Source organism: Streptomyces sp. NPDC096339, assembly GCF_044762985.1.
In the GTDB taxonomy this organism is placed as follows: domain Bacteria; phylum Actinomycetota; class Actinomycetes; order Streptomycetales; family Streptomycetaceae; genus Streptomyces.
Genome location: NZ_JBIWFI010000003.1, coordinates 166,822 through 355,753, shown reverse-complemented (window position 1 = coordinate 355,753; position 188,932 = coordinate 166,822). Strand labels below are relative to the sequence as shown.

The window sequence follows — 188,932 nt, the reverse complement described above, 5'->3', positions numbered from 1 at the left end:
ATCCACCGAAGTGGACGGGGTATCAACTTCTGGCGTTGATTTTTGGCACGCTGTTGAGTTCTCAAGGAACGGACGCTTCCTTTGTACTCACCCTCAGCAACACTGGCTGGGGGCTTTCCTCCGGGCTTTCGTTCTGTTGTCTTGCGTTCCAGACTCTATCAGAGTCTTTCTCGCTCGCTTTCCAGGTTCTTCGCTTTCGCGTTTTCCCTTTCCGGCGTTTCCGACTCTATCAGCGATTTTCCGTCTCCCTGACCATTCACCGTTTGCCGAAAATGGCGCACGGGAATCAGTGCAGAGATCAAGATCAGTACTGAAGAGGAGGAGTCCCGTCCATCGGACGTTCGCGAGAAGTTCACACGAAGCGTCCTGGCGGGAGCACCGACAGTACAGGGCTCGTGGTGGCCAAGCAAATCGGTTCAGGCGTATGGTCTAGTCCACCGGTCTAGTCCACTAGTCTCCAGGCCCAAGGACCAGTCCGGTTCGGGACCAACATCGGGCGAATCCGAACATCCCCTGACATATCCTTCTGAAGAGTACGCCGTTCGCAACAGGTAGTGACGGCGACACGAAGAAGCCCCACCCCTGGGAGGCCCCCATGACCAGCGTGACGTCCCCACTTGCCGGGCGCGCCATCGGACTCGCGGCAGTGCCGGATCCGGTGTTCTCCGGCGCCATGGTGGGACCGGGCACCGCTATTGATCCTGTGCGCGAGCCCTCGGAGGCGGTGTCCCCCGTCGATGGTGTGGTCGTCTCCCTGCACCCGCACGCGTACGTGGTCGTCGACGGCGATGGTCACGGCGTGCTCACGCACCTCGGGATCGACACCGTTCAGCTCAATGGCGAGGGCTTCGAGCTCCTCGTGAACAAGGGCGACACCGTGACCCGTGGTCAGGCCGTCATCCGTTGGAACCCGCAGGCCGTCGAGGCCGCCGGCAAGTCGCCGATCTGCCCGGTCGTGGCGCTGGAAGCTTCCGTCGAGTCCCTTGCCGACGTGGTCGAGGACGGGGACCTGAAGGCCGGAGACGCGCTCTTCAGCTGGAAGTGACCTGTCCGCCCGCACGGGCGAGTCGGACATCCACCGCGGCGGCTCGGCCCGCCGCTCAATCGGAGACGGGTGAAATGGAGACAACGCTGCGAGGCGTCGGCGTGAGCCACGGTGTGGCGATCGGCGAGGTACGGCACATGGGTACGGCGGTCCTGGAACCGCCGGCCCGGCAGATCACGGCGGATGAGGCGGGGCGTGAACAGGGGCGCGCCCGCCAGGCAGTGAGCGCCGTGGCGGCCGACCTGATCGCGCGTGGCCAGCTGGCCGGTGGCGAGGCCCAGCACGTGCTCGAGGCACAGGCGATGATCGCCGAGGACCCCGAGCTGATGGCGGACGTCGACCGGCGGATCGCCGTCGGCAGCACCGCCGAGCGCGGTGTGTACGACGCGTTCGCCGCCTACCGCGATCTGCTCGCGGGGGCCGGCGAGTACATGGCCGGCAGGGTGGCCGACCTGGACGACGTGCGCAACCGCATCGTGGCGCGGCTGCTCGGTGTGCCGATGCCGGGTGTTCCGGACAGTGACGAGCCCTACGTGCTCATCGCGCGGGACCTCGCCCCCGCGGACACGGCTCTGCTGGACCCCGCGCTGGTGCTCGGCTTCGTGACCGAGGAGGGCGGGCCGACCAGCCACAGCGCGATCCTCGCCCGGGCGCTGGGCGTGCCGGCGATCGTGGCGCTGCCGGGTGCCGGTGAGATCGCCGAGGGCACGGTCATCGCCGTGGACGGCAGCACCGGTGATCTGTTCGTCGAGCCGAGTGACGAGAAGCGGGCCGAGCTGGAGGCCGCGGCGGCGGAGCGCAAGGCCGCGCTGGCCGCCTCTTCCGGTCCCGGTGCGACTTCCGACGGGCACAAGGTGCCGCTGCTGGCGAATGTCGGCGGTCCGGCGGACGTGCCGGCGGCCGTGGAGGCCGGGGCCGAGGGTGTGGGCCTGTTCCGCACCGAGTTCCTCTTCCTGGACGACAGCAAGAAGGCGCCGTCCGAGGAGAAGCAGGTCGAGTCCTACCGGAAGGTGCTCGAGGCGTTCCCCGAGGGGCGTGTCGTCGTGCGCGTGCTGGACGCGGGCGCGGACAAGCCGCTGGACTTCCTGACTCCGGCGGACGAGCCGAACCCGGCGCTCGGCGTGCGCGGTCTGCGCTCGCTCCTCGACCACCCGGACGTGCTGCGCACGCAGCTCACCGCGCTGGCCAAGGCTGCCGAGGGGCTGCCCGTCTACCTCGAGGTCATGGCCCCGATGGTGGCCGACCGCACCGACGCGAAGGCTTTCGCGGACGCTTGTCGCGAAGCCGGTCTGAAGGCCAAGTTCGGCGCGATGGTGGAGATCCCCTCCGCCGCGCTGCGGGCGCGTTCGATCCTTCAGGAGGTCGAGTTCCTCTCGTTGGGTACGAACGACCTCGCGCAGTACGCCTTCGCCGCGGACCGTCAGGTGGGTGCGGTGTCGCGGCTGCAGGACCCGTGGCAGCCGGCGCTGCTCGACCTGATCGCGATGTCGGCCGAGGCCGCCAAGGCGGAGGGCAAGAGCTGCGGTGTGTGCGGCGAGGCCGCTTCGGACCCGTTGCTGGCCTGTGTGCTGACCGGTCTGGGTGTCACCTCTCTTTCGATGGGTGCCGCTTCCATTCCCTACGTGCGGGCGACGCTCGCCAAGTACACGCTCGCCCAGTGCGAGCGGGCCGCGGCCGCCGCTCGTGCCGCGGACAGCGCCGAAGAGGCCCGTGTGGCCGCGCAGGCGGTTCTCTCCGGCGAGTAGGCCGAGTGGGCGGACGAGTGGGAGTCGAGGGGCCTTCGCCGGTGGCGAGGGCCCCTCGGCGTTTTTCGTTGTCGGTCGGGGCTAGTGGTGGGGGTCCGGGTCGTCGACCTCGTAGCCCGGGCAGTACTCGACGCCCGGTTCGGGAGCGACGGGGTCACCGGTGTCCGCGTCCGTGCAGTACGCGTTGAAGACGGCCGCCGCCGAGAGGGCGACGAGGCGGCCGCGGTCCAGCCGCCATCCGTGGACCCGGTCCCGGTGTCCCTCGGCGGAGCTGCGCAGGACCAGTCCCCCGGGGCCGCCGAGGGCGAGCCCGGCCGCCAGGACCGTCACGAAGTCGAGGCCTTCGCGGCCTTCGATGCGGGGTGTGGACTCCAGGTCGTCGGCGGATTGCGCGTGGAGCACGGCGACGAGCTGTTCCGCCTCGGTCGGGACGCTGCAGACGAAGTGGTGGCTGCCGGGCCCGGCGCCGGCCACGAGGCGTTTGACCGCGTCCGCGGCGCGGTCGAAGGAGGCGTGGCCGATGTCCTCTCCGCAGTCCGCACAGGTGCCGACTTCGGCGAGGAGCGTGGTGGCGTACTCCCAGGTGGCCTGCCGGACGGCTTCGTCTACGAGGAGCGGGACGAGTTCGTCGATGGGCTGCCCGGTGTAGGGCAGTCCGCTGCCGTGTCCGGCGAGCTCCGCGGTGAAGCGGGTGCGCGTCTCGGCGGTGTCCGGGTCGAGGTCGTTGTCCTCGCAGTAGTCGGCGTACTCCTCCGGATCGAAGAGGGCGACCGTGGTGTGGATGCCCTGGGCCGCGAGGGAGCGGAGCAGGGTCTCGACGTGGCGGAGGTAGTCCGCGTAGTCGTCTCGGTGGTCGAAGGTGAAGCTGCGGTAGCCGCTCATGGCCGCGAAGTCCCCGGAGTCGGCCAGGAGGCCGACGGTGCTGGGGGCTTCGCGGCGCAGTGCGCGGCGGTGGTGGGTGTCGTTCTTGCGTGGCATGGCCGGCTCCCCTGAGTGCTGCGATCAATTGCTCACTCAGAGTAATCACGGCCACTGACAGTGGCCGTGATCGTGGGTCCGGGCTCACCCGCGGGTGCGGGCCAGCTCCTCGTAGAAGTGGAGGAGGTCGAGGTTGTCGACGGATCCCGGGTTGACCGCCTTGGCCAGGGGCGCGCCTTGGAGCAGCCGCTTGACCGGGACCTCGATGCGCTTGCCGGTGAGGGTGTGCGGGATGCCCGGGACCTCGATGATCTCGTCGGGGACGTGGCGCGGGGAGAGCTCCTCGCGGATGGTCTGCTTGATCCGGGCGCGCAGGTCGTCATCGAGCGCGGCGCCCGGGGCGAGGTGGACGAAGAGCGGCATCCAGTAGCCGCCGTTCGGCTCCTCCAGGCCGATGACCAGGGACTCCTTGATCTCGGGGAGGCGTTCGACGGCCTCGTAGATGTCGGCGGAGCCCATCCGGACGCCCTGCCGGTTGAGGGTGGAGTCGGAGCGGCCGTGGATGATCACGGAGCCGTGGTCGGTGATGGTGATCCAGTCCCCGTGGCGCCAGACTCCGGGGAACATGTCGAAGTAGCTGTCGCGGTAGCGGCTGCCGTCGGGGTCGTTCCAGAACCGGATCGGCATGGACGGCATGGGGTTGGTGACGATGAGCTCGCCGACCTCGCCGAGGACGGGCTTGCCGGACGGGTCCCAGGCCTGGAGGTCCGTGCCGAGGCAGGCCGCCTGGAGCTCCCCGATGTGGACGGGGAGGGTGGGGACGGCTCCGGCGAAGCAGCTGCATACGTCGGTGCCGCCGCTGACGGAGGCGATCCAGAGGTCTTCGGCCACCTCGTCGTGGAGCCAGCGGAAGCCGTCGGGCGGGAGCGGGGAGCCGGTGGTGGCCACGCACTTCACGGCGGAGAGGTCGAAGTCCCGGCCCGGGTGGACCCCCGCCTTGCGGCAGGCCATGACGTAGGCGGCGGAAGTGCCGTACAGGGTGGCCCCGGTGCGCTCGGCGATCCGCCACTGGGCGCCGGTGTCGGGGTAGCCGGGGCTGCCGTCGTACAGGACGACCGTCGTACCGGTGAGCAGGCCGGAGACGAGGAAGTTCCACATCATCCAGCCGGTCGAGGTGTACCAGAAGAACCGGTCCTCGGGGCCGAGGTCGCAGTGCAGGCCGAGCTGCTTGAGGTGTTCGAGGAGGATGCCGCCCTGGGACTGGACGATCGCCTTCGGGAGGCCGGTCGTGCCGGAGGAGTACAGGACCCAGAGCGGGTGGTCGAACGGGACCGCTTCGAAGACCGGGGCCCCCTCCTCTGATGACGCCGTGGCGGAGGTCAGGTCCGACCAGGCGACGGCGCCCTCGGGTGCCGGGGTGCCGAGGAGCGGGATGTGGACGACGGCGCGCAGGGAGGGCAGGTCCGCGCGGAGCTCGGCGACGGTCTCGCGGCGGTCGTGCTCCTTGCCGCCGTAGCGGTAGCCGTCGACGGTGAACAGGACGACCGGCTCGACCTGCTGGAAGCGGTCGAGGACGCTGCGCGCGCCGAAGTCGGGGGCGCAGGAGGTCCAGACCCCGCCGACGGCGGCGGTGGCGAGCAGGGCCACGGTCGCCTCGGGGATGTTGGGGAGGTAGCCGCTGACCCGGTCGCCGGGGCGGACGCCGAGGGCGCGCAGTTCGGCGGCGAGGGAGCCGACCTGGCGGCGGAGCTCGGCCCAGGTGACGGAGACGGGCTCGTGGGTCTCGTCCACGTAGAGCAGCGCGGCGTCGTCGGCGCGGGCCGGGTCCTCGCCGGCCCGCAGGGCGTGCTCGGCGTAGTTGAGGGTGGCGCCGGTGAACCAGCGTGCGCCGGGCATGGAGCGGTCCGCGAGGACGGATTCGTACGGGGTGGTGAAGCGGACGTCGAACCACTCGGCGACGGCCTGCCAGAAGGTCTCGAGTTCGTCGACGGACCAGCGGTGCAGGGCCGGGTAGCCGCCGTCGGCGGGGGCTCCGTGGCGCTCGGCGGCCCAGGCCTGGAAGGCGGTGATCCGAGCCGCGGCGATCCGGTCGGGGCCCGGGGCCCAGAGGGGTTCCGGCTGCGTGGCTGAAGTCATGGGTCGGCTCCCGGTCAAGTCTGCGGCTCGCGCGTGGTGTGCGTTGCGTACGGTGCCTGCGCGCGGGGGTGGGTGCGCGTCGGCCCACAGGGACGATGCCACGTGATCGAGTTCCGCACCAGGGCCGCCGGCTGCGGCGCGGCCCGGGAGACACCCCCCTGGGCCGGGTGAACGGCAGTTGAACGCAGCCCCCTGGGCCGGGGGCCGATGGCAGGGTGATCGGCATGAACGGTCGTGATCTGGTGCGTGTGGTGCAGGACATCGGTTCGGAGCGCGGGAGGCGCGCCTGGCTCGCGGCCTGGCGGCGCCGGCGCGCGGACGCGGTGGGCCTGCCGCCCCGGGGCGCGGAGCGGGCGCGGGTACCCGGGTTGCTGTCGGATACGGAGCCGCTCCCCGGCGGTGGCGTGCTGCGGTTCGCGCGCTCGGAGCTGGTCGTGCGGGTCATGGTGGGCGGGGCGGTGTTCTGGAGCTGGGACGGTGCCGGCCCGACCCCCTCGTACGCGGTGGTGGGCAGCGGGCCTGAGCCCGATCCGAGGGCGGCGCTGGAGCCGGACACCGGGGGTGGCTGGCGGGTGGTGTCGGAGCGGGTGACGGTGGCCGTGTCGCGGCACGGGGCGGTGGAGGTGCGCACTCCGGGCGGGACGGTCCTGCGCCGGGAGTCGCCGCCCCGGTGGTGGGAGCCGGTGGACCCCCGGATGGGCGGGGCCAGGTGGGTGCAGCGCAGCGAGGTGCCGGCGGACGCGCGCTTCTTCGGGCTGGGCGGGCGGGCGACGGGGCCGCGGCTGCGCGACGGGACGTACCGGCTGTGGAACACGGACCCGAAGGGCGGCTTCGGCCCGGGGGTGGACCCGCTGTACCTGACGATGCCGGTGCAGATGGTGGTCGCGGACGCGGGCACGCACCTGGTGTTCCACGACAACTCCTGGGACGGGCGGGTGCTGTTGCGCGAGGGCGAGGAGGGTGCGGGGTCGGGGGTGGACCGCCCCGGGTCGAGCGAGCTGCGCATGGAGGGCGGGCCGCTCAGGTGCTGGGTGCTGGTGGGCCCGCCCGCCCGGGTCGCGCAGGGCTGGGCGGGGCTGACGGGTTCCGCCGCGGTGCCGCCGGAGTGGGCGCTGGGCTACCAGCACGCGCGGTGGGGGTTCGGGAGCACGGCGGAAGTGCGGCGGGTGGTTTCCGGGTACGCCTCGCGCGGGCTGCCGCTGTCGGCCGTGCACCTGGACATCGACCACTACGACGGGCACCGGGTGTTCACGGTGGACGAGGAGCGGTTCCCGGACCTGCCCGGGCTCGCCCAGGAGCTGCGCGAGCAGGGGGTGCGGCTCGTCTCGATCGTGGATCCGGCGGTGAAGGCGGGCGACGCGGTGCACTCCGCCGGGCTGTCGGTGGGGGCCGGGGGTGCGTTCGTACGGGACGCACGGGGCCAGGAGGTGCGCGGTGAGGTGTGGCCGGGTGAGTGCGCGTACCCGGACTTCACGGATCCGGCGGTGCGGGAGTGGTGGGGCGGGATGTACGCGGAGAGGCTCGCGCGGGGTTTCGCCGGGTTCTGGCACGACATGAACGAGCCGGTGTCCTTCGCGCCGTTCGGGGACACCACGCTGCCGAGGTCGGCGAGGCACTCGATGGACGGTGCGGGCGGCGACCACCGGGAGGGGCACAACGTGTACGCCCTCGCGATGGCGCGGGCGGGCTGGGAGGGGCTGCTGCGACTGCGACCGGCGGAGCGGCCGTTCCTCTTCTCCCGGTCGGGGTGGGCCGGCATGCAGCGGTACGGGGGCACGTGGTCCGGTGACGTGGAGAGCAGCTGGGACGGGCTGCGGGCCTCGCTGGCGCTGGTGTTGGGGCTGGGGCTGTGCGGGGTGCCGTACTCGGGGCCGGACGTCGGCGGCTTCGGGGGTTTCCCGTCCCCCGAGTTGTACGTGCGGTGGCTGCAACTGGGGGCGTACCTGCCGCTGTTCCGGACCCACTCGGCGATCTGGGCGGGGCGGCGGGAGCCGTGGGAGTTCGGGCCGGAGGTGGAGGAGCAGGCGCGGGTGCTGTTGGCGGAACGGGACCGGCTGCGGCCGTACTTCGTGACGCTGGCGCACCTCGCGCGGCGGACGGGGGCTCCGTACGTGCGGCCGCTGTGGTGGGGGAACCCGGAGGACCGGCGGCTGCGGAACTGCGAGGACGCGTTCCTGCTGGGCGACGCGCTGCTGGTGGCGCCGGTGCTGGAGTGCGGGGCGGACCGGCGGGCGGTCCGGTTGCCGCGGGGGCGCTGGTACGACACGGCGACGGGGGCGGCGCACGAGGGTCCGGGGCAGGTGCTGCTGGACGCGCCGCGGGGGCGGATCCCGGTGCTGGCGCGGGCGGGTGCGGTGGTTCCGGTGCGCGGCGCCTCCGGCGAGGGTGTGGAGCTGGAGGTGTGGGCTCCGGCGCGGGGGCGTACGGGTGGCGGGGTGGTGATCCGGGATCCGGGGCCGGGGTTCGAGCCGGGTGAGGTCGAGCGGTACACCGTGCGGTGGGTCGGCGACGCGGTGGTGGTGGAGGACGAGGCGGGAAGCCCGGTCGAGGGGGTCGCCGTAAGGGGCCTGTGATGCCGTGACGTCTCCGACCCACCCGGTGACGCAACCATTGGTTGCACATCCGCCGGGAGGCCGCTAGCCTCATACGCAACCAAAGGTTGCGAAAGTGGGAGACGGGCATGGAGTACGGGAGCATCGAGCGCGAACTGCACATCGACGCCTCGCCGGAGGTGGTGTTCGAGGTGCTCAGCAGCCCGGAGCACATCCGGGACTGGTGGAGCGCGGAGACCGCGTTCGAGCCCTCCGCCGGTGCCACGGGCTCCCTCACCTGGACGGACCAGGACACCGGCCGACGCCAGTCCGCGCCGTTCACGGTGATCGAGGCCGACCCGCCGCGGACGTTCTCCTTCCGCTGGACGTACGACGGGGCGGAGCCGGCGGGACCCGGCAATTCGCTGCTGGTGACCTTCGAGCTCATCCCCGCGGGTGAGGGAACCACGGTCCGCTTCAGCGAGACCGGCTACCGCGAGCGGGGCTGGGAGGCCGCCGTGCTCGAGGCCCACTACAACGACCACCGGCAGGGCTGGGACTTCTACCTGCCGCGCCTGGTCGCGGCCGCCGACCGGCTGGCGGCCGCGCGATGAGCAGCGCGATCGACGACGACCTCTGGTCCGCGATAGGGGACCCGACCCGGCGCCGGATGATCGACCTCCTGCTGGCCGAGGGCCAGGGGACGGCGACGACCCTCAGTGCGCACCTGCCGGTGACCAGGCAGGCCGTGACCAAACACCTGACCGTGCTCGACCGCGTCGGACTCGTCCGGTCCGCGCCGTCGGGACGGGAGAAGCGCTATCACGTGGACGAGGCACAGCTTGCCCGTGCCGTGGCACAGCTGAACTCCGTCGGCGAGATGTGGGACGCCCGCCTGAGGCGCGTCAAGAGCCTCGCCGAGGCGATCCAACGAGCCAGGAACACGAAGGAATGAGGAGATCGAGATGGTGGACATCCTGCACCGGGTGGGAATCACCGCGCCCCCGGAGAAGGTCTACGCGGCGCTCACGACGGTCGAGGGCCTGGCCGCCTGGTGGACGACCGACACGAGCGGGAACGGCGACGGCGTCCTGAAGTTCCGGTTCGGCCCCGTCGGCGGCTTCGACATGAAGGTTCTCGACCTGCAGCCGGACGCGCGGGTGCTGTGGGAGGTCGTCGACGGTCCGGCCGAGTGGGTCGGGACGACGGTGAGCTTCGAACTGACCCAGGACGGCGAGTGGACGATCGTCATGTTCGCGCACGCGGGCTGGCGCGAACCGGTCGCGTTCATGAACCACTGCAGCACCAAGTGGGCGACGTTCCTGATGAGCCTGAAGTCTCTGGTGGAGACGGGGACCGGAGCACCTCATCCGCACGACGTCCAGATCAGCGACTGGCACTGACGCCACCTGCGGGACCCCGGACACCGCGGGCCGGGCCGGCCTGGACCGGCCCGGCCCGCGGTTGCGCACTCAGGCGTACTTCCCGGCGAACCAGGACGCCACCGCCCGGGTGTGGAGGGGGAAGGCGAGTTCCGTCGGGGTGTGCAGGACGTGCCAGCCCGTGGTTTCGTCCGTCGGCTTCGATTCGGGCAGGGCGGCGGCCGGGCGGGGCGGGAGGAGGCCGAAGAGGAGGAGGTGGCCCGCCGGGGAGCTCATGGCGTCGGCCAGGGTGACCTCGGCTGCGGGGAGCGTGATCCCGGTCTCCTCCCGGAGTTCGCGCACGACCCCTTCGCGCCAGTCCTCGCCGAAGTCGATGAAGCCGCCGGGGAGGGCGATGCCGCCGAGGGCCGGTTCGATGGTGCGGGTGATGACCACCAGGCCGGTGCCGTCCGCGTCCTCGACGGGGAGCAGGGCGATGGCCACCGGGAGCGGGTTGCGGTAGGCGACGGCCCCGCAGGCGTCGCAGGTGCGGGGCCACGTACGGGTGGAGTACGTCGCTCCGCAGGTGGAGCAGTGCGAGTCCCTCAGCTGTGCCGGCATGCGCCGATGGTATGCCAAGGGGCATGCGGATGACGGCTGTTGCGGGTGTGCTGGCGGTGCTGGCCGGTGGGGGCGCTCCCCCGGGGTTCGTGGCGCTGCGCGAGGTGGATCCGACCGTCCGCCAGGACATGCGGTACGCGGGGGCCCACAATTTCACGGGCGCGGTGGTGGACGGGTACGAGGAGCCGGCCTGCCTGCTGGCCCGGCCCGCCGCCGAGGCCCTGCGGCGGGCGCAGCGCGGGCTGCTGCGGCGCGGGTACTCGCTGCGGGTGTACGACTGCTACCGGCCCCAGCGGGCGGTGGACCGGTTCGTGCGGTGGGCACGGGAGGCGGACGGCCCCGGTGACCGGGAGCGGAAGGCGGAGTTCTATCCGCGGGTGGAGCGTGACCGGCTGATTCCCGAGGGGTACATCGCCGCGAAGTCCGGGCACAGCCGCGGGAGTACGGTCGACGTGACCCTGCAGGGGATCGCTTCGGGCCGGGAGTTGGACATGGGGAGCGCGTTCGACTTCTTCGATCCGCTGTCGCACACCGATGCCCCGGGGATCACGGACGCCGCCCGCGCGAACCGGCAGCTGTTGAAGCGGGTGCTGGCCGAGGAGGGGTTCGTGAACCTGCCCGAGGAGTGGTGGCACTTCACGTACAAGCCCGAGGCGTACCCCGACACGTATTTCGACTTCCCCGTCGCTGTCGCCTCGGTCCGGCCGTGAGTACCGTGCCCGCATGACTTTCAGCTCGTACGAGGAATTCTGGCCGTACTACGTGGCCATGCACTCCCGTGCCGCCACCCGCTGGGTCCACCTCACCGGCACGCTCACGGGGCTGACCCTGACCGCGTACGGGGTGGCGCGCCGGCGCAAGCGGTACCTGGCCGCGCTCCCGCTCGTGGGGTACGGGACGGCCTGGCCCGCGCACTTCCTGATCGAGAAGAACAATCCGGCCACCTTCGGACATCCCCTGTGGTCGCTGCGCGGGGACGCGCAGATGATCCGGATGATGCTGGCGGGGCGGGACGCGGAGCTGGGCGAGATCGCGCGGAAGTGGCTCGCCCAGAACCGGTGACCTGTTCGGCCCCGCCGTGACAGACTTCTGACGATGCGTCAGTTCTTCTGCATGGGAGGGGTCTTGGCACGCACACGCACACCCGTGGTGACCGGGTGGTTCACCGAGGACGCGGCCGGCGGCGGTTTCCGGCTGCTCGGCACCCGCTGCTCGGCCTGCACGGCGGTGTTCTTCCCGCGCGAGGACGCGTACTGCCGCAATCCCCGCTGCCCCGGCGGCGGGGAGCTCGCCGAGGTGCCGCTGTCCGCCCGCGGCAGGGTCTGGTCCTACACGGACGGGCGGTACCGGCCGCCCGCCCCGTACGTGTCCGATCCGGACGCGCCCTGGGAGCCGTACACGCTCGTCGCCGTGGAACTGGAGGCCGAGGGGATGGTCGTGCTGGGCCAGGCCGCGCCGGGGGTCGGCGTCGCAGATCTGGCGGTCGGGATGGAGGTCGAGGTGGTGGGCGGCGTGCTGAACGAGGACGCGGACACCGGCACCACGTGGACGACCTGGAGGTTCAAGCCGGTGGGAGGGGCCGCATGAGCGTCGCCGATGTCGCCGTCCTCGGGGCCGGCATGCACCCCTGGGGCAAGTGGGGCCGCAGTTTCGTCGAGTACGGACGGGCCGCCGCGCGGGCGGCGCTGGACGACGCCGGGCTGGACTGGACGGACGTGGGGTCGATCGTCGGCGCCGACACCATGCGCTCCGGATACCCGGGCTACGTGGCCGGAGCGACCTTCGCCCAGGCGCTGGGCTGGCAGGGCGCGCGCGTGACCAGCGTGTACGCGGCCTGCGCGTCCGGGGCGCAGGCGATCGGGGCGGCCCGGTCGCAGATCCTGGCCGGGCTGGCCGACGTGGTCCTCGTGGTGGGCGCGGACGCGGCGCCCAAGGGGTTCTTCGCCCCGGCCGGGGGCGATCGGCCGGACGATCCGGACTGGCTGCGCTTCCGGGTGCTGGGCGCCACGAACCCGGCGTACTTCGCACTGTACGCACGTCGCCGGATGGCCGTCTTCGGGGACACCGCGGAGGACTTCGCGCAGGTCAAGGTGAAGAACGCGGCGGCCGGCGTGCTGAACCCGAACGCCCGCTACCGGCGCGCCGTCACCGCCGAGGAGGTCGCGGCATCGGCGATCGTCGCCGATCCGCTGCGGCTGCTCGACATCTGCGCCACCTCCGACGGGGGCGCGGCGCTGGTGCTGAGCAGCATGGACTTCGCCCGCGCGCGCGGTGTGGCCGATCCGGTGCGGATCCGGGCCGTGTCGACGGTGACGCCCACGTATCCGCGGACGGTGCTGGACCTGCCGGACATCGCCACCGACTCGGTGGTGGCGGTGGAGCCGGCGGCCGGTTCCTTCCGCTCGTCGATCGCGCGCGCCGCGTACGAGGAGGCGGGGCTCGGGCCGGACGACCTCTCGCTCGCGGAGGTGTACGACCTCTCCACCGCCCTCGAACTGGAGTGGTACGAGGACATCGGGCTGTGCGGGCAGGGCGAGGGCGCGAAGCTCGTACGGGAGGGGGCGACGGCGCTCGGCGGGCGGATCCCCGTGAACACGAGCGGCGGGCTGGCCTCCTTCGGCGAGGCGGTGCCGGCGCAGGCCATCGCGCAGGTGTGCGAGCTGACGTGGCAGCTGCGCGGGACGGCGGGTGAACGGCAGGTTCCGGGTGCGCGGGCCGGAATCACGGCGAACCAGGGCCTGTTCGGGCACGGGTCGGCGGTGATCGCCGTACGTTGACGCCGGGGCGCCTGCCCGCTGGGCCGGGCGGGGTACGCCGGAACGCCTGGCGGCGGGCCGGGCGGGGGTACGCCGGGGCGGCCTGCCGCTGGGCCGGGCGGCCGGCCCCGTTCGGAGGCCCGTGCCGGCGGCTCGCCCCGGCCCCTGCGGGCACGGGTCGCGCTCGGATCCGGCCTTGCCTTGGGATCGCCCGGTCTCCGGCGGAGACGAAGCGTTGGGGGTCGGCCGCCGTGCTCGTGCCGAGCGGGGCCGAAAGGCATGTGCGGGGTGCGCTCCGAAACGGCGACCGAGGTGGTGCGCCGAGGTCCGGCCGGGCGGTGTCGAGGGCTCGACGGGCGGCGCGGAGGGGATGGCCTGGATCGGGGTTGCGCGAATGCTTGACGGTGGACTGTGGCGGGTTCACACTCGCTCCACAGTCCCGCGCGACGACCGGGACCGCGAACCCCCCGTGAGAGCTGCGGCCCGTACCCCAGTCGGCGGGGGTACGGGCCGCCTCCACGTCAGGCCCCGGCTTCCGCCGTGAGGCTCAGGCGCCGGGCGCGGGCCAGGGTCATCGCGTGCTCCACGACTCCGACCAGTACGTCCTTCACGGACTCGCGGTCGCGCGCGTCGCACAGCAGCACCGGCACCTCGGGGTCGAGGTCGAGTGCCTGCCGTACGGTGACCACGGGGTGCCGGTCCGCGCCGTCGAAGCAGTTGACCGCGACGACGAACGGGATCTCGCGCCGTTCGAAGTAGTCGATCGCGGCGAAGCAGTCGGCGAGCCGGCGGGTGTCCGCGAGGACGATCGCGCCGAGCGAGCCCTGGGCGAGCTCGTCCCAGAGGAACCAGAAACGGTCCTGGCCGGGAGTGCCGAACAGGTACAGGACGAGGTCCTCGCGGAGCGTGATGCGCCCGAAGTCCATCGCCACGGTCGTGGTGTTCTTGCCCTCCACTCCCCCTGTGTCGTCGACACCGACGCCCGGCTCGGAGAGCCGTTCCTCGGTCCGCAGGGGTCTGATCTCGCTTACCGCACTGACCAGGGTGGTCTTGCCCACCCCGAAACCGCCCGCGACCAGGATCTTCAGGGTCAGCGGCTCGACCGGTGACACGGCATGCATGGCACCGGTGCGGCTAGAGCGCCCGAAGGCCATCGATCACCTCACGCAAAATGGATTCATCGGGCAGTTCGGCCGGGGGTACCGGCCTGGTCACGTGGACCAGTTCGTCGGCGACCAGGTCGCCGATGAGGACGCGTACGACACCGACCGCGAGGTCGACGTCGGCCGCGAGTTCGGCGACCGACTGCGGCCGGTCACGGCACATTCCGAGGATGTGCGCGTGTTCCGGCGACAGGGTCAGGTCCCAGACCGGATCGTCGGCCGCCGGTTCGGCGACGACGAGCGCGATCAGGTCCAGTCGGTGCTGGCCGGCGTGGCTGGTCCGGCCGCGGGTCATCGCGTACGGGCGCACGACCGGGCCCGCGTCGTCGTCGAACCAGTGGTCGTGCTCGGGGGTGGGTGCATCGGTCCAGTCGACCGTGGGGTCGCCGTTGCCGTTGCCGAGCGTGCTGTCGTCGGGATGGTGCCGGCTGTCGTGGCCTGGTTCGCTCATGCGGTCCGACTCACCCTCCGGCGGGCAGCCCGGTGCGCGGGGCGGTCGCCAGGTGGTCGCCGACTCGCTTGACCATGAGCGTCATCTCGTAGGCGACCTGCCCGACGTCGGAGTCGGCGTCGGCGAGGACCGCGAGACAGCTGCCGTCGCCGGCGGCCATCACGAAGAGGAAGGCCTCGTCGAGCTCGACCACCGTCTGGCGGACCTTGCCCGAGTCGAAGTGGCGGCCGACGCCCTTGGCGAGGCTGTGGAAGCCGGAGGCCACGGCCGCCAGGTGCTCGCTGTCCTCGCGGGTCAGGTCGTTGGAGCTGCCGGTGGGCAGGCCGTCGCCGGAGAGGACCACGGCCTTGCGGATGGAGCCGACTCGGTCGACGAGCTCGTCGAGAAGCCAGTTGAGCGGGCCGGAGCCGCGGCCCCTGGTGTCGTTGCCGGTCTGCGGTGCGGTCATCGACCGTCCCCTTCGTTCTCGTTCGCGGGACCTGTGGCGGCGGGGGTGCCGGCCTCGGTCTCGGACTGCTGCTGTGCGTGCTGGTTGCGGCCCGCCGTCCAGCCTCGCTGGAGTGCGGACATGCGCGTACGTACGTCGTCCGCGTCGCGGTGGTCAACCGGTTCGGCGGCGGTGTCGGCGGACTTGCGTGCCTGGGTGTTCTTGAGCTGCGGTGCCAGGCTGGCCTGGCGGACGCGGCGGGGCAGACCCCCGGTGACGAGGGTGTCGTCGGTGGCGGGTGCGGCTCCCTGTGCGGGCTGGGCGGTCCCGGACACGGCGCGGGGCTCCACCCGGCGGCCGTGCTCGGCGACCAGGGTCGGGGCCGGGCGGCGGCGCGGCAGCGGCACGGCGCCCGGGGAGCGGCGGCCGTCGGGGCGCGGGCCGGCTTCGGCACGCTGGGTCTCCAGCCGGACCGGACCGGTGGGGGCGAGCGGCTCGCGGTCGCGGCCGGCGCCCTGGCGGGTTCCGTTCCGCTCGGCGTGCGGCCGGTCGGCGGGGCGCAGGCCCAGGAGGGCGCTGCGGGGGGTGCCGCCCGGCGGGGTCTCGTCGTCGAGGGTGGCCATCGCGGGGCGACCGCCGACTCCGGTGAGGCCGGCTATGCCGGTGGCGATGGTCTCGTCCAGGACTCCGTCGAGGGCGTCGGCCCCGTTGAGGTCGAGGGGAGCCTCCAGCTCGACCGGTCCGCGCAGTTCGGCGGTGGCCAGTTGGCGGCCGCCGGTCTTCCCGCGGTCGACCGCGGCGGGGCCGGGGCGCTCGGAGGCGGCCTTGCGCGAACCGTCCAGGCGCACGCCGGTGCCGTTGGTCTCGGGGGCCTCGGTCAGCAGGGCCGACGGGAGGAAGACCACGGCGGTGGTGCCTCCGTACGGGCTGGGCTGGAGGACGACCTTGACGCTGTGGCGCTGCGCGAGGCGGCTGACGACGAAGAGGCCGAGGCGGTCGGTGTCGGAGAGCTCGAACTCGGGGGTCTCGGCGAGCCGGAGGTTCGCGTCGAGCAGGGCCTCCGGGGTCATGCCGAGGCCGCGGTCGTGGATCTCCAGGGTGAAGCCGTTGGCCACGCGTTCGCCGAGTACCTGGACCGCGGTGTGCGGCGGCGAGAACACGGTGGCGTTCTCCAGGAGTTCGGCGATGAGGTGGGTGACGTCGGCGACGGCCGGGCCGACGATGCCCAGGCGGCTGAGGCGACGGACCTCGATGCGCTCGTAGTCCTCGACCTCGGCGACGGCGGCCCGTACGACGTCCATCAGCTGGACGGGCTTGCGCCACTGGCGGGAGGGCGCGGCGCCGGAGAGGATCACCAGGCCTTCGGCGTGGCGGCGCATGCGGGTGGTCATGTGGTCGAGGCGGAAGAGGTCGGCGAGCTCCTCGGAGTCCTCGGTGCGGCGCTCCATGGTGTCGAGGAGCGTCAGCTGACGGTGCAGCAGCACCTGGTTGCGGCGCGCCAGGTTGACGAATACCTCGGAGACCCCGCGACGCAGCTCCGCTTGCTTGACGGCGGCCTCGACGGCGGCGCGCTGGAGGCTGTTGAGGGCCTGACCGACCTGGCCGACCTCGTCCTTCTCGTACTCCAGGTGGGGCGACTCGGTCTCCACGTCCACGTGCTCGCCGGCGGCGAGGCGGCGCATGACGCTCGGCAGCCGGACGCCGGAGGCCTCGTGGGCCTCCTTGCGCAGGCGGGACAGGTCGCGGATGAGGTCGCGGCCGATGCGGACGGAGAGGATCAGCGACACGATCAGCGCGATGAAGCCGAGTACACCGGCGACGGCCGCCTGGATCATGACGTCCATGGCGACGGGCTTGATGCGCTGCTGGTAGCGCTCACCGGCCTCGGTGTCCATGGCCGCGAGGTCGGCGAGGGCCTTGACCGCGAACTCGTCCCACTGGGCGGGGGTGGCGCTGCGCGGGTTCTTGCCGACGCCGGAGGTGATGAAGCGCTCCTCGGCGTCGCGCAGGGCCTTGGTGTCGGAGCCCGACCAGAACCGCTCGAACCGCTCCCGGTCTTCGGCGGGCAGCGTCACGAGGTTGAACTCGTAGAGCAGCTTGCGGTTCGCGGCGAGGTCGGAGACCTGGCGGATGCTGGTGGCTTCGACGTTGCGGGCGATGAGGGCGGAGGCCATGACGGCGTCCTCGCGGGAGAGCAGCTCGCGGGCGCGGCTGATGCCGACGAGCGCGCGGCCCTCCTTGTCGACCTCCACGTTGTCGAGACCGTGAAGGTTCATCAGGAAGTCGTAGCAGGGGTCGATGAGCCGGTTGTAGAGCTCGAGTGCCTGCGTGGGGTCCACCGAATTCTGGTCCACGGAACGGCGCATGGAGCCGATGCTGTGGAAGGCCTCGACGATGCTGTGCAGCTGCCGGGCGCTCTGCGGACTCAACTCGTCCATGACCTTGGGGTCACGGGCGCTGGCGCTGATGCGCTCGACGGCCGCGTCGGTGACGGTGCGGCTCGTGGTGAGCTCGGCTATCGCCCCGGCGGCCCGGGGGTCACCGAGCAGCACGAGGGTCTGTCGGCGTTCCTTCTGGATGACTCGGGCGACGTCCTCGACGGGGTAGCCGACCTTGTCGATGACGTAGGCCACGTCAAGGAGTTGGACGGCTTCACGGCCGGTGATGACCGTGGCGAAGCCCCAGAGGGCAGTCAGGGAGACGAGCGGTACCAGCAGCAACGCCACGATCTTCCGGCGGATGGATTTCCCGCGAAAGCGCATGGCCTCCCCAGCCTCCCCAGCTCAACCCCGTTGGTCGGGGTCGGTGTTCCGTCATTTAAACGGCGTGAGCCTACTACTGACGAAGCGGTGCTTCGAAGGCGTGTCCGGACGTTTTCGGCCGGACGCCTGGACGAAGATCACGAGTTGTCCGATACTTCCGGTCAAGTGCGGCCCGATTTGTGGCAGATGACACCTGGTGGGGCCTCGGTTCCCGCGACATGATGGATGGCTGGAATTATTCGTTCCGCGATCTTCGGGGCGGGTGGATGCGTCCGGGATTCGGGAATCTCCGGACCGCGCCGGACGTCTGTCTGGGTAGGTGGGGTACGTGGGGTGGGTAGGCATGGCGGTGTGGACGACGGACGACGCCTGCCGCGGGGTGGGGAGTGAGCGGACCGTGAACGGATACGAGGGCGACGGCGCGGGGGCGGGCGGGACCGGGGCCGGGGCCGATGTGGTGCGGCGCGGGTTGTGGGTGGAAGAGCCCGCCCGGCGGCGCCGGATGCCCGACCCGGTGCGGGCGTCTGCGGTGCGGGCGGTGCTGATCGTGGCGGTGACGCTGACCCTGGCCACGATCGCCTTCTACCTCACGCTGGCCGGCTCCTGGCCGGCCCTCCCCATGGCGCTCTGCGCGGTCGCCGGGACGATCGTGGCCACGTGGGGCGTGCTGGACGTATGGATCACCCGGCAGGCGTGGATACAGCGCCACGGGGTCCTCTCGGTACCGAGCAGCACGGTCCGCACCCGGCGGGGCGGCGGCGCGGCCGAGCCGGGTGGGCGGGGCCGAATACCCCGCGAGGGCGGGCCGCTGGCGTCGCCCGCCCGGCGGTAGGGCCTCCTCCTGGCCGGGGTCGCCGCCGCGGGCTCGGGCGTGCTCCGCCGCTGCGCGGGCCGATTGGCGGGCGCCGGGGCGGGTGCGGGTGCGCCGGACGGGTGCGGGTGCGGTGGGTGCGGGTGCGGTGGGTGCGGGTGCGGTGGGTGCGGGTGCGGCGGGTGCGGGTGCCGCTGCGCGGGCCTTCTCCCCGCCCCGCCCTTCCTCCGTTCCCCGGGGCTCCGCCCCGGACCCCGCTCCTCAAACGCCGGAGGGGCTGGATTTCCGCCCGCCTGGCCGCCGGACGGAGTCCGGCGCGTCAGGAAGGCGTGCGGCGGAACATCCGGGTGGCCGTGATCTCGCCGTGGATGGGCTCCGACTCCGGGGACTGCTGGGGCAGGCCCGGGCGGAGGTGTTCCTCCACGCTGATGTACTTCAGGCCCGCCCGCAGGTCCGCGTCGTTGCGCAGCCGGATCACCAGCGGGAACTCCGCCAGGGCCGTGGTGTCGAACAGGCCCGTGGTGTAGAGGAGCTGGACGCCGAGGGCGTCGGAGACCGCCCGCTGGAGCTCCAGCAGGTACGTGGCGTTGGCGCGGCCGATCGGGTTGTCGAGGAACAGCGTGCCCGCGTGGCGGTGCTTGTCACGGCCACGGTCGTTGCTGCGCAGCGCCGCCATGGTGCAGTAGAGCGCGATCGCCGCGGTGAGCAGCTGCCCGCCGGAGAAGACGTCGCCCATCTGGCCGACGGGGACGCGTTCGGCCCGCAGGACCGCGTCCGGCTTGAGGATCTCCACGGAGATGCCCTTGGGTTCCAGGGCCGCCTGGACACCCCGCAGCAGCAGGGACATCCCGTCACGGCGGCCTTCGCCGAAGGAGGCGGTGCTGTTCTTCTTCAGCGCCGAGCGGGTCGCCTCGTCGATCACCTCGCCGAGCCGCTCGGTGAGCGTGGCCTGGTCGGGCTCCTCGAAGCGGATCCGCAGGAACTCCTGGCCTGACCATTCCCCGAGGCCCTCGGGAAGCTGGGACAGGCGCTGGGCGGAGCGGAGGGTGGCCAGGGCGGATTCGACGAGCCCGCGCAGGCGGTCGACGATGCTGTCGCGGTTGCGTTCCAGCTGCGCCAGCTCGTCCGTCAGGACGCGGAGCCGGGGCGCGAACGCCGCGGCCCAGGCCGCCGCGTGCTCGGGCAGCGCGGAGGCGGGCAGTTCGCGGATCTGCTGGCGCGCGGGAGTGCGTACCTGCTCGTAGCGGGTGGCGTTGGCGTGCCGGACCAGGATGTCGCTCGCCTCGCGCACCGCGGCCTCGGCGGCCGAGAGGTCGGCCGCGCAGCCTCGCAGGGAGCGGCGGGCTTCGGCGGCCGACTGGCGGGCCTCCTCCAGGGTGCCGGGGTGCGGGGCGGGTTCCTGCTCGTCCTCCTGGTGGGCGTGGTCGCGCAGCAGGTCCCGCAGGAGGGCGGCGGTCTCGTCGAAGCCTCCGGCGCCGTCCTCGGCGGTGCGGTGGGCGCGCAGCAGGTCCGCGTGGGCGGCCCGGGCGGCCTCCACGGCCGCGCTGTGGGCGGCGTGCTGAGCGGTGGCGGTACGCAGCAGGGCCTGCGCCTGTTCGACGTCCTCGGGGACGAGTTCGTCCGGGAGGTCGGTGTGCGCCTCGCCGTCGGCCGGGGCGTGCCGTTCGGCCTCGCCGCGCAGTCGACCCAGCTGCTCGCTGGCGGCGGACGCCCGGGACTCCAGCATCTGTACGAGGGCCTCGGCGCGGGCCGCCGCTGCCTGCCGGGAGGGGCCGTCGGCGCCGTCGGTGCCTTCGAGGAGCTGGGCGGCGCGGGTGCGGACCTTGTTGGTGAGGCGGTCGAGCTCGGCGAGGGCGGCGCTCTCGTCGCTCTCGGCGCGGGCCTGTTCGGCGCGCAGGTCGGCGCCGACGCCCACCTTCTCGTAGAGCTGCGAGGCGGCGCGGTAGGCCTCGCGGAGGTCGGGGAGGGGGGCCTTGCGACTGCCGTCGTCCTCGGGGAGGGGGTCGGGGGCGCCTGCGATCTCGGCGCGTTCCGCGCGCAGGGCGCGGGCGGTGCGGCGGGCGTCGTCGGCGGCGCGCTGGGCGGCGCGGCGGTCCTCGTCAGCGGCGCGGGCGCGGTCCAGGCAGACCTCGGCGCGGGCTTCGGACTCGGCGGATTCGTCGGCGAGTTCACGGAGCCGGGCCTGCCAGCCGGCGCGCTCGCGCAGGCGGAACGCGAGGCCCGCGAGGGCGTCGGCGGCGCGGCGGGCGCGCTGGGCGGTGTCCTGGCGCTCGTCGCGGACGCGGGCGGCGTCGGCGGCGGCCTCGTCGGCCTCGGCGCGTACGGTACGGGCCTCCGCGAGCTCGGCGTCGGCCTCCTCCGCGAACGCCCGGGCGGCCTCGGCCTGCTGCGCCAGCTCGGCGAGCCGGCCGGGCGGGCAGCCGCCCCGCCAGGATGCGAGGCGGGCGGCGAGCTCGCGGTCCCCGCCGAGGCGGGCGGCCAGGTCGCGGATCTCGGTGTCGCGGGCGGTGGCGCGGGTGCGCAGCGCCTGGCGCTCCTCGTCGGCGGCGTGTTCGTCGTGCATGGCCGGGTTCGGCGGTACGAGGAAGACAGCCGCGTCGGAGTCCCCGGCGGGGGGCACGGGGGCCAGCAGTGCGGCGGCGGTGCCGACCGCGACGGTGGAGCGGGGCAGCAGGGCGGCGGCGGAGAGGACCTCGCGGGCGCGGCTGTGGGTGTCGGGGTCGGTGATGACGACGCCGTCGACGAGTTCGGGACGGGCCGCGAGGACGGCGGCGTGGTCGGCCGGGTCCACGGACTGGGCGAGGTAGCGCCAGCCGGGGAGCGCGGGGATGCCGTGCTCGCCGAGGTACTCGACGGTGGCGAGGACGTCGGGGCCGGGCGGCAGCAGGCCTCCGTCGCCGAGGGCGCCGAGGATGCGGGCGTCGTCGGCGGCCGCGGTGCGCAGCTCGAACAGGTGGCGTTCGGCCGAGGCGACTCCGTCGGTCAGCAGGCGGTGGAGGTCGGCCGCGTTCCGGTCGAGGTCTTCGGCCGACAGCCGTCCGGCGGTGGCGGGGTCGGGCTGGGCCGCGTCCGCGGCGGTGCCGTTCGGGCCTGCGGCGCCGGGCGAGCCCGGCGCGGCGGCCTGCGGGCCGGTGGAGTCGTGGGCGGCCTCGCCGGGAGCGTCCGGTACCGACGGGAGGCCCAGGAGGGCCGCCAGGCGGGGGGATTCGGCGAGGGAGGCCGCGGTGCGCTGCTCGGCGGTGTGGGCGGCCTCGGCCGCGTCGGCGGCGTCCGCCGCGCGGGCGGCGGTGAGTTCGGCACGGGATTCCGCGGCGGCGGCCTCCCGGGCGGCTTCGCCGGCGGCGCGGGCGGCCTCGCGGGACTCGTCCCAGGCGGCCACGGCGGTCTTCTCGGCGTCGGCCGCGGCGAGGGCGGCGCGGGCCGGGTCGGCGTCGGGGGCGGAGTCGTCGAGCCAGCCGGCGCGGACGGCCTCGGCGGTCTCCTGCTCGACCTCGCGGAGCCGCGAGCGGAGGTGCTCGGCCTCGCTGCGGGCGCGCTGCGCGGCGGTGGCGGCGGCGGTGGCGTCGCGGTGGGCGGCCTCGCCTACGGCCTGGAGCTCGGCGGAACGCTCCTCTTCCTCGTTCGCGGCCTGCTCGCCCTGTTCGGCGGCGGTGTGCAGGGCCCGTACCAGCTCGGCGGCGGCGGTCGCGCGGGCGGCCAGCGCGGGGGCCGCGTCCCGCTCGGCCTCCAGGATCGCGGCGGCGACCCGGGCGGAGCGGTCGGCGGCGGCACGGTGGCGCAGCACGCTCTCGGCGGCCTGCCACGCGGAGTGCAGCGTACGGGCTTCGAGGAGTTCGCGGCGCTGGGCGGTGGCGGCCTTGTCGGCGACGGTGAGGGCCAGCGAGGCGTGCCGGTAGGCGAGTTCGGCGGAGACCGCGGCGCTGCGGGCGCGGGCGGACTCGGCGGCGGTGACCTCGTGGGCGGCGCCGGTGACCCGCTGGGCGAGTTCGGCGGCCCGGCCGCGTTCCTCGGCGGCGCGGGCGGAGAGCCGCCGCGCGAGGGTGCGCGTACGGCGTTCGGCACCGGCGTGGACGTCGCGCAGCCGGGTGCGGGTCTCGGCGGCCTCGACGATGCGGGTGAGGAGGTCCACCGAGCCCGCGGTGAAGTCCCGTTCCGCCATCAGTTCGGCGCGGCGGCCCAGCTTGTTGCCGAAGCCGTGGACGAGGTCGGCGAGGCCGTCGGTGTCACGGGTGTCGGTGACGGCCCGCAGCAGCAGGTCGGTGAAGTCGGAGTCCTTCTTGACCGCGAAGAGGCCGGCGGCCTCGCCCTCGTCGGCGTTCATCTCGCGCTGGTAGCGGAAGAGTTCGGGGTCGAGGCCGAGCTCGGTGAGGTGCTCGTTCCAGCGGTCGTGGATCTCCTCCCAGGAGACCTCCAGGTGCGGGTACGCCTTGCCGGCCTCGGTGAGGGCGTCGCGGAAGCCCTTCATGGTGCGGCGCCGCCCCTGGGCGCCGGAGGCGCCTTCGACGGGCGGGCGTACGGCGGTGGCCTCGGCGACGGGCAGGTTGTCGAGGCTGAGGCCGGGGCCGGGGCGGAAGGAGTACCAGGCCTCGGCGAACTTGCGGGGGTCGTTGGAGACCTGGCGGCCGCGCCATTCGCTGACCTTGCCGACGACCACGCATTCGCCGGTCTGGGTGTGCTGCCACTCCAGGGCGACGTGGCCGCAGTCGTCGGCGAGGAGGAACTTGCGCAGTACGCCGGAGCTGGCGCCGCCGAGGGTGTTGCGGTGGCCGGGGAGCATCACCGAGAAGATCAGCTTGAGCAGGACCGACTTGCCGCCGCCGTTCTCCAAAAACAGCACGCCGGCGGGCGCGGGGCGGCGCGGCGGGCCGGTGGGCTCGTCCTCGAAGAACTCCGCCTGCATCGGCGCCGGGTGGGGCACCGGCTCGCCGACTCCGCGCAGGTCGAGCACGGTGTCGGCGTAGCGTGCGCCGGCGGGCCCGATGGAGTAGAGGCGGATCCGGGACAGCTCGTACATGGCGGCGGACTCTCGTTGTTTCTTGGTGGGTCTCAGTACGTAAGGGGCGGGTGGCTCAGGCGTGGAACGGCAGGCCGGCGTCGGCCGCCAGGTCCAGGTCGTCGCCCTCGGGCGGCGGCAGGAGGGTGGCGGAGCCGTCGCCGACGGGGACCACGCCGAGTTCCAGGAGCTCGGCCATGGCCGCGCTGCCCGCCATGTCGCGGACCTGGAGCTGGTAGCGGGGGGTGGTGCGGTAGGTGCCGCCGGCCTCGTCGCCGGTGCGCTGGAGGAAGCCGGAGTCGGTGAGGAAGGCCGCGGCCTTGCCGACGATGCCGGTGGTGGAGCCGGCGAGGCGGCGGGCGTCCTTGGTGGCGCCGGTCGCGCTGCGGCGGGCGTAGACGCGCCAGGCGGCCTCCAGGCCGGGGGCGTCGGAGGCCGGGTCGGTGTTCTCGCCGAGTTCCTCGGCGCGCTCCTCGAGGCGTCGGCAGGTCTGCCGGACGAAGGAGTCTACCCCGTTGACGGTGATGCGGCCGATGTAGGCGTCGTCGGCGAGGTCCTCGGGGCGCGGGAAGGCGAGGGCTGCGACGGCGAGGTGGGCTAGGCCGTGCAGGAAGCGGTCGGCGGAGTCGGCGGCGGTGCGGCGGGCGTAGTCGCCCATGCGGACGGCGAAGACGGAGTCCTCGCCCGCGGCGACCGCCATGCCGGCGCGGGTGGACACCTCCAGGACGACGAGGCCCAGGCCGGTGGCGACGGCGTCGGCGAGGCGGCCGAAGGCGGTGTCCTCGCGGTAGCGGCGCAGCAGTTCGGCGTATTCGGCGTCGCGGGCGGGCAGCAGCTTGGGCTGCAGCCCGAAGGCGACGAGGCGGGCCGCGTCGGCGGCGTCGGCCGGGGTGACGGCCCCCGCCGGGGCGGGCGTGGGCGCGACGGGAGCCGACGGCGCGTCGGGCTCGCTCCACGCGGTGTGACGCTCGCTCCACGCGGTGGGCTCGGCGTGGTGGTCGCTCACTGGTACGTCTCCTCGGCGGTACGGGTGGTGCGGGTGGTGATGGTGGTGCGGGTCATGGCGGGTGCGGCGGGCCGCCGTTCGGGCTCCGGGCCGGTGAACGGTGCCGTACGGGTCCGCGCGTGCGGGCCGACGGGGCGCGCGGCGGCAGGCGGATCCTGTCCCCCACCCCGCCCCTTCCAGAGAGCGGGGGCGAGCCCCCGCGCCCCCGGCCGGGCCGGCCCCTGTGCGGCGGCAGCCGCAAGGGCCTGGCGGTACGGTGCGTGCGCGGCACGCGGGCGGCCGGGCAGCTCGGCTCGGAGCGCGAGGGGGGCTCGGGGCGCAAGCCCGGGCACGGCCCCCGGCGCGGCCCCGGGTTCAAGGCCGAGCAGGGCTGCGGCCGGGTCGCCAACAGTGGCGGCCAGGGCGCCCCCGGCGGCCGTGGGGTGCGGGGCGTTCGTTTCCGGTGCCCGCCGGGAGGCCGGGGTCACGCCGCCTCCGTGCGGTCGGCGGCCATGCCGGCGGCGTCCAGCAGGGCCGTGCCCACGATGAGGTCGGCGCCGCCGAATTCCGGGTCGTCGAGCTGGGTGCCGTCGTCGACGGCGAAGAGCAGCCGCTCCTCGCCCTGGCGGTAGGCCGTGCCGACGGCCGGGCTCGCCGCGTGGACGGCCAGCAGCGCCACCAGGTACGGCAGGTCCGGGTCGCTGCGGCGGGCCTCCGCCAGCAGGCCGGACAGCCGGCGCGGCGCGTCGTGCGGGAGGTCCAGGAGCCGCGTCGCCGCGGCGAGCTGCTCCTCGCTGAAGCGGCTGTCGTCCGGGGTGGCGATCAGGTCGGGCTCGGGCATCTCCACGCCCAGGTGCTCCCGCTCGACCGGCGGGGTCAGCAGGATCTCGACGAGGTCGGCGACCCGTACCGACACGGGGGTGCGCAGGCCGGCCCCCGAGGCGAAGAAGGCGTCGGTGACCCGGCGTGCCCCGGCCACCGGCAGCGGCAGGATCGGGGCGACGAGCTGCCCGTACAGGTCGATGCCGGAGCGCGGGGCGGGCGCGGCGAAGGCCTGGCGGTCCTGCTCGGCGCGGAAGAGCGGGCCGGCGTCCAGCAGCCGGGACTGGAGTTGGGTGTGGCGGCGGATGCAGTCCTTGACGATGTCGACGAGTTCGGCGGCGCGCCGCTTGTTGTCGGGTTCCTCCGCCTCGTCGCGCGCCTTGCGGATGTTGGTCAGGATCGCGTTCTCGTGGCGGTAGCGGTCGGCGACGTGGTCGAGGGCCTCCTCGATCATGTCGGGCACGGACTGGAGCCAGTCCACCGCCCGGACGTTGCGCCGCGTGGCGTCCAGGGTGCGGCGCAGGGTCTCGGCGTACTGCACGGTGCGGTAGCGGGCCTGCTCGGCGGCGAGTTGGGCGTCGGCGAGCCGGCCCCGGCTGATCAGCACCTCCAGCTTCACCTCGGCGGCGATCTGCGCGCTGGTGACATCGGTGTCGAGGGCGCCGACGAGTACGTTGACCGCCTCGTCGGTCGTGCGCAGGTAGACCGCGCCGCCGTGGCCGGGGACTTCTTCGATCAGCTTGAAGTCGTAGTCGCGGCGCACGTAGACGCCGTCCGCGCCGAAGGTTCCGTAGATCGCGCGGAAGCCCCGGTCGACGCTGCCGACGTTGATCAGGTTCTCCAGCACCCAGCGGGCCACCCGCTCGTGCTCGGCCGCCGGGCGGGCCGGGGCCTGGGCGGCGACGCGCGGCAGCAGGCGGGCCACTATCTGCTCGTGGTCGGCGCCCGTGTCGAAGTCCATGTTCAGCGTGACCAGGTCGATCGCGGAGAGCGCCACCTCGGCCATGGCGTAGACCCCGTACTCGCCGGCCAGATTGGCCTTGCGCACGTCGAGGTCGTGGAGGGGGGCGGTGCAGGCGAGGGCGCGCAGCCGCCGGGCCAGGCCCTCGTCGGCGGCCGGGCCCGGCGCCGGGGACGGAAGGGTCTTCGCCGGGGCTGGGAGAGTCACGGACAAAGACTAGGCGCTGACCCTGACAACATCCCAAACGCGGGGGTTCGGCCGGATCGTTCTGATCGTTCTGCCCGTTCGGATCGTCCGGGTCCGCCCGCCGCGCGGCCTGCTCTACCCTCGGCGCATGGCTTCCATGATCGCATCCGCTGCCGTGATCGACCTCAACGCCGATCTCGGCGAGGGTTTCGGGCGCTGGACGCTCACCGACGACGAGGCCCTGCTGTCCGTCGTGACGAGCGCCAACGTCGCCTGCGGCTTCCACGCCGGGGACCCGTCCATCATGCGCCGGGTCTGCGAGCTGGCCGCGGCCCGGGGCGTACGGATCGGCGCCCAGGTCTCCTACCGCGACCTGGCGGGCTTCGGCAGGCGCTCCATGGACGTGCCGCCCGGCGAGCTCGCCGACGAGGTGGCCTACCAGATCGGGGCGCTGGAGGTGTTCGCCCGGGCGGCCGGTTCCCGGGTGTCGTACGTGAAACCGCACGGTGCGCTCTACAACCGCACCGTGCACGACGCCGACCAGGCGGCCGCCGTGGTCGCCGGGGTCCGGCTCGTGGCCGGGGCCGGGGCCACCGGAGGTCTGCCCGTGCTGGGGCTGCCCGGGTCGCTGCTGCTGGACGCCGCGGCGGAGGCCGGGCTGGCGCCCGTGGCCGAGGCCTTCGCCGACCGCGCGTACACGCCCGCCGGGACGCTGGTGCCGCGCGGCGAGCCGGGAGCGGTGCTCCACGATCCGGACGCGGTGGTGGAGCGGGCCGTGCGGATGGCGGCCGAGGGGTCGGTGCGTGCCGCCGACGGCTCCTCGGTGCCCGTGGCCGCGCGCTCGCTGTGCCTGCACGGGGACACCCCGGGGGCCTCCGGGCTGGCCCGCCGGGTCCGGGAGGCGCTCGGCGCGGCCGGGGTGCGGGTGGAGGCCTTCGCGTGAGGAGCCTGGTGGTGGGCGCCGGGGCCCTGCTGATCGAGCTGGATTCGGCGGCGGAGGTCGCCGCGCTCCACGCCGAGTTGCTGCGCCGCAGGGACGCGGGCGAGCTGGGCCCCGTACGGGATCTGGTGCCCGCGGCGCGGACCGTGCTGCTGGACGGCGTACGGGATCCGGCCGCGCTCGGCGCCCGGATCGCGCGGTGGGAGGTGCCGCCGCTCGCGCCCTCGCAGGGCCCGCTGGTCACCGTGGAGGTGCGGTACGACGGGCCGGACCTGGCGGAGGTGGCGCGGCTGTGGGGGGTCGCGCCCGGGGAGGTGTCGGGCATCGTCGGCGCCGCCGAGTTCCGGGTGGCCTTCTGCGGCTTCGCCCCGGGCTTCGGCTATCTGACGGGTCTGCCGGAACGGTTCCACCTGCCCCGCAGGGACACGCCCCGACCGTCCGTCCCCGCGGGCTCGCTGGCGCTGGCCGGCGAGTACGCGGGGGTGTACCCGCGCTCCTCCCCCGGCGGCTGGCAGCTGATCGGCTCCACGGAGGCGGTGCTCTGGGACCCGGAGCGGGAGCCGGCGGCCCTCTTCGCGCCGGGGGTACGGGTGCGGTTCGCGGAGGCGGCCGGATGAGCGGGCTGCTGGTGATCCGGCCGGGTGCGCTGACCACGGTCCAGGACCGGGGCCGCCCCGGGTACGCGCACTTGGGCGTACCCCGCTCCGGGGCGCTGGACACGGCGGCGCACGCGCTGGCCAACCGGCTGCTCGGCAACCCGCCGGACGCGGCCGCGCTGGAGACCACCCTGGACGGGGTCGCCCTGCGGGCCCTCGCCGCGACGACGGTGGCGGTCACGGGCGCTCCGTGTTCCGTACGGGTCTCCGGGCGCCCGGTGGCCTGGGGGGCGCCGGTGCGGCTGTCGGCGGGGGCGGAGCTGGAGGTGGGCCGGGCGGAGTCCGGGCTGCGCAGCTACGTCGCGGTGCGGGGCGGGCTGGCCGTCGCGCCGGTCCTGGGCAGTCGCTCGACGGACCTGCTGTCGGGTCTGGGCCCGCCCGTGCTGACGGCGGGGACCGTGCTGCCGGTGGGCTCGGCGGGCCCGTTCCCGGCGGCCGGCGCGGACGCCTGCGGGCTGCCCGGGGCCCCTGCTGAGCTCCTGCTCCCGCTCCGGCTGGGGCCCCGGGCCGACTGGTTCACCGACGCCTCGGTCGCCGGGCTGTGGCGGGCGGTGTTCCGGGTGTCGGCGATGTCCAACCGGATCGGGCTGCGCACGGAGGCCGGTTCCCCCCTGGTCCGGGCGCGGGCCGGCGAGCTGCCGAGCGAGGGGATGGTTCTGGGGGCGGTGCAGGTCCCGCCGAACGGTCTGCCGGTGGTGTTCCTGGCCGACCATCCGGTGACGGGCGGCTACCCGGTGGTGGGCGTGGTCCCGCCGGGCCCGGCCCTGGACGCGGCGGCGCAGGCCCGGCCGGGGGTCGCGGTGCGGTTCGTCCGGAGCCGATGAAGCGTTCCGGGCGCCGGGTGCCAAGTACGGGTGAACGGGGCCGCGGGGGCCCCGCACACAGGGGAGGAACCTGGTGCGCAAGCCACCGCGCTCGGTGCGGTGGCGGGGATGGTGGCGCTGCCGGTGCTCGGCGAAGACGGCGGCACGTCGCCCGCCTACGCCGTGTCCCGCAACGACGACGGCACGATCTCGGTGCACGTCTTCCACCCGTACGGAGTGGACGGAACGGTCCGCGAGCTGTGGGAGCTGGGGATCACGGTGGCGGTCGGGCCGCGCAGGCCGTCTGAGCAGTGTCCTTCGACCGTCGCGTGCCCGCAGGGACTCACGCCCGGGGAGGGCGGCCGCGAGTTCGCCGGAGCCAGGGACTCCAGCGCGCAGAGGATGATCACTCCGGAAACGGTGCCGCCCGGCCACACGCTGGCGCTGAGCACGCCGATGGACGCCTCGGACACGCACCCGATCGGCCTCGCCGCCGTCGAATCCTCGAAGCTGCCGTCCTGCGTCCCGGTCTACGCGGATCCCGCCAAGGCGCCCCGGCGGACCAGGAGCCCCGAGGAAGAGGCGGTGCTCGAGGACGAGCTGCGGGGGTCGGAGGAGGGCCGCTCGGGCGGGACCGGGCAGCCGAGCCCCTCGCCGAGCGCTCCGCGCAAGCCGTAGCCCGGTACACGACAGCGCGCCCCCGGTCCGTCTCGGACCGGGGGCGCGCTGTGCTCACGGGCGGCACGGGGGCGGTGGCCCTACACGGCGGATTCCGGAGCGATCCGGTCCCGCACGGCGGACTGGACGTCCTCCTCCTCCGCCGGGTCCGCCGCCAGGCGCCGCAGGCGGGGCGCGACGCGCACGTCGGCGGTCGCGGCGTAACGGGCGGCCACCTCGCGGGTGGTCTCCTCGCAGTCCCACAGGCATTCGACGGCGAAGCCCGCCGCGAAGGTGGGGTCCGTGCTGGCCAGGGCCTGGGCGGCGCGGCCGCGCAGGTGCGAGGAGGCGGTCTCGCGGTAGATGTGGCGCAGCACGGGGGCCGCGCAGCCGATCGCGAGCCGGCCGGCGCCGTCCACCAGGGCGAAGAGCCTCTGGGTGTCGGGGCCCGAGCCCCGGACGGTGGAGCGGAGCGCCCCCAGGACGAGTCCGGCGTCCTCGGCTTCGCCCCGGGCGGCCAGGACGGCCGCTGCGGCTGCTCCGAGGGCGTCGGGGCGGTGGACCCAGCGCCGGGCCCGTTCGACGGCCTCGGGGCCGCACATGCGCTCGTAGGCGGCCACGGCCGGCTCGTCCGCGGCGGCTTCGATGAGGTCCAGTACGGCCGGGTTCTCCGGCTCGGCGAGGACCAGGTGGTGCAGGGCGGTGGCGCGGGCGGCCTCGCCTTGGTGGCCGGCGGCGGCCGCGAAGACGGCGGGCCGGTCCTCGGGCTGGGCCACGGCGGCCAGGCAGCGGGCCGCGGGCACGTGCAGCGGTGTGCCGCGGCGCAGGCCGTCGGCGGCCCATTCGAAGACCGCCTGGACGCCCCAGCCCGGCCGGGGGCCTCTCGGGGTCATCTGGCGCTGCCAGCGGTCGAAGGAGCCCTGCTGACGGGCGGCGCGCAAGCGGGCCCCGTACGACGGCGACGCCTCCCACAGGCACCACGGCCTGGGCTCGTAGGCGTCGCGGACGGCGGCGGCCAGCCGCGCCTCACCCTCCGCCGTGGCGGGGAAGCGGGCGAGGACGGAAGCCCCGAGGGAGCGCAGTCCCTCGTCGTCGTCGCGCAGGGCGAGCTCGTCGAGGGCCCAGGCCCAGTTCGCCCCGGAGGCGGCGTAGCGGCGCAGCAGCATGAGCGCGTCGTCACGGCCGTACGAGGCAAGGTGCCCCAGCACGGACAGGGCGAGGCCGGTCCTGTGGTCCTCGTCGTCGACGAGGTCGTCGGCGCTGAAGAGGTGGCTCTCGATCTCGGCGAGGGGGCCGTCGAGATCCAGGTAGAGCCTGGCGTAGTACAGCGAGCGGTTCTCGACCTGCCAGTCCTGTCGCGGATCGCGGAGCACGCACTGGTTGAGGGCCGCGAGGGCCTCGCCCCTGGGAGCCGCGAGTGCGTGCAGCGTGCCGTCGCCGCGGCCGCGCTGGAGGAGCCCGAGCAGGGTACCGCTCGGCGCTATGACTGGTTCGAACATGGGAATGGCCTCAAATCAAGCTGGGGACGCAACCGGGAATCGTGATTCACAGAGCCGCGTAACAGCATGTGAGGGCGTTCGCCGTCTTGTTCCGCTCGATGTAGACCATTGCCTTCTCACTCTCGTCGGTACTTCGTGACCATGGCGGCCGGACCCGGCCGGGACACCCTTCGCGTCATGCCGTCCTGCCCGTCCCCCGTGCTCGCGAATCGAATCCGACGCCATGATGACCCAGCCGGTTTGTGCGCCGCGACCACATTTACGGCTGCCGTGATCAACCTGTGAGATCCACACCGGCCACGGCCCGGCAAAAAGCGGACTACTTCGCTCCGAAGAGTTCCAGCAGGTCGGCCTTGGCGAACATGCGCGCCGTGTCCACGGCGGAGGGGGTTCCGGCGTTCGGGTCGGCCCCGCCGGCGAGCAGCGCGCGGATGACCGCCTCCTGGCCCTTGAAGACGGCGCCGGCGAGCGGGGTCTGGCCGCGGTCGTTGGCCCGGTCGGCCTCGGCGCCGCGGGCCAGCAGGGCCGCGACGGTCTCGGCGTGGCCGTGGTAGGCGGCGAGCATGACGAGGGTGTCGCCGCGGTCGTTGGTGAGGTTCGCCGGGACGCCGGCTTCGAGGTAGGCGGTGAGCTGCGCGGTCTCACCCTGACGGGCGAGATCGAAGATCTTGGTGGCCAGTTCGATGACGTCCTCGTCGGGGGCGTCGGGGGAGGTGCCTTCGGTGTGCTCGCTCATCGTGCGTACCGCCTTTCACTCGCTGCTGGCATGAAGCTTCCCCAGGCCGTGCGGGCAGGGGGGCGCACGGCACTGCGTCCGTACGGGTGAATCGTCAGAGTAGCGCCCGGACCTGCACATGTACGGCCCGGGCCGAGGCAATGATCACCCTCGACCCCCTTCGTCCCGGACGCGCCAGCCGGGATGAGCCGGTCAAGTGAAAAACCGGCAGATTCACCCGTATGCACCTTTTGTCGCATTGATACTTCCTGTGAGCCTGGGAGAACTGATGGTGACTGTCCCCACCCACCAGGAGAACCTCTCATGGTCTTGTCCATCTCGGGCGTCGTCCTGCTAGGCATCATCGCCTTCCTGTTCTTCAAGAAGGACGGGATGAAGCTGACGCACGCGTTCGTCTGCTCCCTCTTCGGCTTCTTCCTCGCCGGTTCCGCCATCGCTCCGAGCATCACGGCGTCCACGGCGAGCCTCGCCAGCCTGCTCGGCGGGATCAAGCTCTAGCCCGGCCACTGCACCGCGACACCAGCAACACCCGAAACACACGTCACACCCACAACTCCAGGAGACGCCCGTGGCCCGGCGCCCACTTCCCCGCATCCTCAGCAGCGGCACCGCGTCGCTGGCCCGGGGCCGCGACTTCGCTCGCACGGCCGCCGACAGCGCCACGGACGTCCTCCATCCGCTCCTCACCATCGGACGCGGCCTGCGCATCCTGGCCTCGGCCGGGCGGCGCAAATGGTCCGAGACCCCCAAGGACAAGCGTGGTCCCGCGCTGTTCCTGGGAGCCGCCTGCGTCCTCGTGGTCGCGCTCGTCCCCTACGGCCCGCTCCTCGCCCTGATCACCCTCATGGCGGCGGCGGCCTGGCAGGGACGCGACCGCAATCCGGTGAAGACCGGGCCCAGCGAGGCCGAGACCGAACGGCTCGGCTCCCTCTACGAAGCCCTCGTGCCGTACTTCTCCATCCCGGAGGACCCGAGTCCGCTCTTCGCCCACGGCGGGGAGTGGGACAAGGCCTTCAGCGGCTACGAGTTCGACGAGGCGGGCCGCGTCACCCGGCTCCACATCCGCTACCCGGCCTACTTCACCGATGGCGAGGCCACCTCGCGGGCCCGGATCGAGGCACTGCTGCACGCCAAGTCCGGGCGCGGACGGGAGTATCTCTTCGACTGGGACGAGGAGGGCAACCAGCTCGACCTGCGTGTGCTGGCGGCGCTGCCGACGGGTATCGCCGCCCAGCCCTTCGTGACCTCCCCCGGGGAGACCGTGCTCGGCTTCACCGACTCCGGCAGCGTGCAGCGCACCCTGCCCGTCCTGGAGGGGGACGAGCCGAAGGACGTACCGCCGGTGATCTGGCGGACCGGCCCCCGCTCCACCGAGCCCCACCTGCTGGCCGTCGGCCAGCCCGGCAGCGGCACCACCACCCTGCTGCGCTCGATCGCCCTGCAGGCCCTGCGGCACGGCGGCGACGTACTGATCATCGACGGCGGAGGCAGCGGCGAGTACGCCTGCCTCTCCGGCCGCGACGGCGTCCTGGCCGTGGAGTCCGGGCCCGCCGGGGCGCTGGCCACCCTGGAATGGGCCGCCCAGGAGACCGAACGGCGACTGGTGGCCACCCACCGGGCCCGGGAGGCGGGCCGCCCCGCGCCCGAGGACACCCGGCGCCCCCTGTGGATCCTGCTGGACCAGCCGAGCGTGCCGGCGCACCTCGCGGCCGCCGAAGGACTCCCCGATCCGCTGGCCCGGCTCCAGGTGCCGCTGCGGCACGGCCGGGCCGCGCACGTCACGGTGGCGGTGGCCGAGCAGTTCGACCACCTGGAACTGCTGAACGACGCCGTCTGGCAGCACACGCGGGCCCGGATCGTGCTCGGGCCCGCCGCGATCCAGCAGATCGCCGATGTGCTGGGCCTCCCGCCGCACACCACGCCGACGGTTCTGGTGCCGCCGGGCCGCGGGTACGCCCGGCTCGGGACGGGTCCCGTGCACCGCTTGCAGGTGCCCGCCACCCCGGACCCGTACGACGACGCCGTGCACCCGGCGTACCGGCAGGCGGTGCTGGAACTGCTGCCGGAGCGGCTCTCGCCCGGCGATGAGGGTGGCGTGACCGTGACCCTGACGAAGTCGCCCCCGGCCCAGACGGCGGCGCTCCCCGAGGTACCGGCCGAGGCTCCTTAGACATCCCGCCCGGCGTTCGAGGCCCGGGCCCCTCCCGCCTCGCCGGCGTTGGAAGCGCGCGGGTCCCTCCAGCCTCGCCGGCGTTTGAGGCGCGGCTTTCAGCCCGTCCGGCGTTTGAGGACCGGGGTCTGGGGCGGAGCCCCGGGACGGGTCCGGGCGGAGCCCGGGGAACGGTGGAAGGGCGGGTGGGGGACCGCTCCGCGCAGCGGCACCCCGCCCCGGGCCGCGCCTACGGGCCGTCGGGCCCGGGCGCGCGGCGGGGCACCTCCTCGGGCGTCGAACGTGACGGGGCAGCGGACATGCGCGGCGTGGTTGCGTTCGACGCCCTGCGGGGGCGCCCCGCCGCACACCCGACCCCGACGGCGCGGGGGTGCGGAGCCGGGGGGACACCCCGCCGGGCGCCCCGCCGCACGCCCGACCCCGACGGCGCGGGGGTGCGGAGGCGAGCCCGGCCCCGGGGGCTATGCCACGAAGGTGCGTGGGGGTTCCGCGCTGCCGGCCGCCCCCGTGCCGACCAGGCGGGCCGCCGCGGCCAGGCGGGCGGCGGCCTCCTCGGCCACCGGGCCGCCCACCGTGAAGGGCAGCCGGACGTAGCCCTCGAAGGCCCCGTCCACTCCGAAGCGGGGGCCCGAGGGGACCCGTACGCCCACCCGTTCGCCGACTTCGGCGAGGCGCGATCCGGAGAGGCCTCCCGCGCGGGCCCACAGGGTCAGGCCGCCGAGGGGTACTTCGAACTCCCAGTCCGGCAGCTCCCGTCGGACCGCCGCCACCAGGGCGTCACGGTTCTCGCGGGCCTGCTCGCGGCGGATGTCCACGGCCTCCTGCCAGCCACCGCTCCGCATCAGCCAGTTCACCGCGAGCTGCTCCAGCACGGGAGTGCCCAGGTCGGCGTAGGCGCGGGCGGCCACCAGGCTGCGGATGACGTCGGGGGCCGCGCGGACCCAGCCGATCCGCATGCCCGCCCAGAACGCCTTGCTGGCCGAGCCCACGGTGATCACGGTGGAGCCGGCCGGGTCGAAGGAGCAGACCGGGCGGGGCATCGTGAGGTCGGGGTCGAATTTGAGCTCGACCATGGTCTCGTCCGCGACGAGGACCGTGCCGGCCGCCCGGGCGGCCTCCACCATGGCCCGGCGCTGCTCCTCGGAGGCCAGGGCCCCGGTCGGGTTGTGGAAGTCGGCGACGACGTACGCGAGGCGGGGGGCCGAATCGCGCAGCACCTGGCGCCAGACGTCCATGTCCCAGCCGGCCAGCCCCTCGGCCATGGCCACGGGCACCAGGCGGGCCCCGGCTGCGCGCATCAGCTGGAGGATGTTCGCGTAGGACGGGGACTCGACGGCGATCCGCTCCCCGCGCCCGGCGAAGAGGCTGCAGATGGCGTCGATGGCGCCCATCGCGCCGGTGGTGACCATGATCTGCTCGGGCATGGTGGGGATGCCCTGCTCGGTGTAGCGGTCGGCGAGCATGCGGCGGAGCGCGGGCAGGCCGGCCGGGTAGTCGCCGTGGGTGTGCGCGTACGGCGGGAGCTCCTCCAGGGCGCCCTGGACGGCCTTGGTCAGCCACGGCTCGGGGGCCGGGAGGGCGGCGCAGCCGAGGTCGATCATGGAGCCGAGGGATTCGGGCGGCAGCGGCTCCAGCCCGCGGGCGGGCAGCGGGTTCCCGGCGGGGACGGAGGTCCAGCTTCCGGCACCCCGGCGGGACTCCAGGAACCCCTCCCCGCGCAGGGCCTCGTACGCGGCGGCGACGGTGGTGCGGCTGAGGGCGAGGGAGCCCGCCAGCTCCCGCTCGGCGGGCAGCCGGGCGGCGACCGGAACGCGGCCCTCCAGGACGAGCAGCCGGATCCCGTCGGCGAGGGTGCGGTACGCGGGCAGTTTGCGGGCGCCCGGTACGGCGGGCCGCTCCTGCTGCGAGGTGATGAGACGGGCGAGCTGTGCGGCGCCGACCGCCGAGGTCCATTCGGCCATGCGTCCGGTCCACCTTCGTCGGATTGGCCCCGGCCAGCTCCGTCGGGGCCGGGATTGGATTGGGAACTGCGGACCCAGCCTGCCACGTGCCGGTCCACCCGCACCAGGCGAGGTCCTCCCGGGAGCCGCGCTTCGGCCGCGCGACGGCTTCCGGTCACCGCGGGGCTGCCCACGCGGGGGATACTGCGCGCGTGACGCACGTACGCCTTCGCCATCCGTATCTGGACCACCCGGCTCCGATCCCCTTCGCCCACCGGGGAGGTGCCGCGGACGGGCTGGAGAACACCGCCGCCGCCTTCCGCCGGGCCGCCGACGCGGGCTACCGGTACTTCGAGACCGATGTGCACGCCACCGCCGACGGGAAACTCGTCGCCTTCCACGACTCCACGCTGGACCGGGTCACCGACGGGACGGGCCGGATCGCCGAGCTGCCCTGGAAGCGGATCAGCGAGGCCCGGGTGGGCGGCACCGAGCCCCTCGCCCTCTTCGAGGAGCTCCTCGAGGAGTTCCCGGACGCCCGCTGGAACATCGACGTCAAGGCCGAGTCGGCCCTGCACCCGCTGGTCAACCTGATCGCGCGCAAGGGCGTCTGGGACCGGGTGTGCGTGGGCTCCTTCTCCGAGAGCCGGGTGGCCCGGGCCCAGAAGATCGCCGGCCCCCGGCTGGCGACCTCCTACGGCGTGCGCGGGGTGCTCGGCCTGCGGCTGCGCTCGTTCGCGATCCCGGCGGCACTGCGGGTGGGGGCGGTGGCGGCGCAGGTTCCGGAGACCCAGGCGGGCATCCGCGTGGTCGACCGGAGGTTCGTACGCACCGCGCACGAACGGGGACTCCAGGTGCACGTGTGGACCGTGAACGAACCGGAACGCATGGAGGCTCTCCTGGACCTGGGAGTCGATGGCATCATGACCGACCGGATCGACATCTTGCGCACGGTGCTGGACGGGCGCGGGGCCTGGGCCTGACACGGCCGGGGTGCCCGCGCGGGCTCCGGCGGACCGTGCGGTACGGGGACCAGCGAGGGGGCACCGAATGAGTGCGCAGACCGAGGACGAGGCGGAATCCGGGGCCGAGGACGGCAGATCGGGCGCCACCGCGACGACCGACACGGCCGCTGCGGCCGCGCGCAAGCGCGAGCAGCGCGGCTGGTACTTCTACGACTTCGCCGTGTCGGTGTACTCGGCGAGCGTGCTCACGGTGTTCCTCGGGCCCTACCTGACCTCGATCGCCAGGGCCGCCGCCGACGCCGAGGGCTTCGTCCACCCGCTGGGCGTCCCGGTGCGGGCCGGCTCGTTCTTCGCGTACGCGGTCTCGGCCTCGGTGATCCTGGCCGTGCTGCTCATGCCGATGGTGGGCGCGATCGCCGACCGGAGCGGGCGCAAGAAGCCGATGCTGGCGGTGGCGGCCTACACGGGCGCCGCGGCGACGACCGGGATGTTCTTCCTGGGCGGTGAGCGCTATCTGCTCGGCGGTCTGCTGCTGGTCGTGGCGAACGCCGCGCTGTCCATCTCGATGGTGCTGTACAACGCCTACCTGCCGCAGATCTCCACTCCGGACGAGCGCGACACCGTCTCCTCGCGCGGCTGGGCCTTCGGCTACACCGCGGGCTCCCTGATGCTCGTGGTGAACCTGGCGCTCTACATGGGCCACGACTCCTTCGGCCTCACCGAGGGCATGGCGGTACGGATCTGCCTGGCCTCCGCGGGATTGTGGTGGGGGGCCTTCGCGCTGATCCCGCTGCGCAGGCTGCGGGACCGCAAGGTGGTCCGGGAGCCCGGCGAGGGCCCTGCGGTCAGCGGCTGGAAGCAGCTCGTCGCCACCCTGAAGGACATGCGGCGCTATCCGCTGACGCTGTCGTTCCTGCTCGCGTACCTGATCTACAACGACGGCGTGCAGACGGTGATCTCCCAGGCCTCCATCTACGGCTCGGAGGAGCTGAAGCTGGACCAGTCCACCCTGATCGCGGCGGTGCTGCTGGTGCAGGTCCTCGCGGTGGCCGGTGCGCTGGCGATGGGCCGGCTGGCGGTGACGTACGGCGCGAAGCGGACGATCCTGGGTTCGCTGGCCGCGTGGGCGTTGACGCTGGCGGTCGGCTACTTCCTTCCGGCACGGACCCCGGTGTGGTTCTTCGCACTCGCCGCGATGATCGGGCTGGTGCTCGGCGGCAGCCAGGCGCTGTCGCGCTCGCTCTTCTCGCACCTGGTGCCGGCGGGCAAGGAGGCCGAGTACTTCTCGGCGTACGAGATGAGCGACCGCGGGCTGAGCTGGGTCGGACCCCTCGTCTTCGGCCTGACGTACCAGGTCACGGGCAGCTACCGGGACGCGATCATCTCGTTGGTGGCCTTCTTCGCACTGGGTTTCGTGCTGCTCGCGAGGGTGCCGGTGCGGCGCGCGGTGGAGGCGGCAGGCAATCCTGTACCCGAGCGGATCTGAGAGGGTTCCGCGAGCGCGCCCGACCCGTATCCACGAACGAATTCCGAACGAATTTAGACGTTGAAGCAAAGGGCCGGTAGTGTACGCCTTTGGCCTGCCAGGCGGACCGTTACTGCGCGCTCAAGAAGCGTGGACGTTGGGTGACATCTGCTGCCAGATGTGACAAAACGGGCATTGGTGGGTACAACAAGGGGCGGCACGACGGGCGACGCATGACCCGGATCGGGAATCAATACCGCCGACCGGACGTTGACCGGATGACGACGACAGCGACACCTGTCCTGTGGGCGACAAGCCCGGGAGGCACGATTCATGAGTGAGCGAGCTCTCCGCGGTACGCGCCTCGTGGTTACCAGCTACGAGACGGACCGCGGCATCGATCTGGCCCCGCGCCAGGCGGTGGAGTACGCATGCCAGAACGGACATCGATTTGAGATGCCGTTCTCGGTTGAGGCAGAAATTCCGCCGGAGTGGGAGTGCAAGGCGTGCGGCGCCATGGCACTCCTGGTGGACGGGGACGGGCCCGAAGAGAAGAAGGGCAAGCCTGCGCGAACGCACTGGGACATGCTCATGGAGCGGCGCACCCGCGAGGAGCTGGAGGAAGTGCTGGCCGAGAGGCTTGCGGTCCTTCGATCCGGCGCCATGAACATTGCCGTGCATCCGCGGGACAGCCGTAAGTCCGCGTAGTCTGCGGGCGCTGTAACAAGGAAAACGCCGAGGGGCCCGCCACACATCGTGTGGCGGGCCCCTCGGCGTTCCTCCGGCCGCTACGGGGCGATCGGCGGGCGGTAGGTGGTGTCCGGACCCTGGTCCCGGGCGCCGGGCCGGTCCTCCCGGATGACCTCGCCTTGGACGATCTTGCCGTCGGGGTAGTGGATGCGGGCCTGCTGGAAGGCGTCGCCGAAGCTGCCGGCCGGGGCCGAGGTCATCTTCCGCTCCAGGGAACGGGCGGCCCTGCGGCCGACCCAGGACCGGACGGGCGGCAGCAGGAGGAGCAGGCCGGCCGCGTCGGAGATCAGGCCGGGCATCATCAGGAGCAGCCCCGCCGCCATGGTGAGGGCATTGCCCTGGCCCGGCTGCTGGGGCGTGGGCTGCTGCCCCTGCTGGGCCTGCTGGAAGGTTCCGGCCAGGTTCTTGAAGGCCCGCCGCCCGGCCCGCTTGATGACCACCGCACCGAGCACCATCCCGGCCGCGAGGAGCACGGCGACGGCCAGCGCGCCGCCAGCCTGCGCGACCAGGCTGAGCAGCCAGATCTCCAGGATCAGCCAGGCGGCCACCGCCAGGGGGAGGAACGTACGGGCGGGTGAGCGCCGCCGGGGGGACGTCGAAGTGCCCGTCCGCAGGGATCCAGTGCCGGTCGTCATACCGTCCAGTGTGCCTGGGCCGGTGTAAAAGTGTCCTCAGCCGGAGGTACCGGACAGCCCCTAGGGGCCGGGGCCTGGCCGGTCAGGGCCGGTTCGGGCTGGTCAGGGCCGGTTTCGAGCCGGTCGGGGCCGGTCAGCGCCCGCGCTGCCCCTTGCCGAGGAACCTGGCCGCCTGCGCCTTCACGCCCCACTGCGTGACCCGCCACAGGGCCTCCACCACGATGTCCTTGCTCATCTTGCTGTCGCCGAACTCGCGCTCGACGAAGGTGATGGGCACCTCCACCACGCGGAAACCCTTCTGCACGGCCCTGCGGGCCAGGTCGACCTGGAAGCAGTAGCCCGCGGAGGCCACCTCGTCCAGGCCCAGCCCCTCCAGGGTCTCGCGGCGGAAGGCCCGGTAGCCACCCGTCACGTCGCGGATCGGGACGCCCAGCATCAGCCGGGAGTACGTGGAACCGCCGCGCGAGAGGAACTCCCGGCTCTTGGGCCAGTTCACGACGCGGCCGCCCGGCACCCAGCGGGAGCCCAGGACCAGGTCGGCGCCGGTCAGCGCGGTGAGCAGGCGGGGCAGCTCCTCCGGCTGGTGGGAGCCGTCGGCGTCCATCTCGACGATCACGCCGTAGCCCTTTTCCAGGGCCCAGACGAAACCCGCGAGGTAGGCCGCGCCGAGCCCCTCCTTGCCCTTGCGGTGGAGCACGTGCACGTGGTCGTCGCCGGCCGCCAGTTCGTCGGCGAGCTTGCCGGTGCCGTCGGGGCTGTTGTCGTCCGCGACCAGGATGTGGGCCTCGGGCACCGCCGCGCGGACGCGGCCGACGATCAGCCCGATGTTCTCCGCCTCGTTGTAGGTCGGAATGATCACCAAGGCCGTACCGAGCGGTCCGTGGGTCCGCTGTCCGCCGTCGCTCACTGAGTCCCCTTTTGTGCTCACGCACGTCCTGTACGTCTGGTCGCAGGAAACGACTCTAGAACAGTGATCGGGGCACGCGGTCCTTCGGGCCGGTCAGACTCCCGCCGGCTGCGGGCCGCCGTGACCGTTGTCTACTGGACCGCGCGGCCCCGAACCGGGACCACCCTCCTCCAGACTCCCGCGGAGCAGGCGAGACCCCCGGCCGGCGAAACCTTCCCTCGCCCCCGAGGCGCGGGCGCGCTGAGCAGACGGATCCGTCCGGCACGGACGTCCTTGTGGTGGACCCGGCCGAACCTATCCGGGTCGGACCGCCCGTACCGAACGGAGGCCGGGCGCGTCACCCCTGTGGGCGTACGAATACTTCCCGCCCGCCGACCACGGTGGCCAGGCACACGGGCAGCTGCGCTCCGGGGGTCAGGTCGGGGAGCCCCGGGGTCCCGGAGCGGGGGTCCGTGGACCAGCGGGCGACCCTGTCGTCGGGGGCCTGCACGACCAGTTCGGCGGTCTGCCAGACCGCGTAGTCGGCAGGGGCACCGGGGACCAGCACCCCCGCGTCGTCACGGCCCAGCGCCCGCCAGCCGCCCCGGGTGTGGGCGGTGAAGGCGGCCCGTACGGAGATGCGGTGCTCGGGCGTCCGGTGGAAGGCGGCCGCGCGCACGGTGCCCCACGGGTCGAGCGGGGTCACCGGAGCGTCCGAGCCGAAGGCCAGCGGGACGCCGGCCTTGAGCATCGCCGCGTACGGGTTCAGGGTGCGGGCGCGCTCGGCCCCGAGGCGGTCGGCGTACATGCCGTCCTCGCCGCCCCAGGCCGCGTCGAAGGCGGGCTGCACGGAGGCGGTCAGCCCCAGCTCCGCGAAGGCGGCGATGGTGGCGGGGGTCATCATCTCGGCGTGCTCGACCCGGTGCCGGGCGGCGCGGACGCGGGCCAGGCCGACCTTCTCGGCGGCCGCCCGGACCCCCTCCACCACGGCGGTGATCGCGGCGTCCCCGATGGCGTGGAAACCGGCCTGGAGGCCCGCTTCGGTGCAGGCGGCCACGTGCTCGGCCACCTCGGAGGCGTCCAGGTAGCCGGTACCGGTGTGCGGGGCGTCGGCGTACGCGGCGTGCAGGCAGGCGGTGTGCGAGCCGAGGGCCCCGTCCACGAACAGGTCACCGGCGGCTCCGACCGCCCCGAGTTCCCGCGCCGCGTCCAGGTCCCGGTCGGCCCAGTACCCGAACACGCGCGGCCCGGGCCGCTCGGCGGCCAGGGAGAGCAGGGCCGCGAAGTCCTCGGGGGACGAGATGTCGGGCCCGCCGCACTCGTGCAGCGAGCCGATGCCGAGGGAAGCGGCCCGGTCGAGGGCGGCCGCCTGGGCCTCCGCCCGCTGCGCCGGGGTGACGGCGGCGAGGGCGGCCCGCCGAACGGCGTGGTGGTCGTCGCGGGTCAGCGGCTCGTCACCGGTGGGCCGAACCCCGGGGACGAGGTCGAGCAGGGCGGTGGTGACCACGGCCGAGTGCACGTCGATGCGGCTGAGGTAGAGGGGACGGCCCCCGGCGGCCTCGTCGAGCTCGGCCCGGCGCGGCGCCCGGCGCTCGGGCCAGCGGGCGGCGTCCCAGCCGTGCCCGAGGAGCACCCGGTCGGCCGGGCGGCTCGCGGCGTACTCCCGTACGAGGTCCAGCGCGGCGGCGACCGACCGGGCGCCGGTCAGGTCCAGCCCGGTGAGGGCGAGCCCCGCGGAGGTGGCGTGGACGTGCGCGTCGGTGAAGGCGGGCGTGACGAGCGCGCCGCCGAGGTCGACGACCTCGTCCACTCCCTGGGCGAAGGCGTCGGCCGCGCCCTCGGAGCCGACCCAGGCCACACGGCCCTGCTCTACGACCATCGCGGTGGCGAAGGGATCGGCGGGGCTGTGTACCTCGCCCCCGCGCAGGAGGACGGTACGGGGGGATGCTCCGGCGGCGTCGGCGGAGTTGGCGGTGCGGTCAGTCATGGGGAACAGTCTCGCCCCTCCGCCGGCCCCGTCCGGACGCGGGTGCGGGCGGGAACCCGCGGGGCACTCCCCCGGGGGTGTGCGGACGCGCTCCCCCACCCTCCCGCCTCCCGTGACGGCGGAGCCGGGCCCGGGATCAGACGCGGGGCGGGCGGGCCTCGTACGGGGTGGAGAGGACCACGGTCGTGCGCGTCGAGACGTGCGCGAGGGCCCGCAGGCGGCCCAGCAGGTCCTCCAGTTCCAGGGGGGTCGCCACCCGGACCTTGAGGATGTAGTTCTCGTCGCCCGCGACGCTGTGGCAGGCCTCGATCTCGGGAACGCCGGACAGCCGGTCGGCGATGTCGTCCGGGGCGCTCGGGTCGAACGGCTTGACCGAGATGAAGGCCGTCAGCGGCAGGCCGACGGCCTCGGGGTCGACGACCGCCGCGTAGCCGCGGATCACCCCGCGCTGTTCCAGCCGGCGTACTCGCTGATGGACCGCCGACGTGGACAGTCCGGTGGCCTTGCCCAGATCCGTGTAACTCATCCGCCCGTCCCGCACGAGCAGATCTACGATCTGGCGGTCCAGCTCCTCCATTGCGCTCATAGCCGCTCAACCTAAGGCCCAAGGGCACTCCTGGCCCAGTGCTGTCCACCCACTGGAGGCATCTGCGCCGGGCATGTGACCAAGGCCACAGGATGCGGCCCGCGTACGGGGGCGTGTCGTGGTTACTCGTGCCGCGCTGCGGGAAGTGCTTGGTGTGGCCGAGGCCGAAGAACCTGCCCGCCCGGCCCACCCAAGGGGGAGTACATCCATGCTGAACGACAAGCGCGCCGGTCGCACCGAACCGGAGCCCCTCGAACAGGCCGACACCGAGGAAGGCGCGTACGCGGAAGACGCCGAATACCTCGAAGACGCCGAGGGGTTCGAGATCCGCCACGCGATCTGCCCCGACTGCGGCCAGTCGATCGCCCTCGTCGCGGACGAGGAGTACCTGCCGCAGCACGCGCTCTGCCTGACCCCGTGGAACCCCTTCGGGCTCACGGTGTGCGCGGGCACCGGACGGCCCGCCGCCGACGCGCTGGCCACCGTCGGCGTGTTCCAGTCGCTGGAGGTGCAGGAGCTCGAGTCCCTCGCGCTGCCGGACCTGCCCCAGGGGCTGGACTGGCGGACGCAGCCCTTCTCGCACGTCGGCGGTCCGGGCTCCCGTCCCGTCCGGCTGGTGCGACCCGTTCCGCCGCAGACGCAGCAGCAGCACGCGCAGGCGGCCTGAGGACCCCCTGCGCGCTCACCGCCGCGCAGGTCTACCAGTACGTCCCCTGCACCATGGCAGCCAGGCTGGCATGGTGCAGGATCAGGCTGTCCGGGTTCTCCGGGACCTCGACCTCGCCGAAGTGCGCCTGCCGGTAGGCGATGCGCAGCATCACGATCCCGTGCCGCAGGGCCGCGTAGAGGGTGTGGAACTCCATGTCGCGCGGGGTGTGCCCGGTGAGTTCGGCGTACCGGCGCTCCAGGTCCTCACGGCGCAGGAAGTCCGGCAGGCCGGGCTGGCCGAAGCTCACGGTGAGGTCCTGGAAGAACCGGTGCAGGTAGACCGTCCAGCCGAGGTCCACCTCGCGCGGCGCGTACGCCGCCATCTCCCAGTCCAGGACGGCCGCGGGCGCGAACCCGTCGTAGACGACGTTGCCGATGCGGGCGTCGCCCCAGTTCAGCACCGCCGGCCCCTCGTCCTGCGGCCAGATCTCCTCCAGTCGGGCGAACGCCCGCTCGATGAGGGGTGAGGGGGCCAGTCCCTCCACCACCCAGGAGTAGTAGGCGCGTTGGGCGTCGACGTGGCGGCGCAGCGGGCTGCCCTCCCCCTCGGGGAGCAGGAACTCCGCCTCCTTGGCGGGGAACTGGTCGTGCAGGCGGGCCAGCAGCGAAATGCTCGCCTCCTGGAGCACGGCACGCTCGGCGTCGGTCGCGGCGTGCAGCCAGTTCCCCTCGTAGGTGTACGGCATGACGTCGGGCGGGACCCGGCCCTCGGCCCGGGCCATCACGAAGAACGGCGCCCCGAGCGGCCCCGGGTCCTCCTCCAGCCACTGCACGGACGGTACGGGCAGGTCCGTGTGGCGGGCGACCAGGCTCATGACGCGGTGCTGGCGCGGCATGTCGTACGTCGGGAAGACCGTGTAGGCGGCCGGGTCGGCGGCGAGGCGCAGCGCGCAGGCCCGGAGCGGGGTGTCGGGGTGCTCTATGTCGAAGAGCAGGGTCTCGCTGGACATGCCGTTGGAGCCGGGGACGGAGACGTTGGTGACCTTCGCCCCGGGGAGCCGGGTGTCCAGCCAGGCGGCGAGGCGGCGGCCGAGCTCTTCGGGCTCTCGGGTGGAGGTGCGCGGACGTGGAGCGGTTGCCATGGCGGTGGGCCCCTTCCCTGTTCCTGTTGCCGTTCCTGTTGCTGTTGCCGTTCCTGTTGCTGTTCCTGTTGCTGTTCCTACTGGGCGACGGACGAGTAGTCGACGAAGCCGCTGGGGTCGTGGCGCCCGAAGCTGCCGTGCTCGAAGATGCCGTAGCCGATCTGTCCGTCGAGGACGAACCGCGCCGAGTGGTCGGTGACCCCGAACGCGGCCATCGGGTGCGCGCTCGGGTCGGAGAGGTCGTAGACGCGCCGGTCGGTCCAGCCCCGGCCCTGCCAGCTGCCGTGCTGCCAGTCCCCGGCGGGCGGGTAGCCCGCGCCGACGGCGAGCGGGGAGGAGTTCAGGACCTCCACTGCGAGTTCGAGCGGCTTGCGGGCCGAATCGGTGAGGTGGATCACCGCGCTCTCGGGGTGCCGGCTGCCCGGTCGGTAGCGGATCTCGGTCTGCGGCCAGCCGAGTTGGACGTCGTGGCGCCCGCTGTCCTCGGGGAAGACGAGCACGGCCTCGTTCAGGGCGCGGTATCCGTCGGCGTCCTCCTGGGCGATGACCATGACGAAGCGGTCCTCGAAGCGGACCGGGATCCAGAGCCAGTGGAAGCCCTCGGGCCGGTACTCCTCGGCGGCGCGACCGCCCTCCTCTCCGGGTATGGGGCGCACGCCCCAACTCCGGTCCCGCGTACCGGTCCACTCCCCCGGCGTGACGGTGAACTCCTCGCCCTTGGCACGGATGGTGCCGGTGACGTTGCCGGCCTGCACGAACCGGCGGCCTTCGAGGATGAGCCTGTCGCCGCGCCGCTGGGTGTGGTGGGGCTCCCAGACGGCGGGGAACTCGGCGGTCCAGGTGAGGTCGTACGAGAGCCCGTCCGGGTCGTCCGGATCGGCGGCGCAGCGCAGGGTGAGCTGCTTGAGCGGGACGTCGACCGTGATGGAGAGGGGGCCGACACCGAGGTTCATCCGGTCGTCGGTGAGCGCGTCGGATGCCCGGACGGCGAGCAGCTCGTCGCCGATGCGGAGGGTGGCGTAGGCGTCGATGACCCCGGTGTTGGGGTACACCCCGAGGCCGAGGATCAGGACGGCGCGGCCGGCGTGGTCGAAGACGTGGAAGATACAGCGGTCGTAGGCGTTCCGGTCACCACTGACGACGTGCTTCATCGACAGCGGGGCCTGATGGATCGGGTACTCGTCCAGTCCGATGGGCCGGTCGGCGGGCATGGCGAACCTCCTGAGCGGGGCGGGGCGGGGCGGGGCTTGCGGTGGTGTGGGGGTGGTGGTGCGGTGCAGCGGTGGAGCGCAGCGGTGCGGTGGAGTGGTGCGGTGGAGTGCGGCTCAAGCGGATATGACGGTACGTCAGAAAGTGGGATGGGGGCCAGACTTCTGGCACGCCTTGACATCTCGGCACCATGCGCCGCGAGGTGGATCCGCCCGGCGGTCGCAACGGTGGGGCGGGGCACGGCGCGGGGAACGCGGTGCCTCGGTCGGTCCGCAGCCAGTGAGGGTTGGGGGTTTCCCGTCAGTCCCATCGTCCTTCCGCGTCGGGCCGGCCTGTCAAGGGCGCTCCTCCTTCGTCGTCGCGTCGCTGCGCGATCGCCTTCGGCGACCCTTGACAGACCGTCCCGCCACGGAAAGACAAGGACTGCCGGGAACCCCCCAAAGGAGCGGGCCGGGCCAGAGATTCCACAACCGGCCAACAGCAATGCCCGGCCGGGCTCCCACCCAGCGGGCCCCACCTCGGGCCCACCCACCTCACCCTCCGGGCCGGGCAGTCGACCACCCTCCCCAAAAGCCGACCACAACAGCCCCAGCGGGAGGAAGGGCGCCACAAATCGCTACGCGCTCCTCACGTCTCAGCGTCTGACCACCGCCTGGGGCCGGTCACGCACCAGATCGCTACGCGCTTCTCCCTGACGGCGTCCGACGGTCTCTTCGGGCTGGTCATAAGCCGCCAACGACCACTACACGCTCCTCGATGACGGCGTCTGCGGCCGGTCCTGGGCTTCAACGGCCCCAAACAGCGGCCATGCCGAGCCATGCCGAGCCGTACTCGGGTCAGACGACAGAACAGCCGAAAAGAACCGGCCGGATTGCCCCCCACTGGGGCCGTGTGGGGATGAGATCCCCATCAACCGCAGACGGGCTGCGGACGCCGTCGGCGAGGAACGCGTAGCGATCGTGGGCGGCCCATGACCAGCCCAAAGAGACCGTGGACGCCGTCTAAGGGGAGCGCGTAGCGATCTGGGGCGTGACCAGCCCCGGACGGGTCGCAGACGCCGAGACGTGAGGAGCGCGTAGCGATCTGGGGCGCCCTTCCTCCCGCCGAGGGGCTTGTGGTGGGGGTTTCGGGGAGGGTGGCCGTCTGCCCGGTCCGGGCGGTGGTCCTGGAGGGCCGAGGAGGGGTGTGCGCCGCCTCAACGGGGTCGGACTGCGCTGCCCGGCCCGCCCTTGGAGCCCCTGAGCCGGCCCGTCCTTTTGGGGGGTTCCCGGCTGTCCTTTGTCTTTCCGTGGCGGGACGGTCTGTCAAGGGTCGCCGCAGGCGATCGCGCAGCGACGCGACGACGAAGGAGGAGCGCCCTTGACAGGCCGGCCCGACGCGGAAGGACGATGGGGCAGCCGGGAACCCCCCAAGCCCTCTCCGGTCCCGACCGGCCGAGGCACCAACCCGCCTCCCCACCCCCGCCCAACCGGACAAGGGCCCCGTTCCTCTCCCCTTCCCGGAGCGGCACCCGAAAGGCACTGTCCCCGGCAGCCCCGCCCGTACATGCGCGGCCCCCGGGGACACCTCGAACGGATACCCGGGGCGTGGAGGGGATTACCCGTGGGTCCGGTGTCGCGTTGCCCGGGCATGACCACGGTTGAGACTTCCATGCCCCGGGCGGGACGCCGTCGGCGGCCGATGCCGCCCGGTTACGAAGAATCGGTTCGGCTGGGGCCCCGCCAGCGCTACCCCGACCCGCCCATCTACAGCGCCCTGATCGCCCGCTGGACGGCGGACGGCCGGACCGTGCCCGGGCGGCGGGATCCGGAGTGGTCACGCGTCGCGTCCGCGCCGATCTGGCCGAACGGTCCGCTCTTCGGCGGCTGAGGAAAGGACCCGGCCCGGCCCGCCCGCCGGCCGGCCCGCCCTCCGGCTCACAGCGCGAGCAGCCCCGCCGCCGTCGGGCGGAAGCCGCACTGCCGGTAGAAGGGCTCCAGGTGCGGCTCGTAGTCCACGTGCAGCCACTGTGCCCCGCGCTCCCGCGCCGCCTCGGCCGCGGACCGGACGAGCCGCACCCCGAGTCCGCGGCGTCGCTCGTCCGGATGCACGGTGGTGTCCAGGACGAACGCGTGCACGCCGCCGTCCCAGGCGACGTTGACGTAGCCGACCAGACGGCCCTCGCGGCGGGCGGTGACCCAGGCCAGGCTGCGCTCCAGGACCGGGGCGAAGGAGACCTCCCCGTGCCCCGGCCACGCCGCGGCGAACAGGGCGTTGAGCTCGGCGTCGGCGAGGGCGGGCCTCACCTCCAGCTCGGGCACCGCGAGGTCCCCCACCCGTGCCTACCGGGTTTCCGGACCCGCCAGGTGGCGGGCGATGACCATGCGCTGGATCTGGTTCGTGCCCTCCACGATCTGGAGCACCTTCGCCTCGCGCATCAGCCGCTCGACGGGGAAGTCCGCCGTGTAGCCGTAGCCGCCGAGGATCTGGACCGCGTCCGTGGTCACGGCCATCGCGGCGTCGGTGCAGAACAGCTTCGCCATCGCCGCCTGCCGGGAGAACGGCTTGCCCGCGTCCCTCAGGCGTGCCGCCGCGAGGTAGAGGGCCCGGCCCGCCTCGATCTTGGTGGCCATGTCGGCCAGCATGAAGCGCAGCCCCTGGAAGTCCGCGATCGGGTGTCCGAACTGCTTGCGGTCGAGGGCGTAGGTCAGGGCCTCGTCGAGGGCCGCCTGCGCGACGCCTATGGCGCAGGCGGCGATGCCGAGGCGGCCGGCGTCCAGGGCGGCCAGGGCGATGGAGAAGCCCTGGCCCTCCTCGCCGATGCGGCGCGCGTCGGGCACTCGTACGCCGTCGAAGTGCAGCTGGGCGGTGGGCGAGCCCTTCATGCCCATCTTCTTCTCGGGGACGGCGGCCGTCAGGCCCTCCGCGTCACCCGGCACCAGGAAGGCGGTGATGCCCTTGGGGCCCTCGACGCCGGTGCGGGCGAGGACGGTGTAGAAGTCGGCGACCCCGCCGTGGGTGATCCAGGCCTTGGTGCCGGTGATGATCCAGTCGTCGCCGTCGCGCACCGCCTTGGTGGTCAGCGAGGCGGCGTCGGAGCCCGCTGCGGGCTCGGAGAGGCAGTAGGCGCCGAGCAGGCCGCCGCCGAGCATCGCGGGCAGGTGGGCGCCCTGCTGCTCCTTGGTGCCGTAGCCGGCGAGGCCGTGGCAGGCCAGGGAGTGCACGCTGACGCCGAGGCCGACGGTCAGGCGGGCCGCGGCCAGCTCCTCCAGTACCTGGAGGTAGACCTCGTACGGCTGCTCGCCGCCGCCGTACTCACCGGCGTACGGGAGGCCGAGCAGTCCGGCGTCGGACAGGAGGGTGAAGACCTCCCGGGGGAACCGCCCGGAGTCCTCCTCCTCGGCGGCCTTGGGACGGATCTCCCGCTGCGCGATCTCTCGTACGAGCGCGAGGAGGTCCCGGGACTCCTCGGTGGGCAGCTGACGGTCCACCGGCTGCGGGGCGCGGTCTGTCATGGCGGCGCTCTCCTCCCTCGTCGGGCACGGCGGCGACGCGCAAGGTGTGGTGCGCGCCACCGGGTCTCGGTGCTCTCACAGCCGATGCTGTCCCTCCCGGATCACGGAATGGGCTGTTCAGCGGCTGCGGCGGCTTGAGTATGCCCGATCAGGGGCTTCCCGTCACCGGGGCAAGATCATCCGGATGCCCTCACGGCACTTCGGGGGCGGGAGGTGCCGGACACTCCGGGACGAATTCCTCGATCACCGTCAGCGTCGCGCGCAGCTGGCGGACCAGCAGCGCTCCGATCTCGGCCCTGCCGGGGCGGGCGGGGGCATCGGCCGTCGCACCGGCGCCGCCCGGACCGCCGATCCATTCCAGGGTGATGCCCTCGACGCCGGAGAGCCAGCCGACGAGGGCGAGCCGGGCCATGGGCGGGAGCGCGCGGTGGCCGTAGGCGCCTTCGGCGATGGTGGCGACGAGTTCCTCGCGGACGGCGTCGCGGATGGCGAGGACCTCGGCGTCGGAGCCGACGCCGCCCGTGACGATGGTGCGGTAGGCGGCGTGGTGGTGTTCGGCGTAGTGCAGGTAGCCGTCGATGGTGCGGCGGACGCGTTCGGCGCCCGGGAGCTCGGGCTCGCCTCCGGCGCGGGCGACCAGCTCGGCGACGGAGTCCTCGACGATGGCCAGGTAGTAGCCGCGCTTGCTCTTGAAGTAGTAGTAGATCAACCCCTTGGCGACGCCCGCGTGCTTGGCGATGTCGTCCATGGAGAGCGCGTCGTACGAGGTGTCGGCGAACAACTTGCGCCCGATGGCCATGAGTTCGGCCCTGCGTACCTGCGAACGCTCGGTCCCACCGCGCTGTTGACTATTATTCAAATTCAGCCCTAGCCTCGAACTGCCACAAGACGCCTGAAGTATGGCAGCACTTCCCCTGCGCACCGGACGACGTACGGGAGGAACGATCATGAACAAGGGCAGCAAGGGCACGAGCGGAAGACCGCTCCGCGAGGGCCGGGTCCACTGGAAGAAGACGGCGGCCGTCGCCGTGCCCGCGGTCGTGGCCGTGGGCGCGATGGCCGTGATCATGGCTCAGGGAGCGCTCGCCGCCTCCTTCGCCGTCTCGGGGACCGACTTCCAGGTCTCCTCGTCCAAGCTCAGCAGCAAGGGCCTGGCCTCGTACGTGCAGACGGACCGCTCCGCCGACGGCAAGGGGCATCCGGTGGCGCTGCTCGGAATCGGCGAGGCCACGCTCTCCGACATCTGCCAGGCGGCCGAGGTCGACACCCCCGTCGGCAAGGTGGTCTTCAGGCTGACGGCAGGCGGCCCGGCCGGGGAGGTCACGGCCAGCAGTCTGGTGATCGACGGCGAGGACCTGAACGGCGACGCCACCTTCGGTACGGCGCAGATCGGCCGGGACGCCTCGACCCTCGACCAGGTGGACGGGGTCCAGGGGCCGGCCGGGAAGTTCGGCCTGCAGGCCGGGAACATCGAGGTGGTGGGCGTGAAGTCGCACGCCTGGTCCGCGACCGGCGGGAACTTCCGGCTCAAGGGCCTGAGCCTGAGCGTCGGCCTGGACGGCAAGAAGTGCTTCTGAGCCCGTGGCGCGGGTGGCTCGAACGACGACTTCCGCTGCCGCAACAGCGGCGGCGGCTGCGCACCTGGCGCCGGACCCGGCCCTTCTGGGGCGGGCTGCTGGTGCTGCTGGGCGGGGCCGAGCTGCTGCTGGTCCCGCTCTCTCCGCTGACGGTGCTGGTCAGTCTCGGGCTGGGTGGGATCGCGGCCATCGGCATCGGCGTCGCGCTGATCCTGGCGGCGCTGTTCCTGTGGTTCCTGCCGGCGGCCCGGGCCTACGTCTCCCTGCACGCCCTGCTGTTGTCGGTGCTGTCCTTCGTCGCCACCAATCTGGGCGGGTTCCTGGTCGGGATGCTGCTCGGCATCGCGGGGAGCGCGCTGGCGTTCGGCTGGACGCCGCTGCCGGACGAGGAGGCGGACGAGGAGGCGGGGCAGAGGGGCGACGAGGAGGGTGCGTACGTCCCCGCGTCGGACGGCGGCGGGCAGCGGACGCTGGCCGCCGTCCTGCCCGTGGTGCTGCTCGCGGCCCTGGCCGCGGGCGCCCCGCAGGCGAAGGCCGCCCCGGCGGGAGGGGCTCCGAGGGCAGCGCGGACTCCCCCGACGGTGACGACCTCGCGGTTCGCGCCTCAGGGCTTCACGCTGGCGGGGGTCACCGAGGTGCCCACGGCGGACGGGCCGCTCAAGGTGCTGGTGCTGCGGATGCGCGCGGCCTCGCTGCGGGACTACCGGCTGCGCACCCGCGACGGCGGGGAGGAGTACGGGCTGGCGGCCGACTCCCTCGACCTGCGCGGGAACGTGACGCTGTACCTCACGAGGTTCAGCGGCTGCATCGAGGGGCTGCTGTGCGTCACCTTCAGCCCCCAGGGGCTGCCGGCGCCGCCGGTCATCCCGCCGTTCGTCTTCATGACCCAGGTGACGGCGGAGCAGGCTCTGGTCACCTCGGACGTGATCGTCACCGACGGGCTCCGGCTGGAGGCCTCGTGATCACGGTGCAGGCGGTCAGAGCCAGCCGACCTGGGTGACGAACATGGCGACGACGACCACGAGGGTCCAGCCGAGGACGTGCTCCAGCCAGGCGGGGCCGTCCTTGGGGCCTCCGGTGCGGACGAGGCCCCGGGCGCGGGCGGTGAGGGTGGCGGCTTCAGTGGTCATGCCGTCCAATGTGCCGGCGTTCGCGGCTTTCGCGGTAGAGACGATGGTCACTGGAGGCGCAGGTCACACGGGTCCCGGACGGGCGGCGGACGTGCCACCGGGCCCCGGCCTGTTCGGTCGGGGCCCGGCGCGTTCATCGGTCCGGCGTGAGTCGCCTTGCTCCTACAGCGCCGTCAGGCGCGGGTACGGGTCTCGGTGCGTCCGGCCATTGCGGCCATCGCGAGGCCGAGGCACAGGGCGACGCCTCCGGTGATCACGTTGTTGACGATCGTGCGGGTGAAGTCCATGGGACCGGCGATGGCCCACGGGGCGATGATCGTCCACGCCCCGAGGACGACCGCCGTCCACGCCATCGCGTGGGTGCGCTCGTACGCGGAGCCGAGACCGCCCATGCACAGGCAGAAGGCCAGGCCGGTGATCAGGTTGTTGACCGCCAGCGGGGTCAGGATGCTGAACCCGGCGATCCACGGCGACGCGGCCAGGTACAGGCCCGTGATCAGGGCAAGCGCCTCGACGGCCTGTGCCGCGGGGGTGCTGGTCACCCGCTCGAACCGAGAGCGCATCTCGGCGAGGTCGGGGTGGTGTTCGATGCTGGGGTGGGTGGTCATGGCCGGCCGCCTCCTACCGAGAAGCCTTTATATGCCATTTACTCCATTATGTTCCGCTTATGCGACCTGCTCAAACGGGAGAACTCACAGCACTCCGACCGTTTGCAGGGCACCCAGCTGCGCCGCGTCCGGGGCGGCCGGGACGTAGAGGTAGCAGACGCCTCCGCTGCCCGAGGCGACCTTGCCCGCGGCGCCCGGCCGCTTGGTGCGCAGCCAGATGTTCTCCCACTGGCGGCGCTTGTAGACGCGGCGGACGGAGGCGTTGTCGCGCGAGTTGGGGTCGTTGGCGATCACGTCCCCGGCGGCGGTGAAGCCGATGACGGTCATCAGGTGCCCCGCGGTACCGTAACCGGCGCCCGTGAGCTCCTCGGCGGTGAAGGACTGGGAGGTGATCACCGGGATGCCCGCCCGGACGAGGGTTTCCAGCTCGCTCAGGGAGGTCAGGCGGGTGACGACCCCGGCGAGGCCCCGGTAGGTGGCCGCGTAGGCCGCGTTGAACGGCCAGTTCCCGCAGCCCTTGTAGGCGGCGTCGTAGGTGGAGCGGGCGGCGTGGCAGACCTGCGGGTCGGCGTACTTCGGGTTGACCCAGGTCAGGGCGGTGGCACTGGCCTTGCGACCCCAGTACTCGATGATCATCTGGGAGGACGTGGGGCTGCACCAGGCCTCGCCGCCGTTGTCGTACTCGGGGTACTGGCCGGCGTGGGTCTCCTGCGAGTAGCGCGGGACCTTCAGCTCGTGGGCCTTCCCGGACGGGGTGGAGGCGGGGACGGTGAAGCGGTCCGGGACGGCGGAGAGCATGGCTCCGGCCAGCCATACCGCGGGGCCCCGGTCCGCGCCGGGCTTGCGGTACAGGGTCAGGCGCAGCCGCCAGTCGGTGATGCGCGGGCCGCTCGCGGGGGCGTCCACGGCCAGGGTGTCGGTCCAGACGGTGGAGCGGCCGTCGGACTGGCCGTCGACGGAGGTGCGGCGGATGTCCCGGTCGCCGGAGGCCCAGCGGGCCATGACGTACCAGGGGGTGGACCTGCCGTCGCCGTAGGTGCCGCGCAGCTCGACCTGGATCCAGGTGCCCGCGGGGGTGCGGGCGTTCCAGGAGGCGATGGCCTCGGTGGCGGGCACGGCGGAGCGGTGCACCGGGGAGGTCCAGGAGGCGTACTCCCAGGTGCTCTTCTTCCCGGTGTGCGGGTCGGCGTACTCGGTGCGGCCGACCGGGGTCTTGATCTCCAGTCCGGGCCGGGCTCCGCCGACCGCGGTGGTGCCCTGGTGGGTGCCGGCCAGCCAGTGCGCGTACGAGTACCAGAAGTGGTTGTCGACGGTACGACCGGAGGCCCGCGGGGCGGGTGGGGCCGAAGGGGCCGCCGCGGCCTCGGCGCTGCCGCCGGGGACGGTGGCGGCGGTGGCCGCGGTGGCGACCGCGAGTGCGGCGACGAGTACGGCCCTGCGCGGTGTGGGTGCGGTCATCGCTGGCTCCCCCAGGGGTGGGTCGGTGCGTGGCTGGGCATCACCCTTCCAGTTCCCGGCGGCCGCGCGCCGAAGCGGCGGGCCGTGTCGGCGGTCCCAGGCGAGCGCCTAGGCTGGTCGGGTGGAGTCGCACCAGTCAGACCCGTCGCACCGGTCACACCGGTCCCTCGAACCGCTCGCGCGGGAGCTCGCCGCATTGCCGCCGTCCCTCGGCCCGGTGCGGCTGATCGGGATCGACGGGCACGCCGGCTCCGGGAAGAGCACCTTCGCGGGGCTGCTCGCGGAGGCGATGGGGGCTCCGGTACTGCACCTGGACGACGTGGCCACGCACGAGGAGCTGTTCGACTGGCAGGAGCGGCTGCGGGCCCAGGTCCTGGAGCCGCTGGCCGCCGGCCGGCCCGCGCACTGGGCCCCGTACGACTGGGTGGAGCGCCGCTTCGGGCCCCTGCGGGTGCTGGAGCCCGCGCCGGTGCTCCTCGTCGAGGGGGTCGGGGCCGGGCGGCGGACGCTGCGACCGCACCTGGCGCGGCTGCTGTGGATGGAGACCCCGCGTGCGACGTCCTGGGGGCGCGGGCGGGACAGGGACGGGCGTGAACTCTCCGATTTCTGGGACGGATGGGAGCGCGCGGAGCTCGCGCACTTCTCGGACGACCCTTCGCGCCCCTTCGCCGACGCCCTGGTACGCCAGAGCGGTACGGGATACGAGTGGTCTTCCGGGACTTCTGCGACCCCGCGAACGGCCGCTTTCGTCACCGAGGGTGACGGACTCCCCCGGGCCTGAGCGGCCCTGGAAATCCGCTTCGGCGGGCCTTTCGCGACCTGCTTGACCTGGGGCCCGCGGCGGCCTTACGTTCTCAATGCGAGGCCTTCACCGGCCGACGCGGACACGAAGCCCCCGATCGTTCCCCCGTGATCGGGGGCTTCGTTCTGCCCCCGGCCGGGACGCATCGGCGCCGCTCCTTCACCCTGAGTCACCGCGCGCATCGGGGGCGCACACACGACCCGGGCCCGTCGCACCCTACGTAAGGTGCGAAACCGCAGGTACGATGCAGCCCTGATTTCAGCGACGCCAGTCGGGGCACCGGCACAACTCGCGCGCTCGAAGCGGGGGTTGCCGCGCACCACGAGGGCAGGCTTGTGGGGGACGTGATGGATTTCGCCGCGCCGGGCAGCACGCACGCCCCGGCCGAACTCGCCTGGCTGCGCGGGGTCGACGCCTGCACCATGGGCGCCTATCCGCAGGCGGAGGAGGAGTTCCGGACGGCCGTACGGCTCGATCCCGCGATGGCCGACGCCTGGCTGGGACTGCACGCGCTGAGGGTCGACACCACGAACGCGTTATTGCGCATGTACGCGCACCGGGACCGCTTCGGCGAGCAGCGGGCCCGGCACCGGCGGACGCTGAACTCCTGGTACTGGCTGGGCTGGTGGGTGCAGCCGGTGCTGGAGAGCCGGCGGGACCTGCTGCTGGCCCACGCCTCGCACTGGCTGGACGGCCGCCACGTGCCGGAGCTCGACCAGGCACTGGCCGCGCTGCCCCCGGTGGACACCGATCCGCAGGTGCGCTTCCTGCACGCGTGCCGGGCGTACCTGGTCAAGGACTGGGAGCTCCTGGTGCGCAACACCGAGCCGCTGGTGGACGATCCGCTGCTCGGCATCGAGGCGGGGCTGTTCGGCGGGATGGCGCGGGTCCGGCTGGAGATGTACGGGCAGGCGGAGCCGCTGCTGTCGGCCGCGCTGATGCGATGTCGCAGCGAGCAGCCGCAGCGCAAGGAGCTGCGGTACTGGCTGGCCCGGGCACACGAGGGGACCGGGCGCAGCGCGGCCGCACTGCCGCTGTACCGGGCCGTGCACCGGGTGGACCCCGCCTTCATGGACACCGCGGCCCGGCTGACGGCGATCGAGGACGGCGACGACACCGACGGCATGGCCGATCTGGCGGGCACGGCCGGGTACGCCGCGTACGGCGGTTCCGGCGGGCACGGCCCGTCCCCGGCGGGCGGGGGCTTCGCGAAGGTGGCGCTGGGCGGTGGTCCCGTCCAGGACATCGCTCCGGACGGCCAGGCCGCGGACCCGGACCCGCTGGCTCCGCCGGTACCGCCCGGGAGCCGGGTGGAGGGCACCCGGCGCAAGATGCCGCTCCCCGCGCAGGGCGCGCCCGGCGGGCTCCCGGCGGGGCCGGCCGACCCGGAGGCACTCGCGCAGGCTCTGGCGGAGCTGGAGCGGATGGTGGGCCTGGAGCCGGTGAAGCGTCAGGTGAAGGCGCTGTCCGCGCAGTTGCACATGGCACGGCTGCGGGCGGGCCAGGGGCTGCCGGTGCAGCCGCCGAAGCGGCACTTCGTCTTCTCCGGCCCCTCGGGCACGGGCAAGACCACGGTGGCCCGGATCCTGGGCCGGGTCTTCTACGCCCTGGGGCTGCTGGGCGGCGACCATCTGGTGGAGGCGCAACGGGCCGACCTGGTCGGTGAGTTCCTCGGGCAGACGGCCGTGAAGGCGAACGAGCTGATCGATTCGGCGATCGGCGGGGTGCTGTTCGTGGACGAGGCGTACTCACTGTCCAACTCGGGCTACAGCAAGGGCGACGCGTACGGCGACGAGGCGCTCCAAGTGCTGCTGAAGAGGGCCGAGGACAACCGGGACCACCTGGTGGTGATCCTGGCGGGCTATCCGGCCGGGATGGACCGGCTGCTCGCGGCCAATCCGGGGCTGTCCTCGCGGTTCACCACGCGGGTGGACTTCCCGAGCTACCGGCCGCTGGAACTGACCGCGATCGGCGGGGTCCTGGCGGAGGCGAACGGGGACGGCTGGGACGAGGAGGCGCTGGAGGAGCTGCGCAGCATCAGCGGGCACGTGGTGGAGCAGGGGTGGATCGACGAGCTCGGCAACGGGCGGTTCCTGCGGACGCTGTACGAGAAGAGCTGCGCGTACCGTGACCTGCGGCTGGCGGGCTTCGCCGGGGAGCCGTCGAGGGACGACCTGGCGACGCTGCGGCTGCCGGACCTGATGCAGGCGTACGGGGAGGTCCTGTCGGGCCGGGGACCGCAGGACCGGCCGGAGCCGCCGCCGCTGTGAGCCGGGCCGGGGCGGCGCGTGGCGGCTTAGCCGGGGCCGCGGCGCGGGGCTCCCGCCCCCGGGACCCCGGTCCTCAAGCGCCGGAGGGCGCGACAGCGCAGCGCTACGGCATGTCCGGGGGTGCTCCGGAGAAGGCCGCGACGGCGTTGAGGATCAGCCAGAGGACGGCCAGGGGGATCACGAACCAGAGGACGGAGAGCGGGCGCCCTGCGCTGCGGACGGCCCACGCCTCGTCCGACCGGCTGCCGAGGTCGCCCCGCAGCAGGGCGTCGGCCTCCGCCGCGAACTCCGGGTCCGCCTCGGTCAGGTTGAGGAGCGCCGCCGTGAGCCGGTCGGCCTCTTCCGGTACGGAGGGGTCGCGTTCGAAGGCGGCCAGGAAGGCGCGGCCCTGTTCCGTCAGCCGGTCGTGCACCAGCGCACGGAGTCGGCGCGCCACCGGGGAGGCCACGGCCGGGTCCTCGCTCAGCAGGGCCACCATCCTGGCGGCTGCCTCACCGTGCTCGCCCGACATCCGACCGCCCCCTCCCGCGTACGGTCAGTATTGCCCCGGCACCCGGTGACCGAACCCCGCCGGACCCGCCGCGGGACGGCGGGTCCGGCGTCGGGTCAGCCGGTCAGCGCCCCTTCCGGGCGGGGTCCCGGACGGCCCGCCGGGACGCGGTGCGCGGGGTCGCGGACCTCGCCCACCAGCATTTCCAGGACGTCCTCCAGGGCGACCAGGCCCAGGACGCGGCCGGCCGGGTCGGCGACCTGGGCCAGGTGGGTGGCGTCGCGGCGCATGACGCTGAGGGCGTCGTCCAGCGGGAGCGTCGCGCACAGGGTGGTCATCCTGCGCCAGACCCGCTGCGGTACGGCCCGTTCCCGTTCCTCCAGGTCCAGTACGTCCTTGACGTGCAGGTAGCCCATGAAGGCGCCGCTGTCCGCGCGGACGGGGAACCGGGAGTAGCCGGTGCGCACGGTCAGCTGCTCGATCTGGCGCGGGGTGGCCGAGGGGCCGACCGTGACCAGCCGGCCCGGGGGCAGGAGGACGTCGGTGACCTGGCGGCTGCCCAGTTCGAGGGCGTCCTCCAGGCGTTCCTGCTCGCCCGGTTCGAGGAGCCCGGCCTGCCGGGAGTCCTCGACGAGCCGGCCGAGCTGGGCGCTGGTGTAGACGGCCTCGACCTCGTCCTTGGGCTCGACTCCGAAGAGCCGCAGGACGAGCGCGGCGCAGGCCCCCAGCGCGGTCGTGACCGGTCCGCACAGCCGCGCGAAGGCGACCAGGCCGGGGCTGAACCAGAGCGCGGTCTTCTCCGGGGCGGCCATCGCCAGGTTCTTCGGCACCATCTCGCCGATGACCAGGTGCAGGAAGACCACCGCGGCGAGCGCGAACGCGTAGCCGAGGGGGTGGATCAGGCCCTGGGGGACGTGGACGGCGTGGAACGCGGGTTCCAGCAGCCGGGCCACGGTGGGTTCGGCGACCGCGCCGAGGGTGAGCGAGCACACCGTGATGCCGAACTGCGCGGCGGCCATCATGCGGGGCAGGTTCTCCAGCCCGTGGAGGACCTGCCGGGCCCGCTTGGACCCGGCCGCGAGGGGTTCGATCTGGCTGCGCCGTACGGAGACGAGCGCGAACTCGGCGCCGACGAAGAAGCCGTTGGCGAGGACCAGGAGCAGCGCGAAGAGGAGCTGGAGCGCGTTCACCGGGCGACCGCCTCGGCCTCGGCGGGCGTGGCCGCGCCCTGTCCCGCCCCGCGCGCGGCGGGGTGGCCGGCCGCGTACGCGGCGGCCAGGTCGTGGGAGCCCGGGGAGCGTCCGGCCGCGGGACCCGTGAGCCGGTCGGCGCCGGACAGCGGCCCGGTTCCGGCCTGGTGCGGCCGGCCTGCCTGCGCGGCGGGCGCGGGCACCGTACGGACCATCCGGACGCGTTCGGCGCGGTTGCGGCCGACCTGACGGACGGACAGCTTCCAGCCGGGGAGCTCGGCGCGGTCCCCGGGCGCGGGGATCCGGCCGAGGAGGTCGGCGACGAGCCCGGCGACGGTCTCGTACGGGCCTTCGGGCACTTCCAGGCCTATGCGGCGCAGGGTCTGGACCCGGCAGCTGCCGTCGGCCTCCCACGAGGGGCGGCCGTCCTCGGCGGGTACGGCGGCCAGTTCGGGGCTGTCGTCCTCGGCGAGGTCGTGCTCGTCGCGGACCTCTCCGACGAGTTCCTCCACGATGTCCTCCAGGGTGACCACGCCGGCCGTGCCCCCGTACTCGTCGACGACCACGGCCATGGGCTGCTCGCTGCGCAGCCTTTCCAGCAGCGGCTGCACGGGCAGGGAGCCCGGTACCAGGAGCGGGGCGACGCAGATCCGAGCGACGACGGTGCGGGCGCGGTCGGCCTCGGGCACGGCGAGGGCGTCCTTGAGGTGGACCACGCCGGTGACCTCGTCGATGCGCTCGCGGTAGACCGGGAAGCGGGACAGGCCCGTGGCCCGGGTCAGGTTGAGCACGTCGGTGGCGGTGGCGGTGTGCTGGAGTGCGCTGACCTTCACGCGGGGGGTCATGACGTGCTGGGCCGTGAGCTCGCCCAGGGAGAGGGTCCGTACGAAGAGGTCGGCGGTGTCCTGTTCGAGGGCGCCGGCCTGGGCCGAATGGCGGACCAGGGAGACCAGTTCGCCCGGGGTGCGGGCGGAGGCCATCTCTTCGGCCGGCTCCACGCCCAGCGCCCGTACGAGCCGGTTGGCGACGGCGTTGAGGCCGGCGATGACCGGCCGGAAGGCGCGGGAGAAGGTGTTCTGGGGGCCGGCGACGAAGCGTGCGACCTGGAGCGGCCGGGAGACCGCCCAGTTCTTCGGGACGAGCTCGCCGACGACCATCTGGACGGCGGAGGCGAGCAGCATGCCTATGACGACGGCGACGCCGGAGACGGCTCCCTTCGGCAGGCCGGTCGCTTCGAGCGGCCCCGACAGCAGTGCGGCGAGGGCGGGCTCGGCGAGCATGCCGACCACGAGGGAGGTGATGGTGATGCCGAGCTGGGTTCCGGAGAGCTGGAAGGACAGCTCCCTCAGGGACTCGACCACCGTGCGGGCACGGCGGTCGCCTTCGGCTGCGGCGCGCTCGGCCTCGGGTTTCTCGACGGTGACGAGGCCGAACTCGGCCGCCACGAAGAAACCGTTGGCGAGGATCAGGGCGAATGCCGCCACGAGCAGGAGTAGCGGGATGGTCATGCCGCCGCCTCCGTGGGGAGGGCGGCGCTAGTACTACCGGACGATCCGTCCATTGCTGGAGGGAGTCACTCCTCAAGTCGCAGGTGACCGGCGGGCCCGGGGTTCCGGGGCCGGTGGAGGGGCGCACGGATGCGCCCCGCCACCAGGGTAGTCATTGAGATCCTGGCCGCAATGGGACGCAGCGACGAGCCTTCGTGCGCTCAGTGGTCGTTTGTACCGGTTCCGTGCGCCTCGGCGAGGGCGCGCAGGGCGCGGGCGTCGCCGATGGCCTTGGTCCGGGCCACCCCGGGCTGGATGCCGAGGGCGGGCAGGCTGGTGCCGTCGCTGAGGTCGAGGAACACCCACGGGTCGCCGGGGCGGAGGTTGACGCGCAGGATCTGCGCCCACTCCAGGCGGCGCTTGGACGTCAGGTTGACGACGGTGACGCCGGTCTCGTCGGCGACGACCTTGGGGCGGCTGAGCAGGACGAGTACGGAGCTCAGCAGCGCGGCGGTGAGGACGAAGCTGATCCGCTCCCCCGGGCCGAGCTTCTCCAGCAGGACGGCGATGGCCGTGATGGTGGTGAACATGAGGAGCCCGACGCTCAGCAGCACCGCCCGGGTGCGGTTGGGCCGAAAGGTGACCGGCAGGGCGGGCGGTACGGGCTGGGCGGCGGGCTCGCTCATGTGTGCTTCAGCGCCTTCTGGAATTGCGGGATCGCGGTGCGGTGCGGTCAGAGCCGGCAGGCGTGGATCGAGGTGGTGAGGATCGCGCGCGCGCCGAGCTCGTACAGGTCGTCCATGATCCGCTGGGCTTCCTTGGCGGGGACCATGGCACGGACCGCGACCCAGCCCTCGTTGTGCAGCGGGGAGACGGTCGGCGACTCCAGGCCCGGGGTGAGGGCGACCGCGCGCTCCAGGTGCTCGGCGCGGCAGTCGTAGTCCATCATCACGTAGCTGCGGGCCACCAGGACGCCCTGGAGGCGGCGCAGGAACTGCTGGGCCTGCGGGTTCTCGGGGTCGGTGCCGTTGCCGCGGATGACGACGGCCTCGGAGGTCATGATCGGCTCGCCGATGACCTCCAGGCCGGCGTTGCGCAGGCTGGTGCCGGTCTCGACGACGTCCGCGATGATCTGGGCGACGCCGAGCTGGATGGCGGTCTCGACCGCGCCGTCGAGGTGGACGACGGAGGCGTCGATGCCCTTCTCGGCGAGGTGCTTGGCGACGATTCCCTCGTACGAGGTCGCGATCGTCATCCCGTGGAAGTCCTCGGGGCCCTTCGCGGTGCCGGGCTTGGTGGCGTAGCGGAAGGTGGACCGGCCGAAGTTCAGCGGCAGGATCTCCTCGGCGCTGGCGCCGGAGTCGAGCAGCAGGTCACGGCCGGTGATGCCGATGTCGAGCTTGCCCGAGGAGACGTAGATCGCGATGTCCTTGGGGCGGAGGTAGAAGAACTCCACCCCGTTCTCGGGGTCGACGACCACGAGTTCCTTGGACTCCTTGCGCTGGCGGTAGCCGGCCTCATGGAGCATCGCCGACGCCGGTCCGGAGAGTGAACCCTTGTTGGGGACGGCGATGCGCAGCATGGGGCTTCCTTCAGTGCGTGGTGCGGTGGGTGTGGTGGGTGCGGGGAACCTGGCGGAACCCGCGCGGGGGCTCTGGCCTAGAGGTGCGCGTAGACGTCGTCGAGGGAGATCCCGCGCGCGACCATCATCACCTGGACGTGGTACAGCAGCTGGGAGATCTCCTCGGCGGCGGCTTCCTTGCCCTCGTACTCGGCGGCCATCCAGACCTCGGCGGCCTCCTCGACGACCTTCTTGCCGATGGCATGGACGCCCTTGCCGACGAGCTCGGCGGTACGGGAGGTGCTGGGGTCGCCGTTGGCGGCCTTGAGCTGGAGCTCGGTGAAGAGCTCTTCGAAGGTTTTGTTCGCCATGATGCCCTTAGAGTACGGGTTCACCCGGCCCGCACGGCGCCAGGGTTCACTCCGTGGACTACCGCCAGGGTTCGCTGACGGTCCGCAGGGTCATGGCGGTGGAGACGGCGGCGGTGACCGCTTCGTGCCCCTTGTCTTCGTTCGACCCTTCGAGCCCGGCGCGGTCCAGCGCCTGCTCGTCGTTGTCGCAGGTCAGAACACCGAAGCCGACGGGGACTCCGGTGTCGATCGACACCTGCACCAGGCCCTGGGTGACGCCCTGGCAGACGTAGTCGAAGTGCGGGGTTCCGCCGCGGATGACCACGCCGAGGGCGACGATGGCATCGTAGCCGCGGCCCGCGAGCACCTTGGCCACGACCGGGAGCTCGAAGCTGCCGGGGACGCGCAGCAGGGTGGGCTCGTCGATGCCGAGCTCGTGCAGGGCCCGCAGGGCGCCGTCGACCAGCCCGTCCATGACCTTCTCGTGCCACTGGGCCGCGATCACGGCGACTCGGAGGTCTCCGCAGTTCTTCACGCTCAGTTCGGGTGCGCCCTTGCCGCTCACAGCTCTGCTCCTCGTTGTTTCGTGGACGTACGTAGGGGTTGGTGGTGCGTTCTTACTGGTTGCCGCAGGTGGACGCGGGTACTGCCGTGTCCAGCCAGGGCAGGTCGTGGCCCATCCGGTCCCGCTTGGTGCGCAGGTACCGCAGATTGTGCTCGCCCGCCTCCACCGGCATGGCCTCCCGGTCGGTGACCGTGATGCCGTGGCGGACGAGGGCGGCGGCCTTGTCGGGGTTGTTGGTCAGCAGCCGGACGCTGCGGACGCCCAGGTCGGCGAGGATCTGCGCGCCGGAGCCGTAGTCGCGGGCGTCGGCGGGCAGGCCCAGCTCCAGGTTGGCGTCGAGGGTGTCGCGGCCGCGCTCCTGGAGCTCGTACGCGCGCAGCTTGGACAGCAGTCCGATGCCGCGGCCCTCGTGGCCGCGCAGGTAGACGACGATCCCGCGGCCCTCGGCCTGGATCCGCTCCATGGAGGCGTGCAGCTGCGGGCCGCAGTCGCAGCGCTGGGAGGAGAAGATGTCGCCGGTCAGGCATTCGGAGTGCATGCGGACCAGGACGTCCTCGCCGTTGCCGACCTCGCCGTGGACGAGGGCGACGTGCTCGACGCCGTCGACGGTGGAGCGGTAGCCGTACGCGGTGAACTCGCCGAAGGAGGTCGGCAGCCTGACCTCGGCCTCGCGGCGCACGGTCGGCTCGGCGGAGCGGCGGTAGGCGATCAGGTCCTCGATGGAGATGATCGTCAGGCCGTGCTTGCGGGCGAAGGGGATCAGCTCGGGCAGGCGCAGCATGACGCCGTCCTCGCCGGCGATCTCCACGATGGCGCCGGCCGGGCGCAGGCCCGCGAGGCGGGCGAGGTCGACGGCGGCCTCGGTGTGGCCGTTGCGGACCAGGACGCCGCCGGGCTTGGCGCGCAGCGGGAAGATGTGGCCGGGGCGGACGAAGTCGCCGGGGCCGGAGACTCCGTCGGCGAGGAGCCGCAGGGTGGTGGCGCGGTCGGCGGCCGAGATTCCGGTGGAGACGCCGTGGGCGGCGCTCGCGTCGACGGAGACGGTGAAGGCGGTCTTCATCGACTCGGTGTTGTTCCGGACCATCTGCGGGAGTTCGAGGCGCTCCAGCTCGTCGCCCTCCATGGGGGCGCAGATCAGGCCGCGGCACTCGCTCATCATGAAGGCGATGATCTCGGGGGTGGCCTTCTCGGCGGCGATGACGAGGTCGCCCTCGTTCTCGCGGTCCTCGTCGTCGACGACGACCACCGGGCGGCCCGCCGCGATGTCGCGGATGGCCTGCTCGACGGGGTCGAGGCGGAAGGTCTCTTCGGGGATGTCGGGCACGGGCTTGAGGCTGGTCATGCCGTTGCTCCTTCCAGGGCCGGGGCGGGGGCGGTGCGAGAGCGGAGCCACCAGTCGCGCATGCCCCACAGGACGAGCGCGCCGTAGATGACGTAGACGAAGCCGGAGAAGGCGTATCCGTTGGCGAAGTTCAGGGGCACGCCGACCAGGTCGACGAGGAGCCAGGCGAACCAGAACTCGACCATGCCCCGCGACTGGGCGTACATCGCGACGACCGTGCCGACGAAGATGTACGCGTCGGGCCAGGGGTCCCAGGACAGCGCCGGGTAGGCGGTGAAGAGCAGTGCGACGGCGACGGTGCCGAGGGCCGCGGCGCCGACGAGCGCGCCGCGCTCGCGCCAGGTGGCGAAGCGGACGGCGATGGTTCCGTCCTGGGCCTGCTGCCGGCCCCGGCTCCACTGTGCCCAGCCCCAGGCGGCCACGAGCATGACGACGACCTGCTTGCCGGCGCTGCCGGACAGGTGACCGGCGGCGAAGGCCACGAAGAGGATGACGCCCGAGAGGAACTGGGCGGGCCAGGTCCATATGGAGCGCCGCCAGCCGAGGGCGAGGGCGATCAGACCGATTGTGTTGCCGATCATGTCGGACCACTTGATGTGCTGGTCGAAGGCGGTGAAGGCCTCCGAGTTCAGCCAGTTCAGGGCGCTCACTTGCCCGCCTCCTGGTCCTTGCCGAGCAGCCGCTCCACGTACTTCGCCAGGACGTCGACCTCGAGGTTGACCGGGTCGCCGGGCTGCTTGATGCCCAGGGTGGTCAGGGCGAGGGTGGTGGGGATGAGGCTGATGGTGAACCAGTCGGCGGCGGCCTCGACCACGGTGAGGCTGACGCCGTCGACCGTGATGGAGCCCTTCTCGACGACGTAGCGCGAGAGGTTCGCCGGGAGGGCGACCTTGACGATCTCCCAGTGCTCCGAGGGCGTCCGGGAGAGGATCTCTCCGGTGCCGTCCACGTGCCCCTGGACCAGGTGGCCGCCGAGCCGTCCGCCGAGTGCCATCGGGCGCTCCAGGTTGACCCGGGAGCCCTTGGTCAGGGCGCCGAGGCTGGAGCGGTTGAGGGTCTCCTGCATGACGTCGGCGGTGAACTCGCCGTCGCCGGTCTCCACGACCGTCAGGCAGACGCCGTTGACGGCGATGGAGTCGCCGTGCTTGGCGTCCTCGGTGACGACGGGGCCGCGCAGGCGGAAGCGGGAGGCTTCCTCGAGCTCCTCGACGGCGACGACTTCGCCCAGTTCTTCGACGATTCCGGTGAACACTTCAGTGCTCCTTGGGGGCAGTGGGGGCGGCGGGGACTGAGGGGTCTGAGGGGGTTGCCGTGGGGACGGCGGTGACGCGGATGTCGGCGCCGATGCGGACGGTCTCGGTGATCCGGAGCCGCAGCGCGTCGGTGAGGGTGGCGATGCCGGCGTCGCCGAGGGCCGCGGGGCCCGCGCCGAGGAGGACCGGGGCGAGGTAGCCGACGACCTTGTCGACGGCCCCGGCGGCGACGAAGGCGCCGGCCAGGGTCGGGCCGCCTTCGAGGAGGACGGAGCGGACGCCGCGCCCGTACAGCTCGCGCAGCAGGGCGTCCACGGAGATCCCGCGCTTGTCGTACGGGAGCCGGGCCGGCTCCACTCCGGTGAGGTGGCGGGTGTCGGCGTCCTCGCCCACGACGACGAGGGTGGGTGCGACCGCGTCCAGGACGCGGGCGGTGGGCCGGATGGTCGCGTGGGTGTCCAGGACGACGCGCAGGGGCTGGACGGCGCCCTCGACGCCCCGGACGGCGAGGTGCGGGTCGTCGGCGCGCAGGGTTCCGGAGCCGACGACCACGGCGTCGGCCTCGGCGCGCAGCCGGTGGACGTCGGCGCGGGACTCGGCCGAGCTGATCCACTGGCTGGTGCCGTCCGCCGCGGCGATACGGCCGTCGAGCGTGGCGGCGTACTTCCACAGGACGTACGGGCGGCCCAGGCGTACGGAGGTCAGCCAGGCGGCGTTGCCCGCCTCGGCCTCCTCCGCGAGCAGCCCGGACTCCGTGGCGACGCCGGCGGCGCGCAGGGTGGCGCCACCTCCGCTGGCCTGCGGGTTCGGGTCGGAGACCGCGTAGACCACGCGGGTGATCCCGGCGTCGACGAGGGCCCCGGCGCACGGTCCCGTACGGCCGGTGTGGTTGCAGGGTTCGAGGGTGACGTAGGCGGTGCCGCCGCGGGCGGCCTCCCCGGCCGCGCGCAGGGCGTGGACCTCGGCGTGCGGGCCGCCGGCCCGCTCGTGCCAGCCCTCGCCCACGATCGTGCCCGCGGCGTCGGTGATGACGCAGCCGACGACCGGGTTGGGGCTGGTGGAGCCGAGTCCGCGGGACGCGAGCTCGACGGCTCGGCGCATGGCACGGGTGCCCGTGTCGGGTGCTTCGTGCGCGGCGTGTGTCGCCACCGGGTCCTCCTGCCACATCGGGCACGGACTCCGGGGCCTGTCGGGATACGACAGATGAAGCGGAACAGCTCACACGGGGACGCCGAGGCCGGAAAAACGGTCCGCTCCGACACATCCGCAGGGATGCGACGATGAACCGCCGACGGCGGCGTACCGGTCACTGGCCCGCCGCGCACTGCCTCCCATCCGGACTTTAACCGTCGGTCCAGGAATCTCACCTGGTCAACCGGCCGCTGGCTGCGGACGGGTCGCGGACTATAACCGCCGGTTCGGAATTACACCGACCCCGGAGTGCGCTGCTTACTGGTACTGCAGCCCAGTCTGCCACGGGTGATCGGCGGCCATGCGGGTGATGCGGTGTGGCCTGGGTCACACGCAGAGTGATCTGGATCTCACTCCGACCATACCTCCGCACCCCCCTGAGCGACCCTCCGCCGCGAGTCCGCCGCGAGTCCGCCCCGGCTCCGGCGCGACGAACGCACCGGACCCGAGGTTGGTCCAGACCTATTGACGGTTTGGTCTAGTCCTCTTAACGTTCCCCTCGTCTTCACCCGGGAACAGCCCGTCAGATGTGCGCACGTCACGGGCCAACACGCAGTACCCGCATGCCTGTTGTGTCCTGCCATCCTCCCCTCCCCAGGAGGCACCATGCTGTCCCCCACACGTACGAGAGCGATGCTCCTGGCATCCGGCGCCGCAATCGCCGGACTGCTGGTCGCGGGGCTCTCGACGGGCGTCTCGCACGCCGCAGACAACGAGAGCTGTCGCCCCGACGGGCTGTACAAGACGGCCGGAGTCGACGTCCCGTACTGCTCGGTCTACGACTCCGAAGGCCGCGAGAAGATGGGCGCCGACCACCAGCGCCGCGTCATCGGATACTTCACCGGCTGGCGCACCGGCAAGGACGGCACCCCCGCCTACCTCGCCAACAACATCCCCTGGTCCAAGGTCACGCACCTGAACTACGCCTTCGCCCACGTCGGCGCCGACAACAAGATCTCGGTCGGCACGGACAACGCGAACAACGCCGCCACCGGCATGACCTGGCCTGGCGTCGCGGGCGCCGAGATGGACCCGGCCCTCCCCTACAAGGGCCACTTCAACCAGCTGACGAAGTTCAAGAAGCAGTACCCGAACGTCAAGACGCTGATCTCGGTCGGCGGCTGGGCGGAGACCGGCGGCTACTTCGGCGACGACGGCAACCGGGTCGCCTCCGGCGGCTTCTACTCGATGGCCACCAACGCCGACGGCTCGGTCAACCAGGCCGGCATCGACACCTTCGCGGACTCCTCCGTCGAGTTCATCCGCAAGTACGGGTTCAACGGCGTCGACATCGACTACGAGTACCCCACCACGATGAAGGACTCCGGCAACCCGCTGGACTGGCAGCTCTCCAACGCCCGCCGCGCGGGCCTGGTCCAGGGCTACGCGGCCCTGATGAAGTCGCTGCGCGAGAAGCTCGACCGCGCGGGCGCCGCCGACGGCAAGCACTACCTGCTCTCCGTCGCCGCCCCCTCCTCCGGCTACCTGCTGCGGGGCATGGAGACGTTCCAGATGCAGAAGTACCTGGACTACGTCAACATCATGTCCTACGACCTGCACGGCGCCTGGAACGAGTACGTCGGCCCGAACGCCTCGCTCTTCGACGACGGCAAGGACGGCGAACTGGCCGCCGCGAGCGTCTACTCCACCTCCCAGTACGGCGGCGTCGGCTACCTCAACACCGACTGGGCGTACCACTACTTCCGCGGCTCGATGCCGGGGGGCCGCATCAACATCGGCCTGCCGTACTACACCCGCGGCTTCAAGAACGTGCAGGGCGGCACGGACGGCCTGTGGGGCAAGGCCCCCGCGACCACCTGCCCGGCGGGCGCGGGCCTGACGAAGTGCGGTGACGGCGCGGTCGGCATCGACAACCTCTGGCACGACAAGGACACCAACGGGGCCGAGTCCCCGGCCGGGTCCAACCCGATGTGGCACGCCAAGAACCTGGAGAAGGGGGTCGTCGGCGACTACGTCACCAAGTACGGCTTCCCCGCGAACACCACGCTGACCGGCACCTATGCCCGCAAGTACGACTCCACGCTGGTGGCGCCGTGGCTGTGGAACAGCCAGAAGAAGGTGTTCCTCTCCACCGAGGACGAGCAGTCGGTGGCCGCCAAGGCCGACTACGTGGTGAACAAGGGCATCGGCGGCACGATGGTCTGGGAGCTCGCGGGCGACTACGCGTACAACTCGGCCAAGGGCCAGTACGAGATGGGCGACACGCTCACCTCCCTGATGTACGACAAGTTCAAGGCCGCCTCCCCGTACGGGGCGAAGAAGGCGGGCGCCACGCTGCCCACCCAGGCCGTCGACATCAAGGCGGAGTTCACCGAGTTCAAGCTGGGCGACTCCAACTACCCGATCACCCCGAAGCTCAAGATCACCAACAACACGAACACCACGCTGCCCGGCGGCACCGAGTTCCAGTTCGACTACGGCACCTCGGCCCCGAACAACGCCTCGGACCAGTCCGGCTTCGGCACGACGGTGATCAGCAGTGGCCACACCGGCAACAACGTCGGCGGCCTCAAGGGCGACTTCCAGCGGGTCTCCCTGAAGCTCCCGGCCTGGCAGACGCTGGCCCCGGGCGCCTCGGTCGACCTGGCGTTCAACTACTACCTGCCGGTGTCCACGCCCTCCAACTGGACGGTGAACATCTCCGGCACCACCTACGCCCTCGCCGGCGACCTGGCCCGCGGCACGACGGTGGTCCAGCCGGGCGGCGGCTCCACTCCGCCGACCACTCCCCCGACCACGCCTCCCACCACGCCGCCGACGACTCCCCCGACGGGCGGCACGTGCACCAATCCGGCGTACGTCGCGGGCACGGTCTACAACAGCGGCAACGTCGTCTCCCACAAGGGCCACAACTGGAAGGCCCAGTGGTGGACGCAGAACGAAGAGCCCGGCACCACGGGTGAATGGGGCGTCTGGAAGGACCAGGGCGCCTGCTGACACCCCGTGAACAGCCGTAGATCGTGAGGACCCGGTGGCCCGGCGGCCACCGGGTCCTCGCTCGTTAGGCTGGCCGGATGCTCACCCATGTCGCCGCGTCGGCCGCGGACTTCGAGGAACACCGCCCCCGGATGTTCGGCATCGCCTACCGCATGCTCGGCTCCGCCACCGAGGCCGAGGACATCGTGCAGGACGCCTACCTGCGCTGGACGGCGGCGGACCGCGGCGACGTCGAGCACCCGGGGGCCTGGCTCGCCAAGGCCGTCACGAACCTCTGCCTCACCGCCCTCACCTCCGCGCGCGCCCGGCGCGAGGAGTACGTCGGCCCCTGGCTCCCCGAGCCGGTGCTCACCGGAGGCGGGGCGCTCGGCCCCCTGGAGTCGGCGGAGCAGCGGGACAACGTGTCCATGGCCCTGCTGGTGCTGCTGGAGCAGCTCACGCCGGTGGAGCGGGCCGTGTACGTCCTGCGCGAGGCCTTCGCGTACTCCCACCGGGACATCGCCGGGCTGCTTGACCTCTCCGAGGCCAACTGCCGCCAGCTCTACCGCCGGGCGGCGGCCCGGGTCTCCGCGCCCAAGCCGCGCTTCGAGCCGGACCCCGCGCGGTGGCAGAGCCTGGTGGAGACCTTCCTGGAGGCCGCGCGCTGCGGGGACGTGTCCCGGCTGGAGACCATGCTGACCGCGGACGCGAAGTACGTCGGTGACGGCGGCGGAGTGGTCAGCGCGGCGCTGCGGCCGATCCTGGGCCGCGACAAGGTGGCCCGCTTCGCGGTGGGCATCATGGCGAAGTACGGCGAGGACCTGACGATCACCTTCGCCGAGGTCAACGGATCACCCACACTGCTCTTCGGCGACCTGGGAATCTTCCAGGTGGAGATCGAAGACGGGCTGGTCAGCGGCCTGCGCACGGTGACGAACCCGGAGAAGCTCGAATTCCTCCACCGCCAGCTGTCACATTCCTGAGCCCTGTCCGGTCCAAGCTGGGCAACGGAAGTTCCCAGCGAAGGGCAGTCCCATGAGCACCCCGAACCCCACAAACCCCATCCTCGTCACCGGAGGCACCGGCACCCTCGGCAAGCCGCTGGTAGCCCGGCTCCGGGACGCGGGCCACGAGGTCCGCGTCCTGAGCCGGAGCTCGGCCGACTTCCCGGTCGACCTGCGCACCGGCGACGGCCTCGACGCGGCGATGGCGGGCGTGGAGGTGGTCGTGCACTGCGCGAGCGCGCCGGGCGGCGGTGACGAAGTGGCGGCCGGCCACCTGATCGAGGCCGCGCGCCGGGCGGGGACCGTTCGCAACCTCGTCTACATCTCGATCGTCGGCGTGGACGTGGTCCCCCTCGGCTACTACAAGGCGAAGCTGGAGGTGGAGCGGATGCTGGAGGCGTCCGGGCTGGGCGTGACGATCCTGCGCACGACCCAGTTCCACGACCTGGTGGCGCAGATGGTGGAGACCCTGGCGAAACTGCCGCTCGTCCCGATCCCGGTGCCGAGCGGGGTACGGGTCCAGCCCATCGCCGTCGAGGAGGTCGCGGCCCGCCTCGCGGACCTGGCGGTCCCGACCCCCGCCGGCCGGGTCCCGGACATGGGCGGCCCGGAGATCCGCACCCTGCCCGACCTGGCCCGCGCCTACCTCGCGGCGACGCACCGCAGGCGGCGCGTCCTGTCGGTGCCGCTGGCGGGGAAGACGTACGCGGCCTTCAAGCGCGGCGGCAACCTGGCCCCGTCACACGCGACGGGCCACACCACGTTCGCGGAGTTCGCGGCGGGGCGGGGGCGGTAGCCGCGGCACGGGTTCACGGACGGGCGCGACTTCACCCCCTCGGGCCCCGCACCGGGGCGGTGGTCGCCCACCCACACCCGGTCGGGGGTGGCGGGGCCTCGGCCGGTCGGGACCAAAGAAGGCTTGCTGCCAGGGATCCCCACCCCAATGACGTACAGCGAAGAGCTTGATGATCATCAGAGCCGCTTGACTGGTTAGTCTTCCGGCATGAGCAGCCACGCCTCCCCCGACGTCGTCGTCGTTGACGCGACGGAACTCGATGCGGATCGTTGGGCGCCGTTCGTGGCATCGGCCCATCGGATCCTTGCGGAGCTGGTCCTCGGGGGCGCAGCACTCGGCTGGGTCGAACCGCCTTCACGTGAAGAGGTCTCGGATCTCCTCGACCACGTGATCGCAGCGGCTCACAGTGGCGACGCAGCCCTGCGTGCCGCATACCTCGACGGTCGGCTGGTCGGCCTGGGGTACTGGTCCCGCTACGCACGGCCGACGCATCGTCCACACGCCGATCTGGAGAAGGTTGCCGTGAATGCGGCCACCCACGGTCGCGGCATCGGACGGGTACTGACAGACGCATTGGTCTCGGCCGCCAGGCGGGCGGAGATCGAGGTCCTCACCCTGGATGCCCGTGGTGACAACGCCAACGCCCTGCGTCTCTACCGATCGCTGGGCTTCACCGAATACGGCCGTCTGCCGGACTTCGTCGCCGTCGGCTCCCACCGATACGACAAGGTCTTCTACATGCTCGACCTGCGCACAACGCCGTATCAGCCCCAGACCGCCGTCTGACGCCGTCTTACAGGAGCGCGTACCGGTCGGTGGCGGCCTATGACCAGCCCCAATCAACCGTGGACGCCATCAAAGAGGAGCGCGTAGCGATCTGGGGCGTGACCAGCCCCGGACGGGTCACAGACGCCGAGACGTGAGGAGCGCGTAGCGATCTGGGGCGCCCTTCCTCCCGCCGAGGGGCTTGCGGTGGGGGTTTCGGGGAGGGTGGCCGTCTGCCCGGCCCGGGCGGTGGCCCTGGAGGGCCGAGGAGGGATGTGCCCCACCTCAACGGGGTCGGACTTCGCTGCCCGGCCCGCCTTTGGAGCCCCTGAGCCGGCCCGTCCTTTTGGGGGGTTCCCGGCTGTCCTTTGTCTTTCCGTGGCGGGACGGTCTGTCAAGGGTCGCCGAAGGCGATCGCGCAGCGACGCGACGACGAAGGAGGAGCGCCCTTGACAGACCGGCCCGACACGGAAGGACGATGGGACAGCCGGGAACCCCCCAAGCCCTCTCCGCCCCCGACCAGCCGAGGCCCCGCCAACCCGGGCCCCTGCCCCTGCCCCTGCCCCTGCCCCTGCCCCCCCACCCCCTCACCCCCCGAACAGCACCTCCTGCGCCGCCTCCCGGGCCGCCAGTTGCGCGCCCGCCAGGACCGCCGGGTCGCCCAGGGTCGTGGCGCGGACCTCCGTCGGGACCGGGGTCAGGGCCGCCAGGCGGTGGGCCACCCGGGCCGCCAGGGCCGGGCCTCCCGCGCGGCCGAGTTCGCCGGCCAGGACCACGCAGCCCGGGTCCAGCAGCGCCGCGGCGGCTGCCGCGCCCAGGGCCAGGCGTTCCGCGAAGGCGTCGAGGAAGGCCTCCCCCGCGGCGCCGGCCGCCGCCTGCTCGGCCGGGCCCTCGAAGCCGTGCTCGCGTGCGAGCGCCGTGACCGCGTCCCGGCCGACCAGCGCGTGGAAGCCGCCCGCGCAGCCGGTGGCCGACGGCAGGCCGCCGGTGCCCGGCACCGGGAGGAATCCGATCTCGCCCGCCCCGCCCGAGGCGCCGCGGCGCAGCCGGCCGTCCAGGACCACCGCCGCGCCCACCCCCGCGCCGAGCCACAGCAGGACGAAGGAGTCCAGGTCGCGGGCCGTGCCCAGGCTCTGCTCGGCGAGGGCGGCCAGGTTCGTCTCGTTCTCGACCAGCACCACGGCCGGCAGGCTCCGCTGCAGGGCCGCCACCAGCTCCCGGTGCCAGGCCGGCAGGCCGGAGGTGTCGCGGAGTTCGCCCGTCGCGGGGGCGACCAGGCCGGGGGCGCCGATGACGACGGTGTGCAGTTCCGCGGCCCCCGCTTCGCGGGCCGTGCTCAGCAGGGTCGCGACCGCGTCCTCGGGGGCGCCCACGGGCAGGGCGGCGCGGGCGATGGGGGTGCCGAGCAGGTCGGTGACGACCGCGGTGACGCTGTCGGTCCGTACGTCCAGGGCGGCCAGGTGGGCGCGGTGGGCGACGATCCCGTACAGCTTCGCGTTGGGGCCGCGCCGCTGTTCGCCGGACTCCCCGACGACCTCGACGAGCCCGGCCCCGGTGAGGCGGTCGACGAGGTCGGCGACCGAGGGGCGGGAGAGTCCGGTCATGGCCTTGAGCTGGGTGGCCGTCAGCGGCCCGGAGTCCTGCAGGAGTCGCAGCGCGAGGCGGTCGTTGATGGCCCGCGCCGTACTGGGCGAGGCGGGCACGGGCGACCGGGTCGCAGCGGGGGCAGAAGTCGCGGCAGAAGTCACGGCTGCAGTCACGGCTGCAGTCACGGCAGAAGTCGCAGCAGAAGTCGCAGCAGAAGGCACGGCAGAAGTCCCAGCAGAACTCCCAGCAGAACTCCCAGCAGAAGTCCCAGCAGAAGGCACGGCAGAAGTCGCAGCAGAAGGCACGGCTGAAGTCACCGCCCCATCCTAGGCAATCGAAGGAGTTATCTATCAGGCAGGGTTCCTGATAGTTTACCGACCATGACCGGGGAACCAGACCTCAGCCCGGCGCGCCTGCGCCATGCCCGCTTCGCGATCGCCGCCGTCTTCTGCACGCACGGCGCAGTCACCGGCTCCTTCGCCACCCGCATCCCCTGGATCCAGGAGCACGCCCAGCTGAGCGCCGGCACCCTGGGGCTGGCCCTGGCCTTCCCGGCGGTCGGCGCGGCGCTGGCGATGCCCCTGGCCGGGCGGGTCAACCACCGGTTCGGCGCCCGTTCCGCGCTGCGCGGGCTGCTGGCGATGTGGACCCTCGCGCTCATCCTGCCGAGCCTCGCCCCGAACCTGGTGACGTTGTGCCTCGCGCTCTTCTTCTACGGGGTCGCGGCCGGGATGTCGGACGTGGCGATGAACGCGCTGGGGGTGGAGACCGAGAACCGGCTGGGCCGCTCGATCATGTCCTCGCTGCACGGGATGTGGAGCGTGGGCGCTCTGATCGGTTCCGCCGCCGGTACGGTCGCCGCGCACTCCGGCGCCGACGCGCGGCTGCACCACCTGACAGCGGCGCTCGCCCTCACGGCAGGCGGGCTGGTCGCCGTACGGGGCGTGCTGGACCTGAGGGCCGAACCGGACGGCGACGCGCCGCCGCATTTCGCGCTGCCTCCGAAGTCCGCGCCGCTCATCGGCGCCATCGGCTTCTGCGCGGTGTTCGCGGAGGGGGCGAGCCTGGACTGGTCGGCCGTGTACCTGCAGGACACCCTGAACACGGACGCCGGGCTCGCGGCGGCCTCCACCACGGCCTTCGCGCTCACGATGGCCGTGGCCCGGCTCGTCGGGGACCGGGTGGTCGACCGGTTCGGGCCGGTGCGCACGGTCCGCGCGGGTGGTGTCGTGGCCACCGCGGGCGGGCTGCTGGTGGTCCTCGCCGAGCACCCCGCCGCGGCCCTGGCCGGTTTCGGGATGATCGGGCTCGGCATCGCGGTGGTGGTCCCGCTCGCCTTCGCGGCCGCGGGGCGCAGCGGGCCCGCCCCCGCGCAGGCCATCGCGGGCGTCGCGACGATCACGTACACCTCGGGCCTGATCGCGCCGTCGGCGATCGGCGCGGTGGCCGACGCGACCTCGCTGGTGTGGTCCTTCGGGCTGGTCACCCTGCTGGCCTTCGCGCTGACCGCCGGGGCCGCGGTACTGCGCCAGGGGCCGCGCGTGGGGCAGTCTGTGGCCACACCCGCCGAGAAGGCCTCCGGGCCCAATCTGGACGAACCAGCCCGTATACAGCCGTAACATATCGATATACAGCCGTAATATATCGATCGACCGGCCGCAGCGGCATCCCCCGCGCTGCGGCCTCGACGTGTGACCGGCGCCGGGCGCGATCTCCGGCCGGCCGGAGAAGTGGAGTGGAACATGGGCCTCGGCGTGCGCTGGACCCTGCACGGCGACGGGCGGACGCCCGCCCCCGGCGCGGTGGTGCGGCCGGACGAGCGGCTGTCGTGGCCGCGGACCGCCGGGCTCGGCGCCCAGCACGTCGTGGCGATGTTCGGCGCGAGCTTCGTCGCCCCGGTCCTGATGGGGCTGGATCCGAACCTGGCCATCATGATGTCCGGCATCGCGACGATGATCTTCCTCCTCGCGACCCGCGGCCGGGTCCCCTCCTACCTGGGCTGCTCGCTGTCGTTCGTGGGCGTGGCGGCGGCGATCCGGGCGGGCGGCGGGGACAGCGCGGTGGTCACGGGAGCCGTCTTCGTCGTCGGCGCGGCGCTGTTCCTGGCCGGTCTGGCCGTGCACCGTTTCGGCGCCCGCATCATCCACGCCACGATGCCGCCGGTGGTGACGGGTGCGGTCGTGATGCTGATCGGCTTCAACCTGGCGCCCGTGACGGCCTCGACGTACTGGCCGCAGGACCAGTGGACGGCGCTACTGACCATGCTGGTCACCGGGCTCGCGGTGGTGTGCCTGCGCGGCTTCTGGTCGCGCATCGCGATCTTCCTCGGACTGCTCTTCGGCTATGCGCTCTCCTGGGTCCTCGACCGGATCTTCGGCATGATCCACTCCACGACGGGCGGTGCGGAGGCCGTGGACCACTGGCGTCTGGACCTCTCCGGGGTCGGGAAGGCCGACTGGATCGGGCTGCCGTCCTTCCACGCCCCGGCCTTCGAGTGGTCGGCGATCCTGATCGCGCTGCCCGTGGTGATCGCGCTGATCGCCGAGAACGCCGGGCACATCAAGGCCGTCGCCGAGATGACCGGCGACCGGCTCGACGACAAGCTCGGCACCGCCATCGCGGCCGACGGCGCGGCGTCGATGCTGTCCACGGGGGTCGGCGGCCCGCCGAACACCACGTACTCCGAGAACATCGGCGTGATGGCGGCCACCCGGGTCTACTCCACGGCGGCGTACTGGGCGGCGGCCTTCTTCGCCCTGCTCTTCGGGCTGTGCCCCAAGTTCGGGGCGATCGTGGCCGCGATCCCGGGCGGTGTCCTCGGCGGCATCACCGTCATCCTGTACGGCATGATCGGCCTGCTCGGCGCGCAGATCTGGATCAACGGCCGGGTGGACCTGCGCAATCCGCTGAACCTGGTGCCGGCCGCGGCGGGCATCATCATCGGCATCGGCGGGGTCAAGCTGCAGATCACCGACAGCTTCGAACTCGGCGGCATCGCGCTGGGCACCATCGTGGTGATCACGGGCTACCACACGCTGCGGTACTTCGCCCCCGCCCACATAAAGGTCGAGGAACCCCTGCTCGACGAGGGCACCTCGACGTACGACCAGGACGCGACGGGCGAGGGCCCGGCCGGCGACGACAAGCGGGGTTGACGCCGCTTCGCCCGAACCGGGGAAGCACACGGCCAAGTTCCCCGGATCCGAGGCGACGGCTGGGACGCTGCCTGACATGGAAGCGGTGCTGGCGCGGATGCGCGCCCTGGACGAGCGGCTCCCCGCGCAGGACGGTGTCGCCGTCTTCAACCGGGTGTACCTGACCGTGACGGAGACCCTGTACGAGCGGATCTCCCACGGGGGTTTCCCCGCACCCCGCAGGGCAGCCGTGCTGAGCGCGCGCTTCGCGGAGCGTTACCTGGCCGCGGTGGAGGCGGACCGGCCGCCGGCCTGCTGGCGGCCGCTGCTCCAGTACCGCCGCCACCCGGGGGTGCGTCCGCTCCAGCACGCGCTGGCCGGGATCAACGCGCACATCGGCCACGACCTGGCGCTGGCGGTGGTGGCCACCTGCCGTGCCCTGGACTGCGAACCACGGGCCCTGGAGGCGGACTTCGACCGGGTCGGCGACACCCTGGTCGCCCTGGAGGAGCGTATCCGCGAGGACCTGATGCCCGGTCCGGACCTGCTGGAGATCGCCGACCCGCTGACGCACTTACTCGGCTCGTGGAGCCTGGAGCGCGCCCGCTCGGGCGCCTGGGCGGCGGCCCGCCTGCTGTGGACGCTGCGCCGCTCCCCCGAGCTGGCGGAGGAGTTCACCGAGTCCCTCGACTCGGGCGTCGGCCTGGTGGGTCGGTGCCTGCTGACGCCGACGGGCCTGAAACCCCGTGCGAGCTGGTCCTTCGCGCCTCTAGCCTGACGCGGTGACCAGTTTCGCCACGCACCGCCGACGGGTGCACGACACCGCGCTCCCGCCGTACCGGCGGTTGTCGGCGCTGCGCACCTGCCTGACGGAGTTCGCCCCTTACGGCTTCTACGCGACCTACCACCACCTGTGCCGAAGCGCGGGAATCCCGCGCGACCTGGGGCAGGACCCCGCGTCGCTGGTGCGAGCGGTGGAGGAGCTGCACGAGGCGCGGCAGCTGTGGCTGGACTCGCTCGCCGCGTGGCAGGTCGGGCGGCGGGCGCAGAAGCGGGCGGGGCGGCGCAGGCCGGACCCGCCGCCGCCGTCGTGGTTCCTGTACTGGCCCGACCCGGAATTCCATCCCGGGGGACGGCTCGTCGACGTGATGCCCGGGGTGATGCGCGGGCGGCTGAGCCACGATGGTCACCAGGGCAGGGACGGCGTGTGCCCGGTGTGCCGGGCGGACCGGGGAACGGTCGAATGGGAACACGCCGGCTACGGGATCCACACGCTCTGCGCGGGCTGCGGTCTGGGCCTGGGATGCAGGCGTTACGAGTGGCTGCCCGGGAGCCCGCTCGGCGAGGCGTACGCCGCCCACCGGGAGCACCTGCGCCTGATCTGGAAGCGGGCTCTGGATGCCTGATCCGCGGGCCCGGCGACGGGCATGAGAACGGGCCGCCGCCGCGCTCGTGGCGCGGGGGCAGCCCGTGGGCACGGGGGTCCCGGGTGCGGGCCCGTGTGACGACCGGGGGAGGTCAGTCCTCCGGGAGTTCGACCGGGGCGATCTCGTCGTAGACGTCGCCCGGGCCCGGGTTGCCGGCGTCCGTGGAGCCGCCGAGGTGGTGCATGACGCCCCAGACCGCGTTGAGGGCGGTCTGGACGGCGCCCTCGGCCCAGCCGGCCGTCCAGGAGATGTCGTCGCCCGCGAGGAAGATGCCGCGCTTGTCCTCGGGGAGGCGGTCCTGCATGAAGTGGGTGAACAGGCGCCGCTGGTAGCGGTAGTGGCCCGGCAGGTTGGCCTTGAACGCGCCCATGAAGTAGGGCTCGTCCTCCCAGGAGACGGTGACCGGGTTGCCGATGATGTGGCGGCGGATGTCGACCTTGGGGTAGATCTCGCCGAGGGACTTCAGCATGACCTCCATCCGCTCGTTCGCGGACAGCGGCAGCCACTTCAGGCTGTCGTCGCACCAGGTGTACGAGAGGCAGATGACGGCGGGCTTGTCCGGGCCGTTGTCCAGCAGGTACGTGCCGCGGGTCATGCGGTCGGTCAGCGTCATCGACATGACGTCGCGGCCGGTCTCCTCGTCCTTGTCCAGCCAGAACGGCCGGTCGACGGGGACGAACAGCTTGGACGACTCCATGTAGTGGGTGCGCTCGATCGCCGTCCAGTGGTCGATCGGGAAGAGCGTGTCGTCGCACGCGATCTTGGACAGGAGCATCCAGGACTGCGCGGTGAAGATCGCGGCGCGGTAGGTGCGGATGTCGCCCGAGGAGTCGGTGACCGTGATGCGGTTGCCGGCCGTGCGGTGCAGGCGGGTGACGGCCGGGCGCGGGGTGCCCTCGTGCAGGGTGGACAGCGAGGTGCCCTGGGCCCAGTGGACGATCTTCTCGGGCTCGCGCTCCCACAGGCGCAGCGGCAGCTGCTGCGAACCGCCCACGATGCCGCGGTGGTGGTCGTCGGCCTCGGTGTAGACGACGCGCAGGATCTCCAGGATGGAGTTCGGGAAGTCGGTGTCCCAGCCGCCGGTGCCGAAGCCGACCTGGCCGAAGATCTCGCGCTTGCGGAAGGACTTGAAGGCCTCCGACTTGCACAGGAAGCCGTAGAAGGTCTCGTCGTCGAGCTTCTCGACGAGCTTGGCCCAGATCTCGCGGATGCGCGGGACGTCCCGCTCGCGCATCGCGGTGTTCATGTCGGAGAAGTCGGCGCCCTCGTCGAGGCAGGCGTTCCACGCGTCGGCGACGTCGCGGTAGATCTGCGGGAGGTCGGCGATGGTCTCGGCGTAGTGCGTCTCGCCCTTGAGGTCCACGACCGTCGAGGGGGTGGCCTCGGCGAGCGGGTTCGGGAAGGGCTCGGTGACCAGGCCGACGAGGTCGATGTAGTGCTGGAGGGCGGTGGAGGAGGGCGGGAAGCGCATGGCGCCCATCTCCGCGGTGAGGCCCTCGGTCTCGGCGCCCTCGAAGCCGACGGTGCGCAGCCGGCCGCCGATCTGGTCGGCCTCGTAGACGACGGGCTTGAGGCCCATCTTCATCAGCTCGTAGGCCGAGATGATGCCGGACAGTCCACCGCCGATGACGGCGACCTCGGTGCCGAACTCGGTCGCCGGTATCTGGCCCAGCCCCGCCGGGTGTGCCAGGAAGTCGTCGTACGCGTAGGGGAAGTCCGGGCCGAACATGGTGATCGGCGGCTGTCCGTCGCCGTGCGGGACGGCGGTGGTGGGCACCGTGGACGTCATGGGGTACGACTCCTTGCGGGGGTGGGGCAGGGGGGAGGGCGGTGCGGGCGGGGCTGTCCGGCTCAGACGAGGGAGGCGTAGAGCCCGGGGCGCCGGTCGCGCAGGTAGGGGTTGGTCGTGCGCGAGGCGCTGAGCAGCTCGGGATCGGCCTCGCCGAACACCAGCTCCTCGCCGCGACCGGCCCGGGTGCGGGTGACCCCGTCGGGGCTCGCCAGGCAGCTGAGTCCGACGAACTCGAACTCGCCTTCCGGACCGGTGCGGTTGACGTACGCGATGTACATCTGGTTCTCGAAGGCCCGTACGGGCACGAGCTGTTCGGCGACGAACTGGAACGGGTGCATCTGCGCGGTCGGCACCAGGAGGAGGTCGGTGCCGGCGAGCGCGTGGGCCCGGACGTTCTCGGGGAACTCCACGTCGTAGCAGATCATGATGCCGATGCGGAGGCCGCCGAGGTCGGCCTGGACGACGGGGGTGTCGCCGGGGGTGAAGGCTTCCTGCTCGAAGCAGCCGAAGAGGTGCGTCTTGCGGTAGTTCGCGAGCGGGGCGCCGTCGGGGCCGATGAGCTGCGCCGAGTTGTACACGGCGTCGCCCGAGCGCTCGGGGTAGCCGTACAGGACGGCGATCCCGTGGCGGCGGGCGATGCCGCCGATGGCGTGGGCGGACTCGCCGTCGGCCGGTTCGGCGCGGTCGGCGATGTCCTGGGGGTCCAGGGCGTAGCCGGTGAGGAACATCTCCGAGGTCACGAGGAGCCCGGCCCCGCTCTGTGCGGCGCGCGCCGCGGCCTCGTCGAGCGCCTTCAGGTTCTCGGCGGTGTCGCCGAGCCGTCCGGAGCTCTGGAGGAGGGCGGTGCGCAGCGGGGCCATGGATATCCTCTGTGGCAGGAGGGGTGGGGGTCGTAAAACGGTACGTTCGGACGTTCGGCCCGGACAAGCCGTGACCGTTGCGCTCGGAGCATCGATTCGTTGCGCGTTCCGCCGGGTGGGCGGCGATTCGTTGCGCAGCCCCGGCGCGCGCCCCTCTCGACCTCGTTTCGACCTCGTCTCGACCGCCTCGCGACCCCCTTGTGCCTGCCCTACGGGGCCGTCCGGAAGGCCGGGTGGGCCCCGAGGAACCGCAGGTCGTCGAGGATTCCGGGGGTGTGGTTGGAGACGACGCGGCCGCTCCAGCCGTCGACGAGGGCGGGGACGGTCAGCGTGCCGTCGAAGTGGTGGCCGGTGGCCTCGTAGGCCAGGCGCAGGGCGGTGTGCGCGGTGTGCGCGGTGTGCGCTTCCGCGCAGTGCCCGGGGTACGCGGGGAGGACGGTGGCGGCGACCGATCCCTCCAACCCGAGCGCGGCCAGGGCGGCGGCCACTCGCAGGGAGTGGGGACAGTCGGGGCCGAGGAAGAGGTGGTAGCGGTGCGGGACGGGCGAGAAGCCGACCCCGATGCGGCCGCGCAACTCGGTGCGGGGCAACCCCGTGGGCACGACGGACAGCGCGAGTTCGGCGGCGGCATCGGGCTCGGTGGGCAGGGTGGCGACGGCGGTCACGGCGGTCACGGTCGACGCTGCGGGCACGGTGGACACGGCGGACACGGCAGGTGCGGCGGGGACTGCGGGCACGGCGATGGAGGACATGACGCTCCCTGGGCGGAAGAGGGCACGGCGGGCTGCCGGGTCGCGCGGTGCGCGCCCGGTCGTCTTCAGGGGGGTGCCGGTCGGGGCCGCCCCTGCGGGGTCAGCGGCCGAAGGCGCTGCAGACCCGCAGGAGGTCGATGTGGAGGCGCCGGGTGAGCCACCAGCGGCGGAGGGTCTGGGCCTCCGCGTACGCCGTTCTGCCCGTGTCCACCGGTCCCGCCCCCGTCCCGTGCTCGTCGCCTCTTCGGCGGGCCTGCTCGCGGTGGTTAGGCTTCCCGCGTCGGGCACGTTTCATGTGGCCGTCTCCCGCAGTCTCGTGGCGGCGCCCGGGGCCGTCAAGAAGGCGGTCGCGGCCGGTTCCCCGCCCTCCACGGAAGGAACCCCGTACGCATGTCCTCGCAGACCGGCTCCGTACCCGCCGACGAGGTGCTCGACAATCCGGTCTGGTCCGCGCTGACCGGACCGCACCGCGCCTTCGCCGAGCAGGGCCCCGCGGGTCTGGCCGCCCGGTACGCGCGGGACGCGAGCCCGTTCGCGGCCCTGGCCGACCCGGCGGACCCCCGCGCGTGGGCGGATCTGGCGGCGCTGGCCGGGCCGGACGAGGGGGTCTGGGTGACCGGGCTGCTGACCCCGCCGCCGGGCTGGGAGACCGTGATGACCATTCCCGGCGTGCAGATGGACGGCCGGGCGGTACGGGCCGAGGCCGCGCCCGAGGCGGTCCCGCTGGGGCACGGTGACGTGCCGGAGATGCTGGAGCTGGTGCAGCTGACCCGGCCGGGCCCGTTCATGGACCGGACCGTCGAGCTGGGCACGTACCTGGGGATCCGGCACGAGGGGCGGCTCGTGGCGATGGCCGGGGAGCGGATGCGGCCGACGGGCTGGTCGGAGATCAGCGCGGTGTGCACGCACCCGGAGTTCCGGGGCCGGGGCCTGGCGGCCCGGCTGATCCGGGCGGTCGCCGGGGCGGTGCGCGAGCGCGGGGACGTCCCGTTCCTGCACGCGGCGGCGGAGAACACCGGGGCGGTGCGGCTGTACGAGTCGATGGGGTTCACGGTGCGGCGACGGCCGGACTTCGTGGGGCTGCGCACGCCCGCCAAGGAGGCCTGATCCGGGATCCGTCGGCCACGGCGGGGTTTCGCGGGGCGCTGCGCGGTCAGACGCGGGGCACACCCACGGAAGGGAACGGCCATGACCGACGTCTCACGCCTGCCCGGCTCCGCGCACCATCACTGGCAGTGGCAGCTGCGCGCCGCCTGCCGGGATCTGGGGCCCGGCCGCTTCTACCATCCCGCCGGGGAGCGGGGTGAGGACCGGGAGGAGCGGGACGCCGCCGCCAAGCGGGTCTGCTCCGGGTGCCCGGTGCGGGCCGCCTGCCTCGATCACGCCCTGCGCACGCGGGAGCCGTACGGGGTCTGGGGCGGCCTGACGGAGGAGGAACGGCACGACCGGCTCGCCCGGGCCCGGAACTCCCGGGCGCGGGCGGGCCGGCGGGTCTAGCTCTTCTCCTCCGGGCCGGGGCGGCTGTCGGTTCAGGCCGGTCAGGCCGTGTCGGCCTCGCGGTGCGCGCCGTGGAGCAGGGCCCAGATGATGAAGATGTTGACGGCGACCAGCGTCATCGCCCAGAAGGGGTAGTACGGGATCGAGAGGAAGTTGGCGAGCGCGCCGAGCCCGGCGACGACCACGCCGAAGTACCGCGCCCACAGGGCTCCGCTGAGCACGGCACAGCCGGCGATGACGATGAGGATCCCCACGATGAGGTGGACCCAGCCCCAGCCGGTGAGGCTGAACTCGAAGACGTAGTGGCGGGTCCTGAGGAAGATGTCGTCCTTGGCGATGGCCGCGATGCCCTCGAAGGCCGCCATCGCGCCGCCGAAGATCATCAGTGCTGCGGCGAAGGCGGTGCTACCGGAGACCGGGGCTCGCCACGGGTCGGTCCCGGCCGTATTGGAGCGGGTGGTGTCACTGGCCATGGAGGCCTCCTCGGGCGACGGGCCCGTCCGGCCGGTCGACCTTGCCGGACCGGCGCATGATCCCCCGTCCCAGCGTGGCACGGGGGCATCGCGTCGGCATTCCGACCGCCCCGGTGCGCCGTACGGAGCGTTACGCCGGGGCGCCCGAGGTGAAGCGGCGCAGGAGCGGGGAGAGGACCAGGACCGACTTCGTCCGCTCCACGAACGGCTCGCCCGCGATGCGCTCCAGTACGCGCTCGAAATGCCTCATGTCGGAGGCGAAGATCTGGACGAGGGCGTCCGCGTCGCCGGTGACGGTCGACGCGGACACCACCTCGGGGTACCGCTCCAGACCCCGCCGGATGTCGTCCGGCGAGGTGTTGTGGCGGCAGTAGATCTCGATGAAGCCCTCGGTCTCCCAGCCCATGGCGGCCGGGTCGACGCGGACGGTGAAGCCGGTGATGGCTCCCTCCGCGCGCAGCCGGTCCACGCGCCGCTTCACGGCGGGGGCGGAGAGGCCGACCTCGGAGCCGATGTCCGCGTAGGAGCGTCGGGCGTCCTCGGCGAGGGCGTGCACGATGCGTTCGTCGAGATCGTTCAGTCGCACTGCGGGTGGATCACTTCTCTGCTGTGGCCACTTCTTCCGTGGCGAGGCGGGAGCGGCGGATGCCGTACAGGAAGTAGAACACGAGGCCCACGATCATCCAGCCACCGAAGACCATCCAGGTGGCGGTATCGAGTTCGAACATCATCCAGCCGCAGAAGACGAAGCCCAGGATCGGGGTGACGGGGAAGAGCGCCACCTTGAAGGTGCGCGGCATGTCGGGCTTGGTGCGGCGCAGGATGATCACGGCGACGTTGACCAGGCCGAAGGCGAAGAGGGTGCCGATGCTGGTGGCGTCGGCGAGCTTGCCCAGCGGGATGAAGGCCGCGAGGACGCCGCAGAACAGGGAGACGATCACCACGTTGGCGCGGGGGGCGCCGGTCTTCTCGTCGACCTTGGCGAAGACCTTGGGGACCAGGCCGTCGCGGGACATCGCGAAGAGGATGCGGGTCTGGCCGTAGAGGACGGCGAAGACGACGGAGAAGATCGCGACGATGGCGCCGGCGGCGAGGACGACGCCCCAGACGCTGGTGCCGGTGACGTCGGTCATGATCTGGGCGAGCGCGGCCTCGGTGCCCTCGAAGTCCTGCCACGGCATGGCGCCGACGGCGACGAAGGCGACGAGGACGTAGAGGACGGTGACGATGGCCAGCGACAGCATGATCGCGCGCGGCAGGTCCTTCTTCGGGTTCTTGGCCTCTTCACCGGCGGTGGAGGCGGCGTCGAAGCCGATGTAGGAGAAGAAGAGGGTGGACGCGCCGGCGGCGATGCCGGTCATGCCCAGCGGGGCGAGCGGGGTGTAGTTGCCGGCCTTGATGCCCATGACGCCGATGCCGATGAAGAGCAGCAGGGTGACGATCTTGACGGCGACCATGATCGAGTTGACCGTGGCGCTCTCCTTGGCGCCGCGCATCAGGAAGACCATGGAGAGCAGGACGACGACCAGCGCCGGCAGGTTGATGAACCCGCCCTCACCGAGCGGCGCGGAGACCGATTCGGGGATGGTGACGCCTATGGTCCCGTCGAGGAACTCGTTGAGGTACTGGCCCCAGCCGACGGCGACGGCCGCGACGGAGACGGCGTACTCCAGGACCAGGCACCAGCCGCAGATCCAGGCGATGAGCTCGCCCATGGTGGCGTAGGCATACGAGTACGAGGAGCCGGAGACCGGCACCGATCCGGCCAGCTCCGCGTAGGAGAGGGCGGAGAACAGGGCGGCGAGGCCCGCGAGGATGAAGGAGATCGTCACGGCGGGGCCGGCCTTGGGGGCGGCGGTGCCGAGGACGACGAAGATGCCGGTGCCCAGGGTGGCACCGATGCTGATCATGGTCAGCTGCCACATGGTGAGCGAACGGCGCAGCGTGCCGCCTTCGCCCTGTCCGCCCTCGGAGACGAGCCGCTCGACCGGCTTGCGCCGCATCAGCGGGTTCGCGGTCCTGCGGGGCTCGGTCGTGGCGGGGGGCGCCTGGCCGGTGTCGAGCACTCGGGAACTCCTTCTCACTGCGGATGGGGACTGTCTGGCGTCGACCGCAGCGGTTCCGGAGCAAGGATCAGGCAGAACTCTGCCTGGGCATGCGGACCGCCGAGCAGGCGGTCGCGCCACTCCACGTACAGGGGGTGAGCCTACGAGCTGAGCGATACCGCCCGTAATGCACCTTCCTTGCACATTGGCGAACGATCGTTGCGCGGATCCGTCCGGAATGGTCCTTTGTTGCGCGCGGACGATCGATCACTGCGCAAAGCACCCGAACCCCGTTTCTTGACACTTCGTCAGATCTGCCGCAGCGTGCCGCCATGGATCTGGACGTGCTCTACGAGATCGACGTACCGAAACCCTGGACCGGGTCCCACCCGCACGGCCAGCGGGCCGCCGAGCAGCGCGCCTACCGGGAGGCCGTCGAGCAGATCCGGCTCGCCGACCGGATGGGGTTCCGGACCGTGTGGGCGGTCGAGCACCACTTCCGCGAGGGCCGCTCCCACTGCCCGGCCCCCGAGGTCCTCCTCGGGCACCTGGCCGGGCTGACCGAGCGGATCCGGCTCGGCTTCGGGGTGACCCTGACCCCCTTCGGCTTCACCCCTCCGCAGCGCATCGCGGAGAAGGTGGCCACCGTGGACGTGCTGTCCGGCGGCCGGGTGGACTGGGGCACCGGGCGCTCCACCCCCATGGAGCAGGCCGCCTTCGGGGTGGACCGGGAGCGCTCGCGCGACGACTGGCGCGAGGCGATCGGGATCGTGGCCGGGATGTGGCGCGAGGAGTACTTCGCCTACGAGTCCGAGCGGTTCCGCTTCCCTCGCCGCATGGTCACGCCGAAGCCCGTGCAGGACCCGCACCCGCCCGCCTGGATGGCGGCCACCTCCCCCGGCTCGGCCGAGGTGGCGGGGGCGGCCGGGCTCGGACTGCTCTCCTTCTCGATCATGCAGCCGCTGGAGGCGATGGCCCGGCAGGTGGCGGCCTATCGGGCGGCCGCCCTCGACCCCCGCCCGCTCACCGACGTCACCACGAACCGGGTCAGCGCCTACACCCTCGTCCACGCGACCGCCCCGCGCGCGGAGCCCGGCGCCCGGGTGTGGGACTCGGTGGCCTGGTGGTACTCGAACCTGGCCCGCTTCACCCTGGAGTGGGAGCTGCCGCACCTGGCCCCCGACGAGCGCGAACGGGCCTTCCCGCTGCTGAACCCGATCCTCGAAGGAGAGGTTCCCGTACGGGAGTTCAGCGACGGGGACATGATCCTGATCGGGGACGCGGAGACCATCGTCGCCAAGGCCAAGCGGTACGCGGACCTCGGGGTGGACCAGCTCATCTGCTACGTGCAGTGGGGGTACCTGGAGCACCGGGAGATCCTGCGCACCCTGGAGATCCTGGGGAAGGAAGTCATCCCGGAACTGGCCCGCTACGAGCCCCGCGTGGCCTCCTCGTGAGCGCGGCCGGGCCCCCGGGCGCGAGCGCCTCCGGGCCCCTCGAAGCGGCTTCGGCCGAGCCACTCGGCGCGAGCGCGGCGGGCCCCCTCGACTCCTCCCCCGTGCCCGACTACGCCGCCCTGCACCGCCTCGACGGCCGCTGCCTGGTCCTGCTCGGCGCCGGCAACGGCATCGGCCGGCAGAGCGCCCACGCCCTGGCCGCCGCCGGCGCCCGGGTGCTGTGCGTGGACGTGGACGGGGAGCGGGCCTCGGCCGTCGCCGCCGAGACCGGGGGCGTCCCGTACGCCTGCGACGTGACCCGCCGGGAGCCCGTACGAACCCTGTTCGAGCGGGCCACGGAGCTGCTCGGCGGCCCGGTGGGCGGGGTGGTCGACATCGTGGGCATGGCCCGGTACGCGGCGCTGCCCGAGCTGGACGACGCCGGCTGGGACTGGCACTTCGACCTGGTCCTGCGGCACGCCTGGCTCGCCGTGCAGTACGGCGGGGAGGCCGTCGCGGCGGCCGGCGGCGGCCCGCTGGTCTTCGTCGCCTCCGTCTCCGGCCTCACGGCGGCCCCGCTGCACGCCGCGTACGGCGCCGCCAAGGCCGGCCTGATGGCATTGGTGCGCTCGGCGGCGGTGGAACTGGGCCCGCGCGGGGTACGGGTGAACGCGGTGGCGCCGGGCGTGGTGTGGACCCCGCGGGTCGCCGCCCTGCTGGGCGCCGAGGGGCGGCGGCGCAACGCGGAGAACGCCCCGCTGGGCCGGGTGGCCGAGACCTCGGACATCGCGGCCGCCCTGTACTTCCTGGCCTCGCCGCTGTCCTCGTACGTGACGGGCCAGACGCTCGTGGTGGACGGCGGGGTCGGTGTGAAGTTCCCGTATCCGACGATCGGAGGCGAACAGTGAACGCGCACAGCGCCGGCAGCACCGAAAGCACCTTCGGCACCCGCGGGCAGTGGCAGGACCCGCAGCCGTTCCTTCGCGGGGTCGCCTGGTTGGACAAGGGGCGCCCGGTGCGCGCCGATCCGGCGGACACCATGCGGCTGCCCTGGGACACCGGGGAGCGGGCCACCCTGCCCATCGGGGTACGGCTGGAGTTCACCACGGCCACCGCGACCGCGGTCGAGATCCGCTACCGGGCGACGGTGCCCGGACCCACCGACTCGCTGCGCGACCTCTCGCACCTGTTCTCCCTCTGGGACCGGCACGGGGTGGTGACCGAGGTGTTCACCGAACCGGCCGCGGAGTCCGTCGTACGGATCGAACTGGGCGGCGGGCACGGCCCCTTCACCATCCACCCGCCCGAGGCCCAGTCGCCGCTGGTGCTCGGCCTGCGCGGGATCGGCGGCGAACTCGCCCCGGCGCCGCCCGCCCCGCGCTGGGTGGTGCACGGCGACTCCATCACCGAGGGCTGGTGGTCGACCCGCCCCGCGCACGGCTGGCCCGCGGTCACCGGCCGCGCGCTGGGCTGGGACACCGTCAACCTCGGCTACGCGGGGGCCGCGCGCGGTGAACTGGCCACCGCCGAGCAGCTCGCGGGCCTCTCCGCCGATGTCCTGACCCTCGCCTTCGGCACCAACTGCTGGTCCAGGGTGCCGTTCTCGGCGCCGATGCTGTACGAGACCACGCGCGCGTTCCTCGAACTGGTCCGCCAGGGCCACCCCAGGACCCCGCTGCTGCTCGTCTCCCCCGTCCTGCGGCCCGACGCCGAACGCACCCCGAACCGGCTGGGCGCCACCCTCGGCGCGCTGCGCGACGCGATGGAGCGCGCCGCGCGGGACCGGATCGCCGCCGGGGACGAACGGCTGGCCGTGCTCCCGGGGCGGGACGTGCTCGGTCCGGAACACCTGGAGGACGGTCTGCACCCCAACGACGCCGGACACCGGGTCCTCGGCCTCGCTGTGGTCACGGCTCTGCGGCGGGCCGGGTTCGCCGCCGGGTAGGTGAAACAGCCCACACCGGAGGCGGTGAACACATCGCCGCCTCCGCGGCGTGTCCTGGGCAAGTTGCCGCCGCTTCGGAAAGAACGCGGGCGGCGGACACGACGGACACGATGTGGGAGAGATCAAAATGGGCATCAAGCGCGGAACCACCCTGGCCGCGGCCGTGATCGCCGTCGCCCTCGCGGCGACGGCCTGCGGCCCGAACGACGACAAGGCCGCGGACTACGTCAAGCCGGCCGGCGCCGATTCCTACCAGGCCCCCGCGGCGGACGGCGCGCCGGCCGCCAAGCCGGCCGGGAAGCTGGCCATCGGCGACAACGCGCAGCTCGGTTCGGTCCTGGCCGACGGCGCCGGCCTGACCCTCTACCGCTTCGACAAGGACACCGCCAAGCCGTCGAAGTCGAACTGCGACGGGGACTGCGCGAAGACCTGGCCGGTGGTCCCGGCGGGCGACGTCACCGCCGCCGCGGGCATGGACCCGGCGCTGCTGGGCGAGGTCGTGCGCAGCGACGGCACGAAGCAGCTGACGGTGGCCGGCTGGCCCGCGTACCGCTTCAACAAGGACGCCAAGGCGGGCGATGTGAACGGCCAGGGCGTCGGCGGGGTGTGGTTCGCCTTCGCGCCGGACGGCAAGAAGGCCGCGAAGGCGGCGCCGGGTGCGGGGGCTCCGGCCGAGGCGGGCGCGGGGCTGTCGGTGGCGAAGGACCCGAAGCTGGGCGACCACATCGTCGACGGCAAGGGCATGACGGTCTACCGCTTCAAGCCGGACACGGCGTGGCCGATGGAGTCCAAGTGCACCGGCGACTGCGTGGCGAAGTGGCCGGTGGTCCCGCCGGTCGACAAGGCGAACGCCAAGGGCATCACCGAGCGGAACTACCTGGTGCTGGACCGGCCCGACGGCAAGAAGCAGCAGACCGTCGACTGCTGGCCCGTCTACACCTTCACCGGTGACAAGAAGCCCGGTGACATCAACGGCCAGGGCGTCGGCGGCACCTGGTACGCCGTCTCCCCCGACGGCAAGCTCATCACCGTCCAGTAACCCCCCTTCGCCACCCGAATCCGCGCGGCCCTCCGCCCCAACCTCCCCCGGGGCGGAGGGCCGCGCGCCGTTCCGCCCCGGCGGGCCGCTCTCTACACTCGGCCGCATGCTGCGCGTACTGGCCGTCGACGACGAGAAGCCGCTCCTGGAGGAGCTCCTCTACCTGCTGCGCTCCGATGCCCGGGTGCGCAGCGCGGAGGGCGCCTCGGACGCCACCGAGGCCCTGCGCCGGATCACCCGGGCGCTGGAGTCCGGGCCCGACGGGGCCGACGGCATCGACGTGGTGTTCCTCGACATCCACATGGCCGGGCTGACCGGGCTGGACATCGCGCGGCTGCTGGCCGGGTTCGCGCGGCCGCCGCTGATCGTGTTCGTCACGGCGCACGAGGGGTTCGCCGTACAGGCCTTCGACCTCAAGGCCGTGGACTACGTACTGAAGCCCGTGCGCCCGGAGCGGCTCGCCGAGGCCGTCCGGCGGGCCTGCGCGCAGCTGGGCCGGGACCGGCCGGCGGCCTCGGGCCCGGAGGCCGGGGAGCCGCTGCCGGCGGTGCCGCTCCAGCGGCCTTCGGTGCCCGAGCCCGCCGTACCGGCTTCCGCTGAGCGCGGCGCCGACCAGATCGCCGTCGAGCTGGGCGGGGTCACGCGTTTCGTGGCCATCTCCGACATCGCCCACGTCGAGGCCCAGGGCGACTACGCCCGCCTGCACACCGACGAGGGCAGCCACCTCGTCCGCATCCCGCTGTCCACGCTGGAGGAACGCTGGGCGGCGCGCGGCTTCGTCCGCATCCACCGCCGCCACCTGGTGGCGCTGGCCCGCATCGACGAGCTGCGGCTGGACGCGGGCGCCACGAGCGTCCGGGTGGGCTCGGCGGAGCTCCAGGTCAGCCGCAGGCACGCACGGCAGCTCCGGGACCTGCTGATGCGTCAGGCCACGGGCTGACCGACGTTCTTGCGGGCCGTCCGACCGCCCGGCGGCGCGCACCCACCGTTCGTCGCACGACGAATGGCGTACGGCGATCCGGCGGGCCGAACGGTCCGCCGGTGGCGTGGGCCGTGCGTATCGTGGCTCTTCCGGCGCGGGAGGAGCGACATGTCCGAGATCCAGGCGCTGCTCGACGCGCTTACCGGGATGTCCCGCGCCCGTCCGGCCGGGCCCGCCGAGGCGGAGGCGCTGCTGACCGGGCTGCGGAGTGCGGCTGCCCGCTGGGCCGATGTCCTGTACGAGGCCCGGGAGGGCGTGCGCGAGCAGGTGCCGCCGCGTGCCGAGGCCGCCCTGACGCTGGCGTTCCGGCGGGCGGAGGAGTCGTACGTGGAGCTGGAGATCGCCCTGCGCGACTGCGCGGAGCACCACGACCCGGCCGTCTGACCACGCCGCCACCGCCGCATCCGCTGCGCGGCCCTCACGACGCCGCCCGCACGCCACCGGTACGGGCCGGATCGTGCCTGTTGCCCCGCCCGGGGGGGCACATAGACTCCGGACACCCTCCCCCCGGCCTGAAGGAACCGCCCGTGAACCAGACGTACGCGCTGACCGCGGTCACCGTCGTCGTCCTGGTCACGGTCCTGCTCGGGGCGCTCGGACTGCGGATATCGCGGACCACCTCCGACTTCTACGTGGCCTCCCGCACCGTCGGCCCCCGCCTGAACGCCGCGGCCATCAGCGGGGAGTACCTCTCCGCGGCGTCCTTCCTCGGGGTGGCCGGGCTGGTGCTGCTGCAGGGGCCCGAGATGCTCTGGTACCCCGTCGGCTACACGGCCGGGTACGTCGTGCTGCTCGCGCTCGTCGCGGCCCCGCTGCGCCGCTCGGGGGCGTACACCCTGCCGGACTTCGCCGAGGACCGGTTGGAGTCGCAGGCGGTGCGCCGGACCGCGGTGCTGCTCGTCGTCGGGGTCGGCTGGCTGTACCTGCTGCCGCAGTTGCAGGGTGCCGGGCTGACCCTGGAGATCCTGACCGGCGCCCCGCACTGGGCGGGCGGGGTGGTCGTCGCCTTCGTGGTGACCGCGGCGGTGGCGGCCGGCGGGATGCGCAGCATCACCTTCGTGCAGGCCTTCCAGTACTGGCTCAAGCTCACCGCCCTGCTCGTCCCGGCCTTCTTCCTGGTCGCCGCCTGGGCCGGGGACGGCGCGCCGCGCGTCTCCTTCGACGCCCCGGCCGTGTTCCGCGAGCACACCGCCGTCACCCTCGCCGAGGACGTCCGGCTGTCCCTGGAGGCGCCGCTCACCGTGTCGGTGACCGGTCAGGTGGACGGGCGTGCGTACGGCGGGGAGCCGGTGACCCTGGCCGCCGGTGCGCATTCCGTACGGGCCCACGCGCGCCTGGAGTTCGCCCCGGACACCCCCGTGCCCGACACCCGGGCGGAGGCGGGCACGGGTGCGTCCAGCTGGTCGCAGCCGCTGTCCGGGGGCGACGAGGGGTACCGGCTGTACGCGACGTACGGGCTGATCCTGGCGACCTTCCTCGGCACGATGGGGCTGCCGCATGTGGCGGTGCGCTTCTACACGAGCCCCAACGGGCGGGCCGCGCGCCGCACCACGCTGGTGGTGCTCGGGCTGGTCGGGGTCTTCTACCTGCTGCCGCCGCTGTACGGGGCGCTGGGCCGGATCTACGCCCCCGAGCTGGCCCTGACCGGTGACGCGGACGCGGTCGTGCTGGTCCTCCCGGAACGGATGCTGGGCGGGCTCGTCGGGGACCTGCTGGGGGCGCTGCTGGCCGGGGGCGCCTTCGCGGCGTTCCTGTCGACGGCTTCGGGGCTGACCATGGCGGTGGCGGGGGTGCTGCACCAGGACCTGCTGCCGTCGCGCGGGGTGCGCAGCTTCCGCGTCGCGGTGCTCGTGGCGATCCTGGTGCCGCTGGTGGGCAGCGTGGCGGCCCGGGACGTGCCGGTCGCGGACGCGGTGGGGCTGGCCTTCGCGGTGTCGGCCTCGTCCTTCTGCCCGCTGCTGGTGCTCGGCATCTGGTGGCGCGGCCTGACCCCGCCGGGTGCGGTGGCGGGGCTGGTCACCGGGGGCGGGGCGGCGTTGAGCGCGGTGCTGGCGACGCGGGCCGGGCTGGCCCCGCTCGGCTGGACGCACGCGCTGCTGGCCTGGCCGGCGGTGTGGTCGGTGCCGCTGGGGTTCCTCACCATGGTGGCGGTGTCGCTGGCCACGCGCTCGCGGATCCCGGCCGGGACGGCGGCCACGCTGGCCCGGCTGCACCTGCCCGAGAACCTTGCCGTGGACCGGACGGGGGGTGCCCGGTGAACGCGGCGGCGCTCGTCTTCCTCGTGGTGGCCGGCGCGGCGCTGCTGTCGGCCGCGGGCTGGGCGGCGGGCCGTCGGCACGCCCTGCGCGGCGAGCGCGCGGCGGGGCTGGACCTCGGCACGCCGGTGGAGCGGGCCACGTTCCACACGCTGCACACGGCTTCGCTGGCCGCTCCCCCGCTGCGGGCCGGGTTGACGGAGGACGCCGCCCGCAAGGCCGCGAAACGGCTGCGCTCCCTGCTGGGCACGGAGGCCTTGTGTCTGACCGACCGGGAGTCGGTGCTGGCCTGGGACGGCCCGGGCGCCGACCACCACGAGCGGCGGGCGATGGCCCGGGTGGCGGTGATGCTGGAGTCGGGGCGCAGCCAGAGCGTGCGGACGGAGTGCCAGCGGCCGGACTGCCCGCTGAAGTGGGCGGTGGTGGCCCCGCTGACCGGTGAGGACGGGATGCTGGGCGCGCTGGTGGCCTACGGTTCGCGGGAGTCTGCGGTGCTGGTGCGGGCGGCCACGGAGGTCGCGCGGTGGGTGTCCGTACAGCTGGAGCTGTCCGAGCTGGACCGGTCGCGGACCCGGCTGATGGAGGCGGAGATCAAGGCGTTGCGCGCGCAGATATCCCCGCACTTCATCTTCAACTCCCTCGCCGCCATCGCCTCGTTCGTACGGACCGATCCGGAGCGGGCCCGGGACCTGCTGCTGGAGTTCGCGGACTTCACCCGCTACTCGTTCCGGCGGCACGGCGACTTCACCACCCTGGCCGACGAGTTGCGCTCGGTCGAGCAGTACTTGGCGCTGGCCGGAGCCCGGTTCGGGGACCGGTTGAAGGTGACCTTGCAGGTGGCGCCGGAGGTGCTGCCGGTGGCGCTGCCGTTCCTGTGCCTGCAACCGCTGGTGGAGAACGCCGTCAAGCACGGGGTGGAGGACTCCACGCAGGAGTGCCGGATCACCATCACGGCGCGGGACGCGGGCCCGGATGCGGTGATCACCGTGGAGGACAACGGCATCGGGATGGATCCGGCCCGGCTGCGCCGGATCCTGGCCGGGGAGCGGGCCGGCTCCTCCTCGGGGATCGGGCTGCCCAATGTCGACGAGCGGATCCGCCAGGTGTACGGGGACGCGTACGGGCCGGTGATGGAGACGGGCCTCGGCGCGGGCATGAAGGTCACCCTGCGGATTCCCAAGTTCCGTGCGGGTGTGCACAGTTCACCGGCCGATCGGCAGTCGCCCAGGCCCTGAGACGGCATTTTGCGACCGGCCCGTCCGTGCCATCCTGTGACCGGCGCGAACGACCGGAGGGATCGCCGACGTGACGGTCGGGCGAGAGCAGCTTCGTTGCGAGTTACGGGAATGGGTGCGCGCGGGCGCGGAGGGCGGCGACAGCGCCCTGTTGATCGTGGAGGGCGAGCCCGGTTGCGGCCGGACCTCCTTGGTGCGGGGGGCGCTGGCCGATGCGGCGGCGCTGGGCTTCGGCGTGCGGTACGCGGCGGCGGAGGCGCTCGCGCTGCGGCTGCCGCTGCACGCGGCCTTGGACTGCCTGCACCCCCGCGGACCCGGCCGCGGGGCCGTGGTCGACCTGCTGCGGGAGGCCGAGGACTCGGCGCGTCCGGGCGGGGCGCTGCTCGCCGCGATGGACCTGCTGGCCGCCGGGGTCGAGCGCTGGTGCGCCGAGCGGCCGCTGCTGCTCGTACTGGACGACGCGCACTGGGCCGATCCCGCCTCCCTGCTGCTGTGGCAGCGCCTCGCCGGGCAGGCGGCGGCCGGGCGGCTGCCGCTGCGGCTGGCCGTGACCCGGCGGCCGCTGCCCCGGCGGCCCGAACTGGATCCGCTGTGCGCGACGGCGGGCGCGCGCACGGTGCGGCCGGGCCCGCTGTCGGGGGCGGAGGCGGCCGGGCTGGTGCGCGGGGTGCTGGGGGCGCAGCCGGGACCGCGGCTGCGGGCGGCGGCCGCCGGGGCGGGCGGCAACCCCGCGCTCCTGCGGCGGCTGCTCGACCACTGGTCCCGGTCCGGGGCCATCGAAGTCACCGCCGTGGTGGCCGAACTCACCCTGCCCGAGGTCGAGTCGCCGGCACCGCCCGGCACGGCCGAGTGGGCCCTGGATCCGCTCTCCGGGCCGGCCCGGGCCGTCGCTCGGCACGCGGCGCTGCTGGGCCCGGTGTTCACGGCGCGCGAGCTGGCCCTCGTACGGTCGCGGCCCGTGCGGGAGTTGCTCGCGGAGCTGGAGGAGCCGGTGCTGGCCGGGCTGCTGGAGGACACCGGGGAAGCCTTGCGCTTCCGCCATCCGGCGCTGCGCCGGGCCCTGTACGACGAGACCCCGGGGGCCGTGCGTGCGGCTCTGCACCAGGACGCCGCCCGGGCCTTCGCGGAGGCCGGGCTGGACCCGGCGCGGACCGCCGGCCAGCTCCTCGGCGGCGGTCGCCTCACCGCCTGGGCGGTGCGCTGGCTGGCGGAGTCGGCGCCTGCCCTGATAGCCGGGGCCCCCGTGACGGCCGCGGAGCTGCTGGAGCGGGCCATCGCGCAGGGCGACGCGTGGCAGCCGCACACCCGGGACGCGCTGGAGGAGCTCCTGGCGGACGCGGCGCTGATGTTGCGCCGCCCCGAGTCGGTGGAGCTGCTGGCCGCGCTGCGCGCCCGGACCACGGACCCGGACCGGCGGGCGTCGGTGGACTTCAGGCTGGTGTCCGCGCTGATGATCCAGGGGGACATGGCCCGTTCCCTGGAGGTCACCGAGCGGGCGCTGGCGGAGGAGTTCCCGTCGGCGGTGGTGCGGCTGCGGCTGGAGGCCTGCCGGGTGCTGGCCCTCGCCGACCTGGGGCGGGCCGCCGAGGCGTACGCGCTGGCCGGGCCGGTGGTGGCGGCGGCGCGGGCCCTGGGGGACCCGCTGTGCGGGGCGGAGGCCCATCACGCCATGTCCTACGCCCTGTTCCACCTGGGTCGGGGCCGGGATTCGCTGCGCCACGTCGCGTGGGGGATCGCCTGCGCGCGGCGCGGCCCGGAGGCGAACGACATGCGGCTGCTGCTGCTCGCGAACCAGGCGGAGGGCCACCTGCGGTTCGACGAGCCGGGCATCGTGGAGGCGGCGCTGAGGGAGGCGCGGGAGCTGGCGGCCCGGACCGGTTCGACGGGGCGGCTGGTGGTGACGCGGGCCCGGCTCGCCGAGTTCCACTACCGGCTGGGCGACTGGGAGCGGACCCTCGCCGAAGTGGCCCGGGCGTGCGCGATGACCGTCTCGGACGGCTGGCTGCCGGTGGTGGTGCACGGGCTGCGGGCTCTGGTGTTGGGCCATCGCGACGAGCCCGGGGCTGCGGGCGCCGAGCTGGAGTCGCTGCCGGCCGACGTCTTCGGTACGCCGGCCGCGCGCCGCTACGCCGCGCACGTGCTGCTGGCCCGGGCGCTGCTCGCGGAGCGGGACGGCCGCCCGGGCGACGCGCTGCGGGCGCTGCTGCCCGTACTGGAGGACGGGGCGGAGGAGGCGGTGGCGTACGAGCGCCCGTGGGTGCTGTCGGAGATCGTCCGCCTCGCCCTGGAGAGCGGGGAGCCCGGTACGGCGCGTGCGGCGGTCGCGGCGTGCGAGCGGGCGGCCGCGGCGCTGGCGGAGTACCCGGGTCCGGCGCTGGCCCTGCTGCGCTGCCGGGGGCTGTTCGCGCAGGATCCGGAGCCGCTGGCGGAGGCGGTGGCCCTCGGTGAGCGGGCCGGGTGGCCGCTGCCGCTGGGCCACACCCTGGAGGACCTGGCGGTGGCCCGGGCCTGGCGGGGCGACCTGGCCGGCTCGCGGTCCGCGCTGACGCGCGCTGTGGAGACGTACGAGGACCTGGGCGCCCGGTGGGACGTCGCCCGGGCCGATGCCCGGCTGCGGAGCCTGGGCGTGCGCCGGGGCAGCCGGTCGGCGCGGCGGCGGGTGTCGAACGGGTGGGAGGCGCTGACCCCGGCGGAGCTGAAGGTGGCCCTGCTGGTGGCGCAGGGCCGCTCGAACCCGGAGATCGCGAGTGCGCTGTTCCTCTCCCGTCGGACCGTACAGACGCACGTCTCGCACATCCTGGCCAAGCTCCAGGTCCGCTCCCGGGCGGCGGTGGCGGCTCAGGCCGCGACGCGGGGGCCCGGCACGCCCGGCCCGTAGCCGGGCATGGCGGCCCGCAGCGCCCTGAGGGCGTAGTGCGTACGGGACTTCACGGTCCCGGCGGGGACTCCGAGCGCCTCGGCGGCCTCGCCGACGGAGGCTCCCCGGAAGTAGATCTGGTGGAGCACGGCGCGGTGTTCCGGGCTCAGCAATCGCAGGGCGTGGCGGACGTCGAGGACGGCGACGGCCTGCTCGGTGCGGTCGTCGGCGGCCGGAGCGTGCTCCAGGGCGTCCGGCCCGACCTCGGCGGGCCGCACCATGCGGGCCCGCCGGGCGTCGATGGCGATCCGCCGGGCGACGGTGTACAGCCAGGGCCGCATGGACGCGTGCGCGCTCTCCAGGGCCTCGGGGTGGGTCCAGGCCCGGAAGAGGGTCTCCTGGAGCAGGTCCTCGGCGCGGTGCCGGTCCCCGAAGGTGAGGCCGAGGAGGAAGGTGTAGAGGGCCTTGCCGTGTTCGCTGTGCAGCCGGGCGAGGGCGTGCGCGTCGGTCCTGTCCACGGGATGTCCCTTCGGGGTGGGGGTCCCCCGAGCGTCCCGCCGCCCGTGCCCGAAGTTATCCGCCGCATGGCGTATCCCCGGGCCCCTGCGCCGAACGGTCCCCCACACCGCCGAACGGTCGCCCACCGGTCGCCGCTGCGCGGAGCGGTCCCCTACCCGCCCTTCCACCGTTCCCGCCCTCAATCGCCGGCGCGGCTCACTACACGGCGCTCCGCGCCCGCGCCCCAAACGCCGGCGGGGCTGATCAAGCCTCGCCGGCGTTTGAGGCGCGGGGGTCCGGGGCGGAGCCCCCGGGAAACGGTGAAAGGGCGGGTAGGGGACCGCTCCGCGCAGCGGCAGACCCGCCCACCGACGCCCGGGTACGACCGTGGCCCCGGCCCGCCTCCGTGCAGAGGCTGGGCCGGGGCCACGGAAAGAGCGACTAGCTCCAGCTGGCGTGCAGCGGCTTGCCCTCGGCGTAGCCCGCCGCGGACTGGATGCCGACGACGGCCTTCTCCTCGAACTCCGCGAGGGAGCCCGCACCGGCGTAGGTGCAGGAGGAACGGACACCGGCGATGATCGAGTCGATCAGGTCCTCGACGCCCGGGCGGGCCGGGTCCAGGAACATGCGCGAGGTGGAGATGCCCTCCTCGAACAGACCCTTCCGGGCCCGGTCGTACGCGGACTCCTCCGACGTGCGGTTCTGCACCGCACGCGCGGACGCCATGCCGAAGGACTCCTTGTACAGGCGGCCCTCGGCCGACTGCTGGAGGTCGCCCGGGGACTCGTACGTACCGGCGAACCAGGAGCCGATCATCACGTTCGAGGCACCGGCGGCCAGCGCCATCGCCACGTCGCGCGGGTGGCGGACACCGCCGTCGGCCCACACGTGCTTGCCGAACTTCTTGGCCTCCGCCGCGCACTCCAGCACCGCGGAGAACTGCGGGCGGCCCACGCCGGTCATCATGCGGGTGGTGCACATGGCGCCGGGGCCCACACCGACCTTGATGATGTCCGCGCCGGCCTCGATCAGGTCGCGCACGCCCTCGGCGGCGACGATGTTGCCCGCGACGATCGGGACCTGCGGGTCCAGCGCGCGGACGGCCTTGATCGCGTTGATCATCGACTCCTGGTGGCCGTGGGCCGTGTCGATGACGAGCGTGTCCACGCCCGCGTCGAGCAGCTGCTTGGCCTTCTGCACGAAGTCGCCGTTGATGCCGACGGCGGCCGCGATGCGCAGCTTGCCGTTGGCGTCGGTCGCCGGGGTGTAGAGGGTCGCGCGCAGGGCGCCCTTGCGGGTGAGGATGCCGACGAGCTTGCCGTCCTTGTCGACGGCCGGGGCCAGCTTGCGGTGGCCGGCGTCGAGCTGGTTGAAGGCCTCGCGCGGGTCGATGTCGGCGTCGATGAGCAGCAGCTCCTTCGACATGACCTCGGAGAGCTGGGTGAAGCGGTCGACGCCGGTCAGGTCGTGCTCGGTGACGACGCCGATCGGGCGGCCCTCGCCGTCGACGACGACGCCGGCGCCGTGGGCGCGCTTGGGCAGCAGGGACAGCGCGTCGGCGACGGTCTGGGTGGGCGCCAGCGTGATCGGGGTGTCGAGCACGTGGTGGCGGGTCTTCACCCAGGAGATGACGTCGGTGACGACCTCGATCGGGATGTCCTGCGGGATGACGACGATGCCGCCGCGGCGCGCGACCGTCTCGGCCATCCGGCGGCCCGCGATGGCGGTCATGTTCGCCACGACCAGCGGAATGGTGGTGCCGGTGCCGTCGGGCGAGGAGAGGTCCACGCCCTGGCGGGAGCCCACCGCGGAGCGGCTCGGCACCATGAACACATCGTCGTACGTCAGGTCGTACGGCGGCTTCGAGTCATTGAGGAAACGCACGTGCTGAACATCCCAGTCGATCGGAGGTGCCCCGACCCTGTCAGCCGAGGAAACGCACGTACTTCATTCTCCCATGGCCTGGCGTTTATGCCGCCCGGGCCGATCGTCCAGGACATTCCGGGCCGGGTGGTTCTTTCCTACGGGACTTTCGTCCTGCGGTGCACCGGACCGGTGCGCCGGGCCAGTGGGGTCACGGATCCGCCGTGCCGGACCGCGGTGAGTTCGGCGGCGATGGCCAGGGCCGTCTCCTCGGGCGTGGCGCCGCCCAGGTCGAGGCCGATGGGTGAGCGGAGCCGGGCCAGTGCCCGGTCCGGGACGCCTTCCTCCCGCAGCCGCCGGGTCCGCTCGGTGTGGGTGCGCCGTGAGCCCATGGCCCCCACGTAGGAGAGGGGCAGCCGCAGGGCCAGCTCCAGCAGCGGTACGTCGAACTTCGCGTCGTGGGTCAGGACGCAGACGGCGGTACGAGCGTCCAGCCGGCCCGCGTCCCATTCCGCGGCCAGGTGGCGGTGCGGCCAGTCGACGACCACCTCGTCGGCGTCGGGGAAGCGGGCGGGGGTCGCGAAGACGGGCCGGGCGTCGCACACGGTGACCCGGTGGCCGAGGAAGGCTCCGATCCGGGCCAGGGCGGCGGCGAAGTCGATGGCCCCGTAGACGAGGAGGCGGGGCGCCTCGGCGGCCGACTCGACGAGCAGGGTCAGCGGTTCCCCGCACAGCCCGCCGGCCGTGCCGAGCTCGGCGGTGCCGGTACGCCCGGCGGCCAGCAGTCCCCGTACGCGCAGGGCGGCGGCCCGGTCCAGTGCGGGGCCGGCGCCGAGCCCGCCCTCGTAGGAGCCGTCGGCGTGGACGGCCAGTGCCCCGCCGAGCTGGGCCGCGGGGCCGGAGACGACCCGGGCGAGGGCCGCTCTGGCGCCGCCCGCGGTGGCGTCGAGTACGCGGTGGATGACGGGCCGCACGGGGTCGGCCCCGCGTACCGGGGTGATCAGTACGTCGAGGACTCCTCCGCAGGTCAGGCCGACAGCGAAGGCGTCGTCGTCGCTGTAGCCGAAGCGGTGCACACCGCCTTCGCCGGAGGCGATGGCGTCGAGGCAGAGCTCGTGGACGGCGGATTCGACGCAGCCTCCGGAGAGGGAGCCGAGGGCGGTGCCGCGGTCGTCGACGGCGAGCGAGGCGCCGGGGCCGCGCGGGGCGCTCCCGGTGACGGAGACGACGGTGGCGAGGGCGAATTCCCGCTGCGCGGCGTACCACGCGCGTAGCTCGTCGGCGATGTCGAGCATCAGCGGATGTATTCGCGACGGGCGGTCTGGCCGGGGGTGTACGAGCGTGCGGGCAGTGCGGGCGGGGGTCCCGGCCGGATGGCGGGGGGCCGGGCCGCGAGCGGTGCGGGCGCCCGGCCGGTGACGGGCCGGGCGGCCGCGGGGCGGGGGTCGGCTTCCGGGCCGCGCCTGCCGAGGAGTTTCGCGGCGTGGGCGACGCTGGCGAGGGTGGCGTGGTGGTGCCAGCCCCGGAAGGAGCGGCCTTCGAAGTCGCGGATGCCCACGGCTTCGCAGGTCTCCGTGAAGTCGAGGGAGACGCGGTCGGTGAGCTTGGCGAGGAGGAAGAGCTGGGCGAGCGGCCGGTCCCCGATGTTGGTGATCCAGAACTCGGTCGGCAGCAGGGCGGCTTCGCTCCAGGCTCCGACGAGCAGCAGCGGGGTCGTCGGGGCGGGCAGGAGGCGGTCCTCGGCGGGGGTGGCGAGGATGGAGGCGGAGGTGAGCAGGGTGACCGCTCCCTCTGCGCCGCCGTGCCGGGTCCATTCGACGACGCGGCGCTGGGAGCGCAGGGAGTCGATGAGTTCGCGGGCGGGGGCGGTGTGCGGACCGGGTTTGTGCCGGCCGGCGCCGCCGAAGGAGACGGGCAGGGAGCCGTCGACCTTGAAGACGAAGGGGATGTCCTGGAGGACGAACGACTCGACGCTCTGCGGGAGGTCGGAGTTGGCGACCTCCATCACCACGGGCCGGCGCTGGAGTTGCCAGGTGGCGGCCATCCGCTGGACGGCGTGCACGGCGTCCTGGGCGGGGGTGAGGGAGCGGGCCGTGTCGGGGATGCCGGCGCGGCGGCGCAGGAGCTCGGTCGTCCAGGGCCCGGGGAGGGTGAGGGTCCATTCGACCGGGAAGCTGGCCTCGCTGGAGGCGAGCCAGATCCCGCCGGCCTGCTGACAGTTGGCGGTGCGGCCCAGTTGGGGGACGAACTGCCGGCCGACCCCGACCGAGCGGTCTCCGGCCTTCTCTATGACCATGGGCTGGAGCACCCAGGCGAGGGGGCGCTGGGCGGTGCGTTCGAGGTGCTGGGCGAGGGAGCGGCGGACCGGGGTCCAGTCCCAGGGGGACTTGCTGATGAACTGCTGGAGGCTCTGCTCGACGGAACTGGCCCCTGTTCCGGCGATGTTACGGATTGTTTTCTTCCCGCTGGTCCGCACGAGGCCGTTCAGATAAACGCGGGCCCAGTTTCGCTGGTCCCGCCGGGGTAAGGACTCGAAGAGCAAAGAGATCAGTACGTCGATCAATTCGGAGATTTCCTTCGTGGATTCCTCCGGCAGGACTACGCGAGCCATCTGGGCCTCCCCCGCGACCAGCTAGATCCAATACCCTACTTGACCGCGAAGAACGGCCGTAGGCCCCGGCGGCTACTTCCTGAGGTCGCTGGCAGTTTCGAGCCGCTCTTCCTCTACCACGAGAGGGATGGGGATCTGGTTCGCCGCATAGTAGAGCGCGATCAGGAAGTGGGCGACGAGTGTGAGCGGCGCCGAGAAGAAGGCCAGGACGACGGTGAGCGGGTAGGCGATGGCGCCGAGGCCGAATCGCACCCGGGTGGCGCGTGCGCCGTCCTTGTCCACGTGGTCGTGGAAGAGGTGGCCGACGCGGGTGACGTACCACCAGAAGAGCAGGAACGCCAGGGCGTAGGCCACGGTGATGGCGCTGTACAGGACCGCTGCGGCACTGGCGGACCCGCCGTCGTCCATGAGGTGTTCGGCGAGGACGTTGGTGGTGTACGGGATCACCGACACCACCATCAGCACCAGGAGATTCAGGAAGAGCAGGGGCCGGTCGACCCGCTTGAGGTGACTGAAGATGGTGTGGTGGTTCACCCACATCACGCCGATGATGAGGAAACTCACGACATAGGCGGCGTAATGCGGCCACTGTTCCCGCACACCGTGCCAGAAGCCGGACCAACCCTTTTCCTCGGGAGCCTCCAACTCCAGGACGAGGATGGTGATGATGATGGCGAATACGCCATCGCTGAAAGCCTCGACCCGCCCGGTTTCGTGTTCCATGACCTCCCCATTTCCGCTCCGTGCATATATCTACGCTGCCTACGCATACGGGGAGGGCGCGCACATCCCCGCCCTCCCCGCACACGCTACCCAGATTTCGGAGTTCAGCCGCCGAACCCGGCCGTCTGCCGCCAGATTCGGCCATCGCGGACCACAAGTGTCCCGAACGCGTGCTCCGGTTCACCGTTCAGGTTCATGATCGCCCGGTAGAAGATGGTGTCTTCGGTCTCGATGTACTCCTGGAGTTCGACGAGGGTGGGCTTCACCGTGAGATAGCCGGTGAACGTCTCCCGAACCGCTTCGATGCCGACCGAGACCCCCTCGAAGCGGAGCAGTACGGCGTCGTCGGTGTAGTTCTTCATCACCGCCTCGATGTCGAGGGCGGCGAGGGCCTCCATCTGGCGGACGAACACCGGGTGCAGCTTGGAGATGTCGTACTTGGCCATGTCGACTCCATTCCTTCAACGGGTGGTGGGACGGGTGGCGGCAGGTGGTGCGTCGGCGGGGCCGTCGGCGGGCGGGGCGCAGGCCTCGGCGCTGCCGGCGAAGGGCAGCCGGACGACCATCCGGGTCTCGCCGGGGCGTGAGCGGGCCGTGAGGGAGCCGTGGTGGCGCTGGGTCACGATCCGGTAGCTGAGGTGCAGCCCCAGGCCCGTGCCCTTGCCCACGTCCTTGGTGGTGTAGAAGGGTTCGAAGATCCTCGGCAGGGATTCCTCGGGGATGCCGCTGCCGGTGTCGGCGATCTCCACGACCATGCAGACGCCCTCGGCCCGGGCGCGCAGGGTCAGGGTCCCGGCGCCTTCCATGGCCTCGGCGGCGTTGGCGACCAGGTTGGTCCACACCTGGTTCAACTCGCTCGGATAGCCCGTCAGTTCGGGCAGACCGTCTTCGTACGCGCGCACGATGGTGATGCCGGCGAGCTTCGCACGCAGCACGACCAGGGTGTTCTCCAGTCCGTCGGTCACCTTGAACCGCTGCTCGGGGGCCCGGTCGAGATTGGCGTAATCCCGGGTGGCGGAGACGAGCTGGGAGATCCGCGGACCGGCGGCCCGCAGCTCCGCGGCCAGCGACCGGATCTCCAGCAGCGCCGCCAGGTGGTCCAGGGCCGGCGCGAGGGCCCGGTCCCCGATCCCCTCCAGCCGCTCCCGAAGCCAGTCCAGTTCGAGCCCGAGGTCCGAGACCCCCGAGCCGAGCAGGCCGGGCCGTTCGGTGCCGGCCTCCTCGGCCCAGTCGGCGATCTCCTCCTCGGCGTCGGCCTGTGCGAGGGGGTCGGTGGTCACCGGTGGCGGCAGCTTGTCCAGTTCCTCGGCGAGCCGGTCGAGTACGGAGCGCTCCGCGCCCGTGGCGGCGGCGCCCCAGGCGTGGGCGGTGCGGGTGAGCCGGTCCAGGGCCGGGGCCAGTTCCTGGGCGGCGCGGGCCACGGCGGCGGCCGGGTTGTTCAGTTCGTGCGCGAGCCCGGCGGCGAGGGTCCCGAGGGCCTCCACGGTGGCCCGCTTGCGGGCCTGGACCTCGGAGGACTTGATCCGCCAGGCCAGCACGGGCAGCAGGACGGCGGCGACCCCGTGGCAGCGGGAGAGCATCTCGAAGAAGACCGGCTTCTCGTACGCCACGACGGTGGTCGACGGACCGCTCGCGGCCGCGGTGGCCACGTAGGAGCCCTCGGTGAGCAGGGGCAGTTCCCCGGTGAACCGGTGTGCGGCGGAGGGTTTGCCGTCGTGGTCCTCGGCCGCGGCGCTCTCCTCCTCGGTGGAGTGCCGGGTCAGCACCTCCTCGCGGCCGTCGACGACCTTGGTGACGACGAGCCCGCCCGAGAGCAGGACGTGGAAGCGGCCCGCTTCCTCGCCGTCCCGGAAGAGCACCTCCCCGTCGGCGAGGACCCGCGGCTCGGAGACCGAGACCAGCCAGTCCAGCTGCTCCCCGGTGAGTCCGGCGAAGATCTCCAGTCCGTGCAGGGCCGACCTCAGATCGGCCGCCCCGATGTCCGCGCCGTTCATGCGGTGCTCCCCTCGGACCTGGTGCGGGCGGCCAACCGCAGGGTGGCCAGCAGGGCCAGTGCGCACACCGCGGCGACGGCGGCCATGAAGCCGACGGAGGTGCGGTGCAGCCCGTGGATGTTGGTGAGCATCCCGGCGAGCACCGCCGGCACGCTCATGGCCAGGTACGCGAAGACGTATACGGCGGCGGTCAGTTCGCCCCGGTGCGCCGGGTCGGCGAGTGCGGACAGCGCCCGGAAGGACCCGAGGAACGCGGCCCCCCACCCGCTGCCGAGCACCGCGGTGGCCACCAGGAACACGGGGGCCGAGCCGATGCCCAGGGCCAGCAGGACCAGGGCCAGCCCGGCGAGCAGCCCGAGCAGTCCGAGGACGGCGGTGCGCAGCGCCTCGGTGCGGCCGAGCACCAGCTGGGCCACGGTGGCGGCGCCCGCGAGGAGGGCGACGGTGGCCCCGCCGACGAGGTAGTTGGTGGAGCGGAGCAGGGACAGGGCCAGGTGCGGGCCGAGCGAGAGGTAGAAGCCGCCCACGGACCACACCGCGACGATGGTCAGGACGAGGATGCCGAATCGCCGGCGGGCTCCGGCGGGCACCGAGATCCGGTGCGGGACGATCCGGAACCGCCCGCCCGCCCCGGGAGCGCTCTCACGCATCCGGACCACCCCCACCAGGGTGACGGCGAAGGCTCCCACCAGCAGGAGGTAGCTCAGCACCGTGGGCGCGGGCGCGTACTGGACGAGCAGTCCGGCCCCGAGCCCGCCGAGCCCGATGCCCACGGTCGGTCCGGCACTGTTGACCTGGGCACCGAGCGCGGGCCGGGAGCTCGGGCTGAGTTCCAGCAGGGCCGCGCCCATGGCTCCGGTGGCGAGGCCCACGGCGAGCCCCTGTACGGCGCGGGCGGCGAGCAGCAGGCCGAGCCCCTGGGCCCCGGCGAACAGTCCCATCGAGACGATCGCCAGGACCAGGCCGGCGCCGAGGACGGGACGCCGGCCCAGGGTGTCGGACAGGGACCCGAACAGCAGGAGCCCGGCGAGCACGGTGACGGCGTACAGGGCGAAGACCACCGTGATCGTGCCGGAGGACAGCCCCCATCTCTGCTGGTAGAGCACGTAGAGGGCGGAGGGCACGGAGGAGGAGAGCATGAGCAGGACGAGGACCGCTCCCACCACCCAGAAGCCCGAGCCCCTGTGCGGCGCTCCGGCCGCGTGCGCGGCCGGTTGCACGGCCGTCCCCGTGGTCGTCGTCCGGTACGGTTCCACTGCTTCAACTCCCCCGTGACGGGCGGTCAGGCGGTCGCCTGCTCCGCCCTTTGCAAGGCGCGGGCCGTCAGGACCCCCGCGAGATGGCCGAGGTACTCGGCCGAGGTGCCGCGTCCGGGGACGAACAACTCCCGGGGCTCGGCACGGAAGGCCGCGAGCACCGCGTCCGTGGTGTACGGGCCGCCGCGCAGCCGGTCCTCGACCCGCCGCAGCCGCAGCGCGCGCGGGGTGGCCCCGGTGACCGCGATGCGCGGCCCGTCGGGGGTGATCCGTACGGCGGTGGCGGCGATCGGGTAGCGGGTGGCCCGGTCGGCGGTCTTCTCGAAGGCCGCGGCCCGTCCTGCGGAGGGCACCAGCAGCGCGGTGACGACGGTGGCGGCGGGCGCTCCGGTGGCCGCGAACTCCTCGGCGGTCACCGTCCTGCGCCCGCCCCGGCCGGCCAGTTCGACGGCCGCGTCGGCGGCGATGGCGGCGACCGGGAGGTCGGTGGCCCGCCCGCCCGCGGCGAGGTTGCCGCCGACGGTGCCGAGGTTGCGGACCTGCGGGTCGCCGTTGGCGCGGGCCGCGGCTGCCAGTTCGGGCGCCCCGGCGAGGACCAGGGGGTGCGCGGAGAGTTCGGCGAGCGTGGTGAGGGCGCCGATCCGCAGCCGCCGGCCGTCGGAGCCGCTGTCGATGCCGCGCAGCTCCTCCAGGTGCCGTACGTCGACCAGCAGCCGGGCCCGTTCGGCGCCGGTGCGCAGGTCGGGCAGGAGGCTCTGGCCGCCGGCGAGCACGCGGGCGCCGCGGGTCCCGGAGAGCAGGGTCAGCGCCTCGTCGAGGCCTACGGGCCGGACGTAGTCGAACGCGGTGAGGATCACCGTGCTTCTCCTCTCAGTGCGCGCCAGACCTTCTCGGGGGTGAGGGGCATGTCGATGTGTTGGACGCCCAGGTCGGACAGGGCGTCGACGACCGCGTTGACGACGGCCGCTGCGGGCGGCACGGTGGCGATCTCGCCGGCGCCCTTGGCGCCGAGCGGGTTGTGCGGGGTGGGCGTGACGGTCTTGTCGATGGCGAAGAACGGCACGTCGGCGGCGCGCGGCAGGGCGTAGTGGTTCAGGTCGGAACTGATCAGCCGCCCGTCCTCGGCGTATTCGGCGGCCTCCATGAGGGCCTGGCCGAGGCCGTGGACGATGCTTCCCTCGATCTGGCCGTGCACGATCTTCGGGTTGCCGATGTTGCCGGCGTCGTCGACGGCGGTGTAGGCCACCACCTCGGTCTCGCCGGTGAGTTCGTCGATCTCGACGACGGCGACGTGCGTCCCGAAGGGGTAGTTGAAGTCCGGCGGGTCGAAGTGGGTGGTCTCGTCGAGGGCCGGTTCGATCTCGGGGGGCAGCCCCCAGCCGTACCACATGGCCATCGCGAGCTCGGCGAAGGTCTTGGCGTTCTCCGCGTTGCCCTCCTCGTGGACCCCGCCGCCCTCGTAGACGACCTTCGCCTCGGGGATGCCGAGGAAGACGGCCGCGGCCCGGATCAGCTTGGCCTTGATCTTGCGGGCGGTGAGGGCGACGGCGGGCGCGGCCATGCTGTAGGAGCGGGAGCCGTAGGTGCCCTGTCCGTACGGGGCCTTCTGGGTGTCCCCTTCGAGGACCTGGACGCTCGAAGGATCGATGCCGAGCTCGTCGGCGGCGACCTGGGCGAAGACGGTGGCGTGGCTCTGGCCGGTGGAGGCCGAGCCGACGGTCACGGTGACCTCGCCGGTCGGGTGGACGCGGATGTTCGCGCTCTCCCAGGTGCCGCCGAGCATGCCCTCCTGGGACATCCGGGTGGAGGGGCCGACCCCGCAGATGGCGACGTAGGTGGCGAGGCCGACGCCGAGGCGTTTTCCGCGGGTGCGGGCCTCGGCCTTGCGGGCGGGCATGTCCGCGTAGCCGGCGAGTTCGAGGGCCTTGTCGAAGTTCGGCCGGTAGTTGCCGGAGTCGTAGGTCCAGCCGAGGCCGTTGTCGTACGGGAACTTCTCCTGCGGCACCAGGTTCCGGCGGCGGACCTCCGCCGGGTCCATGCCGATCTCGGAGGCGTACCGGTCGACGAGCCGTTCCATCAGGAAGGCGGCCTCCGCGCGCCCGCTGCCGCGCTGGGCGCCGAGCGAGACGGTGTTGGTGAAGGCGGCGTAGACCTCGCAGAAGGCGGCGGGGATCTCGTACATGCCGCTGATGGAGCGTCCCATCAGGGCGGTGGCGACGCCGGGGCCGATGGTGGAGGGGTACGCGCCGAGGTTGGCGTAGCTGGTGGCGCGCACGGCGGTGATGCGGCCGTCGCGGGTGCCGGCGAGGGTGACGTGCTGGCGGTGGTCGCGGCCCTGGACGGTGGAGTTCATCAGACCGGTGCGGGTGTCGACCCATTTCACGGGACGGCCCAGCGCCTTGGAGAGCAGCAGGACCAGTGCCATGTCGGGGTAGAGGTAGCCCTTGGTGCCGAAGCTGCCTCCGACGGTCGGGGCGATCACCCGGAGTTTGTTGAAGGGGATGCCGAGGACCAGGGCGGAGAGCAGGAAGCGGTGGTTGTGCGGGCCCTGGGTGGAGGCGTAGAGCGTGTACTCGCCGGTGGCGGGGTCGTAGTCGCCGACCGCGCCGCGGGGCTCGATGGGGCTGTTGATGGTCCGCTGGTTGACCAGGTCGAGCTCGACGGTGACCTCGGCCTCGGCGATGGCCGCGTCGGTGCGGTCCTTGTCGCCGCAGGTCCAGTACGCGTTCAGGTTGCCCGGGACGGCCTCGTGGAGCTGGGGCGCGCCCTCGGCGAGGGCCTCGTCGGCGCGGGTGACCACGGGCAGGGGCTCGTACTCGACGGAGATGGCGGCGAGCGCGGCCGCGGCCTGGCGCGGGGTCTCGGCGACGACCACGGCGATGGGGTCGCCGACGTGGCGCACGGCGTCGCCGGTGAGGACCGGGCGGGCGCCGGGAAGTCCGTAGGGGTGGGGCGGGAAGTGGCTCTCGACGCCGCCGGGTATCCAGATGCAGGGCAGCGGCATCACGTCGGTGAAGTCCGCGGCCGTGGCCACCTTGAGGACGCCGGGCATCTGCTCGGCCGCCTTGGTCGTGATGGACAGGATCTTCGCGTGGGCGACCGGGCTGCCCAGGATCGCCATGTGGGCGGTTCCCGGCAGGTCGATGTCGGCCACGTACTTCGCTTCGCCGCGCAGCAGCTGCGGATCCTCACGGATGTCGATCGGCTTGCCGAGCACGGTGTGTCCCGGGTCCGCCGGTGACTCGTGTCTCTCCGTGGAGACGGACTCCTCGGTCCGCTCCCCCGTCTCTGTGGTCATGTCCTCACACCTCCTGGCCGGCTGCGGCGGTGACGGCTTCGGCGGGCTCCTCGCCGCCCGCGGCGGCACAGGCGCGCTGCACGCCGCGGACGACGCTGTGGTAGCCGGTGCACCGGCAGAGGTTGCCGGTGAGCCATTCGCGGATCTCCGGCTCGGTGGGGGCCTCGCCTCCGGCGGTGGAGTCGACGAGCTCGCCGAGTGCCATGACCATGCCGGGGGTGCAGAACCCGCACTGGGTGCCGTGCTCCTGGCGCAGCGCCTCCTGGAGGCCGGTGAGTTCGCCGCCGGGGGTGGTGACGCCCTCGATGGTGGTGACCTCGGAGCCGGCGGCCGAGGCGGTGAGGATCAGGCAGCTCTTGACGGACTTCCCGTCGAGCCGGACCACGCAGGTGCCGCACTGGCCGGTGTCGCAGCCGACCTTGGTCCCGGTGAGGCCGAGGCCTTCGCGGAGCCGTTCCACGAGGAGTTCGTTCGGCTGCGCCGGGAACTGCTCGGATCTGCCGTTCACATTCAGTGTGATATCCATGCCAGCGCCTGCGCTTCCGTGAGCGGCCGGTTGAAGAGGGGTCCGCCGGGCTGTTGGAGAATTCCTCCGGAGTGCAGCGGGCCGGTGTCGACGGGTGCGAATCCCAGGTCCGAGATGATGCCCGCGACGATTTCCTTCGCTTTCACGTCGTCGCCCGCGGTGAAATGCGCCAGGCGCTCTCCGGGTGCGGTGCCGGCGACGGCGAGTGTTTCGAAATGCATGGTGTTGAGGGATTTCACGATCTGGGCGCCGGGGTACCACTCGGCGACGAGATCGCTGGAGCCGCGGCCGCCGAAGTCGGCCGGGGCGCCGGGGCCGCTGAACGCGTTGGTGGCGTCCACGAGCACCTTGTCCTGGACGACGTGCGGCGGGAGCAGCCCCCGTACGCCGTCGAAGGGCACCATCAGCACCAGGAGGTCGGCCCGGGCGGCGGCCTCGGCGGGGTGCGCCGCCGAGGCCGCCGGTCCCAGTTCCGCCAGGAGCGGGCCGAGGCTCTGTGGGCCGCGGGCGCCCGCGACCACGACCTCGTGGCCCGCGGCCACGAGGATCCTGGCGAGGGTCGAACCGATCCGGCCGGTGCCGATGATGCCTGTCCGCATGACGCTCCTCGGGAAGGGTGACCGGGATTGCGACGCCGGTCTCAGTCCATGCCGATCCAGACCGACTTGGTCTGGGTGTAGCTCTCCAGGGATTCCGGACCGCATTCGCGGCCGTAGCCGGAGGCCTTGTAGCCGCCGTAGGGCACGGAGGGGTCGTACTGGTTGTAGCAATTCACCCAGACCGTGCCGGCCTTGATCTGGGAGGCGACCCGGTGGGCCCGGCGCAGGTCCTTGGTGTGGACCCCGGCGGCGAGGCCGTACGCGCTGTCGTTGGCGATGCGCACGGCGTCCTCCTCGGTGTCGAAGGGGATGATCGACAGGACCGGTCCGAAGATCTCCTCCTGCGCGATCCGCATGCCGTTGTCGACGCCCGTGAAGACGGTCGGCAGGAAGTACAGGCCCTGACTGGAGGCTCCCTCCGGGGTCCAGCCGGTGCCGCCGGTGCGCAGGACCGCGCCTTCCTTCTCGCCCACCTCGATGTAGGAGCTGACCTTGTCGAACTGTCCGCGGTGGGCCAGGGGCCCGAAGAGGGTGGCCGGGTCGCGCGGGTCGCCGGGCTTGAGCGCGGAGGCCCTGCGGACGAGGCGTTCGACCAGTTCGTCGTGGATGGGCCGCTGGAGCAGGAGGCGGGAGCCGGCGGTGCAGATCTCGCCCTTGTTGTAGTAGATGCCGAAGAAGGCGAGTTCCTCGGCGGCGTCGAGGTCCGCGTCGGCGAAGACGATGTTGGCGGACTTCCCGCCGAGCTCCATCGTCACCTTCTTCAGGGTGCCGGCCGCCTTGCGGATGATGGACTGGCCGACGGCGGTGGAACCGGTGAACGCGATCTTGTCGATGTCCGGGTGGTCGGTGAGGGTCTCCCCCAGTTCCACGCCGGGACCGGTGATGACGTTCAACACGCCGTCGGGTATTTCCGCCTCCTGGAAGAGCTCCGCGATCTTCAGGGCGGTGAGCGGGGTCGCCGGGGAGGGCTTGTGGACGACCGTGTTGCCCGCCGCGAGGGCCGGCGCGATCTTCGTCATCGACAGCAGCAGCGGGAAGTTGAACGGGGTGATCGCGCAGACCACGCCCAGCGGTTCGCGCAGGGTGTAGGCGAGCTGGCCTCCGGCCGGGGCCCGCGAGGAGCCGTCGACACGGGTCACGGCGCCGGCGTAGTAGTGCATGAGCTGGGCCGCCATGGGGGCGTCGACCGTGCTGGAGAAGGCGAACGGCTTGCCCATGTCCACGGTCTCCAGGAGGGCGATCTCCTCCAGGTCGCGCTCGATGAGCTCGCCGACCCGGTTCAGCCGCAGCGCGCGCTCCTGGGCCGACAGTCTGCTCCACGGACCTTCCTCGTACGCCTTGCGGGCGGCGGCGACGGCCGCGTCCGCGTCGGCGGCGGTGGCCTGGGCCACCGGCACGATCTCCTGGCCGTCCACGGGGCTGATGTCCGGCTCGGTGCGGCCGTCCTGGGCCTCGACCCATTTGCCGCCGATGAACAACTTCCCGGGGTTGGCCAGGGGCTGGTCGCTGAGCGCGCGCTGTGTCATGGCTGCCTTCCGGATTCGGGTGCGGGGGCTGCGGTCAGCCCTTCGCGAGCTGTGTCAGGAACGTCTCGGCGAGGGCCTTGGAGGAGTACGGGTTCTGGCCTGTCGTGAGCTTCCGGTCCACGACCACGTGCGAGTCCCAGATCGCCTCGGCCTTCTCGTAGCGGGCGCCGAGCCTGGTGAGCTCGACCTCCAGGATCAGCGGGAGCCGGCCGGCCATGTTGGTGACCAGTTCCTCGCTGTGCGAGAAGGCCGTCATCCGGTAGCCCTCGAAGGGCCAGCGGCCCTCGCCGTCGCGCAGGGCGAGCAGCGACGTGTGGCCGTGGCAGACGGTGGCGAGCGGCTTGTCCTGGGCGATGACCCAGCGCAGGATCTGGGCGAGCTCGTCGGACTTGGGCAGGTCGCCGATGGCGCCGTGGCCGCCGCTGACGTAGACGCCGTCGTAGTCGGCGATGTCCTTCTCGGTGAGGGACTCCAGGGCGATCGGCGCCTTCAGGCGGGGGGTGTTCTCGATGACCCGGACGTACTCGGCGGCGTTGGCCGCGTCCTCGTCGGGCGACCCCTGGGGGCGGACCCACTGGAGGAACTGGGGGTCGATGCTCGTCTGGTCGACCGTCGGCGCCTGACCGCCGATGGTCGCGACGTCCACGGCGTGACCGGCGGCCTTGAACAACTGGTAGGGGACGACGAATTCCTCGGCCCAGAATCCCGAGGGGTGCTGTTCGCCGTCCAGCAGGTGGAGGGTGGCCTTGGCCGTCATGACGACGAGAATCTTCATGATTCTCTCCTTGTTCTGGATTCGCTGCCGATTGAACACGCCCGTCGCAAGGGGCGTAAGGGGACGACGTCAGGCCCGCGATACTTCGTCACGTGCGTCCAACGCCGAGATGATGGTGCGGAATTCATCGACCAGGGGGTGGTCGGGGTGGGCTTCTGCGAATATGCGCTCCCCGTACAGCGCCGCCATTTCCGGCGAGTAGGGAAGGATTCCGGCCAGGGGTGCCCCGTAGACCTCCTGCGCGCGCCGCCGGGCCGCTTCCCGGTCGACGCCGGCGGGGGCCATGCTCAGCACCAGGGTCCGCCGGCAGGGCAGGCGCCCGGCCAGGGCGATGGTCTCCTCGACGCCGGAGAGGTCGATCCGGTCGGCCCGCGCCATGATCATCAGTACGTCGGCGCTGGCCATGGCCGTCACCGACTCGTTGTTGAGTCCGGCGTGGGTGTCGAGGAGCAGTACGTCGAGGGCGAGGTGGCGGGCCAGCCGGTCGAAGCCCTCCGGGAGCAGCCCCACGTCGTATCCGCTGGTCATGATCTCGCGCAGGGCGGCCGTCCCGGTCCGGGCCGGTACGACGTACAGCCCGGCCGGCCCGCACTCGGTGCCCACCTGCTGGGCCGCGGCCTCGATCTCGCAGCGGCCGAGCAGGTAGTCGGCCAGGGAGAAGCCCGGACCCAGCCGGAAGAGCAGATCGAGGGTGGGTGACTGGATGTCGGTGTCCACCACCCCGACGCGCCGCCCCTCGGCCGCCAGGAGCAGCGCGAGGTTCGCCAGTACCGAGGACTTGCCCGTGCCACCTCGGTGCGAGTGCACCACGATGGTCCGGGTCATCAGGCCACCACCCGATGGCCGGTGCCGTCCGCGTGCGGCCCCCGCGCCGCACGTGGATCGGGCCGGTGCAGGGCCATCATGGTGACGTCGTCGTGCTGTTCGGCGGTGCCGGTGTGCTCGCGCACCGCCCAGTCCATGCGGTCGACGACCTCCCTGCCGCTGGCCGGGGGGCCGGCGAGCAGTTCCAGCATGCGTTCGTCGCCGAGGAAGCGGCCTTGTGGGCAGCGGGCCTCGGGGACTCCGTCGGTGAAGACGAAGAGGGTGTCGCCCGGGTTCAGCTGGGCGTAGCCGAGGGTGTAGACGCAGTCGGGCAGTACCCCGACGGCCGGTCCGGTGATCTCGAGCGCGACGGGCGGACCGCCGTCGGCGGGCAGTTTCAGGGGCGGGTTGTGGCCGCCGTTGATGTAGACGAGGCTGCCGGTGAGCGGGTCCAGCACCCCGAAGAAGAGGGTGGCGAAGTAGCCCTGCCGCAGGTGGTTGCGGGTGAGGTAGCCGTTGGTGGCGGTGACCGCGTTGAGCAGCGGGGTGGCGCCGACCACCGGGATGCGGCGGCTGCCTCCGGTGCGTCCGGCGACCAGGTGCTGGAGTCCGCTGTTCTCTGCGGTGTGCCGCAGCAGGGAACGGATGAGTGCCATGAAGAGGGCGGCTCCGACCCCCTTGTCGCAGACGTCGGCCACGACGAAGGCGAGCCGGCGGCCGCGGGATATCTCGAAGACGTCGTAGAAGTCCCCGGCGACCTGGCGGGCCGGCCGGAACCGTACGTCGATCTCCCAGCCGTCCGGGACGGGCAGCCGTTCGGGCAGGAAGCCCGCCTGGATCTCCCGCCCGATCTCCAGTTCCTTCTCGTAGCCCATGAGTTCGGCGCGGGCGTCCGCTTCGCGCAGGGTGCGGCCGAGTCCGGCGCGCTCCGAGCAGCTGTGCAGGCGGGCCGCGACGAGCGCGGGCAGGAAGGGCGGGACCAGGTAGTCGTGCCCGAGCCGTACGTGTTCCTCCAGTGCGGCGAACTCCGACACGGTCCAGACGACCACGATGGGTTCTCCGGCCCAGCGGCGCAGCCGGCGCACGGCCATCCGTACGGACTCCCCGTCGGCCTCGGCCGGGGCGAGCAGTACGTCCGCGACGGGCAGCCGTTCCAGCGGGCCTTCGCGGAGCTCCATGAGGGAGCGGGTGACGAGGTGCGCGTCCATCGTCCGCAGCGCGTCCCGCAGTTCGGGCGGCGGGGGCGGGTTCACGTCGAGGATGATCACGGTCGTGGAGGGCATGGGTCCGTCCCCTCAGCTCTCACGGTCAGCGTGCTGATGTTGCGGCCGTCCGTGCGTCGGTAGCCGAACCCGTCCACGCTGGTCAGCGCCAGGTGGATGCCGAGGCCGCCGATCCGCCGTTCCCCGGGGGGGACCCCGGGGGCGGGCGGAAGGCGGCCTTCGACGGGGTCGAAGGCGGGTGCGCCGTCCTCGATGACGATGCGCACCTCGCCCGGGCCGGAGCGGCCGCGGACGGTGATCCGTCCGTCGCCGCCCCGGTACCCGTGCATCACGATGTTCGTGGCCAGTTCGTCCACGGCCAGCCGGATCCGGTAGGCGGCGCCCTTGTCCAGGCCCGCCCGTCCGGCCAGCCGCAGGACGAAGGAGGCGATCTCGCCCAGTGCCCCCACCGTCGCGGGCACCTCCAGTACGGCGGACTCCCTCGCCAGTTCGGCCATGTCGGTCACGGTGGTCACTCGTCGGCGAGGACGATGCTCCGGTCGAGGCCGGCCGTCCGGATGGTCCGGGACACCGGCTCGATGGCGCCCACCACCTTGATGGTGACGTGGTCGGCGACCTTCTGCTGGGCGAAGACCAGGGAGCGCAGTCCGGCGCTGGCCATGTAGCCGACGCCGGCCATCCGGATCTCCACGGTGCTGGTGCCGTGCCCGGCGGCCTTCTCGATGGTCTGGTGGAAGTCCGGCGCGGTCTTGGCGTCCAGCTCGCCCGTCAGTTCGATCACGGTGGTATCGCCGTCGATGCTCAGGGACACGGAAAGGGGCATCTCAGGTCTCCTTCTACTCGTCGGGATCGTTCGTGCGGCCGACCAGGATCACGACCGAGCGCGGGCCGATCAGGTACTTACCGGCGTTGTCGAGTTCCTGCTCGGTGCCCGGGGTGCGGATGTCGTGCGGCGCCTCGGCCCCGGTGTCGGCGAAGAGGTGCCAGCTGCGTCCGCCGGGCAGGGCGGGCAGTTCCAGGTCGTGGGACTCCCAGTGCGCGTTCATGGCCACGTACACCACGTCGTCGTCCCCGGTGCCGCAGCGGGCCACCGCCAGCAGCCGGCTGTCCGCCGACCAGTCGGGCTGCCAGGCCCGCTCCCCGTGCCAGCTGATGTCGGGCAGACCCAGGTTCTCGCGGATCCGGCCGGTGGGGTGGGCGGTCGCGCGCAGTTCCCGGTGGTGCTTGCGGAAGGCGATCATCTGGCGGGTGAACCGGAGCAGTTCGGCGTTCTCGTCGACCTGGTCCCAGTCGAACCAGGACAGTTCGTTGTCCTGGCAGTACGTGTTGTTGTTCCCCTGCTGGGTCCGCGCGACCTCGTCCCCGGCCAGCAGCATCGGGATGCCCTGGCTGGTGAAGAGGATGGCGAGGGCGTTCTTCATCTGCCGGGTGCGCAGCGCGCCCACCTCGGGGTCGTCGGTGGGCCCCTCGGCTCCGCAGTTCCAGCTGTTGTTGTCGTTGGCGCCGTCGTTGTTGTTCTCGCCGTTGGCCTCGTTGTGCTTGTCGTTGTAGGAGACCAGGTCGGCGAGGGTGAAACCGTCGTGCGCGGTCAGGAAGTTGACCGAGGCGGCGGTTCCGCGGCTGGAGTAGAGGTCGGGCGAGCCGGCGATCCGGGTGGCGAGCTCGCCGGTGAGCCCCGGGTCGCCCTTGAGGAAGCCTCGCACGGTGTCGCGGTACTTCCCGTTCCACTCGGCCCAGCGGCCGTAGGCCGGGAAGTTGCCGACCTCGTAGAGGCCGCCCGCGTCCCAGGCCTCGGCGATGAGCTTGGTGTGCCGCAGGACCGGGTCGAAGGCGAGCGATTCCAGCAGCGGCGGGTTGGGCAGCGGGGTGCCGTCCAGGTCCCGGCCGAGGATGGCCGCGAGGTCGAAGCGGAAGCCGTCGATGTGGTAGTCGGCGACCCAGTGGCGCAGGCAGTCGAGCACGTAGTTGCGCACGACGGGGTGGTTGCAGTTGACGGTGTTGCCGGTGCCGCTGAAGTTGAAGTAGTACCCCTCGGGGGTGAGCATGTAGTACGTGGCGTTGTCGAGGCCCTTGAAGGAGATCGTCGGGCCCTGCTCGTTGCCCTCGGCGGTGTGGTTGAAGACGACGTCGAGGATGACCTCGATGCCGGCCGCGTGCAGGTCCTTGATCAGGGTGCGGAACTCGTCGCCCTGCATCCCGTAGCGTCCGGTGGCGGCGTAGCCGGCCTTGGGTGCGAAGAACGAGACGGTGTTGTAGCCCCAGTAGTCGAAGAGCCGCTCGCCCGTCTCCGGGTTGCTGCGCGGGTTGTCGCTCTCGTCGAACTCGAACACGGGCAGGAGCTCGATGCAGTTCACGCCGAGTTCCTTGAGGTACGGGATCTTCTCGCGCAGCCCCGCGAAGGTTCCGGGCGCGGTGACCTGGGAGTTGGGGTGCCGGGTGAAGCCGCGCACGTGGGTCTCGTACACGACGAGGTCCTCGGCGGGGATGCCCAGCGGGGTGTCGTCGCCCCAGTCGAAGTCCTGGAGGCAGACGCGGGAGCGGTACTGGTAGCCGCGGCTGCGGTCCGGCTCCACGCCCCACACGTCGCGGCCGGCGATCAGCCGGGCGTAGGGGTCGGAGAGGACCTGGCGGGCGTCGAAACGGTGGCCGGTGACCGGGTCGTAGGGGCCGTCGGCCCGGTACCCGTACTCGATGTTCTCGTGGTCGAGGCCGAAGACCGTCATGGCGAAGACGCTGCCGGTGCGGAATTCCTCGGGGAACTCCAGTTCGGCCATCGGCTCGGGCTCTCCGCGCTTGTAGATGACCAGGGTCATGGAGGTGGCCTGGTCGGAGAACACGGAGAAGCTGACCCCGCCGGGGACCACGTTGGCCCCGAAGGGGAACGGTTTGCCGGCGCGGACGCGGTACCCGCCCACTTCGTGGGTCGGGTACGCGTCGACGCGCAGGACCTGCTCGGACCTGGGCTCGCTCATCGCGCCGCCCTGGCCTTGGCCTTGGCCTCCGCGGCCGCCGCCTCGCCGGTCTCGAAGAAGTCGAGGAATCCGGTGGCCGACATGACGAACCGGACTTCCTCGCTCACCCCGTACAGGGTGACGGCCACGCCCGCGTGCTGGGCCTCGCGGTAGACCACGAGCAGCGTGCGCAGGCCGGCGCTGGAGACGTAGGTGACCGCCGTGAGGTCGATCCGCAGCGGCCTGCCCTCGCGGACCAGCGGCAGCAGCGCCTGGAGCAGCGAGCCGGACGTCTCGCTGTTGATCTCACCGGTGGCGACGAGCACGGTGCCCGTCTTGTTGCGGCGTTCCTTGACGTTGAGACTCATTGCTTGCTTTCCCCTCTGGTTGGGGCGCCCCCCGTTGAGCGCGCGGTGAGCCCCTGTGGAACTACTTGGCCACGGGCCGGAGCCGGACCTTGACCTTGACCCGCCCCTGGACGTCGGGGAGGTGGACGGTCAGTTCGTCCGCGTCGAACTCCTCGTACGGCTTCTCGTCGATCTCCACGGACGCGATCCGCACGGAGCCCGCGGGGAGCAGGTCGGGCGAGACGCGCAGGATCCGGTCGGGAAGGCCGGTCGGGTCGGGCTGGAAGTGGAAGTCCATCTCCCGGCCGTTGATGAGCAGGTTGTTGTAGACGGCGGCGAGGTAGCACAGCTCCGCCGAGTGGTACATGGACATCGAGTGGCTGCCCTTGAGCCGCTCGGTGCCGAGCAGGTACGGCGTCCCGCCGGCGAGCACGTTGAAGTAGACGGCTCCCTCGTCGTGGTCGAGGAAGAAGGTGTTGTAGAAGGACTGCGCCTGCCGGGCCTCGCGCAGGTTGGCCTCGCCGCCGACCGTGCCGTTCAGGATGAGGTAGGCGAGGATCGCCTGCTCCTGCTGCCACCAGGCCTTGCGGTCGTGCCAGGCGAATCGATACGCCTCCTGGTCGCCGGACTTCAGCCGCTCGACGACGTCGTACCAGCCGCCGCGCTGCACGTCGCTGCCGACCGCCGGCATGATCTCGCCGATCTTCTTGGCGAGTTCCTCGTACGCCGGCTTGGCCTTCAGCGAGTTCATCCGCATCAGGTTCCAGGCGATCTTCAGGTTGTGGCCGACCACGGCCCGATCCTGCTGCCAGCTGTGCGCCTTGTCGTGCGACCAGTCCCGGTTGAAGCGCTCCTGGACGAAGGGGCTGTTCTTGTAGTCCGGGAAGCGGTCCGCGATGGTGTCGAAGGTGTACTCCAGGAAGTCGGCGTACTTCTGGTCGCCGGTCGCCAGGTACAGGTTGATCAGGTAGGCGGGCGCGTGGTCGCCGACCGAGTTCCAGTTCTTGCGCTCGGCGTTCTCGCCGAGGGACTCGTGGTCGGCGCTGAAGAGGATCGGGTCGATGTGCGAGTAGTAGCCGCCCTGCTCCGGGTCGAAGAAGAACTTGTCGAACAGCCGGATGGTGGCGTCCGCGTCGTTCTTGATCCGGACGTCACCGGTGACCCGGTACGTCTGGATGGGGCCGGCCAGCGCGTAGATCTGCTCGTACATCGGGATCGCGTCGTAGTCGTCGGAGAACTCCGAGGTGAACAGCTTGCGCTCGGTGTCCCCGTCGACGCTGATGCCGTGGTACCAGAAGACCACGTCCTCCTCGCCGTCCACGACGCGCATGTGCTTGCGCAGGTACTCGGTGCCGCGCTCGGCGACCTCCAGGTACTCGTCCTTGCCGGTCAGCAGGTAGGCCGAGGCCATGCCGTAGACCAGGCGGGAGATCGTGTCGGTCTCCTGGACGTGGCTGGCGGTCTTGTCCCCGCCGAGCCGGATCTCGGTGCGGTACTCGGTGAAGTCCACCGGCCCGTCGCCGAACTGCGCCCGCTTGTAGAAGTCGGCGAGCGATTCGATCTGCTTGATCCACCAGCTGGGTTCCTCGAAGCGGTAGTCCTCGGCGCCACGGCCCAGGAACACCAGGCGCTTGGCGTCGAAGCGCCCGCCGTGCTCCGGGTAGTGGATGCCGTAGGCGAAGAGGAACCGGCCGGGCGAGAGCATCTCGTCGATGTGCCCGGAGGCGTCGATGTAGGGCTCCTCCAGGTTGCGGACGAGCTCGGCGCTCGGGCCGCCGGCGAGCGAGACGTCGAACTCGCGGCCGTCGGAGGTCTTCAGCCGCAGGAGGCGTGATCCGGAGTCGAAGCGGACGACGTAGCCCGCGATGGTGTCGGAGAAGGAGAAGCTCACGGCGTCCGCCATGTCATGCACCGTCCTTGTCGTGAGAGCCGTCGTGAGAGCGGTCGTCCTCGTATCCCTGGCTGACCTCGACGATCACGCCGTCGGGGTCGCGGAGCCATACGGTGCGCCAGCCGCAGATGAAGTCGTCGAAGTCCAGCGGGCCGAGCGTCACGTCGGCCGCGTCCCCGATCTCGGCGAGGAAGGCGTCGACGCTGTCGGTCTGGAAGGCCAGGTGGCGCATCCTGCCGGGGGCCTGGGGCCCGTCGTCGTGCGCGGTGCGCGCCGGTTCGTTGGCGCCGGCCGCGAAGAGCTCCAGGTACGCGTCCCCCTTGCGCAGGAACACGATCTCGGAGTCGCCCAGGTTCACCACACGGGCCCGGGAGAATCCGAAGTACCGGGTGTAGAACTCCTCGGTGGTCTTCTGGTCCAGGCAGTTCAGGCCCACGTGCGACCAGCGCAGCCCGGCCATCAGGCGGCGCCCCGGCCGCCCCGCCCGGCCGAGATCAGCTCGATGATCCGGCGGGCGAAGAGGTGGTGGTGGGCGCCGGTGCGGCCGGTGACGAGGTCGCCGTCGACGACCACGTCCTCGTCCACGTACTCGCCGCCCATGTTGCGGACGTCACCGATGAGGTTGTTGTGGCAGACCACCTTGCGGCCGCGGATCTTGCCCGGGATCGAGGAGGCCAGCCACATGCCGTGACAGATGATCCCCTTGAGGACCGTGGGCTCCTCGAAGGCCCGGCGCAGCAGCTCCGTGGCGGGCGCGAGGACGTCCACGTCCTCGGTGTAGCGCAGCCGGTCGGCGACCATGCCCGAGGGCACGATGATCGCCGCGTACCGGCGCAGGTCCTCGTCGCTCAGCCCCTCCAGGGACTTGTCGGCGGTGAACGGCGCCCGGTACTCGTGCCCGGAGAAGGTGATGGAGTCGTTGCCCCACAGCCGGGTCAGGAAGTCGACCTCGGCGCCCTCCTCCGCGAAGCGGCGCTGGTAGTAGAAGATCTCCGGCTCGTAGAAGTCGCTCTCGACCAGGACCGCGATCCGGGTCCCGGTCAGCGCGCCCTCGCGCAGGACGGCGTCAGGCACGGGAGGCCCCCTTCAGGAAGTCCGCCGCGCGCTCGGCGATCATCGCGATGGCGGTGTGGCAGTTGCCCGACGGAACGGCGGGCATCACGCTCGCGTCGACGACGCGCAGGTTCCGTACGCCGTGGACCCGCAGCTCGGGGTCGACCACGGAGAGGTCGTCGATGCCCATGCGGCAGGAGCCGGCCTGGTGGTGGTAGCTCTCCGACTTCTGCTTGACGAAGGTGCGCAGCTCGGAGTCGCTCAGGTAGGCCGGGCCGGGCTGGAGTTCCTGCTTGTACCAGGGCGAGAAGGCCGAGGTCGCGAAGAGTTCCCGGGCGATCTTGACGCCCTGCACCATCCGCTCCAGGTCCCACCGGTCGCCCAGGTAGTTCGGGTTGATCAGCGGGTGGGCCAGCGGGTCCGCGCTCGCCAGCCTGATCCAGCCGCGCGAGACCGGGCGTACGACACCCGGCAGGATGGACACGGTGTTCGGGTGGTCCTGGCCGACGATCACGTCGAACGGGACGTGCACGAAGGCGATCTGGAGGTCCGGCGCGGGCAGTCCGGGCCGGGAGGACAGGAACAGAGCGCTCTCCGACAGATTCTGCGTCGGCGGCGGGAGTTCCTGGGTGACCTCGGCCATCAGCCCGGTCAGCACGTGGTTGTGGAAGTTCTCGCCGACCCCGGGCAGGGCCGCGGTGACCTCGATGCCGTGCTCGCGCAGCTGCTCGGGGTGACCGATGCCGGAGAGCAGCAGCAGCTTCGGGGACTCGATCGCCCCGGCGGCCACGATCACCTCCCGGCGGGCCCGGGCGGTGTGCGGCCCGGGCTCGGCGGCGCCGCTGTGGCCGTCCGCCACCGTCCGGCCGGGGAACTCCGCCGGGGCCTGGAGCTGCACGTACTCGACGCCCGTACAGGTGTCCCCGTCGAAGAGCAGCCGGGTGCTCTGCGCGCTGGTGCGCAGGGTCAGGTTGGAGCGGTCGAGCGCGGGCTCCAGGTACGCGGCGAGGGTGCCCTGGCGGCGGCCGTCGGCCACGTCGATGTGGTGCCAGCCGGTGCCGAAGAGGCCGCGGCGGGGACCGTCGGTGTTGAAGTCGGCGATCTCCTGGTGGCCGAGCTCCACGGCCGCGTCGATGAAGGCGCGGGAGACCGGGTTGGGGGCGTGCCGCCCGGCGTTGGTGATGCGCTGCGGGCCCCGGGTGCCGGTGGTGGCGGCGGTGGCGTCCTCCTGGCCCTCCAGGAGGGCGAAGTAGGGGAGCACGTCCTCGTACGCCCAGCCCGCCGCGCCCTGGTAGGCCCAGTTGTCGAAGTCCGAGGCGTGGCCGCGGATGTGCATCATGATGTAGAGGTTGCTGCTGCCCCCCGGGGCCTTGCCGCGCGGCTCGTAGGTGCGGCGGCCGTCGAGGCCGGGCTGCGGGGTGCTGGTGTAGCCCCAGTCGACGGGCCCGCCGAGCAGCTTGTACCAGGACGACGGGTCGTCCACCTCGGGCGGGATCCGGGAGCCGCCCGCCTCCAGGACGAGGACGGAGACGTCCGGGTCCTCGGAGAGCCGGTTCGCCAGCACGCTGCCGGCGGTGCCGGATCCCACGACGATGTAGTCGTATTCTTCGGCGCTCACGGGTCCCCCTCAGTCCTGGCTCAGGACCTGGAAGGGGGCCGTGTCGTGGAAGTTCGCCATGTAGGCGATCTTTCCGTCCACGATCCGGAAGAAGTTCATGACCTCGGCCTCGATGGCCTCGCCCGAGGCGCTGACCGCCGTCAGGTGCGAGACGGCCGCGGCCTTCTCCCCGCCGCCGTCGACGATGAAGTGCACGGGCTCGTTCCGGAAGACCCGGTACATGGTGCCCATGCCCTTCATCATCGAGCGCAGCACCTCCAGGCCCTCGATGTGCCCGGCGAGCTGCTCGTCCATGACCTGGTCGTCGGCGAACAGGTCGCACCAGCGGTCCCAGTCCCCGGCGTTGGCGTACTGGTAGTACTTCGTGAGGATCTCTCGCGGTTCCATGGCTTCGCTCGTCCCCCTATCGGTCCCGTCGGGTGCCGTCCGGCGCGAAGGGCGCCCAGAACCGGCTGAAGGCGGCCGCCGTGTCGCCGAAGAGCCCGTCGCGGCCCTCGACGATCCGGCCGTCCCGCCACTTCATGAAGTGGAAGACCGGGTAGTCCATCCGCTCGTACGGCGACGTGCTCGCGGCGTCCGCGCCGTCCCGCAGGGCGACGTTGCGGCACACGTCGGCGCTGCAGTCCTCGCCGACGAGGACCGCCTCCAGGTCCATCCGGAAGGTGCCGCCCGTGAGCTTGTGGGTCTGGCCCATCAGTTCCAGGAAGGCGTCGAGGCTCTCGTACCACCCGGCCAGCGGGTGGTTGCCCGGCACCAGCCAGCGCAGGTCCTCGGAGTAGTACTCCAGGATGCGCGCCCGGTCGCCGGAGCCGAGGGCGGCGTAGGCCTCCCGGACCCGCTCCCGCGTCACTTCGGTCATCGTCGCTTCTCCTTCGCCGGCGGTCAGAGGGAGCCGGAACCGGGCATCGGGGCCAGGTCGTTGACGGTGTACTGCTTGATCAGCGGTCCGTTCGGACCGGCCACCACCGTCCAGGTCTGGTCGGCGTCGAAGCCGAGCCACTCGCTGCGGGCGGCCGGCGGGTCCCAGACCTTGGCCTGCCAGTTGACGAGGACCCGGACGATCGCCCGGTCGCCCTCGATGACCGGCTCCACCTTGGTGACGGTGTGCACCTCGTCGAAGAACCGGTTGGTCACGGCCTCGTACCAGCGGCCGAAGCCCTGGTGGCCGAGGAAGGTGTCCTCGGGGACCTTGAACTCCAGGTCCTCGGTGATCAGGGCGAGCACCTGGTCCGCCGGCACGTGCCGGTCCAGCGCCACGTACCAGTCCTCGGCGAACCTGCGGATCGCGTCCTCGGTCAACTGCCGCTCGGCGGGCATGCGGTCTCCTCCTGTCCGGTTGGGTGTGTCGCTCGGCACGGCTCAGATCTGGATGTCCACGAGGAACGGTCCGGGGTGGGCCAGCATCCGGTTCACGGCGGCCGCCGCCTCGTCCGGCTTCTCCACCCGCATGCCGCCGGCGCCGAGGGACCGGGCCAGCCCGGCGAAGTCGATCTCGGGGTGGGAGAGGTCGAAGGAGCCGGGGAAACCGTGCTCCGGGATGTCCCGCTCCCGCCAGTACTGGGCGATGTTGTCGTCCAGGAGCCGGTACTTGCGGTTGTTGCAGACCACGAACTTGGCGTCGATGCCGTGCCGGACCGCCGTCCACAGCGCCTGGTACGTGTACATCGACCCGCCGTCGCCGGCGAAGCCCACGACGAGCCGCTCGGGCCGGGCCAGCTTCGCGCCGACCGCCCCCGGGAAGCCGACGCCCAGCGAACCGCCCCGGGTGAGGTGGTAGTCGCCCGGGCGTTCCGCGGGCAGGTACCGGGTGACCAGCGGGGAGGTGGTCAGCGCCTCGTCGAAGACGATCAGGTCCCCGCCGGTGCGCTCGGCGAGGGTCTTCAGGAAGACGGTGATCGGCGTGCCGTCGTCCGCCTCCGCCTGGGCGCGCACGGCACGGACCCGTTCCCGGGTGCGTACGTCGAGCCGGGCGGCCGCGGCGGCCCGCTGCTGCGGGGTGAGCCGTCGCTCCAGTACGCCGGCCAGGGCGCGCAGGGCCTGCCGGGGGTCGGCGGCCAGGCCCAGGTCCACCGGGTGGTTCTTGGCGATCTCGTAGGCGTTGAGGTCGATGTGGACGATCTTCGCGCCCTCCCGGAAGGGGCTCTCCAGTTCGGGGAACACCTCCGGGAAGACATAGGTGCCGACGATGAGGACCCCGTCGGCGTCCCCGATCAGCTCCTTGCTGTGCGGGCCGAACATGTGGCCCGTCTGGCCGCGCCGCAGCGGGTGCGAGGCCGCGATGTTGACCTCGGAGGAGTCGACCTCGTACACGTCCGCGCCCAGCAGTTCGGCGACGGCCGCGAGTTCGCGCTGGGCCCCGGAGAGCGCGACCCCGTCGCCGACGAGGAGGACCGGCCGCTCGGCGGGGGCGAGCAGCTCGGCCGCCCGCCCCACCGAGGCCGGCGAGGGGGCCACGTCCGTGAGCGGCACCGTGGCGGGCAGCACGGGCTCGGAGTTGAGCTCGTCCAGCACGTCCATCGGCAGCGCCACGAACACGGGCCCGCGGGGCGGGGTGAGCGCGATCTTCACGGCCCGCCGGATGGTGCGCAGTACGGACCGGGGGTCGGTGACCCGGGTCGCGTACTTGGTCACCGGCTTCGCCATGGCCACCAGGTCGGAGGCCATCTGCGCGTCCATGGCGTCGTAGCGGACCCCGGCGTCACCGGCGACCACGACGAGCGGGGTGTGGCCGCGCAGCGACTGGTAGAGCATGCCGATGCCGTTGCCCAGCCCGACCCCGGAGTGCAGCTGGAGCAGGGCCGCGCCGCCGGTGGCCCGGGCGTATCCGTCGGCGATGCCGGCGGCCACGGTCTCCTGGAGGGCGAGGACGTAGGTGAAGTCCTCCGCCGCGTCGACCGCGTCGAGGAATCCCTGTTCCACCGTTCCCGGATTTCCGAACATCACATTCAGGCCGTCGGCCTTGAACTGCTCGATCAGCCTTTCCCGTCCCGGACGTGCCGGATTGGCTTCGGCATTCATCGGACTCCCCCTGAAATCACCAGCCGTACCGGATGAGACCGTCCTCCAGGACTTCCACGATCTTCTGCCCCGTGAGATACGAGTCGGGGGTCGAACGGCCGGTGACGAACGGGAAGTCGACGATCACGGAAACCGGCTTTCCGAAATTGCCGTGGTACGCGCCGCGCGGGCCGGTGGCATCGCGCAGGATGTACTCCAGCGGGTACGGCGGCGGGCCCATGTTGAAGTCGGTGCCGAGGAACCCGGTGCCGTCCTTGTAGTCGTACTCCTTGCAGTGACCGGTCACGTGCTTGCCCCGGATGATGCTCCTGCGGTCGCTCCAGTCCCGGGCGAAGGCCAGGCAGGCGACTCCGTAGCACTCGGCGGCGACGACCTTGCCGGCCTTCTCGAAGGCCAGGATCAGGGCGTGCACGCGCTCGTTGTTGGCGAGGTCGGCGATGGGACCGCTGCCGCCGACGATGAGGATGGCGTCGTATCCGGCGATGTCGGCGTCGAGCTTGTCCAGATCGCGGTGGTACTGCTCCAGCTTCCGCAGGTAGCCCTCGTCGCTCGTGTACGGGCGCTCGGGGACCCACGCCTCGATGTCGAGCGGGGAGTCCAGCCGGCTGGACTGCTCGAACTCGCGGCCCAGCCGGGCGTTCTCCTCGGTGGTGACCGAGCGGCCCAGCGGGGGGTCGATGTAGTTCGCGTCGAGGCTCGGCGGAAGAGCGTGCGCACGCTTTCCGGTCGGCGTGGCGAATACGACCTCGTAGCCCCGCTCGTCGAACTTCGATACGGGGCCTATCAGTTCCTCGGCCCAGTAACCGTGTTCGGAGACAATGACCAGAATCTTTCTGCTCACGAATTCCTCCAGGCGCCGCCTGTTGTCGTTGGCGTCCACCACACTGGCCGCGCCCGGGGCATGCGTCAAAGCGTCGGCGTGCGACTTGGTGAGGTAGCGGCCATGGTCATCGCGGCACTTCAGGAAGTCGCTCCCGGAGGTCATGAAGTCGCTCCAGGACTACCTGACTTCGGCCGAATCGCTGAACCATTCCGAGGGCCGCGCCCTATGGTCTGGACGCGCCGTCAATCACGGAATGCACGGGACACCGGCGCGAGGACGCGACGAGAGGGACGGGGACGATGGCGATGGACCTGTTGTGCACACACCTCGACCGGATACGTCCGGTGAAACCGGGCACCGAGGGCTGCGAGGAGTGCCTCGCCTCCGGTGACGGCTGGGTGCACCTGCGGATGTGCCTGAGCTGCGGGCACGTGGGCTGCTGCGACTCCTCGAAGAACCGTCACGCCACCCGCCACTACCGGGTCACCGAGCACCCCATCGCCGCCTCGCACGAGCCGGGCGAGGACTGGGCCTGGTGCTACGCCGACAAGCTGATGCTGGACCCGGCGTGAGCGCGGCCCCGGAGAGCGCCGCGGCCGTCCCCTCCGACGCCGCCGCCCCTGCCGAGCGCGCCGAGAACAGGAAGCCGGTCATCCTGGCCGTGGACGACGATCCGCAGGTGCTGCGCGCCGTCCGCCGCGACCTGCGCAGCGCCTACGGAGACCGCTACCGGGTGCTCGGCGCATCCTCGGCGGCCGACGCCCTGAAGATCCTGGACTCGCTGGACGAGCGGGGCCACGACCCGGCCCTCTTCCTCGTCGACCAGCGGATGCCCGACGTCACCGGGGTGGAGTTCCTCCTGGAGGCGGTCAGCCGGTTCCCGGACGCCCGCCGGGTGCTGCTGACGGCGTACGCGGAGACCGACGCGGCGATCACCGCCATCAACCGGGTCCGGCTGGACTACTACCTGCTCAAGCCGTGGGACCCGCCGCACGAGCGGCTGTTCCCGGTCCTGGACGACCTGCTGTCGGACTGGCTGGCCACCTACCGCCCGGCGTACGACGGGATCATCGTCGCCGGCCACCTGGTCTCCCCCGGCACCCACGCCGTCCGGGACTTCTTCACCCGCAACGGGCAGCCGTTCCGCTTCCTCAACGTCGAGCGGGACCCCGAGGCGCTGACCCTGATCGCCGCCCAGCCGGGCGGGGCGCTGCCCCTGGTCCGCTTCCCGGACGGGTCGGTGCTCTCCGCGCCCGGCGACACCGAGCTCGCCCAGCGGCTGGGGCTGGCCACCACCGCCTCCCGCCCGCACTACGAGTGCGTCATCGTCGGTGCGGGGCCCGCCGGGCTGGCGGCCGGGGTCTACTCCGCCTCGGAGGGCCTGTCGACCCTGATGCTGGACTCCCGCGCCCCGGGCGGCCAGGCCGGCACCTCCAGCCTGATCGAGAACTACCTCGGTTTCCCGTCGGGCCTCTCCGGCGGGGACCTGACCCGCCGCGCCACCATCCAGGCCTCCCGCTTCGGCGCGGAGATCCTGCACCCGGTGGAGGTGGTCTCGCTGACCCGCGACGACCCGGCGAAGATCCTCACCCTGGCGGACGGTACGGAGATCAGCGCGGAGACGGTCCTCCTCGCGACCGGCGTCTCGTACAACCGCCTGGAGGCCCCGGGCGCGGACCGCTTCGAGGGGGCCGGCCTGTACTACGGCGCGGCCACCACCGAGAGTTCGGCGTGCATCTCCCAGCACGTGTTCATCGTGGGCGGGGCCAACTCGGCGGGCCAGGCGGCGGTGCACTTCGCCAAGTACGCGGCGCGGGTGACGATCCTGGTGCGCGCGGCCTCGCTGGACGCGAGCATGTCCCGCTACCTGATCGACGAGATCGACCGCACGCCGAACATCGAGGTCAGGGTCCGCACCACGGTGGTCCGGCTGGACGGAGGGGAACACCTGGAGCGCATCACCCTCCACGACGCGGACGCGGGCACGGACACCGAGATCCCGGCGCGCTTCATGTTCACCTTCATCGGCGCCCGCCCGCACACCGAGTGGCTCTCGGGGGTCGTCGAACGGGACGAGTACGGCTTCGTCCTCACCGGCTCCGACCTGATCGCGAACGGCGGCGAGCTCCCGGCCGAATGGAGCCTGGAACGCGCCCCCTACCCGCTGGAGACAAGCGTCCCCGGTGTCTTCGCGGCCGGCGACGTACGGGCCCACTCGGTGAAGCGGGTCGCCTCGGGCGTGGGCGAGGGCGCGATGGCGGTCTCCCTCATCCACCGCTACCGCTCGATGGGCTGAGAGCGAACGGTCACCCCCTTGCGATCAAGGAGCCGCCCGACGCAACGTTGATTACATGATTACAGCCGAACAGAGCGAAAAGCTCCGCGCGTGGTTCGCCGAGCGCCTGCCGGTGGACGTGTACGAGTCCCTCGTGTCGGTCACGGTCGACCGCGAGGAAATCACGGTCGTCGGCACCGTCCCGGCGAACGAATCGGTCAGGGAGTTCCGCGAGCGCACCCGCGAGCAGCGCATCGAGGTTGCGCGCGAGGCCGAGGAGCTCTACCGCCGCAAGGTGGCCTGGGGTGTGCGGTCCGGTGAGGAGACGGCCCTCTTCACGCACCTGGCCGTGCCCGTCATGACCCGGCTGCGCCAGTCCGAGCGCCAGGTCCTCGACACCCTGGTCGCGGGCGGCGTGGCCCGCAGCCGGGCCGACGCGCTGGCCTGGTGCGTCCGCCTGGTCGGGCGCAACACCGACGAGTGGCTCTCCGAGCTGCGCGAGTCGCTGGACAAGGTGCAGCAGGTCCGAGCCCAGGGCCCGGACGTCACCGGTGCGGGCGACCCCGGCGACACCGACTCCAGGAAGTCCGACCGGGAATGACGAAATCACCCCACAACCGCCCATGATCGCGTAAGGCTGGCCCGGACCGACAACGAGGGAGAGGCACGCACCATGACCACGACCGTCGAATACATCCGCTACCGGATCGCCTTGGACGATCAGCAGGCCTTCGAAACCTCGTACGCGAGGGCGGCCGAGGCCCTGGCCGCCGCACCCGAGTGCGTCGACTACGAACTCGCCCGGTGCGAGGAGGAGAAGGAGCGCTACATCCTGCGCATCCGCTGGACCTCGGTCGACGCCCACCTGAACGGCTTCCGCAAGGGCGAGCACTTCCCGGCGTTCTTCAGCGCGATCCGGCCGTACGTGACGGCGATCGAGGAAATGCAGCACTACACGGTGACCGATGTCGCGGGTACCGGAAAGGCCGCCGGACAGTCATGAGCACCACACCGTCGACACCCACCATCTACGAGTGGATGGGCGGAGCGGAGGCGATGAAGCGCCTCACGGACGCCTTCTACGCGCACGCCCTGCACGACGAGATCCTGGCCCCGGTCTTCGCGGGCATGGACTCCGAGCACCCCCAGCACGTCGCCGTCTGGCTGTCGGAGGTCTTCGGCGGCCCGGCGGAGTACACCGCCCACCACGGCGGCCACCAGCACATGGCCACCAAGCACCTGGGCCGCGCCATCACCGAGAAGCAGCGCCGCCGCTGGGTGGACCTGCTGATGGACACGGCCGACGAGGTCGGCCTCCCCACGGACCCGGAGTTCCGCGGGGTGTTCGCCTACTACATCGAGTGGGGCACCCGGATGGCCCTGATCTACTCGGGCCCGAACCCGCCCCCGGTGGACGCGGCCAAGATCCCGGTCTGGTCCTGGGGCCAGACCCCGCCGTGGATCCCCAAGGGCTGAAAGGTCCGGTCTTCTCCGCCCCGGGCCCTGCCGGCCGACCGCCTCAGCGCATGAACTTGTAGCGCCGAGGGGGCAGCCGCGGGGTCTGGGGCGGCACGCCTTCGGCGAGGAGCACGGTGAGCGGCACGGCCGCGGCCCCGTCCTCGGGCTCGGCGTGCTGCCAGAACTCCACCGCCCCCTCCAGGATCTCCACGAACTTCGCCCAGTCACCGGGGTCCGCCTCGGCGCAGCCGCGCCAGGACGTCACCGTCACCAGCCGCCCCGGTGCCTGCGGCAGCCACGAGAGGTCGCGCAGCACGTCGGCCAGCGCGTCCCAGTTCCCGCCGAACCACTCCGGCAGCTCCAGGGCCGCCTCGCAGCGACTCATCAGCGCGGCCTTGCCGCGCACCCCGTCGAGGTCCAGCTCCATGACCGTCCAGCCGGCCTTCGCCGCGGCGTCGAGCGCCGGGGTCAGCGGCAGCGGCTCCAGGGAGGTGGACGGGGACAGGGGTGAGATCGGGCTCATCGGAGAACCGCCTTGAATGTGTCGTAGTGATCGTCTGTGTAGTAGAACTCGCCGCCCTGACCCGTCACGATCCGCCGGGCGCCCCTGTCCGGCTCCCCCGGCGTCTTGACCGTGAACTCGTGGTAGTAACCGCGCTTCTGCTTCGGCAATGCCTTCTCGAAGTTACCGAAGACCGTGCCGTCCTGGCGGTAGGGGTACGGCCCGCCCTTGTCGATGAGCACGAGCACGTCCCGGGCCTGCCGCGGCAGCGCGTCGGCCCGTACGGTCGCCATCCCCTTCGCCCACGACGGCGCGGGTGCGGCACTGCCGGTGACGGCGGCGGGCGCGGCGTTCGGACCGCCGCAGCCCACCGTGCCGCCGACCAGCGCGGCGCCGAGGAACAAGGCCCCCAGCAGCCGCAGGAACGATCGGGGCGCGTTCCGAAGGATCATGCGCCGATCGTGCCAAATATCCGATTCGCTCGCGAATCGTCCGATGGCCTCAGAGGGCGGACATCTTGGTGTAAGGGCTCAGAACACGCTTCTGGACCGATCCGAAGTCGACGAGAACAGCGATCCCCTCCTCGATTCCGACGACACGGCCGAGGCCGTGCTCGTCGTGGGAAACCCGGTCGCCGACCGAGAACTGCCGGATGGGCTGCTCCTCGGGCGCCTTGAACGGGCTGGACGGCAAATGACGGCGAGGTACTGCTGATTTGGTCATCGGAACCAGTATGCGCCCAGTGAGCCACGCCACGGCCCGCCGTTCGCATCTCGATTACGGCACCATCCGCCCCAGCACCCGCACCGGTCAGTCGTCCGGGTCGGCCCGCTCCAGCGCCGGCCGGAGCCCCGGCGCCGACTCGGTCAGCAGGTAGTCGGCGACGGCCGTGTCCGTGACCAGGCTGGTCACCAGGCCCGAACGCAGCACCGCCCCGATCGCCGAGGCCTTGCGCAGCCCGCCCGCGATCGCCACGACCTCGGGGATCCGCCGCAGCCGGTCGGCCTCCACGGTGATGCACCGCTCGCCGAGGTCCCGGCCGACCCGCCGCCCCTCGGAGTCGAACAGGTGCGCCGACATCTCGGCCGCGACGCCGAGCGAGGCGTAGTGCGCCCGCTCCTCGTCAGTGAGCATGTCGTGGACGGTGGAGATGCCGGGCTCCCAGGAGCCGATGGAGACGGCCGCGACCGTCACCTTGTCGAAGTATTCGAAGGCGCGCGCGATCCCGGTCTGGCTCCGCAGCGCCGCCGCGGTCGCCGGATCGGGCAGCAGCATCGGCGCGTAGATGGGGTGCGCGTCCCCGCCGGAGACCTGCGCGGCCCGTCGTACGGCCTCCACCGAACCGCGCTCCGCGGTCCCGGCGTCGTACACGCCGGTCAGCTGGACCACGGTGCACGGGGGCAGCCGGTGCAGGGAGGCGGCCATGTGGATGGTCGAGCGCCCCCAGGCCAGGCCGAGCACGTCGCCCTCGTTGACGAGCTCGCCGAGCAGGTCAGCGGCGACGGCGCCCAGGTTCTCCGGGTCGGGGGCGTCCTCGGTCGCGTCGGCCGGGGACTCCACGACCACCGCGTGCCGCAGTCCGTACCGGGCGCGGAGCGCGTCGGAGCGCTCCGCGTCCAGTTCGGCGGGAACGCGGATCTCGATGCGTACGAGATCGCGTTCGAGGGCGGTCTCCAGGACCCGGGCCACCTTGAAGCGGCTCACGCCGAACTCCTCGGCGATCTGGATCTTGGACTTGCCCTCCAGGTAGAAGCGTCGCGCCATGGCCGCAGCCTGCACCAGCTCCGCGGGTCCCATCCGCAGGGCTGACCGTCCCGCCGAAGTTGCAGACACCGCGTTCTCCTCACTGCTGTTCACACTCTCGACTCGTCGTTCATCCTGTCAGATCCGACGGCCGTTGATCAGCCTGGACAGCTCCCGTTCACCGAGCCGTCCACCAAGCCTTCTCCTCAGTGGTCGCAAGCCCACGGCGCCGCCGCGATGGCCGCACCCGCCTGCTCACGCAGCGTGCGCACGGCGGCTGCCGGGTCGACCGCTCCGTACACCGCGCTGCCCGCCACGAAGACGTCGGCGCCGGCCTCGGCGCAGCGCTCGATGGTCGAGGCCGAGACCCCGCCGTCGACCTGGAGCCAGATCTCCAGGCCGTGCTTGGAGATCAGCTCACGGGTGCGGCGGATCTTGGGCAGCATGATGTCCAGAAAGGGCTGGCCGCCGAAGCCCGGCTCGACCGTCATGATCAGCAGCATGTCGAGCTCGGGGAGGATGTCCTCGTACTGCTCGATCGGCGTCGCGGGCTTGAGCGCCATGGAGGCGCGCGCGCCCTTGGCCCGGATCTCCCGCGCGAGCCGTACGGGCGCGGCCGCGGCCTCGGCGTGGAAGGTCACCGAGCCGGCGCCGGCCTCCACGTACTGCGGGGCCCAGCGGTCCGGGTTCTCGATCATCAGGTGGAGGTCGAGCGGGGTGTCCGTGGCCCGGCTCAGGGATTCGACGACCGGTACGCCGAGGGTGAGGTTGGGGACGAAGTGGTTGTCCATGACGTCGACATGCAGCCAGTCGGCTCCCTCGACGGCCTTCGCCTCCTCGGCGAGCCGGGCGAAGTCGGCGGACAGGATGCTGGGAAAAATCTGGGCGGCCATGCCCCAAGCCTGCCATGCCACCGCGCGGTTCCGGCCACGACCCCGAAACCCGGCCCTCTCTCGCGGATCCTGCCCGACCGGCGCGGCCGGACAAGATCGACGAGAGACGGCCCGGGCGCCCCTGCCGGCCCCCGCCGGCCAGGGGCGGGGGGACATCGCGTCAGGTGCGGACGGGCCCTCAGGCGGTGCGGCGCAGCAGCGCCAGGTACATCGCGTCCGTGCCGTGCAGGTGCGGCCACAGCTGGACGTCCGGGCCGTCGCCCAGGCCCGGGACGCCCTCCATGAACGGGCGCGCGTCGATGAGTTCGGCGGCGACCGGCGAGGCGCCCGCGCCCCGGCCCTGCAGTACGTCGTCCACCACGATCCGGGTCTCCGCCAGGTGCGGGGAGCACGTCGCGTAGCCGACCACTCCGCCGACGCGCACCGCGGACAGCGCCTCGCGCAGCAGCGCCCGCTGGAGCGGCGCGAAGCCCTCCAGGTCCTGCGGCCGCCGGCGCCAGCGGGCCTCCGGGCGGCGGCGCAGCGCGCCCAGGCCGCTGCACGGCACGTCCATCAGCACCCGGTCGAAGGAGCCCGGCAGCCACGCGGGCCGGGTGCCGTCGGCGGCGATCACCTGGTAGGGCCCCGGATTGCCCGCGAGGGCCTTCTCGACCAGCCGCGCCCGGTGCGGCTGCTTCTCGGAGGCCAGCAGGAAGGCCCCGCGCCGCGCGGCCAGCGCCGCGAGCAGCGCCGCCTTGCCGCCGGGACCCGCGCAGCCGTCGAGCCAGCGCTCGTCACGGCCCTCGACCGGTACCGCCGCCAGGGCCATCGCCACGAGCTGGCTGCCCTCGTCCTGGACACCGGCGCGCCCGTCGCGCACGGCGTCCAGCGCGCCCGGCTCACCGCCCTCGGCCATCCGCACCGCGTACGGGGACCAGCGCCCCGGCAGCGCGGAGTCCTCGCCGAGCGCCTCCAGCAGCTCCTCCGGCGTGGACCGGCCGGGGCGTGCGACCAGCGTCACCTCGGGCCGCTCGTTGTCGGCTTCGAGGAGGTCCTCGATCCCGGCGCGGCCGCCGCCCAGGGAGTCCCACAGCGCGCTGACGACCCAGCGCGGGTGCGAGTGGTAGATCGCGAGGTGTTCCTCGGCGTCCTCGTCGTACGGCGGGGCGACGATCTCCAGCCACCCCTCCAGGTCGTGCGCGGCGATCTTCCGCAGCACCGCGTTGACGAACTTCGCCCGGCCGTCGCCCAGCACCACCCGCGCCAGCTCGACACTGGCCGACACGGCCGCGTGCGTGGGGATGCGGGTGCCCAGCAGCTGGTGCGCGCCGAGGGAGAGCACGTCCAGGACCGGCGGGTCGACCTCCCGCAGCGGGCGGTCGATGCAGGCCTTGATCACGGCGTCGTAGGTGCCCTGCCGGCGCAGCGTCCCGTACACGAGCTCGGTGGCCAGCGCCGCGTCCCGCGCCTGGAAGTTCTCGTCCTGGCGGGCCTTGCGGAGCAGCGGCGGCAGCACGAGGTTCGCGTACGCGTCGCGTTCGTCCACCGCCCGCAGCACCTCGAAGGCCAGCATCCGCACCGGGTCCTTCTGGGGCCGCCGGTAGGGCTTGGCCTGCTTGTTCTGCTTGCCACCCGCGCCTGCGGCGGGACGACGACGGGGCTGTTCGCTCACGTGAAAGGTGCTCCGGATTTACGAGTTGCTGGAGTGGTTCGACCGAAACCCTGCCGATTCCGACCGGGTTCAGCCACGTTCAGCCGCGTTCGGCTGGATTCAGCCTACGTCGGGCCCGCCGACGCGCTCGCCGGGCGCGATCCGCACCCCGCGCGCCCAGTCGGCGCCGCGCATCGGCTTCTTGCCCTGGGGCTGCACCCACAGCAGCTCCACGGCGTGCGAGCCGGTACCGACGTGGACGTTGTTCTTGGCCGGGGCCAGGGCGCCGGGCTCCAGGTCGGTGCGGTCGGGCACCAGGCCCAGCGAGATCACCTTGAGGCGCTCCCCGCGGAACACGGTCCACGCGCCCGGCGCCGGGGTGCAGCCGCGCACCACGCGGTCGGCGCGCATCGCGGGGGCCGTCCAGTCGATCCTGGCGTCCTCCACGGTGATCTTCGGGGCGAGGGAGATCCCGTCGGCGGGCTGGTCGACGGCGCGCAGGGTGCCGTCCTCGATGCCGTCCATGGTGGCGGCCAGCAGCCCGGAGCCGGCGAAGGCCAGGCGGGTCAGCAGATCGCCGCTGGTGTCGGTCGGTCGGATCTCCTCGGTGAGGATCCCGTAGACCGGGCCGGAGTCCAGCCCCTCCTCGATGAGGAAGGTGGAAGCGCCGGTGACCTGGTCCCCCGCCATGATCGAGTGCTGCACGGGCGCGGCTCCGCGCCAGGCCGGCAGCAGGGAGAAGTGCAGGTTGACCCACCCGTGCTTGGGGATGTCCAGGGCGCTCTTGGGGATCAGCGCCCCGTAGGCGACGACCGGGCAGCAGTCCGGGTCGATCTCGCGCAGCCGGGCCTGGAAGTCGGGGTCGCGCGGCCGGGCGGGCTTGAGGACCTCGATCCCGGCCTCTTCGGCGCGCTCGGCGACGGGGCTGGCGACGAGCCGGCGGCCGCGGCCGGCCGGGGCGTCGGGGCGGGTGATGACGGCGGCGACCTCGTGACGCCCGGAGGCGATCAAAGCGTCGAGGGCCGGCACGGCGACCTCAGGAGTGCCTGCGAAGACCAGCTTCACTGGGGTCATACCTCATTTCTGGAGCTTGTCCGTAGGCGGCCACGAGGGCTGCCAGCAGCGCACCAGTCTGTGACTCCACCCCCCGCTCGCGCGGCGAGCTTCCAGCCGGAAGGCTGCGGTCCAGCCCGAACCGACCCCTTACAGGGCGTGTCGAAACTACCACGCGACGGGGGGCGTACGTACATGCGCGCGCCTCTCGCATATGCCGACACGCCCCCACAGCGTGACCTGGTCGACGGGTGGCGCGTTGGTCAAAGGAGATTGACCAGTACGGGCCGCTCCGCGAACGGCGTCTGCGGCCCGATCCGCCCTTCAGCACCGGTTCGAGAGGCTTCTTCATGGCCGACCACGCCACCCACGACGCCCAAGCCCGGGCCAGCCTGCACCTGCTGGTGCGGGACATCGAGCGGGTTCGCCGCCAGGTGGATGCTCTGCGTACGCTCACCGCCCAGCTCGGCAATGTGTACCGCCCGCGCCGCTCCGGCCCCTCCACGGGATTCGTCGTCTACGGCCGGGCGCCCGCACCCACCGTCCGCCTCGCGCAGGAGCTGCGGGACAGCGTCGAGACGCTGGTCACCGCCGCGGTGGACTTCGACCGCTCGCTCGGCTTCTCGTGGGACGCGGTCGGCTCGGCGCTCGGCGTCACCAAGCAGGCCGTGCACCGCCGCTACGGCGCGAGGCGCGCGCAGAGCGCGGACGCCGCCGCCGCGGAGCCGCTGGCCGAGGGGACGACCACCCGGACGCTGGGGCCGCTCCCGACGATCCCGGCCGCCCGTTCGGTCCCCCCGCAGCCCCTGCGCGAGGGCTCCCCGGCCTTCCCGGGCCCCCGCAACGGCTGACCACCTCCCGGGCCCCCACACCGCCGGGCCCCGCCACGGCTGACCGCCGGGCCCCGTACCGCCGGGCCCCGCTACGGCTGACCGCCGGGACGCCGACCCCCGACGGCCGCGGCCGACCCCTCCGACCCCGGCGCAGCACCCCCACGGGCCGCCCCGCCGGGGTCGCCCCTTGCCACCACCCTCCCCACCCCACCGGGGTCGCCCCGTGCGGCCGCCCTCCCCACCCCACCGGGGTCACCCCCTGCGTGCACTCCTCCCCGCCCCCGCCTGGGTCGCCCCTGCATGCGCTGCTCCCCACCCCGCCGGGGTCGTCCCCCGCGGGAGCCTCTCCGCACCGGCGAAGCCGTTCCCTGCCGGCGCCCCTCCCCGCCCCGGCAGGGCCGTTCCCTGCGGGAGCCTCTCCCCTACCCGCCCTTCCACCGTTCCCCGGGGCTCCGCCCCGGACCCCGCGCCTCAAACGCCGGCGGGGCTGGGATTTGCCGCACGGCGTTTGAGCGCACAGGCGCGCAGCACCCACATCGGGGCCCGGGGCACCCAGCCCCGCCGGCGCTTGAGGCGCGGAGCCGGGGCAGAGCCCCATGCCTTTCAGCCCGGCCGGCGCTTGAAACACGGTGCCCGGGGCGGAGGCCCGTGCCTTCAGCCCCGCCGGCGCTTGAGGCGCGGGGCCGGGCGGAGCCCGGGGAACGGGGGAAGGGCGGGTAGGGGACCAGCTCCGCGCAGCGGCGCCCCGCCCCGCACACCGGCCGCCGCACCAGGCACCCGGCAACCGGCAACCGGCAACCGGCAACCGGCACCGGCACCGGCCCCGGGAGCCACCGCGTCAGCCGATGTCCGGCGGATCGATCCGCACCCGCACCGCATCCCCCACGGGAACCCCCCGTGCCATCCGCGCCGCCTGCGCCGCCTTCAACGCCGCCGCGAGCGCCGCGCCACTGCCCGGCGGGACACGGACCAGCGCCCGCTCCCCGGGCGACCGCTCCCCCCGACGCCCCGGCATCGGCACCGGCCCCAGCACCTCCGCGTCCGGCGGCAGCCCCGCCCCGGCCAGGAAGGCCTCCACGGCCTCCCCGCGCCCGGCGACCGCCGCCATCCGCGACACCGGCGGGAACCCGAGCTGCGCCCGCTCCGCGAGCTCCCGCACCGCGTGCCCCACGGGATCCCACCGCACCAGCGCCTGCACCGGCCGCAGCGTCGGCTCGGCGACCACCACGACCTGCCCGTCCCCCCGTACCAGGGAGGCCGCCGCGATCCAGCGCCGCAGCGCGTCCTCCCCGGCCCGCAGGTCGGGCCGGGTCAGCATGGCCCAGCCGTCCAGCAGCAGCGCCGCCGCGTATCCGGCGCCCGCCGCCACCGGCTCGGCCCCCGGGGTGGACACCACCAGCGCGGGTCGGTCCGGCACCTCGTCGAGGACGTGGTCGCGCCCGGAGGTCCGTACGGCGACGGCCGGGAAGGCCCGGCCCAGCTCCTCGGCCGTGCGCCGCGCGCCCACCACCTGGGCCCGCAGCCGGAAGGAGCCGCACTCCTCGCAGTGCCAGGACGGTTCGCCCCGCCCGCACCACCCGCAGTGCAGCTCCCGCTCGTCGGGGGCCTCCAGCGGCCCGGCGCAGACGGTGCAGCGGGCCGGGGTCCGGCACCGCTCGCAGGCGAGCCGGGGCACGTAGCCCCGCCGTGGCACCTGGACCAGTACGGGCCCGGTCTTGAGCCCCTCCCGTACCGTCTCCCACGCCAGGCTCGGCAGTCGCGCGGCCCGGGCCGCCTCGTCGCGGGCCAGCAGTTCGTCGCCCACGGTCCGGATCCGGGGCGCGCGGGCCCGTACCGTCTCCCGGTCGGCGGCCAGCGGGCGGGCCCAGCCGGACTCGACGAGCTGGGCGGCCTCCACCGTGCAGCTCGTACCGCCGACCAGGAAACCGCAGCCGTCGCTGACCGCCCGCAGTTCGAGCACCTCCCGGACGTGCGGGAAGGGGGCGCGGTCGTCGCTGTGGCTGGAGTCCCCGTCGTCCCAGACCGCCACGAGCCCCAGGTCCCTGACGGGGGCGAACATCGCGGCACGGGTACCGACGACGGCCCGTACCGAGCCCCGGCTGACGGCCAGCCACTGGCGGTAGCGCTTCTCGGGACCGGACTCGGCGGTCAGCAGCGCGTGCCGGCCCTCCCCCAGCAGGGCGGTCAGGGCGGCGTCGACCCGTGCGGCGGTCCGGCCGTCGGGGACCACCGCGAGGGCCCCGCGGCCGGAGGCGAGCGTGGCGGCCATGGCCCGGGCGAGCTCGTCGGCCCAGCCGGGGCCGGGGAGCGCGGTCCACACGGCGCGGGGGGCGCCGCCGGTGGCGAGGGCGCGCAGGAACGCGGGACCGGATCCGTAGCTCTGCCAGCCGCCGGGCTCGGGCGCGGCGGGCGGGGGCAGCGGGTCCGGGGAGGGCTTGGACTCGGCCCGGGCGCTGCGCGCGGGCAGCGCGAGCTGGAGTACGTCGGCCAGGCTGCCCGCGTACCGGTCGGCGACGGCCCGGGCGAGCGCGAGCATGCCCGGACCGAGCACCACCTCGGGCGAGACCACGTGGGCGAGGGCGGCCAGGGCCCCGTTGTAGTCGGAGTCGGCGCGGCGCTCGACGATGAACCCGTCGATGAGGCCGCCGCCCTCGCGGCGGCCCCCGTGGACGCGGTGCCCACCGGCCCCGAAACGGACCCGGACGCGGACGCCGGGCTGGGCGGCCTCGGAGAGCTCGGCGGGGACGGCGTAGTCGAACAGCCGGTCGAGGTGGAGCACGCCCTTGTTCACGAGGACCCGGGCAACGGGCAGCTCCTCGGCCTCGGCGGCCCCCCGCCAGGTGCGCGGTTTCGCCTTGGGCGCCTTGGCCTTCGCCTCGGCGACCATCTCCCGGATCAGCGCGAGCTGCTCCGGCGGGGAATCGTTCGAGCTGCTCACACCAGCATTCTTACCAAACCCCGCTGACAGCGGCGGGGGTCGGTGGCGCTCCCGAGATCTTCATCGGCGGCGGTGGGGGTCCTTCAACACGGGGACGACTCACCCGCTCCAGATGTATCCGTCGCCTTCGCACCGGGAGGCCCGCGCGAGCATAGTGCCCGGTGTCGTCCGCCGCACCCGCGTTTCCGCGGGCGGGGCGGGGTACGCGAACGGCCCCGGACCAGGAGGTCCGGGGCCGTTCGTCGTGAGCGGTGCCGCTTACAGACCGGCGGCGGCGCGCAGCGCCTCGACGCGGTCGGTGCGCTCCCAGGTGAAGTCCGGCAGCTCACGGCCGAAGTGGCCGTAGGCGGCGGTCTGGGCGTAGATCGGGCGCAGCAGGTCCAGGTCGCGGATGATCGCGGCCGGGCGCAGGTCGAAGACCTCGCCGATGGCGTCCTCGATCTTCTGGACCTCGACCTTGGCGGTGCCGAAGGTCTCGACGAAGAGACCGACGGGCTCGGCCTTGCCGATGGCGTACGCGACCTGGACCTCGCAGCGCGAGGCGAGGCCGGCGGCGACCACGTTCTTGGCGACCCAGCGCATGGCGTAGGCGGCGGAACGGTCGACCTTCGACGGGTCCTTGCCGGAGAAGGCGCCGCCACCGTGGCGGGCCATGCCGCCGTAGGTGTCGATGATGATCTTGCGGCCGGTGAGGCCGGCGTCGCCCATCGGGCCGCCGATCTCGAAGCGGCCGGTCGGGTTGACCAGCAGGCGGTAGCCCTCGGTGTCGAGCTTGATGCCGTCCTCGATCAGCTGGGCCAGCACGTGCTCGACGACGAACTCGCGGATGTCGGGAGCGAGCAGCGAGTCCAGGTCGATGTCCGAGGCGTGCTGCGAGGAGACGACCACGGTGTCGAGGCGGACGGCCTTGTCGCCGTCGTACTCGATGGTGACCTGGGTCTTGCCGTCGGGACGCAGGTACGGGATGGTCCCGTTCTTGCGGACCTCGGACAGCCGGCGCGAGAGCCGGTGCGCCAGGTGGATCGGGAGCGGCATCAGCTCGGGGGTCTCGTCGCAGGCGTAGCCGAACATCAGGCCCTGGTCGCCGGCGCCCTGCTTGTCGAGCTCGTCCTCGTCACCCTCGACACGCGTCTCGTGGGAGGTGTCGACGCCCTGCGCGATGTCCGGGGACTGCGCGCCGATGGAGACGGACACGCCGCAGGAGGCGCCGTCGAAGCCCTTCTTCGAGGAGTCGTAGCCGATCTCCAGGATCTTCTCGCGGACGAGCTGCGCGATCGGGGCGTACGCCTTCGTCGTCACCTCGCCCGCGATGTGCACGAGACCGGTGGTGATGAGGGTCTCCACCGCGACGCGCGAGGTGGGGTCCTCGGTGAGGAGCGCGTCGAGGATCGTGTCGCTGATCTGGTCAGCGATCTTGTCGGGGTGGCCCTCGGTCACGGACTCCGAGGTGAACAGGCGACGGGACACAACGCTCCCTGGGTTTGCAGCGGCTGCTGTCTGAGTATTTGGCGGAACCACACCAGGGGCTGCGCCCGATCACGTTCCGAAGGCAGTTTATCGGTTGCCACAGTCCCACGGTCCACCCGTCTCGCCTTATGGGAGCCGTGTGAGCTGCGGCACTCCATTCTGACCCAACGGCGGGTCGAGGAGAAGGGATCAGCCGAGGGCGCGCCGGGCCGGAAGTCGGCGGGCGACCTGATCCCAGATGACATCGGCCAGCGCCTCCTTGGGACCGTAGGGGACCTGGAGCTCCGACCCGTCGGAGCCGAGGACGACCGCCTCGTTCTCCTCCGAACCGAAGGTCTTCGCTTCCCCGACCTCATTGACGACGAGAAGATCACATCCCTTGCGCCGGAGCTTGGCGCGCCCGTTGGCGAGGACGTCGTCGGTCTCGGCGGCGAAGCCCACCACGACCTGTCCCTCGCGGGCCCGGTCCGCGGAGACCTCCGCGAGGACGTCGGGGTTGCGTACGAGGGCGACGGGCGCCGGGTCCTGCCCGTCCTTCTTCTTGATCTTGCCGCCGGCGTACTCGGCGGGCCGGAAGTCGGCCACCGCCGCCGCCATCACCACCGCGTCGGCGTCGGCGGCCGCCTTGAGTACCGCTTCCCTCAGCTGGACGGCCGTCCCCACGCGTACGACGTCCACTCCGGCCGGGTCGGCCAGGGCGGTGTTGGCGGCGACCAGGGTGACCCGGGCCCCGCGGGCCACGGCGGTGCGGGCGAGGGCGTACCCCTGCTTGCCGGAGGAGCGGTTGCCGAGGAACCGCACCGGGTCGAGCGGCTCCCGCGTGCCGCCCGCGCTGACGACCACGTGGCGGCCGGCGAGGTCCCGCTCGGCCGCGCCGCCCCGACGCAGGACCTGGCGGCACACCTCGAAGATCTCCTCGGGGTCGGGCAGCCGCCCCTTGCCGGTGTCCTTGCCGGTGAGCCGGCCGACGGCGGGCTCGATGACGAGGGCGCCGCGCCGGCGCAGCGTGGCCACGTTCTCCTGGGTGGCGGGGTGCTCCCACATCTCGGTGTGCATGGCGGGGGCGAAGACCACCGGGCAGCGGGCGGTGAGCAGCGTGTTGGTGAGCAGGTCGTCGGCGAGCCCGTGGGCGGCCTTGGCCAGCATGTCGGCGGTGGCCGGGGCGACGACGACGAGGTCGGCGCCCTGCCCGATCCGTACGTGCGGGACCTCGTGCACGGATTCCCACACCTCGGTGGAGGCCGGGTTGCCCGACAGGGCGGCCCAGGTGGCCTCGCCGACGAAGTTCAGCGACGCCGCCGTGGGCACCACGCGCACGTCGTGCCCGGACTCGGTCAGCCGGCGGAGCAGCTCGCACGCCTTGTACGCGGCGATCCCGCCGCTGACCCCCAGCACGACCTTCGGCTTGTCCACTGCTTCTCCCGTGATCGGTTGCGTCGGTACCCACGACGCAGTCGTACCTATGACACACCACAGGCCCGGCAGCGGTGCTGCCGGGCCTGTGGTGATGTTCTCGTGCCTTACTGGGCCGGGGCCTCGATGGCCTCGGAGGTCAGCAGACCCGCGTTGATCTCGCGCAGTGCGATCGAGAGCGGCTTCTCGTGGACGTGGGTGTCCACCAGCGGGCCGACGTACTCCAGCAGGCCCTCACCGAGCTGCGAGTAGTACGCGTTGATCTGACGCGCGCGCTTGGCCGCGTAGATCACGAGGCTGTACTTCGAGTCCGTGGCCTCGAGCAGCTCGTCGATCGGCGGGTTGATGATGCCCTCGGGCGCGGTGATGGAAGAGGACACGCTCTACCTTCCGAAGATGGATAAAAGATCAGACAACTTCCATCAAGGCTAGCAGCTCACGCGCCACGTCCTCGACGGAGGTGTTGACCAGGGTGGTGTCGAACTCGGACTCGGCAGCCAGTTCGATCTTGGCGGTGTCGAGTCGGCGCTCGATCACCTCGGGCGATTCCGTGCCCCGGCCGGTCAGCCGGCGGACCAACTCGTCCCAGCTCGGCGGGGCCAGGAAGACCAGTTGGGCCTCGGGCATCGACTCGCGGACGAGCCGTGCGCCCTGGAGGTCGATCTCCAGCAGTACCGGCTCGCCGTTGTCCAGGCGTTCCAGCACCGCGCCGCGCGGTGTGCCGTAGCGGTTGCCCGCGAACTCGGCCCACTCCAGCAGCTCGCCGTTGGCGATCAGCTTGTCGAACTCGTCGTCGTTGACGAAGAAGTACTGGACTCCGTGTCGCTCACCGGGCCGCGGCTTGCGGGTGGTGGCCGACACCGAGAGCCAGACCTCGGGGTGGACCTTGCGCATATGCGCGACGACCGTGCTCTTGCCGACCCCCGAAGGGCCGGAGAGCACGGTCAGCCGCGGACGAACCTCTGCTGCCATAGAGCGATTATCCAGGTTCTCGGGACTGCCTGAGAACGCCGGGAGAACTTCAGTCGACGCCTCAGGCGCCGGTGCTGCCGAACTCGCGCTCCAGAGAGGCGATCTGGTTGGAGCCGAGACCTCGGACACGCCGTGACTCGGAGATGCCGAGGCGCTCCATGATCTGCTTCGCGCGGACCTTGCCCACGCCGGGCAGGGACTCCAGCAGGGCGGAGACCTTCATCTTGCCGATGACGTCGTTCTCCTGCCCCGTCTTGATGACCTCCTGGAGGGAGGCGCCGGAGTGCTTGAGTCGATTCTTGACCTCGGCCCGCTCCCGGCGAGCCGCGGCGGCCTTTTCGAGCGCGGCTGCGCGCTGTTCAGGGGTAAGGGGCGGAAGAGCCACGCCTACGTCACCTCGGATGTCGAACTGTCGGATACGGACCAGTGGGTAACCCGAGGGCACCACACCACACGAGCTCCCGAACAGCGGTATTACTCGTTCGCTGCGCGTTCACTCTGCTCGGAGACTAGCGGCCAAGGCCGCCTGAGTCAGCGAGAACGGACGAAAAGTCCTGGTCAGCCTCCACTGAACCGTACATCAAGGACATAACACCCCGGTTTTGTCCGATGAAGGCCGTTCGATTTTCGTCAAGACGTGCGACGCGCCTGGCCGGCGGAGCCGAATCCGCGTTTCCACGAGGTCCGCACCTCCGTGCCGCGGAGCCGCTCCCCGGGCTTTCGGCCCCTCCGGCGTTTGAGGAGCGGGGTCCGGGGCGGAGCCCCGGGATCGTGAGCCGCGCCGGCGATCGCGGCGGGGCCCCGGGGCAGCCCCCGGGGCCCCGCCGTGATGGGTGGCCGTGGCCGTGGCCGCAGGCCGTTACGCCCCGGAGACGGCCTCTCGGATCTCCTCGGCGAAGGCGGCCGCGCTCGCGCGCAGGGCCGCCACGTCCGGTCCGTGCTTCAGCACGCCCCGCGACACGTTCGGCACGACGTTGCGCACGGCCGCGCCGAAGACCTTGGGCAGGTCCGCCGCGGTCGCGCCCTGCGCCCCCAGGCCGGGCGCCAGCAGCGGCCCGTTGATGTCCAGGTCGAAGGAGGACAGGTCGCCCAGCGTGGCGCCCACGACCGCGCCGAAGGAACCCATCGGCTCCGCGCCCGCGTTCTCCGCCGCCAGGTGCGCCAGCATCGTCGCGCCGATCGACCGGCCGTCCTCGCGCACGGCCCGCTGGACCTCGGCCCCCTCCGGGTTCGAGGTCAGGGCCAGGACGAACAGGCCCGCTCCGGACTCCCGCGCGAGTTCCACCGCCGGCCGCAGCGAGCCGTAGCCCAGGTACGGGGAGACCGTCAGCGCGTCGGAGAAGAGCGGCGAGGCCGGGTCCAGGAAGGCGGAGGCGTAGGCGGCCATGGTCGAGCCGATGTCGCCGCGCTTGGCGTCCATGACGACCAGCGTGCCGGCCGCGCGGGCGTCGGCCACGGTCCGCTCCAGCACCGCGACGCCCCGCGAGCCGAACCGCTCGAAGAAGGCCGCCTGCGGCTTGAAGACCGCCACCGAGTCCGCCAGCGCCTCGACGACCGTGCGGGAGAAGCGCTCCAGGCCCGCGATGTCGTCCGACAGGCCCCACTGCTCCAGCAGCGCGGCGTGCGGGTCGATGCCCACGCACAGCGGCCCGCGGGTGTCCATCGCCTCGCGGAGGCGGGTGCCGAACGGGGTCACAGGGCTCACTTCGCGGCCTTTCGGGTCTCCGCGCCCACCGCTTCGGCGAGCGTCGCGTACGGGCTGGTGGCCAGGCGCGCGGCCAGGCCCTTGTGGATGGCGCGGGCGTAGAAGGGGCCCTCGTAGATGAATGCGCTGTAGCCCTGGATCAGGGTGGCGCCCGCCAGGATCCGCTGCCAGGCGTCCTCGGCGTTCTCGATGCCCCCGACGCCCACCAGCACGATCCGGTCGCCCACGCGGGCGTACAGGCGCCTCAGGACCTCCAGGGAGCGTTCCTTGACGGGGGCGCCGGACAGGCCGCCGGTCTCCTTCACCAGGGACGGCGAGGACTTCAGCCCGAGGCCCTCGCGGGCGATCGTGGTGTTCGTGGCGATGATGCCGTCGAGGCCCAGTTCCAGGGCGAGGTCGGCGACGGCGTCGACGTCCTCGTCCGCGAGGTCCGGGGCGATCTTCACCAGCAGCGGGACCCGGCGGTCCGTGACGACCCGGTCGGCGGCTTCCCGTACGGCGGTCAGCAGCGGGCGCAGCGACTCGGTGGCCTGGAGGTTGCGCAGGCCGGGCGTGTTGGGCGAGGAGACGTTCACGACGAGGTAGTCGGCGTGGCGCGCCAGGCGCTCGGTGGAGGTGACGTAGTCGCCGACGGCCTCTTCCTCGGGGACGACCTTGGTCTTGCCGATGTTGACGCCGACCACGGTCTTGAAGACGGGGTTGCGGGCCGCCAGGCGCTCCGCGACGGCCGCCGAGCCCTCGTTGTTGAAGCCCATCCGGTTGATCAGCGCGCGGTCCGGCACGAGCCGGAAGAGGCGCTTCTTCGGGTTGCCGGGCTGGGCCTGGGCGGTGACGGTGCCGATCTCGATGTGGTCGAAGCCGAGCATCGACATGCCGTCGATGGCGACGGCGTTCTTGTCGAAGCCGGCCGCGAGGCCGAAGGGGCCGTGCATCCGCAGGCCGAGGGCCTCGGTGCGCAGTTCCTTGTAGCGGGGCGCGAGCGCGGCCGCGACGAAGGTGCGCAGCACCGGGGTGCGGGCCGCGAGGCGGATCCAGCGGAAGGCCATGTAGTGGGCCTGCTCGGGGTCCATCCGCTTGAAGACGAGGTTGAAGAACAGTTTGTACATCGTCCGAAATATCCCTTTCGCGCTCATGAAAGGGGGGACACCGGTCGCTGTCGCCGGTGCCCCCCTTTCGTACGGGCTGTTAGTCGCGGGCCGCGGTCAGGTGCTCCGCGTGCTCCTGGAGGGAGCGGACGCCCACGTCACCGTGGTTGAGCGCGTCGATGCCCTGGACGGCCGCGGCGAGCGCCTGGACCGTGGTCAGGCACGGGACGCTGCGCGCCACGGCCGCCGTGCGGATCTCGTAGCCGTCGAGGCGGCCGCCGGTGCCGTACGGGGTGTTGACGATCAGGTCGACCTGGCCGTCGTGGATGAGCTGGACGATGGTCTTCTCGCCGTTCGGGCCCTCGCCCTCGCTGAGCTTGCGCACCACGGTGGCGTTGATGCCGTTGCGGCGCAGCACCTCGGCGGTGCCGGAGGTGGCGAGCAGCTCGAAGCCGTGGGCGACGAGCTCGCGCGCCGGGAAGATCATCGAGCGCTTGTCGCGGTTGGCGACCGAGATGAACGCGCGGCCCTTGGTGGGCAGCGGGCCGTAGGCGCCGGCCTGGGACTTGGCGTAGGCGGTGCCGAAGACGGCGTCGATGCCCATGACCTCGCCGGTGGAGCGCATCTCCGGGCCGAGGACGGTGTCCACGCCGCGGCCGTGGATGTCGCGGAAGCGCGACCACGGCATGACGGCCTCCTTGACGGAGATCGGCGCGTCGATCGGCAGGGTGCCGCCGTCGCCGGTCTTCGGCAGCAGGCCTTCGGCGCGCAGCTCGGCGATGGTGGTGCCGAGCGAGATGCGGGCGGCGGCCTTCGCGAGCGGGACGGCGGTCGCCTTCGAGGTGAAGGGGACGGTCCGGGAGGCGCGCGGGTTGGCCTCCAGGACGTAGAGGATGTCACCCGCCATCGCGAACTGGATGTTGATCAGGCCGCGGACGCCGACGCCCTTGGCGATGGCCTCGGTGGAGGCGCGCAGGCGCTTGATGTCGTAGCCGCCGAGGGTGATCGGGGGCAGGGCGCAGGCCGAGTCGCCGGAGTGGATGCCGGCTTCCTCGATGTGCTCCATGACGCCGCCGAGGTAGAGCTCGTGGCCGTCGTAGAGGGCGTCGACGTCGATCTCGATGGCGTCGTCGAGGAAGCGGTCGACCAGGACCGGCCGGGTGGGGCTGATCTCGGTGGACTCGGCGATGTACGACTCCAGGCGGGTCTCGTCGTAGACGATCTCCATGCCGCGGCCGCCGAGCACGTAGGACGGGCGGACGAGGACCGGGTAACCGATCTCGTCGGCGATCGCCTTGGCGCCCGCGAAGGTGGTGGCGGTGCCGTGCTTGGGGGCGGGCAGGCCGGCGTCGGCGAGGACCTGGCCGAAGGCGCCGCGGTCCTCGGCGGCGTGGATGGCCTCCGGGGAGGTGCCGACGACGGGGACGCCGTTGTCCTTGAGTGCCTGGGCGAGACCCAGCGGGGTCTGGCCGCCGAGCTGTACGACGACGCCCGCGATCGGGCCCGCGAGGGACTCGGCGTGGACGATCTCCAGCACGTCCTCGAGCGTGAGCGGCTCGAAGTACAGGCGGTCGGAGGTGTCGTAGTCGGTGGAGACGGTCTCCGGGTTGCAGTTGACCATCACGGTCTCGTAGCCCGCGTCGCTGAGCGCGAACGAGGCGTGGACGCAGGAGTAGTCGAACTCGATGCCCTGGCCGATGCGGTTCGGGCCGGAGCCCAGGATGATCACCGCGGGCTTCTCGCGCGGGGCGACCTCGGACTCCTCGTCGTAGGACGAGTAGAAGTACGGGGTCTTCGCGGCGAACTCGGCGGCGCAGGTGTCGACCGTCTTGTAGACCGGGCGGATGCCCAGCGCGTGGCGGACCTCGCGGACTACGTCCTCGCGCAGGCCGCGGATCTCCGCGATCTGGGCGTCGGAGAAGCCGTGGCGCTTGGCTTCGGCGAGCAGCTCGGGGTAGAGCTTCTCGGCGCCGGCCAGCTCGTCGGCGATCTCCTTGATCAGGAAGAGCTGGTCGACGAACCAGGGGTCGATCTTCGTGGACTCGAAGACCTCTTCCTGGGTGGCGCCGGCGCGGATGGCCTGCATGACGGTGTTGATGCGGCCGTCGGTCGGGCGGACCGCGGTGGCCAGGAGCTCCGCCTTGTCGCCGACCGGGCCGACGAAGGTGAACTGCGAGCCCTTCTTCTCCAGGGAGCGCAGGGCCTTCTGGAGGGCTTCGGTGAAGTTGCGGCCGATGGCCATGGCCTCGCCCACCGACTTCATGGTGGTGGTGAGGGTGGCGTCGGCGACCGGGAACTTCTCGAAGGCGAAGCGCGGGGCCTTGACGACGACGTAGTCGAGGGTCGGCTCGAAGGAGGCCGGCGTCTTCTCGGTGATGTCGTTGGGGACCTCGTCGAGCGTGTAGCCGATGGCCAGCTTGGCGGCGATCTTGGCGATCGGGAAGCCGGTGGCCTTCGACGCGAGCGCCGAGGAGCGGGAGACGCGCGGGTTCATCTCGATGACGATGACGCGGCCGTCGACCGGGTCGATCGCGAACTGGATGTTGCAGCCGCCGGTGTCGACGCCGACCTCGCGGATGATCGCGATGCCGATGTCGCGCAGGCGCTGGTACTCGCGGTCGGTGAGCGTCATCGCCGGGGCGACGGTGATCGAGTCACCGGTGTGGACGCCCATCGGGTCGAAGTTCTCGATGGAGCAGACGACGACCACGTTGTCCTTGGTGTCGCGCATCAGCTCCAGCTCGTACTCCTTCCAGCCGAGGATGGACTCCTCCAGGAGCACCTCGGTGGTCGGGGAGAGCGTCAGGCCCTGGCCGGCGATGCGGCGCAGCTCCTCCTCGTCGTGCGCGAAGCCGGAGCCGGCGCCGCCCATGGTGAAGGAGGGGCGCACGACGACGGGGTAGCCGCCGAGGGTGTCGACGCCCGCGATGACGTCGTCCATCGAGTGGCAGATGACGGACCGGGCGGACTCGCCGTAGCCGATCTTCTCCTTGACGGCCTCGACGACGCCCTTGAAGAGGTCGCGGTCCTCGCCCTTGTTGATGGCCTCGACGTTGGCGCCGATGAGCTCGACGCCGTACTTCTCCAGCACACCCTGCTCGTGCATGGAGATCGCGGTGTTGAGCGCGGTCTGGCCGCCGAGGGTCGGGAGCAGCGCGTCGGGGCGCTCCTTCGCGATGATCTTCTCGACGAACTCCGGGGTGATCGGCTCGACGTACGTGGCGTCGGCGATCTCCGGGTCGGTCATGATCGTCGCCGGGTTGGAGTTCACCAGGATGACGCGCAGGCCCTCGGCCTTGAGGACGCGGCAGGCCTGGGTGCCGGAGTAGTCGAACTCGGCGGCCTGGCCGATGACGATCGGGCCGGAGCCGATGACCAGGACGGACTGGATATCGGTGCGCTTAGGCACGATCGGCCTCCATCAGGGAAACGAAGCGGTCGAAGAGGTACGCGGCGTCGTGCGGGCCTGCGGCAGCCTCGGGGTGGTACTGGACGCTGAAGGCCGGCTGGTCGAGCAGCTGGAGGCCCTCGACGACCTGGTCGTTCAGGCAGACGTGGGAGACCTCGGCGCGGCCGTAGGGGGTCTCGGAGACCTTGTCGAGGGGCGCGTCGACGGCGAAGCCGTGGTTGTGCGCGGTGACCTCGACCTTGCCCGTGGTGCGGTCCTGCACCGGCTGGTTGATGCCGCGGTGGCCGTACTTCAGCTTGTAGGTGCCGAAGCCGAGCGCGCGGCCCAGGATCTGGTTGCCGAAGCAGATGCCGAAGAGCGGGGTCTTGCGCTCCAGGACGCCCTGCATGACGGCGACGGGGCCGTCGGCGGTGGCCGGGTCGCCCGGGCCGTTGGAGAAGAACACGCCGTCCGGGTTGACCGCGTACACGTCCTCGACGGTGGCGGTGGCGGGCAGCACGTGCACCTCGATGCCGCGCTCGGCCATCCGGTGCGGGGTCATGCCCTTGATGCCCAGGTCGACGGCGGCCACGGTGAACTTCTTCTCACCGATGGCGGGGACCACGTAGGTCTCCTTGGTGGCGACCTCGGCGGAGAGGTTCGCGCCCTTCATCTCGGGGGCCTGGCGGACCTTCGCGAGGAGCGTGCCGTCGTCGGCGACGGCGTTGCCGGAGAAGATGCCGACGCGCATGGCGCCGCGCTCGCGCAGGTGGCGGGTGAGCGCCCGGGTGTCGACGCCGCAGATGCCGACGACGCCCTGGTGGACGAGCTCCTCGTCCAGCGAGCGCTGGGAGCGCCAGTTGGAGGGGATGCGCGCGGGGTCGCGCACGACGTAACCGGACACCCAGATGCGGGAGGACTCGGGGTCCTCGTCGTTGACGCCGGTGTTGCCCACGTGCGGGGCGGTCATCACGACGACCTGCCGGTGGTACGACGGGTCGGTGAGGGTCTCCTGGTAGCCGGTCATGCCGGTGGAGAACACGGCCTCACCGAAGGTCTCCCCGTGGGCGCCGTAGGCGCGGCCGCGGAAGATCCGACCGTCCTCCAGGACGAGTACGGCGGGAGTTTTGTCTGCTCCCCTGGTGGAGGTCGTCATCGTTCGGCGCCTTCCGTCGTGATGGATTGGTTCATGTGATTGATGGCTTCGACCCAGGCGGCGTGTTCGGCCGCGCGGTCGGAGCGGAATCCCGAGTCGATCAGCTTGTCGCCGTGCGCCCATGTGACGACGAGCAGTCCGCCCTCGGTGAGTACCTTGCCCGCGATTCCCTTGTCGAGGCGGGCGCCGCGCAGCTGCGCGGCCGGTACGAAGAAGTCGTTGGCACCCGGTCGGACCACGTCGAGGCCCGCGTCGGTGAGCGTGAGCTCCACCCGGCTGCGGAGGCCCAGGCCGTGGGCGACGATCCGGTCGAGCCACTGTCCGGCGGTGGTGGACCCGTGGTACCGGCCGGTCAGGGCCAGCCGGTGCTCGGGGAGACCGTCGGGGGCGGCGGGGAGCTCCGGCAGGTCGTTCTGCAGGGCTCCTCGCCATTTCCAGCCTTGCCGCATCAGCCAGTAGACGAACGCGACGAAGACGGCCAGGCCGACGACCCACGCCATGCGGGCGCCGAAGCTGGTCACCTCCGCCGACTGCCGTTCGGCGGCCTCGGCGGCCAGTTGGATTACTGCAGGTGTCACGCCAGCGTCCCGTCCACGACCGTTGCCCGGCCCCGCAGGAAGGTGTGAGTGACGCGACCCGGCAGCTCACGGCCCTCGTAAGGCGTGTTGCGGCTGCGGGAGGCGAAGTGTGCGGGGTCCACGACACCACGGTACGAGGTATCGACCAAGGTCAGGTTCGCGGGTTCACCTGCCGAGACGGGACGGCCGTGGTTCTCCAGGCCGCCGATGCGCGCCGGGGCGAAGGACATGCGCTCGGCGACGCCCGCCCAGTCGAGCAGTCCGGTCTCCACCATCGTCTGCTGGACGACGGAGAGCGCGGTCTCCAGGCCCACCATGCCCATGGCGGCGGCGGCCCACTCGCAGTCCTTGTCCTCGTGCGGGTGCGGGGCGTGGTCGGTGGCGACGATGTCGATCGTGCCGTCGGCGAGCGCCTCGCGCAGGGCCAGCACGTCCTTCTCGGTGCGCAGCGGCGGGTTGACCTTGTAGACCGCGTTGTACGAGCGCACGAGCTCGTCGGTGAGGAGCAGGTGGTGCGGGGTGACCTCGGCGGTCACGTCGATGCCGCGGGACTTGGCCCAGCGGACGATCTCGACGGAGCCGGCGGTGGAGAGGTGGCAGATGTGGACGCGGGAGCCGACGTGCTCGGCGAGCAGGACGTCGCGGGCGATGATCGACTCCTCGGCGACGGCCGGCCAGCCGCCCAGACCCAGCTCGGCGGAGACGACGCCCTCGTTCATCTGGGCGCCCTCGGTGAGGCGGGGCTCCTGGGCGTGCTGGGCGACGACGCCGCCGAAGGCCTTCACGTACTCCAGGGCGCGGCGCATGATCACGGCGTCGTCCACGCACTTGCCGTCGTCGGAGAAGACGGTGACGCGGGCGGCGGAGTCGTGCATGGCGCCGAGCTCGGAGAGCTGCTTGCCCTCCAGGCCGACGGTGACGGCGCCGATGGGCTGCACGTCGCAGTAGCCGGACTCCTTGCCCAGCCGCCAGACCTGCTCGACGACGCCGGCGGTGTCGGCGACCGGGAAGGTGTTCGCCATGGCGAAGACGGCGGTGTAGCCGCCGCTCGCGGCGGCGCGGGTGCCGGTCAGGACGGTCTCGGAGTCCTCGCGGCCGGGCTCGCGCAGGTGGGTGTGCAGGTCGACGAGACCGGGGAGGAGGACCTGGCCCTCGGCCTCGATGACGGTCGCGCCCTCGGCGGACAGCCCGGTGCCGACCTCTGCGATGGTCTCGCCGTCGATCAGGACGTCCTGCGCCTCGCCACCGAGTACCTTCGCGCCACGGATCAGGATCTTGCTCATCTTTACTTGCTCTCCTCGATGCGGGGCGTGCTGGTGGTGGTGACGGCGGGCTCGGAGCCTCCGAGCAGCAGGTACAGGACGGCCATCCGGGTGGACACGCCGTTGGCGACCTGCTCGACGGCCGTGCAGCGGTCGGAGTCGGCGACCTCGGCGGTGATCTCCATGCCGCGGTTCATCGGGCCGGGGTGCATCACGATCGCGTGCTCGGGCATCTTCGCCATGCGGTCGCCGTCGAGCCCGTACCGGCGGGAGTACTCGCGCTCGGTCGGGAAGAAGGCGGCGTTCATGCGTTCGCGCTGCACACGCAGCATCATCACAGCGTCGGACTTCGGCAGCACGTCGTCGAGGTTGTACGAGACCTCGCAGGGCCAGCTCTCGACGCCGATCGGGACCAGGGTCGGCGGGGCCACGACGGTGACCTCGGCGCCGAGGGTGTGCAGCAGCTGCACGTTGGAGCGGGCCACCCGGCTGTGCAGGACGTCGCCGACGATGGTGATCCGGCGGCCGTTCAGGTCCTTGCCGAGCCCGGCGTCGCGGCCGACCAGGCGGCGACGCATGGTGAAGGCGTCCAGCAGGGCCTGGGTGGGGTGCTCGTGGGTGCCGTCGCCGGCGTTGATCACGGCGGAGTCGATCCAGCCGGAGGTCGCGAGCCGGTAGGGCGCGCCGGAGGCGTGGTGGCGGATGACCACCGCGTCGGCGCCCATGGCCTCCAGGGTCAGCGCGGTGTCCTTGAGGGATTCGCCCTTGGAAACCGAGGAACCCTTGGCGGAGAAGTTGATGACGTCGGCGGACAGCCGCTTGGCGGCGGCCTCGAACGAGATCCGGGTGCGGGTCGAGTCCTCGAAGAAGAGGTTGACGACGGTCAGGCCGCGGAGGGTGGGCAGCTTCTTTATCGGCCGGTCCGCGACGCGTGCCATCTCCTCGGCGGTGTCGAGGATCAGGACGGCGTCGTCGCGCGTGAGATCGGCGGCCGAGATGAGATGGCGCTTCATCTGGATGGCTCCGTAGGTCAGGAGGGCAGGCTGGGGTTCGAGCAGGGCAGGCTGCGGCCGCGGGCCCGGGCCGGAGCCGGGCTCGTCCGTCCGCTCGTACGGGCTAGTGCCCGGCTGCCTGGGCGGTCCGCTGGCCGAGCAGCACGGCGTCACGGCCGTCCTCCTCCTGGAGCTGGACCTTGACGATCTCCCGCAGCGACGTGGGGAGGTTCTTGCCGACGTAGTCGGCACGGATCGGAAGTTCGCGGTGACCGCGGTCGACGAGGACGGCCAGCTGCACGGCGCGGGGGCGGCCGAGGTCGCCGAGGGCGTCGAGGGCGGCGCGGATGGTGCGGCCGGAGAAGAGCACGTCGTCGACCAGGACGACGAGGCGTCCGTCGATGTCGTCGCCGGGGATCTCGGTGCGACCGATCGCGCGGGCGGGCTTCATCCGCAGGTCGTCGCGGTACATGGTGATGTCGAGGGAGCCGACCGGGATCTTCGCGCCGGTGATCTCTTCGAGCTTGGCGGCCAGCCGGCGGGCGAGGAAGACACCGCGGGTGGGGATGCCGAGGAGCACCACGTCGCCGGCGCCCTTGGCGCGTTCGACGATCTCGTGGGCGATGCGGGTCAGGACCCGGGCGATGTCCTGCGCCTCCAGCACGGGGCGCATGACGTCAGCGTTCTGAGCGTCCATGAAAAGGACCTCCTTCTCCGCCTCACGGGACGGACCTTAAAGGACGTCTGATGTACGTCTCACACGGTACCAGGGGCGCGGCGGTGAACGGGCACCGGGCTGGTGCGCGGGGGCGCGCACGGGGCTCCTGGGGCTCCTCTTAAGGGGGCGATGCAGACCATTCGGCTTGACGCACCCAAGTAACGCTGCGTAACCTCACAGTGAGTTACCAACCGCGCGGCGGAGCCGCACGTGGTCGCGTTGTCCATATCGTCACAGCGTCACAGCGTCCGGGAGCGTTATGTCCAGCGAATACGCCAAACAGCTCGGGGCCAAGCTCCGCGCCATCCGCACCCAGCAGGGCCTCTCCCTCCATGGTGTCGAGGAGAAGTCGCAGGGCCGGTGGAAGGCCGTGGTGGTCGGGTCCTACGAGCGCGGGGACCGCGCCGTGACCGTCCAGCGCCTCGCCGAGCTGGCGGACTTCTACGGGGTTCCGGTGCAGGAACTGCTGCCCGGCACCACTCCCGGCGGGGCCGCCGAGCCGCCGCCGAAGCTGCGTCTGGACCTGGAGCGCCTGGCGGGCGTGCCCGCCGAGAAGGCCGGCCCGCTCCAGCGTTACGCGGCCACGATCCAGAGCCAGCGCGGCGACTACAACGGCAAGGTGCTGTCGATCCGCCAGGACGACCTGCGCACGCTGGCCGTCATCTACGACCAGTCCCCCTCGGTCCTGACCGAGCAGCTGATCAGCTGGGGCGTCCTGGACGCGGATGCCCGTCGTGCGGTGGCCCACGAGGACATCTAGTCCGGGCAGACCCAGAAGAAACGTTTACCGGCGGGTGCCGGGAGTCCGAGAGGCTCCCGGCACCCGCCGTTTCGCGTCCGGGCGGCCATGAGCACGGTCCTGGAGCGGTGAAGCACCGAAGCGAAAAGCGGAGGGGCCGCAGCTTTCGCTGCGGCCCCTCCGCTCGATCCGAATGGACCCGCAGGAGGCTATTCGCCTCGGCGCAGGCTCGGCTTCAGGTCCTTGAAGCGGGCCAGCAGCCCGTTGACGAACGCGGGGGAATCGTCCGTCGAGAATTCCTTGGCCAGCTGGACGGCCTCGTCGATGGCCACGGCGTCCGGGGTGTCGTCCACCCAGATCAGCTCGTAGGCACCGAGCCGCAGGATGTTCCGGTCCGCGACCGGCATGCGGTCGAGCTCCCAGTCCACGGCATAGGTGACGATCAGGTCGTCGATGCGGTTCACCTTGTCGGCGTAACCCTCGACGAGATCCATCGTGAAGGCGCTGACCGGCGGCTGCCGGTCGTCCGACCGCGCGTGGCGGATCCAGTCCGCGAGGACCTCGCGCACGGGCACCCCGCGCTGGTCGGCCTCGAACAGGATCTGGAAAGCGCGCTTGCGCGCGTTGCTCCGGGCAGCCACGGTTAGCTGTTCACCCGGCCGAGGTAGGAGCTGTTGCGGGTGTCGACCTTGATCTTCTCGCCGGTGGTGACGAAGAGCGGGACCTGGATCTCGTGACCGGTCTCCAGCGTCGCCGGCTTGGTGCCACCGGTGGAGCGGTCGCCCTGGACGCCCGGGTCGGTGTGCTGGATGGTCAGCTCGACGGCGGCCGGGAGCTCGACGTAGAGCACCTCGCCCTCGTGCTGGGCCACGGAGGCGGTGAAGCCCTCGATGAGGAAGTTGGCGGCGTCGCCGACGGCCTTCTTGTCGACCATCAGCTGGTCGTAGGTGTCCATGTCCATGAAGACGAAGTAGTCGCCGTCCATGTACGAGAACTGCATGTCGCGGCGGTCGATGGTGGCCGTCTCGACCTTCGTGCCGGCGTTGAACGTCTTGTCGACGACCTTGCCGGAGAGCACGTGCTTGAGCTTGGTGCGCACGAAGGCCGGGCCCTTGCCGGGCTTGACGTGCTGGAACTCGACGACGGACCAGAGCTGGTCACCGTCGAGCTTGAGCACCATGCCGTTCTTGAGGTCGTTCGTGGAAGCCACGGTTGCGGAATCTCCTGCACTGGAAGACCAGGGAGGCGCGCACTACCCGGCGGTGCGGGCTAGAGCGCGAGCAGCTCCTTGGTCGTAATGGTGAGTAGCTCGGGACCGCCGTCCGCCTCGGGGCGTACGACGAGCGTGTCATCGATCCGGACACCTCCCCGGCCCGGGAGGTGAACCCCCGGTTCGACGGTGACCGGCACGCAAGCGTCCAGTTTACCCATTGCCGTAGGTGCAAGCTGCGGGTCCTCGTCGATTTCGAGGCCGACACCGTGTCCGGTCCACGGAGCGAGGGCTTCCCCGTGGCCGGCGGAGTCCAGTACGGAGCGCGCCGCGTGATCCACGTCCCGGTACGCGGCACCGGGGAGCAGGGCCTCCCGTCCGGCCCGCTGGGCCCTGAAGACGAGGTCGTACAGCTCGATCTGCCAGTCGGCGGGGGTGGTGCCGATCACGAAGGTACGGCCGATCTCGCACCGGTAGCCGCGGTAGTTGGCGCCGAGGCAGACGGAGAGGAAGTCGCCCTCCTCGACCCTGCGGTCGGAGGGACGGTGCCGGGAGCGGCCGGAGTGCGGGCCGGTGCCCACCGAGGTCGGGAAGGCGGGGCCGTCGGCGCCGTGGTCGACGAGGCGTCGCTCCAGTTCCAGGGCGAGGTGGCGTTCGGTGCGGCCGACCAGGATGGACTCCAGCAGCTCCCCGAGGGCCTGGTCGGCGATCTCGGCGGCGATCCGCAGGCAGGTGATCTCCTCCTCGTCCTTGACGAGGCGCTGCTGCTCCACGGCCGTCCCGAGGTCGGCGAGGCGCAGCCGGGGCGCCACGGAGCGCAGGGCGCGGTGGCGGCCGACGGTGAGGTGGTGCTCCTCCACCGCGAGGGATTCGGCGCGCACGGCCGCCGCCATGTCCGCGGCGGCGACGGCCGGGTCCCCGCCGGGGCCCGTCAGGACGGAGACCCGCAGGCCCTCGTCGACGCGGCCCTCGTCGACCTCACCCGTGGGCGGGGCGGCGCAGAACAGCACGTCCTCGACCGGCCCGACGAGCAGCACGGCGCCCTGCGGGGACGCCCCGGAGAGGTAGCGGACGTTGGCCGGACGCGTGATCAGCGCGGCGGCGTTCCCCGCGGCGGCGCAGCGGTCACGGAGCAGGCCGCGGCGTGCGGCGTACACGTCTGACATGTCTTCGAGCCTACGAGCGCCCGGCGCATCCGGCCTGGTGAGCGCGTCCGTCCGCGCCGGTGCGCTGCCGCCGGGCTCCCCGTTCGTGCCGTGCGGCGCCGCTGCGGGGGCTCCGCCCCCGAGCCCCCGCGCCTCAAACGCCGGCGGGGCTGGAATCGCCCTGCGGGCGATCCAGCCCGCCCGGACACGAAAGGCGCGCACTTCCAGACCGACGCCGGCCACATCCAGCCCCTCCGGCGTTTGAGGAGCGGGGTCTGGGGCGGAGCCCCAGGAGCGGCGCCGCAGGGCGCATCGGGGCTCCGCTAGGCCAGCGCACGCGCCAAGGCTTCGTCGAGGGCGCGCGCGGTGCCCTCCACATCCAGGTGCGAGTTGTCGATGATCGGCAGGCCGGAGCCGTACCAGCCCGCCATCCGCCCGTGGATCCGCGCGACCTCCTCGTCGGAGAGCCGCCGGTTGCCGGAGCGGGCCGCGTTGCGTTCCAGGACGATCTCCAGCCCGGGCAGCAGTACCACCGGCAGCAGCGCGGGGCCCACGTGCCGCTTCCAGCCGCCGAGGCCGACCACCGGCCGGTCCGGGAAGACGGCGTCGTCGAGGATGCAGGAGATCCCGTTGGCCAGGTAGTTGCGGGCGGCGAAGCCGCAGGTGCGGCGGGCCAGGCGGTACTGGGCTTCCGAGTGCTCGTTCCAGCCCGCCTGCGGATCGGCGAAGCCCGAGCACACCCACTCGCGGACGTCGTCGAGGCTGACGTGGGCGGTCGGCACGGGCCGGGTGCTCGCCCAGTGCCGGGCCACGGTGGTCTTGCCCGCACCGGCCGGGCCGATCAGCAGCACGGCGAGGACGGCCCCGCCGGTGCTCGGCGCGGCCGGCGGGAGCGGGATGTGCCCGGTCGCCTCCGGCACGGCCGGCGGCGGTACGTGCGGGGGCGCGCCCGGGACCGGCGGGTGCTGGCCCGGGTGCGCCGGGTGCGGGGGAAGGCCCGGGTGCGCGGGTGGCTGGCCGGGCCAGCCGTGCGCCGGAGGTATCGGAGGCTGCGGAGGCGTCGGCGGGAGGTGCCCCGCCTGCCCCCAGCCCGCGCCGCCGCCCGTTCCCTGGTGCATCCGCTGCCACTCCGTCTCGTTCAGGCGACTGATGCGAGAACGTTATATGACAGCGGAGGCCCCGCCTCCCACTCGCACCGTCAGAGCGAGACTTCCTCCGCCAGTGCGCGCAGTGCCAGCCGGTACGAACCGAGGCCGAAGCCCGCCACCGTACCGGTCGCCACGGCCGCGATGACCGAGGTGTGCCGGAACGCCTCACGGGCGTACGGGTTCGAGATGTGTACCTCGATCAGCGGCGCGGTGCGCTGCGCCGCCGCGTCCCGCATGGCGTACGAGTAGTGCGTGAAGGCACCCGGGTTGATCACGACGGGAATCTTGCCGTCCGCCGCCTCGTGGAGCCAGCGTACGATCTCGCCCTCGTCGTTGGTCTCGCGGACCTCGACGTCGAAGCCGAGCTCCTCGCCGAGCGAGCGGCAGCTCTCCACCAGCCCGGCGTACGAGGTGGCCCCGTAGACGTCGGGCTCGCGGGAGCCGAGCCGGCCCAGGTTCGGCCCGTTCAGGACGAACACGCGCCGGCTCACGCGGACACCTCTCCGTACGCGGCGATCAGGTGCGCCGGGTCGGGGCCCTCCAGGACGGTCGGCTTGCCCAGCCCGTCGAGGACGATGAAGCGCAGCAGGTTGCCGCGCGACTTCTTGTCGACCTGCATGGTCTGGAGCAGCTTGGGCCACTGGTCACCGCGGTAGGTCAGGGGCAGGCCGACCGCGGCGAGGACCGTCTTGTGCCGGTCCGCCGTCGCGTCGTCGAGGCGGCCCGCGAGGCGACCCAGCTCGGCGGCGAAGACCATGCCGACCGACACGGCCGCGCCGTGCCGCCACTTGTAGCGCTCGTTCTTCTCGATGGCGTGCGCGAGGGTGTGGCCGTAGTTGAGGATCTCGCGCAGCCCCGATTCCTTGAGGTCGCTGGAGACCACGTCGGCCTTGACCTGGATCGACCGCACGATCAGCTCGGAGGTGTGCGGGCCGGCCGGGGTACGGGCCGCCTGCGGGTCCTCCTCGATCAGTTCGAGGATCTTCGGGTCGGAGATGAATCCGGCCTTGATGATCTCGGCGAGACCGCTGACGTAGTCGTTGACGGGCAGGGATTCCAGCGCCGCCAGGTCGCACAGCACACCGGCCGGCGGGTGGAAGGAGCCCACCAGGTTCTTGCCCTCGGCGGTGTTGATGCCGGTCTTGCCGCCGACCGCGGCGTCCACCATCGCGAGGACGGTGGTCGGTACGGCGATCCAGCGGACCCCGCGCAGCCAGGTGGCCGCGACGAAGCCCGCCAGGTCGGTGGTGGCTCCCCCGCCGACGCCGACGATGACGTCGGTGCGGGTGAAGCCGGACTGGCCGAGCGCCTTCCAGCAGTACGCGGCGACCTCGGCGGTCTTGGCCTCCTCGGCGTTCGGCACCTGGATGGCGATCGCCTCGTAGCCCTGCTCGGCGAGGTCGTCGCGCAGTGCCTCACCGGTCGAGGCCAGCGCCTCGGGGTGGATCACGGCGACCCGCTGGGCCTTCGTACCGACGAGGGTGCCGAGCTCGCCGAGCAACTGGTGCCCGACGAGCACCTCGTACGCGTCGTGGCCCGCACTCGCGCCGACCTGGATCCGCGTCACCTGGTCCGTCATACGTCCTTCAACTCCAGAGCGTCGAGGACCGCCTGGGCGACCTCTTCGGGGGTGCGGTCGTCGGTGGCGACGACGACGCGCGCGACTTCGGTGTACAGGTGGCGCCGGGCCTCCATCAGCTCGCGCCACTGGCGGCGCGGGTTGACGGCGAGCAGCGGGCGCGCGGCGCCGAGGCCGACGCGCCGCACGGCTTCCTCGACGTCCATCGACAGGTAGACGACGGGCAGGCCCGACAGCAGCGCGCGGGTGCCCTCGTCGAGGACGGCGCCGCCGCCGAGGGCGAGGACTCCCGTGTGCCCGGCGAGGGCGGCGGCGACCGCCTCCCTCTCCAGCTCACGGAAGTACGGCTCGCCCTCGTCGACGAAGATGTCGGAGATCTCGCGGCCCTGGGCGGCGACGATGTCCGCGTCGGTGTCCCGGTAGGGGACGCCGAGCCGGTCGGCGAGCAGGCCGCCGACCGTGGACTTGCCGGAACCCATGGGGCCGACGAGTACGACGATCGGTCCGCCCGTCACCGGATCTGCAGGTTGTCGAGGTACGCCTGCACGTTGCGGCGGGTCTCGGGGACCGAGTCGCCGCCGAACTTCTCGACGACCGCGTCGGCCAGCACGAGCGCGACCATCGCCTCGGCGACGATGCCGGCGGCGGGGACGGCACACACGTCGGAGCGCTGGTGGTGGGCCACCGTCGCCTCACCGGTGGCGACGTCCACGGTGGCCAGTGCGCGCGGCACGGTCGCGATGGGCTTCATCGCGGCGCGGACGCGCAGCAGCTCGCCGGTGGTCAGACCGCCCTCGGTGCCGCCGGCGCGGCCGGAGGTGCGCTTGAGGCCCTCGGGGGTGGAGACGATCTCGTCGTGGGCCTTGGAGCCGGGGACGCGGGCGAGCTCGAAGCCGTCGCCGACCTCGACGCCCTTGATCGCCTGGATGCCCATGAGCGCGCCGGCGAGGCGGGCGTCGAGGCGGCGGTCCCAGTGGACGTGCGAGCCGAGGCCGACGGGCACGCCGTAGGCCAGGACCTCGACCACGCCACCGAGGGTGTCGCCGTCCTTGTGGGCCTGGTCGATCTCGGCGACCATCGCCTTGCTCGCGTCGGCGTCGAGGCAGCGCACCGGGTCGGCGTCGAGCTTCTCCACGTCCGCGGGGGTCGGGTAGACGCCGTACGGGGCCTTGGCCGCGGCCAGTTCCACCACGTGCGAGACGATCTCGATCCCGGCGACCTCCTTGAGGAAGGACCGGGCGATAGCGCCGAGGGCGACGCGGGCGGCCGTCTCACGGGCGCTCGCGCGCTCCAGGATCGGCCGGGCCTCGTCGAAGCCGTACTTCTGCATGCCCGCGAGGTCGGCGTGACCGGGTCGCGGGCGGGTCAGCGCCGCGTTGCGGCCCGTGTCCTTGAGCAGCGAGGGGTCGACCGGGTCGGCCGACATGACCGTCTCCCACTTGGGCCACTCGCTGTTGCCGACCATGACCGCTACGGGGGAACCGAGCGAGAGCCCGTGCCGGACACCGCCCAGGAAGGTGATCTCGTCCTGCTCGAACTTCATGCGGGCGCCGCGCCCATAACCGAGCCGGCGACGGGCCAGGTGGTCGGCCACCAACTCAGTGGTGACCGGAACGCCGGCGGGAAGCCCCTCCAGCGTCGCAACCAGCGCCGGTCCGTGCGACTCCCCGGCGGTCAGCCAACGCAACCTGCTCAACGATGCTCCTCATGCTCGCGCCTGGTACAGCGATGGCGCGATCGGGTGCGCGGCCCTGACCCGCCGTACCCGATCCTCCCACGTCCGAGGGGGTTTGATGGGCCTCGGTCCAGCAATCGGACGCCTTGTCCGTCAGGTGGCCCGGGTGAAGCGGTCGCGGAGCCACATGATCGCCATCCACAGGCCCGCGGAACCGATGATTCCGAGGATGGTCGCCTGGGCCCAGCCGGGGAGGTTGCCGAACACCACCCTGAGCAAGCCGCCGATCATGTGGGGAACGAAGTCCCACTTCGACGCCAGCAGCTGCCCGGCACCCGTCTCTTCCACGCCGCCCCCCGTGCTCGAATCCGCAGGCGGGAAGCCTAACGGGCGGCCAGCGCCCGTTCTCCGGCGGCCCTCATGGCCGCGAGCGGGCCGGGACGGCCGGTCATCTGCTCGACCTGGAGCACGGCCTGGTGGACCAGCAGGTCCAGTCCGCCGACGACCTTGCCGCCGCGGCGGTCCCAGGCGGCCGCGAGAGCGGTCGGCCAGGGGTCGTACAGGACGTCGAAGAGGGTGCCCGCCCCTTCGGGCACGAAAGCCGCCAGGGCGTCGGTCGTACCGGCCGGGGTGGTGGCGATCACCAGCGGAGCCGACAGCGCATCCGCGGCCTCGGACCAGTCGGCCGTGCGGACCGCGACGCCGAGCCGATCGCCCCAGCCGCGCATCTCGTCGGCCCGCGCGCTGGAGCGCACGTACGCCGTGACCTCGCCGGTGCAGATCCGCGAGAGGGCGGCGAGCGCCGAGGAGGCGGTGGCGCCGGCGCCGAGGATGGCGGCCGAGGGGACCTTCTCGACGCCGCGCTCGTGCAGCGCGGCCACGATCCCGGGGATGTCCGTGTTGTCGCCGAGGCGGCGGCCGTCCTTCGTGAGGACGACCGTGTTGACCGCCTCGACGGAGGCGGCGGTGTCGCTGATCCCGTCGAGCAGCGGGATGATCGCCCGCTTCAGCGGCATGGTCAGCGACAGCCCGGCCCACTCGGGGCCGAGTCCGGAGACGAACGCGGGGAGCGCGGCCTCGTCGATCTCGAAGCGGTCGTAGGACCAGTCGTCGAGGCCGAGCTCCTGGTAGGCGGCGCGGTGCAGCACCGGTGAGAGGGAGTGCTCGATGGGCGAACCCAGCACCGCGGCCCTTATGTGAGACATGTCCTGCTATCCGCCGTTCTTCTGCTTCTGCCGTTCCTGGAACTCGGCGACGAGCTTGAGGTGCTCGTCGTACGTCTTGGTGAAGGTCGTCGTGGTGCCGTCGACCGACACGAAGAACATCCAGCCGCCATGGTCCGGGTTGAGCGTAGCGGTCAGAGCGTCCATGCCCGGGTTGCCGATCGGGCCCACGGGCAGGCCCTTGATGTAGTGCGTGTTGTACGGGTTGTTGAACGCCTGGGCTTCCTTGAGGTTGAAGTTGATCTCGCTCTGGCCCTTGGCGTAGTTGTACGTCGAGTCGAACTCGATCTTCTGGTTCGTGACGTCGTTGGTCTTCTTGAGGCGGTTGTAGACCACCTCGGACATCTTCCGGAAGTCGTCGTGGTTCTTGCCCTCGGCGTTGACGAGACTGGCGACCGTGATCACCTGGAGCGGGTTCTCCAGGCCCAGTTCCTTGGCCTTGCCCTCGACGCCCAGCTCGGCGTACTTGTCGGACGCGTTCTTGACCATCTGCTTGAGCAGGGACTCGGGGGTGCTGTCCTTGCTGAGGTCGTAGCGCGTCGGGTACAGGAAGCCTTCGAGCGGGTCCTTGATCTTCGGGTTGTTGCCGGCCCAGGCCGGCAGTCCGAGGCTCTTGGCGTCCTTCAGGGCGATGCCCTCGGTGGTGCCCTGTGGCTTGTTCAGCTTCCTGTCGATCGCCTCGTACACCTTGGTGTTGCGCATGCCCTCGGTGACGGTGATGACGTTCAGCTTGGTGGGGTCGATCATCAGCGCGACGGCGGCCGCACCCGACATCTTCTTCTGCATCGGGTAGACGCCGGGCTGGATGGACTTGCCCTTGGGGTTGGCGTTCGCCGCGTCGACGAAGGCCTGGGCGCTGGCGACCACTCCGGCTTCCTTGAGGATGCGGCCCATCTGTCCGAGGCCCGCGCCCTTGGGGATCTCGACGTCGACGATCTCGCTCGTGCCCTCGCCCGCGAAGTCCTCGGCGGCGCCGAACCGCGCCTTGATGTAGGTGTAGCCGTAGTACCCGCCGCCGCCGAGTACGCCCACGATGACGAGCGAGGCGATCAGGCAGGCCGCGCCGCTGCGCTTCTTGGGCTTGCCTCCCTTGGAACGGCCGCCGCGGCGCCCGCCGCCGGCGTCGTCCCCGTCTTCGCCGTCGCCGCCACCGGAGAAGAAGGAGGCCTCCGGCTCCTCGTCCTGCTGCTCGGGGAGCTCCGGTTCGAGGTGGCGCAGGTTCGGGGGCTGCGGCGGCGGGTAGGCCTCGGCCGTCGTGTAGAGGTCCGGACTCTCGCCCGGGTACCCGGCCGCGGCCTGCTGGGCGTACGGGTCCACGCCGGCGTAGGGGTCGGCGGGGGCCGTGGCGACGTACTGCTGCTGACCGGTGTCCCAGCCCTGGGCGTCGTACACCGGCTGCTGGGGCTGATGAGCCTGCTGCGGGTACTGGGGCTGCTGGGCCTGCTGCGGGTACTGGGCCTGCTGGGCCTGCTGGGCCTGCTGCGGGTACTGCGGGGCATAGCCCTGCTGTTGCGGGTGCTGCTGGTACTGCTGCTGCGGGTACTGCTGCTGGTATTGCGGGTCCTGCGCGTAGCCCTGCTGCTCGCCGCCGTAGGGCACCTGTCCCTGCTGGGTCTGGTGCCCGGTCCACCCCTGGTCCCCGTACAGGGGGTCCTCGGGGTGCCACGGTTCGGAGCCGTGGCCCCGTCCATACTCAGTCATCGGTCCCCTAGAGCCGCGAGACGAAAGCGACGGCTGTTCGAATGCCGTCTCATCGCGCGGAACGTTACCGTACCGCGATCAGACAACCACTTCGACGCACTCACCAGGCGGATTACCTGATACCCGTTCGGTCTCAAGAGCGTTCTGAAGGATCACCACAGCGGCGGCCTGGTCGATCACCGACCGGCCCTTCTTGGCGTTCTTCCCCGAGGCCCGCAGCCCCTGGGCGGCGGTGACCGTGGTCATCCGCTCGTCCACCAGACGGACGGTCACGGGCTTGATGCCCTTGGCGAGTTCGTTCGCGAAGGCTCTCACCTTGGCCGCGGCCGGCCCCTCCCGCCCGCTGAGCGAGCGGGGGAGGCCGACCACGACTTCGAGGGGCTCGTACTCCTCGACGAGCTGCCGCAGCCGCCGGTGGGCGAAGGGGATGTCCCGGCCCGGGACGGTTTCCACCGGTGTGGCGAGCACCCCGTCGGGGTCGCACGAGGCGACCCCGATCCGGGCGTCCCCGACGTCGATGGCGAGCCGGCGGCCACGGCGCAGTGTCATCGTCAGACCGTCTCTACGACGAGACGCTCGACCGCGGCGATGGCCTCGGGCACGGCGGCCGGGTTCTGGCCGCCGCCCTGGGCGACGTCGGGCTTGCCGCCACCGCCGCCACCGAGGGTCTTGGCGGCCGTACGCACCAGGTCACCGGCCTTGAGACCGCGCTCGCGGGCGGCCTCGTTCGTGGCGATGACGGTCAGCGGACGGTCGTTCGCCACGGTGAAGAGGGCCACGACGGCCGGACGGTCGCCCGGGATGCGGCCGCGGACGTCGAGGACCAGCTTGCGCAGGTCGTCGGCGCCCGTGCCGTCCGGCACCTGGCCGACGACGAGGGCGACGCCGTGGATGTCCTGGGCGTTCTGGGCGAGACCGGCGGCGGCCTGGAGGACCTTCTCCGCGCGGAACTTCTCGATCTCCTTCTCGGCGTCCTTCAGCTTGCCGAGCATGGAGGCGATCTTCTCGGGGAGCTCCTCCGGACGGCCCTTGACCAGCTCCTGGAGCTGGGCGACGATCGTGTGCTCCTTGGCGAGGAAGTTGTACGCGTCCACGCCGACGAGGGCCTCGACGCGGCGCACGCCGGAGCCGATGGAGGACTCGCCGAGCAGCTTCACCAGGCCGAGCTGGCTGGTGTTGCCGACGTGCGTGCCACCGCACAGCTCCTTGGAGAAGTCGCCGATGGTGACGACGCGCACGCGCTCGCCGTACTTCTCGCCGAACTCGGCGATGGCGCCCTGCTTCTTCGCCTCGTCGATGCTCATGACCTCGGCGGTGACGTCGAGCTCGCGGGAGAGCACGTCGTTGATCTTCTGCTCCACGTCGGTCAGGACCGAGCCGGGGACGGCGTTCGGGGAACCGAAGTCGAAGCGGAAGCGGCCGGGCGAGTTCTCGGAACCGGCCTGGGCGGCCGTCGGGCCGAGGGCGTCGCGCAGCGCCTGGTGGGTCAGGTGCGTGGCCGAGTGGGCGCGGGCGATGGCCCGGCGGCGGTTCACGTCGATGGCGGCGTACGCGGAGGCGCCCACCGTCACCTCGCCGACCTGGACGGAGCCCTTGTGCACGGAGACGCCGGGGACCGGCTGCTGGACGTCGCGGACGTTGATGATCGCGCCGGAGTCGAGCTTGATGCGGCCCTGGTCGGCGAGCTGGCCGCCGCCCTCCGCGTAGAAGGGGGTGCGGTCGAGGACGACCTCGACCTCGTCGCCCTCGGAGGCGGCGGGCGCGGAGACGCCGTTGACCAGGAGGCCGACGATGGTGGACTCGCCCTGGGTGGTGGCGTAGCCGGTGAACTCGGTGCCACCGGCCGTGTCGGCGATCTCGCGGTAGGAGGAGACGTCGGCGTGGCCCGTCTTCTTGGCCTTGGCGTCGGCCTTGGCGCGGTCGCGCTGCTCCTGCATCAGGCGGCGGAAGCCGGACTCGTCCACGGACAGGCCCTGCTCTGCGGCCATCTCCAGGGTGAGGTCGATCGGGAAGCCCCAGGTGTCGTGGAGCAGGAACGCCTTCTCGCCGGAGAGGACCTTGCCGCCGACGGCCTTGGTCTCGGTGACGGCGGTGTCGAGGATGTTCGTGCCGCCCTTGAGGGCCTTCAGGAAGGCGGCCTCTTCGGCGAGCGCGACGGTCTCGATGCGCTTGCGGTCGGTGACGAGCTCGGGGTACTGCTGGCCCATCGTGTTGATCACGACGTCCACGAGGTCCTGCACGACGGCGCCGGTGGCGCCCATGAGGCGCATGTTGCGGATGGCGCGGCGCATGATGCGGCGCAGCACGTAGCCGCGGCCCTCGTTGCCGGGGGTGACGCCGTCGCCGATGAGCATGACGGAGGTGCGCATGTGGTCGGCGACCACGCGCATGGACACGTCGGTGTCCTGCGCGGCGCCGTACCGCACGCCGGTCAGCTCGGTGGCCTTCTCCATGACCACGCGCAGGGTGTCGGTCTCGTACATGTTCTGCACGCCCTGCAGGATCATCGCGAGGCGTTCGAGACCGAGACCGGTGTCGATGTTCTTCGAAGGCAGGTCGCCGAGGATCGGGAAGTCTTCCTTGCCGTCGCCGGCGCCGCGCTCGTACTGCATGAAGACCAGGTTCCAGATCTCCACGTAGCGCTCGTCGTTGACGGCCGGGCCGCCCTCGACGCCGAAGTCGGGACCGCGGTCGTAGTTGATCTCGGAGCACGGGCCGCAGGGACCGGGGACGCCCATGGACCAGAAGTTGTCCTTCTTGCCCAGGCGCTGGATGCGCTCGGCGGGGACGCCGATCACGTCGCGCCAGATCGTCTCGGCCTCGTCGTCGTCGAGGTAGACGGTGATCCAGAGCTTCTCGGGCTCAAGGCCGTAGCCGCCGTCCGCCACGGAGCTGGTGAGCAGCTCCCAGGCGTACTTGATGGCGCCTTCCTTGAAGTAGTCGCCGAAGGAGAAGTTGCCACACATCTGGAAGAACGTGCCGTGGCGGGTGGTCTTGCCGACCTCTTCGATGTCCGGCGTACGGACGCACTTCTGCACGCTGGTGGCGCGGGGGGCCGGGGGCTTGGTCTCGCCGAGGAAGTACGGCTTGAAGGGGACCATGCCCGCGTTGACCAGCAGCAGAGTCGGGTCGTCCGCGATGAGCGACGCCGAAGGGACAACGGCGTGACCGCGCTCCTCGAAGAAGCTCAGCCAGCGGCGGCGGATTTCAGCCGACTCCATCAGTGGTCCTCATTCCGGTTGTACGAAAAATTGGGGTGGGTGGTCTTGTCGTTCTCGATGGCCCGCAGCCGCCGCGGCCCGGGCAGGGCGGTGACGTTGTCGGGCCGGTCGGGATCCTGGTGCAGTCCCAGTGCATCGTTCAGCTCGTCCTCGCGCTGCGTCATTCCCGCCTTGACGTCGAGGGCGAAGTCCTTGAGGCGGTGTCCCGCCTCGACGGCCTTGTCGGCGGCCTGGGCGGCGAGGCTCTCCGGCGTCAGCTTCTTCAGCTTGCGGTTGACCTTGGTGGTGGCCCACACGCCGGCGGCCGCGCCGGCGGTGAACCAGAAGGCTCGGCGGAACATCGGAGGTCTCAGCCCTTCTGCTTCCGGCGGCGCGGCGCCGGCACGGTACGGCCAACGATCACGTTACGTCGGGACGTCTTCTGCGGCGCGTCCTGCGGGTTCTTGCCCAGCGCCTTGCGGACGCCGTAGCCGAAGGCCGCGACCTTGACCAGCGGCCCGCCGAAGGCGGTCGCCACGGTGGAGGACAGTGCGGAGGCGTTGGAGGTGACCTCCTGGACGTCGCTCGCGATGGCGTCGACCCGGTCGAGCTGGGTGCGCGCGGAGCGGACGGTGGTGGAGGCGTCCGCCAGCAGCGGGACGGCCTGGTCGGTGACCTCGGCCACCAGCTTGGTGGTCGCCTTGAGCACCTGGGCCAGCCTCACCAGCACCACGGCCAGGAAGGAGACAAGGATCGCCCAGAAGACGGCCACGAGGATCCCGGCCACCTCTCCACCGGACACGTCACACCGCACTCTCGTCTGGACTTGAACTGCAAAAAGATTCGCCCTCCGACCCTATCGCGCCCGAGATCCCCGGCAGTACCGGAATTCGGGTACCGGCGTGATCATCTTGTACGCAGCGCATCCGGGCCAGTACCCTCCGTGTCCCATGCGACAGAAGACGCGCGGCAATCTTCCCTCGGAGCTGGGCGGGTTCATCGGCAGGGGCGGCGAACTCGACGCGCTGGGGCGGCTTCTGGACTCCTCCCGGCTCGTGACCGTGACCGGGGTGGGCGGGGTGGGCAAATCCCGGCTGGTACTGGCCGCGGCCCGGGCCGTCTCCGAGCCGGACGGGGAACTGCCGCAGGAACGCTACTGCGACGGGGTCTGGCTGGCCGAACTGGCGGCCGTACGGGATCCCGCGCTGCTGGAGATCGCCCTGTCCGAGGCACTCGGCCTGACCGACCACACCACCCGGCCGCCCCGGACGGTGCTGGCCGAGCACCTGGCCGGGCGGCGGCTGCTCCTGGTCCTGGACGGCTTCGAGCAGCTGGTCGACGAGACGGCCGAGCTGGTGCGGGAGCTGCTGCGCCACTCCCCCGGCCTGCGGGTGCTCGCGGCCGGGCGGCGGCCGCTGGCCCTGGACGGGGAGCTGGCCTTCCCGTTGGCCCCGCTCGACGGGGAGGCGTCGCTGGCCCTGCTCACCGCGCGCGCCTCGGCGGCGGACCCGGCGTTCCGGGTGGCCGGGGCGGACCGGGCCGCGCTGGCCGAGCTCTGCGCCCGCCTCGACGGGATCCCGCTGGCCCTGGAGCTGGCGGCGGCCCGGCTGCGGGTGCTGTCCCCCGCGCAGGTGCTGGCCCGGCTGGAGGACCGGTTCGCGCTGCTGACGGGCGGCGTGCGCGGGGTGCTCCCCCGGCACCGGGCGCTGCGGACCGCCATCGGCTGGAGCCACGAGCTGTGCACGCCCGCGGAGCGGCTGCTGTGGGCGCGGCTGTCGGTCTTCGCCGGGCAGTTCGACCTGGATGCCGCCGAGTACGTGTGCGCGGGCCCCGATCTGCCGGTGGACAGCGTGCTCGACCTGGTCGGGGAGCTCCTGGCGCAGTCCCTCCTGGTCCGGGAGGAGTCCCCTGCCGGGGTCCGCTACCGGATGCTGGAGACCGTACGGGTGTACGGAGCGGGGTGGCTGGAGTCGACGGGTGACACCGGGCGGCTGCGGCGGCGGCACCGGGACTGGTACATGGGCCTGGCGACGTGGTGCGAGACGGACTGGTTCAGCCCCCGCCAGGAGGAGGTGGCCGCGCTGGTGGAGGCGGAGCTGCCGAACCTGCGGCTCGCCCTGGAGTGCTGCCTGGACGATCCGGAGGAGGTGCACCTGGGCCAGTACCTGGCGGGCACCCTGTGGTTCTACTGGGCGGGCTGCGGCCGGCTGACCGAGGGCCGGCACTGGCTGGACCGGAGTCTGGAGTGCCGGGAGAGCGGGACCCCGACGACGACGGCGTTGCCGGCGGACGAGCCCTCGCGACTGAAGGCGCTGTGGGTGCTGGGTTACGTCTGCGCCCTCCAGGGGGACGCGGTGGCGGCCACGAGCGCCCTGTACGAGTGTCGGGACGGCGCGGCACGCAGCGGCAACGCCCTGGCCGCGGCCTACGCGGTGCACCGGCTCGGCTGTCTGGCGCTGGTCTCGGACGACATGGAGCGGGCCGGCGAGCTGCTGGGCTCGGCGCTGGAGCGCTACCGGGACGCCGGCGAGCTGAACAGCAACGTCCTGATGTGCCAGGTGGAGCTGGGCATGGCGCTGGCCTTCCAGGGGGAGCCGGCGGGCGCGCTGTCCCTGTGCGAGGAGGTCCGGGAGATCTGCGAGGAGCGCGGGGAGCGCTGGACGAAGGCGTACGCCCTGTACGTGCTCGCGTACGCGGCACTGGACGCGGGGGCCACGCCGGAGGCACGGCGGCTGCTCACCGAGTGCGTGGAGATCAACCACGCCTTCCACGACCTGGTGGGGCTGGTGCTGGCCCTGGAGCTGCTGGCCCTGGTGACGGTCGCGGAGGGCGACGCGGCCGAGGCCGCGGTGCTCCAGGGGGCGGCCGAGCCGCTGTGGGACGGGGTGGGGCTCCGGCTCTTCGGCTCGGGGTACTTCAACGCCCCGCGGCTGATGTGCCAGGAGCGGGCCGGCGAGGTGCTGGGCGCCGAGCGCTACGCGGCGTACGCGGCCGACGGGCGGAAGCTGAGCCGTGAGGCCCTGGTGGGACGCGCGCTGGATGCCGGGACCGGCACCGGGCGGGAAAGCGGAAAACCCGCCGCCCCCCGGAGGGGACGACGGGTTTCCACCAGCCTGTGAGGGCTACGCCTGCCGGAAGATCAGCGGGCGTAGTACTCGACGACGAGCTGCTCGTCGCAGATGACCGGGATTTCCTTGCGGTTCGGGTCGCGGTCCAGGCGGAAGGCCAGGGCCTTCAGGTTGACCTGCAGGTAACGGGGGGTCTCGCCCTCGCCTGCGTAGCCACCCTCACGGGCGACCTGGAACGGAACCTTCTCGCGGCTGCGCTCGCGCACGGTCACGACGTCGTCCGGGCGGACACGGAACGACGGCTTGTCGACCTTGCCACCGTTGACCTCGATGTGGCCGTGAACGACCATCTGGCGGGCCTGGTAGATGGTGCGGGCGATGCCCGAACGCAGGACCAGGGCGTCGAGACGACGCTCGAGCTCGACGACCAGCGCCTCGCCCGTCTTGCCCTCGGCCTTCTTGGCGCGGTCGTACGCGCGGGCCATCTGACGCTCAGAGATGTCGTACTGAGCGCGCAGACGCTGCTTCTCGAGCAGACGAACCTTGTAGTCCGAGTTCTGCTTGCGGCCACGGCCGTGCTCGCCCGGCGGGTAGGGACGAGCCTCGAAGTACTTGACGGCCTTCGGGGTCAGCGCAATGCCGAGGGCACGCGACTTCTTGACCTTGGGTCGCTTCTGGTTCACGGGGAACCTACCTCCATGTAAGTTAGGTGAGGCTTACCTTAGCGAGGAGGACGTAATGTCTCGACCACATGGGATCCCCCTGCCCAGTGCGCGCCGCAGTTCGGATTCCAACGAAACAGAATCCGCTTGCGCCGACGATAAGCAAGGTCAGCCGCGTCCCAGGGAAGGCGTTCGGCAGCTCACCGGAGCCGAACGCGTACGAACCCTCGTAGAGTCCAACGCCTCAGTATCCCTCACGCTCGTCGGTGCTCGTGACACGCACGGCTGCGATGAGTTCGGGACAGGGATGCCGGTCGCACGGACCGTCACCCCGGACGGGGACGTGATTCTCCTTGTTTCCGGGGAATCCGCGGCTGCCAGGGCAGCCGCTCACGCCCAGGACGACGACCTCACGGCCGTGATCGAGATCACGGACGTGGCGCCGGTGTCCGTGCCACATCGTATCCGAGGCCGCGCCTGGCTGGCCGGGTGGCTGACCCCGGTGCGCGGGGACGACCGCGGGGTTTGCGCGGCGCTGCTGGCGGAGCGGCAGCCGGTGGGCGAGCTCCTGGGCCTCTCCGAGTCCCTCGATTCCCTGTCCACGCACCGCCCCGCCTGGATGCTGCTCCGCCTGGAGGTCGGCGAGATCTCGGTGGACGACCTGTGGGGCGCCGAGCACGTGGACCCCGACGACCTCGCCACCGCCGAGCCGGACCCCCTCGTCGGCCACGAGGCGGAGCTGCTCCAGCACCTGCACGCCGCACACGGCGACCGGGTCGGCGGCCTGTCCGGTCTGCTGGGCGCGCGGGAGGCGGAGGGCATGAAGGCGGTCCCGCTCGCCCTGGACCGGCTGGGCCTGCGCGTCCGCTTCACCGGCGGCCCGGCCGGGTCCTTCGACGCCCGCTTCGACTTCCCGGAGCCCGTGGCGGACGTGTGCGGCCTGCGCCGGGCGATGCACGCGCTGCTCTCGGCCGCCTCCCACTGAGACGGCGGCGCCGCGCCCTCACTCGCCGCGCAAGCGCTCCCGCACCTTTTCCACCACGTCCGCGTAACGGGCTTCGGCCCCGTACCTCGTCGGCTCGTAGTACCGCTTGCCATGGACCTCGTCCGGCGCGTACTGCTGCGCGGCGATCCCACCCGGCACGTCGTGGGGGTACACGTACCCCACCGCGTGCCCCAGCTTCGCCGCGCCCTTGTAGTGCCCGTCCCGAAGATGCGCCGGCACGGACCCCGCCAGCCCTGCCCGGACGTCGGCCAGCGCCGCCCCGATCGCCGTCGTGGCGGTGTTGGACTTCGGGGCCAGCGCCAGCGCGATGGTGGCGTGCGACAGCGTCAGCGCGGCCTCCGGGAAGCCGATCATCGCCACCGCCTGCGCCGCGGCCACCGCGAGCGGCAGGGCCGTCGGATCCGCCAGGCCGATGTCCTCGCTCGCCGAGATCATCAGGCGGCGCGCGATGAACCGCGGGTCCTCCCCGGCCTCGATCATCCGCGCGAGGTAGTGCAGCGCCGCGTCCACGTCCGAGCCGCGGATCGACTTGATCAGCGCGCTCGCCACGTCGTAGTGCTGGTCCCCGTCCCGGTCGTACCGGACGGCGGCCCGGTCCACGGCCTCCTCCACCGTCTGGAGGGTGATCTCGGCCTCGCCCTTGGCGATCGCCGACCCGGCCCCGGCCTCCAGCGCGGTCAGTGCCCGCCGCGCGTCGCCGCCGGCGATCCGCAGCAGGTGCGCCTCCGCGTCCGCCGGCAGGGTCACCGCTCCGCCGAGGCCCCGTTCCTCCGTCAGCGCGCGTCGCATCAGCCCGCTCAGGTCGCCGTCCGTCAGCGGTTCCAGGGTCAGCAGCAGCGAGCGCGACAGCAGCGGGGAGATGATCGAGAAGTACGGGTTCTCCGTGGTCGCGGCGATCAGCGTCACCCAGCGGTTCTCCACCGCGGGCAGCAGCGAGTCCTGCTGCGCCTTGCTGAAGCGGTGGATCTCGTCGAGGAAGAGGACGGTCTCCTTGCCGTATCCGCCGGCCGCGCGCTTCGCGCCCTCGATGACGGCGCGGACCTCCTTCACGCCCGCCGTGATGGCGGACAGCTCCACGAAGCGCTTCTGCGTGGCCTGGCTGACCACGTACGCGAGGGTGGTCTTGCCGATGCCGGGCGGCCCCCAGAGGATCACCGACGAGGCGCCGGCCGGTCCCCCGGCGCCCTCCCCCACCAGCCTGCGCAGCGGGGAACCGGGCTTCAGCAGGTGCTGCTGGCCGACGACCTCGTCCAGGGTGCGCGGGCGCATGCGGACGGCGAGCGGAGAGCTCGACGGGTCCTTCTCCTGGCGGTCTTCGGCTGCGGCGGTGAAGAGGTCTGGTTCCACACAGGAAGCCTATGCGAGCCCGCCGACACTCCTTACGGGCCTCACGAGGTCCAGAAGTCCCACCAGCGGGTCAGGATCAGCATCCCGATGATCCCGACGTGCAGCACGGGCGGCACCCAAGCGAACTCGTCGAGGAAGGCCTTCAGCCAGCCCGGGGCGGGCAGCATCCCTTCGCTCACGTTGTGCGCGGTGACATACCAGAACATGAAGATCGTGGCGACCCAGGCCAGGCAGCACCACAGGCAGAGCGAGTTGATGTTGTACAGCGACTGGTACATCAGCCAGCCGCAGAAGACGACGCCGAAGAGCATGCCCGCGTTCAGCGTCAGCCAGTACCAGCGGCTGAACCGGGCGCCGGCCAGGATGCTCATGCCGACGCAGATCACGATCCCGTAGCAGACCAGTCCGAGCATCGGGTTCGGGAAGCCGAAGACGGCCGCCTGCTCGCTCTTCATGATGTTGCCGCAGGAGACGATCGGGTTGAGGCTGCAGCCCGGGGTGAAGTTCGGGTCTTCCAGCAGCTTGAACTTGTCGATCGTGATCACCCAGGCGGCGAGCAGCCCCATGGCCCCCGTGATCACCAGCAGCAGGGCGAGCGCCCGGCTGCCGCCGACGGTGGTCCTCGGGGAGGTGTCCGCGTCCGTGCCTCGTGCCGTCATACCGCCCGCTCCACATCTGCAAGGTCAACAAGCACCGGCCATTGTGCCGTACGGCGCCGGGTGTCGACCGTTCGGCGGAGATAAGTACCCGTGCACGAGGGGGCCCGGCATGGCGGATTCCGCCACACCATTCGGTACATGACACAGAACGCGGTGGAAGTACGGGGGCTTCGCAAGCAGTACGGCGAGGTCACCGCGGTGGACGGGTTGGATCTGACGATCCGGCAGGGCGAGGTCTTCGGCATCCTCGGCCCCAACGGCGCGGGAAAGAGCACCACGGTGGAGATCCTCCAGGGCCACCGCGAGCGGGACGGCGGGGAGGTCACCGTCCTGGGCGCCGACCCCGCGACCGGCAGCCGGGCCTGGCGCTCGCGGATCGGCATCGTCTGGCAGGACGAGTCGGCGCCCGCCGAACTCACGGTGCGGGAGACGGTCGAGCACTTCGCCCGCTACTACCCGGCGCCGCGCGACCCGGCGGAGGTCATCGCCCTCGTCGGCCTGGAGCAGAAGCGCGACCAGCGGGTGAAGGGCCTCTCCGGAGGTCAGCGACGGCGCCTCGACGTGGCGCTCGGCGTCATCGGCGACCCGGAACTGCTGCTCCTCGACGAGCCGACCACGGGCTTCGACCCCGCGGCCCGCCGCCGGTTCTGGGAGCTGATCCGGCAGTTGGCGGACGGAGGCACGACCATCGTGCTCACCACCCACTACCTGGAGGAGGCCGAGGCCCTCGCCGACCACCTCGCGGTCGTCGCGCGCGGCAAGGTCGTGGCCGAGGGCGAACCCGCTGAGCTCCGCGCCCGCTTCGGCACGGGCGCCACCGTCGAGTGGACCGGCCCCGACGGCGCCCCGCAGAGCGTGTCGACCGAGACCCCCACCCGTACGGTCGGCGAGCTCGCGGCCCGCTTCGGCGGCGAGGTCCCGGGGTTGAAGGTCACCCGCCCGACCCTGGAGGACGTCTACCTGCGCCTCACGGGTCAGCTCACCGTGCCCGCCCAGTCGGCCGGTACGCACGCAGCCGCCCAGCCGGAGGAAGCCCGATGAGCACGACCGCCAAGACCGACCTCCCCGGCGCCTGGTCACTGGGCCTGAGCCGGGGCGCCCTGGAGATCAAGCAGTTCGTCCGCCAGCGGGACGCGGTGATCTTCACCTTCGCCTTCCCCATCGTCTTCCTCGCCCTCTTCGCCTCGATCTTCGGCGAGGAGTTCGAGGGCACCGGGGTCACCGCCTCACAGATCTACGCGGCGGGCATGGTCGCCGCCGGCATCATGTCCACGAGCTTCCAGTCGCTCGGCATCTCGATCGCCGTCGAACGGGACGAGAAGGTGCTGCGCCGGCTGCGCGGGACCCCGATGCCCCCGGCCGCGTACTTCCTCGGCAAGGTGTGGATGGTGCTCGCCACCGGGCTGGCCGAGACCGCGGTCCTGCTGCTCGTCGGGTCCACCCTGTTCGGGCTCGACCTGCCCGTGTCGGCCTCGAAGTGGCTCACCTTCGCGTGGATCTTCGTACTCGGGCTGGCCGGCTGCGCCCTGCTCGGCATCGCCGTCAGCAGTCTGCCCAAGTCCGGGAAGAGCGCCAGTTCCGTGGTGGTGCTGCCGTTCCTGATCCTGCAGTTCATCTCCGGCGTCTTCATCCCGGTCAACCAGATCCCCGACTGGCTGCTGAACATCGGAGCGCTGTTCCCGCTGAAGTGGATGTGCCAGGGGCTGCGGGGCGTGTTCCTCCCCGAATCCGCCGCCGTCCTCGAACAGGCGGGCGGCTGGGAGTACGGGAAGACCGCCCTGGTCCTGGGGGCCTGGGTCGTCGGCGGGCTGGTCCTGTGCCTGCTGACCTTCCGGTGGAAGAACCGGCGCGACGGCTGAGGACGGCCCGTGGAACGCCGGAAGGGCGGGTGCGGGAAGAACCTTCCCGCACCCGCCCTTCCGGCGGTGTACGTCAGGCCAGGCGGGCCCGGACGGTGTCGACCAGCTCGGCGACGGGCACGGCCGTCTGCTCGCCGGACTCCATGTCCTTGAGCTGGACGACGCCCTCGGCGAGGTCGCGGTCGCCGGCGACGATCGCGAAGCGCGCACCGCTGCGGTTCGCGTCCTTCATCGCGCCCTTGAGGCCCTTGCCCCCGTACGACATGTCGGCGGCGATGCCGGCCTTGCGCAGCTCGGTGATCAGCCCGAACAGAATCGGCTTCGCCTCGCCCAGGGCCACCGCGAACACCGAGGTCGACGCCGGGATGTCGAGCTCGACTCCCTCGGCCTGGAGCGCGAGGACCGTGCGGTCCACGCCCAGCGCCCAACCCACCGACGGCAGCGCCGGTCCGCCGATCATTTCGGACAGGCCGTCGTAGCGACCGCCGCCGCCCACCGCGGACTGGGAACCCAGACCGTCGTGGACGAACTCGAAGGTGGTCCGGGTGTAGTAGTCCAGCCCGCGCACCAGCTTCTCGTCGTCCTCGAAGGCGACCCCGGCGGCCGTCACGAGCGCCCGCACCTCCTCGTGGTACGCCTTGCACGCGTCGCACAGGTAGTCACGCAGCATCGGCGCGCCGACCAGCTGCTTCTGCACCTCGGTCCGCTTGTCGTCGAGGACGCGCAGCGGGTTGATCTCGGCGCGGCGGACGGTCTCCGCGTCGAGGTCGAGACCGCCGAGGAAGGCCTGGAGCGCCTCCCGGTACACCGGGCGGCACTCCTTGTCGCCCAGCGAGTTCAGCAGGATCCGGAAGTTGCGCAGGCCCAGCGAGCGGTACGCCTGGTCGGCCAGGATGATCAGCTCGGCGTCCAGCGCCGGGTCCTCGGCTCCGATGGCCTCGGCACCGACCTGCGAGAAGTGGCGGTAGCGGCCCGCCTGCGGCTTCTCGTAGCGGTAGTACGAGCCCGAGTACCAGAGCTTGACCGGCAGGTTGCCCTTCTTGTGCAGGCTCGCCTCCAGCGCCGCGCGCAGCACGGAGGCCGTGCCCTCGGGACGCAGGGCGAGCTGGTCGCCGCCCTTGGTCTCGAAGGCGTACATCTCCTTGGAGACGATGTCGGTGGACTCGCCCACGCCTCGTGCGAAGAGGCCCACGTCTTCGAATCCGGGCGTCTCGATGTAGCCGTAGCCGGAATTGCGGAGCGGGGCCGCGATGGCCTCGCGCACCGCCAGGTACTTCACGGAAACCGGCGGGATCAGGTCGTACGTGCCCTTGGGGGCCTGAAAAGTAGCCACGAAACTCTCGTCACATTCCTCGTCGTGGAGCGGCTGTCGGGTCCGCTGCCAGGCCGGCGGCGACCTCCCGCAGGTACGGGTTGGTCGCGCGCTCACGGCCGATGGTGGTCTGGGGACCGTGGCCGGACAGCACCACGGTCGAGTCGTCGAGCGGCAGGCACACGCGGGCCAGCGACTCGAGCATCTCGGCGTGGGAGCCGCCGGGCAGGTCGGTGCGTCCGATGGAGCCGGCGAAGAGCAGGTCACCCGAGAAGAAGACCGGCGGGATGTCGGCCAGCTCGGGCATCCGGAAGGTCACCGACCCCCTGGTATGCCCCGGCGCGTGCGCCACGGAGAAGTCCATTCCGGCCAGCTTCAGGCCGGCGCCGTCCGTCAGCTCCCGGACGTCGTCCGGCTCCCCCACGGTCAGCTCACCCATGAGCGGCATCCCGATGGAGCGGCCCAGCGCCTTCTCCGGGTCGCTCATCATGTAGCGGTCCTCGGGGTGGATCCAGGCCGGTACGTCGTGTGCTCCGCACACCGGGACCACCGAGGCCACATGATCGATGTGGCCATGGGTCAGCACGACCGCGACGGGCTTGAGCCGATGCTTCTTCAGCGTCTCCTCGACACCCTGGATGGCCTGGTGGCCCGGGTCGATGATGACGCACTCCTCACCGGCGGCGGGGGCGACCACGTAACAGTTGGTCCCCCAGGCCCCGGCGGGGAACCCGGCAATCAGCACGTTCGTCCTCAATCGTCGTCCGGCGGGAGCTTGCAGATCGGAATGCTGCTGATCAGAGCCTACCGGCGCCCTTCATCACACAGCTAACCCATATACGGTACGGGCTAGCCCAGCCCGGACAGCGGTACCAGAGACGCACAAGGAGACGACCCGGTGGTCACGAGCGATCAGCGGCGGCGACAGCTCGCCAGGGAGAAGTACGAGCGCCAGCAGAAGCGCCGGGCCGAGGCCCGGCAGAAGGCGCGCCGGCGGATGGCGGTGATCGGCGCGGCGGTGGCCGTGGTCGTCGCGACGCTGGTCGGCCTCATCGTGGGCGGCGTCTTCGACAGCGACAAGAAGGACCAGGCGGCCGAGCCGTCGGCGAGCCCGTCCGCGGAGCCGTCGCCCAAGCAGTCCCCGTCCCCTCCGATGGCGATCGACGAGAAGGCGAAGTACACCTTCGCCCTCAAGACCAGCGCGGGCGACATCGGCTTCACGATGGACGCGGCGAAGACCCCGCAGACCGTGAACTCCTTCAAGTCGCTCGCCGACAAGGGCTTCTTCGACAACACGAAGTGCCACCGGCTGACGTCCGGCGGGATCTTCGTGCTCCAGTGCGGTGACCCGCAGGGCACCGGCATGGGCGGCCCCGGCTACAACATCCCGGACGAGAACCTGGACTCGCTGGGCAAGCCGAACGACCAGGGCCAGGTCGTCTACCCGGCGGGCACCGTGGCCATGGCCAACACCGGCCGGCCCGGCTCGGGCGGCAGCCAGTTCTTCCTGGTCTACAAGGACAGCCCGCTGGCGCCCTCGTACACCCCCTTCGGCAAGATCGACGCGGCGGGCATGAAGGTCCTCGAGGAGATCGCCAAGGCCGGTACGGTCGACGGCGGCCAGGACGGGGCGCCGAAGAACGAGGTGAAGATCGAGAAGGGCACCGTCACCCAGAACTGACGGAACGCGGCATTGGCCCGGCCGGCTTCCCCCCTACGCCGATATTCCGTCGTGCGGGATGCGGACAGCCGGCCCGGCGGTCGCCTATGTTGGCGTTGTGCAGGGCGGGCGCTGCCCGCCCCAGGAAACTGTGGACGATGCCCGGGGGTGACCCCTCAAGGGCATCAGGTGGAGGAGGCGCTGTGAGCAGCGACCCGTGGGGCCGAGTCGACGAGACGGGCACCGTGTACGTGCGTACTTCCGACGGCGAGCAGGTCGTCGGCTCGTGGCAGGCGGGCACCCCTGAGGAGGCCCTGGCCTATTTCGAGCGCAAGTACGAGGGCCTGGTGGTCGAGATCGGCCTCCTCGAAAAGCGGGTGCGGACCACTGATCTGTCCGCCAAGGACGCGCAGACGGCGATCGACCACCTGCGGACGCAGGTCGACGAGCACCACGCCGTGGGCGACCTCGACGCCCTGCGCGTACGGCTGGACAAGCTGGTCGCGACCGTGGAGTCGCGGCGCGAGGAGCGCAAGGTCCAGAAGGCCAAGCAGGCGGACGAGGCCCGTACGGCCAAGGAAGCGCTGGTCGTCGAGGCCGAGCAGCTGGCGCAGAGCGACCAGTGGCGCAGCGCCGGCGAGCGGCTGCGCGCGCTGGTGGACATCTGGAAGGGCCTGCCGCGCCTGGACCGCAAGTCGGACGACGAGCTGTGGCACCGCTTCTCGCACGCCCGCTCGGCCTTCTCCAAGCGTCGCAAGGCCCACTTCGCCTCGCTGGACGCGCAGCGCGAGGACGCGCGCAAGGTGAAGGAGAAGCTGGTCGCGGAGGCCGAGTCGCTGTCGAAGTCGACCGACTGGGGTCCGACGGCCGCCCGCTACCGCGAGCTGATGGCGGACTGGAAGGCGGCGGGCCGGGCGCAGCGCGAGGCCGAGGACGACCTGTGGAACCGTTTCCGCGGTGCGCAGGACGTGTTCTTCGCGGCCCGCGGCGAGGTGTTCGCGGAGCGCGACGCCGAGCAGACCGAGAACCTGAAGCTGAAGGAAGAGCTGGCCGAGGAGGCCGAGAAGCTCGTTCCGATCACGGACCTGAAGGCGGCCCGTGCCGCGTTCCGTTCCCTCAACGAGCGCTGGGAGGCCATCGGCCACGTGCCGCGCGACGCCCGGCCGAAGGTCGAGGGCCGGATGCACGCGGTGGAGCGGGCGATCCAGGAGGCCGAGGAGGGCGAGTGGCGCCGTACGAACCCGGAGGCGCGGGCCCGTGCGGCCGGTCTGACGGGTCAGCTCCAGGCGGCGGTCGACAAGCTGCGCACGCAGATCGACGCGGCCCGCGCGGCCGGCAACAACGCGAAGGCCGACAAGCTGGCGCGTGAGCTGGAGGGCCGCCAGGCCCTGCTGGACCAGGCGCTGAAGGGCCTGGAGGAGTTCGGCGGCTGAAAGGCCCCGTGCCCCGCATGACATGACGGTGGGCGCCACCCCGAGGGGGTGGCGCCCACCGTCATGTCCGGGCCGCTACGCCTACGGTCGCCTCGCGGAGGTCACACGGTAGACGTCGTACACGCCCTCCACACCCCGCACGGCCTTCAGGACGTGGCCCAGGTGCTTGGGGTCGCCCATCTCGAAGGTGAAGCGCGAGGTGGCGACCCGGTCGCGGGAGGTCTGGACGGCGGCCGACAGGATGTTGACGTGCTGGTCCGACAGGACGCGGGTGACGTCCGACAGCAGCCGGGAGCGGTCCAGCGCCTCCACCTGGATGGCGACGAGGAAGACCGAGGACTGGGTGGGTGCCCACTCGACCTCCAGTATCCGCTCGGGCTGCTGGGAGAGGGAGTCGACGTTGACGCAGTCCGCGCGGTGAACCGATACGCCGCTGCCGCGGGTGACGAACCCGATGATGGGGTCGCCCGGCACGGGGGTGCAGCAGCGGGCCAGCTTGACCCACACGTCGTCGACGCCCTTGACCACGACACCCGGGTCGGCGTTGCTGCGCCGCTTGCTGCGGGCGCGCGCCGGCGGGATCGACTCCTCGATGTCCTCGTTGGCGGCCTCCTCGCCGCCGAGGGCCGCCACCAGCTTCTGGACGACGCCCTGCGCGGCCACGTGGCCCTCGCCGATGGCCGCGTACAGGGAGGAGATGTCGGGGTAGCGCATCTCGTGCGCGAGGGTGACGAGCGAGTCGCCGGTGAGGATGCGCTGGATCGGCAGGTTCTGCTTGCGCATGGCCCGCGCGATGGCGTCCTTGCCGTGCTCGATCGCCTCGTCGCGGCGCTCCTTGGAGAACCAGGCGCGGATCTTGTTGCGGGCCCGCGGGGACTTGACGAAGCCCAGCCAGTCGCGGGACGGTCCGGCGCCCTCGGCCTTGGAGGTGAAGACCTCGACGAGGTCGCCGTTGTCGAGGGTGGACTCCAGCGGGACCAGACGGCCGTTGACCCGGGCCCCTATGGTGCGGTGGCCGACCTCGGTGTGGACGGCGTACGCGAAGTCCACGGGCGTGGCGCCGGCGGGCAGCGCTATGACGTCGCCCTTGGGGGTGAAGACGAAGACCTCGTTGCGGGAGAGGTCGAAGCGCAGCGAGTCGAGGAACTCGCCGGGGTCCTCGGTCTCCTTCTGCCAGTCGAGGAGCTGGCGCAGCCAGGCCATGTCGTTGACGGTGTCCTGGCCGGCGCTGCCCTTCGCGGCCTGGGGCACGTCGGTGCGCACCTTCGAGGTGCCGGCGACGGTCTGCTGCTTGTACTTCCAGTGCGCGGCGATGCCGTACTCGGCTCGGCGGTGCATGTCGAAGGTGCGGATCTGGAGTTCGACGGGCTTGCCGCTGGGTCCGATGACCGTCGTGTGGAGCGACTGGTACATGTTGAACTTGGGCATCGCGATGTAGTCCTTGAACCGGCCGGGGACCGGGTTCCATCGCGCGTGCACGGTGCCGAGGGCGGCGTAGCAGTCCCGGACGGTGTCGACCAGCACCCGGATGCCCACCAGGTCGTAGATCTCCGCGAAGTCACGGCCGCGGACGATCATCTTCTGGTAGACGCTGTAGTAGTGCTTGGGCCTGCCGGTGACGGTGGCCTTGATCCGGGCGGCCCTGAGGTCGACCATCACCTCGTCGGTGACGACGGCGAGGTACTCGTCGCGCTTGGGGGCGCGCTCGGCGACGAGCCGGACGATCTCGTCGTACATCTTCGGGTAGAGGATCGCGAAGGCGAGGTCTTCGAGCTCCCACTTGATCGTGTTCATGCCCAGGCGGTGCGCCAGGGGGGCGTAGATCTCGAGGGTCTCGCGGGCCTTCTTCTCCTGCTTCTCCCGCTTGAGGTAGCGCATCGTGCGCATGTTGTGGAGCCGGTCGGCAAGCTTGATGACCAGGACGCGCGGGTCCTTGGCCATGGCCACGACCATCTTGCGGACGGTCTCGGCCTGCGCGGCCTCGCCGAACTTCACCCGGTCGAGCTTGGTGACGCCGTCGACGAGCAGGGCCACGGCGTCGCCGAAGTCTCGGCGCAGGTCTTCCAGGCCGTACTCGGTGTCCTCGACGGTGTCGTGCAGCAGGCCGGCCATCAGGGTGGCGGGGTCCATGCCGAGCTCGGCGAGGATGGTGGTCACCGCGAGCGGGTGGGTGATGTACGGGTCGCCGCTCTTGCGCTTCTGACCGCGGTGCCAGCGCTCGGCGACCTGGTAGGCCTGTTCGAGCTGGCGCAGCGTCGACGTCTCGATCTTCGGGTCGTTGCTGCGGACTATGCGCAGCAGCGGCTCCAGCACCGGGTTGTACGCGTTCGAGCGCTGGACGCCGAGGCGGGCGAGGCGGGCACGCACCCGGTTGGAGGACCCGGCCGACTTCGCCGGCGCGGGCTTGACCGGCGGGGCCGGCGGGGGCGTGGCGGCGGCCGCCGTGGCCTGCTCGGCCTGCGGGTCGGGCTGCGCGGCGGAAAGTGGCTGGACCTCGTCAGGCAAGAGCGCTCCTCGGGGGATCCGGTGCCCCGGTCAGGTCCGGATAACCCATGGTAGCGAGCGTTGCGCTCCCCCGTTCCCCGCGCCCATGCCTCGGGCGGCCGGCGAATCCGGCGCTCCGCCCGCACCCGGCGGACGGCGGGGCAGATCCGGCCCCTCCGGCGTTTGAGGAGCGGGGGTCCGGGGGCCGGCCCCCGGCAGCGGCGCCGCACACGAAAGCGGCGGGCACCCGGGAAGTCCCGGACACCCGCCGCTCCGCGAGCAAGGGTCAGACCACGATCAGCGCATCCAGCGGAGCCCCCGCCAGGGAGTCCGCCAGCTTGGCCCGGCCCGGGAGGAACGACAGCTCCATCAGGACCGCCACGCCGGCGACCTCGGCCCCGGCCCGCCGGATCAGGGACAGCGAGGCCTCGGCGGTGCCGCCGGTGGCCAGGACGTCGTCGATGACCATGACCCGGTCACCCGCCGACAGGTCCTCCGCGTGGACCTCGATCTCCGCCGTGCCGTACTCCAGCTCGTACGACTGGGCCAGCGTCGCCCCCGGCAGCTTCCCGGCCTTGCGCACCGGCACGAAGCCGATCCCGGCCTGGACCGCCACCGGAGCGGCGAGGATGAATCCCCGCGCCTCCAGGCCGACGATCTTCGTCGCCCCGCACCGCGCGGCCAGCTCCACCAGTACGTCCGTCAGCGCGGCGAACGCCTCCGGGTCCGCCAGCAGCGGGGTGATGTCCTTGAACATCACGCCCGGCTTCGGGTAGTCCGGCACGTCCTTGATGCGGCTGAGGAGCAGCTCCCGTACGGCCTCGGACAGCGTCGCGGTCACCGGCGCCGACCCGACCGGCCCTGGGCCACGACCTGCGGCTCGTCGCCGGAGTCGGTGCCCTCGTCCGCGGACTCGCCCTTGGCCGACGCGGACGCCCGCTTCGCGAGCACCCGCTTCTTCAGGGCCTTCATCGCCGGCTCGCGCTCCTTCAGGTCCACGACCAGCGGGGTCGCGATGAAGATCGACGAGTAGGCACCGGCCGCGAGGCCGACGAACAGCGACAGCGAGATGTCGTTCAGCATGCCGGCGCCCAGGAAGCCGCCGCCGATGAAGAGCAGCGCGGCGACGGGGAGCAGCGCGACCACCGTGGTGTTGATCGAACGGACCAGGGTGCCGTTGATGCTGCGGTTGGCGATCTCGCTGTACGTGTAGCGGGTCTGCTTGGTGATGTCCTTCGAGCCCTCCTTGAGACCGTCGAAGACGACGACGGTGTCGTAGAGGGAGTAACCGAGGATCGTGAGCAGACCGATGACGGTGCCCGGCGTGACCTCGAAGCCGACGAGCGCGTACACGCCGACGGTGATGGTGAGGTCGTGGATCAGTGCGATCAGCGCCGCGACGGCCATCCGCCACTCGAACGCGATGGCCAGGTAGATCACCACGAGGACCATGAAGATCCCGAGGCCCGTCCAGGCCTTGTTGGCGATCTGCTCGCCCCAGCTGGGGCCGACCAGGTCGGCGTTGATGTCCGCCTCGTTGACCTTGAGGTCGGTGGCGAGGGTCTTCTTCACGTCGGACGCGGAGTCGGTGTCCAGACCGGAGATCTGGATGCGCAGGCCGCCGGTGCCGAGTTCCTGGACGATCGCGTCGTGGCCCGAGGCCTTCTCCGCCTCCTCGGTCGCCTTGGCGACGGAGACGGCCGTCTTCGGGGTGGTGAAGACGGCACCGCCCTTGAACTCGATGCCCATGTTGAGGCCCTGAACGGCCAGGGCCACGATCGCCGTGATGGTGATCAGGATGGAAACGCCGTACCAGAGGAAGCGCTTGCCGATGAAGTCGTAGCCGACCTCACCGCGGTACAGCTTGGCGCCGAGATCTCCCAGCTTCGACATCTCTCACGCCTCCTTCGAGTCGACGGGGACGGGGGCGGAGCCGGCACGGCGGGACCGGCGCAGCGGGGGCTTGGCGCCGAGCCGCTTCGGGTCGAGGCCGGACCACGGGTGACCACTGGCGAAGAAGTTCGTGCGGGCCAGCAGCGTCATGATCGGCTTGGTGAAGAGGAACACCACGACCACGTCGAGCAGGGTGGTCAGACCCAGGGTGAAGGCGAAGCCCTGCACCTTGCCGACGGTGACGATGAACAGGACCGCGGCCGCCAGGAACGACACGAAGTCGGAGACCAGAATGGTGCGCCGGGCACGCGGCCAGGCACGCTCGACGGCCGGACGCAGGGTGCGGCCCTCGCGGATCTCGTCGCGGATGCGTTCGAAGTACACGATGAACGAGTCCGCCGTGATGCCGATCGCCACGATCGCACCGCAGACGGCGGGCAGGTTCAGCGCGAAGCCGATGCCCTTCCCGAGCAGCGCCATGATCGTGTAGGTGAGGATCGCGGAGACCATGAGGCTGACGATCGCGACGAGCGCCAGGCCCCGGTAGTAGACCACCAGGTAGATCACCACGAGGAGCAGGCCGATGGCGCCGGCGATCAGACCGGCCTTCAGCTGCTCGCCGCCGAGGGCGGCGGTGACGGTGGTGACGCTGTCCTCGCTGAAGGAGAGCGGCAGGGCGCCGTAGGAGAGCATGTTGCCCAGGTCCTGCGCGGACTGCTGGTTGAAGCCACCGGAGATCTGGGCGTTGCCGCCCAGGATCGCGCCGCTGACGGACGGGTCGGAGACGACGTCGCCGTCGAGCACGATCGCGAACTGGTTCTGCGGGGACTGCTTGGCCGCGAGCTCACCGGTCACCTTGGCGAAGGCGTCGGCACCCTTGTCGTTGAAGTTCATCGTGACGATCCAGGCGCCGGCCTGCTGGTCGATGACTCCCTTGGCGCTCTTGACGTCCTTGCCCTCGACGGCTGCCGGACCGAGCACCCACTTGCCCCAGGCGTTGCCGCGCTTGCCGCAGGCGAGCGTGGGCTCGCCCGGCTTGGCGCCCTTGATGGCGGCGCGCTGCTTCTCGTCGGTGCAGTCGAGCGCCGCGAACTTGGCCTGGAGGTCGGCGGCGGCGGCCGCGTCACCCGAAGGGGTGGCGGACGGAGTCGCCGCGGGCGGCGTCGCGGACGGGGTGGCCTTGTTGTCGTCTGCCTTCTTCGACTCGCTCGCGGAGGGCGAGGGGGTCGCGGACGGGGCCTTGAGGGCCTCACTGACCGCGCGGCCCTGGGAAGTGGCGCTGGACGACGGGGTGGCCGACGGGGACTTGCTGCCCTCGGCCTTGGGGGCGCCGGAACCGCTCGCGGACGGGCTCGGGCTCTGCGTGCTCTCGGGGGCGGCGGGAGCGCCGTCCGCGAAGGCGAGCACCGGGCGGAAGTACAGCTGGGCGGTGGTGCCGACCTGCTCGCGGGCCTGCTTCTCGTTCATCCCCTTCGGGATGTTCACGATGATGTGGTCGCGGCCCTGCGTCTGGACCTCGGCCTCCGAAACACCGAGACCGTTGACTCGGCGCTCGATGATGCCGACCGCCGTGTTCATGTTGGTCTCGTTGATCGCGTCCGGCTTGCCGGGCTCGCTCTTGGCCTTGAGCGTGATGCTCGTGCCGCCGGCGAGGTCGATGCCGAGCCGGGGAGTCGTCTGCTTGGAGACGAACATCCCCGCGGTGAGCGCCACCATCGCGATCAGGATGATCGCCAGGGCGCGCCCCGGCCTCCCCTGAGCCCCCGTGGGCCGCCGGCCCTTCTTCGGTGCTGCCACCTTGTCGTTTCTCCCTGTCCAACCGTCCTGCGCCGGGTCAGCGCGCGGACGGCCACGAAATGTGTGGTGGGGACCCCTGCCCCCCGCAGAAGTGGGTCACTGACCAGGACCGCGACGGCCACCGATCAGGCGCCCTCGCGGTCCCCGGCCGCGCGCTACTTCGCGTCGGCCTCGCCGTCGGCCTTGCCGTCCTTGGGCTCGTCCTTCTTGGGCTCGTCCTTCTTGCCCAGGTCGAGCTTGGGCGCCTCGTCCTCGGCGGGAGCCTCGGTGAGGGAAGAAGCGTCGTCCGGGACGACCGGCGAGTCCGTCGAGAGATCGTCGCTGATGCCGTGGACGATGCGGTTGTACTCCGCGTCCTCCAGGACGGCGCCGATGGCGTTCTTCGCGTAGATCGCGTGGACGCCGGGAGCCACCTCGAGGGTGACGGTGTCGTCGCCGATCTCCTTCACCGTGGCGTACATGCCGCCGATGGTGCGGACCCCGGTACCGGGCGTCATCTGGTCGCGCATCTGCGCGGCCTGGGCCTGCTTCTTCTTGGCGGAGCGGGTCATCAGGATCATCGCCCCGATGAGCACGATGAACGGGAGGAGTGTCACGAGATTCACGGGACGAGGTTCCTTCGCACGACCGCACGCGGACGGCGGCCTTTTCTACGGGGGTGGGCACACCGACCCGAAGGGTCGGCATCGGCGGAGTCTAGGCGAGTCCGCACCGATGGAACAACGCCCAGCATGGCACCG

178 protein-coding genes and 1 riboswitch are annotated in these 188,932 nt (G+C 72.1%); of the genes, 59 read left to right on the top strand and 119 right to left on the bottom strand.

The window, feature by feature from the left end; all coding sequences use genetic code 11:
• From ACIQ5Y_RS08270 to ptsP, 3 genes are all read left to right on the top strand, one after another.
• Positions 1–314, top strand: a 314-nt coding sequence (locus ACIQ5Y_RS08270) for a hypothetical protein (RefSeq protein WP_403876522.1), incomplete at its 5' end; no start/stop codon positions are given.
• Positions 315–595: 281 nt separating this feature from the next.
• On the top strand, positions 596–1,045 hold the full coding sequence (locus tag ACIQ5Y_RS08265; RefSeq protein WP_403876519.1) for a PTS glucose transporter subunit IIA: 450 nt from the start codon (positions 596–598) through the stop codon (positions 1,043–1,045).
• A gap of 74 nt (positions 1,046–1,119) precedes the next feature.
• Positions 1,120–2,790: a phosphoenolpyruvate--protein phosphotransferase gene (ptsP, locus tag ACIQ5Y_RS08260; RefSeq protein WP_403876516.1), complete on the top strand. Its 1,671-nt coding sequence runs from the start codon at positions 1,120–1,122 to the stop codon at positions 2,788–2,790.
• An 81-nt stretch (positions 2,791–2,871) separates the two neighbouring features.
• Here ptsP and ACIQ5Y_RS08255 read toward each other — a convergent pair whose 3' ends face one another.
• Together ACIQ5Y_RS08255 and ACIQ5Y_RS08250 are read right to left on the bottom strand one after the other, a co-directional pair.
• The gene (locus tag ACIQ5Y_RS08255; RefSeq protein ID WP_403876513.1) at positions 2,872–3,768 is read right to left on the bottom strand and encodes a hypothetical protein; all 897 of its coding nucleotides are present in this window, start codon (positions 3,766–3,768) and stop codon (positions 2,872–2,874) included.
• Between the two features lie 84 nt (positions 3,769–3,852).
• Positions 3,853–5,844: an acetoacetate--CoA ligase gene (locus ACIQ5Y_RS08250; RefSeq protein WP_403876510.1), complete on the bottom strand. Its 1,992-nt coding sequence runs from the start codon at positions 5,842–5,844 to the stop codon at positions 3,853–3,855.
• 224 nt (positions 5,845–6,068) lie between these two features.
• On the opposite strand from ACIQ5Y_RS08250, the gene ACIQ5Y_RS08245 reads away from it, so the two are divergent.
• The 4 genes from ACIQ5Y_RS08245 (at position 6,069) to ACIQ5Y_RS08230 (ending at position 9,778) form a co-directional block, all read left to right on the top strand.
• Positions 6,069–8,417, top strand: coding sequence for a glycoside hydrolase family 31 protein (locus ACIQ5Y_RS08245; protein ID WP_403876507.1), 2,349 nt, complete (start codon positions 6,069–6,071; stop codon positions 8,415–8,417).
• 107 nt (positions 8,418–8,524) lie between these two features.
• The gene (locus ACIQ5Y_RS08240; RefSeq protein WP_403876504.1) at positions 8,525–8,989 is read left to right on the top strand and encodes an SRPBCC domain-containing protein; all 465 of its coding nucleotides are present in this window, start codon (positions 8,525–8,527) and stop codon (positions 8,987–8,989) included.
• Positions 8,986–9,330, top strand: coding sequence for an ArsR/SmtB family transcription factor (locus tag ACIQ5Y_RS08235; RefSeq protein WP_403876501.1), 345 nt, complete (start codon positions 8,986–8,988; stop codon positions 9,328–9,330). Before ACIQ5Y_RS08240 ends, ACIQ5Y_RS08235 begins: the two co-directional genes overlap by 4 nt.
• Positions 9,331–9,340: 10 nt before the next feature.
• Complete coding sequence (locus ACIQ5Y_RS08230) at positions 9,341–9,778, top strand: SRPBCC domain-containing protein (RefSeq protein WP_403876498.1); 438 nt, start codon at positions 9,341–9,343, stop codon at positions 9,776–9,778.
• A 69-nt stretch (positions 9,779–9,847) separates the two neighbouring features.
• On the opposite strand, the gene ACIQ5Y_RS08225 is transcribed toward ACIQ5Y_RS08230, so the two are convergent.
• Positions 9,848–10,357, bottom strand: coding sequence for an NUDIX domain-containing protein (locus ACIQ5Y_RS08225; RefSeq protein WP_403876495.1), 510 nt, complete (start codon positions 10,355–10,357; stop codon positions 9,848–9,850).
• A gap of 29 nt (positions 10,358–10,386) precedes the next feature.
• Here ACIQ5Y_RS08225 and ACIQ5Y_RS08220 point away from each other — a divergent pair, with 29 nt between their 5' ends.
• The 4 genes from ACIQ5Y_RS08220 to ACIQ5Y_RS08205 all read left to right on the top strand — a co-directional run bounded on the left by ACIQ5Y_RS08220 (position 10,387) and on the right by ACIQ5Y_RS08205 (position 13,134).
• A complete protein-coding gene (locus ACIQ5Y_RS08220) occupies positions 10,387–11,067 on the top strand; it encodes a M15 family metallopeptidase (RefSeq protein ID WP_403876492.1) in 681 nt (226 codons plus the stop codon).
• A gap of 13 nt (positions 11,068–11,080) precedes the next feature.
• On the top strand, positions 11,081–11,419 hold the full coding sequence (locus ACIQ5Y_RS08215) for an Mpo1-like protein (RefSeq protein WP_403876488.1): 339 nt from the start codon (positions 11,081–11,083) through the stop codon (positions 11,417–11,419).
• Between the two features lie 63 nt (positions 11,420–11,482).
• The gene (locus tag ACIQ5Y_RS08210) at positions 11,483–11,944 is read left to right on the top strand and encodes a Zn-ribbon domain-containing OB-fold protein (protein WP_403876485.1); all 462 of its coding nucleotides are present in this window, start codon (positions 11,483–11,485) and stop codon (positions 11,942–11,944) included.
• Positions 11,941–13,134 (top strand): lipid-transfer protein, encoded by a 1,194-nt coding sequence (locus tag ACIQ5Y_RS08205; protein WP_403876482.1) that lies wholly within the window; start codon positions 11,941–11,943, stop codon positions 13,132–13,134. The genes ACIQ5Y_RS08210 and ACIQ5Y_RS08205 overlap by 4 nt, the downstream gene beginning before the upstream one ends.
• Before the next feature lie 500 nt (positions 13,135–13,634).
• Here the strand turns inward: ACIQ5Y_RS08205 and ACIQ5Y_RS08200 are convergent, their stop codons facing one another.
• From ACIQ5Y_RS08200 to ACIQ5Y_RS08185, 4 genes are read right to left on the bottom strand one after another with little or no spacing between them, the layout of a single operon-like run.
• The gene (locus ACIQ5Y_RS08200) at positions 13,635–14,267 is read right to left on the bottom strand and encodes a GTP-binding protein (protein WP_403876479.1); all 633 of its coding nucleotides are present in this window, start codon (positions 14,265–14,267) and stop codon (positions 13,635–13,637) included.
• On the bottom strand, positions 14,248–14,727 hold the full coding sequence (locus tag ACIQ5Y_RS08195) for a DUF742 domain-containing protein (protein WP_403876476.1): 480 nt from the start codon (positions 14,725–14,727) through the stop codon (positions 14,248–14,250). The genes ACIQ5Y_RS08200 and ACIQ5Y_RS08195 overlap by 20 nt, the downstream gene beginning before the upstream one ends.
• Positions 14,728–14,737: 10 nt before the next feature.
• Positions 14,738–15,175: a roadblock/LC7 domain-containing protein gene (locus ACIQ5Y_RS08190; protein WP_365180471.1), complete on the bottom strand. Its 438-nt coding sequence runs from the start codon at positions 15,173–15,175 to the stop codon at positions 14,738–14,740.
• Complete coding sequence (locus ACIQ5Y_RS08185; RefSeq protein ID WP_403876473.1) at positions 15,172–17,916, bottom strand: nitrate- and nitrite sensing domain-containing protein; 2,745 nt, start codon at positions 17,914–17,916, stop codon at positions 15,172–15,174. Before ACIQ5Y_RS08185 ends, ACIQ5Y_RS08190 begins: the two co-directional genes overlap by 4 nt.
• A 343-nt stretch (positions 17,917–18,259) precedes the next feature.
• On the opposite strand from ACIQ5Y_RS08185, the gene ACIQ5Y_RS08180 reads away from it, so the two are divergent.
• Positions 18,260–18,748, top strand: coding sequence for a hypothetical protein (locus tag ACIQ5Y_RS08180; RefSeq protein ID WP_403876470.1), 489 nt, complete (start codon positions 18,260–18,262; stop codon positions 18,746–18,748).
• 298 nt (positions 18,749–19,046) lie between these two features.
• Here ACIQ5Y_RS08180 and ACIQ5Y_RS08175 read toward each other — a convergent pair whose 3' ends face one another.
• From ACIQ5Y_RS08175 to ACIQ5Y_RS08160, 4 genes are read right to left on the bottom strand one after another with little or no spacing between them, the layout of a single operon-like run.
• A complete protein-coding gene (locus ACIQ5Y_RS08175) occupies positions 19,047–23,741 on the bottom strand; it encodes a hypothetical protein (RefSeq protein WP_403876467.1) in 4,695 nt (1,564 codons plus the stop codon).
• 55 nt (positions 23,742–23,796) lie between these two features.
• Positions 23,797–24,726 carry a hypothetical protein gene (locus ACIQ5Y_RS08170; RefSeq protein ID WP_403876464.1) on the bottom strand — a complete coding sequence of 310 codons (930 nt, stop codon included), beginning with the start codon at positions 24,724–24,726 and terminating at the stop codon, positions 23,797–23,799.
• The gene (locus ACIQ5Y_RS08165) at positions 24,723–25,193 is read right to left on the bottom strand and encodes a hypothetical protein (RefSeq protein WP_403876461.1); all 471 of its coding nucleotides are present in this window, start codon (positions 25,191–25,193) and stop codon (positions 24,723–24,725) included. The genes ACIQ5Y_RS08170 and ACIQ5Y_RS08165 overlap by 4 nt, the downstream gene beginning before the upstream one ends.
• The gene (locus tag ACIQ5Y_RS08160) at positions 25,190–26,695 is read right to left on the bottom strand and encodes a hypothetical protein (RefSeq protein WP_403876458.1); all 1,506 of its coding nucleotides are present in this window, start codon (positions 26,693–26,695) and stop codon (positions 25,190–25,192) included. Before ACIQ5Y_RS08160 ends, ACIQ5Y_RS08165 begins: the two co-directional genes overlap by 4 nt.
• Before the next feature lie 154 nt (positions 26,696–26,849).
• Here ACIQ5Y_RS08160 and ACIQ5Y_RS08155 point away from each other — a divergent pair, with 154 nt between their 5' ends.
• The 4 genes from ACIQ5Y_RS08155 (at position 26,850) to ACIQ5Y_RS08140 (ending at position 29,751) form a co-directional block, all read left to right on the top strand.
• The gene (locus ACIQ5Y_RS08155; RefSeq protein ID WP_403876567.1) at positions 26,850–27,617 is read left to right on the top strand and encodes a LamB/YcsF family protein; all 768 of its coding nucleotides are present in this window, start codon (positions 26,850–26,852) and stop codon (positions 27,615–27,617) included.
• On the top strand, positions 27,614–28,231 hold the full coding sequence (locus ACIQ5Y_RS08150) for an allophanate hydrolase subunit 1 (RefSeq protein WP_403876455.1): 618 nt from the start codon (positions 27,614–27,616) through the stop codon (positions 28,229–28,231). Before ACIQ5Y_RS08155 ends, ACIQ5Y_RS08150 begins: the two co-directional genes overlap by 4 nt.
• On the top strand, positions 28,228–29,094 hold the full coding sequence (locus tag ACIQ5Y_RS08145) for a biotin-dependent carboxyltransferase family protein (protein WP_403876452.1): 867 nt from the start codon (positions 28,228–28,230) through the stop codon (positions 29,092–29,094). The genes ACIQ5Y_RS08150 and ACIQ5Y_RS08145 overlap by 4 nt, the downstream gene beginning before the upstream one ends.
• A 108-nt stretch (positions 29,095–29,202) precedes the next feature.
• Positions 29,203–29,751 (top strand): hypothetical protein, encoded by a 549-nt coding sequence (locus ACIQ5Y_RS08140; protein ID WP_403876449.1) that lies wholly within the window; start codon positions 29,203–29,205, stop codon positions 29,749–29,751.
• Positions 29,752–29,831: 80 nt separating this feature from the next.
• Here the strand turns inward: ACIQ5Y_RS08140 and ACIQ5Y_RS08135 are convergent, their stop codons facing one another.
• Together ACIQ5Y_RS08135 and ACIQ5Y_RS08130 are read right to left on the bottom strand one after the other, a co-directional pair.
• Positions 29,832–31,229, bottom strand: coding sequence for a HEAT repeat domain-containing protein (locus ACIQ5Y_RS08135; protein WP_403876446.1), 1,398 nt, complete (start codon positions 31,227–31,229; stop codon positions 29,832–29,834).
• A 319-nt stretch (positions 31,230–31,548) separates the two neighbouring features.
• A complete protein-coding gene (locus ACIQ5Y_RS08130) occupies positions 31,549–31,965 on the bottom strand; it encodes an ankyrin repeat domain-containing protein (protein ID WP_403876443.1) in 417 nt (138 codons plus the stop codon).
• A gap of 303 nt (positions 31,966–32,268) precedes the next feature.
• Between ACIQ5Y_RS08130 and ACIQ5Y_RS08125 the strand changes: the two genes are divergently transcribed.
• Both ACIQ5Y_RS08125 and ACIQ5Y_RS08120 read left to right on the top strand, forming a co-directional pair.
• Complete coding sequence (locus ACIQ5Y_RS08125) at positions 32,269–32,463, top strand: hypothetical protein (RefSeq protein ID WP_136210723.1); 195 nt, start codon at positions 32,269–32,271, stop codon at positions 32,461–32,463.
• A 70-nt stretch (positions 32,464–32,533) separates the two neighbouring features.
• Complete coding sequence (locus tag ACIQ5Y_RS08120) at positions 32,534–34,135, top strand: hypothetical protein (RefSeq protein WP_403876440.1); 1,602 nt, start codon at positions 32,534–32,536, stop codon at positions 34,133–34,135.
• A 461-nt stretch (positions 34,136–34,596) separates the two neighbouring features.
• Here ACIQ5Y_RS08120 and ACIQ5Y_RS08115 read toward each other — a convergent pair whose 3' ends face one another.
• The gene (locus ACIQ5Y_RS08115; protein ID WP_403876437.1) at positions 34,597–36,096 is read right to left on the bottom strand and encodes a PLP-dependent aminotransferase family protein; all 1,500 of its coding nucleotides are present in this window, start codon (positions 36,094–36,096) and stop codon (positions 34,597–34,599) included.
• 191 nt (positions 36,097–36,287) lie between these two features.
• Here ACIQ5Y_RS08115 and ACIQ5Y_RS08110 point away from each other — a divergent pair, with 191 nt between their 5' ends.
• From ACIQ5Y_RS08110 to ACIQ5Y_RS08100, 3 genes are all read left to right on the top strand, one after another.
• Positions 36,288–37,058: a glycerophosphodiester phosphodiesterase family protein gene (locus ACIQ5Y_RS08110; RefSeq protein WP_403876434.1), complete on the top strand. Its 771-nt coding sequence runs from the start codon at positions 36,288–36,290 to the stop codon at positions 37,056–37,058.
• A 67-nt stretch (positions 37,059–37,125) separates the two neighbouring features.
• Positions 37,126–38,526 carry an MFS transporter gene (locus tag ACIQ5Y_RS08105; protein WP_403876431.1) on the top strand — a complete coding sequence of 467 codons (1,401 nt, stop codon included), beginning with the start codon at positions 37,126–37,128 and terminating at the stop codon, positions 38,524–38,526.
• A 312-nt stretch (positions 38,527–38,838) separates the two neighbouring features.
• Positions 38,839–39,213 carry an RNA polymerase-binding protein RbpA gene (locus ACIQ5Y_RS08100; protein WP_007262928.1) on the top strand — a complete coding sequence of 125 codons (375 nt, stop codon included), beginning with the start codon at positions 38,839–38,841 and terminating at the stop codon, positions 39,211–39,213.
• Between the two features lie 80 nt (positions 39,214–39,293).
• On the opposite strand, the gene fxsA is transcribed toward ACIQ5Y_RS08100, so the two are convergent.
• The 4 genes from fxsA to ACIQ5Y_RS08080 form a co-directional block, all read right to left on the bottom strand.
• Entirely contained in the window at positions 39,294–39,890 is a 597-nt protein-coding gene (gene fxsA, locus ACIQ5Y_RS08095) for an FxsA family membrane protein (RefSeq protein WP_403876428.1), read from the bottom strand.
• A 133-nt stretch (positions 39,891–40,023) separates the two neighbouring features.
• Positions 40,024–40,797, bottom strand: a complete 774-nt coding sequence (locus ACIQ5Y_RS08090) for a polyprenol monophosphomannose synthase (protein WP_403876424.1) — start codon at positions 40,795–40,797, stop codon at positions 40,024–40,026.
• 337 nt (positions 40,798–41,134) lie between these two features.
• Positions 41,135–42,763, bottom strand: a complete 1,629-nt coding sequence (locus ACIQ5Y_RS08085) for an amidohydrolase (protein WP_403876421.1) — start codon at positions 42,761–42,763, stop codon at positions 41,135–41,137.
• A gap of 136 nt (positions 42,764–42,899) precedes the next feature.
• Positions 42,900–43,340: an Lrp/AsnC family transcriptional regulator gene (locus tag ACIQ5Y_RS08080; protein ID WP_326593949.1), complete on the bottom strand. Its 441-nt coding sequence runs from the start codon at positions 43,338–43,340 to the stop codon at positions 42,900–42,902.
• Positions 43,341–43,557: 217 nt separating this feature from the next.
• Between ACIQ5Y_RS08080 and ACIQ5Y_RS08075 the strand changes: the two genes are divergently transcribed.
• Positions 43,558–44,016 carry a hypothetical protein gene (locus ACIQ5Y_RS08075; RefSeq protein WP_403876418.1) on the top strand — a complete coding sequence of 153 codons (459 nt, stop codon included), beginning with the start codon at positions 43,558–43,560 and terminating at the stop codon, positions 44,014–44,016.
• Positions 44,017–44,047: 31 nt separating this feature from the next.
• Here ACIQ5Y_RS08075 and ACIQ5Y_RS08070 read toward each other — a convergent pair whose 3' ends face one another.
• Together ACIQ5Y_RS08070 and ACIQ5Y_RS08065 are read right to left on the bottom strand one after the other, a co-directional pair.
• Entirely contained in the window at positions 44,048–45,139 is a 1,092-nt protein-coding gene (locus ACIQ5Y_RS08070; RefSeq protein WP_403876415.1) for a phosphotransferase family protein, read from the bottom strand.
• A gap of 77 nt (positions 45,140–45,216) precedes the next feature.
• Positions 45,217–46,350 carry a hypothetical protein gene (locus ACIQ5Y_RS08065; protein WP_403876412.1) on the bottom strand — a complete coding sequence of 378 codons (1,134 nt, stop codon included), beginning with the start codon at positions 46,348–46,350 and terminating at the stop codon, positions 45,217–45,219.
• Positions 46,351–47,977: 1,627 nt separating this feature from the next.
• On the opposite strand from ACIQ5Y_RS08065, the gene ACIQ5Y_RS08060 reads away from it, so the two are divergent.
• On the top strand, positions 47,978–48,217 hold the full coding sequence (locus ACIQ5Y_RS08060; protein WP_403876409.1) for a hypothetical protein: 240 nt from the start codon (positions 47,978–47,980) through the stop codon (positions 48,215–48,217).
• Positions 48,218–48,264: 47 nt separating this feature from the next.
• Here the strand turns inward: ACIQ5Y_RS08060 and ACIQ5Y_RS08055 are convergent, their stop codons facing one another.
• From ACIQ5Y_RS08055 to ACIQ5Y_RS08045, 3 genes are all read right to left on the bottom strand, one after another.
• A complete protein-coding gene (locus ACIQ5Y_RS08055; protein ID WP_403876406.1) occupies positions 48,265–48,648 on the bottom strand; it encodes a GNAT family N-acetyltransferase in 384 nt (127 codons plus the stop codon).
• A gap of 21 nt (positions 48,649–48,669) precedes the next feature.
• Positions 48,670–49,842 (bottom strand): acyl-CoA dehydrogenase family protein, encoded by a 1,173-nt coding sequence (locus ACIQ5Y_RS08050; RefSeq protein ID WP_403876403.1) that lies wholly within the window; start codon positions 49,840–49,842, stop codon positions 48,670–48,672.
• 190 nt (positions 49,843–50,032) lie between these two features.
• Complete coding sequence (locus tag ACIQ5Y_RS08045; RefSeq protein ID WP_403876400.1) at positions 50,033–50,701, bottom strand: TetR/AcrR family transcriptional regulator; 669 nt, start codon at positions 50,699–50,701, stop codon at positions 50,033–50,035.
• A gap of 88 nt (positions 50,702–50,789) precedes the next feature.
• Between ACIQ5Y_RS08045 and ACIQ5Y_RS08040 the strand changes: the two genes are divergently transcribed.
• On the top strand, positions 50,790–51,419 hold the full coding sequence (locus ACIQ5Y_RS08040) for a DUF6230 family protein (protein WP_403876397.1): 630 nt from the start codon (positions 50,790–50,792) through the stop codon (positions 51,417–51,419).
• The gene (locus ACIQ5Y_RS08035) at positions 51,410–52,381 is read left to right on the top strand and encodes a DUF6114 domain-containing protein (RefSeq protein WP_403876394.1); all 972 of its coding nucleotides are present in this window, start codon (positions 51,410–51,412) and stop codon (positions 52,379–52,381) included. The genes ACIQ5Y_RS08040 and ACIQ5Y_RS08035 overlap by 10 nt, the downstream gene beginning before the upstream one ends.
• A gap of 15 nt (positions 52,382–52,396) precedes the next feature.
• On the opposite strand, the gene ACIQ5Y_RS08030 is transcribed toward ACIQ5Y_RS08035, so the two are convergent.
• The 3 genes from ACIQ5Y_RS08030 to ACIQ5Y_RS08020 all read right to left on the bottom strand — a co-directional run bounded on the left by ACIQ5Y_RS08030 (position 52,397) and on the right by ACIQ5Y_RS08020 (position 54,615).
• On the bottom strand, positions 52,397–52,549 hold the full coding sequence (locus ACIQ5Y_RS08030) for an SCO1431 family membrane protein (RefSeq protein WP_403876391.1): 153 nt from the start codon (positions 52,547–52,549) through the stop codon (positions 52,397–52,399).
• Between the two features lie 173 nt (positions 52,550–52,722).
• Entirely contained in the window at positions 52,723–53,157 is a 435-nt protein-coding gene (locus tag ACIQ5Y_RS08025; RefSeq protein ID WP_403876388.1) for an SPW repeat protein, read from the bottom strand.
• An 84-nt stretch (positions 53,158–53,241) separates the two neighbouring features.
• Complete coding sequence (locus tag ACIQ5Y_RS08020; RefSeq protein ID WP_403876385.1) at positions 53,242–54,615, bottom strand: peptidase C39 family protein; 1,374 nt, start codon at positions 54,613–54,615, stop codon at positions 53,242–53,244.
• Positions 54,616–54,736: 121 nt separating this feature from the next.
• Here ACIQ5Y_RS08020 and ACIQ5Y_RS08015 point away from each other — a divergent pair, with 121 nt between their 5' ends.
• Entirely contained in the window at positions 54,737–55,396 is a 660-nt protein-coding gene (locus ACIQ5Y_RS08015; RefSeq protein ID WP_403876382.1) for a uridine kinase, read from the top strand.
• 368 nt (positions 55,397–55,764) lie between these two features.
• Positions 55,765–57,687 carry an AAA family ATPase gene (locus ACIQ5Y_RS08010; RefSeq protein ID WP_403876379.1) on the top strand — a complete coding sequence of 641 codons (1,923 nt, stop codon included), beginning with the start codon at positions 55,765–55,767 and terminating at the stop codon, positions 57,685–57,687.
• A gap of 103 nt (positions 57,688–57,790) precedes the next feature.
• Here the strand turns inward: ACIQ5Y_RS08010 and ACIQ5Y_RS08005 are convergent, their stop codons facing one another.
• The 11 genes from ACIQ5Y_RS08005 to ribD all read right to left on the bottom strand — a co-directional run bounded on the left by ACIQ5Y_RS08005 (position 57,791) and on the right by ribD (position 67,026).
• Positions 57,791–58,198 carry a hypothetical protein gene (locus ACIQ5Y_RS08005; RefSeq protein WP_403876376.1) on the bottom strand — a complete coding sequence of 136 codons (408 nt, stop codon included), beginning with the start codon at positions 58,196–58,198 and terminating at the stop codon, positions 57,791–57,793.
• Positions 58,199–58,293: 95 nt separating this feature from the next.
• A complete protein-coding gene (locus tag ACIQ5Y_RS08000) occupies positions 58,294–59,367 on the bottom strand; it encodes a hemolysin family protein (protein ID WP_403876374.1) in 1,074 nt (357 codons plus the stop codon).
• Positions 59,364–60,875 carry a hemolysin family protein gene (locus ACIQ5Y_RS07995; protein WP_403876371.1) on the bottom strand — a complete coding sequence of 504 codons (1,512 nt, stop codon included), beginning with the start codon at positions 60,873–60,875 and terminating at the stop codon, positions 59,364–59,366. The genes ACIQ5Y_RS08000 and ACIQ5Y_RS07995 overlap by 4 nt, the downstream gene beginning before the upstream one ends.
• A 200-nt stretch (positions 60,876–61,075) precedes the next feature.
• The gene (locus ACIQ5Y_RS07990) at positions 61,076–61,540 is read right to left on the bottom strand and encodes a PH domain-containing protein (RefSeq protein WP_403876368.1); all 465 of its coding nucleotides are present in this window, start codon (positions 61,538–61,540) and stop codon (positions 61,076–61,078) included.
• Between the two features lie 47 nt (positions 61,541–61,587).
• Entirely contained in the window at positions 61,588–62,436 is an 849-nt protein-coding gene (gene hisG, locus ACIQ5Y_RS07985) for an ATP phosphoribosyltransferase (RefSeq protein WP_384589234.1), read from the bottom strand.
• Positions 62,437–62,513: 77 nt separating this feature from the next.
• Positions 62,514–62,786, bottom strand: coding sequence for a phosphoribosyl-ATP diphosphatase (locus tag ACIQ5Y_RS07980; RefSeq protein ID WP_031005643.1), 273 nt, complete (start codon positions 62,784–62,786; stop codon positions 62,514–62,516).
• A 58-nt stretch (positions 62,787–62,844) separates the two neighbouring features.
• The gene (ribH, locus tag ACIQ5Y_RS07975) at positions 62,845–63,330 is read right to left on the bottom strand and encodes a 6,7-dimethyl-8-ribityllumazine synthase (RefSeq protein ID WP_007262951.1); all 486 of its coding nucleotides are present in this window, start codon (positions 63,328–63,330) and stop codon (positions 62,845–62,847) included.
• Between the two features lie 52 nt (positions 63,331–63,382).
• Positions 63,383–64,672, bottom strand: a complete 1,290-nt coding sequence (locus tag ACIQ5Y_RS07970; RefSeq protein ID WP_403876363.1) for a bifunctional 3,4-dihydroxy-2-butanone-4-phosphate synthase/GTP cyclohydrolase II — start codon at positions 64,670–64,672, stop codon at positions 63,383–63,385.
• Positions 64,669–65,313, bottom strand: coding sequence for a nicotinamide riboside transporter PnuC (locus ACIQ5Y_RS07965; RefSeq protein WP_403876564.1), 645 nt, complete (start codon positions 65,311–65,313; stop codon positions 64,669–64,671). Before ACIQ5Y_RS07965 ends, ACIQ5Y_RS07970 begins: the two co-directional genes overlap by 4 nt.
• Positions 65,314–65,318: 5 nt before the next feature.
• Positions 65,319–65,924 (bottom strand): riboflavin synthase, encoded by a 606-nt coding sequence (locus tag ACIQ5Y_RS07960; protein ID WP_403876360.1) that lies wholly within the window; start codon positions 65,922–65,924, stop codon positions 65,319–65,321.
• Between the two features lies 1 nt (position 65,925).
• Entirely contained in the window at positions 65,926–67,026 is a 1,101-nt protein-coding gene (gene ribD, locus ACIQ5Y_RS07955; protein WP_403876561.1) for a bifunctional diaminohydroxyphosphoribosylaminopyrimidine deaminase/5-amino-6-(5-phosphoribosylamino)uracil reductase RibD, read from the bottom strand.
• A 216-nt stretch (positions 67,027–67,242) separates the two neighbouring features.
• Positions 67,243–67,373: riboswitch (FMN riboswitch) on the bottom strand.
• Positions 67,374–67,722: 349 nt separating this feature from the next.
• On the opposite strand from ribD, the gene ACIQ5Y_RS07950 reads away from it, so the two are divergent.
• From ACIQ5Y_RS07950 to ACIQ5Y_RS07935, 4 genes are all read left to right on the top strand, one after another.
• A complete protein-coding gene (locus tag ACIQ5Y_RS07950; protein ID WP_403876357.1) occupies positions 67,723–70,074 on the top strand; it encodes a chitinase C-terminal domain-containing protein in 2,352 nt (783 codons plus the stop codon).
• A gap of 77 nt (positions 70,075–70,151) precedes the next feature.
• A complete protein-coding gene (locus ACIQ5Y_RS07945) occupies positions 70,152–71,036 on the top strand; it encodes an RNA polymerase sigma-70 factor (RefSeq protein WP_403876354.1) in 885 nt (294 codons plus the stop codon).
• Positions 71,037–71,088: 52 nt separating this feature from the next.
• Positions 71,089–71,853, top strand: a complete 765-nt coding sequence (locus ACIQ5Y_RS07940; RefSeq protein ID WP_403876352.1) for an SDR family oxidoreductase — start codon at positions 71,089–71,091, stop codon at positions 71,851–71,853.
• Between the two features lie 207 nt (positions 71,854–72,060).
• Positions 72,061–72,639 (top strand): GNAT family N-acetyltransferase, encoded by a 579-nt coding sequence (locus ACIQ5Y_RS07935; RefSeq protein WP_403876349.1) that lies wholly within the window; start codon positions 72,061–72,063, stop codon positions 72,637–72,639.
• Between the two features lie 566 nt (positions 72,640–73,205).
• On the opposite strand, the gene ACIQ5Y_RS07930 is transcribed toward ACIQ5Y_RS07935, so the two are convergent.
• Positions 73,206–74,321, bottom strand: coding sequence for an ROK family transcriptional regulator (locus tag ACIQ5Y_RS07930; protein ID WP_403876346.1), 1,116 nt, complete (start codon positions 74,319–74,321; stop codon positions 73,206–73,208).
• Between the two features lie 264 nt (positions 74,322–74,585).
• Between ACIQ5Y_RS07930 and ACIQ5Y_RS07925 the strand changes: the two genes are divergently transcribed.
• From ACIQ5Y_RS07925 to ACIQ5Y_RS07910, 4 genes are all read left to right on the top strand, one after another.
• The gene (locus tag ACIQ5Y_RS07925) at positions 74,586–75,824 is read left to right on the top strand and encodes an MFS transporter (protein WP_403876343.1); all 1,239 of its coding nucleotides are present in this window, start codon (positions 74,586–74,588) and stop codon (positions 75,822–75,824) included.
• 123 nt (positions 75,825–75,947) lie between these two features.
• Positions 75,948–77,360: a uracil-xanthine permease family protein gene (locus ACIQ5Y_RS07920; RefSeq protein ID WP_403876341.1), complete on the top strand. Its 1,413-nt coding sequence runs from the start codon at positions 75,948–75,950 to the stop codon at positions 77,358–77,360.
• A 76-nt stretch (positions 77,361–77,436) separates the two neighbouring features.
• The gene (locus tag ACIQ5Y_RS07915; RefSeq protein ID WP_403876338.1) at positions 77,437–78,117 is read left to right on the top strand and encodes a DUF5995 family protein; all 681 of its coding nucleotides are present in this window, start codon (positions 77,437–77,439) and stop codon (positions 78,115–78,117) included.
• A gap of 4 nt (positions 78,118–78,121) precedes the next feature.
• Positions 78,122–78,745: a hypothetical protein gene (locus ACIQ5Y_RS07910; protein ID WP_403876335.1), complete on the top strand. Its 624-nt coding sequence runs from the start codon at positions 78,122–78,124 to the stop codon at positions 78,743–78,745.
• Between the two features lie 112 nt (positions 78,746–78,857).
• On the opposite strand, the gene ACIQ5Y_RS07905 is transcribed toward ACIQ5Y_RS07910, so the two are convergent.
• The 3 genes from ACIQ5Y_RS07905 to ACIQ5Y_RS07895 form a co-directional block, all read right to left on the bottom strand.
• Positions 78,858–80,555, bottom strand: coding sequence for a flavin monoamine oxidase family protein (locus ACIQ5Y_RS07905; RefSeq protein WP_403876332.1), 1,698 nt, complete (start codon positions 80,553–80,555; stop codon positions 78,858–78,860).
• Positions 80,556–80,617: 62 nt separating this feature from the next.
• Positions 80,618–81,418 carry a carbon-nitrogen hydrolase family protein gene (locus tag ACIQ5Y_RS07900; protein WP_384589267.1) on the bottom strand — a complete coding sequence of 267 codons (801 nt, stop codon included), beginning with the start codon at positions 81,416–81,418 and terminating at the stop codon, positions 80,618–80,620.
• A gap of 209 nt (positions 81,419–81,627) precedes the next feature.
• Positions 81,628–82,170 carry a hypothetical protein gene (locus ACIQ5Y_RS07895; RefSeq protein WP_403876329.1) on the bottom strand — a complete coding sequence of 181 codons (543 nt, stop codon included), beginning with the start codon at positions 82,168–82,170 and terminating at the stop codon, positions 81,628–81,630.
• Between the two features lie 390 nt (positions 82,171–82,560).
• On the opposite strand from ACIQ5Y_RS07895, the gene ACIQ5Y_RS07890 reads away from it, so the two are divergent.
• Together ACIQ5Y_RS07890 and ACIQ5Y_RS07885 are read left to right on the top strand one after the other, a co-directional pair.
• The gene (locus tag ACIQ5Y_RS07890) at positions 82,561–83,277 is read left to right on the top strand and encodes a GNAT family N-acetyltransferase (protein ID WP_403876327.1); all 717 of its coding nucleotides are present in this window, start codon (positions 82,561–82,563) and stop codon (positions 83,275–83,277) included.
• Between the two features lie 81 nt (positions 83,278–83,358).
• Entirely contained in the window at positions 83,359–83,667 is a 309-nt protein-coding gene (locus ACIQ5Y_RS07885; RefSeq protein ID WP_403876325.1) for a WhiB family transcriptional regulator, read from the top strand.
• A gap of 41 nt (positions 83,668–83,708) precedes the next feature.
• On the opposite strand, the gene ACIQ5Y_RS07880 is transcribed toward ACIQ5Y_RS07885, so the two are convergent.
• The 3 genes from ACIQ5Y_RS07880 to ACIQ5Y_RS07870 form a co-directional block, all read right to left on the bottom strand.
• Positions 83,709–84,140, bottom strand: coding sequence for a hypothetical protein (locus ACIQ5Y_RS07880; RefSeq protein WP_403876322.1), 432 nt, complete (start codon positions 84,138–84,140; stop codon positions 83,709–83,711).
• A gap of 130 nt (positions 84,141–84,270) precedes the next feature.
• The gene (locus ACIQ5Y_RS07875) at positions 84,271–84,726 is read right to left on the bottom strand and encodes an Lrp/AsnC family transcriptional regulator (RefSeq protein ID WP_030027017.1); all 456 of its coding nucleotides are present in this window, start codon (positions 84,724–84,726) and stop codon (positions 84,271–84,273) included.
• Between the two features lie 10 nt (positions 84,727–84,736).
• A complete protein-coding gene (locus ACIQ5Y_RS07870; RefSeq protein ID WP_403876319.1) occupies positions 84,737–86,206 on the bottom strand; it encodes an amino acid permease in 1,470 nt (489 codons plus the stop codon).
• Between the two features lie 311 nt (positions 86,207–86,517).
• Between ACIQ5Y_RS07870 and ACIQ5Y_RS07865 the strand changes: the two genes are divergently transcribed.
• The 9 genes from ACIQ5Y_RS07865 to ACIQ5Y_RS07825 all read left to right on the top strand — a co-directional run bounded on the left by ACIQ5Y_RS07865 (position 86,518) and on the right by ACIQ5Y_RS07825 (position 97,955).
• Entirely contained in the window at positions 86,518–87,642 is a 1,125-nt protein-coding gene (locus ACIQ5Y_RS07865) for an LLM class flavin-dependent oxidoreductase (protein ID WP_403876316.1), read from the top strand.
• The gene (locus tag ACIQ5Y_RS07860; protein WP_403876313.1) at positions 87,639–88,529 is read left to right on the top strand and encodes an SDR family NAD(P)-dependent oxidoreductase; all 891 of its coding nucleotides are present in this window, start codon (positions 87,639–87,641) and stop codon (positions 88,527–88,529) included. The genes ACIQ5Y_RS07865 and ACIQ5Y_RS07860 overlap by 4 nt, the downstream gene beginning before the upstream one ends.
• Complete coding sequence (locus ACIQ5Y_RS07855; protein ID WP_403876310.1) at positions 88,526–89,566, top strand: GDSL-type esterase/lipase family protein; 1,041 nt, start codon at positions 88,526–88,528, stop codon at positions 89,564–89,566. Before ACIQ5Y_RS07860 ends, ACIQ5Y_RS07855 begins: the two co-directional genes overlap by 4 nt.
• A gap of 127 nt (positions 89,567–89,693) precedes the next feature.
• Positions 89,694–90,605, top strand: coding sequence for an SCO0930 family lipoprotein (locus tag ACIQ5Y_RS07850; RefSeq protein WP_403876558.1), 912 nt, complete (start codon positions 89,694–89,696; stop codon positions 90,603–90,605).
• Between the two features lie 106 nt (positions 90,606–90,711).
• Positions 90,712–91,545 (top strand): LytR/AlgR family response regulator transcription factor, encoded by an 834-nt coding sequence (locus ACIQ5Y_RS07845; RefSeq protein ID WP_403876307.1) that lies wholly within the window; start codon positions 90,712–90,714, stop codon positions 91,543–91,545.
• A 150-nt stretch (positions 91,546–91,695) separates the two neighbouring features.
• Positions 91,696–91,971 carry a hypothetical protein gene (locus tag ACIQ5Y_RS07840; protein ID WP_403876304.1) on the top strand — a complete coding sequence of 92 codons (276 nt, stop codon included), beginning with the start codon at positions 91,696–91,698 and terminating at the stop codon, positions 91,969–91,971.
• 143 nt (positions 91,972–92,114) lie between these two features.
• Positions 92,115–93,845, top strand: coding sequence for a cation acetate symporter (locus tag ACIQ5Y_RS07835; protein ID WP_403876301.1), 1,731 nt, complete (start codon positions 92,115–92,117; stop codon positions 93,843–93,845).
• Entirely contained in the window at positions 93,842–95,077 is a 1,236-nt protein-coding gene (locus ACIQ5Y_RS07830) for a histidine kinase (RefSeq protein ID WP_403876298.1), read from the top strand. Before ACIQ5Y_RS07835 ends, ACIQ5Y_RS07830 begins: the two co-directional genes overlap by 4 nt.
• Positions 95,078–95,147: 70 nt before the next feature.
• The gene (locus tag ACIQ5Y_RS07825; RefSeq protein WP_403876296.1) at positions 95,148–97,955 is read left to right on the top strand and encodes a LuxR C-terminal-related transcriptional regulator; all 2,808 of its coding nucleotides are present in this window, start codon (positions 95,148–95,150) and stop codon (positions 97,953–97,955) included.
• Here the strand turns inward: ACIQ5Y_RS07825 and ACIQ5Y_RS07820 are convergent.
• From ACIQ5Y_RS07820 to ACIQ5Y_RS07680, 29 genes are all read right to left on the bottom strand, one after another.
• On the bottom strand, positions 97,916–98,452 hold the full coding sequence (locus ACIQ5Y_RS07820; protein WP_403876293.1) for a sigma-70 family RNA polymerase sigma factor: 537 nt from the start codon (positions 98,450–98,452) through the stop codon (positions 97,916–97,918). The genes ACIQ5Y_RS07825 and ACIQ5Y_RS07820 overlap by 40 nt on opposite strands.
• A gap of 421 nt (positions 98,453–98,873) precedes the next feature.
• Entirely contained in the window at positions 98,874–100,316 is a 1,443-nt protein-coding gene (locus ACIQ5Y_RS07815; protein ID WP_403876290.1) for a GuaB1 family IMP dehydrogenase-related protein, read from the bottom strand.
• A 137-nt stretch (positions 100,317–100,453) separates the two neighbouring features.
• A complete protein-coding gene (locus ACIQ5Y_RS07810; RefSeq protein ID WP_403876287.1) occupies positions 100,454–101,590 on the bottom strand; it encodes an XdhC family protein in 1,137 nt (378 codons plus the stop codon).
• Positions 101,590–102,906: an IS701 family transposase gene (locus ACIQ5Y_RS07805; RefSeq protein WP_403876284.1), complete on the bottom strand. Its 1,317-nt coding sequence runs from the start codon at positions 102,904–102,906 to the stop codon at positions 101,590–101,592. The genes ACIQ5Y_RS07810 and ACIQ5Y_RS07805 overlap by 1 nt, the downstream gene beginning before the upstream one ends.
• Before the next feature lie 72 nt (positions 102,907–102,978).
• Complete coding sequence (locus ACIQ5Y_RS07800) at positions 102,979–103,629, bottom strand: TMEM175 family protein (protein WP_403876281.1); 651 nt, start codon at positions 103,627–103,629, stop codon at positions 102,979–102,981.
• A 104-nt stretch (positions 103,630–103,733) separates the two neighbouring features.
• Positions 103,734–104,075 carry a nuclear transport factor 2 family protein gene (locus ACIQ5Y_RS07795; protein ID WP_030656331.1) on the bottom strand — a complete coding sequence of 114 codons (342 nt, stop codon included), beginning with the start codon at positions 104,073–104,075 and terminating at the stop codon, positions 103,734–103,736.
• 15 nt (positions 104,076–104,090) lie between these two features.
• Complete coding sequence (locus ACIQ5Y_RS07790; RefSeq protein ID WP_403876278.1) at positions 104,091–105,623, bottom strand: ATP-binding protein; 1,533 nt, start codon at positions 105,621–105,623, stop codon at positions 104,091–104,093.
• The gene (locus tag ACIQ5Y_RS07785; RefSeq protein WP_403876276.1) at positions 105,620–106,879 is read right to left on the bottom strand and encodes an MFS transporter; all 1,260 of its coding nucleotides are present in this window, start codon (positions 106,877–106,879) and stop codon (positions 105,620–105,622) included. Before ACIQ5Y_RS07785 ends, ACIQ5Y_RS07790 begins: the two co-directional genes overlap by 4 nt.
• Before the next feature lie 26 nt (positions 106,880–106,905).
• Positions 106,906–107,736 carry an FAD binding domain-containing protein gene (locus ACIQ5Y_RS07780; protein ID WP_403876274.1) on the bottom strand — a complete coding sequence of 277 codons (831 nt, stop codon included), beginning with the start codon at positions 107,734–107,736 and terminating at the stop codon, positions 106,906–106,908.
• Positions 107,733–110,177 carry a xanthine dehydrogenase family protein molybdopterin-binding subunit gene (locus tag ACIQ5Y_RS07775; RefSeq protein WP_403876271.1) on the bottom strand — a complete coding sequence of 815 codons (2,445 nt, stop codon included), beginning with the start codon at positions 110,175–110,177 and terminating at the stop codon, positions 107,733–107,735. Before ACIQ5Y_RS07775 ends, ACIQ5Y_RS07780 begins: the two co-directional genes overlap by 4 nt.
• Before the next feature lie 4 nt (positions 110,178–110,181).
• Positions 110,182–110,691 (bottom strand): (2Fe-2S)-binding protein, encoded by a 510-nt coding sequence (locus ACIQ5Y_RS07770; protein ID WP_403876555.1) that lies wholly within the window; start codon positions 110,689–110,691, stop codon positions 110,182–110,184.
• A complete protein-coding gene (locus tag ACIQ5Y_RS07765; protein WP_403876268.1) occupies positions 110,688–111,302 on the bottom strand; it encodes an NADPH-dependent F420 reductase in 615 nt (204 codons plus the stop codon). The genes ACIQ5Y_RS07770 and ACIQ5Y_RS07765 overlap by 4 nt, the downstream gene beginning before the upstream one ends.
• A gap of 41 nt (positions 111,303–111,343) precedes the next feature.
• Positions 111,344–112,828, bottom strand: a complete 1,485-nt coding sequence (locus ACIQ5Y_RS07760) for an aldehyde dehydrogenase family protein (protein ID WP_403876265.1) — start codon at positions 112,826–112,828, stop codon at positions 111,344–111,346.
• A gap of 34 nt (positions 112,829–112,862) precedes the next feature.
• The gene (locus tag ACIQ5Y_RS07755; RefSeq protein ID WP_403876262.1) at positions 112,863–113,603 is read right to left on the bottom strand and encodes a type 1 glutamine amidotransferase domain-containing protein; all 741 of its coding nucleotides are present in this window, start codon (positions 113,601–113,603) and stop codon (positions 112,863–112,865) included.
• Between the two features lie 69 nt (positions 113,604–113,672).
• Positions 113,673–114,428, bottom strand: a complete 756-nt coding sequence (locus ACIQ5Y_RS07750) for a P-loop NTPase (RefSeq protein WP_403876259.1) — start codon at positions 114,426–114,428, stop codon at positions 113,673–113,675.
• Positions 114,428–115,690: a PP2C family protein-serine/threonine phosphatase gene (locus ACIQ5Y_RS07745; protein WP_403876256.1), complete on the bottom strand. Its 1,263-nt coding sequence runs from the start codon at positions 115,688–115,690 to the stop codon at positions 114,428–114,430. The genes ACIQ5Y_RS07750 and ACIQ5Y_RS07745 overlap by 1 nt, the downstream gene beginning before the upstream one ends.
• The gene (locus ACIQ5Y_RS07740; protein WP_403876254.1) at positions 115,672–116,127 is read right to left on the bottom strand and encodes an ATP-binding protein; all 456 of its coding nucleotides are present in this window, start codon (positions 116,125–116,127) and stop codon (positions 115,672–115,674) included. Before ACIQ5Y_RS07740 ends, ACIQ5Y_RS07745 begins: the two co-directional genes overlap by 19 nt.
• Positions 116,128–116,141: 14 nt before the next feature.
• Entirely contained in the window at positions 116,142–116,453 is a 312-nt protein-coding gene (locus ACIQ5Y_RS07735) for an STAS domain-containing protein (RefSeq protein WP_384586045.1), read from the bottom strand.
• A gap of 13 nt (positions 116,454–116,466) precedes the next feature.
• Entirely contained in the window at positions 116,467–118,602 is a 2,136-nt protein-coding gene (gene glgX, locus ACIQ5Y_RS07730; RefSeq protein ID WP_403876250.1) for a glycogen debranching protein GlgX, read from the bottom strand.
• Positions 118,599–118,949 carry an STAS domain-containing protein gene (locus tag ACIQ5Y_RS07725; protein ID WP_365172622.1) on the bottom strand — a complete coding sequence of 117 codons (351 nt, stop codon included), beginning with the start codon at positions 118,947–118,949 and terminating at the stop codon, positions 118,599–118,601. Before ACIQ5Y_RS07725 ends, glgX begins: the two co-directional genes overlap by 4 nt.
• 61 nt (positions 118,950–119,010) lie before the next feature.
• On the bottom strand, positions 119,011–120,831 hold the full coding sequence (locus ACIQ5Y_RS07720) for an AGE family epimerase/isomerase (protein WP_403876246.1): 1,821 nt from the start codon (positions 120,829–120,831) through the stop codon (positions 119,011–119,013).
• A 1-nt stretch (position 120,832) separates the two neighbouring features.
• The gene (locus ACIQ5Y_RS07715) at positions 120,833–121,279 is read right to left on the bottom strand and encodes a VOC family protein (RefSeq protein ID WP_403876244.1); all 447 of its coding nucleotides are present in this window, start codon (positions 121,277–121,279) and stop codon (positions 120,833–120,835) included.
• Entirely contained in the window at positions 121,279–121,893 is a 615-nt protein-coding gene (locus ACIQ5Y_RS07710) for a DJ-1/PfpI family protein (protein ID WP_403876241.1), read from the bottom strand. Before ACIQ5Y_RS07710 ends, ACIQ5Y_RS07715 begins: the two co-directional genes overlap by 1 nt.
• On the bottom strand, positions 121,886–123,490 hold the full coding sequence (locus ACIQ5Y_RS07705) for a GMC family oxidoreductase (RefSeq protein ID WP_403876238.1): 1,605 nt from the start codon (positions 123,488–123,490) through the stop codon (positions 121,886–121,888). The genes ACIQ5Y_RS07710 and ACIQ5Y_RS07705 overlap by 8 nt, the downstream gene beginning before the upstream one ends.
• 9 nt (positions 123,491–123,499) lie before the next feature.
• On the bottom strand, positions 123,500–123,877 hold the full coding sequence (locus ACIQ5Y_RS07700) for a nuclear transport factor 2 family protein (protein WP_403876235.1): 378 nt from the start codon (positions 123,875–123,877) through the stop codon (positions 123,500–123,502).
• Between the two features lie 16 nt (positions 123,878–123,893).
• Positions 123,894–124,349 (bottom strand): nuclear transport factor 2 family protein, encoded by a 456-nt coding sequence (locus ACIQ5Y_RS07695; RefSeq protein ID WP_403876232.1) that lies wholly within the window; start codon positions 124,347–124,349, stop codon positions 123,894–123,896.
• A 23-nt stretch (positions 124,350–124,372) separates the two neighbouring features.
• Positions 124,373–124,807, bottom strand: coding sequence for a nuclear transport factor 2 family protein (locus ACIQ5Y_RS07690; RefSeq protein ID WP_403876229.1), 435 nt, complete (start codon positions 124,805–124,807; stop codon positions 124,373–124,375).
• Between the two features lie 42 nt (positions 124,808–124,849).
• Positions 124,850–126,508 (bottom strand): thiamine pyrophosphate-binding protein, encoded by a 1,659-nt coding sequence (locus ACIQ5Y_RS07685; protein WP_403876226.1) that lies wholly within the window; start codon positions 126,506–126,508, stop codon positions 124,850–124,852.
• 16 nt (positions 126,509–126,524) lie between these two features.
• Entirely contained in the window at positions 126,525–127,349 is an 825-nt protein-coding gene (locus tag ACIQ5Y_RS07680) for a type 1 glutamine amidotransferase domain-containing protein (RefSeq protein ID WP_403876552.1), read from the bottom strand.
• A 281-nt stretch (positions 127,350–127,630) separates the two neighbouring features.
• On the opposite strand from ACIQ5Y_RS07680, the gene ACIQ5Y_RS07675 reads away from it, so the two are divergent.
• The 5 genes from ACIQ5Y_RS07675 (at position 127,631) to ACIQ5Y_RS07655 (ending at position 131,082) form a co-directional block, all read left to right on the top strand.
• A complete protein-coding gene (locus ACIQ5Y_RS07675; RefSeq protein ID WP_384746850.1) occupies positions 127,631–127,903 on the top strand; it encodes a UBP-type zinc finger domain-containing protein in 273 nt (90 codons plus the stop codon).
• The gene (locus ACIQ5Y_RS07670) at positions 127,900–129,627 is read left to right on the top strand and encodes an FAD-dependent oxidoreductase (RefSeq protein WP_403876223.1); all 1,728 of its coding nucleotides are present in this window, start codon (positions 127,900–127,902) and stop codon (positions 129,625–129,627) included. The genes ACIQ5Y_RS07675 and ACIQ5Y_RS07670 overlap by 4 nt, the downstream gene beginning before the upstream one ends.
• Before the next feature lie 55 nt (positions 129,628–129,682).
• Positions 129,683–130,207: a hypothetical protein gene (locus ACIQ5Y_RS07665; protein ID WP_403876220.1), complete on the top strand. Its 525-nt coding sequence runs from the start codon at positions 129,683–129,685 to the stop codon at positions 130,205–130,207.
• Between the two features lie 72 nt (positions 130,208–130,279).
• Complete coding sequence (locus ACIQ5Y_RS07660) at positions 130,280–130,609, top strand: putative quinol monooxygenase (protein WP_403876218.1); 330 nt, start codon at positions 130,280–130,282, stop codon at positions 130,607–130,609.
• The gene (locus tag ACIQ5Y_RS07655) at positions 130,606–131,082 is read left to right on the top strand and encodes a group II truncated hemoglobin (protein ID WP_403876215.1); all 477 of its coding nucleotides are present in this window, start codon (positions 130,606–130,608) and stop codon (positions 131,080–131,082) included. The genes ACIQ5Y_RS07660 and ACIQ5Y_RS07655 overlap by 4 nt, the downstream gene beginning before the upstream one ends.
• 43 nt (positions 131,083–131,125) lie before the next feature.
• Here the strand turns inward: ACIQ5Y_RS07655 and ACIQ5Y_RS07650 are convergent, their stop codons facing one another.
• The 7 genes from ACIQ5Y_RS07650 to fmt all read right to left on the bottom strand — a co-directional run bounded on the left by ACIQ5Y_RS07650 (position 131,126) and on the right by fmt (position 136,897).
• Positions 131,126–131,587, bottom strand: coding sequence for a barstar family protein (locus ACIQ5Y_RS07650; RefSeq protein ID WP_403876212.1), 462 nt, complete (start codon positions 131,585–131,587; stop codon positions 131,126–131,128).
• Complete coding sequence (locus tag ACIQ5Y_RS07645) at positions 131,584–132,018, bottom strand: ribonuclease domain-containing protein (protein WP_403876209.1); 435 nt, start codon at positions 132,016–132,018, stop codon at positions 131,584–131,586. Before ACIQ5Y_RS07645 ends, ACIQ5Y_RS07650 begins: the two co-directional genes overlap by 4 nt.
• 49 nt (positions 132,019–132,067) lie before the next feature.
• Entirely contained in the window at positions 132,068–132,289 is a 222-nt protein-coding gene (locus tag ACIQ5Y_RS07640; RefSeq protein WP_384746843.1) for a CarD family transcriptional regulator, read from the bottom strand.
• Positions 132,290–132,376: 87 nt separating this feature from the next.
• Positions 132,377–133,423 (bottom strand): sugar-binding transcriptional regulator, encoded by a 1,047-nt coding sequence (locus tag ACIQ5Y_RS07635; protein ID WP_384586010.1) that lies wholly within the window; start codon positions 133,421–133,423, stop codon positions 132,377–132,379.
• Between the two features lie 92 nt (positions 133,424–133,515).
• Complete coding sequence (gene rpe, locus ACIQ5Y_RS07630) at positions 133,516–134,202, bottom strand: ribulose-phosphate 3-epimerase (protein ID WP_376657676.1); 687 nt, start codon at positions 134,200–134,202, stop codon at positions 133,516–133,518.
• A 178-nt stretch (positions 134,203–134,380) separates the two neighbouring features.
• On the bottom strand, positions 134,381–135,853 hold the full coding sequence (locus ACIQ5Y_RS07625; protein ID WP_403876204.1) for an RsmB/NOP family class I SAM-dependent RNA methyltransferase: 1,473 nt from the start codon (positions 135,851–135,853) through the stop codon (positions 134,381–134,383).
• A 99-nt stretch (positions 135,854–135,952) separates the two neighbouring features.
• Positions 135,953–136,897 carry a methionyl-tRNA formyltransferase gene (gene fmt, locus ACIQ5Y_RS07620; protein WP_403876549.1) on the bottom strand — a complete coding sequence of 315 codons (945 nt, stop codon included), beginning with the start codon at positions 136,895–136,897 and terminating at the stop codon, positions 135,953–135,955.
• Positions 136,898–137,235: 338 nt separating this feature from the next.
• On the opposite strand from fmt, the gene ACIQ5Y_RS07615 reads away from it, so the two are divergent.
• Positions 137,236–137,736, top strand: coding sequence for a hypothetical protein (locus tag ACIQ5Y_RS07615; protein WP_403876201.1), 501 nt, complete (start codon positions 137,236–137,238; stop codon positions 137,734–137,736).
• A gap of 820 nt (positions 137,737–138,556) precedes the next feature.
• On the opposite strand, the gene ACIQ5Y_RS07610 is transcribed toward ACIQ5Y_RS07615, so the two are convergent.
• The 14 genes from ACIQ5Y_RS07610 to pyrR all read right to left on the bottom strand — a co-directional run bounded on the left by ACIQ5Y_RS07610 (position 138,557) and on the right by pyrR (position 155,371).
• Positions 138,557–140,656, bottom strand: a complete 2,100-nt coding sequence (locus tag ACIQ5Y_RS07610; RefSeq protein ID WP_403876198.1) for a primosomal protein N' — start codon at positions 140,654–140,656, stop codon at positions 138,557–138,559.
• Positions 140,657–140,914: 258 nt separating this feature from the next.
• A complete protein-coding gene (metK, locus tag ACIQ5Y_RS07605; protein WP_384754001.1) occupies positions 140,915–142,123 on the bottom strand; it encodes a methionine adenosyltransferase in 1,209 nt (402 codons plus the stop codon).
• Positions 142,124–142,312: 189 nt separating this feature from the next.
• Complete coding sequence (gene coaBC / locus ACIQ5Y_RS07600) at positions 142,313–143,536, bottom strand: bifunctional phosphopantothenoylcysteine decarboxylase/phosphopantothenate--cysteine ligase CoaBC (RefSeq protein WP_403876195.1); 1,224 nt, start codon at positions 143,534–143,536, stop codon at positions 142,313–142,315.
• Between the two features lie 107 nt (positions 143,537–143,643).
• On the bottom strand, positions 143,644–143,916 hold the full coding sequence (gene rpoZ / locus ACIQ5Y_RS07595) for a DNA-directed RNA polymerase subunit omega (RefSeq protein ID WP_004948662.1): 273 nt from the start codon (positions 143,914–143,916) through the stop codon (positions 143,644–143,646).
• 28 nt (positions 143,917–143,944) lie between these two features.
• Complete coding sequence (gmk, locus tag ACIQ5Y_RS07590; protein ID WP_376662360.1) at positions 143,945–144,508, bottom strand: guanylate kinase; 564 nt, start codon at positions 144,506–144,508, stop codon at positions 143,945–143,947.
• A gap of 61 nt (positions 144,509–144,569) precedes the next feature.
• Positions 144,570–144,893, bottom strand: a complete 324-nt coding sequence (locus tag ACIQ5Y_RS07585) for an integration host factor (RefSeq protein ID WP_030008746.1) — start codon at positions 144,891–144,893, stop codon at positions 144,570–144,572.
• Positions 144,894–145,367: 474 nt separating this feature from the next.
• The gene (gene pyrF, locus ACIQ5Y_RS07580; RefSeq protein ID WP_403876192.1) at positions 145,368–146,213 is read right to left on the bottom strand and encodes an orotidine-5'-phosphate decarboxylase; all 846 of its coding nucleotides are present in this window, start codon (positions 146,211–146,213) and stop codon (positions 145,368–145,370) included.
• Positions 146,210–147,319: a quinone-dependent dihydroorotate dehydrogenase gene (locus ACIQ5Y_RS07575; protein ID WP_403876189.1), complete on the bottom strand. Its 1,110-nt coding sequence runs from the start codon at positions 147,317–147,319 to the stop codon at positions 146,210–146,212. Before ACIQ5Y_RS07575 ends, pyrF begins: the two co-directional genes overlap by 4 nt.
• Positions 147,320–147,398: 79 nt before the next feature.
• Positions 147,399–150,707, bottom strand: coding sequence for a carbamoyl-phosphate synthase large subunit (carB, locus tag ACIQ5Y_RS07570; RefSeq protein ID WP_403876186.1), 3,309 nt, complete (start codon positions 150,705–150,707; stop codon positions 147,399–147,401).
• A complete protein-coding gene (gene carA, locus ACIQ5Y_RS07565; RefSeq protein WP_403876183.1) occupies positions 150,700–151,842 on the bottom strand; it encodes a glutamine-hydrolyzing carbamoyl-phosphate synthase small subunit in 1,143 nt (380 codons plus the stop codon). Before carA ends, carB begins: the two co-directional genes overlap by 8 nt.
• Complete coding sequence (locus ACIQ5Y_RS07560; RefSeq protein ID WP_403876181.1) at positions 151,839–152,420, bottom strand: hypothetical protein; 582 nt, start codon at positions 152,418–152,420, stop codon at positions 151,839–151,841. Before ACIQ5Y_RS07560 ends, carA begins: the two co-directional genes overlap by 4 nt.
• Positions 152,417–153,703, bottom strand: a complete 1,287-nt coding sequence (locus tag ACIQ5Y_RS07555; RefSeq protein ID WP_403876178.1) for a dihydroorotase — start codon at positions 153,701–153,703, stop codon at positions 152,417–152,419. Before ACIQ5Y_RS07555 ends, ACIQ5Y_RS07560 begins: the two co-directional genes overlap by 4 nt.
• Positions 153,704–153,705: 2 nt before the next feature.
• Positions 153,706–154,695 carry an aspartate carbamoyltransferase catalytic subunit gene (locus tag ACIQ5Y_RS07550; protein ID WP_403876176.1) on the bottom strand — a complete coding sequence of 330 codons (990 nt, stop codon included), beginning with the start codon at positions 154,693–154,695 and terminating at the stop codon, positions 153,706–153,708.
• A 103-nt stretch (positions 154,696–154,798) separates the two neighbouring features.
• On the bottom strand, positions 154,799–155,371 hold the full coding sequence (pyrR, locus tag ACIQ5Y_RS07545; RefSeq protein ID WP_403876173.1) for a bifunctional pyr operon transcriptional regulator/uracil phosphoribosyltransferase PyrR: 573 nt from the start codon (positions 155,369–155,371) through the stop codon (positions 154,799–154,801).
• A 280-nt stretch (positions 155,372–155,651) separates the two neighbouring features.
• On the opposite strand from pyrR, the gene bldD reads away from it, so the two are divergent.
• Positions 155,652–156,152, top strand: coding sequence for a transcriptional regulator BldD (bldD, locus tag ACIQ5Y_RS07540; RefSeq protein ID WP_007263032.1), 501 nt, complete (start codon positions 155,652–155,654; stop codon positions 156,150–156,152).
• A 188-nt stretch (positions 156,153–156,340) separates the two neighbouring features.
• Here bldD and nusB read toward each other — a convergent pair whose 3' ends face one another.
• The 15 genes from nusB to ACIQ5Y_RS07465 all read right to left on the bottom strand — a co-directional run bounded on the left by nusB (position 156,341) and on the right by ACIQ5Y_RS07465 (position 169,814).
• Positions 156,341–156,772, bottom strand: a complete 432-nt coding sequence (nusB, locus tag ACIQ5Y_RS07535) for a transcription antitermination factor NusB (RefSeq protein ID WP_403876170.1) — start codon at positions 156,770–156,772, stop codon at positions 156,341–156,343.
• 2 nt (positions 156,773–156,774) lie between these two features.
• Complete coding sequence (gene efp / locus ACIQ5Y_RS07530) at positions 156,775–157,341, bottom strand: elongation factor P (RefSeq protein ID WP_365172657.1); 567 nt, start codon at positions 157,339–157,341, stop codon at positions 156,775–156,777.
• Positions 157,342–157,400: 59 nt separating this feature from the next.
• Positions 157,401–158,507: an aminopeptidase P family protein gene (locus tag ACIQ5Y_RS07525; protein ID WP_403876166.1), complete on the bottom strand. Its 1,107-nt coding sequence runs from the start codon at positions 158,505–158,507 to the stop codon at positions 157,401–157,403.
• Between the two features lie 302 nt (positions 158,508–158,809).
• The gene (locus ACIQ5Y_RS07520) at positions 158,810–159,604 is read right to left on the bottom strand and encodes an AAA family ATPase (RefSeq protein WP_403876163.1); all 795 of its coding nucleotides are present in this window, start codon (positions 159,602–159,604) and stop codon (positions 158,810–158,812) included.
• An 80-nt stretch (positions 159,605–159,684) separates the two neighbouring features.
• Positions 159,685–160,125 carry a type II 3-dehydroquinate dehydratase gene (gene aroQ / locus ACIQ5Y_RS07515; protein WP_384593673.1) on the bottom strand — a complete coding sequence of 147 codons (441 nt, stop codon included), beginning with the start codon at positions 160,123–160,125 and terminating at the stop codon, positions 159,685–159,687.
• A complete protein-coding gene (gene aroB / locus ACIQ5Y_RS07510) occupies positions 160,122–161,213 on the bottom strand; it encodes a 3-dehydroquinate synthase (RefSeq protein ID WP_403876160.1) in 1,092 nt (363 codons plus the stop codon). Before aroB ends, aroQ begins: the two co-directional genes overlap by 4 nt.
• On the bottom strand, positions 161,210–161,728 hold the full coding sequence (locus ACIQ5Y_RS07505; RefSeq protein WP_403876157.1) for a shikimate kinase: 519 nt from the start codon (positions 161,726–161,728) through the stop codon (positions 161,210–161,212). The genes aroB and ACIQ5Y_RS07505 overlap by 4 nt, the downstream gene beginning before the upstream one ends.
• Positions 161,725–162,909, bottom strand: coding sequence for a chorismate synthase (gene aroC / locus ACIQ5Y_RS07500; RefSeq protein ID WP_403876154.1), 1,185 nt, complete (start codon positions 162,907–162,909; stop codon positions 161,725–161,727). Before aroC ends, ACIQ5Y_RS07505 begins: the two co-directional genes overlap by 4 nt.
• A gap of 132 nt (positions 162,910–163,041) precedes the next feature.
• A complete protein-coding gene (locus ACIQ5Y_RS07495; protein WP_403876151.1) occupies positions 163,042–163,236 on the bottom strand; it encodes a hypothetical protein in 195 nt (64 codons plus the stop codon).
• Between the two features lie 35 nt (positions 163,237–163,271).
• Positions 163,272–164,093, bottom strand: a complete 822-nt coding sequence (locus tag ACIQ5Y_RS07490) for a shikimate dehydrogenase (RefSeq protein WP_403876148.1) — start codon at positions 164,091–164,093, stop codon at positions 163,272–163,274.
• Positions 164,094–164,099: 6 nt separating this feature from the next.
• Positions 164,100–165,812 carry an endolytic transglycosylase MltG gene (gene mltG / locus ACIQ5Y_RS07485; protein WP_403876145.1) on the bottom strand — a complete coding sequence of 571 codons (1,713 nt, stop codon included), beginning with the start codon at positions 165,810–165,812 and terminating at the stop codon, positions 164,100–164,102.
• 78 nt (positions 165,813–165,890) lie between these two features.
• The gene (gene ruvX / locus ACIQ5Y_RS07480) at positions 165,891–166,361 is read right to left on the bottom strand and encodes a Holliday junction resolvase RuvX (RefSeq protein ID WP_150256582.1); all 471 of its coding nucleotides are present in this window, start codon (positions 166,359–166,361) and stop codon (positions 165,891–165,893) included.
• A 2-nt stretch (positions 166,362–166,363) separates the two neighbouring features.
• Positions 166,364–169,033: an alanine--tRNA ligase gene (alaS, locus tag ACIQ5Y_RS07475; RefSeq protein ID WP_403876141.1), complete on the bottom strand. Its 2,670-nt coding sequence runs from the start codon at positions 169,031–169,033 to the stop codon at positions 166,364–166,366.
• Positions 169,033–169,374, bottom strand: a complete 342-nt coding sequence (locus ACIQ5Y_RS07470) for a DUF6167 family protein (RefSeq protein WP_403876138.1) — start codon at positions 169,372–169,374, stop codon at positions 169,033–169,035. The genes alaS and ACIQ5Y_RS07470 overlap by 1 nt, the downstream gene beginning before the upstream one ends.
• Before the next feature lie 8 nt (positions 169,375–169,382).
• Complete coding sequence (locus tag ACIQ5Y_RS07465; RefSeq protein ID WP_403876135.1) at positions 169,383–169,814, bottom strand: DUF948 domain-containing protein; 432 nt, start codon at positions 169,812–169,814, stop codon at positions 169,383–169,385.
• Positions 169,815–169,962: 148 nt separating this feature from the next.
• Between ACIQ5Y_RS07465 and ACIQ5Y_RS07460 the strand changes: the two genes are divergently transcribed.
• The gene (locus ACIQ5Y_RS07460) at positions 169,963–172,131 is read left to right on the top strand and encodes an ATP-binding protein (protein ID WP_403876132.1); all 2,169 of its coding nucleotides are present in this window, start codon (positions 169,963–169,965) and stop codon (positions 172,129–172,131) included.
• Between the two features lie 20 nt (positions 172,132–172,151).
• Here ACIQ5Y_RS07460 and rpsD read toward each other — a convergent pair whose 3' ends face one another.
• Positions 172,152–172,763 (bottom strand): 30S ribosomal protein S4, encoded by a 612-nt coding sequence (rpsD, locus tag ACIQ5Y_RS07455; protein WP_150520470.1) that lies wholly within the window; start codon positions 172,761–172,763, stop codon positions 172,152–172,154.
• Between the two features lie 286 nt (positions 172,764–173,049).
• Here rpsD and ACIQ5Y_RS07450 point away from each other — a divergent pair, with 286 nt between their 5' ends.
• Complete coding sequence (locus ACIQ5Y_RS07450; protein ID WP_403876129.1) at positions 173,050–173,727, top strand: DUF2470 domain-containing protein; 678 nt, start codon at positions 173,050–173,052, stop codon at positions 173,725–173,727.
• A gap of 18 nt (positions 173,728–173,745) precedes the next feature.
• Here the strand turns inward: ACIQ5Y_RS07450 and ACIQ5Y_RS07445 are convergent, their stop codons facing one another.
• Both ACIQ5Y_RS07445 and ACIQ5Y_RS07440 read right to left on the bottom strand, forming a co-directional pair.
• A complete protein-coding gene (locus ACIQ5Y_RS07445; protein WP_376659567.1) occupies positions 173,746–175,095 on the bottom strand; it encodes a replication-associated recombination protein A in 1,350 nt (449 codons plus the stop codon).
• A gap of 41 nt (positions 175,096–175,136) precedes the next feature.
• Positions 175,137–175,754: a vitamin K epoxide reductase family protein gene (locus ACIQ5Y_RS07440; RefSeq protein WP_403876125.1), complete on the bottom strand. Its 618-nt coding sequence runs from the start codon at positions 175,752–175,754 to the stop codon at positions 175,137–175,139.
• 138 nt (positions 175,755–175,892) lie between these two features.
• On the opposite strand from ACIQ5Y_RS07440, the gene ACIQ5Y_RS07435 reads away from it, so the two are divergent.
• The gene (locus ACIQ5Y_RS07435; protein ID WP_403876123.1) at positions 175,893–176,795 is read left to right on the top strand and encodes an ABC transporter ATP-binding protein; all 903 of its coding nucleotides are present in this window, start codon (positions 175,893–175,895) and stop codon (positions 176,793–176,795) included.
• Positions 176,792–177,613 (top strand): ABC transporter permease, encoded by an 822-nt coding sequence (locus tag ACIQ5Y_RS07430; protein ID WP_403876120.1) that lies wholly within the window; start codon positions 176,792–176,794, stop codon positions 177,611–177,613. Before ACIQ5Y_RS07435 ends, ACIQ5Y_RS07430 begins: the two co-directional genes overlap by 4 nt.
• A 73-nt stretch (positions 177,614–177,686) precedes the next feature.
• Here the strand turns inward: ACIQ5Y_RS07430 and hisS are convergent, their stop codons facing one another.
• Both hisS and ACIQ5Y_RS07420 read right to left on the bottom strand, forming a co-directional pair.
• Complete coding sequence (hisS, locus tag ACIQ5Y_RS07425; RefSeq protein WP_403876117.1) at positions 177,687–178,946, bottom strand: histidine--tRNA ligase; 1,260 nt, start codon at positions 178,944–178,946, stop codon at positions 177,687–177,689.
• Positions 178,947–178,956: 10 nt separating this feature from the next.
• Positions 178,957–179,670, bottom strand: a complete 714-nt coding sequence (locus ACIQ5Y_RS07420; protein WP_403876114.1) for an MBL fold metallo-hydrolase — start codon at positions 179,668–179,670, stop codon at positions 178,957–178,959.
• A 153-nt stretch (positions 179,671–179,823) separates the two neighbouring features.
• Here ACIQ5Y_RS07420 and ACIQ5Y_RS07415 point away from each other — a divergent pair, with 153 nt between their 5' ends.
• Positions 179,824–180,606, top strand: a complete 783-nt coding sequence (locus ACIQ5Y_RS07415) for a peptidylprolyl isomerase (RefSeq protein WP_403876111.1) — start codon at positions 179,824–179,826, stop codon at positions 180,604–180,606.
• Between the two features lie 182 nt (positions 180,607–180,788).
• Positions 180,789–182,018, top strand: coding sequence for a DUF349 domain-containing protein (locus tag ACIQ5Y_RS07410; RefSeq protein WP_403876109.1), 1,230 nt, complete (start codon positions 180,789–180,791; stop codon positions 182,016–182,018).
• Positions 182,019–182,099: 81 nt separating this feature from the next.
• Here the strand turns inward: ACIQ5Y_RS07410 and ACIQ5Y_RS07405 are convergent, their stop codons facing one another.
• The 5 genes from ACIQ5Y_RS07405 to yajC form a co-directional block, all read right to left on the bottom strand.
• Positions 182,100–184,523, bottom strand: coding sequence for a RelA/SpoT family protein (locus ACIQ5Y_RS07405; protein ID WP_400053698.1), 2,424 nt, complete (start codon positions 184,521–184,523; stop codon positions 182,100–182,102).
• A 265-nt stretch (positions 184,524–184,788) separates the two neighbouring features.
• Positions 184,789–185,343 carry an adenine phosphoribosyltransferase gene (locus ACIQ5Y_RS07400; RefSeq protein ID WP_403876106.1) on the bottom strand — a complete coding sequence of 185 codons (555 nt, stop codon included), beginning with the start codon at positions 185,341–185,343 and terminating at the stop codon, positions 184,789–184,791.
• On the bottom strand, positions 185,340–186,395 hold the full coding sequence (secF, locus tag ACIQ5Y_RS07395; protein WP_403876103.1) for a protein translocase subunit SecF: 1,056 nt from the start codon (positions 186,393–186,395) through the stop codon (positions 185,340–185,342). Before secF ends, ACIQ5Y_RS07400 begins: the two co-directional genes overlap by 4 nt.
• A 3-nt stretch (positions 186,396–186,398) precedes the next feature.
• Positions 186,399–188,192, bottom strand: a complete 1,794-nt coding sequence (secD, locus tag ACIQ5Y_RS07390; protein WP_403876100.1) for a protein translocase subunit SecD — start codon at positions 188,190–188,192, stop codon at positions 186,399–186,401.
• A 155-nt stretch (positions 188,193–188,347) separates the two neighbouring features.
• A complete protein-coding gene (gene yajC / locus ACIQ5Y_RS07385; protein WP_403876097.1) occupies positions 188,348–188,797 on the bottom strand; it encodes a preprotein translocase subunit YajC in 450 nt (149 codons plus the stop codon).
• Positions 188,798–188,932 lie beyond the last annotated feature (135 nt).

Coding starts and splice junctions, on each gene's coding strand:
- ACIQ5Y_RS08265 (WP_403876519.1), top strand. CDS start 596: ATGACCAGCGTGACGTCCCCACTTGCCGGGCGCGCCATCGGACTCGCG.
- ptsP (WP_403876516.1), top strand. CDS start 1,120: ATGGAGACAACGCTGCGAGGCGTCGGCGTGAGCCACGGTGTGGCGATC.
- ACIQ5Y_RS08255 (WP_403876513.1), bottom strand. CDS start 3,768: ATGCCACGCAAGAACGACACCCACCACCGCCGCGCACTGCGCCGCGAA.
- ACIQ5Y_RS08250 (WP_403876510.1), bottom strand. CDS start 5,844: ATGACTTCAGCCACGCAGCCGGAACCCCTCTGGGCCCCGGGCCCCGAC.
- ACIQ5Y_RS08245 (WP_403876507.1), top strand. CDS start 6,069: ATGAACGGTCGTGATCTGGTGCGTGTGGTGCAGGACATCGGTTCGGAG.
- ACIQ5Y_RS08240 (WP_403876504.1), top strand. CDS start 8,525: ATGGAGTACGGGAGCATCGAGCGCGAACTGCACATCGACGCCTCGCCG.
- ACIQ5Y_RS08235 (WP_403876501.1), top strand. CDS start 8,986: ATGAGCAGCGCGATCGACGACGACCTCTGGTCCGCGATAGGGGACCCG.
- ACIQ5Y_RS08230 (WP_403876498.1), top strand. CDS start 9,341: ATGGTGGACATCCTGCACCGGGTGGGAATCACCGCGCCCCCGGAGAAG.
- ACIQ5Y_RS08225 (WP_403876495.1), bottom strand. CDS start 10,357: ATGCCGGCACAGCTGAGGGACTCGCACTGCTCCACCTGCGGAGCGACG.
- ACIQ5Y_RS08220 (WP_403876492.1), top strand. CDS start 10,387: ATGACGGCTGTTGCGGGTGTGCTGGCGGTGCTGGCCGGTGGGGGCGCT.
- ACIQ5Y_RS08215 (WP_403876488.1), top strand. CDS start 11,081: ATGACTTTCAGCTCGTACGAGGAATTCTGGCCGTACTACGTGGCCATG.
- ACIQ5Y_RS08205 (WP_403876482.1), top strand. CDS start 11,941: ATGAGCGTCGCCGATGTCGCCGTCCTCGGGGCCGGCATGCACCCCTGG.
- ACIQ5Y_RS08200 (WP_403876479.1), bottom strand. CDS start 14,267: ATGGCCTTCGGGCGCTCTAGCCGCACCGGTGCCATGCATGCCGTGTCA.
- ACIQ5Y_RS08195 (WP_403876476.1), bottom strand. CDS start 14,727: ATGAGCGAACCAGGCCACGACAGCCGGCACCATCCCGACGACAGCACG.
- ACIQ5Y_RS08190 (WP_365180471.1), bottom strand. CDS start 15,175: ATGACCGCACCGCAGACCGGCAACGACACCAGGGGCCGCGGCTCCGGC.
- ACIQ5Y_RS08185 (WP_403876473.1), bottom strand. CDS start 17,916: ATGCGCTTTCGCGGGAAATCCATCCGCCGGAAGATCGTGGCGTTGCTG.
- ACIQ5Y_RS08180 (WP_403876470.1), top strand. CDS start 18,260: ATGGCGGTGTGGACGACGGACGACGCCTGCCGCGGGGTGGGGAGTGAG.
- ACIQ5Y_RS08175 (WP_403876467.1), bottom strand. CDS start 23,741: ATGTACGAGCTGTCCCGGATCCGCCTCTACTCCATCGGGCCCGCCGGC.
- ACIQ5Y_RS08145 (WP_403876452.1), top strand. CDS start 28,228: ATGAGCGGGCTGCTGGTGATCCGGCCGGGTGCGCTGACCACGGTCCAG.
- ACIQ5Y_RS08140 (WP_403876449.1), top strand. CDS start 29,203: ATGGTGGCGCTGCCGGTGCTCGGCGAAGACGGCGGCACGTCGCCCGCC.
- ACIQ5Y_RS08135 (WP_403876446.1), bottom strand. CDS start 31,229: ATGTTCGAACCAGTCATAGCGCCGAGCGGTACCCTGCTCGGGCTCCTC.
- ACIQ5Y_RS08130 (WP_403876443.1), bottom strand. CDS start 31,965: ATGAGCGAGCACACCGAAGGCACCTCCCCCGACGCCCCCGACGAGGAC.
- ACIQ5Y_RS08125 (WP_136210723.1), top strand. CDS start 32,269: ATGGTCTTGTCCATCTCGGGCGTCGTCCTGCTAGGCATCATCGCCTTC.
- ACIQ5Y_RS08115 (WP_403876437.1), bottom strand. CDS start 36,096: ATGGCCGAATGGACCTCGGCGGTCGGCGCCGCACAGCTCGCCCGTCTC.
- ACIQ5Y_RS08105 (WP_403876431.1), top strand. CDS start 37,126: ATGAGTGCGCAGACCGAGGACGAGGCGGAATCCGGGGCCGAGGACGGC.
- ACIQ5Y_RS08100 (WP_007262928.1), top strand. CDS start 38,839: ATGAGTGAGCGAGCTCTCCGCGGTACGCGCCTCGTGGTTACCAGCTAC.
- fxsA (WP_403876428.1), bottom strand. CDS start 39,890: ATGACGACCGGCACTGGATCCCTGCGGACGGGCACTTCGACGTCCCCC.
- ACIQ5Y_RS08085 (WP_403876421.1), bottom strand. CDS start 42,763: ATGACTGACCGCACCGCCAACTCCGCCGACGCCGCCGGAGCATCCCCC.
- ACIQ5Y_RS08080 (WP_326593949.1), bottom strand. CDS start 43,340: ATGGAGGAGCTGGACCGCCAGATCGTAGATCTGCTCGTGCGGGACGGG.
- ACIQ5Y_RS08075 (WP_403876418.1), top strand. CDS start 43,558: ATGCTGAACGACAAGCGCGCCGGTCGCACCGAACCGGAGCCCCTCGAA.
- ACIQ5Y_RS08070 (WP_403876415.1), bottom strand. CDS start 45,139: ATGGCAACCGCTCCACGTCCGCGCACCTCCACCCGAGAGCCCGAAGAG.
- ACIQ5Y_RS08065 (WP_403876412.1), bottom strand. CDS start 46,350: ATGCCCGCCGACCGGCCCATCGGACTGGACGAGTACCCGATCCATCAG.
- ACIQ5Y_RS08060 (WP_403876409.1), top strand. CDS start 47,978: ATGACCACGGTTGAGACTTCCATGCCCCGGGCGGGACGCCGTCGGCGG.
- ACIQ5Y_RS08050 (WP_403876403.1), bottom strand. CDS start 49,842: ATGACAGACCGCGCCCCGCAGCCGGTGGACCGTCAGCTGCCCACCGAG.
- ACIQ5Y_RS08040 (WP_403876397.1), top strand. CDS start 50,790: ATGAACAAGGGCAGCAAGGGCACGAGCGGAAGACCGCTCCGCGAGGGC.
- ACIQ5Y_RS08030 (WP_403876391.1), bottom strand. CDS start 52,549: ATGACCACTGAAGCCGCCACCCTCACCGCCCGCGCCCGGGGCCTCGTC.
- ACIQ5Y_RS08025 (WP_403876388.1), bottom strand. CDS start 53,157: ATGACCACCCACCCCAGCATCGAACACCACCCCGACCTCGCCGAGATG.
- ACIQ5Y_RS08020 (WP_403876385.1), bottom strand. CDS start 54,615: ATGACCGCACCCACACCGCGCAGGGCCGTACTCGTCGCCGCACTCGCG.
- ACIQ5Y_RS08010 (WP_403876379.1), top strand. CDS start 55,765: ATGGATTTCGCCGCGCCGGGCAGCACGCACGCCCCGGCCGAACTCGCC.
- ACIQ5Y_RS08005 (WP_403876376.1), bottom strand. CDS start 58,198: ATGTCGGGCGAGCACGGTGAGGCAGCCGCCAGGATGGTGGCCCTGCTG.
- ACIQ5Y_RS07995 (WP_403876371.1), bottom strand. CDS start 60,875: ATGACCATCCCGCTACTCCTGCTCGTGGCGGCATTCGCCCTGATCCTC.
- ACIQ5Y_RS07990 (WP_403876368.1), bottom strand. CDS start 61,540: ATGAGCGAGCCCGCCGCCCAGCCCGTACCGCCCGCCCTGCCGGTCACC.
- hisG (WP_384589234.1), bottom strand. CDS start 62,436: ATGCTGCGCATCGCCGTCCCCAACAAGGGTTCACTCTCCGGACCGGCG.
- ACIQ5Y_RS07980 (WP_031005643.1), bottom strand. CDS start 62,786: ATGGCGAACAAAACCTTCGAAGAGCTCTTCACCGAGCTCCAGCTCAAG.
- ACIQ5Y_RS07970 (WP_403876363.1), bottom strand. CDS start 64,672: ATGACCAGCCTCAAGCCCGTGCCCGACATCCCCGAAGAGACCTTCCGC.
- ribD (WP_403876561.1), bottom strand. CDS start 67,026: ATGCGCCGAGCCGTCGAGCTCGCGTCCCGCGGACTCGGCTCCACCAGC.
- ACIQ5Y_RS07950 (WP_403876357.1), top strand. CDS start 67,723: ATGCTGTCCCCCACACGTACGAGAGCGATGCTCCTGGCATCCGGCGCC.
- ACIQ5Y_RS07945 (WP_403876354.1), top strand. CDS start 70,152: ATGCTCACCCATGTCGCCGCGTCGGCCGCGGACTTCGAGGAACACCGC.
- ACIQ5Y_RS07940 (WP_403876352.1), top strand. CDS start 71,089: ATGAGCACCCCGAACCCCACAAACCCCATCCTCGTCACCGGAGGCACC.
- ACIQ5Y_RS07935 (WP_403876349.1), top strand. CDS start 72,061: ATGAGCAGCCACGCCTCCCCCGACGTCGTCGTCGTTGACGCGACGGAA.
- ACIQ5Y_RS07925 (WP_403876343.1), top strand. CDS start 74,586: ATGACCGGGGAACCAGACCTCAGCCCGGCGCGCCTGCGCCATGCCCGC.
- ACIQ5Y_RS07920 (WP_403876341.1), top strand. CDS start 75,948: ATGGGCCTCGGCGTGCGCTGGACCCTGCACGGCGACGGGCGGACGCCC.
- ACIQ5Y_RS07915 (WP_403876338.1), top strand. CDS start 77,437: ATGGAAGCGGTGCTGGCGCGGATGCGCGCCCTGGACGAGCGGCTCCCC.
- ACIQ5Y_RS07905 (WP_403876332.1), bottom strand. CDS start 80,555: ATGACGTCCACGGTGCCCACCACCGCCGTCCCGCACGGCGACGGACAG.
- ACIQ5Y_RS07900 (WP_384589267.1), bottom strand. CDS start 81,418: ATGGCCCCGCTGCGCACCGCCCTCCTCCAGAGCTCCGGACGGCTCGGC.
- ACIQ5Y_RS07895 (WP_403876329.1), bottom strand. CDS start 82,170: ATGTCCTCCATCGCCGTGCCCGCAGTCCCCGCCGCACCTGCCGTGTCC.
- ACIQ5Y_RS07890 (WP_403876327.1), top strand. CDS start 82,561: ATGTCCTCGCAGACCGGCTCCGTACCCGCCGACGAGGTGCTCGACAAT.
- ACIQ5Y_RS07885 (WP_403876325.1), top strand. CDS start 83,359: ATGACCGACGTCTCACGCCTGCCCGGCTCCGCGCACCATCACTGGCAG.
- ACIQ5Y_RS07880 (WP_403876322.1), bottom strand. CDS start 84,140: ATGGCCAGTGACACCACCCGCTCCAATACGGCCGGGACCGACCCGTGG.
- ACIQ5Y_RS07865 (WP_403876316.1), top strand. CDS start 86,518: ATGGATCTGGACGTGCTCTACGAGATCGACGTACCGAAACCCTGGACC.
- ACIQ5Y_RS07850 (WP_403876558.1), top strand. CDS start 89,694: ATGGGCATCAAGCGCGGAACCACCCTGGCCGCGGCCGTGATCGCCGTC.
- ACIQ5Y_RS07845 (WP_403876307.1), top strand. CDS start 90,712: ATGCTGCGCGTACTGGCCGTCGACGACGAGAAGCCGCTCCTGGAGGAG.
- ACIQ5Y_RS07840 (WP_403876304.1), top strand. CDS start 91,696: ATGTCCGAGATCCAGGCGCTGCTCGACGCGCTTACCGGGATGTCCCGC.
- ACIQ5Y_RS07810 (WP_403876287.1), bottom strand. CDS start 101,590: ATGCTCGACATCGCCGACGAGCTACGCGCGTGGTACGCCGCGCAGCGG.
- ACIQ5Y_RS07805 (WP_403876284.1), bottom strand. CDS start 102,906: ATGGCTCGCGTAGTCCTGCCGGAGGAATCCACGAAGGAAATCTCCGAA.
- ACIQ5Y_RS07800 (WP_403876281.1), bottom strand. CDS start 103,629: ATGGAACACGAAACCGGGCGGGTCGAGGCTTTCAGCGATGGCGTATTC.
- ACIQ5Y_RS07795 (WP_030656331.1), bottom strand. CDS start 104,075: ATGGCCAAGTACGACATCTCCAAGCTGCACCCGGTGTTCGTCCGCCAG.
- ACIQ5Y_RS07790 (WP_403876278.1), bottom strand. CDS start 105,623: ATGAACGGCGCGGACATCGGGGCGGCCGATCTGAGGTCGGCCCTGCAC.
- ACIQ5Y_RS07775 (WP_403876271.1), bottom strand. CDS start 110,177: ATGACCACAGAGACGGGGGAGCGGACCGAGGAGTCCGTCTCCACGGAG.
- ACIQ5Y_RS07765 (WP_403876268.1), bottom strand. CDS start 111,302: ATGCGGACAGGCATCATCGGCACCGGCCGGATCGGTTCGACCCTCGCC.
- ACIQ5Y_RS07760 (WP_403876265.1), bottom strand. CDS start 112,828: ATGACACAGCGCGCGCTCAGCGACCAGCCCCTGGCCAACCCCGGGAAG.
- ACIQ5Y_RS07755 (WP_403876262.1), bottom strand. CDS start 113,603: ATGAAGATTCTCGTCGTCATGACGGCCAAGGCCACCCTCCACCTGCTG.
- ACIQ5Y_RS07750 (WP_403876259.1), bottom strand. CDS start 114,428: ATGACCCGGACCATCGTGGTGCACTCGCACCGAGGTGGCACGGGCAAG.
- ACIQ5Y_RS07745 (WP_403876256.1), bottom strand. CDS start 115,690: ATGCCCTCCACGACCGTGATCATCCTCGACGTGAACCCGCCCCCGCCG.
- ACIQ5Y_RS07740 (WP_403876254.1), bottom strand. CDS start 116,127: ATGGCCGAACTGGCGAGGGAGTCCGCCGTACTGGAGGTGCCCGCGACG.
- ACIQ5Y_RS07735 (WP_384586045.1), bottom strand. CDS start 116,453: ATGCCCCTTTCCGTGTCCCTGAGCATCGACGGCGATACCACCGTGATC.
- glgX (WP_403876250.1), bottom strand. CDS start 118,602: ATGAGCGAGCCCAGGTCCGAGCAGGTCCTGCGCGTCGACGCGTACCCG.
- ACIQ5Y_RS07725 (WP_365172622.1), bottom strand. CDS start 118,949: ATGAGTCTCAACGTCAAGGAACGCCGCAACAAGACGGGCACCGTGCTC.
- ACIQ5Y_RS07720 (WP_403876246.1), bottom strand. CDS start 120,831: ATGGCGGACGCCGTGAGCTTCTCCTTCTCCGACACCATCGCGGGCTAC.
- ACIQ5Y_RS07715 (WP_403876244.1), bottom strand. CDS start 121,279: ATGGCCGGGCTGCGCTGGTCGCACGTGGGCCTGAACTGCCTGGACCAG.
- ACIQ5Y_RS07700 (WP_403876235.1), bottom strand. CDS start 123,877: ATGGAACCGCGAGAGATCCTCACGAAGTACTACCAGTACGCCAACGCC.
- ACIQ5Y_RS07695 (WP_403876232.1), bottom strand. CDS start 124,349: ATGACCGAAGTGACGCGGGAGCGGGTCCGGGAGGCCTACGCCGCCCTC.
- ACIQ5Y_RS07690 (WP_403876229.1), bottom strand. CDS start 124,807: ATGCCCGCCGAGCGGCAGTTGACCGAGGACGCGATCCGCAGGTTCGCC.
- ACIQ5Y_RS07685 (WP_403876226.1), bottom strand. CDS start 126,508: ATGAATGCCGAAGCCAATCCGGCACGTCCGGGACGGGAAAGGCTGATC.
- ACIQ5Y_RS07675 (WP_384746850.1), top strand. CDS start 127,631: ATGGCGATGGACCTGTTGTGCACACACCTCGACCGGATACGTCCGGTG.
- ACIQ5Y_RS07665 (WP_403876220.1), top strand. CDS start 129,683: ATGATTACAGCCGAACAGAGCGAAAAGCTCCGCGCGTGGTTCGCCGAG.
- ACIQ5Y_RS07660 (WP_403876218.1), top strand. CDS start 130,280: ATGACCACGACCGTCGAATACATCCGCTACCGGATCGCCTTGGACGAT.
- ACIQ5Y_RS07655 (WP_403876215.1), top strand. CDS start 130,606: ATGAGCACCACACCGTCGACACCCACCATCTACGAGTGGATGGGCGGA.
- ACIQ5Y_RS07650 (WP_403876212.1), bottom strand. CDS start 131,587: ATGAGCCCGATCTCACCCCTGTCCCCGTCCACCTCCCTGGAGCCGCTG.
- ACIQ5Y_RS07645 (WP_403876209.1), bottom strand. CDS start 132,018: ATGATCCTTCGGAACGCGCCCCGATCGTTCCTGCGGCTGCTGGGGGCC.
- ACIQ5Y_RS07640 (WP_384746843.1), bottom strand. CDS start 132,289: ATGACCAAATCAGCAGTACCTCGCCGTCATTTGCCGTCCAGCCCGTTC.
- rpe (WP_376657676.1), bottom strand. CDS start 134,202: ATGGCCGCCCAGATTTTTCCCAGCATCCTGTCCGCCGACTTCGCCCGG.
- ACIQ5Y_RS07615 (WP_403876201.1), top strand. CDS start 137,236: ATGGCCGACCACGCCACCCACGACGCCCAAGCCCGGGCCAGCCTGCAC.
- gmk (WP_376662360.1), bottom strand. CDS start 144,508: ATGGCAGCAGAGGTTCGTCCGCGGCTGACCGTGCTCTCCGGCCCTTCG.
- ACIQ5Y_RS07575 (WP_403876189.1), bottom strand. CDS start 147,319: ATGTACAAACTGTTCTTCAACCTCGTCTTCAAGCGGATGGACCCCGAG.
- carA (WP_403876183.1), bottom strand. CDS start 151,842: ATGACGACCTCCACCAGGGGAGCAGACAAAACTCCCGCCGTACTCGTC.
- ACIQ5Y_RS07555 (WP_403876178.1), bottom strand. CDS start 153,703: ATGAGCAAGATCCTGATCCGTGGCGCGAAGGTACTCGGTGGCGAGGCG.
- ACIQ5Y_RS07550 (WP_403876176.1), bottom strand. CDS start 154,695: ATGAAGCGCCATCTCATCTCGGCCGCCGATCTCACGCGCGACGACGCC.
- pyrR (WP_403876173.1), bottom strand. CDS start 155,371: ATGGACGCTCAGAACGCTGACGTCATGCGCCCCGTGCTGGAGGCGCAG.
- bldD (WP_007263032.1), top strand. CDS start 155,652: ATGTCCAGCGAATACGCCAAACAGCTCGGGGCCAAGCTCCGCGCCATC.
- ACIQ5Y_RS07525 (WP_403876166.1), bottom strand. CDS start 158,507: ATGTCAGACGTGTACGCCGCACGCCGCGGCCTGCTCCGTGACCGCTGC.
- ACIQ5Y_RS07520 (WP_403876163.1), bottom strand. CDS start 159,604: ATGCACCAGGGAACGGGCGGCGGCGCGGGCTGGGGGCAGGCGGGGCAC.
- aroB (WP_403876160.1), bottom strand. CDS start 161,213: ATGACGGACCAGGTGACGCGGATCCAGGTCGGCGCGAGTGCGGGCCAC.
- ACIQ5Y_RS07490 (WP_403876148.1), bottom strand. CDS start 164,093: ATGTCTCACATAAGGGCCGCGGTGCTGGGTTCGCCCATCGAGCACTCC.
- mltG (WP_403876145.1), bottom strand. CDS start 165,812: ATGACTGAGTATGGACGGGGCCACGGCTCCGAACCGTGGCACCCCGAG.
- ruvX (WP_150256582.1), bottom strand. CDS start 166,361: ATGACACTGCGCCGTGGCCGCCGGCTCGCCATCGACGTCGGGGACGCC.
- alaS (WP_403876141.1), bottom strand. CDS start 169,033: ATGGAGTCGGCTGAAATCCGCCGCCGCTGGCTGAGCTTCTTCGAGGAG.
- ACIQ5Y_RS07470 (WP_403876138.1), bottom strand. CDS start 169,374: ATGTTCCGCCGAGCCTTCTGGTTCACCGCCGGCGCGGCCGCCGGCGTG.
- ACIQ5Y_RS07460 (WP_403876132.1), top strand. CDS start 169,963: ATGCGACAGAAGACGCGCGGCAATCTTCCCTCGGAGCTGGGCGGGTTC.
- ACIQ5Y_RS07450 (WP_403876129.1), top strand. CDS start 173,050: ATGCCGGTCGCACGGACCGTCACCCCGGACGGGGACGTGATTCTCCTT.
- ACIQ5Y_RS07440 (WP_403876125.1), bottom strand. CDS start 175,754: ATGACGGCACGAGGCACGGACGCGGACACCTCCCCGAGGACCACCGTC.
- ACIQ5Y_RS07435 (WP_403876123.1), top strand. CDS start 175,893: ATGACACAGAACGCGGTGGAAGTACGGGGGCTTCGCAAGCAGTACGGC.
- ACIQ5Y_RS07430 (WP_403876120.1), top strand. CDS start 176,792: ATGAGCACGACCGCCAAGACCGACCTCCCCGGCGCCTGGTCACTGGGC.
- secF (WP_403876103.1), bottom strand. CDS start 186,395: ATGTCGAAGCTGGGAGATCTCGGCGCCAAGCTGTACCGCGGTGAGGTC.